Genomic DNA, 230,686 nt, shown 5'->3' on the forward strand with positions numbered 1-230,686 from the left:
GTAATTGGGTTGCAGCAGGGCGCAGGGTTGGCGTTCCCTGCGGCTGCGGCGGCTTCGTCCGGCGATGGTGCCACAGGCGGCGCCGGGATCGGCTTTGTCCGCTTTGGGGAATTTGTCGCCGCGGTCGTTACGCTCGTTACGTTCATTGCGTTCGCTGCGGTTGTTCCGTTCGGAGCGGTTTCTGTCGCTGCTGCGGCTGCGGGTCGGTGCGGGTTGGGTGTCTGTGGCGGCATCGCCGTCGGCGTCGGTTCCCCACCAGTTCGGCTCGAAGCCTTCGATGCGTTCGACTGCCAAGTCGTTACCGGTCAGCTCTTTGATGGCTTCAAACATTTTTTGTTCGGTTTTGTCCATCAGGGAAATGGCAACGCCGTCCGCGCCTGCCCTACCGGTGCGTCCGATGCGGTGGACGTAGTCTTCGGGCTGGGTTGGCAATTCGTAGTTGATGACAAAGGGCAGCTCGGCGATGTCCAGTCCGCGTGCGGCGACGTCGGTGGCGACGAGGACGCGCAGGCTGCCTTCTTTGAAGGCGTTGAGGGTTTCGAGGCGGCTTTGCTGGGATTTGTCGCCGTGGATGGATTGGGCGGCGAGGTTTCGGCGCACGAGGTCGCGGGTAACTTGGTCGACGCTTTGTTTGGTTTTGCAGAACACGATGACTTGGTTCATCTGCAAATCGACAATCAGCCGCTCTAGGAGGTTGCGTTTTTTAAGCGCGTCAACGGCGATGATGTGTTGCTCGACATTGGCGCTGGTGGTGTTTTGCGCGGCAACTTCGACGATTTCGGGCGCGTTCATGAAGTCTTTGGCGAGTTTGCGGATGGGCGGGGCAAACGTTGCGGAAAAGAGCAGGGTTTGGCGTTGTTTGGGCAGCATCTGCATGATTTTGCGGATGTCGTCGATGAAGCCCATATCCAACATACGGTCGGCTTCGTCGAGAACGACGATTTCGACTTTGTTGAGGTTGATGTTTTTTTGTTTGACGTGGTCAAGCAGCCTGCCGACGGTGGCGACGACGATTTCGCAGCCGGCGCGCAGGTCGGCGGTTTGTTTGTCCATGTTGACGCCGCCGAAGAGGACGGTGTGGCGCAGCGGCAGATTTTTGATATAGCCCTGCACGTTTTGGTCGATTTGGTCGGCGAGTTCGCGCGTCGGGGTCAATACGAGCATACGCACGGGGTGCATCGCGGGCGAGGTACTGGCGGTGGCGTAGCGTTTGAGGCGTTCCAGACTGGGCAGCATAAAGGCGGCGGTTTTGCCTGTGCCGGTTTGGGCGGCGGCGAGTAAATCATGACCGGCGAGTGCTTTGGGGATGGCGGCGGCTTGGATGGGCGTCGGGTTTTCGTAACCTTGTTCGGTCAGCGCGGAAACGAGTTCGCTGCCCAGCCCGAGTGAGGCGAATGGATTCATGGCGGTATCTTTCTGTCCAGACGGGATGCGGCATGCCGCGAGGGGTCGTCTGAAACGGGAGAATGTTTTGATGATGTGTTTTATAGGATGCCGCTGGCAAAGTGTGCGGCCGGTGTACGGCAAGCCGCAGAAAATGAATGTGGCTTCTGCGGTATGGAAAGGTAAGCGGGATTATGCCATAAAACCCTTGCGCCGCCCAACGGCAGGCGGGCGGGGTATGGTTGTTCGGCTGCGTTGCCGAGTCGATAAGGGAATTTTTTACATTGCGGTGGCGTCGGTGTTTATGTTTCTTAAATTTTTGAAACCGCTTATCATTTTCTGACGGCATTTACTGTCATAGTTCAAACTTATCGAAAACTTTCATATGTAAATGAAACTAAATCGTACTAATGGGACTCTGTTTTGGGACAGACGCAAATTTGCGCTGTAAACCATCAATCACAATAGGAATATACGACATGAAAACTTTATTGATCGCCGTTGCCGCTGCAAGCCTGATGCTGGGTGCCTGCTCTAGCAGCAAAACTACTGAAGAAGCTAAAACCCCTAGCGTAAGCGTTGAAGAGGCAATCGTTCAATGTCAACAAGCTTCCGGTGCCAACCAAGACCGCGCCGTGTTCGATGCATGTATGAAAGACAAAGGCTACCAACGCAGCGCCGCTGAAGGCGCAGCCGCAGCTGCTGCTTCTGCACCTGCCGCACAATAAGCACAGCTAGGAATTATTGATGTATCACCCGATCTGTTCGGGGTCATACATCAACAATTTCTCGCCATGCTTGTTCCGCCTGATTCCATTCACTCCCGGAAGGTAGGGCGGGCGCAAACGGAAAGGTCGTCTGAAAACTGTTTTCAGACGACCTTTCCGTTTGTTTTATCCGGCGGATTCGGTTATTACAAGGCGCAGTCAAAATACAGCGGCACGCCCGATGCTTCGCTCATCCGCATCAGGTAATCCATAATCTTTTGCGGCCACTCGACGCCGCGCACAACGGTCAGGTTGCGCAATATTGGGAACACCAACACGTCTTCCATACCGGCTTCGCCGTTCAAGCCCGTGCCGCCTTCGGTCATCAGCGTTTCCAGTTCTGCCAAATCCTCGTTCAGCTGTTGCACATACTGACCGGTTTTGTCCAAATTGGTGGCGAAGCTGCCGATATTTTTCTCTTTTTTGTCCGTGAAATATTTCACCGCTTCCGGCGTTTCAAATTCGGGCAAACCGATTTTCACCACGCGCGGATGGACGAGTTTCAGGTTGTATTCGCCCACTTTGTCCAACCATGCCTGGATTTCGGGGCGGGTTTCATCTTTCAGACGACCCTCGCGGTCAAGATAGCGGACAACGTCCAAACTCTCGCCCATAAACGAACCGTCTTCTTTTTGCAGGATGGGCACTTGTTTCGCGCCGATCATGCCGATCGGCGTTGCCTCGTCGTCGTTTGCCAGCACGACTTCTTCAACGTCCGCGCCAAACAGCCCCGCCGCCATCCGCGCACGCACGCAAAACGGGCAATGGTCGTAGTAATACAGTTTCATTAAAAATCCTCCGAAAATGGGTTTGATTGGGCAAAGGCCGTCTGAATGCCTCACGCAAAAGGATTATCCTGCCAAATATCTTTGGAAGCCATATCTGATAACGTGTTTATACGGCCGGGATATATGCAGTATTTTCTCTGGGCAGTATAACCGATGTTGAAATTTCCGTCGGATACACGACATCAGCGGCTGTCTCTGCTGAAATTTCACCTGCCAACTCATTGTAAATTCCTTTGTCGTTTTGGAAATCAATATCGGCAACCTTGCGCCTTTCCCCGTTTTCCAAAACCACTTCTGATTCAAATAATATTTTATTATCGGCTTCATCTTTCAGATTGATTTCTGCAAAATCCAAAGAGATCGATTGGATATCCCAGTCGGACAATAGAGAAAGCTCTCCTTCCTCCGTTTTCCCGTTACTGTTTTCGTCATGCCAGATTCTTAGCTCGCCCCACAATTCATCATATTGATTAATGATATTATTATTGTCGCTGTCCAAATCTTTCAAAGCTTCTACGCCGTTTTCTGCGCGCTTGCCGTCAGACATAAGCCTGTTGTTGGTTCATCGCCTTGATTGCTGCCGTATCCGATCCGTATTTGGTTTCTTTGGGATTGTTCCGCAAATCAAACTGAAAACGGTTGTATTCGGCTTTTCCTTCTTCATAAACAAATCTTCGTGCATATTCATTCGCTGTTATATTGCGATTTCCATCAATATCAAGATCAAGCTTGGAAATTGTTTTCGACAAACCATGTCCTAACTCATGAGCCCAATCAGAAGCAGTCAGATATCTTTTGTCTGCCGTACCGAATACAATACTTCTATTTTCTTTACTGCCAATTAGTTTGCTTTGGAAAAATATGCCGGAATATTTAGTGTTTGCTTGAATACTCCCTAACCCCCATTGATTGATAAAGTTATGGGTTTGCCCCAGTAAAATTGAATCCCGAATAATCTGATTAACTTCCGAAACAGGCATCCCTAATTTTAAAAAATGCTGCCGGATTTGTGTGTTGTAGCCATACCATATACCTTTAAAATTAAATACTATCGACTATCTGATAAGAAAGATGCTGGAAATATCATTAATGCATTTGTCTGTTGGATGCTGAAATAATATTCCTGCACCTTTCTCCTCCCTTATAACCAAATGTCTATCACTCCCGATCAAATGGTTGTTTTCATCTACTGCTACTTGTTTTACTACCGTATACCTAGGAAAAACTTGTTCTGTTCCATTGTTAAAGCATACGCTGACCGGGCTTAGGATATGAGATGAAACATAGGGTTTCGGCAAATCATCAGGATAACGGTCGTCAGGAAACAATGAACGGTATCGTTTTATATAATCAGGCGTTGCTTCGATTTCTAAAAAAGTACTGCCGTCGTAGTCGGTCTGATGCACTACCGTAAAGCCGTCGGTCGGCCGTTTTAGCTTACGCCGCCTGTGTTTGAGCCATTTCTGCCGCTCTGCCTTGTCTTTCCATCTGAGTACCGCCTGTTTTTCTCCGTCAGGCCGCAAACGGCCGGAAAGCCGCAGATAGCGCCGGTACACGGGAATCTGCCACTTTTTCGCTAAATCTTCAGGCGGCATATCAAGCAAACAGGCACTATGCAGCGTGCCGGCTATCTGTCTGAACAAATTCTCGAAGCTCTCTACAGGATAAAGCTGCCCGCAGCCCGTTGCGTCATCCGCATATGCTTGAGAAACAGAGACCGTCTGAATGCCGCTATCAGCATGAGACAAAATGGGCAGCAACATGGCCGGCCACAACAAAGCAGCTAAAAATTTCACACTCATCTCCTTCTTGATAAAAATTATTACTTGCTAAGGTTTTTTGTTGGATTTCTCTTATCAGCAAGATCTAGTCTATAAACAGTATCAGAAATACCATGCTCGATTTCATGGGCATAATCAGAAGCCGTAAGATAATCTTTTCCAAATACCATCTCACGGTATTCAATGTCTCCTTTTAATTTTCTCGTTGTATAAGTGGCTGGAACATGATGATCGACACGAATACTTGATAGCCCCCATTTATTGATAAAAATATGAGTCTTTTGCATAATAACATTATCCCGCATGATGCTATCAATCTCCTTTTTAGGCATGCCCATGCGAATAAAATGCTGCCGGATTTGTGCATTTTGAACTGTTGCCATAATAATTCTCCTATTAATTGTTAGAGTAAATTTTTAATTTTAATTGGTGATAAAATAATTTTTTTCATATTGAATATAAGATATTTCCTTGCTACATCTCATATTTTCTTGGTTATCATGCATAAAGTATAGAGATACACTATCTTTAATAGACAATCTTGCATGAAAATCCTTAATATGACCGTTGTTGTCAATAGCCTCTAATGATTTTTCAAAACTTACAGCAGAATCAGAACAAAGTATAGGCCTAAACATTGGATGCAAAGCAATTCTTGGCAGGGGCAAATCCTCGGGATAACGGTTGTCAGGAAACAGCGAACGGTAATGCTTTAAATAATCAGGCGTTGCTTCGATTTCTAAAAAAGTGCTGCCGTCGTAGTTGGTCTGATGCACTACCGTAAAGCCGTCGGTCGGCCGTTTTAGCTTACGCCGCCTGTGTTTGAGCCATTTCTGCCGCTCTGCCTTGTCTTTCCATCTGAGTACCGCCTGTTTTTCTCCGTCAGGCCGCAAACGGCCGGAAAGCCGCACATAGCGCCGGTACACGGGAATCTGCCACTTTTTCGCTAAATCTTCAGGCGGCATATCAAGCAAACAGGCGCTGCGCAGCGTGCCTGCCATCTGCCTGAACAAACTCTCGAAGCTATTTACAGGATAAAGCTGCTCGCAGCCCGTTGCGTCATCCGCATATGCTTGAGAAACAGAGACCGTCTGAATGCCGCTATCGGCATGAGACAAAATGGGCAGCAACATGGCCGGCCACAGCAAAGCAGCTAAAAATTTCATACTCATCTCCTTCTTGATAAAAATTATTACTTGCATTGATATTATTCCCAATATTTTTTCACTGCAAGCACATTTACACGCTAATTGTTTGTTTTATTTTGATGTTTATATGTTATTGCAAGTTGGGTAGCCCAGGCCGTCTGAAACATGCTTTGCCGCAAAATACGGGCAAGCTGCTACAATACAGCCGCTATGTCGAAACAAAACAAACGGAGAAACGGCACGCCATGAGCAACACACGACAAACACCGGAAATCCCCGCCGCACCGCTGCAAGAATCCCGCGCGTGGTTTGACGCGCACACCGCCGGTTTGCCCGAACCTGCGCAAAAGCTGCTTCAGACGGCCTTGTCGCTGGCCGAGACGCATTATCCTGCCGATGCCGTCACGCCGTATGGTGAGCCGCTGCTCGACCATTTTCTCGGCGCGGCGCAGATGGTCAATGAATTCGACCTGCTCCCCGATGCCGTCGCCGCGACCCTGCTTGCCGACATCGGACGCTACGTCCCCGACTGGAATCTATTGGTTTCCGAACGCTGCAACAGTACTGTCGCCGAGCTGGTCAAAGGTGTGGACGAAGTGCAGAAGCTCACCCACTTCGCCCGTGTGGACAGCCTCGCTACGCCCGAAGAGCGCGCCCAGCAAGCCGAAACCATGCGTAAAATGCTGCTGGCGATGGTAACTGACATCCGCGTCGTGTTGATCAAGCTCGCCATGCGCACCCGCACCATGCAGTTTCTCAGCGAGGTTCCCGACAGCCCCGAAAAACGCGCCGTCGCCAAAGAAACCCTCGACATCTTCGCTCCGCTCGCCAACCGTTTGGGCGTGTGGCAACTTAAATGGCAGCTCGAAGACCTTGGCTTCCGCCATCAAGAACCCGAAAAATACCGCGAAATCGCGCTGCTTTTGGACGAAAAACGCACCGAACGCCTCGAATACATCGAAAACTTCCTCAACATCCTGCGCGCGGAGCTCAAAAAATACAACGTTCACTTCGAAGTAGCCGGTCGCCCGAAACACATCTACTCCATTTACAAAAAAATGGTGAAGAAAAAACTCAGCTTCGACGGCCTCTTTGACATCCGCGCCGTGCGGATTCTGGTCGATACCGTCCCCGAGTGTTACACCACGCTGGGTATCGTCCACAGCCTCTGGCAACCCATCCCGGGCGAGTTCGACGACTACATCGCCAACCCTAAAGGCAACGGCTATAAAAGTTTGCACACCGTCATCGTCGGCCCGGAAGACAAAGGCGTGGAAGTGCAAATCCGCACCTTCGATATGCACCAATTCAACGAATTCGGTGTCGCCGCCCACTGGCGTTACAAAGAGGGAGGCAAGGGCGATTCCGCCTACGAACAAAAAATCGCCTGGTTGCGCCAACTCTTGGACTGGCGCGAAAACATGGCGGAAAGTGGCAAGGAAGACCTTGCCGCCGCCTTCAAAACCGAGCTTTTCAACGACACGATTTACGTCCTGACCCCGCACGGCAAAGTCCTCTCCCTGCCCACGGGCGCAACCCCCATCGACTTCGCCTACGCCTTACACAGCAGCATCGGCGACCGTTGCCGCGGCGCGAAAGTCGAAGGGCAAATCGTGCCGCTGTCCACCCCGCTTGAAAACGGACAGCGCGTCGAAATCATTACCGCCAAAAAAGGGCATCCTTCCGTCAACTGGCTCTACGAAGGCTGGGTCAAATCCAGCAAGGCAATCAGCAAAATCCGCGCCTACATCCGCCAGCAAAACGCCGACACCGTGCGCGAAGAAGGCCGCGTCCAACTCGACAAGCAGCTTGCCAAACTCACGCCCAAGCCCAACCTGCAAGAGCTTGCCGAAAACCTCGGCTACAAAAAACTCGACGACCTCTACACCGCCGTCGGACAGGGCGAGATTTCCAACCGCGCCATCCAAAAAGCCTGCGGCACGCTGAACGAACCGCCGCCCGTACCCGTCAGCGAAACCACCATCGTCAAACAGTCCAAAATCAAAAAAGGCGGCAAAACGGGTGTACTCATCGATGGCGAAGACGGCTTGATGACCACGCTTGCCAAATGCTGCAAACCCGCGCCGCCCGACGATATTGTCGGCTTCGTTACCCGCGAGCGCGGTATTTCGGTACACCGCAAAACCTGCCCGTCCTTCCAACACCTCGCTGAACAAGCGCCTGAGAAAGTGCTGGACGCAAGCTGGGCGGCATTGCAGGAAGGACAAGTGTTCGCCGTCGATGTCGAAATCCGCGCCCAAGACCGCTCAGGGCTTTTGCGCGACGTATCCGATGCACTCGCCCGCCACAAACTCAACGTTACCGCCGTGCAAACCCAGTCCCGCGACTTGGAAGCCAGCATGAGGTTCACGCTCGAAGTCAAACAAGTCAACGACCTCCCGCGCGTCCTCGCCAGCCTCGGCGACGTCAAAGGCGTCTTGAGCGTCACGCGCTTGTAAGGTGGAACAAAAGGTCGTCTGAAAAACGGATTTGGGGTTTTTCAGACGACCTTTTTATGAGAATACTTGCGAAGATTTAGAGATTTGGCCATTCGTTGAGTCAACTGCCATCATACCTGTCGGTGCGTGAATGACGGCGCAAGTTTTTTATTTTCATGCCGATAAATTAAAGGTCGTCTGAAACCCAAAACAAGGTTTCAGACGACCTTTTTAGTCAACTGCCTACATCAAATTAATGATGACCGCAGCCGCATTCTTTTTTCATGTCGATAACCATGCGGCCGGTGATTTTGCCTTCGCGCATTTCTTGGAAGATTGCCGGAGCTTCGTCCAAGGCGCGCAGTTGGACTTTCGGTACGACCAAGCCTTCCGCACCGAATTGGAAGGCTTCTTCCAAGTCTTTGCGCGTACCGACCAGTGAGCCAACCACTTCGATGCCGTCCAAGACCAGACGAGGGATGGACAGGTCCATAGATTCGGGCGGCAGACCGATGGCAACGACGCGGCCGCCTGCACGGACGCAGTCCACAGCGGAGTTGAACGCGGCGGCGGATACGGCGGTAACAACGGCTGCGTGTGCGCCGCCGGTTTTTTCCTGAATCACTTTGGCTGCGTCTTCTTTGGCGGCGTTGATGACCAAATCTGCGCCACTTTCTTTAGCGAATGCCAGTTTTTCATCGTTGATGTCGATGGCGACAACGTGTGCGCCGAATACTTTTTTCGCGTATTGGACACCCAAGTTGCCCAGACCGCCCGCGCCGTAAACGGCAATCCATTGTCCCGGACGCACGCCGGAAACTTTCACGCCTTTGTAAGTGGTAACGCCGGCGCAGGTAATGCTGGAAGCTTGCGCAGGGTCGAGGCCGTCGGGTACTTTGACGGCGTAGTCCGCATCAACGATACAGTGGGTCGCCATACCGCCGTCGGCGGTGTAGCCTGCGTTCAATACGGAACGGCACAAGGTTTCGCGGCCGGTATTACAGTATTCGCACGAACCGCAGCTTTGGAACAACCATGCGATGCTGACGCGGTCGCCGACTTTCAGGGCGTTCGCGCCCGGAGCGACTTCTTTGACGATACCGATGCCTTCGTGTCCCAACACGCGTCCCGGTTTTTCGCCGTAGTCGCCTGCCGCAACGTGCAAGTCGGTATGGCACACGCCGCAATATTCGACTTCAACCAACGCCTCGCCGTATTCCAACGGGCGCACTTCGCGTTCTACAACTTCTACATCGCCTGCTACATTTTGATTCACAACAACTGCTTGCATCTTCATGGTGTTCTCCTTGGCATTCGTCAGAAATCCGTAAAAGGTCGGGTAGGAGGTAACCCCTCCTGTAAATGAGAATACTCCCCTTCATTTCGCTGTGTCAACACCCTATCTTTTTGAAAAATAAGAAATAAAATGTTATACCATAACATTTTGCCTGCCTGAAAATATGCCCACCAAGACGCTGAAAAATTCTTACACATATCATGTAAAAAAGGTCGTCTGAAAACTTTAATTACATTAACAAACCCGCTTCATTTCCATGCGGGGTCAAGCCTTATCGGATTGGATTTCCTATTTTAGAAAATTACATATTTGGAATTTTGAGAACGTTATCACTTTTAATGCTTGAACTGAAAGAGAAAAAATACTATTCTATTTTCAGACGACGTTTGAGGAACGTCCAAAACCTAAGAAAGACAACTAAGGAGACAGCATCATGGCAAAAGATTTAAATGTGTTTGATAAAGAGTACGGCCTCTTGATTAACGGCGTGTGGACCAAACCCGGCGCGCTTTTGGATTCCTACAATCCCGCCAACGGAGAATTGTTAGCTAAATTTACCGATGCATCCGATGCCGATGTCGATGCTGCGGTTGCCGCCGCGCAAGAAGCATTCAAAACATGGCGCAAGACTACCACCACCGAACGCGCCGCCATACTCAACAAAATCGCCGATGTGATTGACGAAAACTTGGAATTGTTCGCCTTGCAGGAAACGCTGGACAACGGTAAACCTATCCGCGAAACCCGCGCCGCCGACATCCCGCTGGCTTCCGACCATTTCCGTTATTTCGCCAGCGTCATCCGCGGCGAAGAAGGCACCGCCACCCAGCTTGACTCCGAAGACCTGTCTATTGTCCTGCGCGAACCCATCGGCGTAGTCGGTCAGATCATTCCGTGGAACTTCCCCTTCCTGATGGCGGCTTGGAAAATCGCCCCCGCACTCGCCGCAGGCTGTACCATCGTTATCCACCCGTCTTCCAGCACTTCGCTGAGCCTGTTGTCGTTTGCTCAAAAAATCAACCACTTGCTGCCTAAAGGCGTGTTGAACATCATTACCGGACGCGGTTCTAAATCCGGCGAATACATGCTGCGCCACAAGGGCTTCAACAAACTCGCCTTTACCGGTTCGACCGAAATCGGCCGCCACATCGGCATCGCCGCTGCCGAAATGCTGATTCCCGCTACCTTGGAGCTGGGCGGCAAATCCGCCAACATCTTCTTTGACGACATGCCTTTTGACAAAGCCCTCGAAGGCGCGCAAAAAGGTATTTTGTTCAACCAAGGCCAAGTGTGCTGCGCCGGTTCGCGCATCTTCGTACAAGAAGGCATTTACGACAAATTCGTCAACGCCTTGGCTGAAGAGTTCAAAAAAATCAAAGTCGGCCTGCCTTGGGAAGACGATACCCAAATGGGTTCGCAAGTCAACGCCGGTCAGCTTGAAACCATTTTGAAATACGTCAAAATCGGCGAACAGGAAGGCTGCCGCATCATCACCGGCGGTAAAAAAATCGAAGGCGAATTGGGCAAAGGCGAATTTGTCGAGCCGACCTTGATCGAAGCCGGCAGCAACAGCGCCCGCGTCGCCCAAGAAGAAATCTTCGGCCCGGTTGCTACCGTGATTAAATTCAAAACCGAAGAAGAAGTCATCAAAATGGCGAACGACAGCGAATACGGCTTGGGCGGCGCAGTGTGGAGCAAAGACATCAACCGCTGCCTGCGCGTTTCCAATGCACTGGAAACCGGCCGCGTTTGGGTGAACTGCTACAACCGCCTGCCCGCAGGCGCACCGTTCGGTGGCTACAAAACTTCAGGCATCGGTCGCGAGACCCACAAAATGATGCTCGCCGCCTACACGCAGGTGAAAAACATCTACATCTCCACCCGCGAAGAGCGTGAAGGCTTCTATTGATTGCCTGCTGAACATCGTTTATTGATGTAGAAAAAAGGTCGTCTGAAATCTGAACTGCACCCCAAAAGTTGGACACATCCCCTCCAACTCACAAGGTGCAGTTTTTTATGAGCAAATATACATTACACTTCAAATACCAAGCCGTACTCCACTACCTGCACATACGCAGCCAACAGCGTACCGCAGACCACTACGGCATCTCCCGAACCCACCTGCGGCGATGGATACGCGCCTATCAGGAAGGCGGCATCGGCGCACTCGAACATCCACAATCCAAAACCATGACCGAACACCGCAAAAACCCCTTCATCGCCGACAAACCCGACAACGAAAAAACACAGGCAGAGCTTATCGAAGAGTTGTGCTATATGCGCGCAGAGGTTGCCTACCTAAAGGAGTTAAAAGCCCTCAGCCCAAAGCGGACCGAAAAGGACAAAGCCAAACCGTCCAAGCACTGAGGGCGCAACACCCGCTCAAATACCTGCTGCACATCGCAAACCTGCCCAAAAGCAGCTTTTACTACCATCACCAAGACCGACCCGACCCCGATGAAGCCGACAAAGCCCTTATCGCCGAAATCTACGAACGGCATAAAGGACGCTACGGGCAAAGGCGCATTGCCGCAGCATTGGATTGGAACCGCAAAAAAGCAGCTCGGTTGATGAAACAGATGGGGCTGAAAGCCAAAATACGGGCGAAAAAAGCCTACCGCCATCCCGCCATGGGCGAAATATCGGAACACCTCCTCAAACGCCGGTTCAAAGCCCGAAAGCCCAACGAAAAATGGCTGACCGACGTGACCGAACTCAAAGGGAGCGACGGCAAACTGTACCTCTCGCCAATCTTGGACTTGTTCAACCGAGAAATCGTCGCCTACGCCATGAGCCGCAATGCTAACAGCGAAATGGTGAAGGAAATGCTCGAAAAAGCCGCACCCCGTCTGACTGATAAGGGAACGATGCTGCATTCCGACCAAGGTGTGCTGTACCGTACGGCGGGGTATAGGGAATTGCTTGCGGAGCATTCCATGGTTCAAAGCATGTCGCGTAAGGCGAACTGCTGGGACAATGCACCGATGGAGAGTTTCTTTGCGGTGCTGAAGACGGAGTGTTTCTATAACGCAGGGGAATTGACGGTGGACGAATTGATGAAGCAGATAGATGACTATATGGATTACTACAACCGGGAGCGTTGCAGTTTGAAATTGAAAAAGCTGAGTCCTGTCGCATACAGAACCCAGCTTGCACAGAGCGCCTGAAAAGGCTTTTATGAGTGTCCAAGATTTGGGGACCAGTTCAATCCGGATTCGGGTTTCAGACGACCTTTTTTAAAATTGCGGCAAGTATCCCTGCCCTATCAACATTCTAAACTATAGCTAAATTACTTTATTTACAATACGCAACTTACCGGCTGTCGTCACTCCTGCGCAGGCGGGAATGACGGCATTTGATGACATGCCGGATTTAAAGTTAAGTATGTTTACTATAGAAAGCGGGATAAATCCGTTATTTCAAATTTAACGAATTTAAATTTGAAATATAGTGGATTAAATTTAAATCAGGACAAGGCGACGAAGCCGCAGACAGTACAGATAGTACGGCAAGGCGAGGCAACGCCGTACCAGTTTAAAGTTAATCCACTATAAAAAATAAAAGGTCGTCTGAAAATCTGTTTTCAGACGACCATTTTTGAAATTGCAGTCAGGTCATCGTTACCTTATCAACGGTTCAAATTACCTAGTCAGCTAAAAGCCTGCCACACCACCCAAGCAATGATTGTCCAAGCAAATACCACTCCCGCTGCCAATATCATCACAAATACCAGCCAGACGGCAATCTCTATCTTACGTCCGGTCAATACGCGCCGTACTTTCCGCAGGCCGCCATGCCGATATGGGCGGCGCAGAACGGAAATGCGCTTTTTGCCGTAGCTCAGGAAATCCCAAGTAGCGGCAAAGAATTCGAGAACGCCAGATACAAAATCCAATACCACTATTTAAACTCCGTAAAATATACTGGCGTTATAGTAAATCCAAACAAGGAATCCCTATTCCGTCATTTACGCGCAGGCGGGAATTCGAGCCCTGATTTATCAGGAATATTTAGAGGTTGCCGCGACTTTAAACTTCTGGATTCCCGCCTGCGCGGGAATGACGGTAATTGAATCTTCCCTGTTCCAATCCGCTGTAAAAACGTTTTCAGACGACCTTTTTGATGTTCGGGTTTACAACCCCAACTCCCCCCAAATCTCATCAATCTTAGCCGTAACCGCAGGGTCTTTTTTGATCACACGTCCCCATTCTCGGTCGGTTTCGCCCGGCCATTTGTTGGTCGCGTCCAAGCCCATTTTGCCGCCGAGTCCGCTGACGGGGCTGGCGAAGTCGAGATAGTCGATGGGCGTGTTTTCCACTAAAACGGTGTCGCGCACGGGGTCCATGCGCGTGGTGACTGCCCAGATGACTTCTTTCCAGTCGCGCACGTTTACATCGTCATCGACCACGATGATGAATTTAGTGTACATAAACTGGCGCAGGAACGACCAGCAACCCATCATCACGCGCTTGGCGTGTCCGGCATACTGTTTTTTCATGCTGACCACCGCCATGCGGTAGGAGCAGCCTTCGGGCGGCAGGTAGAAATCGGTGATTTCGGGAAACTGCTTTTGCAAGAGCGGTACGAACACTTCATTCAACGCCACGCCCAAAACGGCGGGTTCATCGGGCGGTTTGCCTGTGTAGGTCGAATGGTAAATCGGGTTTTCGCGCATGGTGATGCGTTCGACCGTGAACACGGGAAAATGGTCCTGCTCGTTGTAATAGCCCGTGTGGTCGCCGTATGGGCCTTCCAACGCGGTTTCGTTCGGATGGATGACGCCTTCCAGTACGATTTCGGCACGGGCGGGCACTTGCAAATCGTTGCCGATACATTTCACCAGCTCCGTCCGTGAACCGCGCAGCAGTCCGGCAAACTGGTATTCGCTCAAGGTATCGGGAACGGGCGTTACTGCGCCCAAAATGGTGGCAGGGTCGCAACCGAGCACGACGGCGACGGGATACGGCGTATCAGGATTGAGTTTGCGGAATTCCTGATAATCCAACGCGCCGCCGCGATGCGACAGCCAGCGCATAATCAGCTTGTTTTTGCCGATGAGTTGTTGGCGGTAAATGCCTAAATTTTGGCGTTTTTTGTGCGGTCCGCGCGTTACGGTCAAGCCCCACGTTACCAGCGGCGCAACGTCTTCCGGCCAGCAATACTGAATCGGAAGTTTATATAAATCAACGTCTTCGCCTTCCCACACGATTTCTTGACACGGCGCGTTTTTCACCACGTTCGGCGCCATGCTCCAAATGTCTTTCAGCAGCGGCAGTTTGGAAAATGCGTCTTTAATGCCTTTGGGCGGTTCGGGTTCTTTCAAATACGCCAGCGTCTGCCCGATTTCGCGCAGTTTGGACACGCTGTCCGCGCCCATGCCCATTGCCACGCGCTCGGGCGTACCGAACAGGTTCGCCAACACGGGATAATCGTAGCGCGTGCCGTCGGGCTTAATCGGGTGCTCAAACAGCAACGCCGGCCCTTCGGCGCGCAGCACGCGGTCGGCGATTTCGGTCATTTCCAAATGCGGGGAAACGGGATGCGCGACGCGTTTGAGTTTGCCCTGCTGTTCGAGCATAGCGATGAAGTCGCGTAGGTCTTTGTATTTCATGTTGATCCTTATTTGAGGTCGTCTGAAAACCGGACTTTGGATTTCAGACGACCTGAATCATAGATTGCAATATAGCTTCGGGGCATTCGCTGTTTTCGGCAAAAAACCAATATTCACCATATGGGTTGTGAATACTGAACTTCCAGCCCTTGTAACCGAAATCTATCCACGTTTCGCCTGTTATTTCATCAGAAACGAAGGCGGTAATGGTTCCGCCTAAGCGGACAATTTGCCGCAGCAGGCTCGACGGCGGGTAGGTTTGCGGCAGTTGCAGGAACAGGCGGGAGCCGTTGTGCATGGTTTCGTTCAATAGAGGGCGGTTTGTCATTTGGTCCTTAATAGTCTGCCCCGAATGCCGCCTCTATCCTTGCCTGCGCTTCGGCATATTCTATGCCGTGATAAAAGTCGCGTACCAGCGGATGTTCGCTACCTTGATGGAGTTGCAGCAGGGGACGTCGGTTGTCGGACTGGGTAACGACATTGCAGTGCAGACCGAAGGTGTCGGATTCGTAAGGGGGCAGCCAGTTGCAGATCATGCCGAAATAAACGACGTTTTCCGGATTGTCGTGAAAGTGGCTTTGATAGTCGTTAAAACTCTTTTCGCTGACGGATACCCACACCCCGTATTCCAGCGTTTCCTCATGCCCGATAATCGGAATAAGCAGCACCGCGCGGATAAAGCGGTCGGTTTGGTCGGGATAACGGATGATACAGAAATCAGAATCGCATTCCGCTTGATAAGCAATGCGTTCTTCTTCACTGAGTTGGTCATAGGGAGCGGGAGTGGCAAAGCAGAGCGCCGGCATGTCTTCATGTTTTTCGCCGCAGGAAGTGCAAGTGTACATGATGGATTCCTTTTGAGTTTTAGGCGGGACTGGTTTTCAGACGACCTGTCAGTGTGATACAGGCATTTGTAAGAAACGCTTTTTAACCGTTCAAATAAGGCAGATTCAAAGCTTCACCATAGCTTTCTTCCAAAATTTTGTTGATACGGGCGGCAAATTCAATAGCAGGCATATCGACGGTTTCGGGGTCGTCAGGCGTGGGGAAAATGGCAATGTAGCTGCCAATGTCCATCAGATAGGGAATGCCGTCTTCTAAAAATTCTTCAAGCTCCAATTCGAAGATGCAAAGACTTGCGTCTCCTGCCTGTGCCAAGGATAAGCGGGCAAATTCCAAATCTGACCAAATAGCCAGCGAGGTATGGCCGTCATCATCGCCCCAAAATGACCAGTCTCCTTCTTCGTCTGCCATCACATAAAGACATTCTGCATCGGCAATGTCTTTAACGGCGTGTTCAAAACGTTTTTGTGCGGACAGACGCAGAATAGATTGAATGGCTTGTGGTGGATATCCCATAAGCAGTTTCCTTTTATGACTAATTTGAAGTTCGGGTCGTCTGAAAAACAGGGGGTAGTCTATATTGCACTAGTTGTTTTTCGGCTGTGGTTTTCAATTCCTTCTGCTACGGTGGCTAAGAAATCCAGATATTTCGGGTCTTCGTCCAGCCACGCTTCATCGTCCAAACCCATGTAGGCGCGCATCAGCTCGTCAGCGGCGCGTTCCATATTGCCTAATTCAAACTGCGCCTGTCCTAAACGCAAATGCAAAAACGGGTTGCCGATTGCGTCCGGGCAATACATGGCGTGGCTTAAATGCTCGTGCGCGGCGGCAAAATCGCCACTCAAAAAATCCGCATCGCCGATGGCTGCCAGAATCCATGTTGCCGCTTCCCAGTCGGTTTTCGGTTCGGGCAACAAATCCCATGCCTGCCAATAAAGGTCGAGTGCTTCGGCGTATTGCCCGTCGTCCGCCAAAGTGTCGCCTTGTTCGCAAAGCTGGCAAATAGTGTCGTAGGTTTGGTCGTTTAATTCGCTCATGGTTTATCTCCTCAATGGGTGTGGTTTCATGTTGCAGTAAATCTGCTTTCAGACGACCTTTTATGTTTTCGATTCATTCTGAGTCAGGGTCAATATTATAGTGGATTAACTTTAAACCAGTACGGCGTTGCCTCGCCTTGCCGTACTATCTGTACTGTCTGCGGCTTCGTCGCCTTGTCCTAATTTAAAGTTAATCCACTATAGTGTTGTTTTGCGTTTTCAGACGACGTCTTTGAATGGTTTATCAAACGTCGTCTGAAAATAAAGGTACGGCTTTGTATTTTAATGGCGATGCAGTTTAAACAGCAGCTTTCCGTCGCTGTTTCAGACGACCCCTGTTCCTTACCAATTCACGCGCACTGCCCTGCTGCCGAGCAGTTTTTCCAGTTCGTCGAATAACGCAGAGCTGGGCGTAACCATCCATTTTGGCGGCACTTGAAACTTGCCCGACGCTTTGTCGTTGCTGTACGACAGTTGCAGCGGGATGTGCGATGTGTCGGGCAGGCGGTGGGCGGTGAGGATGGCGGCGAGGCGTGCGATGTCGTGGCCGGGGGCGAGGGCGAGGCTGAGGCTGCGGGCGTAACGTTCGCGCGCCATTTGCAGGGTCATGACTTGGTTTGCCATGATGCGCAGCCCGTCGCCGCCGCCGTAGTCGTCGCGGCTGACTTTGGATTCGATAATCAGCACTTGGTCGGATTTGAGGTAGTCGGCGCAGTTTTCCAGTGTCTGGCCACTGACCATGATTTCAATCTGCCCGCTCAAATCTTCGAGGCTGACGAAGGCGATTTTGCCGCGTTTGCCCATCATGGTGCGCACGGCGGTAACGAATCCGGCGAGGCGCACGCTGTCTTGCGGTTTCAGACGGCCTAATTTGGTCGGGGCGATTTGGCGGACTTCTTGGGCATACGGGCCGAACGGGTGGCCGGACAGGTAAAAGCCGATGACGGTTTTTTCTTCGGCGAGTTTTTCCGATTCGCTCCACATGGGCGCGTCGATGAGCTGCACCGGTTCGATGGCATCTTCCATCATGTCGAAGAGCCCGCCCTGATTGGCGTTGGCGGCTTTTTGGTCGGCGTTGTTCATGGCGAGGTCGATGTTCGCCAAGAGCATGGCGCGGTTGGGTTCGATGCTGTCGAACGCGCCGCCGCGTATCAGGGCTTCGAGGGTGCGGCGGTTCATGTGTTCTTTGCCGACGCGCTCGCAGAAGTCCAACAGGCCGGTAAACTTGCCGCCGCTTTGCCGCGCGGCGATGATGGATTCGACGGCGGCTTCGCCCGTGCCTTTAATCGCGCCGAGTGCGTAGCGGATTTTCATGTTCGGATACGGCGTGAAACGGTAGTCGGATTCGTTGATGTCGGGCGGCAGGAACTCGATGCCGTTGGCGCGGCAGTCGTCGTAGAAATGCTTGAGCTGGTCGGTATTGTCCAATTCAGACGACATGGTTGCCGCCATAAATTCGGCGGGGTAATGGGCTTTGAGCCATGCGGTCTGGTAGGAAATCAGGGCGTAGGCGGCGGCGTGGGATTTGTTGAAACCGTAGCCGGCGAATTTTTCCATGTAGTTGAAGATTTCGTCGGATTTTTCTCGCGAAATGCCTTGTTTTGCTGCACCTTCGGCGAAGATTTCGCGGTGTTTCACCATTTCTTCGGGCTTTTTCTTACCCATGGCGCGGCGCAGCAAGTCCGCGCCGCCGAGCGAGTAGCCGCCGATAATCTGCGCCGCCTGCATCACTTGTTCCTGATACACCATAATCCCGTAGGTTGGCGCGAGGATGCCTTCGAGCAGCGGGTGGATGTATTGGAATTCCTGACCTTTCATGCGCGCAACGAAGTCGGGAATGTTGTCCATCGGGCCGGGGCGGTAGAGCGACACGAAGGCGATAAGTTCTTCAAACTTGGTCGTGTGCGCCGTTTTCAGCATTTTTTTCATACCGGTCGACTCGAACTGGAAGACGGCGGTGGTGTTCGCGTCGCGGAAGATTTTGTAGGCGGCCTGGTCGTCGAGCGGGATTTTGCCGACATCGACAATATCGCCGGTGGTGTTTTTGATGTTGTTCTGCGCCATTTCGATAATGGTCAGGTTGCGCAGGCCCAAAAAGTCGAACTTCACCAAGCCCACGTCTTCTACGTCGCCCTTGTCGTACATGGATACGGGCGAGGCGGATTCGTCCGCCTGATACACGGGGCTGTAATCGGAAATCTTGCCCGGCGCAATCAACACGCCGCCCGCGTGCATACCCAGACCGCGCGTCAGGTCTTCCAGCTTTTTCGCCAGCGTAATCAGTTCGTCCGCTTCTTCCGCTTCAATCAATTCCTGAATTTGCGGCTCCGCCTTCATTGCATCGTCCAAACCCAGAGGTTTGTTGGCTTCCAGCGGAATCAGCTTAGACAGTTTGTCGCACAGGGTAAACGGCAGCTCCAGCACGCGCCCCACGTCGCGAATCACCGCTTTGGACGACATCGTGCCGAAGGTCACAATCTGGCTCACCGCCTGAGCGCCGTATTTATCGCGCACATACTCAATCACGCGACCGCGGTTGCTTTGGCAAAAGTCCACGTCGAAGTCGGGCATGGAAACGCGTTCGGGGTTTAGGAAACGTTCGAACAGCAGCGCGTATTTCAGCGGGTCGAGGTCGGTAATCTTCAGAGAATACGCCACCAGCGAACCCGCGCCCGAACCGCGTCCCGGCCCTACCGGACAGCCGTGCGTTTTCGCCCAGTTGATAAAGTCTTGTACGATAAGGAAATAGCCGGGGAATTTCATCTGGATGATGATGTTCAGCTCAAAATCCAGCCGTTCCTGATATTCCGGCATTTTCGCCGCCCGCTCCGCCTCGTCGGGATAAAGCTGAACCATGCGTTCCTGCAAACCCTCGTTGGACAGTTTCACCAGATAATCGTCGAGCGACAGGCCGTCGGGCGTCGGGAACAGGGGCAGGAAGTTTTTGCCCAGCGTGATATGGATATTGCAGCGTTTGGCAATTTCTACCGTGTTTTCCAAGGCTTCGGGCAAATCGGCGAAACGTTCCAGCATCGTTTCCGGCGGAATGAAAAACTGGCTCGGCGTAAAATCGCGCGGACGTTTCTTGTCCGTCAGCACCCAGCCGCCCGCGATGCACACCCGCGCCTCGTGCGCGTTGAAATCGTCGCGGCTCATAAACTGCGTCGGATGCGTCGCCACCACCGGCAAACCCAATTCCTCCGCCAGCTTCACGCTGCCCGAAACGCAAGCCTCCCATTCGGGGCGTTCGGGCAGGCGTTGCAGCTCCAGATAAAACGCATCGGGAAACCACGCCGCATACTTCAACGCCGCCGCACGCGCCGCGTCTTCATTGCCGTTCAAGAGATTCACACCCACTTCGCCGTAATGCGCGCCGCTCAAACAAATCAAGCCGCTGTTGTCGCCGTTTTCCAGCCATTCGGGATTGAGTTCCGCATGATGGACATTACGGTCTTTGCCGACATAAGCCGCCGTCAAAAGCTCGCTCAGGCGCAGATAGCCCGCATCGTTGCGGATAATCAGCATGGCGCGGAACGGCTTGTCGGGCGCATTCGGATTGCCTATCCACACGTCCGCCGCCCCGACAGGCTTAATCCCCGCGCTGCGGCAGGCTTTATAGAATTTCACCAAACCGAATTCGTTCATCAAATCGCTGATGCCCAAAGCAGGCAAACCGTATTCCTGCGCTTTGGCAATCAGTTTTTTAATCCGCACCATACCGTCGGTAATCGAAAACTCGGTATGCAGGCGCAGCGGGATGTAGGTCGGCTCGGTCATGGCAAAATCGGCGTGAACAATAAAAGGCGTATTGTAGCAGGGTTGGAAAAAGGTCGTCTGAAAACGAGCGTAGTGAGTTTTCAGACGACCTTGAAAGAAAAATGGTATATAAACAGAAAAAATTTTCTATTCTATTTAAATTTTATAAAAAACAAAATAAAAACCGACTAATGTACAGATTTAGCATTCAAACGGTATGAAATTTCCGAAATTTTACGATTTAATTACAACAAAATCCGATATTAAAATATGAAAAACGGGAATTAATATTGCATTTGCAATTCCAGCGGGTACAATGACGCAAAATGCCTATCGGCATAGAGAATGCGGTTTCCTGCATATTTTAATATCAATAAAGACTGCCTGATACGGTCGTATCGTGTTTCAAGAGGGATATATCAGAATGCTCCATACCAAAGTCGTCGTCGTCGGTAGTATCAACATGGATTTAGTAACCCGCGCCACCCAATTCGCGCGCGCGGGCGAGACTTTGCTGGGAAGCTCATTCCATCGCTACATGGGAGGCAAAGGTGCCAACCAAGCAGTTGCCGCCGCACGCCTAGGTGCATGCGTAACCATCATCGGTGCAGTCGGCGACGACGATTTCGGACTGGAAATGGTAACCAACCTCCGCCACGAAGGCATATGTACCGATTATGTCCAAACCATCATGGGACAAAACAGCGGCATGGCAAACATTACCGTTGCCGACGAAGAAAATTCCATCATCGTTATTGCCGGTGCAAATATGTATCTGACCGTCGCCGACATCGAAGCCGCAGAAGAACGGTTTGCCGAAGCCGACATCATCCTCAGCCAGCTTGAAATTCCGATGGAGTGCGTGATGGCTGCATCAAGGCTGGCAGCAAAATACAATAAACCCTTCATCCTCAATCCTGCACCCGCCCGCGCCATCCCAAAAGAATTGCTGGAACAAATTACTATCTTAACGCCCAACCGCTACGAGCTTGCCGCCAGCTTGGGAGCGCCGCAAGGCTTGTCCCCCGAAGAGTTGATTTTGAAATCCCCCTGCCCCGTCCTGATGACTTCAGGCAGCAAAGGCGCCGTATATAAAGACCCTAAAGGCCGCCTGCGTCATGTTTCAGGTTTTAAAGTACAAACCTCCGACACCACGGGTGCCAGCGATGCCTTCAACGGCGCATTGGCAGTATTCTGGCACGAAGGCATAGACATCGCCGTACGCAAGGCCTGCGCCGCTGCCGCCCTGTCTATTACCCGCTCTGGCGCACAAAACGGAATGCCTTTCGAATTCGAGCTAAGCGGCTTCCTCGCCTCTCAAAAATAAGGTTTGATGCGGCATATTTCTCCCTTAGTCAACATCGTCTGAAACTGCCACATATAAATAAATCGGAATTAAGGTCTAATCTTCATTTCGGTACATAAATAAACAGTCATCACAATAAAAACGTCGTCTGAAAACCCTGTATTCCAGTTTTCAGACGACGTTTTCTTATTTTCCTATCAACGCGTTACCGGTTTATATTTAATCCGTTTCGGTTTCGCGCCCTCTTCGCCAAGTCGGCGTTTCTTATCGGCTTCGTATTCCTGATAGTTGCCGTCGAAGAACACCCATTTCGAATCGCCTTCGCACGCCAGAATATGCGTAGCGATGCGGTCGAGGAACCAGCGATCGTGCGAAATCACCATCACGCTGCCGGCAAATTCCAGCAATGCGTCTTCCAGCGCGCGCAGGGTTTCTACGTCGAGGTCGTTGGACGGTTCGTCCAGCAGCAACACATTGCCGCCGCTCAACAAGGTTTTTGCCAAGTGCAAACGTCCGCGTTCGCCGCCGGAAAGGTTGCCGGCGATTTTGCTTTGGTCGCTGCCTTTGAAATTGAAGCGTCCCAAATATTGGCGGGCGGGAATTTCAAACTGTCCGACCTGCAAAATGTCGCGGCCTTCGGCAATGTTGTCGAACACGGTTTTGTCGTTTTGCAAACCTTCGCGGCTTTGGTCAATCAGGCTCATTTTCACGGTTTGCCCGATTTTCACTTCGCCGGAATCAGGCTGCTCTTTGCCCGCAATCATTTTGAACAGCGTCGATTTACCCGCGCCGTTCGGGCCGATGATGCCGACAATTGCGCCCGCAGGCACTTTGAAGCTCAAATCGTCAATCAACACTTTGTCGCCGAACGATTTGGAAACATTCACAAATTCAATCACTTCGTTACCCAAACGCTCGGCGACGGGAATGAAGATTTCCTGCGTTTCATTGCGTTTTTGGTATTCGTAGTTGCTCATTTCCTCAAAACGCGCCAAACGCGCTTTGGACTTGGCTTGGCGGCCTTTAGCATTTTGGCGCACCCATTCCAATTCCTGCTTCATCGCCTTCACGCGCGCGGCTTCGGATTTCGCCTCGTTTTCCAAGCGTTTTTCTTTCTGCTCCAGCCAAGACGAGTAATTGCCTTTCCACGGAATACCGTGTCCGCGGTCGAGTTCCAAAATCCATTCGGCGGCATTGTCGAGGAAATAGCGGTCATGCGTTACTGCGACGACTGTACCGGGAAAGCGCACTAGGAATTGCTCCAGCCATTCCACCGATTCCGCATCCAAGTGGTTGGTCGGCTCGTCCAGCAGCAGCATATCGGGTTTGCTCAACAAGAGTTTGCACAAGGCAACGCGACGTTTTTCACCGCCGGACAAATTGCCGATTTTGGCATCCCATTCCGGCAGGCGCAGCGCATCGGCGGCGATTTCCAATTCATGTTCCGCACCGCCGCCCGTGGACGAACCTGCCGCAATAATCGCTTCCAAGCGGCCCTGTTCTTCTGCCAGCGCGTCAAAATCCGCATCGGGATTGGCGTACTCGGCATACACTTCTTCCAAACGTTTCTGCGCCGCCGCCACTTCGCCTAAACCGCTTTCCACTTCCTCGCGCACGGTTTTCTCAGGATCAAGCTCCGGCTCTTGCGGCAGATAGCCGATTTTGATGCCGCCCATCGGCACGGCTTCGCCCTCAAATTCCTTATCCACACCCGCCATAATCCGCAGTACAGTAGATTTACCCGCGCCGTTCAAACCGAGCAAACCGATTTTCGCGCCGGGGAAAAAGGAAAGGGAAATGTCTTTAATGATGGTTTTCTGCGGCGGCACAACCTTGCTCACGCGCAGCATAGAATAGACGTATTGTTGGGACATAGTATTCTCAATTCGGTCAAACAAATTTCAGACGACCCATTTTAACCGATTGCACCGATTGTTGCTTGCACGGATGATATTTAGAGGGGAAACAGATGGGATGATTAAAAGGCTTGTTAATCACTTTTTGATTATTTTGATTCATAAATTTGTTTGTTATTCACAAATGAATACCAAAACTCTTTATGAATCATTTTTTATAAAATTTGATTGACAAACTTGCTTGTGCATCACAAATAAGCGACAATACTTTTTATTGATTAAAAATCGAATTTTTTGATTCACAAAAAAATTTATATGAATAAATTACTCAATTTTGATGATGCTGTTCAGTATCACTACAATCAGTTTCCCCCGAAATCACTCAATTACACCCTACTGATACCTAGCCTGCTCACAGCGACCGATGCCTTAGCACGCTACGATCAAATGTTGAAAAACATGCACAACAGCGAAATTTTACTTGCCCCCTTACGAAACCAAGAAGCGGTTATTTCTTCCCGTATGGAAGGCACAATCAGCACGATGGACGAAATTATGCAATATGAAGCAGATTTTGGTGAGGGTAATGATTCCACCGAAGTCCGCTCGGACATTGTAGAAACCGTGTTGTATCAACGGGCATTGAAAAATGCGCAAGGCGCAATAGAAGATGGTTATCTATTCAACAAGTTTTTATTGAAAACCATGCACCAACAGCTTTTATCTTATGGACGTGGTGCCAACAAATCCCCCGGCACATTCAAGCATGAGCAGAACTATTTGGCAGACAAAGGGAAAAAATCTATTCTTTTCATCCCGATAAGCCCTGAAAAATTGGAAGAAGGTTTGGACAAGCTATTTGATTACATCAATGGCGATTCAACTCCGATTTTGGCGAAAACCGCTGTATCCCATCTTGAATTTGAAGCACTTCACCCATTTCAAGACGGCAACGGGCGGATTGGTCGGATGTTGATTACCTTAATGCTTTGGCAGGCAAAAGCCATCAGCGCACCACATTTTTATATTAGCGGATATTTTGAGGAACACAAAGAACGCTACACAGAATTGATGCGCCAAGTTTCTCAAACCGGAGATTGGAACGAATGGTGCCAATTCTTCTTTGAAGCCATCTATTGGCAAGCAGTGCATAACCTTGAAATTGCCCAAAGCATTCATGCACTTTATGAAGAAATGAAGTTCATTTTTACCCAAACACTCTCCTCCAAACATTCACTTGCCGTGTTAGATTTTGTTTTTACTTATCCCGTTTTCCGAAACAGCCGATTATCAGAACTGGCCAACATCCCACCTGCAACTGCAAACCGTTTCACCAAGGCATTGTTGGAAAAAGGTATCTTGACATTAAAAGAAGAAGCAAGCGGAAGAAAATCGGCATTGTATTCGTTTGAGAGGATGATGGAGTTGGTGAGAGTTTAATGAAAAAGGTCGTCTGAAAGGTTTGAACTGGTCCCCAAATCTTGGACACTCATAAAAGCCTTTTCAGGCGCTCTGTGCAAGCTGGGTTCTGTATGCGACAGGACTCAGCTTTTTCAATTTCAAACTGCAACGCTCCCGGTTGTAGTAATCCATATAGTCATCTATCTGCTTCATCAATTCGTCCACCGTCAATTCCCCTGCGTTATAGAAACACTCCGTCTTCAGCACCGCAAAGAAACTCTCCATCGGTGCATTGTCCCAGCAGTTCGCCTTACGCGACATGCTTTGAACCATGGAATGCTCCGCAAGCAATTCCCTATACCCCGCCGTACGGTACAGCACACCTTGGTCGGAATGCAGCATCGTTCCTTTATCAGTCAGACGGGGGGCGGCTTTTTCGAGCATTTCCTTCACCATTTCGCTGTCGGCTCTGCGGCTCATGGCGTAGGCGACGATCTCGCGGTTGAACAGGTCCAAGATTGGTGAGAGGTACGGTTTGCTGTCCTTTCCTTTGAGTTCGGTCACGTCGGTCAGTCATTTTTCGTTGGGCTTTTGGGCTTTGAACCGGCGTTTGAGAAGGTGTTCCGATATTTCGCCCATGGCGGGATGGCGGTAGGCTTTTTTCGCCCGTATGAGGGCTTTCAGTTCCAACTGCTTCATCAACCGCGCCGCTTTTTTGCGGTTCCAACCCAATGCGGCGGCAATGCGCCTTTGCCCGTAGCGTCCTTTATGCCGTTCGTAGATTTCGGCGATAAGGGCTTTGTCGGCTTCATCGGGGTCGGGTCGGTCTTGGTGATGGTAGTAAAAGCTGCTTTTGGGCAGGTTTGCGATGTGCAGCAGGTATTTGAGCGGGTGTTGCGCCCTCAGTGCTTGGACGGTTTGGCTTTGTCCTTTTCGGTCCGCTTTGGGCTGAGGGCTTTTAACTCCTTTAGGTAGGCAACCTCTGCGCGCATATAGCACAACTCTTCGATAAGCTCTGCCTGTGTTTTTTCGTTGTCGGGTTTGTCGGCGATGAAGGGGTTTTTGCGGTGTTCGGTCATGGTTTTGGATTGTGGATGTTCGAGTGCGCCGATGCCGCCTTCCTGATAGGCGCGTATCCATCGCCGCAGGTGGGTTCGGGAGATGCCGTAGTGGTCTGCGGTACGCTGTTGGCTGCGTATGTGCAGGTAGTGGAGTACGGCTTGGTATTTGAAGTGTAATGTATATTTGCTCATAAAAAACTGCACCTTGTGAGTTGGAGGGGATGTGTCCAACTTTTGGGGTGCAGTTCAGATTCCAGACGACCTTTTTTGAAGACTCTGGCTATTCCCGTACCAAATGCGAAAGCGGCAGGGAGGTAGTGGTTTTGATTTCTTTCAATACGAAGCTTGATTGCGCGTCCTGTACGCCGTGGTGGGAAAGGAGTGTATCCAAGACGAAATGGGAAAAAGCATTCATATCGGTGAAAAATGCGTGGAGCAGGTAGTCGGTTTCACCGGTGAGGGCGAAGCAGCTCAGTACTTCCGGCCATTCTTTTACCGATTGCGCGAAATCTTCGCGTGCGTCTTTTGCTTTGCTGATGGAAACGCGGATAAACGCCTGTAAGCCCAAATCGACGGCTGCGGGAGAGAGTAGGGCGGCATAGCGGCGGATGATGCCCGCGTCTTCCAGTTGTTTGAGGCGGCGTAAGCAGGGCGAGGGGGAGAGGGAGATGCGTTCCGCCAGCTCGACATTGGTCAAACGTCCGTTTTCCTGTAAAACCTGTAAAATTTTCAAATCGGTTTTATCTAAAGTGATCTGCTGGGTCATTTGCGTTCTTTCTCCAAACCCGTTTGCTGGGTCGGTTGGTTAAGTTGGTAGCATTATATCCTAAATAAGTTGTTTTTAACATATTATTCTCTAATGACAGGTGATTTGTCGGTATAATCTGTGTTAAATGGTTTATGATTTTGGAGGTTTTCACAACGGCTTTATTTCAAAGAGACGGCTTGCCCAAACTGCCTTTTCAAGCCATAATCGGGGCATGTGCAGGAGAGAGCTACATCAGGTTACATGTAGCCGCCGAAGGCGCAGATGCCCTTAAATCGCTCAGGCAACAGGGACTGCACGTTGAAATAAAACATCTGGAGAGCGGTGCGATCGCACCCACCGAAGGGGAGAAGGCCGTCTGAACCACCATTCAGACAACCGCGCAAAGCAGTGAGCAGACTGGTTTGTTATCAAGCGGGTATGCCGAAAATCTCAGGTTCAAGGACAGATAGGGTCTTCCGCGCTTATGTGCGGACGGCATCTGAACAATAAATCCGGAGAAGCTGAGAATGACTGCCCTGAAAACCACCCCGTTTCACCAAGCCCATCAAGATGCAGGCGCGAAGCTGGTCGATTTTGCCGGCTGGGAGCTGCCCATCCATTATGGTTCGCAAATCGCCGAACACGAAGCCGTGCGCACCGACGCAGGCATGTTCGACGTATCCCACATGCTCGTTACCGACGTCGCCGGAGCGAACGCAAAAGCCTTTTTCCGCAAACTGATTGCCAACGACGTTGCCAAACTTTCCTTCGTCGGTAAAGCCCTTTATTCCGCGCTGCTCAACGACAACGGCGGCGTGATTGACGACTTGATCGTTTACCGCACCAACGAAGCCGAAACCCAATACCGCATCGTCTCCAACGGCGCGACCCGCGAAAAAGACACCGCCCAGTTCCATAAAGTCGGACAAGAATTCGGCGTCGCCTTCAATCCGCGCTACGACCTCGGTATGCTTGCCGTACAAGGCCCTAAAGCCATTGAAAAACTCCTGACCGTCAAACCCGAATGGGCGGATGTCGTCCACAACCTCAAACCGTTCCAAGGCGCGGATTTGGGCAACGACTGGTTTGTCGCCCGCACCGGCTACACCGGCGAAGACGGCGTCGAAGTCATCCTGCCCGGCACCGAAGCCGTCGCATTCTTCAAAGCCCTGCAACAAGCCGGTGTACAGCCCTGCGGCCTCGGCGCGCGCGATACCCTACGCATGGAAGCCGGCATGAATCTCTATGGCAACGATATGGACGACAATACCAGCCCGCTCGAAGCAGGCATGGGTTGGACCGTTGACTTGAAAGACGAAAGCCGCGATTTCGTCGGCAAAGCCGCCTTGCTGGCATTGAAAGAAAAAGGCGTTGCCGTCAAACAAGTTGGCCTGTTGCTCGACAAAGGCGGCATCCTGCGCGCGCATATGGAAGTGTTGACCGACAAAGGCAAAGGTGAAACCACCAGCGGCGTATTCTCGCCAAGCCTGAAACAATCCATCGCCATCGCACGCGTACCGAAAGACTTTGACGGCGATACCGCCAAAGTGCTGATGCGCGGTAAGGAAGTGGACGTGCGCGTACTGAAGCTGCCGTTTGTACGCAACGGACAGAAACAGTTTGATTGATGCGGTTTCAGACGACCTTTGCCAGAGTTAAGGTCGTCTGAAAACAAATGTAGAACAGCCTGTCGATCCTATCCGAAGGCTTCACTCTTTAAGTCAAAAAACCAATGGAGAATCAAACCATGAGCAATAACATCCCAGCCGAACTGAAATACGTTGCCAGCCACGAATGGCTGCGCCTTGAAGAAGACGGTACCGTTACCGTCGGCATTACCCACCACGCGCAAGAGTTGTTGGGCGACATCGTGTTTGTCGAGCTGCCCGAAGTCGGCGCGAACCTTGCCGCCGAAGAACAAGCCGGTGTGGTTGAGTCTGTGAAAGCCGCGTCCGACGTGTACGCGCCGATTGCGGGCGAAGTCGTTGCTGTCAACGAAGATTTGCCCGGCGCACCGGAAACCGCCAACAGCGACCCTTACGGCGCAGGCTGGTTCTTCAAAATCAAACCTGCCAATCCTGCCGACTACGACGGCCTGCTGACCGCCGAACAATACGCGGGCGAAGTGGATTGATTTTAAAATGGCGCGGCAGGCATATTGCCGCGTTTTGATTTTGAAAGGTCGTCTGAAACCCCGTTTTAGGTTTTTAGACGACCTTTGTTTCGCTTGACCGATAAAACATGAATTACTGCGAATTTGTTGCCGCTCTCCCAAACGATACCGACAATCCGAACAAACATTACCATGATAAGCAATACGGTTTTCCGATTTCAGACGACAACGAGTTGTTCGGACGGCTGGTGTTGGAAATCAATCAGGCGGGTTTGAGCTGGACGTTGATGTTGAAGAAGCAGCAGGCGTTTCGGGCTGCATTTAAAGATTTCGACATTGACACTGTCGCCGCATTCGACGAAGCCGACATCGAACGCCTGCTTGCCGACGCAGGCATCGTCCGCAACCGCCTGAAAATCAATGCTGCGATTTACAACGCCCGACAAATCAAAAAGATACAGCAGGAATACGGCTCGTTCAAACATTGGCTCGATGCGCACTATCCGCTCGATAAGGCCGAATGGGTGAAGCTGTTTAAAAAACATTTCAAATTTGTCGGCGGCGAAATTGTCGGCGAATTTTTAATGAGTACCGGCTACCTGCCCGGCGCGCATATTGAAAGCTGTCCGGTTTATCAAGGAGTTTTAGAATGCCGCCCGAAATGGATAGAGGTCGTCTGAAAACGGGTTTGGGCAAAATCTGTTTCCAGACGGTCTTTAAAGAAGCAGTCGAACAAATACATGCCAATGGGGTGGGATATAGGGTATTTGTGGAGAGGCTGGAGAAGTTTTTGAAGGAAGAGGTTTTTTTGTGAGTTATTGGTTTTGTTTGAATACATTTTTTATGGGGTAATTTCTCCGTTGTTATAATGTAGATATTTCTCCGGTGAGAATGGAATATTCGAAAGGTATATACAAATGCTTCAAAAGATCCATATACAAAATTTTAAAAGTTATAAAAATCAGGATTTACACCTTGCTCCATTGACTTTAATGATTGGTGCAAATGCTTCCGGTAAAAGTAATGCGATTGAAGCTTTTAGATTTTTATGTTGGTTGGCTGGCGGCCAGAAATTATCGGTTTTACAAAATGCAGTTAATGATTCAGAAAAAATTATTCGAGGGAATGTATGGGATTTATTTTACCCTGAGTCAGGCTCCTTTGTTTTAGGGGGTACTACGGATGATAAAGCATGGAATACTTTCGAAGTGGAGTTGGATTTAAGAAATAATGAAGAATTACATATAAAGCAGGAAAAAATCACTGCTGTTGATGAGAAAGTGCCTTTGTATGAAATTAAGCAAATATCGAAGGGTTTGGGAACAGATGTCAGCGTGGCATACAATAATTTTGCTAAAGGAATGAAACCTCAAATTCGCTGTACAGACCAAATCACTATCATGAATCAACTATCCGGTCCGGCACCGTTTGCGGCAAAAGATAAAAAAGCGCAAAAAGAAATTCCAAAAATTACTAATAGATTTCAAGAATTACTTAGTAATACCTTATTTTTAGACCCTGTTCCATATTTAATGAGAGAAGATAGTTATCCGAATAGAAGGCTTCAGGGGAATTGCTCGAATTTGTCCGGTGTACTTTATACGCTATGGGAAAATGAAAAGAATCGACCGGCTATTCTTGATTTCATAAAAAGTTTGCCAGAGCAGGATATCAAAGATATTCGATTTTCAAAAAATGGTAGGGGGGAAGTTTACTTAGAATTGGTTGAAAATTTTGGAAATCAAGAACGAAGTCAGTCTGCCGGATTACTTTCAGATGGTACTTTGCGTGTCTTGGCTATTGCCGCCGCTTTGTTGTCAGTTCAGGAGGGTTCGACTGTTGTGATAGAGGAGGTTGATAATGGAATTCATCCTTCAAGGGCAAGGCAGTTGCTGGAAACTATGCAAAGACAAGCCGAGAAAAGAAAAATCAGATTATTGCTTTCAACTCATAATCCTGCTCTGATGGATGCACTTCCTGATAATGCGTTAGGTGATGTGGTCTTTTGTTATCGCGATATGAAAGAAGGGGATAGCCGTTTAATTAAACTATCTGACTTATCCGATTATCCTGAGTTGATTCTGCAGGGTAAGTTGGGAGGATTGGTCACAAAAGGTATTGTTGACCGTTTTGTGAAAAATCCTGTTGATAAGGAAGAGAAAAAGCGGAAGGCTTTAGCATGGCTGGAAAATATCAAGGGGAATTCGTGATGAATTCGATATGTATTATTGATACCAGTGTTTTTTTGAATATTCTAGATGTGCCGAACAGAAATAATGAGAAAGAGAGAGTAATTAATAATTTTAAAGAATATATTAACTTAGGAGCGACGTTTATGTTACCTATGGCTACTGTTTTGGAAACAGGAAATCATATTGCTCAAAATGGAGATGGTAATGTGCGGAGAAAAACGGCACAGAGATTTTGTAATCATGTTCGTCAAGCTATAACAGGGGAAGCTCCTTATCGGACCAGTGATTTTCCAGATACGGGAGAGGTATTGAAATGGTTGGCTGAATTTCCTGATTCGGCAGGTAGAAATAAGACTCCTGATAGACATGAAGGAACAAGTTTTGGGGATTTAAGCATCATCAAGGAATATGAGAAAGCCAAATTCAAATCTCCTATGAGTGAAATTTGGATTTGGTCTCTTGATAGTGATTTGAAAAATTATCATTACAAGCCTAATCAATAATAAACTCACATAACCAATACAGTGAACCTTACCTTTCAGACGACCTCCCGAATCCAAACGCCGTCTGAAACATCAAAACACCTGCCTTCGCGGCAGATTCCTACAACACCGAAGGAGTAGAAATGAAACTATCCGAACTGTTTAACCCCAACGAATTTGCCGCGCGGCATTTGAGTTTCGGCGACGAGGCTGCGCTTTTGGAAGCGCTCGGCGAGAAGAACATGGACGACTTTGTCGGCAACACCGTGCCGCAAAGCATCCGTATGCCGTCCGAACTCGACCTGCCCGAAGCACTGACCGAGGCGGACGCTTTGGCGAAGCTGAAAGCCATTGCGGCGAAAAACGTGATCAACAAATCCTATATCGGTTTGGGCTATTACCCGACCCGCGTGCCGAATGTAATTTTGCGCAACGTATTGGAAAATCCGGGTTGGTACACTGCCTACACCCCGTATCAGGCGGAAATCGCACAGGGACGTTTGGAGGCTTTGTTGAACTTCCAACAAGTGTGTATCGATTTGACCGGTTTCCCTGTGGCAGGCGCGTCTTTGTTGGACGAGGCAACTGCCGCCGCCGAAGCGATGGCGATGGCGCACCGAGTGGGCAAAGTGAAATCCGAGCGTTTCTTTGTGGATGCGCGCGTCTATCCGCAGACTTTGGACGTGATGAAAACCCGCGCCAAATATTTCGGCTTTGAACTGGTGGTCGGCGATTTTGCCCAAGCGGATGAAGGCGAATACTTCGGCGCGCTGCTCCAATACGTCGGCAAAGACGGCGATGTACAAGACTTGCAGGATGTTATCGGCCGTCTGAAAGCCAAAGGTACAATCGTGGCCGTTGCCGCCGACATCATGAGCTTGGTTTTGCTGAAATCACCTGCTGAGTTGGGTGCAGACATTGCTTTGGGCAACACCCAACGCTTCGGTGTGCCGATGGGCTTCGGTGGTCCGCACGCTGCTTATTTCGCGTTTAAAGACGAGTTCAAACGTTCCGCTCCGGGACGCATCATCGGCGTATCCAAAGATGCATCGGGCAAACCTGCCTTGCGCATGGCTTTGTCCACACGCGAGCAACACATCCGCCGCGAAAAAGCGACATCCAATATTTGTACCGCACAGGCATTGCTGGCGAACTTGGCGGGCATGTATGCCGTCTATCACGGCCCTGAAGGTGTGAAACGCATTGCCAACCGCATTCATGCGCTGGCTTCTGCCTTTGCCGATGCGCTGGTTTCAGACGGCCTGAATGTGGTTCACAAAGTCTTCTTCGATACCGTTACTGTCGATTTCGGTAGCAAAGAGAAAGCAGACCAAGTGTTTGCCGCTGCTTTGGAATCGGGTTACAACCTGCGCCGCGTTAACGATACTCAAGTTGCGGCTGCATTCCATGAAACGTCGGCATACGAAGATTTGGTCGATTTGTACCGCGTGTTTACCGGCAAGGATACGTTCACATTTGCCGATGATGTCAAAGGCCGTCTGAACGCCGAATTACTGCGTCAGGACGACATTCTGCAACATCCTGTGTTCAATAGTTACCATACCGAACACGAAATGTTGCGCTACCTGAAAAAACTCGAAGACCGCGACTTGGCGATGAACCGCAGCATGATTTCATTGGGCAGCTGCACCATGAAACTCAACGCGACTGCGGAAATGTTGCCGATTACTTGGGCTGAGTTCACCGACATCCATCCTTACGCTCCCGAAGCGCAAACCGCCGGCTACCGCGAATTGCTTGCCGATATGGAAAACAGCCTGAAAGCCATCACTGGCTTTGACGCGATTTCCTTCCAGCCCAACTCCGGCGCGCAGGGCGAATACAGCGGTATGCTCTCTATCCGCCGCTATCAGGAAGCCCAAGGCGAAGCGCACCGCAATATCTGCCTGATTCCCAAATCCGCACACGGCACCAACCCCGCCACCGCCGCCATGCTCGGGTTGAAAGTCGTCGTTGTCGATACCGACGAACACGGCAACGTCAACATCGACGATTTGAAAGCCAAAGCCGAACAACACCGCGACGCCTTGTCCGCCATTATGATTACCTACCCGTCCACCCACGGCGTGTACGAAGAAGGCATCCGCGACATCTGCCGCATCATCCATGAAAACGGCGGACAGGTTTACATGGACGGCGCCAACCTCAACGCCCAAATCGGCATCATGCAGCCCGCCGAAGTCGGCGCGGACGTGTTGCACATGAACCTGCACAAAACCTTCTGTATCCCCCACGGCGGCGGCGGCCCGGGCATGGGTCCCATCGGCCTGAAAGCCCACCTTGCCCCGTTTGCCCCAGGCCATACCTTGACCGACACGCACAGCGCAAGTGCCGGGCAAACCGCCGTTTCCTCCGCCGCCTTCGGTTCCGCGTCCATCTTGCCGATTACCTGGATGTACCTGACCATGATGGGCAAACAAGGCATGGAACAGGCAACGCGCTGGGCATTGCTCAACGCCAACTACGTCGCCAAACGCCTGAGCGAAGACTATCCCGTTCTCTACACAGGCAAAAACGGCCGCGTCGCGCACGAATGCATCGTCGATTTGCGCCCGCTCAAAGCCGAAAGCGGCATCACCGAAACCGACATCGCCAAACGCCTGATGGACTACGGCTTCCACGCCCCGACCGTCTCCTTTCCCGTTGCCGGCACGCTGATGATCGAACCGACCGAAAGCGAGAGCAAAGCCGAACTCGACCGCTTCATCGCAGCCCTGAAGCAAATCAAGCAGGAAGTGTTGAAAGTCGAGAGCGGCGAATGGCCGAAAGACGACAACCCGCTGGTCAACGCCCCGCACACCGCCGCCGACGTAACCGGCGAATGGGCGCATCCGTACTCCCGCGAAGAAGCCGTCTTCCCGCTGCCTTTCGTGCGCGAAAACAAATTCTGGCCGAGCGTCAACCGCGTGGACGACGTGTACGGCGACCGAAATCTGGTCTGCTCCTGCCCGCCGATGGAAGCGTATGAAGATTAAGGTTTGACATGAAGAAAGGCCGTCTGAAAATTTCAGACGACCTTTGTTTTAAAAAACATTCATTCAGAAGGTAGCGCGATTACGCCTTATCTGTTTGTCAGTTTTATTTTTTCTTGCCAAAAATCAGGGACAACACTGACAAAATCAGGAAACCGACAAACAGGATTTTAGCGATACCTGCCGCGCTGCCTGCAATACCACCAAAGCCCAGTACGGCTGCAATAATGGCGATGACGAAGAAAACAACTGCATAATGAAGCATGGTTTTTTCCTTTCTGTTTGGTGTGCAAACGGTTTGATGTGCAAACGGTTGAGGGAGATCTGTCCGTTTTTTGTAGGTGTTAACAGTTTTAATTACTTAATCAACTATCTTATTGATTAATTTAATACTCACGGATGTAACCGCTTATAGTACACCTTATCGGATAACCTCCGACTTAGCAAACCGTAACAATACAAATTTTCAAGAAATCAGCCCATTTATAAAATAACCAAACCATAAATCAACAACTTACATACAGACGTTAAGTTTTGAAAACATTTATATTTTATCAATTAAAGATTGCAGAGGAAATTTTCTTGTTAAATCAATATGAAAAAATAAGGATATATTAATATTGAAGGAATGTTTTGAAACCGTTTATTTGGATATTTTAGAAGAAGCGGAGCAGGAAAGACAAAAGGTCGTCTGAAAAATTTCAGACGACCTTTTGATTATTTGATGACCCGTGCCAACAAGGCTTTTTCTTTGCCCTGCATATTCGGGATTTTGACTTGGATGCCGTTGCCTGGGGCGACTTCGACGGCTGCGCCTTTACGGGTCATTTGTTCCAGCGTAATGGTTTGGTTGCCTTCGGGATGGATGATTTCCAAAGTATCGCCGACGGCGAAGCGGTTTTTAACTTCCACCGTTGCCCAGCCTTCGGCGTCGATTTCGGTAACATGTCCGACGTATTGGCTTTGTTTGGCGGTGGAATGGCCGCTGAGGTAGTTTTGATAGTCTTGGGTTTGGTGGCGTTCGAGGAAGCCGCTGGTGTAGCCGCGGTTGGCGAGGCCTTCGAGTTCGCTCAGCAAGCCGTAGTCGAACGGGCGGCCTGCGACGGCATCGTCAATCGCTTTGCGGTAGGACTGGGCGACACGGGCGACGTAGTAGAGCGACTTGGTGCGGCCTTCGACTTTGAGGCTGTCCACGCCGATTTTGGCGAGTTTTTCAACGACTTCGATACCGCGCAGGTCTTTGGAATTCATGATATAGGTGCCGTGTTCGTCTTCCATAATCGGCATCATTTCGCCGGGACGGTTGGACTCTTCAATCAGGAAGACTTTGTCGGCGTAGGGGTGGCGTTTCTGACCGTTGATGCCTTCGAAGTTTTGGTTGGCTTCTTCTTGGGCTTTTTCAAAGTTGAAACCTTGCAGAAGCTGGGCGTCGCCCGCATCGCTTTCAGTGGCGTTGTGGACTTTGTAATCCCAACGGCAGGAGTTGGTACAGGTACCTTGGTTGGGGTCGCGGTGGTTGAAGTAGCCGGAGAGCAGGCAGCGGCCTGAATAGGCGATGCACAATGCGCCGTGGATGAAGACTTCGAGTTCGATGTCGGGGCATTCTTGGCGGATTTCGGCGATTTCTTCCATGCTCAATTCGCGCGACAGGATGATGCGTTCGACGCCGATGTTCTGCCAGAATTTCACGCCCCAATAGTTGGTGGTGTTTGCCTGTACGGACAGGTGGATCGGCATTTCCGGCCATTTTTCGCGCACGGTCATAATCAAACCCGGATCCGCCATAATCAGCGCGTCGGGTTTCATGGCAATCAGCGGCTCCATGTCGGCGACGAAGGTTTTGAGTTTGGAATTGTGCGGCAGGGTGTTGACGGTCAAAAAGAATTTTTTGTTGCGCTCGTGCGCTTCTTTAATGCCTTGCTCGAGGACGTCGAGTTTGGCAAATTCGTTGTTGCGGGCGCGCAGGGAGTAACGCGGGCTGCCGGCATAAACGGCGTCTGCGCCGTAATCGTAGGCGGCGCGCATACGTTCGAGGCCGCCGGCGGGAAGGAGGAGTTCGGGTGCTTTCATGTTCGAGCTTTATAAAAGGTTTCAGACGACCTTTTGAATCACGGGGAAAGGTCGTCTGAAAAGGTGTTTAAGGATGGGCGGATTATCCGCCTTTTTGTCGGGACGGTCAATTTTGCGGGGGTATGTGTGGATTGTTTTGCGTTGTTTTTTCAGAAGAAAACGGATTTAAGAGTGGCAATGGGCGGATGGGCGTGACGGGCGGGGAAATGTAAAAAACGGACGGCAACCCGATTAATTTAACAAAAAGGCATTCAAAGAATGTATTTTCTTGTAAAATATCGAGTTTCATTTTTCCAATGTTCGGGAATCGGGCGGCTGCCGCAAACCGTTTCCCGGAGTTTTAGACAGGCGGACGAGTATGGATTTTCGGTTTGACATTATTTACGAATACCGCTGGATGTTTTTCTACGGCGCGCTGACGACGCTGGGCTTGACCGTAGTGGCGACGGCAGGCGGCTCCGTATTGGGTCTGCTGCTCGCGCTGGCGCGCTTGATTCATCTGGAAAAGGCGGGTGCGCCCATGCGCGCGCTGGCTTGGGTTTTGCGTAAGGTTTCGCTGCTGTATGTAACGCTGTTCCGCGGTACGCCGCTGTTTGTGCAGATTGTGATTTGGTCTTACGTTTGGTTCCCGTTTTTCGTTCATCCTACCGACGGTTTGCTGATTAACGGCGACGAGGCGGTGGAAATCCGACGTTCTTACGGCGCGCTGATTGCCGGTTCGCTTGCCTTGATTGCCAACTCCGGCGCGTATATCTGCGAGATTTTCCGCGCGGGCATCCAGTCCATTGACCGCGGTCAGATGGAAGCGGCGCGTTCGCTGGGGCTGACTTATCCGCAGGCTATGCGCTATGTGATTCTTCCGCAGGCTTTGCGCCGTATGCTGCCGCCGCTTGCCAGCGAATTTATTACGCTTTTGAAAGACAGCTCGCTCTTGTCCGTTATCGCCGTGGCGGAGTTGGCTTATGTGCAAAGTACGATTAGCGGCCGCTATTCCGTTTATGAAGAACCGCTCTATACCGTCGCGCTGATTTATCTCATGATGACGACTTTCTTAGGTTGGGTGTTCCTGCGCTTGGAAAACCGTTACAACCCGCAGCATCGTTGATTTCCGAATAAGCCGATTGTTTTCGGTCGGGATAATGTCAAAAGGTCGTCTGAAAACCGATTTGGGTTTTCAGACGACCTTTTAGTTTTTGGGGCTTACAGACCGAATAGGGTGATTTTGCCTTTGCCTTGTTGGAAATCTCATTCAACTTGAACAACTGACGCAAACCGGAATGCTGCCTTCGGGCGGCGGTTCGGCAAGGTCGGCGAACTCTGCCTGTTCGTCAAAGGGACGGGCGAGGCAGCGACGCAGGCGTTCGATTTCGCGGTAGTCGCCGTTTCGGGCTTGGGCGATGGCTTGTTCGGCAAGGTAGTTGCGCAGGATGTAGAGCGGATTGGTTCGGTTCATACGCAATGCGCGTTCGGCGGGGTCGCTGTTTTCCGCACGCAGGCGTTGGCGGTAGCGTCCGAGCCAGCGGGTGAAGGCGGGCGGAACGCCGTTTTTGAAGGTTTGTTCGAGTTTGGGCGGGATGGGTTCGCCGTGCATATTGCTGACTTCGGACAGGTTTCTGAAAAACAGGGTGAAGTCGGTTTTTTGATCTTGCAGGGCGGCGAAGAGGTCGGCGACAAGGCTTTCGTCGTCTCTTTTGTCTGCTTGCTGCAAACCGAGTTTGCGGCGCATTTTCTCTAAATAGGTCGTCTGAAAAACTTCTGTCCAGCCGTCGATGAGTTGTTCGAGGTTGTCGTGTGGGACGAGGGTGTCAAAGCAGGAGGCGAGGGCGGCGAAATTCCAATCGGCGACGTGGGGCTGGGCATTGTAGGCGTAGCGGCCTTGGGTGTCGGAGTGGTTGCAGACGTGACGGCGGTCGTAGTCGTCGAGGAAACCGAATGGGCCGTAGTCTATGGTCAGCCCCAGTGCGGACATGTTGTCGGTATTCATCACGCCGTGGCAGAAACCGACGCTTTGCCATGCAGCGACGGTATCGGCTGTGCGGTTGCGGATTTGTTCCAACAGGGCGGCGTAGGGATTGTCAGCATCTTGGCAGTCGGGGTAGTAATGCCGGATGAGGTAGTCGGCAAGTTGTCGGACTTCGGCTTCGCGGCCGGTGTAATAGAAGTATTCGAAATGGCCGAAACGCAGAAAGCTCGGGGCGATGCGTGTCAGGACGGCGGCGGTTTCGACGGTTTCGCGATAAACGGGGTCGTCGCTGCCGCACAGGGCGAGGGCGCGGGTTGTGAGGATGCCGAGACCGTACATGGCTTCGGAACAGAGATATTCGCGGATGGAGGAGCGCAAGACGGCGCGCCCGTCGGCAAAGCGGGAATAGGGCGTTTTGCCTGCGCCTTTGAGCTGCCACTCTTGGCGTTGCCCTGCGGCATCGATGGAGTCGCCAATCAGAATGGCGCGTCCGTCGCCGAGGCGCGGGGTATAAACGCCGAACTGATGGCCGCTGTAAACACTGGCAATGGGCGCGGGCGCGTATTGCGGTGCGTTGCCGCTGAGGTAGGCAAGATTGGAGGTCGTCTGAAAATCCGTGTTCAGATTCAACTCTGCCGCCAAATCGGTGTTGAAGGCGACCCAGTAGGGCGCGGTCAACGGCTCGGGGGCGACGCGGGAATAGAAAAACGGCGAGAGTTCGGTGAATTGTTGGGTAAGCAGGGAAAGTGTGTGCATGGGATTCCTAGCGGGCGCGGGCGGATTTGTATAACGCGCGGGTATGTTTATTGTGTTTTAGAGTTGGATGCTGTGAGTTTGATTTTCAAGCATTTTCAAAACAATGCTTGTTGCCGTTGTTTCAGATAATCCGCCAGCGGTTTGGGCAAGCCGTAATCCGCCAAGTTTTCGGGTTTCACCCAAAGGCGGTTTGGCGGCAAGGCTGTATTTTCAGGCGAGCTGGTTTGCGCTTCAAGTGGCGTAATCATCAATAAACGATGCGTCAGGCGGTGGGTGAGGGAGGCTTGCTCGGAAAGGTCGTCCCACGGGGAGGCTGCGCACTCTGAAAAAATGCCGAGTTTTTCGGCGCAAGCGTATGTTTCGTCCAGTTTTTCAAAACACGGCACGCAATACAGCCCGCCCCAAATGCCTTTGGCAGGACGTTTTTCCAGCAAGATTGCGCCGTCTGGGTTGCGGATAATCAGCCAGTAAAGCGGCAGGGTTTGTACTTCGGGGGCGTTTTTTTTACGCGGCAGCTCGGCGATGCGGTTTTGCTTTTTCGCTTCGCAGATGTCCGCCATCGGACATTGGTGGCACAAGGGTTTTGTCCGTTTGCACACGGTTGCGCCCAAGTCCATCAAGCCTTGCGTGTAGGCGGGCATATCGGCGTTTTCAGACGGCAGCAGGCTTTCGGCAAGCGTCCAGAGTGAGTTTTCGAATTTTTTGTCCTGCGGATTGCCGTCGCGGGCGAACACGCGGCAGAGTACGCGTTTGACGTTGCCGTCCAAAATGGTTTCGCGGCGGTTGAAGGCGAAGGCGCAAATGGCGGCGGCGGTGCTTCTGCCTATGCCGCAGAGGGTTTCCAAGTCTTTACGCTCCGACGGAAACGTGCCGTCGAATTGTTCGAAGACTTGTTGCGCGGCTTTGTGCAGATTGCGCGCGCGGCTGTAATAGCCCAAGCCCGCCCACAACGACAACACTTCGTCTTGCGGCGCGGCGGCAAGCGTTTGTACGGTCGGGAATTTTTCTAAGAAACGCGGATAGTAGTCTAAAACGGTGGCGACCTGTGTCTGCTGGAGCATGATTTCGGAAAGCCAGATGCAATAAGGGTTTTTGACCTGCCAAGGGAGGTGGTGGCGACCGTGTTGTTTTTGCCAGCGGATGAGCCGTTCGGAGAAGGGGATGGGTGTGTTCATTAATATCAATCGGGGGTTTTATTTATATTCAAAACAACATGTTATGGTATAACATCGTGAAAATAATTCTTATTGACTTATTTTTTGTAGGGGTATATAACTCATATAAAGAGACTTTATTGCGGTATTGAAATTATTTATCAACAAGCAAGGAGTATCAGCATGAAAGCAATGGTTTATCACGGCGCAAACGACATCCGTTTTGAAGAAAAACCCCGTCCGCAGATTATCGATCCGACCGACGCAGTGGTGAAAATCGTCAAAACCACGATTTGCGGTACCGACTTGGGTATTTGGAAAGGCAAAAACCCCGAAGTTGCCGACGGCCGTATTCTCGGTCATGAAGGCATCGGTATTGTAGAAGAAGTCGGCGAGGCTGTAAAAAACATCAAAGTCGGTGATAAAGTCATTATTTCATGCGTCAGCAAATGCTGTACTTGCGACAACTGCAAAATCCAACTCTTGTATATCGGAACTCCCGTATCATAGCAACAAACCGCCAGGCCGCCACCCGCATCCGACCAAGGCAAACAACCGTTGAGTAGCTCAGGGAGCGGTCGGGCAACCCATCGACACAACCGGACAGTTGCCAGACAACACAACCGAATGCAAGGCAGGTTTATGATGAGTACCCAATACCATTACGCAGGCATCGACATCGCCAAACGAAACTTCGTTATTGCCGTTTCGTCTTTGTCTAAAACCAAAACCGAAACCAACAACCCAAAAGGTATCGCCCATACTATCGAGTACCTTAAAAAACACAACGTCGCCCTCGTCGTGATGGAAAGCACCGGCGGTCTCGAAATCCCCGCCGCCAAAGCCATCCACCGCGCAGGCATAGCCGTGATTATCGCCAACCCGCGTCAGACGCATCAGTTTGCCCAATCGCAGTCGCTGACCAAAACCGATGCCAAAGATGCCCAAATGCTCGCCTTCTTCGCACAGATGATGACGCAGAAAGAAGGTTGGCAAACCATGCTCTACCAACCGCCCACCGAAGCGGAGGAAGTGTTGGAAGCATTGGTCAACCGCCGCAACCAACTGGTGGATATGCGGACTGCCGAGAAAAACCGTCTGCATCAGGTTCATGAAACGCAAGTCGAAAGCGTCAAACAACTGATTGCCCATTTTGACCGGCTGATTGACGAATTGGACAAACAAATCGATGACCACACCCACACGCATTTTGACGGCAAAGCCAAAGTGGCGGAACAAATCAAAGGCATCGGTTCGATAACGACGGCTACGCTGATGGCGATGCTGCCCGAATTGGGACGGCTGAGCCACAAACGGATAGCGAGTTTGGTCGGTATTGCCCCACATCCGAGGGAGAGCGGCGAAACCAAATTCAAAAGCCGCTGCTTCGGCGGAAGGTCTGCGGTGCGTAAGGCACTGTATATGGCTACCGTGGTAGCGACACGTTTTGAACCGCTTATTCGGGATTTCTATCAGCGCCTACTGTCCAAGGGTAAGCCGTATAAGGTTGCCGTTACGGCATGTATGCGCAAACTGCTGACGATATTGAATGCCCGGATGCGTGATTATTTTGCCGAAAACGGTATCCAAACGGCTTGATTTGAGTTTTGGTATTTTTGCCCGACGGGGTGAAAAATACAGTTGCTTATATATTGCCACCCGAAAGGGACGACCTTTTTGTTTATGGGGCTGATTGAATTGGGATGGCGTGGCGTTAACCTTTTAGCCATATGCAACTGGGCAGTGTGGCTTTATGGCATTTGTAAAGAGTCTGTCAAAAAATAAGCGGTAATATCGTAATGAATGACGATTGCTTGAGTTAAATCTAGCCCGCACATTATCGGATTGTGTTAACCTTACGCTAGGCTTGATAATAGTTAACATTCTAGGGTTTTGGTTCCCTTGTTTATTAATTATCTCAAGCCAGGGTTCCCGCACCATCATCGCTTCATTTTTTTCTTCCATAAATGCTTCGGGATGCAGTTTGTCCCCCCGCAACAATAAGAACCCGAACATTCTCACTCTTGTATTTTAAGGATTAAACAATGAAATCGCTCAAAACGTTCCTTATTTGGGGCATTGTGGTTTTGGTCGGCGTAGCGTCCTTTACCACTTTGGCCCTCAGTCGGGGCGAGCAGGTCAGTGCGGTATGGATGGTCACCGCCGCCGTGTCGGTGTACTGCATCGCTTACCGTTTTTACAGTCTCTACATCGCCAAATATGTGATGCAGCTTGATCCGAACCGCCTCACGCCCGCCGAGCGGCACAATGACGGTTTGGACTATGTGCCGACACACAAAGGCGTATTGTTCGGACACCACTTTGCCGCGATTGCGGGCGCAGGTCCCTTGGTCGGTCCCGTGCTGGCTGCGCAAATGGGTTATCTGCCGGGTACGCTGTGGATTATCTTCGGCGTAGTGTTTGCCGGCGCGGTACAAGACATGATGGTCTTGTTCGTCTCCATGCGCCGCGACGGTAAGTCTTTGGGCGATATCGTAAAACAAGAACTCGGCACTGTACCCGGCGTGATCGCGTCCATCGGTATTTTGATGATTATGGTTATCATCATGGCGGTGTTGGCGTTGATTGTGGTGAAAGCACTGGTTCACAGCCCTTGGGGTACGTTTACGATTGCCGCCACCATGCCGATTGCGCTGTTTATGGGTATTTACACCCGCTATATCCGTCCGGGCAAAATCGGCGAAATTTCCATCGTCGGCTTTATCCTGCTGATGCTGGCGGTTATTTACGGCGACAATGTGGCGCACAGCTCCATCGGTCACTGGTTTGACCTTGACGGCATCCAGCTCACTTGGGCGATTATGATTTACGGCTTCGTAGCATCAGTATTGCCGGTATGGCTGCTGCTGACACCGCGCGACTATCTCTCTACCTTCCTGAAAATCGGTACGATTGTCGCACTCGCCATCGGCATCCTCATCGTCAGCCCTGCGCTGCAAATGCCTGCCGTGACCCACTTTATCGACGGTTCCGGCCCAGTATTCTCAGGTGCATTGTTCCCGTTCCTCTTCATTACCATCGCCTGTGGTGCGGTTTCAGGCTTCCACGCGCTGATTTCTTCCGGTACTACGCCGAAAATGCTGGAAAACGAAACCCACGTCCGCATGATCGGTTACGGCGGTATGTTGATGGAAAGTTTCGTGGCCATTATGGCGCTTGCCGCTGCTGCATCGCTTGATCCCGGCGTGTACTTCGCCATGAACAGCCCTGCTGCCTTGATCGGCACAGACGCCAATACTGCCGCCGAAGTAATTACCACCAAGCTGCAATTCTCTGTCGATGCCGCAACCCTGTTGCACACCGCTAAGGAAGTCGGCGAAAACACCATCCTATCCCGTGCGGGCGGTGCGCCTACCCTCGCAGTCGGTATGGCGCACATCATGAGCCGCCTGATTCCGGGCGAAGCCATGATGGCATTCTGGTATCACTTTGCCCTGTTGTTTGAAGCCTTGTTCATCCTGACCGCCGTCGATGCCGGTACCCGCGTCGCACGTTTCATGATTCAAGACTTGGGCAGTATCTTCTACAAACCTTTCGGTAACACCGACTCCATCCCTGCCAACCTGATTGCGACCTTCTTCGCCGTGGCATTGTGGGGCTACTTCCTTTACACCGGCGTGACCGACCCGTTGGGCGGCATCAACTCGCTCTGGCCTTTGTTCGGCATCGCCAACCAAATGCTGGCAGGCGTAGCCTTGATTATGTGTGCCGTTGTGTTGATTAAGATGAAACGCGACCGTTATGTCTGGGTGGCACTCGTTCCTGCCGTCGGCGTACTGTTTGTAACCTGCTATGCCGGTCTGCAAAAACTGTTCCACAGCGACCCGCGTGTCAGCTTCCTTGCCCATGCCGGCAAATACAGCGACGCATTGGCTAAAAACGAAGTCCTCGCGCCCGCTAAAGACATCGGCGAAATGTCGCAAATCATCTTTAACGACCAAATCAATGCCGGTCTGACCGCATTGTTCCTCTCCGTCGTCGTCGTCGTTGCCATCTACGGCGTGCGTACCGCCATGAAAGCACGCAAAGTCGGCTGGTCAACCGCTAAAGAAATTCCGGCGGTGTACCGCGACGGCAAACAACCGGAGGCACAAAGTGAAGCGTAAACTCGCCGCTTGGTGGAAAACCGCCAAACTTACCGCCAACCTCATGGCAGGCGTGCCCGATTATGAAAACTACGTTGCCCAACAGCGCAAACATAATCCCAACGCCCCCGTCATGACCGAGCTGCAATTTCAAGACTACTGCCGCAAACGCCGCTGCGGCGCAAACGGCGGAAGATGTTGTTAATCGCTTGAACGGTTGAAAAAAGGTCGTCTGAAAGTTTTCAGACGACCTTTTTATATCAATGCTGCTTGAAAAAGGACGGGTTAGTATTCGCCCAATAGCTGCTCGCGGGTCAGTAAGAATACGAATCCGTCGCCGCCGCTGGTTTCCAGCCAAGTAAACGGCAGCTCGGGATAGGCGGCTTCCAATACATCGCGGTTGTGTCCGATTTCGACCAGCAGTACGCCTTTGGGATTGAGGTATTTGGCTGCGTGCAGCAGGATTTGGCGGGTGGCGTCCAAACCGTCTTCGCCGCTGCCCAAGGCGAGTTCGGGTTCGTGCAGGTATTCGTCGGGCAGCATATCGACCGATTCGGCATCGACGTAGGGCGGGTTGGAAACAATCAGGTCGTATGTGCCTTCCAATCCTTCGAACAAGTCGGTGTGAATCAGGTTAATGCGCTCTTCCAAACCATAATCTTCAACGTTGATGGCGGCTACTTCCAGCGCATCCAAACTCAAATCGACGGCGTCAATTTCAGCGGCGGGGTAGTGGTGTGCCATTTGGATGGCGAGGCAGCCGCTGCCGGTGCATAAATCCAATGCGCGGTGAACCAATTCGGGATGCTCTATCCATGGGGTGAGGCTGTCGCCGAGCAGTTCGTAAATAAACGAGCGCGGTACGATGACGCGTTCGTCAACATAAAAATCGAAATCGCCTTGCCATGCCTGATGGGTAAGGTAGGCGGCGGGGATGTGTTCGACTGCGCGGCGTTCCAGCACTACCAACACTTCTTCTTTCTCGCTTTGCAGCAGCTTGGCGTCGAGGTAAGGCTCCAGCGTGTCCAGCGGCAGGTTGAGGGTGTGCAGAATCAGGTAGGCGGCTTCATCGTGCGCGTTGTCCGAGCCATGCCCGAAAAACAAACCGGCATCGTTGAAACGGCTGACGGCGAAACGCAGGATGTCGCGGACGGTGGTCAATTCTTGGGCTGCTTGGGTAAACATATTCATCAAAATCCTTAATGGTCGGAACACCGTCCTTCGGGCGGCGGAATCGGGAAGTCATTTATTGCAAAGCGGAGCGATTATAACAGAGGTCGTCTGAAAGCATGGTTTCAGACGACCTCTTGATTGCGGGAGCGGTTATTTTTTGCCTTTTGCTGCTTTCACATCTTTTTCGGTGATGGTGCCGCCACCGTTATCAAATGCATTCATGATGTAGGTCGAAACTGCTGCTACGTCCGCTTCGTTGATGGCTGTTGCGGGCATGAAGCCGTTGTAGGGTTTGCCGTTAACCTTGATCGGGCCGTTGATGCCTTTGAGCATGCTGTTCAACAGTACTTGCGGTTTTTTCATGATGTAGTCGGAACGGAACAGGGGCGGGAACATTGCGCCTCTGCCTTCGCCTTTTTTACCGTGGCAGGCAGCGCAGTTGGTTTCGTAAATTTTCTGCCCTTGCGCCATCTGTGCGGCATCGGCGGCGAAAGTTGGGGCGGAAAAGCAGGAGAGTGCGGCAAGAGTCAGGATGTGGATGGTTTTCATGGTTTGTCCTTGCAGATGGTCGGGATGTTTTTGTTTTAGAGGAATAGGGCAATCATACAATAAAGGTCATCTGAAAACCTATCCTGCCTAAGCTTTTCAGACGACCTTAGATTTAAGTCAAACAAACGGAAGGATACTTCAAACCCATCCGCGCAAATTGCGCCGCACCAAATCTGCCAGCGCGCCTATCCATTCTGCGCCGTCGTTCAGGCAGGGGATATAGCGGTATTCTTTACCGCCTGCGGCGTGAAATTGTTCGCGCCCCATCAAAGCGATTTCTTCCATCGTTTCCAAGCAGTCTGCCATGAAGCCCGGACAGAAAACGTCCAATTTCGTTATGCCTTGTTTCGGTAGTTCGTCAAACAGAACCTGCGTACTCGGTTTAACCCATTTTGCCTTGCCGAACTGGCTTTGGAAGGAAACGATATATTCCTGCTCAGTGAGCTCCAAGGCTTCGGCAAGCAGTTTGGCGGTATGGCGGCATTCGTCGGGATAAGGGTCGCCTTCGTCGTACTGTTTCTGCGGTATGCCGTGAAAACTCAGCATCAGTTTTTCGCCGCGCCCCTGTTCCGCCCAATATGCCTGAATCTGCTTTTTCATGGCTTCGATATAGCCTGCATCATCGTAGAAACGGGATACCGTGCGTATGCTGAGTTGGTTGCGCTGGCGCAGTAATTGCAAGAATACTTTATCCAAAGCCGCGCCTGTGCTTGATGCCGCATATTGCGGATAAAGCGGGACTACCAAAAGATTACCGATGCCTTGCGATTTCAATTCCGCCAAGACGTCGTCAACGCCCGGTTTGCCGTAAGTCATGGCGTAGCGGACGGTTATATCCGGCAGTAGTTGGTCCAAGGCTTCGGCTTGGCGTGCGGTATAAACCAATAAGGGCGAGCCTTCTTTAAACCAGATTTTTTCATAGGCATGCGCACTTTTTTTCGGGCGCAGCGTCAGTATCAGGCCACGCAAAATCGGTTGCCACAACAGCTTCGGCAGTTCTACCACGCGTTGGTCGGATAAAAAGTCGCGCAGGTAAGGTTTGACGGCTTGCGCGGTCGGAGCATCCGGTGTGCCGAGGTTAAGCAGTAGGACGGCGGTACGGGTTTGGTCGGTGTACGGGAGGGGAGGCTCTGGCAGGAAACGGGGCATGGTTTCTTTCTTTAATATTGAATGATATTTTGTGCAAAAGGTCGTCTGAAAAGCAAAGGGTCAATCAAGATAAATGTTTTCAGACGACCTCGATAAGCATAGTTAAATCTCAATCCACTCCGCGGGCGCGGTTTTCATGAAATTGCGCCTGCCAGTCGGCAAATTTTCCTTGCTCGATGGCTTCGCGCATTTCCGCCATGATGACTTGGTAGAAATGTAGGTTATGGATGGTGTTGAGTTGCGCGCCCAAGATTTCGCCGGTGCGGTGCAGGTGGTGCAGGTAGGCGCGGCTGAAGTTTTGGCAGGCGTAGCAGGTGCAGCTTTCGTCTATCGGGCGTTTGTCGAGCTTGTGTTTAGCGTTTTTGATTTTCAAATCGCCGAAACGGGTGAACAGCCAGCCGTTGCGCGCATTGCGGGTGGGCATGACGCAGTCGAACATGTCCACGCCGTGTGCCACGCCGTAAACGAGGTCTTCGGGTGTGCCGACGCCCATCAGGTAATGCGGTTTGTGTTCGGGCAGCATCGGTCCGACGGCGCGCAGCATGCGGTACATTTCGGGTTTGGGTTCGCCGACGGACAGCCCTCCGATGGCAAGGCCGGGGAAGTCGAATTGTTCCAGCCCGCGCAGCGATTCTGCGCGCAAATCTTCATACATCGCGCCTTGCACGATGCCGAATAAGGCATTCGGGTTCTTCAAGTCTTCAAAGGCTTTTTTGCTTCGTTCTGCCCAGCGTAGGCTCATTTGCAGGGACTTTTGCGCCTGCTCGTGCGTTGCTTCGCCCGGTGTGCATTCGTCCAACTGCATCACGATGTCAGAGTTGAGTACAGTCTGGATTTTCATGGAGATTTCGGGCGAGAGGAAGAGTCTGTCGCCGTTAATCGGGCTTTGGAAGGTGCAGCCTTCTTCGGTGAGTTTGCGCATATCGGAGAGCGAGAAAACCTGAAAACCGCCTGAGTCGGTCAAGATAGGTTTGTCCCAGCCGATAAATTCGTGCAATCCGCCGAATTGTTCGATAACTTCCAAACCGGGGCGCAGCCATAAATGGTAAGTGTTGCCCAAAATAATTTGTGCCTTGATGTCGTGCAGGTTTTGCGGATTCATCGCTTTAACCGAGCCGTAAGTGCCGACCGGCATAAATACGGGCGTTTCGATTTTGCCGTGGTTCAGTTCCAGCGTGCCGCGTCGGGCGTAACCGTCTTTTTTGTGTAAGGTAAATTTGAGCATAGGTTGTATCTATAATGTAGAAAACGGCGTGCGAAGCCGCCGTGCAGTCAAACGATTGAGGTAAAAACGCGATTATAAAGGATTTTCATCGCAATAGCGGTGTTTGAATATTTCAGACGACCTTAGTTCGTATCGAGATGTTCACTGTTGAAAATGTTTCAAAAAAATCACAATGTTTCGACAATGTCGTCTGAAACCTCATTTTCATGCTTGCCATCGCGTCAAAGTATCGTCTATAATCCAAACCCTATTAAACAGGCACGTAGCTCAGTTGGTTAGAGCACCACCTTGACATGGTGGGGGTCGTTGGTTCGAATCCAATCGTGCCTACCAAATTTCTCAAACGGCATTTATGCCGTTATTTTTTAATGTTTTGGAGCTTGTTTGATGTTGAACATTACCTTGCCGGACGGCTCAGTCCGCCAGTACGAATCGCCCGTTACCGTGGCACAGATTGCCGCGTCTATCGGAGCAGGTTTGGCGAAGGCGACAGTGGCGGGTAAGGTAAACGGTAAATTGGTCGATGCATGCGATCCGATTACCGAAGATTCAACCGTCCAAATTATTACCCCGAAAGACCAAGAAGGCGTCGAAATCATCCGCCACTCTTGCGCCCACCTTGTCGGTCATGCGGTCAAGCAGCTCTATCCTAATGCAAAAATGGTTATCGGCCCCGTCATTGAAGAGGGCTTTTATTACGATATCGCAACGGAAAAACCGTTTACGCCTGAAGATGTCGCTGCCATCGAAGCGCGTATGAAAGAATTGATTGCTCAGGATTATGATGTAGTCAAAATTATGACTCCGCGCGCCGAAACCATCAAAATTTTCCAAGATCGCGGTGAAGAATACAAGCTGCGCTTGATTGACGATATGCCCGAAGTTGAAGCAATGGGTATGTATCATCATCAGGAATATGTCGATATGTGCCGCGGTCCGCACGTTCCGAACACCCGTTTCCTGAAAAACTTCAAGCTGACCAAGTTGGCAGGTGCATACTGGCGTGGAGACAGTAATAATGAAATGCTGCAACGTATTTACGGTACGGCTTGGGCGACAAAAGACGAATTAAAAGCCTATATCCAGCGTATCGAAGAAGCAGAAAAACGCGATCATCGCAAATTGGGCAAACAACTGGATTTGTTCCACTTGCAAGACGAAGCGCCGGGTATGGTGTTTTGGCATCCCAAAGGTTGGGCTTTGTGGCAGACTATCGAGCAGCATATGCGTAAAGAGCTGAATGCCGCCGGCTATAAAGAAGTCAAAACTCCCCAAATCATGGATAAAACCTTTTGGGAAAAATCCGGTCACTGGGATAACTACAAAGACAATATGTTCGTAACCAGTTCGGAAAAACGCGAATATGCGGTTAAACCAATGAATTGCCCCGGACATGTTCAGATTTTCAATAACGGCTTGCGCTCGTACCGTGATTTGCCGATGCGTTTGGCAGAGTTTGGCTCTTGCCATCGCAACGAGCCGAGTGGTGCATTGCATGGACTGATGCGTGTTCGCGGTTTTGTACAAGACGATGCGCATATTTTCTGCACCGAAGATCAAATTGTCAGCGAAGCGCGGGCATTTAATGAATTGCTGGTTCGTATTTACAAGCAATTCGGTTTCCACGATGTATCCGTCAAGCTTTCACTGCGTCCTGAGAAGCGCGCCGGTTCAGACGACGTGTGGGATAAGGCAGAACAAGGTCTACGCGAAGCATTGACTGCTTGCGGCGTGGAATGGGACGAGTTGCCGGGTGAGGGCGCGTTCTACGGACCTAAAATCGAATATCACGTCAAAGACGCATTGGGACGTTCTTGGCAGTGTGGTACGCTGCAACTGGACTTTGTATTGCCGGAACGCTTAGATGCAGAATATGTAACCGAAAACAATGACCGCGCCCGTCCGGTAATGTTGCACCGCGCCATTTTGGGTTCTTTGGAACGATTTATCGGTATTTTGATTGAAAACCATGCAGGTTCTTTCCCGTTGTGGTTGGCGCCGGTTCAAATGGTGATTATGAATATCACCGAAAATCAAGCGGATTACTGCCGTGAAGTGGCTGCCAAATTGCAAGCCGCAGGCTTCCGTGTGGAGCTGGATTTGCGTAACGAAAAAATTGGCTACAAAATCCGCGATAACAGCCAATACCGCTTCCCTTATCAAATCGTTGTCGGCGATAAAGAGAAGCAGGAAAACAAAGTGGCCGTGCGCCGCAAAGCAGAAGACTTGGGTTCTTTGGATTTGGATGATTTCATTGCACAACTACAGCAAGAAATCGCGGATGCCCTCGTCAACCATTAATTTTTATAGGAGTATTCATCATCGCTCAAGAACGCGAAGCACGAATCAATGGCGAAATTACCGCCAAAGAAGTGCGTTTAATCAGTGAGTCAGGCGAACAGCTTGGTGTCGTATCGGTTCGTGAAGCTTTGGCTATGGCCGAAGAGCAGGATGTGGATTTGGTAGAGATTTCCCCTACTGCCAAACCGCCCGTGTGCAAACTGATGGATTACGGTAAATATAAATACCAACAAGCCAAGAAACGCGACGAAGCCAAGAAAAATCAGAAGCAGGTGCAAATTAAGGAAATCAAATTCCGTCCGGGTACCGATGAAGGCGATTATCAAATCAAAATGCGCAACATCAACCGCTTCTTGGCTGACGGCGATAAAGTCAAAGTAACACTCCGTTTCCGTGGTCGTGAAATGGCTCACCAACAACTCGGTGCGCAACTTTTAGAGCGCGTAAAAGAAGATTTGGCGGAAGTAGCCCAAATCGAATCCTTCCCTAAAATGGAAGGCCGTCAAATGGTGATGATGATTGCACCAAAGAAAAAATAAAGTTATAATTTTTAGCTTAATCCGATTGCCGCTTCGGAGTAAGCTTTTGATTGGCGGCAAAAACCGTGGCATTTTGGGTTCAAGTGTTTGAAACCAATGTTTTAAAACCCCCTGATGCCTTATCTAATAACGAATGGAGTTTTCCCATGCCTAAAATGAAAACCAAGTCTAGCGCGAAAAAACGCTTCAAAGTACTGGGTAACGGCGGTGTAAAACGCGCTCATGCGTTCAAACGCCACATCTTGACTAAAAAGACCACTAAAAACAAACGCCAATTGCGCGGTACCTCTATGGTAAACGATCGCGATTTGGCTTCTGTTGCTAAAATGTTACCCTACGCTTAAGGAGTTTAGAATATGCCACGCGTAAAACGCGGTGTAACCGCTCGTGCCCGTCACCAAAAAATCTTCGCGTTAGCCAAAGGCTACCGCGGTCGTCGTAAAAACGTATACCGCGTTGCCAAGCAAGCGGTAATGAAAGCCGGTCAATACGCATACCGTGACCGTCGTCAACGCAAACGCCAATTCCGTCAACTGTGGATTGTCCGTATCAATGCAGGTGCCCGTGAAAATGGTCTGTCTTACAGCAAATTCATGAACGGTCTGAAACGCGCCTCTATCGAAATCGACCGCAAAGTATTGGCTGATCTGGCTGTATTTGACAAAGCCGCTTTTGCACAATTGGTTGAGAAAGCTAAAGCTGCTTTGGCTGCTTAATCCAAAAAAATTTAAAAAGGAAGCTACGGCTTCCTTTTTTCTTTGTTTGAAGAAAGTCTATGTGATTGATTTTCTTTCTTTAAAGTCTATTTTTTTAAATTGATTTGCGTTAAAATACGCCGATTCTATCAAACGGATTGGCCGTAAACAGATAAAAGGTCGTCTGAAAAGTTTGGCAACACCAAACCATACAGGCGGCCTCATTGTTTCAGACGACCCATCATCAACCGACAGACGATAAAACCACTATGGAAAATGTAAACCGTATCGTTGCAGAAGGCATTGCCGCAGTAGAAGCCGCGCAAGACTTCAACGCTCTAGAACAAATCAAAGCCCGCTATCTTGGTAAAACCGGCGAATTGACCGGACTTCTGAAAACCTTAGGTCAAATGTCGCCTGAAGAGCGCAAAACCATAGGTGCGCATATCAATGAGTGCAAAAACCAGTTTCAGACGGCCTTTAACAATAAACGCGATGCCCTCAACGAAGCCAAACTCCAAGCCCAGCTTGCCGCCGAAGCTCTCGATATTACCCTGCCTGGACGCGCGCAGGAAAATGGCGGTCTTCATCCCGTAACCCTGACCTTGCAGCGCGTGGTCGAACTCTTTCACGGCATGGGTTTTGAAGTGGCGGACGGTCCGGAAATCGAAGACGATTTCCACAACTTCCAAGCCCTGAATATTCCTGCAAACCACCCGGCCCGCGCCATGCAGGATACGTTCTACGTTGAAAACGGCGATGTTTTACGTACGCACACTTCCCCGATTCAAATCCGCTACATGCTCGATAAAAAAGAGCCGCCCATCCGCATTATTGCCCCTGGCCGCGTTTACCGTGTGGACAGCGATGCTACGCACTCGCCCATGTTCCACCAAGCTGAAGGTCTGTGGGTAGAAGAGGGCGTAACCTTCGCTGATTTGAAAGCCGTGTTTACCGATTTCATCCGCCGCTTTTTCGAACGCGATGATTTGCAAGTACGTTTCCGCCCGTCTTTCTTTCCGTTTACAGAACCGTCAGCCGAAATCGACATTATGGGCGAAAACGGCAAATGGCTGGAAGTCGGTGGCTGCGGCATGGTGCATCCCAACGTGTTGAGAAACGTGAATATCGACCCCGAGAAATACACCGGTTTCGCCTTCGGCATCGGCCTCGACCGTTTCGCCATGTTGCGTTATAACGTGAACGATTTGCGGCTGTTTTTTGATAACGATTTGAACTTTTTGAAGCAGTTTGGCTAAGCGATTTTAACTTCATTGCATCTGCTATTTCAGGCGGTTTGAACCTAAAAAGTAGCCTTAGTAGCCTTACTTGCCTTTCAAATAGCTTGAAAATGTCGGATTTGTTAATCTAGGCTACAAGCCTAAACCTGATTTTCCAGCAATTGTTTATTTTCCTATTGTAAAGACAAGGATGCCGAAATTATGGATACTCTGATTATCAACGCACACCCTGACCCGTATTCCTCTGCTTCCGCCACCAATCGCATGGTTGCACACCTGTTATCCAAACTGCCCGTAGGTAGTGCACAAACTGTTAATTTGGCAGAGACTGACATACAGCCGCTGGACAAAGCGGTTCTGGAAATGTTTGTCGCAACTGTGTTCCAAGAGCAGCAGCCGAATGCGGAACAGACCGCTTTGCTGGCACGACTGATGTCGGTAGTAAATCAAGTCAAATCCACCCGCCGACTCGTCATTGCCTATCCGATGTACAACTTCGGCATTCCCGCCCGTTTGAAAGACTGGTTAGATAATTTAGTTGTGCCTGGCGAAACGTTCCGCTACGGAGCGGATGGTACACCGCGAGGGCTGATGAGTGCGCACAAAGTACTACTGTTTCAGGCTAGTGGTAGTGTTTATACTGATGGACCGATGGCGCAAATGGATTTTGCCTCGAGCTATCTGAAAACGCTGCTTGGCGGCTTTTTAGGTTTTGCTTCAGTGGACACTATCTATGCCGAAGGCACGGCGAGTAACTGGGATGTAGCGGTTCAACGCGCCTGTGCAGAAATTGATGTTGTATTCGGTAGTTTTACGGCCTAGTTGCTCAAACTGGTTAGTTATATCCACGCGGATTACAAGTAGCCTAGCAATACTGGGCTTACTAAACCAATATAGAAAAACGTTATGGAACAGCATATTAACTACATCACGCTCGGCGTAGGCGACCTTGCTATTTCCCGCCGTTTTTACCAAGACATATTCGGTTGGCAGGAAACGGTGGACAGTAATGAAAACATTGCGTTTTTTGAAACAGGAAGCGCGCTGCGGTTTGCTCTGTTTGGTAAGGAAGCCTTAGCGCAAGACGCGCAGGTATTAGTGCAGGGTAGCGGTTTTCCATGTTTTACGTTGGCGCATAATGTCGGCAGCGAAGCTGAAGTGGATGCATTGTTTTCTGAGCTCGCCTCAAAAAATGTGAATATCGTCAAAGCCCCGCAGAAAGTATTTTGGGGCGGATACAGCGGCTATATCGCCGACCCCGATGGCTTTTTATGGGAAATTGCCTTTAATCCGTTTTTGCAGAAATTACGCTGAAATAGCACGATAAAGGTTACTTGAAAACGGCAGCTTCAGCGAAGTAAAAATCAAATTTGCTTACCCGAAAGCCGAGTCATGAAACGCTATATCGCTCCATCCGTTTGCTATGCACTTGCTGTTGCGCTGTGGTTGCTGTCCATCTATTGCGAAATCCGTGCTTTGTCGTTAGCCGATTTGAAAACCCTGACCGGTGACGATGTGGAAGGTGCAATAAGGTGGTCGAATTACGGATTTAGCGCATTTGCCGTATCCTGTTTTGCCACCGCGATCGGCAGTTGGTTGATGCCGCGGTTTAAAAGCTGGGAGCGTGTAGCGTTTACAGTGAGTGTCACCTTAGGATATACCTTGCTGGCGTGGTTCGTAACAATATTATTGATTTGATTGCTTAAGGTTTGAAAAGACTATCTGAAAGCGACAGCCCCAACAAAGTTAAAAAGCAGCCTGCACCCCACCAAGCAAACAGGTCGTCTGAAAACAAAATCTGATAAAAAGTTAATTAGTTGATTGAGAACATAACATGCAATTCTCCTATTCATGGCTGAAAACCCAAGCCGATACCGAACTTTCCGCCGATAAGCTGGAACATCTGTTAACCATGTCCGGCTTGGAAGTGGAAGAAGCCGAGACTGCCGCGCCGGCGTTTACAGGCGTGGTGATTGCCGAAGTGAAATCCGTTGAAAAACATCCGGATGCCGATCGTTTGAACGTTACCCAAGTTGATGCGGGTACGGGTGAGTTGGTGCAGATTGTGTGCGGTGCGCCGAATGTGAAAGCGGGCATCAAAGTGCCGTGTTCGTTGCCGGGCGCGGTGTTGCCGGGCAATTTCAAAATCAAGCCGACCAAGATGCGCGGCGTGGTGTCGAACGGGATGTTGTGTTCCACTGATGAACTTGGTCTGCCCGACGACGGCGTGAACGGCCTGCACATTCTGCCGCAAGACGCTCCCGTCGGCACAAACATCCGCGAATATCTGGATTTGGACGACACGGTGTTCACGCTGAAAATCACGCCGAACCGTGCCGACTGCCTGAGCATCAAAGGCATTGCGCGTGAAGTGTCCGCGCTGACCGGCTGCGCGTTCAAGCAACCTGCAATCCATGCCGCGCCAATCACAGGTAGCCGCAAACAGCCTGTGCAGATTGATGCGCCTGCCGATTGCGGCCGCTTTATCAGCCGCGTGATTGAAAACGTGAACGCGCGCGCCGCTACGCCGGATTGGATGAAGCAGCGTTTGGAGCGCAGCGGTATCCGCAGCCTGTCTGCGCTGGTGGATATCGGCAATTATGTGATGCTGGAAATCGGTCAGCCGATGCATGTTTTCGATGCCGACAAACTTTCAGGCAGCCTGCACATCCGCCGCGCGCGCGAAGGTGAAACGCTGGAATGCCTGAACGAGAAAACCGTCTCCCTGTCTGAAAACACGCTGGTAGTGGCCGATGAAAAAGGCGCGTTGAGTTTGGCAGGCCTGATGGGCGGCGCGGCAAGCGCGGTTTCAGACGACACACAAAATATCGTGCTGGAAGCGGCTTGGTTTGCGCCTGAAATCATCGCCGGCAAATCGCGCCAATACGGTTTTGGCTCGGATTCGTCGTTCCGCTTTGAGCGCGGCGTGGATTACCGTTTGCAGGCCGATGCCATCGAGCGCGCTACCGAATTGGTTTTGCAAATCTGCGGCGGTGCGGCAGGCGAAATGGTGGAAGCGTTGGGCAGGCTACCTGAAAACAAACAGGTTGAATTGCGTTTGGGTCGTCTGAAAACCGTGTTGGGCGTGAATATTCCTGCCGAGCAGGTGGAAACCATTTTGCAGCACTTGGGCTTGCAGCCTGAAAAAACGGCGGAAGGCTTCCGCGTTACCGCGCCGAGCTTTCGTTTCGACATCGAAATCGAAGCCGATTTGATTGAAGAAATCGGCCGCGTTTACGGCTATGAAAATATCCCCGACGATTACACGTCAGGTCGTCTGAAAATGCTGGCGCTGCCCGAAACCCGCCGTCCGCGTTTTGCCGTTTATAACGAAATGGCGGCGCGCGGCTACCGCGAAGTGGTCAGCTATGCCTTTGTTGACGAGCAGTGGGAACTTGATTTTGCCGCAAACGACAACCCCATCCGCCTGCAAAACCCGCTGGCGGCGCAGTATGCCGTGATGCGTTCCACGCTTATCGGCGGCTTGGTGGAAATTTTGCAAAACAATCTGAACCGCAAGCAAAACCGCGTGCGCGTGTTTGAAATCGCCCGCGTGTTCAGCAAAGGTTCAGACGACCGGTTTGTGCAAAACGAACGCATCGGCGGCCTGTGGTACGGTGCGGCGATGCCCGAACAATGGGGTGAGAAAACGCGCAACGCGGATTTTTACGACATCAAGGCCGATGTAGAAAATCTGTTGAAAAACAAAGCAGTTGAGTTCGTCAAAACCGAACATCCCGCCCTGCATCCAGGCCGCGCTGCCAATATCGTTTCAGACAGACAGGTCATCGGCTTTGTCGGCGAATTGCATCCGAAATGGCTGCAAAAATACGACTTGCCGCAAGCACCGCTGGTATTTGAAATCGATATGGCAGCCGTGTTGGAACGCGAAAAAACGCGTTATCAGGCAGTATCGAAATTTCAGCCGGTGCGCAGGGATTTGGCTTTTGTGATGCCTGAAACCATGACCCATGATGATTTGTTGGCCGCCTTGAACGGCGCGGCAAACAAGTTGGTACAGGAAATCAGCGTATTTGACGTGTATCGCGGTACGGGACTGCCTGAAGGGATGAAGAGCATGGCGGTTAAAGTGATTTTGCAGGATATGGAAAACACGCTGACGGATGAAACAGTCGAGCCGGTTATCGGAAAACTGATTGACGCGGCAACTGCTGCGGGAGCGCAACTTCGCAGCTAAAAAATAAATATTCGCTTGAATTTTAAATAGAAATTAGTAATAATCTGCACCTGTTACAACAGAAGGTAATAATATGACATTAACTAAAGCCGAATTGGCCGATATTTTGGTAGATAAAGTCAGCAATGTAACCAAAAACGATGCCAAAGAAATCGTCGAACTCTTTTTTGAAGAAATCCGCAGCACTTTGGCACGCGGCGAAGAAATCAAAATTTCCGGTTTCGGTAATTTTCAGTTGCGCGACAAACCGCAACGTCCCGGCCGTAATCCGAAAACCGGCGAAGAAGTACCGATTACCGCCCGCCGCGTAGTAACTTTCCATGCCAGCCAAAAACTCAAAGGCATGGTGGAGCATTACTATGACAAACAACGCTAATCCCGTTATTCCTGCAAAACGTTATTTCTCGCTGGACGAAATGTGCGAACTGGTGCAAATCAGCCCGTCACAATTTGCCCAGTGGCAACATGAGAACGGTATCGTTGTCGGTTACGGCGGCGATCGTTACACCCGTTCCGATGTGGTGAAACTGTTGAAGCTGAAAGATACCTTTGCGCCTTATGTCGACCGCTTCAGCCGTGATTCTTTGGATGCAAACGGTCATCCTGCTGCAAAGGCGGAAGAAGTTAAAGCCGGGTTAAATTCTATATTGGCAGATTTACAAAAAGCACTTGCTTAATTTATTAGATAAACAGCCGCTTCCTTATCTAAGGGAAGCGGCTGTTTGTTTTTATGGATTTTGGGGCTTGCTATGTATTAGAAAATATTTACCTAGTTTATAAGCATCCTTAATAAATATGATAGGTACCTGTTTTTAAATGATGTATTGATGCTGCTTGTATTGAATTGAACCATTTTTCGAAGTTATTGTCTTTTATATCAACAGCCTGCACGGATATTGTGTTTAACAATCCATGCTATGAAAGTTATAATGATACAAACACAATGATGTGTCGTCGGAATACTTCAATCTGCACATTTAATCTAAGGAGCGATATTATTGGCTCCAGTTTCCGGATAATCTGACAATGATTCAATATTGGCAAAAAAGTTTGGCTGCCGTACTGCTTTTAGGCGTATTTTCTCAAACATGGGCGCAATCCCATTCTGTTTATTTTAATCAACATGGCAAAATTACAGCAACGATGTCATCGGTTGCATATGTCCGACAATATACGGTTCAATCAGGTATTGCCAAGGCGCAGGATTTTTATTACCCGTCCATGAAGAAATATTCTGATCCGTATGAAGTTCCTGCAGAGCAAATTAAAGTGTTTGTTCCTGTGTTAGATAATGGGGCGTTGACGCTTTGGCATTTTAACGGACAGAAAAAAATGGTAGGGACTTATAGAAACAGCAAGCCGAACGGTGAATGGACAAACTGGTATCCGAACGGTAAGAAATCTGCTGTGATGCCTTATCAAAACGGTTTGAGCGAAGGAACCGGTTCGCGATATTACCGTAATGGGGTGAAGGAAAGCGAGATCCAGTTCAAACACGACAAAGCCAACGGTTATTGGAAGCAATGGTATCCGGACGGCAGTCCGAAGATGGAAATGAATATGGTCAACGATAAACCGACTGAGATTTTGAGTTGGGACGAAAATGGTCGTATTTTATCGGAAATCAGCATTTCTAATGGTCGTCGTAATGGTATTGTTTTGGAATGGTACGAAGATGGGGCCAAAAAGTCAGAATCGGTTTATTCCAACGATCAGCTGGTGAAGAAAACGCATTGGGATAAAGAAGGTTATGTTGTTGAATAACCGTTAAAATACATGAAAAAGAAGTACAGGTAAGGTTTAATGCCTTATCCGTATTTCTTTTTTATGAAAAGGTATTTGGAGGGAACTTGCGATATTTTTAAAATAGTGTATAATGTTATATTATAACATATTAATTATGGAGTATTGATTGATGAAACCGAATATTCATCCTGATAATTACCGTACTGTTTTATTTTTCGACAGCGGTGCAAATGAAGGCTGGCTTATCCGCTCTTGTGCGGAGACGCATGGTAAGACGATGGTTTGGAAAGATGGAAAAGAATACCCGCTTTTCGCGCTGGATACGTCGTCTGCATCTCATCCTGTGTACACCGGCAGACAGCGAAACGTTAACACTGAAGGGCGTGCGAGCAAGTTCAATCAGCGTTTCCAATCGATGATGTCTTCATTTAGAAAGGACAAATAATGCAAGTTTTATCTTCACTGAAAACAGCGAAAAAACGCCACCGCGACTGTCAAATCGTCCGCAGGAAGGGTAAGGTTTACGTTATTTGTAAGAGTAACCCGCGCTTTAAGGCACGTCAGCGTTAAATACCGGTTGGATCGACTGTCCGCACCTGAAAATGGTGCGGATTTTTTTGGTAATCATGTAAACTCATGTTGGTTAATATCATTAAAAATATCTTTTTTGCCTGCAAACAACCGGTTTTAGGAATATCGGGTAAATTAGCGTAATCCCGCTTGTTTGGAGGTGGAGATGTTTATAACATGGCAGCGCATTTAGCAGACAAATTCCTATTTAGGAGATATTTATGAAATCAAAAGTATTACTGGCTGTTGCCGCCGCATTATCCCTTGGTGCCTGTGTCGCACCCGACATGGATTATGATTTCGAACGTGGTTCCCGTCACGAGCATCGCCATGAACACCGTTACGACAATCGTGATGATAATTACGATCGTAACGAGATGCGCCGTGAAGAGCGTCGTTATGAAGAAAACCGTCGCACATCAGAGTCCCGCCGTTTGCGCACTTTCTCTTGTGAGAACGGATTGTCTGTTGATGTCCGCAACTTGAATAACGATCAGTTGGAATTGCGCCTTGACGACAAGCGCGCTGTATTGTCATCCGATGTTTCCGGTTCCGGCTCGCGCTACACTTCCAACCGCGGCCTGTTCGGCAAAGGTGCGGAATGGCATGAGAAAAACGGCGAAGCATCCTTCAGCTTTACCGATCCGTACGGCAACCGTGTAGAAACTTCTTGCAGCGTGCGCTAAATCCCAAATATCCTGTTAAAGGTCGTCTGAAAATATTTTCAGACGACCTTTTTTCTATTTGGTGCAGTGTGCCCCTACATTACAGGTAATCTTTTGGATATAACGAAATCATCTTTAAATCGAACAAACCATTCTTTCCCATTTTCAGACGACCTGATTAAAGTAGCTCCAAACTGAGAATAAGGAGCACCCTATGACTACCACCGCCGACCCGCGCGCCAAACTGCCCGACACCCCGCTTTCCGGCAACGAAGCCCTGAAAGACCGCAGCGACTATCTGCACGGTACCATCAAAGACGATTTGACCGACGACTTTACCGGCGGCTTTACCGCCGACAATTTCCAGCTTATCCGTTTCCACGGCATGTACGAGCAGGACAACCGCGACATCCGTGCCGAGCGTACCGACCAAAAACTCGAACCCTTAAAAAACATGATGTTGCGCTGTCGCTTGCCCGGCGGCATCATCACGCCGGCGCAGTGGCTGGGCATAGACGAATTTGCCGGCGACCACACCATTTACGGTTCCATCCGCCTGACCAACCGCCAAACCTTCCAATACCACGGTATTTTAAAAACCGATTTGAAACTGGCGCACCAGTCCCTGCACAAACTCGGCCTCGATTCCATCGCCACCGCCAGCGACGTCAACCGCAACGTACTCTGCACCAGCAATCCCGTTCAAAGCCCGCTGCACCAAGAAGCCTACGAATGGGCGAAACGCATCAGTATGCACCTTCTGCCGCGCACCATGGCTTACGCCGATGTCTGGCTGGACGGTGAAAAAGTGTTCACCACCGAACCGACCGAGCCGCGCAACAAAGAAATTGCCGACGACGTCGAACCGATTTTGGGCAAAACCTACCTGCCGCGCAAATTCAAAACCGCCGTCGTCATCCCGCCCGACAACGATGTGGACATCCATTCCAACGACTTAGGCTTCGTCGCCATCGAAGAAAACGGCAAACTTGTCGGCTTCAACGTCCTTGTCGGCGGCGGGCTATCCAGCGAACACGGCAACACCAAAACCTATCCTAACACCTCCTACGAATTCGGCTTCGTCCCCCTCGAATACACCCTCAACGCCGCCGAAGCCGTCGTCAGCACCCAGCGCGACTGGGGCAACCGCAGCGACCGCAAAGCCGCGCGCACCCGCTATACCCTCCAGCGTGTCGGCGTCGAAGTGTTCAAAGAAGAAGTCGAAAAGCGCATGGGCATCAAATTCCAACCCATCCGCCCCTACGCCTTCACCCATCGCGGCGACCACATCGGCTGGGTTAAAGGCCTCGAAGGCAACTGGCACCTGACCCTGTTCATCGAGAACGGCCGCCTGCTCGACTATCCCGGCAGACCGTTGAAAACCGGCGTGCGCGAAATCGCCAAAATCCATCCCGGCGACTTCCGCCTGACCGCCAACCAAAACCTCGTCGTCGCCAACGTTCCGCCCGAGCTGAAAGACACCATAGACAAAATCGCCAAAGAACACGGCTTAATCAGCAAATCCATCACCATCCAGCGCGAAAACTCCATGGCGTGCGTCGCCCTGCCGACCTGTCCGCTGGCGATGGCGGAAGCCGAACGCTTCCTGCCGTCGTTCTCCGACAAAATCGACGAAATGTTCGCCAAATACGGCTTGGAAGACGAATACATCGTCCTGCGCGTCACCGGCTGCCCCAACGGCTGCGGCCGCGCCATGCTCGCCGAAATCGGCTTGGTCGGCAAAGCCGTCGGTCGCTACAACCTCTACGCAGGCGGCAACCGCGAAGGCACCCGCATCCCGCGCCTGTTCAAAGAAAACATCACCGAACCCGAAATCCTCGAAATCGTCGACGGCTGGGTCGGAAACTGGGCGCAAAACCGCCTCGACGACGAAGGCTTCGGCGACTTCGCCATCCGCACTGGTATTGTCAAACCTGTTCTCGATCCGCCACGCGATTTCTGGGCTTGAGTGCAGGTAAGGAATGATGTATAGGAAGAAAGGTCGTCTGAAAGATTCAGACGACCTTTTGGATTTTGGGGTAACGGTTTTCGCGGGCGAATGCGGGGAGCAAGCGTTCACTTTAGGGGTGGGTTTGATGGAACGTTTGAAAAGTTGTCGTGGTGCAGGCTGTGTCTCCAGATTGCAGCAGTCGGACGAACGGCGGGAAGGAAAGTTTTCGCTGGCAAAGCTCATGATGCGACATCCTATTCGAAACGTCTTCCGAATCTAGCAAACATACTTAATTTTAATTCCGGCATATCATTAAATTCCGTCATTCCCGCCCCCGCCTACGCGAGGACAGGCTACGGCGGGAGTCTATCGTAAAACTTGAGAAACCTTGGTTTGAAAAACAGTTTCTGAATTTCAAAAATGGATTGCCGTCTGCACAGGAATGACGACAACCGGTAAATTGCGTATCTGAAAAAAAGTATAGTGGATTAACAAAAATCAGGACAAGGCGACGAAGCCGCAGACAGTACAAATAGTACGGCAAGGCGAGGCAACGCCGTACTGGTTTAAATTTAATCTACTATAATTTAGCTATAGCCCGACTTTGGGTTGGCAAATTCGAAAAAATAAGAGAAAGAGTTGAAAGCCGGTAGTCAAAAGGTCGTCTGAAAATGTTCAGACGACCTTGGATTCGGATTTCAAGTGCAACACTAGTGTATCAGTGGTTTGAACAGATTCAAGAATAAAACACTTGGCGTTTCGTAGCCAAGTGTTTTTCTTGGCCGGTGGTTCAACTCATCTTGAACCCTGCGTATCTCCCGATCGCTGATGTTTCGGAAATCGGTTTGCTTGGGGAAATATTGTCGGATGAGTCCGTTGGTGTTCTCATTCAGCCCTTTCTCCCAAGAATGGTAGGGGCGGCAAAAATAAGTCTCCGCTTTCAATGCTTTGGCTATTTTGGTGTGTTGGTAAAATTCTTTACCGTTGTCCATGGTGATGGTGTGGACTCTGGCTTTATGTGCCCTTAATACCCTAATGGCTGCCAGAGCAGTGTCTTCGGCTTTGAGGCTGTCCAATTTGCAGATGATGGTGTAGCGGGTAACGCGTTCGACCAAGGTCAGTAATGCGCTTTTCTGTCCTTTGCCGACGATGGTGTCGGCTTCCCAATCGCCGATGCGGGCTTTCTGGTCGACGATGGCGGGTCGGTTTTCTATGCCGACGCGGTTGGGCACTTTGCCTCTGGTCCATGTGCTGCCGTAGCGTTTGCGGTAGGGTTTGCTGCATATTCTGAGGTGTTGCCACAAGGTGCCGCCGTTGCTTTTGTCTTGGCGGAGGTAGCGGTAAATGGTGCTGTGGTGGAGTGTTATCCCGTGATGTTTGCGCAGGTAGGCGCATACTTGTTCGGGACTGAGTTTGCGGCGGATAAGGGTGTCGATGTGTTGAATCAGCTGCGAATCAAGCTTATAGGGCTTTCGCTTACGCTGTTTGATAGTCCGGCTCTGCTTCTGTGCTTTTTCGGCACTGTATTGCTGCCCTTGGGTGCGGTGCCGTCTGATTTCGCGGCTGATGGTGCTTTTGTGGCGGTTAAGCTGTTTGGCGATTTCTGTGACGGTGCAGTGGCGGGACAGGTATTGGATATGGTATCGTTCGTCTTGGGTCAGTTGTGTGTAGCTCATGGCAATCTTTCTTGCAGGAAAGGCCGTATGCTACCGCATACTGGCCTTTTTCTGTTAGGGAAAGTTGCACTTCAAATGCGAATCCGCCGACCTTTGTTTTGGGAAAAAGCTCAACGGATGACGTTGTGCCAGTCGCTTTCGAAATAGCTGACGAGGATTTGGTTGTTCAGATAGTTCGGCTCGACCTTGCGCCTTGCCATATCGGGCGGGAAGCGGAACATTTCGGCGGCGGTTTGGGCGTTTAGATAACGTGTGGGAACGTCGAATTTCTGCGGGACGGGGAATTGCTTATCGAAGCCTGCTAATACAAATCCCCATTCGCCGAAGGAGGGGACGTAAACGTGATAAGGCGCGGTGGAAAGGCCGGCGGCTTCGAGGGTGGCGACGACCGACCAGTAGGCGTTGGGGGCGAAGTAGGGCGAGGTGGATTGGACGACGATTTTGCCCTGCGGATGAAGATGGCGGGCGACGAGGCGGTACATGGGGACGGAGTAGAGTTTGCCCAGTGAGAAATTGGACGGGTCGGGTAGGTCGATGATGATGACATCGAATTTTTCAGACGACCCCTCCAGCCATTTGGCGGCATCGTCGTTGACGACGTGCATTTTGGGATGGGATAGCGAGCCTTGGTTGAGCGCGCTTAAGGCGGCGGAGGTTTTAAAGGTAGCGGTCATGTCGGGGTCTAAATCGACCAGGGTAACGTGTTTGACCTGCGGGTATTTCAAGACTTCGCGCGCCGCCAGCCCGTCGCCGCCGCCGAGGATGAGGATGCGGGAGGTGTGGGAAACCATCTGCATGGCGGGCAGGACGAGGGCTTCGTGGTAACGGACTTCGTCGCGCGAGGAGAATTGCAGGTTGCCGTTGATGTAGAGGCGGGTGTCGTCTTTCCAGCGGGTAACGACGAGCCGTTGGTAGGGCGAGTGGCTTTGATAGACGACGGGGTCACCGAAATAGCTTTGTTCGGCTTTGAAGGAGATGCGGTCGGCGTAGGCGAAGGCGGCGGCGAGGACGGACAAGACAATCAGCGCGCGCAGGCGGATGGCGCGGTAGCGGGGCAATTCGGCTTTGAATACGCGCGCGGTCAGGTAGGCGACGGCGGCGTTGAGGATGCCGAACAAGAGGGCGGAACGCGCCATGCCGAGTTTGGGGGCTAAGAGAAGCGGGAAGAGCAGGGAAACAGCGAGTGCGCCCAAATAGTCGAAGGTCAGGACTTTGGAAACGAGTTCTTTAAATTCTGCGCCTTTGCGGTTTAACACGCGCATCACCAACGGGATTTCCATGCCGACGACCGCGCCGACAATCAGTACGAAGGCGTAGAGCAGGGTGCGGAACGGGGCGGCGGAAAGCCCGAAGGCGACGAATAATGCCAGCGCGGAAATGCCGCCGATGATGCCGACCAGAAGTTCGATTTCGATAAAGCGGTGCAGCACGTCTTCGTCTTTGATGTAGCGGGTCAGGTGCGCGCCTATGCCCATCGAGAAGAGATAAAGCCCGATGACGGAGGAAAACTGCAAAATGCTGTCGCCCAAAAGATAGCTCGCCAGCGCGGCGATGATGAGTTCGTAGGCGAGGCCGCAACTGGCGACGATGAAGACGGAGATGATGAGGGTGCGGTTGGCAGTCATGGTGTGGTAGGAATAGGGTTTGAGCTGCTATTGTATATTGAAATAGGGATGGTCTGCCGCAAAGGTCGTCTGAAAAACTCCAGCCGTTTGTTCAGACGACGTTTCCGTATTTTTGGGGTTGACATGAAAATATTGTCAACAATTTGGGCAACTTTGTCCGATTTATTCTATAATTCTAGTTTCCAAGTTAACCTCGAATTCGGAGAAGACGATATGTGCGGTGTATTAGGTTTGGTCAGCCATGAGCCGGTAAACCAGCTTCTGTACGACGGTTTGCAGATGTTGCAACACAGGGGGCAGGATGCGGCGGGCATTGTAACGGCCGAAGGCGGCACGTTTCACATGCACAAAGGCAAAGGCATGGTGCGCGAAGTGTTCCGCACACGCAATATGCGCGATTTGATCGGCAACGCGGGCATCGCCCATGTCCGTTATCCTACGGCGGGCAACGCGGGCAGCAGCGCGGAGGCGCAACCTTTCTACGTCAGCTCGCCTTTCGGCATCGTTTTGGCGCACAACGGCAACCTCACCAATACCGCCGAACTGTATGAAAACGTGTGCAACAAACACCTGCGCCACGTCAACACCAGCTCCGATTCCGAGGTCTTGCTCAACGTATTCGCGCACGAATTGCGCCGCGAAGTCTCTAAAAACGCCAATCCCCACCGGCTCAATATCGACAATATTTTCAACGCTATTGCCGAAGTCCACCGCCTTGTGCGTGGCGCATACGGCGTGGTTGCCATGATTGCGGGCTACGGCATGGTCGCTTTTCGTGATCCTTACGGCATCCGTCCTCTGGTGTTGGGTTCTCAAACCGACGAAGCAGGCAGAAAATCCTATGCCGTCGCCTCCGAATCTGTTGCCTTCAATGCGCTTGCCTACGATTTGGAACGCGATATCCAGCCGGGCGAAGCAGTATTCGTCGGCTTTGACGGCACACTGATTGCCCGTCAATGCAGCGACCGCGCCAAACTCAGTCCCTGCCTGTTTGAATACGTCTATTTTGCCCGTCCCGACTCCGTGATCGACGGCGTATCGGTTTACCAATCGCGCTTGGACATGGGCGTGTCCTTAGCGGAAAAAATCAAACGCGAGCTGCCCGTGGACGACATCGACGTCGTGATGCCCATTCCCGACACCAGCCGCCCCAGCGCGATGGAACTTGCCGTCCACCTCAAAAAACCTTACCGCGAAGGTTTGATTAAAAACCGCTATATCGGCCGCACCTTTATCATGCCCGGCCAGGCGACGCGCAAAAAATCCGTGCGCCAAAAACTCAGCCCGATGGAAACCGAGTTTGAAGGCAAAAGCGTGTTGCTGGTGGACGACTCCATCGTGCGCGGGACGACCAGCCGCGAAATCGTCGAAATGGTACGCGCAGCGGGCGCACGCAAAGTCTATATCGCCTCCGCCGCCCCCGAAGTGCGCTATCCCAATGTGTACGGCATCGACATGCCCACACGCGAAGAATTAATTGCCAACGGGCGCAGCGCGGCGGAAATTGCCGCCGAAATCGGCGCGGACGGCATCGTTTTCCAAAGTTTGAGCGATTTGGAAGCCGTCGTCAAAGCACTCAATCCGAAAATCGAGTCCTTCGATTCGTCCTGTTTCAACGGCATCTATCAAACCGGCGACATCGACCAAGCCTACCTCGACCGCCTGTCCGCCGAGAAATCCGGCTGCGGCGGCTTGAAAGTCCACCCGAGCCGGATGGAACACAGCATCAGTATCAGCGATACGGGTGACGAAGAATAAAACCGGATTGAACGATTAAGACAAAAGGTCGTCTGAAAACCATTTCCCTTTAAAGGATAGCGGTTTTCAGACGACCTTTTTTATATAGTGGGTTAAGTTTATTAGACCAGCACAGGGTATTACTTTGTTGTGATTTGAAGTTGACCCACTATAAAAACCTACCATTCCATTCAAATAGCCTTAAGTATATCAATTAAGTCCGTGTTAGAATGAACTGTCTATCATTTCGATGGTATCAATTCTCTGCCTATTTCTTCAAAGGAATCTTATGAACACCTTAACCAAATTCGGCTTGGCATTATTCATCGCTGCGGCATTAGCAGCCTGTGGCGACTCCGGCAAATCGGCTGACAGCAAACCCACTACCGTACAAACAGCCGAGGGCGAAGTTACCCTCTCCGGCAAATACGCTGAAATCATCAATAAATTCCCCGTTCCCGATCCTAAATTGGCAGAGCCGATTACCATTTCCGACAAAAAATCGCCAACCGGTTTGGAAGACCTGAAGAAATTCATGGAATATATCTCAGGAGCGGAAGCACAAAAAATTGCGCAAATGGCTTCCAAGCTGCAACAAACGGCATTACAAGGTGATGAAGCAGCCGCACTTGCAGCTGTCAAAGAGTTGACACCCGCTCTTGATAAATACCTTCAAGATGTCGAGAAACTCAATATTCAAGATGCTGAAGTCAAAGCCGTTCTTGATCGTATGCTGCAAACAAGCAAAACAGCCAATGAAATGATCATCCTGTCCAGCGAAAATGCTACTGCCCTAAAGATTGACATGAAAGACAAAGAAGCTGTCCAATTCATGAAGGCATACCAAGACAAAACCCACAATATGGAAACGGTTTTACGCCAAGCCAATCAGGAAGTACAAAAAGCTGCTGAAGCTTTGGGTAAAAAATATGCCCAATAATCTGAGTTAAACTCCACCAAAGGTTGTCTGAAAACGCTATCACAGCCGTTTCAGACGACCTTTTTACAAGCCGCTTGATAACATATTAAAACCATATCCCAAGCCTGCCGAAATATGCCATAATAGCCACGCAGCGCGCTTTTGTGCCGCATTCGAAAAGAAAAACCTAACCTACAAGAGAATATCCCATGACTAGCAAAGCCACCATTATCTACACCCATACCGACGAAGCCCCCGCGCTGGCGACCCAATCCCTGCTGCCGATTGTGCAGGCGTTTACCCGCCATGCCGGTATCGAAGTCAAAACCAGCGATATTTCCCTGTCCGGCCGCATTTTGGCGGCGTTCCCCGAACATCTGACCGAAGCGCAGCGCGTACCCGACGCGCTTGCCGAATTGGGCGAATTGGTGAAACAACCCGATGCAAACGTAATCAAACTGCCGAACATCAGCGCATCCGTACCGCAACTGACCGCCGCGATTAAAGAATTGCAGGCAAAAGGCTTTGCCGTCCCTGATTATCCCGCCGACCCGCAAACCGATGAAGAAAAAGCCGTGCGCGAACGTTACGACCGCATCAAAGGCAGCGCGGTCAACCCCGTTTTGCGTGAAGGCAACTCCGACCGCCGCGCGCCGAAAGCGGTGAAAAACTTTGCGAAAAAAAATCCGCACAGCATGGGCGCATGGACGAAAGACTCCAAAACCCACGTTGCCACCATGCAAAGCGGCGACTTTTTCCATAACGAACAATCCGTTACCGTACCTGATGCGACTTCCGTATCCATCGTGTTCACCGATAAACAAGGCAACAAGAAAGAGTTGCGCGAGCCCGTCGCCCTGAAAGCCGGCGAAATCATCGACGCGACCGTGATGAGCAAAAAAGCCCTGCTCGCCTTCCTTGCCGAGCAAGTAAAAGACGCGAAAGCAAAAGGCGTATTGTTCTCGCTGCACATGAAAGCCACCATGATGAAAGTGTCCGACCCGATTATCTTCGGACACGCCGTCAAAGTGTTCTTCGCGCCCGTCTTTGAAAAATTCGGCGACAAACTGGCTGCCGCCGGCGTCAACGTCAACAACGGCTTCGGCAACCTGCTTGCCAATCTGGACAAACTGGATGCGGACACCCGCGCTGCCGTCGAAGCCGAAATCGCCGCCGTTTACGCTGCCAACCCCGATTTGGCCATGGTTGATTCCGACAAAGGCATCACCAACCTGCACGTTCCCAGCGATGTCATCGTCGATGCTTCTATGCCTGCGATGATCCGCAATTCCGGCCGTATGTGGGATAAAGACGGCAAAGCGCAAGACACCAAAGCCGTCATTCCGGACAGCAGCTACGCAGGCGTTTATCAAGCAACCATCGACTTCTGCCGCGAACACGGCGCGTTTGACCCGACAACCATGGGTACCGTGCCCAACGTCGGCCTGATGGCGCAAGCAGCCGAAGAATACGGTTCGCACAATAAAACCTTCGAAATCGAAGCCGACGGCCAAGTTCAAGTCATTGATGCAGCGGGCAAAGTCCTAATGCAGCACGAAGTTGAGGCAGGCGACATCTGGCGTATGTGCCAAACCAAAGACGCGCCCGTCAAAGACTGGGTACAACTCGCCGTCAACCGCGCCCGCCTGAGCAACACGCCCACCGTGTTCTGGCTCGACGAAAACCGTCCGCACGATAAAAGCCTGCTTGCCAAAGTCAACGCCTACCTTGCCGAACTGGATACCGACGGCCTCGACATCCGCGTCCTCGCGCCTGAAGAAGCCGCCAAGTTCAGCTTGGGTCGTCTGAAAAACGGCGAAGACACCATTTCCGTAACCGGCAACGTCTTGCGCGATTATCTGACCGACCTGTTCCCGATTTTGGAACTCGGCACCAGCGCGAAAATGCTGTCTATCGTTCCCCTTATGAACGGCGGCGGTATGTTTGAAACCGGCGCGGGCGGCTCCGCACCGAAACACGTCCAACAGTTCCTCGAAGAAAACCACCTGCGTTGGGACTCACTGGGCGAATTCCTCGCACTCGCCGTATCGTTTGAACATCTAGCGCAAAAAACCGGCAACACCAAAGCCCAAGTCCTCGCCGATACACTGGATGCCGCCACCGAAAAACTGCTGTTGAACGACAAATCGCCCAAACGCAAAGCAGGCGAACTCGACAACCGCGGCAGCCATTTCTACCTCACCCTCTACTGGGCGCAAGAGCTGGCAGCGCAGGATAAAGACGCGGAATTGAAAGCAGCGTTTGCGCCGTTAGCAGCCGCTTTGACTGCCGATGAAGCCAAAATCGTTGAAGAACTTTCTGCCGTACAAGGCAAAGCAGCCGACATCGGCGGCTACTACGCCCCCGACGCAGCAAAAGCCGCCGAAGCCATGCGCCCGAGCGCAACGTTCAATCAGGCATTGGCAAAGCTGTAAAAGTATTACGGTAAAACTGTAAACATGAAAGGTCGTCTGAAAACCTGTATTCAAAGGTTTTCAGACGACCTTTTTGGTACTTAGTTTTTATTTTTCATCATTGCCACACAGTCTGAAAGCTGGTTTTGAATTTTACCGACGATTTGCCAATATCTCTTTATTGGGGTTTCCAATAAATTACCGCTTGCGCGGAAATGATTGCTGGTGGCAGACAAGGGGTTAAAAAGAAGTGAACCTTGCCATTTGCTATAAAAACGCCGGACTCAAGAATCCTGCCTACGGATGAAAAGGGCTGTGATAAAATCTTTGCGTTTTCACTATCCCTTTCAGACGACCTTTTTATGTTGAACCCATCCCGAAAACTCGCCGAACTTGTCCGTATTTTGGAAGAGGGCGGCTATATTTTTGCCGGCGATCCCGTGCAGGCGACGGAGGCGTTGCGTCATGTCGAGGGCGGCGTGGAAGGAAAAATCATCCGCCGCGCGGAGATGATAGACAGAGACCGCCGGCTTAGTCATACCTTGGAGCAAGTGCGTACCGGGTCGTTTTGGTTGTGGATCGTGGCGGCGACGATGATGTTTAGCGGCGGCTTTTCCGGCACTTACCTTTTGATGGACAGCCAAGGGCTGAATTTCTTCCTGATTTTGGCGGGCGTGTTGGGTATGAATACGCTGATGTTGGCGGTATGGTTGGCATCGCTGTTCCTGCGCGTGAAAGTGGGGCGGTTTTTCAGTAGTCCGGCGACGTGGTTTCGGGGTAAAGACCCCGTCAATCAGGCGGTGTTTCGGCTGTATGCGGACGAATGGCGGCAGCCTTCGGCGCGTTGGATTGCCGGAGTGACTTCACACAGTCTATGGCTCTGCACCCTGAGCGGGATGCTGGTGTCGGTATTGCTGCTGCTTTTGGTGCGGCAATATACGTTCAACTGGGAAAGCACGCTGTTGAGCAATGCCGCTTCGGTACGCGCGGTGGAAATGCTGGCATGGCTGCCGTCGAAACTCGGTTTCCCTGCCCCCGATGCGCGGGCGGTGGTCGAAGGTCGTCTGAACGGCATCATCGCCGATGCGCGCGCGTGGTCGGGCTTGTTGGTCGGCAGCATAGCCTGCTACGGCATCCTGCCGCGCCTGTTGGCTTGGGCAGTATGCAAAATCTTTTTAAAAACAAGCCAAAGCAAGCTCGATTTGGAGAAGCCTTATTATCAGGCGGTCATCCGCCGCTGGCAGAACAAAATTGTCGATGCAGATACGCGTCGGGAAACCGTGTCCGCCGTTTCTCCGAAAATCACTTTAAACGACGCGCCCAAGTGGGCAGTCATGCTGGAAACCGAATGGCACGAAGGCACATGGTTTACGGGCAGGCTGGCGCAGGAATGGCTGGATAAAGGCGTGGCGGCGAATCGGGAAGAAGTTGCCGCTTTGGAAAACGAGTTGAAACAGAAACCCGCCCAGCTTCTCATCGGCGTACGCGCGGAAACCGTCCCCGACCGCGGCGTGTTGCGGCAGATTGTCCGACTCTCCGAAGCGGCGCAGGGCGGGGCGGTGGTACAGCTTCTGACGGAGCGGACGCTTTCAGACGACCTGTCCGAAACATTGAACCACTGGCGCAATGCGCTGGCAGAGTGCGACGTGGCATGGCTGGAACCTGATAAGGCGGCGCAGGAAGGTCGTCTGAAAAACCAATGACCGCACTTGAAACGCCACATAAAACCGCCATCCTAAAAAAGGTCGTCTGAAAATCCATTCTTCAAAAACATCATGAATAAACAACCCCTTTCCCTCGCCGTCGTCGGGCATACCAATACCGGCAAAACCTCGCTCCTGCGCACCTTGTTGCGCGACAGCGGCTTTGGCGAAGTCAAAAACGCCCCGTCCACCACGCGCCATGTTGAAGAAGCCGCGATTACCGACGGCGCCGATACGCTGCTGTATCTGTACGACACGCCCGGACTTGAAGACGCGGGCGGCGTTTTGGACTGGCTTGAAACCCATACGGATGCGCGCGCCGACGGCATCGAGCGGCTGCAACAGTTTCTCGACAGCGACGGCGCACATCACGATTTCAACCAAGAAGCCAAAGTGCTGCGGCAGCTTTTGCAAAGCGACATGGCGTTGTACGTCATCGACGCGCGCGAACCCGTCCTCGACAAATATCGGGATGAATTGACCATCCTTTCATGGTGCGCCAAACCGGTTATGCCCGTGTTCAACTTTACCGGCGGACAGCTTCCCGAAGCGTGGACAACCATGCTGGCGCGGAGAAACTTGCACGTTTTCGCAGGGTTCGATACCGTCGCCTTCGATTTTGAAGGCGAATTGAACCTTTGGAACAAGCTCGCCACCATGTTGCCGCAGCATGACATCATTGACCGCCTGACCGCCTCCCGTCGCCGCGAATGGACGCGTTTGGATAAAGAAGCGCGCCACGAAATCGCAGGTTTCCTGCTCGACGTTGCCGCCTTCACGCAGGAAATCGACGAAAACGACGACCCTGCGCCCGTCCTGCAAACCATGCAGGCGGAAATACGCCAGCTCGAACGGCAGATGCAGCAGCGGCTGTTTGGCCTCTACCGCTTCTACCACAGCGAAATCGACAGCGGCGACTGGGTGCCCAAAGCCTTCCATCAAGACCCGTTTGACAGCGAATTGCTCAAAGAATACGGCATCCGTACCGGCACTGGCGCGGCAACCGGCGCACTCATCGGCTTGGGACTGGACATCGCCACGCTCGGCGGTTCGCTCGGATTGGGTACGGCAATCGGCGGCTTTCTCGGCGGCATCCTGCCCAATACCCGAACCATTTCAGACAAGCTCAACGGCCGCCAAACCCTGCACACCGACCCCGAAACCCTGACCCTGCTCGCCGCCCGCGCCCTTGATTTGCTCCACATCCTGCAAACGCGCGGCCACGCGGCGCAATCGCAAGTCGAGTTGCACAGCCGCAAAGCGCCCTGGACGCCGGACAAACTCCCGTCCGAACTCAACAAAGCACGCAGCAGGTGGAAATGGTCGTCCCTCAACACCCACCTCCCCGAAACCAGCCGCGCCGAGCGGGAAGAATATACGGAAAGTTTGAGTAGGAAATTGGGCGGATAAAAAAATCAAAGGTCGTCTGAAACCTTAACTCCAGGCTTTCAGACGACCTTTGCCATATCGGCAACCTCACCTACTCTAATAAGTGTAGCGGGTTGAAAACCCAAAGTGCCTCAATGTGGACTTTACCTGCGACAATACAATATCGAATTGAAAAAGGTCGTCTGAAAAGTCGGAATACAGGTTTGAGGAAACTTGCTATATCCGTTTTCAGACGACCTTTTTACAAAGACAGTGCATTGCGCCGTCAAACTTTCGTGTAACGAGACAAACCCAAATCATCGCTGCGGATTTCGGTTTCCTTACCGCAGACTATATCGGCGGTCAGTTTGGCAGAGCCGAGCGACATAGTCCAACCTAAAGTCCCGTGTCCTGTGTTCAGAAACAGGTTTTCCAATGGTGTTTTGCCGATAAGCGGCGTGCTGTCGGGCGTCATCGGCCGTAACCCGCTCCAAAATTCCGCCTGCTGCAAATCTCCGCCGCCCGGGAAAAGGTCGTTGACGACCAATGCCAAAGTAGCACGGCGTTTTTCGGATAAATGCAATCCGTAACCTGACAACTCCGCCATACCGCCGACGCGGATGCGTTTGTCGAAGCGGGTGATGGCAACTTTGTATGTTTCATCAAGAACGGTGGAAACCGGTGCTTTTTCATCATGAACGACAGGGAGGGTCAATGAATAGCCTTTTACCGGATAAATCGGCAAATCCCAGCCCAAATCCTCCAAAACCGTTCTGCTGAAACAGCCTAAGGCGCATACGAATGCGTCTGCCTCAAACTGTCCTTGGTCGGTTTCAACGGCAGTAATGCGGCATCGGTCGTGTATGATGCGACGTATGTGATGTCCGAATTCAAAACGCACGCCTTTCTGTATGCACAAATCGCGCAGTTTTCGGGTAAACAGACGGCAATCGCCGGTGGCATCGGCAGGAAGGTGCAATCCGCCTGCGATTTTAGGTAAAGCATGGTGTAGCGCGGGTTCGAATTCCAAGCATTCTTCAGGTTTCAGACGACGTAGGGGAACGCCGTAACGTTCTAAAACGGCAATGTCTTTTTCAGCCGCGGCAACTTCTTTTTGCGTGCGGAAGATTTGCAAAGTCCCCTTGTTTCTACCCTCAAAATCAATGTTTTCCTGTTCTTTAAAAAGACGGAACATTTCACGGCTGTATTCCGAAATCCGAACCATCCTCTCTTTATTGATTTGATAACGCTCTGCCGTACAGTTGTCCAGCATTTGTTTGAGCCAGCGGATTTGAAACAGACTTCCGTCGGGCTGAAAAATTAAGGGCGAGTGTTGCTTGAACATCCACTTCAAGGCCTTGAGCGGAATACCCGGAGCCGCCCAAGGCGTGGTGTAGCCGTAAGAGAGCTGCCCGGCATTGGCAAAGCTGGTTTCCATTGCCACATCCTCAGCGCGGTCGATGACGGTTACGTCATGCCCTTCGGAAGCCAAATACCATACGGTTGAAACTCCGGCGATACCTGCGCCCAAAACAATCAGCTTCATATTTTTTTCTCCTTAAAATTATTTTTGATTATGAATGGCTAGTTTAGGATATTTTTATTAGGGATATTCACTTTATTTTTAATAATTTCGTATGTATTATCCCTATTAAATGACATTCAAAAGGAAAAGCAGTATGAAAGAACTGGATAAAACCGATCTGAAAATTTTAAAAATTCTGCAACAAAATGCCCGGATACCGATGACGGAATTGGCGGAGAAAGTGGGTCTTTCGACTACGCCTGTTACCGAGCGCGTCAAACGGCTGGAGCGCGATAATTTCATTACAGGCTATCACGCCCGCCTCAATCCGAATTTATTGGGCAAAGGGTTGTTGATTTTTGTTGAATTGAAGCTGCGTTCGAAATCAGGCAATATTTTTGAAGATTTTCGTCGGGAAGTCATGAGGATTCCGCAAATTTTGGAATGCCACTTGGTATCGGGCGAATACGATTATCTGATTAAAGTTCGCCTGCCCGATATGTCGGCCTATCGGGATATGTTGGGCAATATTTTGCTGCACCTGCCTGCTGCTGCGGAAAGCCGAAGTTATGTGGTGATGGAGGAAGTAAAAGAAGAAACCGTGTTGGATTTGGATTGAGTGCAGAACAGAAGCTAATATTAGAATAATTACACTGGTAGATAGTAGATAGGGAAATATGAAAGATTGCAACTTCTTTGCTTATATCTTAGATTGAAAGAAAAAAGCAAAAAAAAATGCACACATCAATAGGATGTGTGCCAAGTCTACAAAGGAGAAATAGAGGAGAAACTATTAACTGACTACTCGAACCAGCTAACGGGATGAATTATGCGCTTTAAGCGGAAGTAATGCAAGTTTTTTCTTGTAAAGTTTCTCTTTGATTGTTGTATTTTTGTATTTTGTAGTTATATTCCATGATAAAAGAATATGGGGTGAGTAATACAACGACAAGAACAAGCTCTTTAATTAAATTTAAGCCAAAAAGGTCGTCTGAAATTTTCAGACGACCTTTTTATGATTACTCAATGGATTATACGTTGCCGCGCTTCGGGTCATTCGGGCGCAGTTGGGCGGCGAGTTTGTCGAGGATGCCGTTGACGAATTTGTGTCCGTCGGTGCCGCCGAAGGTTTTGGTCACTTCGATGGCTTCGTTGATGATGACGGGGTAGGGGGTTTCGGGCATCGCGCTCAATTCGTGGCATGCCATCAGCAGGACGGCGCGTTCGATGGGGCTGAGGTCTTTTTCGTCGCGGTCGAGCAGGGGGCGGATTTGTTGGATGTATTCAGCGGCGTGGGTGTGCGTGCCGAAGAAGAGTTTGTTGAACAGCTCTTCGTCCGCTTTGGCGAAGTCGGGCTGGTCTTGGATGTTTTTAGCGATTTCAGGGGCGGCGGTGTTGTTGATGCCGGCTTGGTAGAGGGCTTGTACGGCTAACTCGCGGGCGCGGCGGCGTGGGGTTTTCATGGGGATTCCTTCGTTGGCGGCACGGTGGGTGCGGTAATGAATGTTTCAGACGACCTCTGTCGGATGACGGGTCGTCTGAAAACGGTTTGTTCAGCAGGCGGGCGAAACCGGAATGCGGCAAAGCTACGGGTTTCGCGTTCGGGCTTATTCTTCTTCGTCGTCAAACTGCTCTTCGATCAGATGGTTGACAAGGTTGGCACACTCGACGGCGACTTTGGCGGCGTCGGCAGCTTTTTCTTCAATACGGGCGACGGCTTGCTCGTCGTTTTCGGTGGTCAGGATGGCGTTGGCGATGGGGATGTTGTAGTCGAGTCCGACACGGGTTACGCCTGAACCGGATTCGTTGGAAACGAGTTCGAAGTGGTAGGTTTCGCCGCGGATGACGACGCCGATGGCAATCAGCGCGTCGTATTGCTCGGAGGCTGCCATGTTTTGCAGGACGAGCGGTACTTCGAGCGCGCCGGGTACGGTGGCGATGGTGATGTTGTTGTCGGCTACGCCCAATTCTTGCAGGGTGCGGCAGCAGACTTTGAGCATTTCGCTGCCGATTTCGTTGGTAAAGCGGGCTTGTACGATGCCGATGCGCAGGTGTGCGCCGTCGAGGTTCGGGGCGATGATGTTCATGGTGTTTCCTTGTATTTTGAGCGGTAAACGGGTTTTCAGACGACGTGTGGCTTTTCTGAAAACGATATTGGGGATTTATTCCTGCGGCTGCCAGTCGGCAACGGCTTGAAACTCACCGTCTTCGCCGATTTCCCATGCGCTGCCTTCGGGTTGGGTTATCAGCGCGGCGATGGCGGGATTGGACTGGGTGATTTCGGAAAGGCTGACGACGCTGAAATTGTCGGGGTCGTCGGTGTATTCGTCGGTCTCGTCGCCGCTGAAGAAACGCCAGCCGCTGTCGTTTTCGAAAACGGGGGCTTCGCGGTAGAGGAAGCCGACGGGTTCGCCTTGTTTGGCTACCGTGTTGGTCACGATGCAGCGGTCGAGTGCGGCTGAGAGGGCTTGGGCAAATTTATTCATTGCGGTGTGTGCATGCCGTAAAAATTGTGCGGATTTTATCATGATTAGGGCTGGCTCTGCACCGTGTATCTTTATATTTGCCGCTTATGGTTTGATGGTACAATGCTGGTCGTCTGAAACGGGCTGAACTGTGTTTCAGACGACTATTGCAGCCTTAAAGTGTTTCCGTATTTGCATGAAGTGCAGAAACGCATTCGGGTTGGTTTGGGAGGCTGAATTTTTGCCGCCGTCCGCCCAATATTCCGAAGCAAGAAGAAAGACAAACGTCCTCATGAAAACAGATGTGTTAAAACAGCAGGCGCATACCGCCATTCAGAATAAACTGGGTTACCATTTCAAAGATACCGCGCTTTTGCAGCAGGCGCTGACCCACCGAAGCTACCATGCGAAAAACAACGAGCGTTTCGAGTTTGTCGGCGATTCGATTTTGAACTACACCGTCGCTAAAATGTTGTTTGACGCGTTCCCCAGGCTGACCGAGGGCGAGTTGTCGCGTTTGCGCGCGAGCTTGGTCAATGAAGGCGTGTTGGCAGAAATCGCTTTGGAAATGAATGTCGGCGACGGGCTTTATTTGGGCGCGGGCGAGTTGAAAAGCGGCGGATTCAGACGGCCCTCCATCCTTGCCGATGCTATGGAAGCGATGTTTGCCGCCGTCAGCTTTGACGCGGATTTCGCCGAGGCGGAGAAAGTGGTGCGGCACTTGTATGCCGAACGCGTCAAACGCGCTGATTTCAAAACGCAGGGCAAAGACAACAAAACCGCCCTGCAAGAAGCCCTCCAAGCCCGCCGCCTTGCCCTGCCCAAATACCGCATTGAAGAACAAATCGGTCATGCCAATGACAGTATGTTCCTGATTTCATGCGATTTGGGCGAACTCGGCTTCATCTGCAAAGCACAAGGCAGCAGCCGCAAGGTTGCCGAGCAGCAAGCTGCCAAAGAAGCGCTGCAATGGCTCGAGCAACACCATCCTTTGAAAAAAGCAAAAAAATAGCCGATTTATTTTTCAGACGACCTATGGATACAAAAAAGTCGTCTGAAACTTCAAACAGAAAGCCATCATGGACATAGAAACCTTCCTGCAAAACGAATCCAACCACCCCGCCGACTACCGCTGCGGCTTCGTCGCCATTGTCGGCCGCCCCAACGTCGGCAAATCCACGCTGATGAACCACCTTATCGGGCAAAAAATCAGCATCACCAGTAAAAAAGCCCAAACCACGCGCAACCGCGTTACCGGCATTTACACCGACGACACCGCCCAATTCGTTTTCGTCGATACGCCCGGCTTCCAAACCAAACACCGCAACGCCCTGAACGACCGCCTCAATCAAAACGTCACCGAAGCGTTGAGCGGCGTCGATGCCGTCGTTTTCGTCGTCGAAGCCATGCGCTTTACCGATGCCGACCGCATCGTGATGAAACAACTGCCGACAAACACGCCCGTCATCCTCGTTATCAACAAAATCGACAAAAACAAAGCGGGCAGCGGTTTGCAGGAATTTATCGACCAAATCAGTGCAGAATTCAAATTTGCAGGGCATGAAACCGTCAGCGCCAAACACGGATTGGGCATCGCCAACCTGCTCGCGCGCCTCAGACCTTACCTGCCCGAAAGCGTGCCGATGTATCCGGAAGAAATGGTGACCGACCGTTCCAGCCGTTTCCTCGCCACCGAAATCGTGCGCGAAAAACTGTTCCGCTACCTCGGCGAAGAGCTGCCCTACGCCATGAACGTGGAAATCGAACAATTCGAAGAAGAGGAAAACGGCCTCTACCGAATCTACATCGCCGTATTGGTCGATAAAGACAGCCAAAAAGCCATCCTGATCGGCAAAGGCGGGGAGAAACTGAAAAAAATCTCCACAGAAGCCCGCCTTGATATGGAAAAACTGTTTGATACCAAAGTGTTTTTAAAGGTTTGGGTTAAGGTCAAATCAGGCTGGGCGGACGACGTGCGTTTCCTGAGAGAACTGGGTTTGTAGGTCGTCTGAAAATACTGCGATTGATTGTTTACACTGGATTTAATCTATGTCTGTTTATACTAATATTTCTGATGAGCAAATACGGGAATTTTTGTCAGATTACGATCTGGGAGAATTTGTTTCGCTGCAAGGCATTGCGCAGGGAATTACCAACAGTAATTACTTTTTGAATACTTCTAAAGGCAGCTATGTTTTAACTGTATTTGAAGTGCTGCGTCAGGATGAATTGCCATTTTTCTTGAATCTGAACCAACATTTGAGCGGTAAAGACGTGGCTTGTCCAAGTCCGATTGTACGAAAAGATGGCAAGCTGGATTCAGTATTAGCAGGTAAACCGGCTTGCGTTGTTACAAGATTAAACGGTGCGGATACCGCATGGGCGACCGAGATGCAGTGTTTTAACACGGGCGCTATGTTGGCCAAAATGCATTTGGCAGTTCAAGATTTTCCTGAAAAAATGGAAAATCCCCGGTACAACAGATGGTGGAAGCAAGCTTATGAACAATTATTGCCACAGTTGAATGAGGCTGATGCCCAGTTGTTGGGTAAGGAAATTTCAGATTTGGAAAACAATCTCGGCGGTCATTTGCCATCCGGCATCATTCATGCCGATTTATTTAAAGATAACGTTTTGTTGGATGGTGAAAATGTGGCCGGGTTCATCGATTTCTATTATGCATGTAATGGAAATTTCATGTATGACTTGGCAATCGCAGTGAATGATTGGTCGAGAACTTCTGACAGCAAGTTGGATGCCGAGTTATGCAAAGCGTTTATTGATGGTTATGAAAGCATTCGTCCGCTATCTGATGCGGAGAAGGAATATTTTCCTGTGGCGCAGCGGGCTGGGTGCGTACGCTTTTGGGTATCAAGACTGTTAGATTTTCATTTTCCCCAAGAGGGTGAGATGACTTTTATCAAAGACCCAAATGTTTTTAGGGATTTGTTGTTAAGTCTGAACTGAATTTGGATATGTTGTAGCGATTTCAAAGGTCCTTGGATTCGGATTTCAAGTGCAACACTAGTGTATCAGTGGTTTGAACAGATTCAAGAATAAAACACTTGGCGTTTCGTAGCCAAGTGTTTTTCTTGGCCGGTGATTCAATTCATCTTGAACCCTGCGTATCTCCCGATTGCTGATGTTTCGGAAATCGGTTTGTTTGGGGAAATATTGGCGGATGAGTCCGTTGGTGTTCTCATTCAGCCCTTTCTCCCACGAATGGTAGGGGCGGCAAAAATAGGTTTTCGCCTTCAATGCTTCGGCTATTTTGGTGTGTTGATAGAACTCTTTGCCGTTATCCATAGTGATGGTGTGCACTCTGGCTTTATGTGCCTTTAATGCCCTAACGGCTGCCAGAGCAGTGTCTTCGGCTTTGAGGCTGTCCAATTTGCAGACGATGGTGTAGCGGGTAACGCGTTCGACCAAGGTCAGTAATGCGCTTTTCTGTCCTTTGCCGATGATGGTGTCGGCTTCCCAATCGCCGATGCGGGTTTTCTGGTCGACGATAGCGGGTCGGTTTTCTATGCCGACGCGGTTGGGCACTTTGCCTCTGGTCCATGTGCTGCCGTAGCGTTTGCGGTAGGGTTTGCTGCATATTCTGAGGTGTTGCCACAACGTGCCGCCGTTGCTTTTGTCTTGGCGAAGGTAGCGGTAAATGGTGCTGTGGTGGAGCGTGATTTGGTGGTGTTTGCTCAGGTAGGCGCATACTTGTTCAGGACTGAGTTTGCGGCGGATAAGGGTGTCGATGTGCTGAATCAGTTGCGAATCGAGCTTATAGGGCTTTCGCTGGCGCTGTTTGGTAGTCCGGCTTTGCCGCTGGGCTTTTTCGGCGCTGTATTGCTGCCCTTGGGTGCGGTGCCGTTTGATTTCGCGACTGATGGTGCTTTTGTGGCGGTTAAGCTGTTTGGCGATTTCGGCGATGGTGCAGTGGCGGGACAGGTATTGGATGTGGTATCGTTCGTCTTGGGTCAGTTGCGTGTAGCTCATGGCAATCTTTCTTGCAGGAAAGGCCGTATGCTACCGCATACTGGCCTTTTTCTGTTAGGGAAAGTTGCACTTCAAATGCGAATCCGCCGTCGTCTGAAAGAGATTTCAGACGACCTTTGTTGCTATGGGTGCTGAGAGTTGAGTTTCTGTTTGTAGTTGTGAGAATTGGATGGTTTTGGGCTGTTCGGGTTTGGATTGAGGGTGTTTTGAAATGCTGTTTTGAGGGTTCTGAAATAAAAATCTTTGTATTTCAGTTTGTTGGTGTGTTTTGTAGAATTTTTTGTTGTTTGGGAGTTGACGGTTTTTGAGGGGAGGGGTATAGTTCGGTTCTTCGCTGCTTTGGCGGTGATTGAACGAACTAATAAGTATATCACAGTTGGTCTGATTTTTCGAGGTTTTGAAAAAAGTTTTGATTGACAATGATTTGAAATGCTTTATAATTCGTTTTCGCTCTTTAACAAAACAGATTACCGATAAGTGTGAGTGCGACAGCCTCACACTGTTTAAAAGACAGACAAGATGATGTTTTAGACATTGTCCTGTCAGTTTCTTTGAAACAGACCAGAAGTTAAAAAGTTAGAGATTGAACATAAGAGTTTGATCCTGGCTCAGATTGAACGCTGGCGGCATGCTTTACACATGCAAGTCGGACGGCAGCACAGAGAAGCTTGCTTCTTGGGTGGCGAGTGGCGAACGGGTGAGTAACATATCGGAACGTACCGAGCAGTGGGGGATAACTAATCGAAAGATTAGCTAATACCGCATATTTTCTGAGGAAGAAAGCAGGGGACCATTTGGCCTTGCGCTGTTTGAGCGGCCGATATCTGATTAGCTAGTTGGTGGGGTAAAGGCCTACCAAGGCGACGATCAGTAGCGGGTCTGAGAGGATGATCCGCCACACTGGGACTGAGACACGGCCCAGACTCCTACGGGAGGCAGCAGTGGGGAATTTTGGACAATGGGCGCAAGCCTGATCCAGCCATGCCGCGTGTCTGAAGAAGGCCTTCGGGTTGTAAAGGACTTTTGTCAGGGAAGAAAAGGGCGGGGTTAATACCCCTGTCTGATGACGGTACCTGAAGAATAAGCACCGGCTAACTACGTGCCAGCAGCCGCGGTAATACGTAGGGTGCGAGCGTTAATCGGAATTACTGGGCGTAAAGCGGGCGCAGACGGTTACTTAAGCAGGATGTGAAATCCCCGGGCTCAACCTGGGAACTGCGTTCTGAACTGGGTGACTAGAGTGTGTCAGAGGGAGGTAGAATTCCACGTGTAGCAGTGAAATGCGTAGAGATGTGGAGGAATACCGATGGCGAAGGCAGCCTCCTGGGATAACACTGACGTTCATGCCCGAAAGCGTGGGTAGCAAACAGGATTAGATACCCTGGTAGTCCACGCCCTAAACGATGTCGATTAGCTGTTGGGCAGCTTGACTGCTTAGTAGCGAAGCTAACGCGTGAAATCGACCGCCTGGGGAGTACGGTCGCAAGATTAAAACTCAAAGGAATTGACGGGGACCCGCACAAGCGGTGGATGATGTGGATTAATTCGATGCAACGCGAAGAACCTTACCTGGTCTTGACATGTACGGAACCCTCCAGAGACGGAGGGGTGCCTTCGGGAGCCGTAACACAGGTGCTGCATGGCTGTCGTCAGCTCGTGTCGTGAGATGTTGGGTTAAGTCCCGCAACGAGCGCAACCCTTGTCATTAGTTGCCATCATTAAGTTGGGCACTCTAATGAGACTGCCGGTGACAAGCCGGAGGAAGGTGGGGATGACGTCAAGTCCTCATGGCCCTTATGACCAGGGCTTCACACGTCATACAATGGTCGGTACAGAGGGTAGCCAAGCCGCGAGGTGGAGCCAATCTCACAAAACCGATCGTAGTCCGGATTGCACTCTGCAACTCGAGTGCATGAAGTCGGAATCGCTAGTAATCGCAGGTCAGCATACTGCGGTGAATACGTTCCCGGGTCTTGTACACACCGCCCGTCACACCATGGGAGTGGGGGATACCAGAAGTAGGTAGGGTAACCGCAAGGAGCCCGCTTACCACGGTATGCTTCATGACTGGGGTGAAGTCGTAACAAGGTAGCCGTAGGGGAACCTGCGGCTGGATCACCTCCTTTCTAGAGAAAGAAGAGGCTGTTGCATTCACACTTATCGGTAAACTGTAGAAGATGCGGAAAAATGCTTGAGTGAAGACAAGATTCGCTTAAGAAGAGAATCCGGGTTTGTAGCTCAGCTGGTTAGAGCACACGCTTGATAAGCGTGGGGTCGGAGGTTCAAGTCCTCCCAGACCCACCAAGAACGGGGGCATAGCTCAGTTGGTAGAGCACCTGCTTTGCAAGCAGGGGGTCATCGGTTCGATCCCGTTTGCCTCCACCAATACTTTCCAAATCAAAGCGAGTTAAAAAGGCAGTGTAACTGCTTTCTTTTTTTCTAAAGAGGAGTCTGCTGACGAATCAGTTTGACGGGAAAAGAAAGGCTGCTATAATAATCAGCTCATTTTGATTTGCGAAGTAAATAGCAATATTGAACGCATCGATCTTTAACAAATTGGAAAGCCGAAATCAACAAACAAAGACAATGTGTCTGTTTTTGATGATTGACCGATTGCAAACGGTCAGTTGTCTCCTGGATAGGAAAAGAAAAACAGGTGCAGTATTTGGGTGATGATTGTATCGACTTAATCCCGAAAGACAAAAGGCGGGATTAAGACACAACAAGCAGTAAGCTTTATCAAAGTAGGAAATTCAAGTTTGATGTTCTCGTCAACGGAATGTCAGGCAAAGTCAGAGAAGTTCTTGAAATGATAGAGTCAAGTGAATAAGTGCATCAGGTGGATGCCTTGGCGATGATAGGCGACGAAGGACGTGTAAGCCTGCGAAAAGCGTGGGGGAGCTGGCAATAAAGCTATGATCCCGCGATGTCCGAATGGGGAAACCCACTGCATTCTGTGCAGTATCCTAAGTTGAATACATAGACTTAGAGAAGCGAACCCGGAGAACTGAACCATCTAAGTACCCGGAGGAAAAGAAATCAACCGAGATTCCGCAAGTAGTGGCGAGCGAACGCGGAGGAGCCTGTACGTGATAACTGTTGAGATAGAAGAACAAGCTGGGAAGCTTGACCATAGTGGGTGATAGTCCCGTATTCGAAATCTCAACAGTGGTACTAAGCGTACGAAAAGTAGGGCGGGACACGTGAAATCCTGTCTGAATATGGGGGGACCATCCTCCAAGGCTAAATACTCATCATCGACCGATAGTGAACCAGTACCGTGAGGGAAAGGCGAAAAGAACCCCGGGAGGGGAGTGAAATAGAACCTGAAACCTGATGCATACAAACAGTGGGAGCACCCTTGTGGTGTGACTGCGTACCTTTTGTATAATGGGTCAACGACTTACATTCAGTAGCGAGCTTAACCGAATAGGGGAGGCGTAGGGAAACCGAGTCTTAATAGGGCGAACAGTTGCTGGGTGTAGACCCGAAACCGAGTGATCTATCCATGGCCAGGTTGAAGGTGCCGTAACAGGTACTGGAGGACCGAACCCACGCATGTTGCAAAATGCGGGGATGAGCTGTGGATAGGGGTGAAAGGCTAAACAAACTCGGAGATAGCTGGTTCTCCCCGAAAACTATTTAGGTAGTGCCTCGAGCAAGACACTGATGGGGGTAAAGCACTGTTATGGCTAGGGGGTTATTGCAACTTACCAACCCATGGCAAACTAAGAATACCATCAAGTGGTTCCTCGGGAGACAGACAGCGGGTGCTAACGTCCGTTGTCAAGAGGGAAACAACCCAGACCGCCAGCTAAGGTCCCAAATGATAGATTAAGTGGTAAACGAAGTGGGAAGGCCCAGACAGCCAGGATGTTGGCTTAGAAGCAGCCATCATTTAAAGAAAGCGTAATAGCTCACTGGTCGAGTCGTCCTGCGCGGAAGATGTAACGGGGCTCAAATCTATAACCGAAGCTGCGGATGCTAGTTTACTAGCATGGTAGGGGAGCGTTCTGTAGGCCGATGAAGGTGCATTGTAAAGTGTGCTGGAGGTATCAGAAGTGCGAATGTTGACATGAGTAGCGATAAAGCGGGTGAAAAGCCCGCTCGCCGAAAGCCCAAGGTTTCCTACGCAACGTTCATCGGCGTAGGGTGAGTCGGCCCCTAAGGCGAGGCAGAAATGCGTAGTCGATGGGAAACAGGTTAATATTCCTGTACTTGATTCAAATGCGATGTGGGGACGGAGAAGGTTAGGTTAGCAAGCTGTTGGAATAGCTTGTTTAAGCCGGTAGGTGGAAGACTTAGGCAAATCCGGGTCTTCTTAACACCGAGAAGTGACGACGAGTGTCTACGGACATGAAGTAACCGATACCACGCTTCCAGGAAAAGCCACTAAGCTTCAGTTTGAATTGAACCGTACCGCAAACCGACACAGGTGGGCAGGATGAGAATTCTAAGGCGCTTGAGAGAACTCGGGAGAAGGAACTCGGCAAATTGATACCGTAACTTCGGGAGAAGGTATGCCCTCTAAGGTTAAGGACTTGCTCCGTAAGCCCTGGAGGGTCGCAGAGAATAGGTGGCTGCGACTGTTTATTAAAAACACAGCACTCTGCTAACACGAAAGTGGACGTATAGGGTGTGACGCCTGCCCGGTGCTGGAAGGTTAATTGAAGATGTGAGAGCATCGGATCGAAGCCCCAGTAAACGGCGGCCGTAACTATAACGGTCCTAAGGTAGCGAAATTCCTTGTCGGGTAAGTTCCGACCCGCACGAATGGCGTAACGATGGCCACACTGTCTCCTCCCGAGACTCAGCGAAGTTGAAGTGGTTGTGAAGATGCAATCTACCCGCTGCTAGACGGAAAGACCCCGTGAACCTTTACTGTAGCTTTGCATTGGACTTTGAAGTCACTTGTGTAGGATAGGTGGGAGGCTTTGAAGCAGAGACGCCAGTCTCTGTGGAGCCGTCCTTGAAATACCACCCTGGTGTCTTTGAGGTTCTAACCCAGACCCGTTATCCGGGTCGGGGACCGTGCATGGTAGGCAGTTTGACTGGGGCGGTCTCCTCCCAAAGAGTAACGGAGGAGTTCGAAGGTTACCTAGGTCCGGTCGGAAATCGGACTGATAGTGCAATGGCAAAAGGTAGCTTAACTGCGAGACCGACAAGTCGAGCAGGTGCGAAAGCAGGACATAGTGATCCGGTGGTTCTGTATGGAAGGGCCATCGCTCAACGGATAAAAGGTACTCCGGGGATAACAGGCTGATTCCGCCCAAGAGTTCATATCGACGGCGGAGTTTGGCACCTCGATGTCGGCTCATCACATCCTGGGGCTGTAGTCGGTCCCAAGGGTATGGCTGTTCGCCATTTAAAGTGGTACGTGAGCTGGGTTTAAAACGTCGTGAGACAGTTTGGTCCCTATCTGCAGTGGGCGTTGGAAGTTTGACGGGGGCTGCTCCTAGTACGAGAGGACCGGAGTGGACGAACCTCTGGTGTACCGGTTGTAACGCCAGTTGCATAGCCGGGTAGCTAAGTTCGGAAGAGATAAGCGCTGAAAGCATCTAAGCGCGAAACTCGCCTGAAGATGAGACTTCCCTTGCGGTTTAACCGCACTAAAGAGTCGTTCGAGACCAGGACGTTGATAGGTGGGGTGTGGAAGCGCGGTAACGCGTGAAGCTAACCCATACTAATTGCTCGTGAGGCTTGACTCTATCATTTGAAGAACTTCAAATAAAAAGCTTACTGACTGATTCAGTCATCACCGAATATATTGATTGAGGCTTTACCGATTTGTACAGTTTAAGTTTGGCGGCCATAGCGAGTTGGTCCCACGCCTTCCCATCCCGAACAGGACCGTGAAACGACTCAGCGCCGATGATAGTGTGGTTCTTCCATGCGAAAGTAGGTCACTGCCAAACACCTATTCTAAGCCCCCGACAGATGTCGGGGGCTTTTACTTTGAATCGTTGACAAGTTTGGCGAACCGGACCCTCCTGCCTTGATAGCGGCGGTGGGGCGGAATGGGGTAATACTCCGAATGCTCCGGTTGCAGAAGAATGGACTTTTGAGAATGTGGATGGGGCCGCTTCGAAATTGAGGTGGGTTAGTAGATGTTGTAGAATCAATACATTGAGAGATAGTAAAGTTAGAAATATTTAAAATTGTTTGAATTAAAATGATGTAAAGTATATGATGATAAGATATATAGTGGTAACGTCTCCCCGGTGTTACCGTCCATATTAACGAAATGATAGGAAAACGCCCTTATGAAAAAACTCCTCTTTGCCGCACTCTCCGTTTTAACTGCCTCGCTGTCGCTGGCAGCCGTCAACATCAATACCGCCTCTTCTTCCGAATTGGAAGCCCTGCCCGGCATCGGTCCGGCCAAAGCGAAAGCCATTGTGGACTACCGTCAGCAGCATGGTGCCTTCAAATCGGTGGAAGAGCTCAAAAACGTCAAAGGCATCGGCGAGGGTATCTTCTCCAAACTGAAGGCCGAAGCAACCGTCGCGCCCGCACCTGCAAACTCAAAAGCTAAAAACGCCGTCCCATCACCTAAAAAATAACCCCATCCGCGTATTCGTGAAATTGCAGGTGAATACGATGGTCAAACTAAAAAACGTCCAGTTCCGGAAGGGAGTGGGCGTTTTTGTTTGTCGAACCGATCTTGTTACCGTCGCTCAGAGTGGGAATAGGACAATGTACCGTTTCGGCAATTCCTGCAATATTATGAAATTGTACTCGTATGAATGGTAACAACTTGTTTGATGAGATCTTTGCAAAATTTCCCCAAATCCTCTAAATTCCCACCAAGACATTTATGGGATTTGGGGAAATTTTGCAAAGATCTCAGCTTGTCTGTATTCCGTCAATCAAAAAGGTCGTCTGAAAACCTTATTTTAGGATTTTCCGACGACCTTTGTTTACTTTAAAGAATTAAGCAATCAGCCAGCCATTTGTTTTGCCTGAACCGCTGTCAGGGCGATGGTGAAGACGATGTCTTCTACCAATGCGCCGCGGGAAAGGTCGTTGACCGGTTTGCGCAAACCTTGCAACAGCGGGCCGACGCTCAGGACGTTGGCGCTGCGTTGTACGGCTTTGTAAGTACAGTTGCCGGTGTTGAGGTTCGGGAAAATCAAGACGCTTGCCTGACCGGCGACGGTGCTTTCAGGGGCTTTGCTTTTGCCGACTGAAGGCACAGTAGCCGCATCGTATTGCAGCGGGCCGTCGATTTCCAAATCCGGGCGTTTTTCTTTCGCCAGTTTGGTCGCTTCAATCACGGCATCGACATCAGGGCCGCTGCCTGAGTTGATGGTAGAGTAAGAAATCATGGCAACTTTTGGCGGAATACCGAAGGCTTTGGCGGTATCGGCGGATTGGATGGCGATATCGGCAAGCTGTTCGGGCGTCGGATTCGGGTTAACCGCGCAGTCGCCGAAGACGAGGACTTGGTTGGGCAGCAGCATGAAGAATACGCTGGATACGAGGCTGGCGCCCGGTGCGGTTTTAATCAGCTGCAAGGCGGGGCGGATGGTGTTGGCAGTCGTATGAACGGCGCCGGATACCAAGCCGTCCACGTCGTTTTGCGCCATCATCATGGTGCCGAGGACAACGGTGTCTTGCAGTTGTTTACGGGCTTCTTCAGGGGTCAGACCTTTGGATTTGCGCAATTCGCACATCGGCTCGACGTATTGTTCGATCAATGTAGCGGGATCGACGATTTCCAAAGAGTCAGGCAGGTTGATGCCGCGTTCTTTGGCAACGGCTTCAACTTCTTGGCGTTTGGCAAGCAAGACGCAGCGGGCAATTCCTTTTTCGTGGCAGATGGCGGCTGCGGCGACGGTACGCGGTTCTGCACCTTCAGGCAGGACGATGCGCATATCGGCTTTGCGGGCAAAATCAATCAGGTTGTAACGGAATTGGGCGGGAGAAAGGCGGGAGGCTTCGCGTTTTGCCAACGCAGATACGTCTTTGAGCGCGCTGCTTGAGCCGTAGAATGTCAGTCCGGTCAGGCGGGCGACTTCTTCGCCTACGGATGCTGCCGCGCCTTCAATAATGAAGCCTTCCAAAAGACCCGGTGCGTTGGTATAAAGCTGTTTGGCAAGGTTGATTCGGTGTGCCACTTCGGCTGCGTCAGCACTATCAGATTGCAATGCCAAGACTACGCCTGCATCCAAAGACAATGCCAGCTCGACGTTTTTGCCGGACAGGAAGAGTTTGTCCGCTTCGGGGGCGATACCTTCGATAACAAGATTGTCGGTATTGAGTGCGACGGCTTTGCCGACCACAGCGTCAAACCAGTCGTCGCTTTTGCCTTGTGCCAACAGAGTTTCGGCGGATGCGTCGAGCGGTTGGAAAACTTGCGCGCCCAAAGCTTGGGCAAAGGCTTTGCTTGCTGCTGCCACGTCCAAACCGGCGGATACCGGAGCGACCAATAATTTAGCCATGATATGTGTCCTTTCTATATGGAGGTTGTCCGTCTTGGAGGTTGTCCGTCGCCGCCATGATGCAGACGTAACGGCAATGGCTTAATACTAACAAACAAACTGCGTTTCCAACAAGGTTAAATGTTAATAGATTCAGCGAAAATGCAATGGATTTTTAAGGGGCTGATACTGTCTGTGCGAAATATAGAAAAGGTCGTCTGAAAAAAAACTTTGATGGAGTTTCAGACGACCTTTTTTGATCGGTTCGGGTGGTTGGTTGTCAGCCTTTGAACACGGGGACGAGTTCGAGCTGGCTCAATACCTGCGCGGCGATGTTGATGACGCCGAAGAGGAAAACCCAAACCATCAGCCCGAATCCGCCGTAAATCTTGTAGTTTTTTCCTGTGCCGAATTTTTGGCGCGAACGGTAGAGCAGCATGGCGGGGATGATGCCGGTCCAAATGGTTGCCGCCAGACCGACGTAGCCGATGGCGGTAACGAAGCCTGTCGGGAACAGCAGGCAGGAAATCAGGGGCGGCAGGAAGGTGAGGGCGGCGGTTTTGGTGCGGCCGGACACGCTGTCGTTCCATTTGAAGATGTCGGCGATGTAGTCAAACAGACCGAGCGTTACGCCGAGGAAGGAGGTGGCAATCGCCATGTAGGAGAAGAGGGTCAATACTTTGTCCATGCTACCGGTTTGGGCGAATTTGGACAGTGTTTCGATGAGGACGGAGACTTGTCCTTCGGCGGCAATCACGGGGGCAAACTCGCTGCGCGGCAAGTTGCCTTGGATGGCGATTTGCCATAAGACGTAAATCACGAGTGCAATCAGTGTACCCGCCCAGATGGATTTCGCCACTTTGGGCGCATCGCCTTTAAAGTATTTGAGCAGGCTGGAGACGTTGCCGTGAAAGCCGAAGGAAGCGAGGCAGACGGGCAGAGCGGTGGCGACGTAAATCCAGTAGCTGGTGCCTGCGGGGGCTTGGGTGTCGAAAAGGACGGGCAGTTTGGCATCGGCAATCAGCCCGCCGGTCGCCCAGATGAAAGTCAGCACCATGCCACCGATGAGGACGCTGGTGAAGCGGTCGACCAGTCGTGCCGACGCCCACACGCAAAACGCGAGGATGCCGAAGAAGACGAGTTGTCCGACGGTGAGCGAAATTTCGCTTCCTACCGCGCTGCCCAGCCCTTTGGCGGTCAAGTCGCCGCCGACGAAGATGTAGGCGTAGGTGAGCAGGTATAAGACGAAGGCGACGGCAACGCCGTTGATGGCGTTCCAAGTCGGTCCGAGCAGGTCTTTGACCATGGTGTCGAAGCTGGCGCCGTGCGGATAGTGGGTGTTGACTTCCAATATCATCAGACCGCTGGAGAGCATGGAAAACCAAGTGTAGAGCAACACAATCAGCGAGCCTGTAAACCAGACACCGGAAGTGGCGGTCGGGTTGGCGAGCATACCTGCGCCGATAACCGTACCGGCGATAATCATGGCGCCGCCGAAAAGCGACGGGGTTTTGACGGACATGGAATTCTCCTCGGAAAAAAAAACAGTCCGCCATTATGCCGTAAAGTGTAAGGATTGGTAAGGAGGTCGTCTGAAAATTACGGAGAATGGCAGACAGTAGGGAACTTTTTGGGTGGGGCAGCGATGTGTGGATGAGAACGATTTAATTTTTTGAAAGATTACGAAGTCATTTTTGAAAACAACCGCAAATGGCAGGAAACGAAGAGGCAACAATGCCCCGATTACTTCAAAGACCTCGCCGACGGACAAAATCCCGAATATCTCTACATCGGCTGCTCCGACAGCCGCGTCGCGGCGGAAGAGTTGATGGGGTTTGAACCGGGTGACGTGTTTGTACACCGCAACGTTGCCAACCTTGTTCACGGTTTAGACATAAATGTCGCTTCCGCCATCGAATACGCCGTCTCGCATCTGAAAGTCAAACACATCATCATCTGCGGCCACTACAACTGCGGCGGCATCAAAGCGGCGATGCTGCCCGAAGATTTGGGCGCGATGAATCCGTGGCTGCGCAACATCCGCGACGTGTACCGCCTGCATCAGGAAGAACTGTACGCAATCGAAGACGAGCACCTGCGCTATGACCGCCTGGTCGAATTGAACGTTCAGGAACAGTGCCTCAACGTCATCAAAATGGCGTGCGTGCAGGAACGATACCTGCTCGACGGCTACCCGATTGTTCACGGCTGGGTCTTCGACCTGCGTACCGGCCGCCTTATCGATTTGAACATCGACTTCAAAAACATCCTCGCCGACATTCAGAAAATCTACGACCTCACCGATTCCGAATGGGTGGTCAACGCGCGTAAGAAAGGGGTTGATGGCTCGGAGGTCGTCTGAAAATGCAGTTTGGACAAGCATCCTGATTTTTCAGACGACCTTAATTTGCCCCAAACCTATCAAATACAAAAACACACACACATCAGGAGTACCCCTCACCATGAAACCCCATCAGAAAAAACAAGCTTTGGGCAGCCTGTTTAAGTCCAATTTCGCTTCCGGACTGGTTGTCTTCCTCGTCGCCCTGCCGTTGTGCCTCGGCATCGCGCTCGCTTCCGGTGCACCGCCGTTGTCCGGTGTGTTGGCGGGCATCGTCGGCGGCATCGTCATCGGTTCCCTCAGCACTTCGCACATCAGCGTTTCCGGCCCCGCCGCGGGCTTGGCGGCGATTATCCTTGCCGCGATTACCGAACTCGGTTCGTTCGAGTTGTTTCTGTGTGCGGGCTTAATCGCCGGCGCCATCCAGCTTTTGCTCGGCTTCATCCGCGCCGGCAGCCTTGCCGAATACATCCCCGTGTCCGTTATCGAAGGTATGTTGGCGGGCATCGGCGTGATTATCATCATGAAACAGATTCCGTTTGCCTTGGGCAGCAACGGCAGCCTCGCCGACCCTGCCGCCCTGTTTGCCGACATCCACACAGGCTCCCTTTTGGTAGCGGGCGTGTCGATGGCGATCCTAATCGTATGGGACAAAATCCCCGCGTTGAAAAACATCAAAATCCTGCCCGCCGCGCTGGTTGCCGTGGGCGCGGGGATACTGATGAACCAATGGTTCGTCGCCAGCGGCAGCAGCCTTGCCATTCCCGCCGGACAACTCGTCCAACTGCCCGTTCCCGATACATGGCGCGAAGCCGCAGGTATGCTCACGCTCCCCAACTTTTCAGGTTTCGGCAACAGCTACGTCTGGATGACCGGCATCACCATCGCCATCGTTGCCTCGATTGAAACCCTGCTTTGCATCGAAGCCGCCGACCGCCTCGACACCCGCCGCCGCATCACCGACACTAACCGCGAATTGCGTGCGCAGGGCGCAGGCAACATCGTCAGTTCGCTTATCGGCGGCCTGCCCATCACCTCCGTCGTCGTGCGCTCGTCCGCCAACGCCAATGCAGGCGCGACGCACAAACTGTCTGCCGTTATTCACGGCGTTTTGTTGCTGGTGTGCGTTTTGGCGATTCCCTTTATCCTCAACATGATACCCCTGTCCACCCTCGCCGCCGTCGTCGCGCTCGACCTGCTCAAAGGCGTCGGCATCGGGATCGCCATCAGCATCATCTTCATCCTTCAGGGTAACATGAAACGCGCCTACTACTCAGCCGCGAAGAACTCGCCGAAGCCGACGAAATCAGCTTAGAGCTGGCGGAAGAAGTCTCGTTCCTGAATAAAGCCGCCATCAAGAAAACCCTGAAAAACATCCGTCCGGGTTCGAAAGTAACCATCAACGCCGAACGCTCGTCCTACATCGCCGGCGACGTATTGGAACTGATTGAAGACTTCGCCAACGTCTTCGCCAAAGAAAACGACATAGACGTCGTACTCAAAGGCTTCAAATCCGACTACGACCACGAAGGCCGCGACCACCACAGCCATGTGCGGGTGGGACACAGTGCGAGTATTTAGAAGTCGGGTTGGAATGAGTAGGAAGAAAAGAAAGAGGCCGTCTGAAAACCCTGTTTTGGGCTTTTCAGACGGCCTCTTTAGCAGATGCAAATGGAAAATACCTGCTTCGTCATTCCCGCGCAGGCGGGAATCTAGGTTTTGGAAGTTATGGAAATCTTTAAAAATTGCAGCGGCCTTTCAGAGTCTGGATTCCCGCCTGCGCGGGAATGACGGTGGCTGATGAATCGGCTGTTTCGTCCGACAGAAAAGAAACATAATGAAATATTTAAGAAACAGTAACGGCAGTATTCGGTAATCTACCCCCTCTCCCGTCTGGCGGGAGAGGGTTGGGGAGAGGGTGGCTCTTGCCCCTTATCTCGTATATCTGCAAGCCACCTCCATCCTAACCTTCCCCCGCCGGACGGGGGAAGGAATAAGGTTGCAGTAGCTGAAAGAGGTCGTCTGAAAAAAAACTTATTCCGAGCTTTTCAGACGACCTCTTTGTATTCCGATACTCTAAATCCATTATCGCTTCAATACGACACTAAAAAGCAGTAACGGCGGCATTCAGTAATCTCCCCCTCTCCCGTCTGGCGGGAGAGGGTTGGGGAGAGGGTAGCTCTTCCTTTATTGCCGTATATCCGCAAGCCACCCTCATCCTAACCTTCACCCGCCGGACGGGGGAAGAAATAAGGTTGCTGTAGCTGTAAAAAGTCGTCTGAAAACCTTATTTCAAGTTTTCAGACGACCTTGCGTTTTTGACGGATTTGACAATGGTAATTTAGAACGTAACTGCTTCAGCCAAAATTTTACCCGCCAAGTCTTTGGGCGACAGGTTGGGTTCGCCTTGCAGCGGCCATTCGATGCCGGCTGTCGGGTCGTTCCAAATCAGCGAATGTTCGGCTTTCGGGTTGTAATAGTCCGTGCATTTGTAAACGAATTCGGCTTCATCGCTCAAAACGTAAAAGCCGTGCGCGAAACCTTCGGGTACCCACAGTTGGCGTTTGTTTTCTGCCGACAGGATTTCGCCAGCCCATTTGCCGAAAGTCGGCGAGTCTTTACGCATATCGACGGCAACGTCAAACACTTCGCCGACGACGACGCGCACGAGTTTGCCTTGCGTGTTTTCGGTTTGGTAATGCAGGCCGCGCAATACGCCTTTGCTTGATTTGGAATGGTTTTCCTGTACGAAGGTGCGGTCGCAGACGTTGGCCTTAAACCATTCGTCGCGGAAGGTTTCCATGAAGAAACCTCGCGCGTCGCCAAAAACTTGCGGTTCTAAAAGTTTGACTTCGGGTAGGGTGGTATCGATGATTTTCATGAAGTATTCTCAAGTATGGGACAGGTCGTCTGAAAACGGACGGGATGTTACAAACAGACCATTTCGTTTGCCATTTGCTGTTCTAAGGTTTCGCGGCGGCGGATAAGCCGGTATTCGCTGCCGTCCACCAAGACTTCCGCCGCCCGGTTGCGCGCGTTGTAATTGCTCGCCATGCTGGCACCGTATGCGCCTGCGCTGCGGATAACCAGCAAATCGCCTTCTTCGCAGGCAAGGGTGCGGTCTTTGCCGAGAAAGTCGCCGGTTTCGCAAATCGGGCCGACGATGTTGGCGGTCAGCGGTGGGATGTTTTTTGCTTCTACCGCTTCGATATGGTGATAGGCGTCATAGAGTGCGGGGCGCATGAGGTCGTTCATGGCGGCATCGACCATGACGAAGTTTTTTTCTTCGCCGTGTTTGACGAACTCGACGCGTGCAAGCAGCGAGCCTGCGTTGCCGACCAAACTACGACCTGGTTCGAGGATAAGTTTCAGACGACGTGTGCCGATCAGTTTTTGAACCGCTTGGGCATACGCGCCCAAATCGGGGACGGTTTCGTCTTGATAAACGATGCCGACGCCGCCGCCTAAGTCCAAATGTTCTAAAACGATGCCTTCATCAGCCAACTTATCCACCAAAATCAAAATGCGCTCGCAGGCTTCGATGAGCGGGCTTAAGTCGGTCAGTTGCGAACCGATGTGGCAGTCGATGCCGATGATTTTGAGGTGGCTTTGGCGGGCGGCGTGGCGGTAGGCTTCGAGCGCGTCGGCGTAGGCAATGCCGAATTTGTTGGCTTTCAGGCCGGTGGAGATGTAGGGATGGGTTTTGGCATCGACGTCTGGGTTGACGCGCAGGGAGACGGACGCGGTTTTGCCCAAGCGTTCGGCAACCTTTTGAATGCGGTCGATTTCGGGGATGCTTTCCATATTGAAGCATTTCACGCCGGCATGCAGCGCGAACTCGATTTCCGCCTCGCTTTTGCCCACGCCTGAAAATATGGTTTTCGCCGCGTCGCCGCCTGCCGCCAAAACACGCGCCAATTCGCCGCCGGAAACGATGTCGAAACCGCTGCCCAGCGAGGCGAAGTGTTTGATGATGCTCAGATTACCGTTTGCCTTGACGGCGTAGCAGACGAGCGGGGAAAGCGCGGCAAACGCAGTTTGGTAATTTTCAAATGCTTCGGTCAGCGCAGATTGGCTGTACACATAAAGCGGTGTGCCAAATTCTTCGGCAAGGCGGGGGTAGGGGACTTGTTCGCAATGCAGGGTCATATTGGTAAGGCTTAATCGTTGGTTTGATTGGTAGGTTCTTTGGAAGAATGGATTTTCAGGCCGGTTTGGACCACGCCGAAACGCGCCTTGTCGCCTTCTTTGGGCAGGTAGAGGTCGCCTTTGTAACCGCAGGCCGAGAGCAGGAGGGCGGTTGCCGCAGCAAAAAATACGCCGTATTTCATCGGTAAACTTCCTTCATAAGCGCGAATGTGGCAAGATTCGGTATCTTAAACAAAAAACACACAAAAAGCCATGATGACCGAAAGCGAATTCATCCGCATGAGCGAAGAATTGTTCGAACACATCGAAGACCAAATCGACGAAAACGGCTGGGATTTCGACTGCCAGTTTGCCGGAAACGTCCTGACCATCGAAGCGGCGGACGGCACGCAAATCATCGTCAACCGCCACACGCCCAATCAGGAATTGTGGATTGCCGCAAAAAGCGGCGGCTACCATTTCGCCGAGCAAAACGGCAAATGGCTGGCAACGCGCGACAGTCGCGATTTTTACGACGTTTTGAACGAAGCACTGAGCGCGGCTTCGGGCGAAGCGGTAAAGATTGCCGAATTGTGATCGGACTCAGAAGCCCATCTCACACCCAAAATATTTACTCAAAAGGATAATCCAATGCCCCTGTTAGACAGTTTCAAAGTCGACCACACCCGTATGCACGCCCCTGCCGTGCGTGTGGCGAAAACCATGACCACGCCCAAAGGCGACACCATTACCGTATTTGACCTGCGCTTTTGCGTTCCCAACAAAGAAATCCTGTCCGAAAAAGGCATCCACACGCTGGAGCATTTGTTCGCGGGCTTTATGCGCGACCACTTGAACGGCAACGGCGTCGAAATCATCGATATTTCCCCGATGGGCTGCCGCACCGGTTTCTACATGAGCCTCATCGGCACGCCCGACGAGCAGCAGGTCGCCGACGCATGGCTCGCTTCGATGCAGGATGTGGTCAATGTCAAAGACCAAAGCAAAATCCCCGAATTGAACGAATACCAATGCGGCACCTATCTGATGCACTCGCTCGCTGAAGCGCAAGAAATCGCGCAAAACGTCCTGACACGCAAAGTGGCGGTGAATAAAAACGAAGAGCTGACGCTGGATGAAAGTTTGCTGAACGCTTAAACGTTATCTTGGAAAAAGGTCGTCTGAAAACGGGAAACCGGATTTCAGACGACCTTTTATTGGAACGGTAAGCTTACCTCTCAAGAAGGTTAAGATAAAAGGTTTTTATCATATTATACATTTACACTTGGATAGTTTAAGTTATTCAGATACTACAAAAGTCAGAAAGTATTTTGAAGATATAATTGCTAAATCAGTAATGTTATAAAGAAAGAGAAATATCAAATGGTCAATCAATCTGATTATGTTAATCATCTAAAAAAAAGAATGTATTATTCCATTGAACAACGTTTTTATTTGGAATCCATTTCGTGTTCTTATGCTATTGTTGAAAATAGGACTAAGAGAATTGTTGAGCATTTGGGAAAGTCAGCAAGTGGAATGAGGCTTGATAAAAAAATGGAGTATATATATGAAAGTATAAAAAACAAACAGAATGAATCCGATCCTAAAATGAAAAAATTAATTGGATATTTAAAATATAGAATTAGTCCTGAGTTAATGCAGATAGACCCATTAAAAGATTATAATAATTGGAAAATGGGTTTGAATCATTCTGCGAACTCCAATAGTGGCAATAAGCTATATCATTTTAAACAGCTTAGAAATGAACTTACTCATGAGTTAGCAACATATGATAGTGGAAATCCAGCATTAATTAATTTTGATTCATATAGCGATTTGGCAGAGTTAGGTAAAGAAGTAGCAGACGGATTATTAAAAATTGCTATAGGAATGAAGGCGAAAAAAAGAAGATTAAACTTATGATTGACTTTTTATTTAAAGATGATTAGTATGAGGAATGTAAGGCATCGTTATGATAGCGCCACGGAGAATCGGCGTTGGGACTTAAAAATCCTGCCTTACCCAAATTACTAGAAAGATATAAAGTGGCACTTTAATTATGAAGTGCCACTTTTTTATTAGGGTTAATATATTTCAATCCAAAATAAAATACGAGGACAAGATAAATACGGGAAGTTCCTATAAGGTTATTCTACAATACACCTTTTATTCATTGCGTAAGGTCGTCTGAAATGACGGATTTGTCGAAAGGTCTGATTGCGGCGGCGTTGTCCAATATTTTGTTTGTCGTGCTGTTTCTATACGGAATTTGGATGAAGCCGATGACGGGGACGGAAGTCTTCGCTTGGCGTATGGTGGCGATGCTGGCGGCTTTGTTCGTCCTGATGGGGATGGTGGGCGGCTGGCAGGCGGCAGACAGATTTATACGCGGCGTCGGCCGGGATTGGAAACGCTGGCTGCTGATTTTCCTGCCCACCCCTGTTTTTGCGAGCCAGTTGTGGCTGTTTGTCTGGTCGCCTGTCAACGGAGAGGGCGTGAATGTGGCGATGGGTTATTTTCTGTTTCCGCTGGCTATGATGTTGTGCGGGCGGATTTGGTTTAAAGAACGCCTCAACCGCCTGCAAACGGCGGCGGTCATGCTGGCGTGTGCCGGCGTGGCGTGGGAATGGCTGCGGATGGGAGCGTTTTCGTGGGCAACGGTGTGGGTGTTCGGCACTTATCCTGTGTATTACCTGCTGCGGCGAAGGTTGGGCGTGCCGCCCTTGGTCGGGCTGACACTGGATTTGATGGTGATTGCGCCGTGTGCGCTAGTGTATATCGTATTTTTTACGGATACGTTAGGCTTGATTGCCGATATGCCGGTATTGGCGGGGTTTGTGGTATTGCTGGGAATAAACAGCGCGGTAGCCATGCATTTGAACCTGAAGGCAAATCAATTATTGCCGGTCGCTGTCTTCGGCATGATGAGTTATTTGGAGCCTGTTTTGCTGTTTGCCGTATCGGTAACGTTTTTGGGCGAACCTTTGCAGCCCGGGGCTTTAATCAGCTATGGTTTGATTTGGTCGGGGTTGTGCATGATGATGGCAAACGGGTGGATCAAGGCAAGACAGAAAGCAGTCGATAAAAGATAAAGGACAATAAAAGGTCGTCTGAAAACTTGGAAACGGGTTTCAGACGACCTTTTTATTTTTAAATCAGGATGGAGGATTACCAGTTTTGTACGATTTGGGTTGCTTCGTTCAGCCGCTCTACCGTTCCGACATCCAACCAAAGACCGTTGTGTTTTTGCGCGCTAACCTTTTCTTCGTTCATTGCTTGGCGCAGGAGGGGGGTGAGTTTGGCCGGCTGGTGCGGCGGTGTATCGCGGAAGAGTTCGGGGCGGTAAACGCCTACGCCGCTGAAAGTCAAGGCTTCGCCTGCTGATTTGTCTGAAGAGGCTAGACCGTTGGTAAGCAGGGCGAAGTCTCCGTTGGGATTGTGCGGCGGGTTGTCAACCAGCCATAGGCAGGCGAGTTTGTCTGAATGGGGCAATGCTTCGGCGGCCTGTCGGGCTTTTGAAAAGTCGATGTCGGTTAGCACGTCGCCATTGACAACGAGGAATGGTGCGTCGCCAAGCAGGGGTAGGGCAGTGGCAATGCCGCCTGCGGTTTCCAAGCCGCCTGCTTTTTCAGGGGAATAGGCGATGCGTACGCCGTATTGCGAGCCGTCGCCGAGCGTGGTTTCGATTTGTTCGCCGAGCCAGGCGTGATTGATGACGATTTCGGTAAAGCCTGCGGCTTTCAGACGACGTAAGTGCCAGCCGATTAAAGGTTCACTGCCGACTTGCAGCAGGGGTTTGGGGGTATGGTCGGTCAGCGGGCGCATCCGTTCGCCGCGTCCTGCGGCAAGTATCATTGCTTTCATGGGGGAGATGGATAAGTTTGGATAATGAAATGATGGGCAGTCTGTCGGGATTGGGGAAGCTGATTCAAGGTCGCCTGAAAATGAAATTTGAGGGTTTCAGACGACCTTTGCGAGCTTGGGGAGCTTTATTCCAATGATTTGAATTGCCGTCGGAAATACAATAAAGCCGGGGGGTGTGTGCCGGAATTTTTGATTTCGTTGATTTCGACGTAAAAGATAAAATGCGTCCCGATTTCGTGTTGCGAAACGATACGCCCGTGGAGATGCGCCAGTGCGCCTTCGACTTCGAGTTGCCCGGTTTCGCCCCTGTTCCAAATATGGTAGGCAAAGCGTTCTTCAGGGGAAAGCCCGGTCAGGCCGGCAAAGTGTTCTGCGATGTCCTGTTGGCTTTCGGACAGGGTATTGATGCACAAGTCGCGGTTGGTCTGAAGAATCGGAATGATTGCTGACTTCCGGTTGATGCAGAGCATAATGGTCGGCGGTTCGTCTGTAACGGGGGTAACGGCAGTCATGGTAATACCGTAACGGCCGGATTTTCCATCGGTCGTGATAACGTGTACGCCTGCGGCGCAGGATGCCATGGCATCCCTGAACGGATGCTTGAGTGTGTGTGCCGAATCTGTCATTCGTCGTGCTTTTTTATTTCAGGTGCTGTTCGATTTTCGACAGCGCCGCCAGCAGCTCTTTGAGTTCGAGCATTTTTTCTTTGGAAAGCACTTGTTCGATGGCGTCGTAACGTTCGTCCACTTGCGCGCCGATGGATTCGAAAAGTTTTTCGCCTTCGTTTGTCAGCTTTAAATAGACGCGGCGTTGGTCGTTGGACGGCTTTAGGCGTACGACAAGGCCTGCTTTTTCCAAGCGGGTCAAAATGCCGGTCAGGCTGGGGCGCAGGATACATGCCTGATTGGCAAGGTCTTGAAAGTCCAATGTGCCGTTTTCGGCAAGCAGGCGGATGATTCGCCATTGCTGGTCGGTGATATTGGCTTGGTTCAGAATAGGACGAAATTGGGTCATTAACGCTTCCCGCGCTTGAATCAGACCGATGTTAATGGAAGCATGTTTGGATTGGTTGGGCATAAGGGGTCTCCGTTGTTACCGATAAACAAACCTTTGAAGCGTGAGGCAGATTTGTAAAGGCTGTATTGTCATTATAAGAGCCCTGTGAAAGCGGCGAATGCGTGGGAGCAAAAGTATCGAACCAAAAATCAGATAACATTCCGTAAGTTTGTTTTGATAGTAATGTTCCGTATTTTCTTATGTTCGTATATTAGTCTATTTTTGACATAATCTCAACAAAATCATCACTTGCCATGATAAGGGTAGTTTATTTTTTCAATAAATGAATATTTACTCGATAGCGTCATGTGCTACACGGGATTCAAGTTCTTTATATTTTAAGGAATCTAGCAAGGCAGCATCAATAGAATAGATCGGAAATAAAAATTCTGGCGCGCAGACCCCAATAAGTGCTGATTCCTGAGGTGAAGTGAACCATTTTTCCGTTTTTAATCAGGATAATGCTCGGGGTAACGGAGACTTTCCATTTTTGAGCCAAGCGTCCGTTGTTGTCGTTGACTGTAGGAAAATCAAGATGTTTTTCTGACATATAGGTACGGATATGCTCATCCGCACCGGAGTGCAGGGCAATACCGACAACAGGAATGCCGTCTTCGGCAAGCCGGGAAACGGTAGGTGAAGTATAGGCGCAGATATGGCACCAGTCTCCCCATACATAGAGGACGGCGGTACGGTTTGCGCTAAGTAAGGCAGGTGTCAGCGTTTCTCCTGAAAGTAGGTACAGCGGTTCAGACGACATTTGTACGGGCGGTTCGGGTTTGCGCCACCAATCGGCAACGGCCGATAATATGGCGAAAATGACTACCGCCTGTAAAAAAGATAAGGATAGTGATTTGATGCGTGATGGCAGACGTTTCATTTTTTGACGGTCGGAGTGAAAGAAGGGATGATACTTTGTTTTGATGCAGTGTTTCATAAAATTACCCAATGGGTCGTCTGAAAACGGTTGATGGGCAAGATGTAACTAGATTGATAAAACATTAATTACATCAAACTACATTTTTGTTATAATTCGGGTCGCAAACCTTTATCCAACCGTAACAGAGGAAAAACCATGGGCATTAAAGTCGCCATTAACGGATATGGCCGCATCGGCCGCCAAGTATTACGCGCCATCTACGATTACAACCTGCAAGACCAACTTGAAGTTGTCGCCGTCAACGCCAGCGGCAGCCTCGAAACCAACGCCCATCTGACCAAATTCGATACCGTTCACGGTCGCTTTAATGCCGACATTTCCCACGATGCAACCCATCTCATTATCAATGGTCGCAAAATCCCATTTTTCTCCACCCGCAACCCCGCCGAACTGCCATGGAAGGATTTGGAAGTTGATTTGGTCATGGAATGTACGGGCGCGTTTACCAGCAAATCCAAAGCCAACGTGCATTTGGAAAGCGGCGCGAAAAAAGTGCTGATTTCCGCGCCGGGCGAAGCCGACGTTGATGCAACGGTCGTTTACGGCGTGAACGATGATGTGATTACCGACGACATGACCGTCGTTTCCAATGCTTCCTGCACCACCAACTGCCTCTCTCCCGTTGCCAAAGTGCTGAACGAAAACATCGGCATCGTCAAAGGCGTGATGACCACCATCCACGCTTTGACCAACGACCAAACCGTTACCGACGTGCGCCATAAAGACTTGCGCCGCGCCCGCAGCGGTGTGGAAAACATGATTCCGACTAAAACCGGCGCGGCAAAAGCCGTCGGTTTGGTATTGCCTGAACTGAAAGGTAAACTCGACGGCCTCGCCATCCGCGTGCCGACCGTCAATGTTTCCGTCGTCGATTTGAGCTTCCAAGCCGCACGCGATACCAGCGTCGAAGAAATCAACGCGCTGATGAAAGCCGCTGCGGAAGAAGGTCGTCTGAAAGGCGTATTGAGCTACAACACGCTGCCGCTGGTGTCTATGGACTTCAACCATACCACCCAAGCCAGTACCTTTGACGCAACGCTGACCAAAGTCATCGACGGCAACATGGTTAAAGTGTTCGCTTGGTACGACAACGAGTGGGGCTTCAGCTGCCAAATGCTGAACACCGCCCGCCGTATGTTCGGTTTGGAAGTGCGCCCGTTTGAATAAAACGGATTGGCGAAGATACTGAAAGGTCGTCTGAAAACCATGATTGGATTTTCAGACGACCTTTTCTATTTATCCGCTTGTTTTCGTTCCGGATTGAGCCAGTGCCATTGCTCGCGCAATGTTTGTTCCAATGCCTTTTGTTTTTCTTTAGGATTGTTTAGGCCGTGTGTAATACGGTTGTAGTCGAGTGTAACGGACGGGTTGGCGACATTGCCCCGTATTTTGAGCGGTATGGGCTTGGCTGAAGGATTGAGTGTGTTGCGGATAAGCAGATCCTCGGATAGTTCTTGCGTATTCAGATCAGTGTAGCCGTTGCTGACTATGTGCAAATGTTCGGAAAACAATTCGGTATTGATGTGGTGGCTGATGCCCTTGTCGATTTCGCTATTGAGGGTAAAACGGTTGAAAGGGGTTTGGGCATGCTCGCCGCCGGGGTGCTGTGAGGAAATACCGTTTTTGAGGATATGGTTTATATCTATACCTTTCCATGCCCCATCCAAAATATTGAGGGTCAGCATCCCTTGTAGGGATTGGATGAGTTGCTTACGATTGTTGCCCCGTGCCGTCAAATCGATGACGGCATCTCCGTTGCCGCTGAAACTGTGGAAACCGAACAAATCTTGCAACAATGGTCGGATTTGTACGTTTTGGGCATTTTGTTGGAGATGGTAGGTGGGCGGAGTTGTGTTTGCCATACTGATACCGCCTTCTGTCTGACCACCGTAGAGACCTGCTTTAAAATGGCTTAGGGCGATGTGTTCTTTGTCGGCATTCAGCAGGGTTTCAATATTGTCCAGTTGCAGGCCGGGTATTTGGACATTGCCGATTTTGATGTTGGCATCAATTTGTGGGATTTGGCCATTGTTGAGGATTGTTGGGTAGCCTGATCCGGAATTTGCCTGTATATCGTCCCAGTAGGGGAGTAGTGAGAGTTTTTGCAGGGCAATCCCGGCTTCCAAAAGAGGTGTTTCTCCTTCCGTTGGTTGATATTTGAATACAAGCGCAAAGGGCTGGCGGTCAAATGTGCCTTTGAAATCCCCTTGCCAGTTTTCTTTGCCGTTCCAGTTGAATGATCCGGTTAACTGGCTGATAAAGCGCGGATTGGGTAGGCGGTTGACCGTATCCTGCAATGTGGTCAGATTGATTGGGGATGATTGCAATCCTTTGTTTTGCTGCCACAGTAGAGGGCCTGTCAGGGTTAAATTGGTCTGATGGGCGGCATTTTTGTGGCTGGCGTTGAATTCAAAGTTATCCAATGTGGCAACGCTGGTACGGATGCTTGCTTTGTCGAGTTTGAACGAGCCGTTCCATTGGCTTTCCAGCTTGCCTGCTGTAAATGCACCATTGAGCGATGGGATATTCAATACGTTGTTTTTAAGGGATAAACGGGGAATTTGCGCGGTCAGGTGAAAATTTTGGGCGGGATTATCCGTGCGTAGGCTGAGGTTGTCTGCTTTTAGGGAGTTGTTTTCAGACGACCATGTCCATGTGCCGTTTCCATCAGCGGACAGTTTGCTTTCTTTCTCAGCAACAGATGCTTCCCAAAGTAAATTGGGAATGCTCCAACCGGTTTCAGAGGCATTGAACACGCCACTACCCTGCCATTGGATGGATTGATTTGGACGGCGCAGGCTGCCGTTGATTTTGAAAGGACGGCCGTCAGCACCGTCGTTGCGGACGTTTAGATAGAAGTTGTCGATAATATGTGCTTGTCCTGCAATATTCATATGCAGAGAGCTATTTTCTATAATCAGACGGTTTAAAGAGGTAGGGTGGGAAGGATGTAACAGGTCTTGCAGGTTCCATTTGCCGTCATCGGTGCGCGATAACACGGCATCTGCTCCTGTAATAACCCATTTTTCGATGAAAGGGTAATCGTTCCACAGACTGCTCCAGCCTAGACCGATACGGGTCTCTTTGATGTGTAAGGCGGTTTGGCTGCTATGAGGTCGGGTAATGGTAACGTTTTTTAGGGTGACGGTAGGACGGGGAAACCAGCTTCGGCGGATGTCGCTGCTGAAGCGGATATTCCGTCCTGTCCCACTGAAGGCGTTTTGTACGGTTGTTTCGATTCGTTCGGGGGTAAACAGGGCATAAACCGATGCATACAGGGCGGCTGCGGTACAAACAAGCAATATGACCGCAGTTACGACTGTTTTCAGCCAAAATTTTCCTGAATTAAGCAGAGGATTTTTCATGCGTAAAGGCAATAAGGTAACATAGCTGAAAGTATAGCACATGACATTTGGGATAATGCGGATAGGGGATTAAGGGTAAATGTAAGGTGTGAGTGGTAGGCCTTGTAGCGGGCAGGTCGTCTGAAAGCGGTAGTATGCTAATATTGTCGTCTGTTTCAGGAGATATATGATGATTATTGTGATGGGTAAGAATGCTTCTCAGGAGTCGGTAGAGGGAGTAATCGGTTTTATCCGTAATAAGGGCTTGAAAGAGCATGTCTCTCGGGGGGAAGAGCGGACGATTATCGGTGCGGTTGGTGATGAGCGGGTGTTCCGTCCAAATGAACTGGAACGTTTGCCCGATGTGGAACGCGTTGTCCGGGTATTGAACGATTGGAAAATTATCAGCCGTGAGGCAGACGAGGAAGACAGCAGGATTGTTATACGGGGTGTGATATTCGGCGGAGCGAAGCGGTTGGATATTACTGCCGATACGGACAGGGTGCAAAAGGTGGATGCAGTATTTGTCGATCCGTTTTACCTTCCGGCGCGCCCTTATGAAAAAGTGGACGAGCAGCGTGAAAACTTACGGGTTCGGGCGATTGTTCAGGAAATTTCTGATTTGCAGAAAACAGGCAAACCCGTCATTGTCCGTATCCGTGATGTTCGCCAGATAGATGAAGCCTTATCTGCCAGTGCAGATATTTTGTATTTAGGCGGCAGTATGATGACCAATCGGACGCTTTTGGATGAAGTAGGTCGTCTGAATACGCCGGTAGTGTTGTGTAAAGACAAGCATCATCGTGTTGATGATTGGTTGGTAGCGGCAGAACATATCGCTTTGCGCGGTAATAGCCATATTATGCTCGGTGAAGCTGGGACGCTCAGTTTTGAGCCGGAACATGCCTATCGTTTGGATGTCGATGCCATCGTTCGGGTCAGGAAAGTGTGCCGTCTTCCGGTTATCGCCAATATTACCCGTCTGTGGCACAACGATATGCCTCAGGAAATATTGTATCGTTTGGCAGCGGCAGCAGGTGTGAACGGGATTATCAGCGGGTAAGAGATATATCCGGCAGTAGGGAATATGGTGATTGACTTGAAAATAAAAAAACAGAACAGCGAAAACTGTTCTGTTTTTTTATTTTCAGACGACCTCATGGATTTAAACATTGGAGGGGTCGTCTGAAACTGCTTTACCTACTTGTTAAACATTCACGGTCTCGGCTACTTCGTTGTAGCTGTCGATTTCGTTGAAGTTCATGTAGCGGTAGATTTGATCGCCCTGTTCGTTGATGATGCCGATGTTGGCTTGGTATTCTTCAACGGTCGGGATTTTACCCAGTTTCGAGCAAATCGCCGCCAACTCTGCCGAGCCGAGGTAAACGAAGGTGTTTTTACCCAAGCGGTTCGGGAAGTTACGGGTGGAAGTGGACATGACGGTCGCGCCTTCGTGTACTTGGGCTTGGTTACCCATACACAGCGAACAGCCCGGCATTTCCATACGCGCGCCGGCGCGGCCGAGTACGCCGTAGTGGCCTTCGTCGGACAACTCTTTCGCGTCCATTTTGGTCGGCGGCGCCATCCACAGGCGGACGGGGATGTCGGACTTGCCTTCCAAGAGTTTGGAGGCGGCGCGGAAGTGGCCGATGTTGGTCATGCACGAACCGATGAACACTTCGTCGATTTTGGTGCCGGAACGTTCGGACATGAAGCATACGTCGTCCGGGTCGTTCGGGCAGGCGATGATCGGCTCTTTGATGTCGTCCATGTTGATTTCAATCACGGCGGCGTATTCGGCATCTTTATCTGCTTCGAGCAGCTCTGGATTCGCCAGCCATTTTTCCATGGCTTTGATGCGGCGTTCCAAAGTGCGCGGGTCTTGATAGCCGTCGGCAATCATGTTTTTCATCAACACGACGTTGGATTTCATGTACTCGATAATCGGCTCTTTGTTGAGCTTCACGGTACAGCCGGCGGCAGAGCGCTCAGCAGACGCGTCGGTCAATTCAAAGGCTTGTTCCACTTTCAAATCAGGCAGGCCTTCGATTTCGAGGATGCGGCCGGAGAAGATGTTTTTCTTACCGGCTTTGGCAACGGTCAGCAAACCTTGTTTAATCGCGTAAAGCGGAATGGCGTTTACCAAATCGCGCAGGGTTACGCCCGGTTGCAGCTTGCCGCTGAAACGTACCAGTACGGACTCAGGCATATCGAGCGGCATGACGCCGGTGGCTGCTGCGAAAGCCACCAAGCCGGAGCCTGCAGGGAAGGAAATACCGATAGGAAAACGGGTGTGGCTGTCGCCGCCGGTACCGACGGTATCAGGCAACAGCAGGCGGTTGAGCCATGAGTGGATCACGCCGTCTCCCGGACGCAGAGATACGCCGCCACGGGTAGAAATAAAGGCGGGCAGTTCTTTATGGGTTTTCACATCGACAGGTTTCGGATAAGCTGCGGTGTGGCAGAAAGACTGCATCACCATATCGGCGGAGAAGCCCAAGCAAGCCAAGTCTTTCAACTCGTCGCGGGTCATCGGACCGGTGGTATCTTGTGAGCCGACCGTCGTCATGCGCGGTTCGCAATAAGTACCCGGGCGTACGCCTTGTCCTTCCGGCAGACCGCAGGCGCGACCAACCATTTTTTGCGCCAACGTGAAACCGGCTTTGCTTTCGGCAGGTGCTTGAGGCAGACGGAATTCGGTGGAAGCAGGCAGTTTCAACGCTTCGCGCGCTTTGGCGGTCAGACCTCGACCGATAATCAGGTTGATACGGCCACCGGCTTGCACTTCGTCCAGCAATACTTGGGATTTCAGGCTGAACTCGGCAACGATTTCGCCGTTTTTCACGATTTTGCCTTCATAAGGCAGAATATCGACGACATCGCCCATTTTCAGTGCGGAAACATCGACTTCAATCGGCAGCGCGCCGGAGTCTTCTTGGGTATTGAAGAAAATCGGCGCGATTTTTCCGCCCAAACAGACGCCGCCGAAGCGTTTGTTCGGTACGAACGGGATGTCTTCGCCGGTATGCCAAATCACGGAGTTGGTCGCGGATTTGCGTGAAGAGCCGGTACCGACCACGTCGCCGACATAGGCAACGGGATGACCTTTGGCTTTGAGTTCTTCCAACAATTTAATCGGACCAACTTCGCCCGGTTTATCGGGATTGATGCCGTCGCGCGGGTTTTTCAGCATTGCCAGCGCGTGCAGCGGAATATCGGGACGGCTCCACGCGTCAGGCGCGGGAGAGAGGTCGTCCGTATTGGTTTCGCCGTCAACTTTGAAGACGGTAACGGTGATTTTTTCGGGAACTTTGGCGCGTGAGGTAAACCATTCGGCATCCGCCCAAGATTGCAAAACTTCCTGAGCGTATTTGTTACCTTTTTCAGCTTTTTCCTGAACGTCGTGGAAAGAATCGAACATCAGAAGCGTATGTTTCAAGCCTTTAGCAGCGATTGGCGCGAGTTTGTCGTCGTCCAAGAGTTCGATTAAGGCGTGAATGTTGTAACCGCCGAGCATCGTACCTAAGAGTTCTGTCGCATATTCGGGGGAAACCAACGGGCTGGATGCGCTGCCTTCGGCAACAGCAGCCAGGAATGAGGCTTTGACTTTGGCGGCATCGTCCACACCGGGCGGAACACGGTGGGCAAGCAGTTCAACCAAGAATTCACCTTCGCCTGCGGGCGGGTTTTTCAGCAGCTCGACCAAATCAGCGGTTTGCTGCGCGTTCAAAGGGAGGGGGGGGATACCGAGGGCGGCGCGCTCGGCGGCGGCTTTGCGATAGGCTTCTAACATCTCTTTGTTCCTTTTTTCTGTTTTTTCTTCTGACCGTTGCAAATGATTTGCAATCAAAGAATTGTAAACAATTCTTTTGGGTATCATAGACCAGTTTGGCAAAAATTGGAATATTTATGTTATCGGATGTAATAGGTGTTTGCTATTGAAACGAATTATCTTGAAAAATACGAAAAGGTCGTCTGAAAACAGGGTTTCAGACGACCTTTTATGTTTTATCGGAATGACCGGCTCGTTCTTTTACCGGGCGTTTGCCTGATATTCGCTTCCGTCTTCGCGCAAGAGCTTGGGCTGTTCGCCTTTCTCGATGACGTTTTTACCGATGACAACTTTGGCCACGCCTTTCAAATCAGGCAGTTGATACATGGTATCCAACAGGCAGCGTTCAACGATGGAGCGCAGGCCGCGCGCGCCGGTTTTACGTTCCATTGCCTGACGGGCAATGCTGCGCAGGGCTTCTTCTTCAAATTCCAATTCGACATTTTCCATGCCGAACAGGGTTTGATATTGTTTCACCAAAGCATTTTTCGGCTCGGTCAAAATGTTCACCAATGCGTCTTCGTCCAATTCCGCCAGCGTGGCGATAACAGGCAGACGGCCGATTAACTCGGGAATCAGACCGAATTTAATCAAGTCTTCAGGCTCAACGATTTCAAACAATCCGGTAATGTCGGCATTTTCGTCCTTGCTGTGAACGGACGCACCGAAACCGATACCGCCTTTTTCAGTACGTTGACGGATCACTTTTTCCAAGCCTGCAAACGCGCCGCCACAGATAAACAGGATGTTGGTCGTATCGACGTTGATAAATTCCTGATTCGGATGTTTGCGGCCGCCTTGGGGCGGAACGCTGGCAACCGTACCTTCAATCAGTTTCAGCAAGGCTTGTTGCACGCCTTCGCCGGATACGTCGCGGGTAATTGACGGGTTGTCGCTTTTACGCGAGATTTTGTCGATTTCGTCGATATAGACGATGCCGCGCTGGGCTTTTTCAACATCGAAATCGCATTTACCCAAAAGCTTGGTAATGATTTGCTCAACATCTTCACCGACGTAACCCGCCTCAGTCAGCGTGGTCGCGTCCGCCATGACGAACGGCACGTCCAGTTTGCGCGCCAAAGACTGCGCCAACAGCGTTTTACCCGAACCGGTCGGACCGATAAGCAGGATGTTGGATTTCGACAACTCGACGTTGCCGTTGGCTTTGGGATGGCGTAGGCGTTTGTAATGGTTGTACACCGAAACCGCCAAGGCTTTCTTGGCTTGTTCCTGACCGATAACGTGGTCGTTGAGGTTGGCGACAATTTCAGCAGGCGTGGGCAGTTTGTTGTTTGGATGGGACGCATCCGTTGCAGATTTTTCTTCAGAGAGGTCGTCTGAACTTTGCAGCATGACGCCGCAAGTTTCTACACATTCGTTACAGATAAAAGCGTTTTCGCCTTCAATCAGGTTTTTGACTTCATGCTCGGATTTTCCGCAAAACGAGCAGGAGCGTTTTTCTTCAGTCATAATTTATCTTCTGTTTTCAAGCAATATCGGCAAACCGTTATCCGAATGTTGCGGGAACGGTTTTCGGCAAAGTCGGTAAGTATAATCAGTATCTTAAGGTTTATCAAATACCGTATGGGAAGCTGTTTGGCGTAAGGTTTTCAGACGACCCTCCGACGCATAGCAACACGCCATAATTTCCCATCCTTAAGATTGTTTCCAATTTGGGAAAAAGATGCAAACAAACGCAAAAAAGCCGTATTAAACTTTACATTTTGTTGTATTTTAAGCAAAATATCTCCTTTAATAATTCATTTGTCTTAAATTCTACTGGTTGAAGTATGTCGGTTATGAAATTTTATAAAACACTTAGTGCAGCCTGTTTGGGTATGGCTTTGGCTGTTGCCGCCGCCCCTGCCGCTGCAGACGATATGGACGTTTTGGGTCAATTTTTGGAACAGAATTTTCCAACCCAAAATGACCCGATGGAAGCTTTCGCATTAAGCCACGCACAAAAAATCGAAGCTCAGGCGATGATGGCGGGGCCGCTTTTGACATCGCAGGCCGCCCTGATTTTTAACAATAAAACAGGTGAAATCCTGTATCAGAAAAACGCAGACCGCGTGATGCCGATTGCGTCCATTTCCAAACTAATGAGCGCAATGGTCGTTTTGGACGCGCGTTTGGATATGAACGAGCGCATTACCATTACGGCTGATGAAATCGACCGCCTGAAAGGCACAGGTAGCCGCCTTGCCGTCGGCACGACGCTGACGCGCGGCGAATTGCTGCACCTGAGCCTGATGAGCAGCGAAAACCGCGCAACACACGCGCTGGGCCGCACCTATCCGGGCGGTATGTCGGCGTTTGTTGCTGCCATGAATGCAAAAGCGCAAAGCCTGGGCATGTATAGCAGCCGTTTCTACGAACCTACCGGTCTGAATTTCCAAAACGTATCAACTGCCCACGATTTAAACCGTATGGTCGCTGCGGCGAGCAAATATCCGCTCATCAGCAAAAACTCAACCTCCAACTACGGCTCGGTTTGGACGGCAAACGGCCGCCAAAACTATAAAAACTCCAATGCCCTCGTGCGCGAAGGCAGTTGGAACATCGAGCTTCAGAAAACCGGTTATATCCGCGAAGCAGGACGCTCGATGGTGGTTAAGGCAAACGTCCAAAACCAACCGATTACCATCGTATTGCTGAACTCGCCAACCTCGACAACCCGCGTAAACGACGCGCGTAAGATCGAATCTTGGATGTTGCAGCGCCGCTCTTAAAATACTTGTTATGCCGTCTGAAAATCAGGCGGCATTTTATTTTATGGTCAGTAGGTGAAAACGGAAGGCGTTTTGTACGGTTTTGGTTTCAATCTTTTGTCGGGCATCAAGGAATTTTTGAAATGAACAAAATCAATAAAATGAACAAAATCAGTAAAAAGTACGGATTATGGCTCGGGGTTGCAGCATTGGCGGGTTGTACTTCTGTCGCCGATATGGTGGGATACGATACGGCTGCTTTGAATGAAGGAGCCGAGCGAAACTATATACAGGTTGTACAAAAAGCGCGCAGCCAGAATGCGCTGGATGTCAGCTCTCCGACGGCGCAGCGTGTTCATCGGGTGTTTTCCCGACTGGTTCCGTACGCCAACCGCGCCAACCGTACCGGCATACCTTTTAATTGGCAGATGAACGTTATCCGCAGCAACGAGTTGAATGCTTGGGCGATGCCGGGCGGAAAAATGGCGGTATATACCGGTATGGTTGAACGTTTGCAACTGACGGATGATGAAATCGCCGCAGTCATCGGGCATGAAATGACCCATGCCCTGCTCGAACACAGCAAAAAAGCCATCGGAGGTCAGGTATTGACCGGCTTGGGCGGTTCTATTTTGGCAGGTGCCGTCGGTTTGGACGGAAATTTGGTCGGCGTTGGAACAGATTTATTGGCAACCAAACCTTTTTCGCGTCATCAGGAAAGCGAGGCAGATGCGGGAGGCGTCCGCCTGATGGCTCAGGCAGGTTACAATCCGCAGGCGGCAATCAGCGTATGGGAAAAAATGAATAGGGCGCAAGGCGGCAGTCAGGTTGCCATCTTGTCAACCCATCCCGCCAACAATACCCGTATCGAAGCAATCCGCAGGATGTTGCCGGAAGTTATGCCTATTTATCACCAAAATAAACGCTGATATTTTGTGTTGATGGATATTTTCAAACTGTTTTAGAGGTCGTCTGAAAACCGAGTATCCAACCAATAGAGATATTTGGATAGTAAAAGGAAAACATATGGAGACCTTTGCAATAACATAGGTTACTAAAATTTTATGCTCAATCTCATTTTCAAAATTCAAAACCTTTCTGATTTTTCCTACTTTTTGCTCAATATTAGGAAGGTTTTAGGCAATTGAAAATTTTTTGGCGCATTTTTATGCGTCAAATTTCGTTAACAGACTATTTTTGCAAAGGTCTCATATGATTAAGCCGATTATTTTAATCCTCGCGGCTGCAACTACTTTGTCAGCTTGCAATACTCTTGAGAAAGAAAGTGTACCGATGACCGGTATGCCCAATCCGGCTTCAGAATTTTGCGTGAAACAGGGCGGTAAGCTGGAAATCAAAAAAGACAAAGATGGCGGAGAGTATGGGATGTGCCATCTGCCTGACGGTATTGTTGTGGAAGAGTGGGCGTATTTCCGCCAACACAACAAATAAGTTACAAGAGTTAAAAAGGTCGTCTGAAACATCTTTTCAGACGACCTTTTTATATGAGGAGACCTTTGCAATAACATGAGTTATTAAAATTTTATGCCCAATACCATTTTTATAGTGGATTAAATTTAAATCAGGACAAGGCGACGAAGCCGCAGACATTACAAATATTAAGGCAAGGCGAGGTAACGCCGTACTGGTTTAAATTTAATCCACTATAAAATGAAGAACCTCCCTGATTTCTTCCACTTTTTTCTCAATATCAGTTTAGCCAATTGAAAATTTTTTTGGCGCATTTTTATGCGTCAAATTTCGTTAACGTACCATTTTTGCAAAGGTCTCAGATTGAAAACTTTGAGAATATATTGAAAAAGCCGGCAAACATTATGTTTGTCGGCTTTTTAGTCAGTACAGTATTAAGAATGCTGACGGTTAGGTTTAGAACTTATAACTGATGGTAAACAGCAAAGTCCTGCCACGCGCATAGTTATTCAGAACGGAGCGTGTCGTGCCGCCATATTTGCCATTGCATAAACCGTTGGCATCACATTCGACTTCTTCGTCATCTAAACCTCCTTTTCTTTCAAATACGCTGAAATAGCGCTGAGTTGCGGCATCGTTTGCGGCATCCAAAGGATCGATATAGCGCTTATTGAAGGCATTTTGAATGTCGAAACGAAGGATAAGGTTTTTCTTCGGTTCGTAATTGGCATAGAAATCAAAAATCAGCGGCTGTCTGTTGATGCTTTCTGTTTTTTTGATCGCCCTTCTGCCCATTTGGTGTGAAGAGTAGGTGTTGGCACCGGTTGTACCGTCAACAAATTCTTCCTCAGTCGTTGCCCGTGTACTTTTGCCGTAATAGCGCATAATGCCGCCGATGGTCAATTTGTTGCCCAACCAGCGGGAACCCAATTCAAACCGCCCGTAATCTCGGGGCAAGCGGGAAATTTTGCTTAAGCCGTAACCTTGTTTGATTTGGTCTTCTTTAGAAGAATTACGGGGCGATTCGCTGGCATCGCTATAATTGGTCGGCTGGTTGGTTTTTTGATATGCGTAAGACAGGGTTGAAAAAAAGCGGCCGAAATCATAGTTCATTTCCACTTCCAAACCATTTTTATGGACAGGTTTGGCATAGTTTCGATGCTGGATAGAGTATTGCAGGCCGGTACTGGTTACCCAGCTGGGTGCTTTATCCAAATCCCACCATTTGCCATAAACATTGTGAATATAGTTGTTTATCCTGCTGCGATAGGCGACCAGTTTGAAACCCAATACATCATCCGGCTTGAAAATCCCTTTTTTGAAAGTATTGAAGCCTATTTGGTAAGTATTGGCCTGTTCCGGCTTAAGGGCGGTATTGACGCCCGAGTCTCCGATTTGTGAAAAATACATTTCTTGAATATTCGGCATTCTATGCGTACGCGAATAGCTGATAAACGGCATAAAGTAGTCGTTGACATTGATGTTTAATGCCACTGAATGGTTTACCGCATGCTTTTTACCGGATTTGGTATAAACCGGTTCGTAAAGGTCGCAGCTTGGCGTGCAATGCTGTTTATAAATTTCAGAATCTTCTCCAAATGCTTTTTTAAAGTCTTCTTGGGTATTGAAGTAGTCGGTATATTCGCCTTTGTAGCGGTAGTTGACCATATTGGTGCTGTAATTCAATTGATAAATGCCTTTTTTCAAGGAAGTATCAAAATAGAACGTATTAAATTTTTGCTGGCCTGAAGGTTGTAATATGGTTGATTTTTGGGGAAATATTCCTTTGTCTCCTTTGAAGCGGCCTAAAAAGCTGTACAGGCCGGCATCTTGATCGGGACCGTCGTAAAACAGGCTCAGCTCTTCCGGAAAGCGGTTTTTACTGTATTGGTTTTTAAAGAAATTGAAACCGACGGTGGCTTTTAAATCTGTTTTGTTGGGAAGGTTGAAAGAGAAGCGGTTGTTGATATCCAAAAGATTGGCTGTGTTTTTGGTTTCCAAATAATCCAGCAGCCCCCATCCTGAAAAACGTGAGTTTTTCGGATATTTTTGTTTTCCCAGATTATGGGCGGCCAACACGTTTAAATCGACATAATCGCCAATGTTTAAGTTGTAATTGGCTTGATAGTTGCGGTTTTCTACTTTGCGGCTGCCGATACGGTTGTTCATGGTACGAAGCTGAAGATCCAACTTGTTGTTGTCGTTTTCGTATTCCACTTTGACCAAATGGCTGTTTGAGCGTTGTTGCAGGCTGGTCGGGTCGATTGGAGTCAGGTCCCATTGCGGTGCTAAATTCTCTTTCCAGCTTCTTTCCAAATCATCAACATAATCTCTTTGCAAAACCTCAGGATCGTTATATTTTTTGGAGAAAGGGTAGTCCCAATAGCTTTTACCGACCGCATTGCGTTTGGAAAAGTCGCGAACCCAACGATTTTGCCCTTGGTCGAATTTCAATAAGTTGCTTTCAAAATATTCTTGTTTTTTACGGTCTAAATATTCTTCGCCAAAATTGCCGATACGCTGACCGCCGCCGCCTACTTTATAGTTTTGCTCGACATTACGGTGGCTGTAACCATATAACGCGCCAAGGCGCGCACCGCTGTCAAACCATTTTTGTACCGCTCCGGTTGCCATAAAATTGCTTTTGGTGCTGTTTGTGCCGGTTAATCCTTTGGTTAAAAGCCCAAAGGTATGGTTTCCGTGTACCACATCGTCCACCCGTAAAGTACGGAAATTGGCTGTACCGGATAAGGTATTGATGCCGTTGGCACCTGTGAAACTGCCTTTGGTTACATCCACACCGGCAATAAAATTGGGATCCAGTGCCGTACCGAATTGCGAAGAGCTGCCGCTGCGTCCGGCATCGGCAGAAGTGGAATAGAAGGTTTGGGTTACGCCGTCAACCATCGTATTGACGCGTCCCAAACCGCTATCGCCACGGATATTGACCGCCAATACCCCCGATCCCTTGTCTTGTTGGGTGAAGACGCCGGGCATGCTCCGCACGATGGCATCGATGTTTTCGCTGGATTGATAAACGCGTTCACGCGAACTTTTGGCTTGGCCTTCGGTAAAAACTTTTTTCTCTTTGGCAATGTATTTACCTTTGACTTGAATTTCATCAAGCTCTTGAGTTGAAACCTCGTCTTCTGCGTGTGCGATACTTGTTATAGCCAGTAAAGATAATGTCAGTAGGTTTAATTTGAAATTCGGGTTCATAATAGTTACCTCAGAAACGAAGTCCGTTACTTTATAACATATTATTAAACTTTACAAATATTTTGATAATAAATTTCATTTATTAAAGAATAAAGCAGATTCTTGTTTTAGGAGATAACTCAAACGCATATGATAAATATGGCTGAAAAGATAAAGCGGGTCTGAATTTGAATTTGATTAGCAGGGAAGAGGGAAGATTTAATTGGATTTAAACAGACGAAAGAAGAAAATTTGATTGCAATATGTGAATTGGGCCGTCGGTTTAAAATGAAACCGGCAAAAAACGTGAAATGCAAAATATAAAGTCAATATAGAAAGGTTTGAATTCAGTTGAAGCAAAGGCCGATCTTTGCAAAATTCTTCTTTCTCTGACAGCCTAAACCCAAATATGGGTTTTCGGTTGCTGGGGAAAAGGGATTTTTGCAAAGGTTCGGTTGTATAGTGGATTAACAAAAATCAGGACAAGGCGACGAAGCCGCAGACAGTACAGATAGTATGGCAAGGCGAGGCAACGCCGTACTGGTTTAAATTTAATCCACTATATTTCGGCAACTGTTTTTGAAACATCTCCTTTTCGAATTTCCAATGGATTCCAGTTTGGTGAATGACGGCGGAAGTGAGGGTTTTAAAAACAGGTTTACCGGGGAAGAGGTCGTCTGAAACGATGAATTCACGTTTTCAGACGACCTCTTCCGATTTGCGGCTTCTATGCCGCATCGGACGATTCTTCCTTGACCGCGTCCAGCAGCGGTATCAACAGCTCTTCCACCAATCTTTGGAACAACGCCCCTTCCACCGGCTCGGTGTCTTCGTTGCCGAACACTAGGGCGACTTCGGTATAGTCTTTTTGCCCTTTGCTGACTTTGTTGCCGTGATAGCTTTCCTTGGCTTTGTTCAGGGCATCTTCCCAGCTCTGTTTTTTGCCGTAGGCTTCGGCGGTGGCGAGGCTGGTTTTGGCGAAGAAAGGCAGCGGGCGCGTTTGTCCGAGGTTGAAGAACGTCAGCCATTTTTGCAGCATTTGTTGCGCGTGGCTGCTGGATATTTCGGGATAAATCATTGTTTCTTCGGGCTGAACGATATGGGTTTGGCGGGTTTCGGTTTCAGACGACCCTACTGCCGACTCTACCGAGCAAAAGATTAAATGTTCGAGCAAGAGGGCGATGCGCTGCGGGGCGTTGGGTTTGCGGTCGAGGTAGAACACTTGGCCGCATTGGTACAGGTTGCCGAGGCTGCCTTGCAGGGTTTGCCCGTCGAACTGGATTTCGTAGGCGAAGGGCGGCAGTTTGGGGCTTTGCAGCAATTCGCCGTCTATGCGTTTGGCGGCGGCTTGGAAATTCTGCTGCCACAATTTACCCAATTCGCCGGCGGGCAACAGGCTTTCGGCGTCGAGGCGGACGGCGGTTTCTTGAAAGTCTTGGTTGTGGCGGCGGGCGTCGAGATAGGCGGCGGCAATTTTGTCGGCGCGTTGCGGCTCAAAGGGTTCGGCGGATTCCCATGCTTCGTCGCGGTAGGGTTCGCGCCAGCCTAGGGTTTGTTGCAGCCATGCTTTGACGGGATTTTTCCAGAAGCGGATAAAGTCGTCCTGCCAGACGGTCGGTGCGGGGCTGTTTTCTTCGAGGGCTTCGCTGAAAAACGGACGCGCCTGTTCGCGCGGGCGGTTGAGGGCTTCGGCGTAGTCTTGCCGCGTGCTGAAGAGGTCGTCTGAAATGTTGTCTGCGATGAAATAGCGGTGGGAGAACGGTTGCAGGGGATGTTGCTCGACCCAGTGTTCCGCCAGCTCTTTGCTGCGCCGTCCGGTCATGGCGGCGACGGTGTCGATGAGTTCGCTGACGAGGGCGGACGGGGCGAGTTCGTCGTCGTTGCGGATGCTGCGGCCGACGTAGGAGAGATAAAGGATGTCGCGCGCGCTGATGATGGCTTCGAGGAAGAGGTAGCGGTCGTCGTCGCGGCGGGCGCGGTCGCCTTTTTGCGGGTGTTTGGCAATCAGGTCGAATACTGCGGCTTTGGTATTGCGCGGGAAATCGCCGTCGTTCAGCCCCAACAGGCAGATGACTTTAAACGGCAGGCTCCTCATCGGCACCATGCTGCAAAAGGTGATGCCGCCGCGCAGGAAGCCCGCTTGGCTTTCGCTGCCTAAAAAGCGGCGGATGTGGTGGATGACCGTGTGTTGCGGCAAAGTACCGCAAAAGCCTGCCAACGCGGTTTCTTCCTGCCATTTTGCCAACGCCTGCTCAAACTGCTGCAAGGCGTATTGGTCGTCGGCGTCGGGCAGAAACAATGACTGCACCAAATCGCGGCAGCATTCCGTCCATTCCTCCGCCGCTGCGGGTTTGCGCCACTCGGCGGCGAGGCGTGACAGTGTGCGGATGAAGGCGGCAAGGCGGCCGAACACATCGAGGCGGTTGACATCACCGTGCCACGCGCTGACGTTTTGCCAGAGCGGGCTGCCGTCGTCAGGCAGCATCCAGCCCAACACGATGCGTTCCAACGCCTGCTGCCAGGTGAACAGATTGTCCGCCGCGCCGCGCATCGTTCCGTCCAACCCCCAATGCACGTTCAATTCGGCAATGGTGTCGTGCAGCAGCGGCAAATCGTCCGCCGTCAGCCCGAAACGGCGCAGCACCAAACCGCTTTCCAACAGCGGCAGCACTTTATCGACTTCAAACCGGCTTTCCAGCAAATCCAGCGTCTGCTCCAGCGCGTAAAGCAGCGGCTGGCGGCGGCTGAGTTTCACGTCCGACACCGAATACGGCAAAGCCTGCGCCCCGCCCTGCGCCTGCCCGAACACCGCTTCGATAAACGGGCTGTATGGTTCGATGTTCGGCGTCAAAACGGCAATATCGTGCGGCTGCCAGTCGGGATGTTCGTGCAGAATCCGCAACAGCTTGTCTTTCAAAATCTGCAATTCGCGCAGAGGGCTGTGTGCCGACACGATACGGACGGAGCCGTCGTCCAGCAAATCCGCGCGGCTGTGTTCAGACGGCATCCGCAGGTTTTGAATGTCGTTTTGCAGGCAGTGCAGCAGCGTGTCGTCTGAAACCTCTTCAAACACGGGCTGTTCCTCCAAGCCGATTTCCGTCAGAAAATCAAAAAAATCACGCCCCTGCTTGCCCAACGACGCCAACAGCGGATGCCCCGTCTGCGACAAATCCGCCTCGTCGCCGCCCTTCAAAAGCTGCGCCGCCTCAATCACATTGCCCCAATACTGGCCGCTCGGATTGAGCGCGAACACAAACACATCGCAATGTTCCGAAATTTTCTGCAAAAGCTGCAAATACATCGGCGCCATCGTCGAAATGCCGAACACGAAAAACCGCTCGGGCAGGTGCGCCTTATCCAAAGACGACAGCAGCTTTTCCCACAACGCCACACGGTGCGGCGCGGATTGGTTGCCGTCGTCCAAATAGCGCCAAAGCTGCGCCTGCCAGACCTCGTCGTCGCCCAGCCCCAGAAGTTTGCCTTCCTGCCAGGCATCAATCCACTGCGGTCGGTACACCAGATACTGGTCGAAAATATCCGCCAACTGCCCCGCCAACTGATAATCCGCCGACTCGCCGCTGCCCAAATAACTTTGCAAAACGGCGCGTACGTTTTCAAACTCAGAGGTCGTCTGAAAACGCTCGCTACGGAACAAATCCAAAAGCCGCCAGCGCATTACCTCCGGCGAAAACGGACTGAGCGCAGGAATATCGGGGATCAGTTTCTGCATCAACTGCCACGTCAAACCCGCCGGCAGACTGAATTGCAAATTCGCCGCCACCCCCAGTTCGCGCGCCAGATAAACACTCAAATAACGCCGCATCCCCTGACTCTGCACCACAATCTGTTCCGCCGCCAAAGCAGACTCAAGCGGCCTGACCCTTTGGATTCCGGCAAACAGGGCGGCTAGCGATTCAAGGCGGTTGGATTGGTAGAGGTAGAACATGGCGGGAGTAGGGCGGTGGATAATAAACGGGATTATATAGTGGATTGAAATAGAAAATACCTGCGCGTGAATATCGGTACAGGTATTTTTATTTGGATCGACAGGATATGGGCTTATCGGCTGATGACGGTTGTTTTACCGCATCTGTTTTAGGGATGGAATAGTAACGGAGAGAGATGGGTTTAAGGTCGTCTGAAAATGTTTCAGACGACCTTAAAACATCTTTCAATCGCTATGTCCGAATATGGTTTCTCTTGCCAGTGGGAAATGGTAGGCCGGCTGTTTATTGGGATTGATAGTAAAAGGTCGTCTGAAAATATTTCAGACGACCTTGGTTGTTTACGATGCCGCTATTTCCGCCGCGCAAGGTTTGGCGGTTTTGTGTTTTGGAGATTTCAAGAAATTGCGGCAATCTTCCAAAATTTGGGGCAGAAGCGGTTCGAATTCCTTTCTGCTGCGGATTTTGCCGGTGTAAAACGGCATCGTGTAAGGATAGTAATAATACATGTCTTGCATCCATTGCGCGCCTTCTTTGGTTTTACCTTGACGGTAGAGGTAGAGGCCGACCTGGTAGGCATTGCTGTAAGGGCGGTAGGTGAGTGCGTCGAATGCCGCTTTTTGCGCCCAAGGTTGGACTTTTTCATCGGCCGGATCGGCACGGCGGGTCAGGCTCAGGTCGGCATAATAGGCCAGCATGGGACTGGTTTCGGAAATGCGGCGCAGTCCGGAAATTTTGGCGTTGACTTGAGACGGGTCGTCGGTTTTGGGTTGACGGCTGTAAGCGGTCAGGTCGGTGTAGTTCCAGCCTAAGTGCAGCGTGCCGCCGATAATGGCCAATGCGGCGATACCGCCTGCCAAATTGCGGCGGCGGGCTTGTTTGATTCCGTCGGATACATCTTCAAAACGCGCGCTTGAGAGCGAAAGCATGAGGGCGAACGGAGTCAGGAAGTAGATGTACCAAAGCGGGTATTCGAGCATGCTGTGGCACATGGTTACGCTTGCGGCGGTCAGTAGGAACAGGTTGGCAGGATTAGACGGACGGGTAATCAAACGCCAAACGCCCGCCAGCATGGTTCCCGCGCTCAATAATGCACCTGTCAGCCCCATTTCGGCAAGGATTTGCAGGATAAGGTTGTGGCAGTGGGTGAACAAAACGCCGAGAATGTTATTGGCAAAGTACTGTTTTTCCGCATTTAACAGGAAACTCAGGCTGCCGAAGCTGTTCCAGCCGTGTCCGAAGATTGGGGAGCGGGTAAAGGCGGTCCAAGCATTCCGCCATTCGATTTGGCGTGCAGAACCTTCAAAATCACTATGACCGGCGCGTTCTATGGCGGTTTCGTAACGGCTGTTGCCCAGTAAATCAAGCAATGCCCCCATGCCGAACTGAAAAACCGCAGCCAATACCGCTGCGAAAAAGAAGATTTTAATTAAGCGTGCCGATTCGCGGCCTGCCCGCCAGTACCAAAAAGGCAGAATCAATACGATGGCGATGATGTAGCCCAAGATAGTGCGCGAGTTGACCAAACCCAAGACGGCAGTCAGCAGAAATACGCAAACCAATCCCAGCCAGTCGGGCATTTTCCGCGTTGCCCACAAATAGGATGCGGCAAGTACGCCCCACATCAGATAATGGCCCAGATGGTTGCGTTGTCCGAGCTGACCGTTTACCGTTCCGCCGCCGTAAGCCAATATGCCGTGAAACAGGGAAATGTCCGACCATCCTTTGAACTGCATAAACGCCACGACAGCCTGCGCAGCTGCACCAAAAAACAACGACCATGCGAATACGGTAACAACTCGATCCTGCCCGTAAGCGGAAATCCAGCCGCGACAGGCCCAGGCAGATAGGGCGAGGATGACGAAAGTCCATGCCGCCAAGTCGCTCATTCCTGGATACAGCAAACCCATTGCCCGTGGCTGTATCGCCCAATATGCCGCCATCAGCAACAGTCCGACAGATACATAAGGCAGGCGGATATTGAGCAGGCCTTTATATGCCGAAGCCAAAACTAAAATTGTCGCACCCAAGAGGGACCCGGCTTCAAGGTAGAAGCTCGGCAGCGGGCCTACGCGGTAAATCGACAGGAAAGGGACGGCGCAAACCCAGATAAAACAAATCCATAAAGGCAGCAGGCGGACATTCCATTCATTCTTAATATGATATGCGGTACGGGCAAACATCATTTCCCCTCTTTTTTGTGTTGTTTGATAAATGCGAGGCAGGCGATAAAGAAAATTATGCAGGAGCTAAGCGACAATGCGGCGCACAGACGTTCGGCAGGTGAAGCGTCAAACAGGCGCATGACCGCTTCGGCAAAATAAATCAGAATCAGCATGGAGCTGTATTGATAAGTATAAATACGGCCCTTGAGTATGCCGCCCAGCGGCAGGCATAAAGGCAGGGCTTTGAGGGCAAGCCATGAACCGCCGTCGCGCAAAGGCGCAATCCACAATTCCCAAGACAAGGAAAGAAGGATCAGAAAAATCAGGCTGGCGCACGAGGCAAGATAGGGTAGAGAAGGTTTCGATGATGTATTCACGGGCAAGTCTGAACGGTTTTTAGCCGGATATTGGAACGCGAATTATACCGAAACAGGATGTGATGACGCAAAAAGGTCGTCTGAAACCCACTATCTGAAGGTTGAACTGCACCCCAAAAGTTGGACACATCCCCTCCAACTCGCAAGGTGCAGTTTTTTTATGAGCAAATATACATTACACTTCAAATACCAAGCCGTACTCCACTACCTGCACATACGCAGCCAATAGCGTACCGCAGATCATTACGGCATTTCCCGAACCCACCTGCGGCGATGGATACGCGCCTATCAGGAAGGCGGTATCGGCGGACTCGAACATCCCCAATCCAAAACCATGCCCCAACACCGCAAAAACCCCTTCATCGCAGATAAACCCGACCAAGAAAAAACACAGGCAGAGCTTATCGAAGAGTTGTGCTATATGCGCGCAGAGGTCGCCTACCTAAAGGAGTTAAAAGCCCTCAGCCAAAAGCAGACCGCAAAGGACAAAGCCAAACCGTCCAAACACTGAGGGCGCAACACCCGCTCAAATACCTGCTGCACATCGCAAACCTGCCCAAAAGCAGCTTTTACTACCATCACCAAGACCGACCCGACCCCGACGCAGCCGACAAAGCCCTCCTTGTCGAAACCTACCGGCGGCATAAAGGACGCTACGGGCAAAGGCGCATTGCCGCAGCATTGGATTGGAACCGCAAAAAAGCAGCGCGGTTGATGAAACAGATGGGGCTGAAAGCCAAAATACGGGCGAAAAAAGCCTACCGCCATCCCGCCATGGGCGAAATATCGGAACACCTCCTCAAACGCCGGTTCACAGCCCGAAAGCCCAACGAAAAATGGCTGACCGACGTGACCGAACTCAAAGGGAGCGACGGCAAACTGTACCTCTCGCCAATCTTGGACTTGTTCAACCGAGAAATCGTCGCCTACGCCATGAGCCGCAATGCTAACAGCGAAATGGTGAAGGAAATGCTCGAAAAAGCCGCACCCCGTCTGACTGATAAGGGAACAATGCTGCATTCCGACCAAGGTGTGCTGTACCGTACGGCGGGGTATAGGGAATTGCTTGCGGAGCATTCCATGGTTCAAAGCATGTCGCGTAAGGCGAACTGCTGGGACAATGCACCGATGGAAAGCTTCTTTGCGGTGTTGAAGACGGAGTGTTTCTATAACGCAGGTGAATTGACGGTAGATGAATTGATGAAGCAGATAGATGACTATATGGATTACTACAACTGGGAACGTTGCAGTTTGAAATTGAAAAAGCTGAGTCCTGTCGCATACAGAACCCAGCTTGCACAGAGCGCCTGAATAGGCTTTTATGAGTGTCCAAGATTTGGGCGCCAGTTCAGGTTTCAGACGACCTTTTGCCGTTTCATCATTTTTTTCAGATTTTGGTGAAGATGGCTTCGCTTTCAAAACGTGATTTGGGTAAAGCGGCGTTGAAATCGTCCGCGGCACGGTAGCCGAAGGAGACGACGGCGACGGCTTTGTAGCCTTTTTCCGTCAAACCGAATTCCTCATTCAAAACCTGCAAATCGACGCCTTCCATCGGCACGGCGTCAATGCCTGTTGCGGCAGCGGCGAGCAGGGTGAAGCCCATGTTGAGATAGACTTGTTTGGCAAGCCATTGCTCTTCATCTTGGAATTGGTTGCGGTGGATGCCCAAGAACAGGCGGCGGGTGGAATCGCCTGCCTGCTTGGCTTCTTCTGTGGCGAAACGTCCGTCTTTGTCCTCTTGTGCCAATACGGCGGCGACATAATCATCGTCGGCACAAACGCGGGCGGCGAAAACGACGACGTGGGAGGCATGAGTAATTTTCGGGGTGTTGTAAGGGAGTTTTTCGGTGGATTTGGCAATGCGCGCTTTGCCCGCTTCGTCATCGGCGATGATAAAGTGCCACGGCTGCATATTGACGCTGGAGGGGCTGTTGCGCAGGGCGGCTTCGATATGGGCGAAGTCTTCGGCAGCGATTTTTTTGGACGGGTCGAAAGATTTGGTGCTGTATCGTTGGCGGACGATTTCGGTAATATTCATGATTTATTGCCTCTTTATAAAAAAGAAAAACAGATTATAGGAAGGTCGTCTGAAAGGAGCAATCAGGCAAATCTTAATGCTTTAGATGATAGGAGGACTTTTATTTTCCACCGATTGAACACAATATGAGACCTTTGCAAAATTCCCCAAAATCCCCTAAATTCCCACCCAAGACATTTAGGGGATTTCTCATGAGCACCTTCTTCCGGCAAACCGCACAAGCCATGATTGCCAAACACATCGACCGCTTCCCACTATTGAAGTTGGATCAGGTGATTGATTGGCAGCCGATCGAGCAATACCTGAATCGTCAAAAAACCCGTTACGTCCGAGACCACCGCGGCCGTCCCGCCTATTCCCTGTTGTCCATGTTCAAAGCCGTCCTGCTCGGACAATGGCACAGCCTCTCCGATCCCGAACTCGAACACAGCCTCATCACCCGCATCAACTTCAACCTGTTTTGCCGTTTTGACGAACTGAGCATCCCCGATTACAGCACCTTATGCCGCTACCGCAACTGGCTGGCGCAAGACGACACCCTGTCCGAATTGCTGGAACTGATTAACCGCCAACTGACCGAAAAAGGCCTAAAAGTAGAGAAAGCATCCGCCGCCGTCATTGACGCCACCATTATTCAGACCGCCGGCAGCAAACAGCGTCAAGCCATAGAAGTCGATGAAGAAGGACAAGTCAGCGGCCAAACCACACCGAGTAAGGACAAAGATGCCCGCTGGACAAAGAAAAACGGCCTCTACAGACTCGGTTACAAACAACATACCCGTACCGATGAGGAAGGCTATATCGAGAAACTGTACATCACTCCCGCCAATACCCATGAGTGCAACCACCTGTTGCCTTTGCTGGAAGGTATAGCCAAAGATACGACCGTCTATGCCGACAAAGGCTACGACAGTAAGGAAAACCGGCAACACCTGAAAGACCATCAGTTGCTGGACGGCATTATGCGCAAAGCCCAGCGTAACCGTCCGCTGACGGAAGCGCAAACCAAACGTAACCGATATTTGTCGAAGACCCGTTATGTGGTCGAACAAAGCTTCGGTACGCTGCACCGTAAATTCCGCTACGCCTGGGCAGCCTATTTCGGGTTGATTAAAGTGAGTGCGCAAAGCCATCTGAAGGCGATGTGTTTGAACCTGTTGAAAGCGGCCAACAGGCTAAGTGTGTCTGTTGCCGCCTAAAAGGCGGTCCGGATGCCTGATTATCGGGTATCCGGGGAGGATTAAGGGGGTATTTGGGTAAAATCAGGAGGTATTGGGGGGAAGGAAATGGCCGAAAACCTGTGTTTGGGTTTCGGATATCGAAGGAAGGGTTTTTGCAAAGGTCTCCAAATATCAAAAACATGAAAAAAACAAAAAAATCCTGATTAATCAAAATGTTGATTTCTAATATGAGCTTTCGACAGGCAAAAAAATAACCGCTGATAAGCGGTTTTTTGTGGTGCCCAGGGTCGGACTCGAACCGACACACCTTGCGGCGGGGGATTTTGAGTCCCCTGCGTCTACCAATTTCGCCACCTGGGCTGGTGAAGAAGTCGCTATTATAGCGACGTATTCGGGCTTGTAAAGCAAAATCTTGCTTTGTTTGCAGATATACTACTTATATTTTTGATTTTTAAAAACATTAAATTTATTTTATTTTGTTCCCGACGCGTCCTACTCTTTCCACTTATATCAAACATCATTCATTTTCAGCCGAAAAACGGCATAAACCGCTATATTAAATGTTGCAAACGCGCTAAGATGACGGCGTTCGTCTCATTTTTTATTTTCAGACGACGTTCACACACCATATTTGCATTGGAGAATTTTTATGATGCCTACTACAATCCGTACCGCCATTTTGGGCGCATTCGCCCTTACCGCACTTGCTGCCTGCAAACCTGAAGCCAAAACGCCGGAGCAAAACCCAGCGCCTGCTTCAGCTGCTTCTTCAACAGCGTCCGCCCCAGCCGCAACGCCTGCTTCTTCTCCTGAAACGACGACCTCGCTTAATGCTGCTGCCGCTCCTAAACCGCAAGGTCCGGGAACGGATATGCGTAAAGAAGACATCGGCGGCGATTTCACGCTGACCGACGGCGACGGCAAGCCGTTCAGCTTAAGCGACCTGAAAGGCAAAGTCGTGATCCTGTCCTTCGGCTACACCCACTGCCCCGACGTTTGTCCGACCGAATTGCTGACTTACAGCGACACATTGAAACAATTGGGCGATCAGGCGAAAGATGTGAAAGTAGTGTTCGTCAGCATCGACCCCGAGCGCGACACGCCTGAAGTCATCAGCAAATACGTCAAGCAGTTCAATCCTGAATTTATCGGTCTGACTGCGACAGGCGACCAAAGCCTGCCGGTCATCAAACAGCAATACCGCGTGGTTTCCTCCAAAGTGGTTCAGAAGGAAGACAGCGAGAACTATCTGGTTGACCACTCTTCCGGCGCGTATCTGATTGATAAAAACGGCGAAGTGGCGATTTTCTCACCTTACGGCAGCGAGCCGGCAACTATTGCCGCCGACATCAAAAAACTGCTTTGATCCACATGGGGTCGTCTGAATGCCGGTCGCGGTTTTCAGACGACCTTTTTCCCATCTGAAACATTAGTGGAGAAAGTCAGACCGCCTGCTTGATACAGGTTCGAAGTCTGACGGTACACAACAACAATGACTGAAAACACGCTGACCATTGCCCTGTCCAAAGGGCGCATCTTTGAAGAAACGCTGCCGCTTTTGGCGGCGGCGGGCATTGTTCCCTCCGAAGCGCCCGAAAAATCGCGCAAACTGATTATCGGCACCAACCATGAAAACATCCGCCTCGTCATCGTCCGCGCCACCGACGTGCCGACTTACGTCCAATACGGTGCGGCAGACTTCGGCATCGCGGGCAAAGACGTTTTAATCGAACACGGCGGCAGCGGGCTTTATCAGCCGCTGGATTTGCACATCGCCGAATGCCGCATGATGGTCGCCGTCCGCAAAGGTTTCGACTACGCCGCCACCTCGCAGCCCGGCAGCCGCCTGCGTATCGCGACGAAATACCCCAACATCGCCGCCGAGCATTTCGCCGGCAAAGGCGTCCACGTCGACATCATCAAACTCTACGGCTCGATGGAGCTTGCACCGCTGGTCGGTTTGAGCGACGCCATCGTCGATTTGGTCTCCACCGGCAACACGCTTAAGGCAAACGGCTTGGAAGCGGTCGAACACGTTGTCGATATTTCCAGCCGTCTGGTGGTCAACAAAGCCGCATTGAAAACGAAACACGCGCTGCTGGAGCCGATTATTCAGGCGTTCGGCAGCGCAGCGAAGGCGGGGTGAGCGTTCATTTGAATGAAGATGCGTTTTCAGACGACCTTAGCCGCTCCCGCCGACAGGTCGTCTGAAAATACCACCGGCAGTAAACTGTATAGGAGAATTTAAAATGGTTGCAAAAATAAAAAAATTTTCAGATTCAACCCTGTCCGTTTTGAATAACGGCGAACGTCGGTTTTACGTCTATTGCCTGACCGACATGAAAAAAGACAAAATCCTCTACATCGGCAAAGGCTGCGGTAATCGTATCTTCGAGCATGAATGGGTTGCTAGTCGTTCACAAGACCCAGTCTCCGGCGAGATTGTCGATCGGAAACTCAAAGCCATTTCCAAATGCAAGAAACTCGGTCGCTATATCATCAGCTATCATCTGACTGAAGCCGAAGCGCTAGCCGCCGAATCTGCCTTAATTCATTTTGTTAAATCTGTCTTGGGTAAAAAACTCAAAAATAAAATTGCTGGACATGGTCCGGGTGGTATTAGCGTAGAAAAACTGGATCGCCGCTTCGGATTCTCTTCTCTCCCGCTTAACGAGATTAACCCTGACGGGCTGGTTCTCGCCGTCAAAATCCACGATGCTTTCGATTTAGACACTAACGAAGAATTAGACTACCGTTTCGACAACCAAGACGATGCAAACCTTAAATCGCGTACCTTAGGCAATTGGTGGCTCAATAAAGATGCCGCCTCCAAAGTGAAATACGTTATCGGCGTTCACACCGGCCTGCAAAACGCTGTTGTCAGCGCATACGAAGTGGACGGCTTTGAAACAATGGTTGGGGAAAGCAAAAACGGCAGACCACAAACCCGTTACCGCTTCCATACCATCTCGCACAGCGAAGACGTATTAGCCAAACTCGGTTTACAACAAAAATGCCTGCCCGAATTGAAGTTTGCCAGCAGGGGTGAAAAGGCTTATATCAGACCCAAAACCGAGCAAGAGATGCTTCAGACGACCCCAAGTCCCAAAATAACAAAGGAGAATCCCAAATCATGAAAAAACTCAACACCCAATCGCCCGATTTCCAAGCCGAACTCAAAGCCCTGCTGGCCTTTGAGACCGCGCAGAATCCCGAAATCGACCGCATCGTCGCCGACATCTGCACCGACGTGCAAAAACGTGGTGATGCGGCGCTCATCGAATACACCAACCGCTTCGACGGCACATCCGCCCAAACCATAGCCGACCTCATCCTCACTCAAGACGACTTGCAGGCCGCGTTTGAGCGTTTGCAGCCCGAAATTCAGACGGCCTTGAAAACCGCCGCCGCACGCGTCGAAAGCTACCACCAACGCCAAAAAATGGAATCGTGGACCTACGAAGACGAAGACGGCACGCTGTTGGGACAACAGATTACACCGCTCGACCGCGTCGGCATTTACGTCCCCGGCGGCAAAGCAGCGTATCCGAGTTCCGTCATCATGAACGCCATGCCCGCCCATGTCGCCGGCGTGAAAGAAATCATCATGGTCGTCCCCACGCCCAAAGGCGAACGCAACGACATCGTACTTGCCGCCGCCTTCGTCGCGGGCGTCACCAAAGTCTTCACCGTCGGCGGCGCGCAGGCGGTTGCCGCCCTCGCCCACGGCACCGAGTCCGTACCGCAGGTCGATAAAATCACCGGCCCGGGCAACGCTTTCGTCGCCGCCGCCAAACGCCGCGTGTTCGGCGTAGTCGGCATCGACATGGTGGCGGGGCCGTCTGAAATCCTCGTTATCGCCGACGGCACCACGCCCGCCGACTGGGTGGCGATGGATTTGTTCAGCCAAGCCGAACACGACGAAATCGCCCAAGCCATCCTCATCGGCACGTCGCAGCCCTATCTCGACGAAGTCCAAGCCGCCATGAACCGCCTCATCGAAACCATGCCCCGCCGCGACATCATCGAAGCCTCGCTCGGCAACAGGGGCGCGATGATACTCGCCAAAGACTTGGACGAAGCCTGCGAAATCGCCAACTACATTTCCCCCGAACACTTGGAATTGTCGGTAGAAAACCCGCAGGAATGGGCGAAAAAAATCCGCCACGCCGGCGCGATTTTCATGGGACGCTACACCAGCGAAAGTCTCGGCGACTACTGCGCCGGCCCCAACCACGTCCTGCCCACCAGCCGCACCGCCCGCTTCTCCTCGCCACTGGGCACTTACGACTTCCAAAAACGCTCCAGCCTGATCCAAGTCTCCGAACAAGGCGCGCAGAAACTGGGTAAAATCGCCAGCGTGTTGGCACACGGCGAAAGCCTGACCGCCCACGCGCGCGCGGCGGAATTCAGGTTGAAAGACTGATTCGACCGAACCCGCCATCCATCAAAAAGCAAAGGTCGTCTGAAAACCTGTTTTTTAGGTTTTCAGACGACCTCTATTAAAAGAAACATCATGAAACAAACGATTCAAGAAAAACTCACCCACATCGCCCATACCGAGCCGCTGCATTTTCTGTTGGCGGTAGAGAGCGGCAGCCGCGCATGGGGTTTTGCCTCGCCCGACAGCGATTACGACGTGCGCGCCATTTATATCCGCCCGCAGGAATATTATCTGCAAATCGACGAAGCGAAAGACACCTTTGAGTTTATCGAAAACCAATGGTTTGACGTCGGCGGCTGGGACATCCGCAAGGCGTTGCGTTTGCTGCGGAAAAGCAATGCCACGCTGCTCGAATGGCTGCGTTCGCCGATGGTTTATACGCAGGACGATACATTCACAGGTCGTCTGAACGCGCTTGCGCCGCAATATGTGCAGGCTGCCGCGCTGCTGCACCATTATCGCGGCATTGCAGGCAACGCTTTGAGAAACATGGATTTGGCGCAACCCGTCAAACTGAAAAAATGGTTTTACGTCCTGCGTCCGCTACTCGCGGCACGGTGGGCGGTGAAACAAGGCGGGATTCCGCCAATGACGCTGGCGGAACTGATGAGCGAATGGCAAACGGACTGCGCCGCCCAAATCGCCGATTTAGTGGCAATCAAGGCGGAACAGGATGAAAGTTACCTGCATACGCTGTCACCCGAATTGCAACGCCTGACGGTTGATTTATATAACGAAGTTTCCGAATTATCCGCCCCTGCCGCCCAAGCCGCCGACAGCGCGCCACTGAATGAATTGTTCCGCGAAACTTTGGCAGCGGTTTATCCGTAAGGCCGTCTGAAAATGCTCACCATCGAAGACTTGCACACACAAAACCTGCTTCTGCTCGAAGCCGTTTCCGGCAGCCGCGCCTACGGTTTGGCAACGCCCGAATCCGATACCGACATCAAAGGCGTGTTTTACCTGCCCAAATCGATGTTTTACGGCATGGAATACATCCCGCAAATCAGCAACGAAACCAACGACATCGTTTATTACGAACTTGGGCGGTTTATCGAGCTTTTGCTGCAAAGCAACCCGAACACGCTGGAGCTGCTCGCCTCCCCGCCCGACTGCGTGCGCTACCGTTCGCCGCTGATGGACGCGTTCAAAACCGAATGGTTTGTGTCCAAAGCCTGCCGCCAGAGTTTCGCCGGATACGCCTACGGGCAAATCAAAAAAGCACGCGGGCTGAACAAGAAAATCAGCAACCCGATGCCGTCTGAAAAGAAAAGCGTGCTCGATTTCTGCCACATCGTAGAAGGCGCGCAAACCGTGCCGTTGCGGCACTGGCTTTCGCAACGCGGAATGGAGCAGCGGCGCGTCGGTTTGGTCAAAATCGCCCACGCCCGCGAACTCTACGCCCTGTTTTACGACCCCGACGGCACGCGCGGCTACCACGGCGTCGCGCTCAAACCCGAAGCCACCAACCTCTCCCTCAGCTCCGTTCCCGAAGGCGAAACCCCGCTTGCCTATCTCTCCTTCAACCAAGACGGATACAGCAGCTACTGCCGCGAATACGCCTCCTATCAGCAATGGCTGGCGGAACGCAACGAAACGCGCTACCAAGGCACGCAGGCACACGGACAAGGCTACGACGCCAAAAACATGATGCACACCTTCCGCCTGCTCGAAACCGCCCGCGACATCGCCCGCCACGGCGAAATCCGCCCGCGCCGCCCCAACCGCGACGAACTGCTCGCCATCAAACGCGGCGAATCTTCCTACGGAAACCTGCTGGAAAAAGCAGAACGACTGATGGCGGAAGTCGAAACAGCGTTCGACGCTTCCAACCTGCCCGAAACGGTAAATACTGCCTCAGCGTTGGCGGCTTTGGTTGAAGTCAGGGAAACACTTTATGGATAGATGGCGAAAGGTCGTCTGAGGCAAGGTTTATCGCGAATGGACTTTAAAAAATCGCTGCATTTCGACTAAACGTCAGCCCCATAAACAAAAGGTCGTCTGAAATCTTTTTTCAGACGACCTTTGCTTTTTTCCCCATCAAATCGAATATTCAATCAACTCGTTCTGCGAGAACACATAAACCTGTTTCGGCACCAATGACAATTCGCGCCCTGCGGACAAATCCAGCCTTGACGCGTCGCTGCCTGCCAGCGTGATATGTACATCCTGTTTGCCGTGTTTCACCAAAACGTGCGTCAGTGCGCCGACGGCGTGGATTTTTTCGATTTCGGCGCGGATCATCGGGGTTTCGTGTTCGGCGGCGATTTGCCATTCGTGCGGGCGGATGTAGCCGGTGGCGGTTTGTTCCTGCCATTTGTATTGCGCGTCCAATTTCCACGCGAAGCCGTTGTAGTGCCAGATGCCTTTTTCGATTCTGCCTTCGAAGGCGTCAGTTTCGCCGAGGAATTCGGTAACAAAGGCGTTTTCGGGTTTGCGGTAGATGGCTTCGGCGCTGCCGGTTTGTTCGATTTTGCCGTGGTTCATGACGACGATCTCGTCGGAAACCTCAAGGGCTTCTTCTTGGTCGTGTGTAACCAGAATGCTGGTTACGCCCAGGTTGTGATGGATGTCGCGCAGCCAGGTACGCAATTCTTTGCGTACTTTGGCATCCAGCGCACCGAAGGGTTCGTCCAGGAGTAGGAGTTTGGGTTCGACGGCGAGGGCGCGGGCGAGGGCGATGCGTTGGCGTTGGCCGCCGGAGAGTTGGTGCGGATAGGATTTGGCGAGGTGGGAGAGCTGCACGAGTTTGAGCAATTCTTCGACTTTGGTGCGGATTTGTTCTTTGGACGGGCGTTCGGACTTGGGCAATACGGTCAAACCGAAGGCGACGTTGTCAAACACGTTCATGTGGCGGAAGAGGGCGTAGTGTTGGAACACGAAGCCGACTTTGCGCTCGCGTACATGCTTGGCGGTTACGTCTTGCCCGTCAAAGAGAATATTGCCGCCGTCGGCGTTTTCCAGTCCGGCGATGATGCGTAGGAGCGTGGTTTTGCCGCAGCCGGATGGGCCGAGCAGGGAAACGAGTTTGCCGGTGGGAACGTTGAGGTTGATGTTTTTCAGCGCGTGGAAATTACCGAAGTGTTTGTTTAGGTTTTGGATGGTGATGCTCATGCTGCGTTCCTTTCGGCGGCGGCGAGTTTTTTATCTTGTAATTTTGTGATGATGTTCTGCACCGCCAGCGTCGCCAGTGCTAAAAGTGCCAATACGCCGGAGAGGGCGAATGCGCCGGTGAAGTTGTATTCGTTGTAGAAGATTTCGACCAAAAGCGGGATGGTGTTGGTTTCGCCGCGTATGTGTCCCGATACTACGCTGACCGCGCCGAACTCGCCCATCGCGCGGGCGTTGGTGAGGATGATGCCGTAGAGCAGCGCCCATTTGATGTTGGGCAGGGTAACGCGCCAAAACATCTGCCAGCCGCTTGCGCCGAGAATCAGCGCGGCCTGTTCTTCACTGTCGCCCTGCGCCTGCATCAGCGGGATGATTTCGCGCGCGACAAAGGGGAAGGTAACGAACAGCGTCGCCAAAATAATGCCGGGGATGGCGAAGATAATCTGTATGCCTTGCGCTTCGAGCCAGCCGCCCAACGCTGTGTGCGCGCCGAACAATAAGACGAACATCAAACCGGCAACCACGGGCGATACGGAAAACGGCAAATCGAGCAGGGTGGTCAGCAACTGCTTGCCGCGGAAGTCGAAACGGGTCAGCAGCCACGCCATCGCCACGCCCAAGACGGCATTGACGGGAACGACCACCGCAGCGGTAATCAGGGTGAGCTTGATCGCCGCCCACGCTTCGGGGTCGGTAAGGGATTGCAGGTACAAATCCCAACCGCCTTTCAGCGCTTCGTAAAACACGGCGGCAAGCGGTACGACCAGCATCAGCAGCAGGAACCCCAGCGCGACAGCGGTCAGCAACACGCGCAGCCAGCGCGGTTCGGTCAGGTTGGGATTGGCGGAATAGGGTTTCATGGCGGTGGTGTTCTCTGGTTGGTTTTAAGATGTTTGGAGGTCGTCTGAAAAACTGTGTTTTGGGGAGCGGATTCGTTTTCAGACGACCTTTTATCTTTTATGTTAAAAGAGAAATAAAAAAGTCTAGCTGCCGTCATTCCCGCGCAGGCGGGAATCCATCGGTAAAGTTCGGCTGCCTTATTTATTTTTGGTTTTTCTGTTGCCGTGCGGTGGATTCCCGCCTGCGCGGGAATGACGGCAACAGCGTAGTTCAGGTTTTCAGACGACCCCTCAACCCTTCGCTCCCGAACGCCTGCTCAACGCCCACTGCATCACGTTCAGCGCAAACAGAATCACAAACGAAACCAGCAGCATAAACAACGCCACCGCCGACGCGCCCTGTACGTCGAACTGTTCCAGCTTGCCCGTAATAATCAGCGGCAGGATTTCGGAAACCATCGGAATGTTGCCCGCGATAAAAATCACCGAGCCGTATTCCCCCGTTGCCCGCGCGAACATCATGCCCGCGCCGGTTAAGAGCGCTGGCGTGATTTCCGGCAGCAGCACGCGGCGGAACGTCGTGAAGCGGTTTGCCCCCAATGTTGCCGCCGCTTCCTCATATTCGCCCGACAATTCCTCCAATACCGGCTGCACGGCGCGGACGATAAAGGGCAGGCTGACGACGACCAGCGCAATCCAAATACCGACGGGCGTAAACGCGATTTTGATGCCCAAAGGCTCGAAAAAACGGCCTATCCAACCGTTGGGCGCATACAGGGTCGCCAACGCGATGCCCGTAACCGCCGTCGGCAGCGCAAACGGCAAATCGACCAGCGCGTTCACCAGCCCCTTGAGCGGAAATTCATAGCGCACCAACACCCACGCCACCAGCGTGCCGAACACGACATTGGTCAGCATCGCATAAAACGACATCCGCAAACTCAGCCACACCGCCGCCAACACGTTCGGCTCGGCAATCGTGTTCCAAAAGCCGCCCCAGCCGATTTCCGCCGCCTTCGCCGCCATCATCGCAAACGGCAAAACCACCAGAAGCGACAGGCACAATACGGTCAGGCCGAGGCTGATTTTGAAGCCGGGCAGTACGCTGGGCGTTTTGAGTAATAACATGGTTGCTCGGAAGGGAAAAAGAAGATGCTGCCACTTTAACGGGGTCGTCTGAAAAACGGAAAGAATGGTTTGTTTCCGGCAAAGAAAAATTGGTTATAAGTATTGCGTGAAACAAGGCCGAAAACTGTACATCCGCCCGCGCGGGGTGTATGCTTCGAATACATTCATACAATATCAATCTTTACCACAAACCTTAAACGTCGTCTGAAAGCGACTAAATTCAGGAATACCGCCATGACCGATTTGACCGTTTGGGAAGTTTCCCCCGTAAATACCGTGATAGACCATGTCATCAGCCGCTATCACAATACCCACCGCGCACAACTTGAAGAGCTTGTCCCCTTGGCGCACAAAATCGCCTCAACCTCGCCCGACGGCTTCCCCGCCGAACTGCCGGAACTGCTCGAATACATCCAAAACGAGCTGCTGATGCACATGATGAAGGAAGAACGTATGTTGTTCCCGATGGCAAAACAAGGCTTGGGCAGCCGTGCCGCCATGCCGGTTAATGTCATGATGCACGAACACGAAGAACACGACCGTGCACTGGCGCAGTTGAAAACCCTGACCAACCATTTCACTCCGCCGCAAAACGCCGATAAAGACCAGCAAAGGTTGTACGCGTTGGCACAAGAACTGTCGGACGATTTGGAAGAACATATCCACTTGGAAAACGAAATCCTTTTCCCACGCATCTTGGCTTCATAAAAAATATCGGCGGCTGTCTAGCCGCCGATATTTTCTACCTATGCCACTCTATAATATATAATTGTTTTATATGGATATTCAACCCATGAGGATTATCTTATGAAACCTATTGCCACCGCGTTATCGCTATCCGCCTTCATCCTGACCGCCTGCACTGCAGACTCGCCCCGCATGTCGGTAGGCCTGGGCTTGGGAACAGGTATAGGCAGCCATATCGGATTAGGTACCTCTGTCAATATCCCCGTCGGCATCAGCAAAAGGGAAAACCGTATCCCTAAAAACAACGGCGGCATCGATATTATCGAGGAACAAATCGTTACTTATTTTGACGCGCAGGGCATCCCTGCCGACAGCCCCGTCAAGGGAGGTTATTATCGGCAATTAATCAGCAGGCACAATAAGGAATATCTGGTACAGGATTTCTACAGCGACAACAGCAGGAAACGCACCGATCCCTATCCCCTGCCCCGCGAACGGCTGCTACAATTCCGCGCCACGCCGTATGACGGTTCATTAACCGTATATACCTACAACGGCAACGTCATGCAGCAGCAAGTATTTAAAAACGGAAAATTGATCAGCACAAAATATTAATGGGATAAAGTCAAAATAATATACTTACCATTCAAATATTTGAAATGCTGCCGTTTCGTCAGTTAAAATTTTAGTTGACACTTTTTTTCAGGGCTATATAATACGCCCCATTCCCCGATAGCTCAGTCGGTAGAGCGACGGACTGTTAATCCGCAGGTCCCTGGTTCGAGCCCAGGTCGGGGAGCCAAATTTAAAAAGCCTGAACAATTTGTTCAGGCTTTCTTGCATATACATATTGAGACCTTTGCAAAAAAGCCCTTCCTCCGGCAAAACCCAAACACAGGTTTTCGGCTATTTTCATGCCAAATACCCCCTTAATCCTCCCCGGATACCTGATAATCAGGCATCCGGGCCGCCTTTTAGGCGGCAACAGGCACACTTAGCCTGTTGGTCGCTTTCAACAGGTTCAAACACATCGCCTTCAGATGGCTTTGCGCACTCACTTTAATCAGTCCGAAATAGGCTGCCCGGGCGTAGCGGAATTTACGGTGCAGCGTACCGAAGCTTTGTTCGACCACATAACGGGTCTTCGACAAATATCGGTTGCGGTGGGCTTTGCGCATAATGCCGTCCAGCAACCGATGCTCTTTCAGATGTTGCCGGTTTTCCTTACTGTCGTAGCCTTTGTCGGCATAGACGGTCGTACCGTCGGCTATACCTTCCAACAAAGGCGACAGGTGGTTGCACTCATGGGTATTGGCGGGGGTGATGTGCAGTTTCTCGATATAGCCTTCCTCATCGGTACGGGTATGTTGTTTGTAACCGAGTCTGTAGAGGCCGTTTTTCTTTGTCCAGCGGGCATCTTTGTCCTTACTCGGTGTGGTTTGGCCGCTGACTTGTCCTTCTTCATCGACTTCTATGGCTTGACGCTGTTTGCTGCCGGCGGTCTGAATAATGGTGGCGTCAATGACGGCGGCAGATGCTTTCTCTATTTTTAGGCCTTTTTCGGTCTGTTGGCAGTTAATCAGTTCCAGCAATTCGGACAGGGTGTCGTCTTGCGCCGCCAGTTGCGGTAGCGGCATAAGGTGCTGTAATCGGGGATGCTCAGTTCGTCAAAACGGCAAAACAGGTTGAAATCGATGCGGGTGATGAGGCTGTGTTCGAGTTCGGGATCGGAGAGGCTGTGCCATTGTCCGAGCAGGACGGCTTTGAACATGGACAACAGGGAATAGGCGGGACGGCCGCGGTGGTCTCGGACGTAACGGGTTTTTTGACGATTCAGGTATTGCTCGATCTGCTGCCAATCAATCACTTGATCCAACTTCAATAGTGGGAAGCGGTCGATGTGTTTGGCAATCATGGCTTGTGCGGTTTGCCGGAAGAAGGTGCTCATGAGAAATCCCCTAAATGTCTTGGTGGGAATTTAGGGGATTTGGGGGAATTTTGCAAAGGTCTCGGCCTTTTATTTACAACTGGAAATTACAGCGAACGGGCAACTTCGACAATGTCGAAGCATTCTAATTGGTCGCCTTCCATAATTTCGTTGTAGCCTTTGATCATCAAGCCGCACTCGAAGCCCATGCGGACTTCTTTGACGTCGTCTTTGTAGCGTTTCAAAGAAGACAGTTCGCCGGTATGGATGACCACGTTGTTGCGGATAAGGCGGATATGCGAATCGCGTTTGACTACGCCGTCGGTAACCATACAGCCTGCGATGTTGCCGACTTTGGATACGCTGATGACCTGACGGATTTCAACCATACCGGTAATCTGCTCTTTCTCTTCCGGCGCCAACATGCCGCTCATGGCTGCTTTGACGTCGTCGATGGCATCGTAAATGATGTTGTAGTAGCGGATTTCCACGTTTTCATTTTCGGCAAGTTTGCGCGAAGACGCATCTGCACGCACGTTAAAGCCGATGATGAACGCGCCTGAAGCGATGGCAAGGTTGACGTCCGATTCGGTAATACCGCCGACGCCGCTGTGCAACACGTTCACTTTCACTTCGTCGGTGGACAGTTTTTTCAGGCTGCCCGCCAAAGCTTCGTAAGAACCTTGTACGTCTGCTTTGATGATGACCGACAAGGATTGGGCTTGGTTTTCGCCCATGTTGTTGAACATATTTTCCAGCTTCGCCGCCTGTTGTTTGGCAAGGCGGACGTCACGGTATTTGCCTTGACGGAAGAGCGCGATTTCACGGGCTTTTTTCTCATCCGCCAACACCATTGCGTCTTCGCCGGCATTCGGTACGTCGGACAAGCCGAGGATTTCGACCGGAATAGACGGGCCGGCTTCGTTGACGGCTTTACCGTTTTCATCAACCATCGCACGGATTTTACCGAACGCGGTACCTGCAAGCAGCATATCACCTTTTTTCAGCGTACCGCTTTGCACCAAAAGGGTGGCGACCGCGCCGCGTCCTTTGTCCAGACGGGCTTCGACGATGATACCTTTGGCAGGCGCATCGACAGGGGCAGTCAGTTCCAATACCTCGGCTTCGAGCAATACGGCTTCGAGCAATGCGTCGATATTGATGCCTTTTTTGGCGGATACGTCGATAAATTGCACATCGCCACCCCATTCGTCAGGCACGACTTCGTGTGCAGTCAACTCTTGGCGGATACGCTCGGGGTTGGCAGCTTCTTTATCGATTTTGTTGACGGCAACCACCATCGGCACGCCCGCTGCTTTGGCGTGGGCAATGGCTTCAATGGTTTGCGGCATCACGCCGTCGTCGGCTGCGACCACGAGAATCACGATGTCGGTTGCTTTCGCACCGCGCGCACGCATGGCGGTAAACGCTTCGTGACCCGGGGTATCCAAGAAGGTAATCACACCACGAGGGGTTTCAACGTGGTATGCGCCGATGTGCTGGGTAATGCCGCCCGCTTCGCCTTGTACCACTTTGGCGCGGCGGATGTAGTCCAGCAGCGAGGTTTTACCGTGGTCGACGTGACCCATGACGGTAACGACCGGCGGACGCGGCAATGCTTCGGCTTCGGCAGCTTCTACGCCTTCATCCAAGAATGCTTCGGGATCGTCGGCGGCGGCAGGTTTACCAATGTGGCCGAGTTCTTCCACCACAATCAGGGCGGTGTCTTGGTCGATGGATTGGTTGATGGTGACCATCATGCCCATTTTCATCAGGGCTTTGACCACTTCCACGCCTTTGACTGCCATTTTGTGCGCCAAATCGGCAACGGTAATGGTTTCGGGAACCAAGACTTCGTGAACGACAGGTTCGGTCGGCGCTTGGAAGGCGTGTTGGTTAGGCTCGAGTTTGAGTTTCTTACCTTTTTTACCGCCGCGTACGCGCTCGTCGTCGCCGTTGCGGGCGTTGCGGTCGCGTCCGCCTTTTCCGCCTTTGCCTTTGGCATTGCGGCCTTGACTGTCATCGTCGCGATTGTGGCGGTCTTCTTTTTTCGCACGCGCAGGGTTGGTGGCTTTGTTGTCGGCAGGCGCTGCCTTGGCTTTTTCAGCAGGTTTGCGTTGTTCACCGGCTTTGGCTTCGGCTGCGGGCTTGGTTTGCTGATCCGCCTGTTGTTTCATGGCTTCACGACGCGCCTGACGCTCTTGTTTTTCTTTCAACAAGGCTTCTTGATGGGCGCGCAAAGCGGCGGCACGGCGCGCTTCTTCATCGCGTTGCGCTTGCTCTTCCGCGCTGACCACAGGTTGCGGAGCGGCTGGAGCAGTGGGTTTTGCCGCTTTTTTCGCGTCTTTGCCTTTATTACCTTTGTCTTGTTTAGGCTTGGCTTTGCCTTCGGCAGGTTTTTCAGACGACCTTTGGGCAGGTTTTTCTTCAGACTGAACTGCTTGTGCAGCAGATTCTGCCGGTTTGTCGTCGGCTTTGCTTTCAGCTGCTTGCGCTTCGGCAGGTTTTTCAGCCGCTTCAACAGGTTTCGCTTCTTCCGCTTTGGCTTTCGGCTCGGCTTTGGCCGCTTTGGCAGCTTTCAGTTTCGCAGCTTCGGCTTCGGCTTTCGCACGCGCTTCGGCACGGGCGGCGGCTTCTGCTTCGGCTTTTGCCTGTTCTTCAGCTTGGTCTTTCGCTTCTGCCTGCTCGGCTTTTTGTGCTTCGGCTACCGCTTTGGCTTTGGCTTCGGCGGCAAGCTCTTCCGGCGAAGGAATCGTTACGGCGCGGCCGCGTTTGCGTTCGACTTTGACGCCGCCTACGGTGCTGACTTCGGTTTTTTTGCGGCGGATGCTGATGGTTCCGCCGTCATTGCCGTTTTTCTTTTTCAGATAGGCGTTCAGCAGTTGCTTGTCGTCCAGCGTCAGGGAATCGCTGCCGCTGTTTTTATTGACGCCTGCTTCTTTCAGTTGTTTCAACAAATCATCGACGGGGCGTTTCAGTTCGGCGGCAAATTGTTCTACGGTTGTGTTACTCATCTGTACCCCCATTAGTTCTCTTCGGTAAACCAGTGTTCGCGGGCAGCAAGAATCACTTTTTTCGCCGCTTCTTCATCTACACCGGTTATTTCAATCAGTTCGTCAACGGCAAGTTCGGCCAGATCGTCGCGGGTGGTTACGCCGGCTTCCGCCAGTTTGCGGAGTATATCGGAATCTATGCCGTCCAGATTGCGCATGTCGTCTGAAACTTCTTCCAGCTTCTCTTCGGACGCAATCGCCATGGTCAGAATCGCATCACGGGCGCGGTTGCGCAGGGTTTCGACGATTTCTTCGTCAAAGCCTTCGATGGCGAGCAATTCGGCGGCAGGAACGTAAGCAACTTCTTCCAGCGTGGCAAAACCTTCTTCCACCAAAATATCGGCGGTTTCGTCGTCTATGTTCAGATGCGCGGTAAAGAGGTCGCGGATGGCTGCGTCTTCGGCAGCAGTGCGTTCGTCCGCTTCTTCGACAGTCATGATGTTCAACTGCCAACCTGTCAAATCGGATGCCAAGCGCACGTTTTGACCGCCGCGGCCGATGGCAAGCGCAAGCTGGTCTTCGGCAACGATCACGTCAACCGCGTGTTTGTCATCGTCAATCACGATGCGGCTGACTTCGGCAGGAGACAGCGCGTTCATCACGAACTCGGCAGTTTCAGACGACCACAGCACCACATCAATGCGCTCGCCTGCCAATTCGTTGCTGACAGCGTTCACACGGGAGCCGCGCACGCCGATACAGGTACCCTGCGGATCGATGCGTTGGTCGTTGGCTTTGACCGCCACTTTCGCACGTTGGCCCGGATCGCGCGCCACTTCGCGGATTTCCAACAAGCCGTCTGCAATTTCAGGCACTTCCATTTCGTACAGCTTCGCAAGGAAATCGCCCGAGGTACGGCTGAGGATAACTTGTTTGCGGCCGGTGTTGCCGATTTCGTCCACACGCAAAAACAGCGCGCGGATACGGTCGCCGCCGCGGAAGTTTTCGCGCGGAATCATTTGTTCGCGCGGAATCAGCGCGTCCAGCTTGCCCGGAACGACTTCGACGATGATGCCGTGGCGCTCTACGCGTTTTACCGTACCGGAAACGATATCTTCTTTAACAGCAAGAAACTCGTTCAAATTTTGCTCGCGCTCGGCATCGCGGATGCGTTGCAGGATGATTTGTTTGGCAGTTTGCGCGGCTTGGCGGCCAAAGCCTTCGTTCGGCAGCGTTTCTTCGTAGTAGTCGCCGATTTGAATGTCGGTACCCGGAATTTCTTCTTGGATTTCTTCGATGGTTTTTTCCAGGTCGGGATAGGTGTAATCCTCGTCGGCAACAATCAGCCAGCGACGGTAAGTATGATATTCGCCAGTATCGCGGTCGATTTCGACGCGCACGTCCATGTGCTCGCGGTCGGCTTTTTTCTTGGCTGCGGTAGAAAGGGCAAATTCCAATGCTTGGAACACCACTTCCGCTTCAACGTTTTTCTCGCTTGCCAACGCTTCGGCAAGTTGCAACATTTCGCGACTCATTTTTTAGAATCTCCAATATCAAGTTTTAAAATTTAAATTCGGGGCGCAGGCGGGCTTTATCGATATTATCTAAGCTGATTTGCGCGGTTTTGCCGTCGAAAGAGAGCGTTACGGTATCGTTTTCACAACCCTCGATGCGGCCGATAAAATTCTTTTGTCCGTCAACCGGCAGGCGGGTTTTGATTTTTGCCTGCTGTCCTGCAAAGCGCACGAAATCGGCGGCTTTTTTCAGCGGGCGGTCAAGGCCGGGGCTGGAAATTTCCAGATTTTTATAATCGATGTCTTCCACCATGAACACGCGGCTCAAATGATTGCTGACGGTCGCGCAGTCTTCGACGGTAATCCCGCCTTCTTTATCGATGAACACGCGCAGCGTGCCTTGCGCAGTCAGCTCGAAATCGACCAGTTCGTAGCCCAAACCCGGCAGGGTTTTTTCGAGAATTGTTTGAATATCCATGAATCTCCCAGAGTACATAAACAAAAAAATGGCCCCGTGGCCATTTTTCGTCAAAATTGAAAAATTGGCTTATTATAACCGCTTTCCACTCAAAAGAAAAGCGTTGATTTATCGCGGCTTTTTTCATACGATCTCATAGAATGAATACGCCTGGCGGCATAAAACCAAGCTTAAAATTGTTGACAAAAACGGTCGTCTGAAAAATTGCCATTAAATCTTACCCATTGATAATCATCATTTTATTTCCAACCTTTCTTTTTCAGACGACCCCATTTCCCTTCCATACGGCTTGCACGAAGCACGCCGTCATTCTAAAATCCAAAGCTGTTATCATCGAAACAAAAAGGCATTGCCATGTCCGCCCGCCCCATCTACAACTTTTCCGCAGGTCCCGCCGTCCTGCCCGAAGCCGTATTGCGTACCGCGCAGCAAGAAATGCTTGACTACAACGGCACAGGCTTCCCCGTCATGGCGATGAGTCACCGCTCGGAAATGTTCCTCAGCATCCTCCATCACGCCGAACAAGACCTGCGCACGCTGCTGAACATTCCTTCCAACTACAAAATCCTGTTCTTGCAAGGCGGCGCGACCACGCAATTCAACATGGTTGCGATGAACTTGGCGCACGGCTTCCCATCCGCCGATGCAGTGGTAACGGGCAACTGGAGCCGCATCGCCTACGAACAAATGAGCCGGCTGACCGATGCCGAAATCCGACTGGCGGCACACGGTGGCGAACAATTCGACTACACCGCCCTGCCGCCTGTCGAAACTTGGGACATAGACAAAAACTCCGCCTTCGTACACTTCGCCATCAACGAAACCGTCAACGGTCTGCAATACCAAACCGTTCCCAAACTTTCAGACGACCTGCCGCCGCTCGTTTGCGATATGTCCAGCGAAATCCTCTCGCGCGAATTTGACGTTTCCGACTACGGGCTGATTTACGCGGGCGCACAAAAAAACATCGGCCCCGCCGGCGCAACCGTCGTCATTATCCGAGAAGACCTGCTCGACCGCTGCCCCGACAGCATTCCCGACGTTTTCAACTACCGTTCCCACATCAACCGCGACGGCATGTACAACACCCCGTCCACCTACGCCATTTATATGTCGGGTTTAGTGTTCCGCTGGCTGCTGACACAAGGCGGCGTGAAAAAAATCGAAGCCGTCAACAACATCAAAGCCCAAACGCTTTATGATGCCATCGACAACAGCGGCGGCTTCTACGTCAACCGAATCCGCCCCGATGCCCGCTCGAAAATGAACGTCGTTTTCCAAACCACCTCAGCCGAACTCGACCGCCGCTTCGTCCTCGAAGCCGAACTGCAGGGTCTGTGCCTGCTCAAAGGCTATAAAACGGTCGGCGGTATGCGCGCCAGCATCTACAACGCCATGCCGCTCGAAGGCGTACAGGCGTTGGCAGACTTTATGTGCGATTTCCAACGGCGTTACGGCTAAGGATTTTATTTCTATATATAAAGGTCGTCTGAAAATTTGCCGCGCTTGTTTTCAGACGACCTTTATATTGGAGGCGGCAGATTAACGGCCTCTATTTATGTAACGATTTTGGCACCTGTCGCATTGCTCTGCCTTTCAGCCGCATTTTCAAACATGGTGTTTCAATTCGCTTTGTGCTATAAAATCCGCTGTTTTAACTGATTCGAAAGAAAAAAATGGACGCTTTACACCTTCTCACCACACGTCGTTCATCTAAAAAACTGACTGCTCCCGCGCCGAACGCAGAGCAACTGGAAGCAATGCTGCAAGCCGCTACGCAGGTTCCCGATCACGGCAATATGCGTCCGTTCCGCTTCACCGTCATTCAAAGCGCGGAAGGATTGCAACGTTTCCGCGAAATTTTGTGCCGGACCGTTACCGAGTTGAATTTTGGCGATGATGTTATGAGAAAGGCCGAGCGGGTGGGCAATATGGCTCCGATGGTTATTGGCGTAACTTTTGCGCCTAATCGCGAAGTGGCGAAGCCCAAACCCGAATGGGAACAGATGTTGAGCGCGGGCTGTGCCGCCTACGGGTTGCAGCTTGCCGCTTCCGCGCAGGGCTTCGACAATGTGTGGATTACGGGAATGTGGGTCAACAGCCCGCTCTTGCGCGAAGCATTCGGTTGTTCGGACAAAGACAAGATTATCGGGCTGATGATGATCGGCTCTCCTGTGGAAGAGGGGGGCGGTGCGAAAAATACCGATTTGGAACAATTCGTAACGACTTGGTAAACGGTTTGCAATATAAACAGGTCGTCTGAAAACCGGGATTCAGGTTTTCAGACGACCTTTGGTTTTGGTAAAAGCCAAATAGACGGCTGCCTTTTCCGACTTCGGGCAAAAGGCGTACAATCCGAATTCAAACGAACCGGAACGAATGGAAACGAATCCAGATGAAACCGAAAATACAGAGACACGAACATATCCTCACGCTCGTGCGCGAGCAACATTTCATGACGGTCGAGCAGCTTGCGGAAGCCTTGGACGTTACCCCGCAGACCATACGCCGCGACATACAGGAGTTGAGCGAAACGCGGCAGTTGAAGCGTTACCACGGCGGGGCGTCGGTCGGCGATATTTCCGGCAGCGCGGCACAAGGCAAGCGCAATCATTGCCAAAATGAAAAAAACGCCATCGCCCGCCTGATTGCCGCCCACATTCCCGACAATTCGTCGCTGTTTATCAGTATAGGCACGACGATGGAAGCTGTTGCTGCCGAGTTGGTCAAGCAGCGCAAAAACCTGCGGATTATCACCAACAATATTTACGTCGCCTCCATCACTTCCGCGCGCACCGACTACACTGTCATCATCACATCCGGCGTCGTGCGCCCTTTGGACGGCGGGATTACGGGCGTGGCGACGGTTGATTTTATCAACCAGTTTAAAGTCGATTATGCCGTCATGAGTACGCACGGCGTGGAAAGCGACGGCTCGTTGTTGGACTACGACTATAAAGAAGTCAGCGTTATGCAGGCGATGATGACCAATGCGCGGGTCAGGTATTTGGGCGTGGATCACAGCAAATTCAACAGCAACGCCTTGGTCAGACTGGGCGACATCGGCTCGTTTGACAAAGTATTTACCGACCGCGCGCCTGAAGCCGCCATGCAGAAGGTTTTGGGCGATGCAGGCGTAGAATGGCTGGTTGCCGAACCTGTGCCGCTTTGAGTGCGCCACTATAACGATAGAGTCAAGTCGGGTACAATAAAGCCCTTTTCAGACGACCTTTTATAGATACGTCGTCTGAAATCCAATCCCTTCCCAATAAAGAACCATTATGCTCAATAAAGACCAATTCGCGGACAACCATTTCATCCGCACCATCATTGAAGAAGACCTTAAAAGCGGCAAACACGAAGCCATCCAAACCCGCTTCCCGCCAGAACCCAACGGCTACCTGCACATCGGCCACGCCAAATCCATCTGCCTGAACTTCGGTTTGGCGTATATTTACGACGGCTTGTGCAACCTGCGTTTCGACGATACCAACCCCGAAAAAGAAAACGACGAATACGTCAACGCCATCAAAGAAGACGTCGAGTGGCTCGGTTTCCATTGGGCGGGCGAGCCGCGTTTCGCTTCCAACTATTTCGACCAGCTTTACGACTACGCCGTCGGTTTAATCAAAGACGGCAAAGCGTATGTCGATGATTTGACGCCCGAAGAAATGCGCGAATACCGCGGCACGCTGACCGAAGCGGGCAAAAACAGCCCTTACCGCGACCGCAGCGTCGAAGAAAACCTCGACCTGTTCACACGCATGAAAAACGGCGAATTCCCCGACGGCAGCAAAACCCTGCGCCTGAAAATCGACATGGCATCAGGCAACATCAATATGCGCGACCCCGTCATCTACCGCATCCGCCGCGCCCATCACCACAACACCGGCGACAAATGGTGCATCTACCCGATGTACGACTACACGCATTGCATTTCCGATGCCATCGAAGGCATCACGCATTCCTTGTGTACGCTCGAATTTGAAGCCCACCGCCCGCTGTACGACTGGGTGTTGGACAACATCCCCGCGCCGCACGCCACCCGTCCTCGCCAATACGAGTTTTCCCGTTTGGAGCTTCTGTATTCCATCACCTCCAAGCGCAAGCTGAACCAACTGGTTTCAGAAGGCCACGTTTCCGGCTGGGACGACCCGCGTATGCCCACCATTTCCGGTATGCGCCGCCGCGGCTACACGCCCGAAGGCCTGCGCCTGTTTGCCAAACGCGCCGGTATTTCCAAATCTGAAAACATCGTCGATATGAGCGTGTTGGAAGGTGCGATTCGTGAAGAGCTGGAAAACTCCGCTCCGCGCCTGATGGCGGTCTTGAACCCGCTCAAAGTGACCCTGACCAACTTTGAAGCCGGCAAAACCCAAAGCCGCCGCGCCGCGTTCCACCCCAATCACGAAGAAATGGGCGAGCGCGAAATCCCTGTGTCCCAAACCATTTACATCGAAGCAGACGACTTTGCCGAAAATCCACCCAAAGGCTTCAAACGCCTGACACTCGGCGGCGAAGTGCGCTTGCGTCACGGCTATGTGATCAAGTGCGACGAAGTAGTCAAAGACGCGGCAGGCAACGTTGTCGAACTCAAATGCAGCATCGACCACGACACCTTGGGCAAAAATCCCGAAGGCAGAAAAGTCAAAGGCGTGATTCACTGGGTTTCCGCCGAACACGCCGCCGAAATCAAAGTCCGCCTGTACGACCGCCTCTTTACCGTCGAGCGTCCCGATGCCGTGCGCGGCGAAGACGGCGAATACCTGCCGTTTACCGATTTCCTCAACCCCGAGTCCGTCAAAGAAATCACCGCCTATGCCGAACCCGCAGCCAAAAACCTGCCCGCCGAAAGCCGTTGGCAGTTCGAGCGTATCGGCTATTTCGTCACCGACCGCAAAGACCACAGCAAAGACACGCCGGTGTTTAACCGCACGGTAACGCTGAAAGATTCTTGGCAGGCAAAATAATTGGTAAGAAGGCAGTCAGTATGCACTGGCTGCCTTTATTGTGTTTAAATTTTTGATTTTATAATAGGAATTTTATGGAAAACCAAATACCCACTTCACAGGAAGTTCGATATCACGAACCCAAACGCCTTCCTGCTTCTGCAGGCATCAAGTGGATTACCGACGCTTTCGGTATTTTCAAACTTCATCCGTGGAAATGGATAGGCGTATTATTGGCCTATATGATCGTAGGCTTTGTGGTTTCTATTATTGACTTACTAGGAATTAATGCGCTTTCTAGTTTAAAAGGTATTGTATTCAGCTGGGTGGGTTCATGCTTAGTAGGCGGAGCTATGTATGTTGCTAACAATATCAATAATGGAAAAGCATTTGATGTGAAAGATTTTTTTATTGTTTTTTTAGATAAAAAAATGAGTTTTTTCATTTTATTGTTACTTCAGGTGCTGTTCAGTATAGCTGTTAGTTTGCTTATCATTCCGCTATATTTTGCAGGTCATTGGGCAATGATGATAGGTGTTGTATTGATTGTTATTGTCCTTTTGTCTATATTTTTATTAACCCCCGCTTTGATTGTTTTAGATGGTCTGAAGCCATGGGAGGCTATTAAAGCTAATGTTAAAGCGGCTATGTGTAATATTCCTGCAATATTAGTTTATGTTGTAGGTGTGGCTCTCTATTCTTTTATGTGGGGCGTATTAGGCAGCATGTTAGGCCAGTGGATTATCATGATCATACTTTTACTATTCCTACCTGTCAGCGCAGTTTTACTGCTGTCCCCTTATATTGCTTACCGCAGTATTTACCCTAATGGTCGTATTGTAAAATCCTAAGTGGATAAAGGCCGTCTGAAACATTTGAACTGCACCCCAAAAGTTGGACATCCCCTCCAACTCACAAGGTGCAGTTTTTTTATGAGCAAATATACATTACACTTCAAATACCAAGCCGTACTCCACTACCTGCATATACGCAGCCAACAACGTACCGCAGACCACTACGGCATTTCCCGAACCCACCTGAGACGATGGATACGCGCCTATCAAGAAGGCGGTATCGGCGCACTCGAACATCCCCAATCCAAAACCATGCCCCAACACCGCAAAAACCCCTTCATCGCAGATAAACCCGACCAAGAAAAAACGCAGGCAGAGCTTATCGAAGAGTTGTGCTATATGCGCGCAGAGGTCGCCTACCTAAGAACGTGTTCATTGTCTCAGCCTCTGCTGTAAACTATAGTGGATTAACTTTAAACCAGTACGGCGTTGCCTCGCCTTGCCGTACTATTTGTAATGTCTGCGGCTTTGTCGCCTTGTCCTGATTTAAATTTAATCCACTATATCGGCATGAACAGAAAAACCTACCCAAGCGATATCAGTCGCGAGCAATTTGCGCCTCTCCTTCCCCTGTTGGAAAGTGCCCGTAAACGCACAGCGCCACGCCAGGTGGACTTGTACGATGTCTTTTGTGCCATTCTCTACCTGCAACACACTGGCTGCTCCTGGCGCGCTTTGCCGGGCGACTTCCCCAAATGGCGCACCGTGCATTCCTACTTCCAGAGATGGACCGAACCACGCGAGAGTGACATCAGCATCCTTGAGGAAGCATTAAAAAAATCAGGTAGTTGCGGAGCGCCACAAGCAGGGGCGCCATGAAGCAACTACTTTCCTGATTATTGATGCGCAGAGTGTGAAGAACACGGATACCGCCATGGAAAAAGGCTACAATGCGGGCAAGAAGGTTAGCGGTATCAAGCGACATATAGCGGTTTACACGCAAGGTTTGCCGCATGCCCTTGCGGTAACGACGGCGGATGTTACGGATAGAAAAGGCTGCCTGGTGGCATTGGAACGTGGGCGGGATAATCTTGGTGCGATACAAAAAATCCTTGCTGACGGTGGTTACACGGGTAAAGGCATTTGCTTCGTCGGTACAGGAGTTGATTGGTGCGGAGGTAGAGATTGCCAAACGAAACGAATTGCACCGTTTTGCAGTATTGCCGAAGCGATGGGTAGTAGAGCGCAGCTTTTCCTGGTTGGAAAAGAACAGGCGGCTTTGGAAAAACTGCGAGCGTAAGTTGAGTACCAGTCTGCAAATGGTAGCTTTGGCTTTCTTGGGAGTCCTGCTACGAAGACTATGAACACGCTCTAAAGGAGTTAAAAGCCCTCAGCCAAAAGCGGACCGCAAAGGACAAAGCCAAACCGTCCAAACACTGAGGGCGCAACACCCGCTCAAATACCTGCTGCACATCGCAAACCTACCCAAAAGCAGCTTTTACTACCACCACCAAGACCGACCCGACCCCGATGAAGCCGACAAAGCCCTCCTTGTCGAAACCTACCGGCGGCATAAAGGACGCTACGGACAAAGGCGCATTGCCGCCGCATTAGATTGGAACCGCAAAAAAGTGGCGCGGCTGATGAAGCAGTTGGAACTGAAAGCCCTCATACGGGCGAAAAAAGCCTACCGCCATCCCGCCATGGGCGAGATATCGGAACACCTCCTCAAACGCCGGTTCAAAGCCCGAAAGCCCAACGAAAAATGGCTGACCGACGTTACCGAACTTAAAGGGAAGGACGGCAAACTGTACCTCTCGCCAATCTTGGACTTGTTCAACCGCGAGATCGTCGCCTACGCCATGAGCCGCAGAGCCGACAGCGAAATGGTGAAGGAAATGCTCGAAAAAGCCGCACCCCGTCTGACTGATAAAGGAACGATGCTGCATTCGGACCAAGGTGTGCTGTACCGTACGGCGGGGTATAGGGAATTGCTTGCGGAGCATTCCATGGTTCAAAGCATGTCGCGAAAGGCGAACTGTTGGGACAATGCGTCGATGGAAAGCTTCTTTGCGGTGTTGAAGACGGAGTGTTTCTATAGTGGATTAAAATAAAAATGAGACAAGGCGGCAACGCCCGCCGTGTACAGGTAGTACATAAGGGCGTTGGCAACGCCGTATCATTGCAATTTTAATCCACTATATAACGCAGGTGAATTGACGGTAGATGAATTGATGAAGCAGATAGATGACTATATGGATTACTACAACCGGGAGCGTTGCAGTTTGAAATTGAAAAAGCTGAGTCCTGTCGCATACAGAACCCAGCTTGCACAGAGCGCCTGAATAGGCTTTTATGAGTGTCCAAGATTTGGGGGCCAGTTCAAAGTTTCAGACGACCTTTTGTTTAAGCTGTCATCAGCTTAGTTTGCCGTGGCATTGTTTGTATTTCAGGCCGCTTCCGCAAGGGCAGGGGTCGTTGCGGTGGACGATACGGCCTTGGGCGGTCAGCGCTTCGGGGCTAAAATCCGTTCCATCGGGGTCGAAAGCTTCGGTAACCAAATTAGTTTGGGATTGTCCGAGCAGTTCTTCCATGTCGGGCGCTTCGGAGTGGATGGTTTGGATGCCGACGGGTGCGGGTTCGGCAATTTCTTCTACGTCGGTGTTGCGCTCGATTTGGACGGAGGCTAAGAGGGAAGCGGTTTGATGCTTGATACCGCGCCACAGGTTTTCAAACATGGCGAAGGCTTCGCGTTTGTATTCCTGTTTCGGATTTTTCTGGGCATAACTGCGCAGGTGGATGCCTTGGCGTAGGTAGTCCATGGCGGCAAGGTGTTCGCGCCATTGCAGGTCGATGACTTGCAGCATGACGTTGCGTTCGAAATCCGCCATCGGTTTTTTACCGACAAGCTCGACTTTTGCCGCGTATTCTTCTTCCACACGTTTAATCAGACGCTCTTTGATGTCCTGATTGTCCAAAGTGCTGTCTGCTTTGAGCCATGCTTGGATGTCTTCGTTCAGGCGGAATTCGGCGGCAAGCTGGCTTTCGAGCCCAGGGATGTCCCATTGCTCTTCCATGCTGTCGGGCGGTATGTACAAATCGACCAAATCGCTGATGACTTCTTCGCGGATGCGTTTGGTCAGGTCGCTGACGTCTTTGCTGTTGAGGATTTCGTTGCGTTGGTGGTAGATGACTTTACGTTGGTCGTTGGCAACGTCGTCGTATTCCAATACTTGTTTGCGCATGTCGAAGTTGCGGCCTTCGACTTTGCGTTGCGCGCCTTCGATTTGGCGGGTTAGCATGCCGTGTTCGATGGCGATACCGCGTTCGGGAGCGAGGCGGTTGAGGATGGCGGCGGCGCGGTCGAGCGCGAAGAGGCGCAGCAGCGGGTCTTCAAAAGAGAGGTAGAAGCGGCTGGAGCCTGGGTCGCCCTGACGGCCTGCGCGTCCGCGCAATTGGTTGTCGATGCGGCGGCTTTCGTGGCGTTCTGTACCGATGATGTGCAGGCCGCCTGCTGCGACCACTTGGTCGTGTTCTGCCTGCCAGCCGTTTTCAAGGGCGGCGATTTGTGCGGTTTTTTCTTCGTCGCTCAGGTTTTCGTTGGACTGGATGGCTTCGATTTGGTGCTTGAGGTTGCCGCCTAGGACGATGTCGGTACCGCGCCCCGCCATGTTGGTGGCGACGGTAATGGCGCCGACTTTACCGGCTTGGGCGACAATCAGGGCTTCGCGTTCGTGTTCTTTGGCGTTAAGGACGTTGTGCGGCAGTCCGGCTTTTTGCAGAAGACGGGAAACCAGCTCGGAGTTTTCGATGCTGGTGGTACCGACGAGGACGGGCTGCCCGCGTTTGTGGCATTCTTCGATGTCTTTGACGACGGCTTCGAATTTTTCTTCGGCAGAACGGAAAATCTGGTCGTTGAAGTCTTTACGCTGTACGGGGCGGTTGGTCGGGATGATGACGGTTTCGAGGTTGTAGATGCTTTGAAACTCGAAAGCTTCGGTATCGGCAGTACCGGTCATGCCGGAGAGCTTGGTATACAGGCGGAAATAGTTTTGGAAGGTGATGGAGGCGAGGGTTTGGTTTTCGCGTTTGATTTCCACGCCTTCTTTGGCTTCGACGGCTTGGTGCAGACCTTCGGACCAGCGGCGGCCGGACATCAGACGACCTGTAAATTCGTCCACGATGACGATTTCGCCGTCTTGGATGACGTAGTGTTGGTCTTTGTGGAACAACGTATGCGCGCGCAATGCTGCCATGAGGTGGTGCATCAGGGCGATGTTGGCGGCGGAGTAGAGGGAGTCGTTTTCTTGCAGCAAGCCCATTTGAATCAGGATTTGCTCGGCGTGTTCGTGACCCGCTTCGCTCAAGATGACTTGGTGTGCTTTTTCATCAACCCAGTAATCGCCTTCGCCTTCTTCGGTTTCTTGACGGATGAGGTGCGCGGGAAGGCTGTTCATGATTTGGTACAGCTGGATGTTGTCATCCGCCTGACCGGAGATAATCAGCGGGGTACGCGCTTCGTCGATCAAAATGGAGTCCACTTCGTCCACTACGGCAAAATTCAATTCGCGCTGAACTTTGTCGTATTGGTCGGTTACCATATTGTCGCGCAGATAGTCGAAACCGAATTCGTTGTTGGTACCGTAGGTGATGTCGGAGCCGTAGGCGTTTTGACGGTCAAACGGCTGCATATCGGCGATGATGACGCCGACGGTTAAGCCAAGGAAGTTGTAGAGCGGCGCCATAATGCCCGCGTCGCGCGAGGCAAGATAGTCGTTGACGGTAACGACGTGCACGCCTTTGCCGGACAGGGCGTTGAGATAGACGGCAAGGGTGGCGACCAAGGTTTTACCTTCACCGGTACGCATTTCGGCGATTTTGCCGTCGTGCAGCACCATGCCGCCGATAAGCTGGACGTCGAAGTGGCGCATACCGAGTACGCGGCGGGACGCTTCGCGGCAGACGGCGAAGGCTTCGACCAAGATGTCGTCCAAAGTCTGACCGTTGGCGAGGCGTTGTTTGAATTCGGCTGTTTTAGCCTGTAAATCCGCATCGCTCAAGGCTTTCATTTGTTCTTCGAGTGCGTTGATTTTGGCAACGGATTTACGGTATTGTTTGAGCAGCCGGTCATTGCGGCTGCCGAAGATTTTCTTAGCAATGTTTGTCAGCATGAAATAGTTCCTGCGCCTGATATAAAATAATGGCGAAACGGGGATTTTAACACAAGCCTCGCGGCAAGGCAGTCATGCCGTTTGAAATAAAGGCAGTTTTACCGGATTTCAATCTTGATAATACAACCGTACACTTTGAAAAGGTCGTCTGAAACATATGAATTTGGAACAATTGGGCAAGCGGGATGCGCGGTTGGCAGGTTTGTTGCAGCAATCGCAACAATGGCGCAGGCTGGATGCGGCAGTCAAACGCATCCTCCCTGCAAACCTCCATCCACACTTTCAAACCGCCTGCATCGAAGAGGGCAGGCTGGTGTTACTGGCGGCAAACGGCATGGCTGCCTCGCGACTGAAAATGATATTGCCCGCGCTTGTGCCACAGCTTCAGGAATTGAACGCGGGGATTCAAGATGTAGCAGTCAAGGTTGTGCCGAAGCCTCCGGCGCAACCCAAGGTCAACAGCCTGCATTTGAGTGGGGCGGCATTGGAGAGTTTTGATGCGGCGGCGGCAAAATTGGAAGACAAGCATCCTGAATTGGCTGCCGCGCTGGCGGAGTTGGTGCGCAAATACAGCCGCTGATTTGGAATAGTTGCGAGATTTGTTAATTAGAGTTAAAAAATATTTCATCTGGCCGATAAGGTCTAATACTAAAGAAATACGACATAAACAGTAGTTATTCTCATCTGTGTAAACTGAGGTAAAATAGCCGTCGAGCTTTGGATTTGTTCGATTTCTTGTAGCAGAATACGGTTTCATTTCTATCCTTCTTTCTCTTGCGAATATCAAAACCGATATCGGTTTATTAATATATTCGCAGGTTTTATTTTGTGGAACTTAACATATTCTCACCATATCATTAGGAGATATACATGAAAGCTTATCTGGCTCTGATTTCCGCTGCCGTCATCGGCTTGTCCGCTTGTTCGCAAGAGGCTTCAAAACCTGCCGAACCCGCCGCTCCGACTGCATCTGCTGCTTCTGAAGCCGCACCTGCTCCTGCAGAAAGCACACCTCCTGCCGACGCACCTGCTTCCGAAGCCGCATCTACGGCTGCCGCACCTGCCGCAGGCAACTGCGCGGCTACCGTTGAATCCAACGACAACATGCAGTTCAACACTAAAGACATTCAAATCAGCAAAGCTTGTAAAGAATTCACCATCACCCTGAAACACACCGGTACCCAACCTAAATCAGGCATGGGTCACAATATCGTGATTTCCAAAGCGGAAGACATGGATGGCGTATTGAAAGACGGCGCCTCTGCCGGTGCTGAAGCCGACTATGTAAAAGCCGGTGATGCCCGTGTCGTCGGTCATACCAAATTGATTGGCGGCGGCGAAGAGACTTCTGTAACCGTTGATCCTGCCAAACTGGCAGACGGCAGCTACAAATTCTACTGCTCATTCCCAGGACACGGCGCTTTGATGAAAGGCGACGTTACTTTGGTGAACTAAGCCGCCTTAAGCGTCCGAATACAGACAGCCTGCTTTATGCAGGCTGTTTTGTTATAAAATGGTCGTCTGAAAAGTATCCCGTCGAGAACACAACCATGAATCCGTTTGAAACTAAAAGCGTTACCTTTGCTGAACCGATAGAAATGCTGTATGCCTGCCACGGCAAAGTGCGCCGTTTCTGCGGCCAGGTCGCCATGCTGTCGGACTACATCGCCGAAAACGGCTGCAATCAGATTGTTTTGCAAACCATCCGCCAAATCGCCCAATATTTCAACGTCGCCGCGCCGCTGCACCATGAAGACGAAGAAGAAAACTTCTTCCCGCTGCTGCTGCAATACGCGCCGCAAGCCAAAGAAAGCGTGAACGAGCTTTTGCGCCAACATGTGAGCCTGCATGGCAACTGGGATGCCGTGGCTGCCGAATTTGCCAAACTCGAAGCAGACAACGCCTATATCCCCGATGCGGAAGCGTTCAAACGCTTTGTGGCGGGTTACGATGTGCATCTGGCGATTGAAGAACCCTTGTTCGACATGGGCAAAACGTTTATCCCCAAAGAGAAACTGACCGAAATCGGCGAAATCATGGCGGCGCGCCGGCGCAGATAAGGCCGTTTACAGATTGCCGTTTCTTCAAACAAAGGCCGTCTGAAAACTTGAAAACAGATTTTCAGACGACCTCAATATCACCCGTAACACAACCACGTCGTCTGAAAAGGAAGCAAACCATGCTGACGCCAAAAAGCTGCGATTTGTTCAATATCCCGTTTTTCCAGTTTGCCCAGCTCAAAAAATACCAGCCCGAAAGCATTCCGCAAATCAAAGCCGACTACAAGGAAAACTGGCAGATATGGCAGCAACTGATACAGCAGGTCGCCGCAGATTTGGGCGAACCTTTCGCCCCGCCGCATATCGAACGCTGGTGTAACGGCTGGCAGGTTCGCGCCCATTTCTTCGCCTATTTCAAATACGCCCAATACAAAAACTCCGCCGCCATCCTGTCGATATTGCTCAACCGCCGCCGTCTGAGCGTCAGCTTGGACTGGCACTGCTACAAAGCCGACGTATCGCCGATTGCGCTGCCGGAATACAACCGCTGGCTGGACAATTTCGATACCGAAAAATACGCCGCATTCGATATGTGGCACGGCGCGGAAAGCGAATACGACGACTACCGCACCGTCGCACAACAAAGCGAATCCGACCGAAGGTTGCAAAACGACGAAGACTTTTTCTGCATCGGCAAACACATTGAACGCGACGATTTGGGCAAGCAGGATGTAGCGAAATGGATAGCCGAAACGGTGGAAGATTTGCTGCCGCTTTATGAAGCCTGTCATGGCGGATAAAGACGGTTTCTGTCCGAATGTGCCGTAGGTTAAAATAGGAAAAACGCACATCGTCATTCCCGCTCCGATGAGAGGCCGAAACAGGTACTTCATTTAAATTTGCCCTGTCAAACATATCCTGCTGTTTCCGTTTTTCAGACGACCTTTAAGCACTTGGCGGTCGTCTGAAAACTTGTTATATCGAGCAACAATCTTAAATTATGAACGAAAAACTCCCTCCCGACGCGCTCATCGAAGCCGCGCTTTTGACCCAAACCGAACCCTTAAACGAAAAATCCATGCGCGAATTGTGTGTGCCGCCGCTGTCGCAGGACAAATTAATCGATGTATTGGCGCAGTTGAAAACACGTTGGCAGGGCAGGGCGTTGCAACTGGTGCATACGCACGAGGGCTGGCGGTTTCAGATTGCTCAGGCGGCATTCGAGCGGCTGGGCAGCCTTCAGGAGCAGCGTGCGCCGCGCTATTCCCGCGCCGTAATGGAAACGCTGGCGATTATTGCCTACCAGCAGCCGGTTACGCGAGGCGACATTGAGGGCATACGCGGCGTGGCAGTGTCGCAGAACGTGATGCAGACTTTGCAGGACAGAGGCTGGATTGAAGTGATCGGGCATCGTGATTCGATCGGGCGGCCTGCATTGTGGGCGACGACGGAAACATTTTTGAGCGATTTGCAGTTGGATAGTTTGGAAGAGCTGCCGCCACTGACGGAATTAGGCGAATTGGTGTTGCCCGATTTGGTGGAAACGCCGCCGACGGGCGATGAGGAAGGACCTGCGGAAAAGTCTGAAAATGCGGGCAGGTTGGTCAACTGAATTGAGAGGGGGTTGTCTGAAAGGGTTTTCAGACGACCTTTCGTGTTTTGGGCGTTGCTTTGCCGTTTGCAGGTCGGGCATGAATGCCGACCTGAGATATTGGTTTTTAATACGACATCCGTCATCGTCGTCAGCCGTCATTCCCGCGCAGGCGGGAATCCATTTTTGAAATTCAGAAACTGTTTTTCAAATCAAGGTTTCTCAAGTTTTACGATGGATTCCCGCCTGTGCGGGAATGACGGAATTGAACGACATGCTGTATTCAAAGTTAATTATGTTTGCGATAGCCGCAACATGTAGCGTAGTTTTCCCGCGAAAATACTTGATTGTCCGATTCCAAATTTGCTTGGCTGATTTTGCAGGCAAAGTTCAAGCTGCGGCGTGGTGGGATTGTGAAAGGTCGTCTGAAAAACCTGATTCGGGTTTTTCAGACGACCTTTCGTGTGTTTACGCCTTGTTTGAATATTTATTCCTTGCGTTGCAAAACGGCGGCGAAGAATCCGTCGGTTTGGTGTTTTGCCGAATCAAGGCGCAGGTATTTGCCGGTGTTCAAATCAATTTTCAAAGCGGCGAGCAGCTCGGCGCAGTCGAGGAGTTCGTATTCCGGGTGTTCTTTCAAAAAGCGTTCGACCTGCATTTCGTTTTCTTCGGGCAACACGCTGCAAGTGGCGTAAACCAGCCTGCCTTGCGGTTTGACCAGTTTGGCGGCGGCATCGAGGATGCTGTGTTGCTGCTCCAAAAGTTTGGCGACGGTTTCGGGCGACTGGCGGTATTTGAGGTCGGGGTTGCGGCGCAGCGTGCCTAAGCCGGAGCAGGGGGCATCGACCAAAACGCGGTCGGCTTTGCCGGTGAGGCGGGCGATGCGGCTGTCGTGTTCGCTGCTGATGCGTTCGGGGTGGATGTTGGTCAGTCCGGCGCGGGTCATGCGGGGCTTGAGGTTGGCAAGGCGTTTTTCGGCGATGTCGAAGGCGTATATTCTGCCTTTGTTTGCCATTTGTGCGCCGACGGCGAGGGTTTTGCCGCCTGCGCCGGCGCAGAAATCGACGATGATTTCGCCGCGTTTGGCACCGACAAGCAGGGCGAGGAACTGGCTGCCTTCGTCTTGGACTTCAAGCGTGCCGTCTAAAAACAATTCGTGTTTGTTGAGGGCGATTTTGTTTTTCAGGCGGATGCCCCAAGGGGAATAGGGCGTGGCTTCTGCATCGGGGTTTTCGGCTTGAAGCAGCGGCAGCACTTTGTCGCGTCTGCCTTTGAGCGTGTTGACGCGGATGTCGAGCGGCGCGGCTTGGTTGATGCTGCGGCCGAAGGCGAGGATTTCTTCGTCGCTAAAATGTTTTTGCAGTTGCGCCACCAGCCATTGCGGCAATTCGGCGGCGGTATGGAGGTCGTCTGAAAATTCGGTTTTGCGCGCTTTCAGGCTGCTGAGGAACTCGGTTTCTTCTTCGTCGAGCAGGTCTTTGATTTGGCTGATGTTTATGCTTCTGCCGAGGACGAGTGCGGCAAGCGCGGCTTTGCGCGGCTGGGCATGCGGACGGCGCAGGACGGCACTGATTTTTTGATAATGGCGCAGGGCGGCGAAGGCGGTTTCGGCAATTTCGTGGCGGTCTTGCCTGCCGAGTTTTTTGTGTTCTCGGAAGTAGCCGGACAAAACGGCATCGGCAGGCTGTTTGAAGGTCAGCATGTCAGCCAGGACTTTGGCGGTGTGGTCGAGTTGGATCGGGGTCATGGTGGGTTCGCAATCGGGGAAAAGGCTTGGATTATACCGGAAAGGTCGTCTGAAAACCTTGAATCAGGTTTCAGACGACCTGCTTGGACTACACAATCCGCGCCATCAGTAAATCGTGCATATTCAGCGCGCCGGTCAGCACGCCGTCGGCGTCGGTTACCAAAAGCCCGTTCACATGGTTTGCCTGCATGACTTTCAGGGCTTCGGTGGCGAGGCGTTCGGCGGGGATGGTTTTGGGGGAAGGGTGCATGATTTCATCGACGGTCAGCCCATCAAAGCGGTCGCGCTGTTGGAACAGACGGCGCAAATCGCCGTCGGTGAACACGCCTTTCAGACGACCTTGTTCGTCCGTTACCGCCAGCATACCCAAGCCTTTTTCGCTCATACTGACGATGGCTTCTTTTAAGGGCGTACCGAGTCGGACGGCAGGCAGGGCGTCGTCTTTGTGCATGATGTCGGCAACGCGTAGAAGCAGGCGTTTGCCGAGGCTGCCGGCGGGGTGGCTCAAGGCGAAATCGTCGGGCGTAAACGCGCGGGCGCGCAAAAGGACGACTGCCAATGCGTCGCCCAAAGCCATGACGGCGGTGGTGCTGGTGGTCGGGGCAAGTCCCAGCGGGCAGGCTTCTTTGGAAACTGACGCCGTGATGTGGATGTCGGCATGGCGCGCCATGGTCGAATCGGGGCGGGCGGTGATGCAGATGAGGGTGATGTTTTTGCGTTTGAGCGCGGGGATGATGGCGGCGATTTCGTCGCTTTCGCCGGAATTGGAAATCGCGACGACGACGTCGTTGTCCACAATCATGCCCAAGTCGCCGTGCGCCGCTTCCGCAGGATGGACGAAAAACGCGGGTGTGCCTGTTGAAGCCATGGTCGCCGCTATTTTGCGCCCGATATGTCCCGACTTGCCCATGCCTGTAATGACGACCCTGCCTTTGCAGTGCAACAACGCGTCTGCCGCGTGGACGAATTGTTCGTCCAATTCCGCCGCAATTTCGCGCAAGCCTTCCGCTTCGGTGTGCAACACTTCGCGCGCCCAATCGAGATATTGACCGTTTCCTGCCATAAATGAATGCCTTTTTGTGTTCGTTTTATATGATTTTGGACATGATGAAATGCCCTAATAAACTATCCAAATTTTCCGAATAGGGGTAGCATTACTGCCTGCTTCGCAAATAACCTATATTTAAAGGAATCAGAGATGACTATTTTATCGGACGTTAAAGCATTAGGACAACAAATCTGGCTGGACAACCTTTCCCGCTCGCTCATACAAAGCGGCGAATTGGCGCAAATGTTGAAACAAGGCGTGTGCGGCGTAACTTCCAATCCCGCCATCTTCCAAAAAGCCTTCGCCGGCGACGCGCTTTACGCCGATGAAGTCGCCGCCCTCAAGCAGCAAGACCTCAGCCCCAAACAACGCTACGAAACCATGGCGATTGCCGACGTACAGGCAGCCTGCGACGTTTGCCTTGCCGAACATGAATCCACCGGCGGCAAAACCGGTTTCGTCAGCCTCGAAGTTTCTCCCGAGCTTGCCAAAGACGCACAAGGCACGGTAGAAGAAGCCCGCCGTCTCCATGCCGCCATCGCGCGTAAAAACGCCATGATTAAAGTCCCCGCTACCGACGCAGGCATCGAAGCACTCGAAACCCTCATCGCCGACGGCATCAGCGTGAACCTGACCCTGCTGTTCTCACGCGCCCAAACCCTCAAAGCCTACGCAGCCTACGCGCGCGGCATCGCCAAACGCTTGGCAGCCGGGCAAAGCGTTGCCCATATCCAAGCCGTTGCCAGCTTCTTCATCTCCCGCGTGGACGGCGCGCTGGACGCCACGCTGCCCGATCACCTCAAAGGCAAAATCGCCATCGCCCTTGCCAAAGCCGCCTACCAAGACTGGGCGCAATACTTCGGCAGCCCCGAATTTGCCGCGCTGGAAGCCAAAGGCGCAAACCGCGTGCAGCTCTTGTGGGCATCCACAGGCGTCAAAAACCCTGCCTATCCCGACACGCTCTACGTTGACAGCCTGATCGGCGCACACACCGTCAACACCGTCCCCGACGCCACCCTCAAAGCCTTCATCGACCACGGCACAGCCAAAGCCACGCTGACCGAAGGTGTGGACGAAGCACAAGCGCAGCTTGCCGAAACCGCTGCGCTCGGCATAGATGTGGAAACCCTCGCCAACCGCTTGCAGGAAGACGGTTTGAAACAGTTTGAAGAAGCCTTCGACAAACTGCTCGCCCCGCTGGCTTGATTGTCAAACCGCGGGTAAGGCTTGCGGTTTGTCGATATAAAAGGTCGTCTGAAAACCTGAATTTTGGTTTTCAGACGACCTTTTTCATTTTTATAGTGGATTAACTTTAAACCAGTACGGCGTTGCCTCGCCTTAGCTCAAAGAGAACGATTCTCTAAGGTGCTGAAGCACCAAGTGAATCGGTTCCGTACTATCTGTGCTGTCTGCGGCTTCGTCGCCTTGTCCTGATTTAAATTTAACACTATATGAATTATTTCAAAGCCGTTTTCCAGTCCAAACCGCCGAGGGAGGAGACTTGGGTGATGCTGTGGTCGGCAAGGTTGATGGCGGTCAGTTCGCCGCCCCAAAGTGCGCCGGTGTCGAGGGAAAGGATGTTGTCGATGTTCATAAAGCCCAGCGACGACCAGTGTCCGAAGACGATGGTGTGACTGAGGTTTTGCCTGTTTGGGGCTTTGAACCAAGGGCGTAGGTTCGTGGGCATTTTTTTGAGGGTGGATTTGTAGTCGTAGTCGAGTTCGTTTTTCAGCGTCAGCGCACGCATTCGGGTAAAGACGTTGACAATCATGCGCAGGCGGTCGTAGCCGGTCAGGTCTTCGCTCCATTCGGCGGGTTTGTTGCCGTACATTTTGGAGAAAAACTTTTTGTATTTTTTGCCGCGCAGCTCGGCTTCGGTTTCGCTGGCGAGCAATTCGGCGCGGGCGATGGTCCATTGGGGCAGAATGCCAGCGTGAACCATAACATGGCGGACGCCTTTGATGAGCAGGGGTTGGAAACGCAGCCAGTCGAGCATTTTTTTGCTGTCGGTGTGGGTGAGGATGGGTGTGATGGTGTCGCTTCGCTTGACCGTGCCTTCGCCGCAGCCGACGGCGAGCAGGTGCAGGTCGTGGTTGCCGAGAACCATGCGGACGCTGCTTTCGTGTTCCATGCAGAATTGGAGGACTTCGAGGGATTTAGGGCCGCGGTTGACGATGTCGCCGACGAGCCAGAGGGTGTCTGTGCCGTGGTTGAAGTTGATTTTGTCGAGCAGAAGGGTGAATTCGTCGAAGCAGCCTTGAATATCGCCGATTGCGTAGTGTGCCATTGTTGTTATTGTCCGATTGTGTGTGGTGTTTCAGACGACCTTTGGCTTGTGGGAGGTCGTCTGAAACGGGTTGTGTGTCTTATGCGTTCAGTACCAGCACGGCTTCGGCTTCGACCTGCACGCCTTTGGGCAGGGAGGCAACACCGACGGCGGCGCGGGCGGGGAAGGGTTCTTGGATGAACTCTGCCATGACTTCGTTGAAGACGGCGAAGTTGGTAAGGTCGGTCAGGTAGGCGTTGAGTTTGACGATGTCGCCCAGCGTGCCGCCTGCGGCTTCGGCGACGGCTTGCAGGTTTTTAAAAACCTGGCGTGCTTCGGCTCGGAAGTCGCCGTTGCCGACAACGGTCATGGTGGCGGGATCGAGGGGGATTTGACCGCTCATGTAAACGGTGTCGCCCGCGCGTACGGCTTGGCTGTATGCGCCGATGGCGGCAGGGGCTTTGTCAGTGTGGATGATGGTTTTGGACATGATTTTCTCCTGTTGTCGGGGTCGTCTGAAAGATGGGAACTTTGATGAAAACGGTGTCGATTATCGTATAAAACCGAGTGATTGTGTAGGGTATGGATATTTTCAGACGACCTTAATGAAGCGGCAGTCTGCGGATGTTACGGTTTGGTGTATCAAGGTCGTCTGAAAAAATCCAATCTTACAAAAAGCATTGCAACAAATCGTTTAAAAACAACCGTCCCCGTTCGGTCGGGCGGAACACGGTCGGGTCGGTTTCCAGCAAACCTCTTTGTCTTGCCGTTTCGATTTGCGCCATGATTTTGGCGGCGGGTACGCCTGTGCGTTCCTGCAACATCGCGGCGGGTACGCCGTCGGTCAGGCGCAGGGCGTTCATCATGAATTCGAACGGCAAATCTTCGGCGGCAACGGTTTTGCGTTCGACGGCAACACTTGGCTGACTTTGCATTAAGGCGAGGTAGTCGTTGGGATGGCGGCGGCGGACGGTGCGCTCGATGCGGTCGGGGTAGGAGATTTTTCCGTGCGCGCCCGCGCCTATGCCTAAATAATCGCCGAACTGCCAGTAGTTCAAATTGTGGCGGCACTGCATGGCGGGTTTCGCAAAAGCCGATGTTTCGTAGTGGATAAAACCCGCGCCTTCCAGCGCGCCGTGTACCGCGTCTTCGATGTCGAGGGCGGCTTCGTCTTGCGGCAAACCTTTCGGCGGCGTATGACCGAACGGCGTGTTTGGCTCCATCGTCAGATGATACGCGCTGATGTGGGTTGCACCTGTGGCGATGGCGGTTTGCATGTCGCCCAAGGCCGTCTGAACGGTCTGGTTCGGCAGGGCGTACATCAAGTCGATATTGACTTTATCAAATAATTTCAAGGCGGTAGCTATGGCGGTTAAGGCTTCTTTGCCGTTGTGGACGCGCCCCAGCCGCGCAAGCATATCGTCGTTGAAACTCTGCACGCCAATAGAAAGCCGCGTGATACCTGCGTCTTTAAATCCTTGAAACTTCTCGATTTCAAATGTACCCGGATTGGCTTCCAAAGTAATTTCCGCTTCCGGCTGCAAGCGCAACAGCGAACGCACGCCGCTCAACAAACGGTCAATCGACTCCGCCTGAAACAGGCTGGGCGTACCGCCGCCGAAAAATATCGTTTCCACCGGCCTGCCCCAAATATTGGGCAATTCGAGCTGCAAATCGGTCAGCAGCGCGTCGATATAGGCGGCTTCGGGCAATCCGTTTTTCAGACTGTGGGAATTGAAGTCGCAATACGGGCATTTTTTGATGCACCACGGGATGTGGATGTAGAGTGACAGGGGCGGCAGGGCGGTGAGTTGTCCGGGGCGTTGGAAAGTGATTTGGGTCATGGTGTGCTTTTTGGGATTGAGGTCGTCTGAAATTTTTTCAGACGACCTATGGATTGATTTATAAGGCTTCAATTTTTCTCAACAATTCTCGCAACGCCTGCCCCCTGTGGCTTTCGGCGTTTTTGATTTCGGGGGCAAGCTCGGCGGCGGTGCAGTTGTGTTCGGGCAGGTAGAAATGAGGGTCGTAGCCGAAGCCGTGGGTTCCTGCGGCTTCTGCCTGCCATTGTCCGTGCCAAATGCCTTCGGCGATGATGGGCTGCGGGTCGTTTTCGTGGCGAACGAGGACGAGGACGCAGACGTAGTGGCAGCTTTTGTCGGCTTGGTCGGAGAGGTCGTCTGAAAGGCGTTTGTTGTTGGCGGCATCGGATTTGGGATTGGCTCCGGCATAGCGGGCGGAGAGGATACCGGGTGCGCCGTTTAATGCGGCGGCGCAGATACCGGAGTCGTCGGCGAGCGCGGGCAGGCCGCTGTGTTTGGCGGCGTGGCGGGCTTTGGCGAGCGCATTTTCGACGAAGGTGCGGTACGGCTCGGGGCATTCGGGCGTGTCGAACTGCGATTGCGGCAGGACTTCGATGTTCAAATCGGCGAAGAGGCGGGAAAATTCTTTGAGTTTGCCTGCGTTGCCGCTGGCGAGGACGATTTTGTCGAACATGGGTTTTCCTTAATGGGGTTCGGTTTGTTGCGAGCGCATGATTTGTGCGCGGGCTTTATGGCGGATGTAGAGGGCGAGGCTGCCGATTTGGGCGAAGACGGCGCCGAAGGCGAATAGGAAGGCGGCGACGGCGAATTGTTTGCTTTGGATGGAAAGCAGGTAGGCGCCCAACGTTACCAATGCGATGAAGAGCAGGGTGAAGAGGATGGTCAGAATGAGGAAGGTTCGGCGTTTGGTCATTGGTTTTGTTTGTTTCTTTTAGATTTCAGGTAGCCTTAACGGCAGATGGGGGAAGCTTGCTTCCGCTCACAGCCGCACATTGTGGCAGGCTTCGTACACTGGCAGCAGGCGGTGCAGGGTTTCGACTAGCCAGGTCGCGCTGCCAGCCGTTGCACCAGCGTTCGATATGCGGCGGGGCAAAGCCCGCGCCCAGTTGTGAGGCTACCTGTAAAACCAACGTGCGCCACACTTGCCACGCGGCTTTGTAGTCGGCCTTGCTTGGTTTGCGCTTCGGTTTCGGGCTGGTATTGGCGGATTTGGGCGAACTGGAAAAATGGGCGTTGGAATAGGTCGCAGCTTTGCGGGGTGAGCATGATGGTTTGGCGGGGCATGAAAAAGGGAGAGGCTACCTGAAAAATAGATTTTCAGGTAGCCTCAAACCGGTTTGGCATGCATCCGAAACGGAAAATTTGAGCGGTTACATACCTTGGGTTGGTGGCAGTGTTATTTCAACTTGGCTGCCAATTTGTCGAATTTTTGTTTGATGTCGGCCTTGAAGGCTTCCACTTTCTCTTTGCGCTCGGCTTTGCGCTGTTTTTTCCACGCTTCGTGTGCCTGACGTGCCACTTCTTCCTGCGCTTCTATTGCTGCCAATACGTCCTGTTGGGCAACGGCTGCATCTTGCCGGAGAATAACGGTTTTGAAACGGTGGAAGAAGGCATCCAATACAGCTTCGTCGGATTCTTGCGCCAAAATAATGATTGCAGTACTGCCGTTATCCAGTTTTTTGGCTGTATTTTCCAGCAACAACCCCTCTCCCAATGTTTGGGCAGTGCCTGCATCACTGCCGATGAGTGCGCCAGTAGCTCCACCCAACAGAACACCGATAGGACCGCCGAGAATGCCGACCAGTGAACCAATGAGGCCGCCCGTCCATGTGCCTTCGACCGTATTGGCGGTAAAGTCGGTGCTTTCTGCTGGGATAATCAGACCATTTTCCTTTTTAATCAAAACGGCTTGTGCCACCAAAGCATCTGTTGTCTGCGAGTAAGCTTTCAATTCAGAAAAGGCTTGATAAGCTTCGCTGGAGATGTTGAATAAGACAACGATGATGTTTTGTTTCATAAGTCTACTCCCGTGGGTTGAAAGATTTAAGAACATACAAGTTGTATGCGGTGTCAGTGTAAATTGCAAGGGGGGGGGGAACAATGCGGCAAACAAAACTTTACCTATGTAAAGCCTGTAGAACCGGCAAACGGATAACGAACAATACCCAGCCTTAATGGGATTCGGTTTGTTGCTCACGCATGATTTGTGCGCGGGCTTTGTGGCGGATGTAGAGGGCGAGGCTGCCGATTTGGGCGAAGACGGCGCCGAATGCGAACAGGAAGGCGGCGACGGCGAATTGTTTGCTTTGGATGGAAAGCAGGTAGCCGCCGAGCATGATGAGTGCGATGAAAATCAGGGTGAAAAGGGCGGTCAGCAGCAGGTAGGTTTTTTGTCGGTTCATGATTGAAAGGGTGAAAGTGAATGAGGCGGATTATAGCGCAGGCTGTTGTTTGAAATTTGAAAAAAGTATTGTGTGGATTTTGTTGTGATACACATTTTGTCAGGCAAACTGTGTGAACAGCCTGTGTATAAATCGGTTTGACGATTGATATACAAACAAAAAATCATGTTGCTTAAAAATAATGCACATCCGGCAAGGTCGTCTGCAACGGAAGCCGCTTTTCAGACGACCTCTAACATTTCCCTGTATAATCACGCTTTTGTTCAAACGCTTGTACTTTCTAATATGATTTATCCGTGGCATCAAAACCAGTGGCGGCAGCTTGCTGGCCATTGGGAAAACCGTCCGAACGCTTGGCTGTTTACCGGCAAGGAAAACACCGGTAAGACAGCGTTTGCGCGGTTTGTGGCGCAGGCTTTGCTGTGCGAATCGCCTCGGGAAGATCATCAGCCTTGCGGCGTATGCGCTTCGTGTCATTTGTTTTTGCAAAACAGCCATCCCGATTTTTACGAACTCACTCCTGAAATCCCCGAAGACAGTGCGGTCGGGCGAAAATTGTTGCAGATTAAAATCGATGCCGTGCGCGATATTGTGGAAAACATTTATCTGACGGCTGTGCGCGGCGGATTGCGGGTGGTATTGGTGCATCCCGCTGAAAGTATGAACGTGCAGGCGGCAAACGGCTTGCTTAAGGCTTTGGAAGAACCGCCGCAACATGTTGTTTTTTTGATGGTTACGCATGCGCGCGACAAGCTTCTTCCGACCATTAAAAGCCGTTGCCGCCAGATGGTTTTGCCCGCACCTTCGCGCGACGAAGCTTTGGCGTATCTTCGGAAAGAGGGTGTCGACGATGCGGAATCTTTGCTGGCTTTTCACAGCGGTGCGCCCTTGTTTGCCCATACGCCCGAAATGGATGAATTGCGCGAAGAGCTGCTCACTTTACTTGCTGCGCCGCGCCTGTTGACGATACTCGACTACGCCGCTGCGTTTGATAAATACAAGCAGCCGTTGGCAGTCTTCATCGATTGGATGCAGAAATGGCTGTTGGATGTCGGCTTGGCGCAACAACAAATGCCGCCGCTTTATTATCCCAATTACGCGCAGGCATTGTCGCAGACGGCTTCCAAAACCGATCCGTGCCGCCTGTTTGCGCTGACAGGTCGTCTGAACGCACTCAGCCCTTACGGATACCACACCTTGAGTGTTAAAATGCAGCTTGAGTATCTGCTGACTGAATATCTCGAATTTTGGCAAAACAAATAATTAGATAAGGTAAAACAAAATGGTAAACAACAATAAAGACATTCCGGCGAAAATGATGGCGTTGCAGCTTAAAGACCCGACTCTGCTCTACAACTGCTATATGCCGTTTCTCGAACACGGTGGACTTTTCGTTCCAACCGAAGACGTATTTTCATTGGGCGAAGACATCCTGCTCGCCGTTGAAATCGCCGATTACCCCAAACGCTTCCTGCCTACCAAAGTCGTTTGGATCAACCCCGCACGTACTTCCGCACACCGTCCTAAAGGCGTCGGACTGGCATTTTCCGAACACGAGAGCTGCCTTCAGGCGAAAACCCTGATTGAAGGCGAGCTGGGACCGAAACTGCGCAGCGACCGCGTCACCTTCACGCTTTAAAACTATGCATTTAATCGATTCGCACTGTCACCTCAATTTCGAAGGCTTAAGCAACCGCCTGCCTGAAGTGTTTGCCAACATGGAAGAACAAAGCGTCAAGCAGGCGCTTGCCATCAGCGTGAGCAAACAGAGTTTCGCCGAAGTCTTCGACATTGCCCAAGCCAATGAACAGGTTTACTGCACCATAGGCGTCCACCCCGACAGTCAAGAAGCCGAAGAATTTACCGTTGCCGAAATGGTTGAAGCGGCAAAACACCCGAAAGTCGTCGGCATAGGCGAAACGGGCTTGGATTATTATTGGTGCAAAGGCGATTTGGCATGGCAGCATCGCCGCTTTGCCGAACACATCCAAGCCGCCAATGAAAGCGGTTTGCCCGTGATTGTCCACACCCGCGATGCCGCCGCCGATACTTTGGCGATTCTGAAAGAAGGTCAAACCAACTCGGGCGTTATCCACTGCTTTACCGAAGATACCGCTTTCGCCAAAGCTGCCTTGGATTTGGGGCTGTACATTTCCTTCTCCGGCATTGTTACCTTCAAAAATGCCCCGCAAATTCAGGAAGCCGCCAAATATGTCCCTGCGGACAGAATACTGGTCGAAACCGATGCACCGTTTCTCGCTCCAGTTCCCAAACGCGGCAAGCCTAACGAACCTTCCTATGTCCGCTATACCGCCGAGTTTGTGGCGAAACTGCGCGGCGAATCTGTAGAAACGCTTGCTGCTTACACTAGCGACAATTTCTATCGTCTGTTCAATAAAGTACCTGATATCCGTATTTGATTCGAATGGAACAAAGGTCGTCTGAAAATGTTTCAGACGACCTTTTTTGATGTTTGAAACCGTCAAACGGCTTATTTGTCGTGGCGCACCATCTTCGGCGCGTAGCGTCCGGCGCGTTCTTTGAGGCGTTTGACCAGACCTTCGGTGGTGGTCGGTACGCCGTCGGTACAGAAGGCTTGGTAGAGGACGGCGCGCATCGCGTCGTTTTTGTTGAAGGTCGAGCCTATGGGTTTCCATTCGGCTTTGTGCGGCTCGATCCAGCGGCGGTTGACGGTGTCGCCGTAGCCGAACACTTTATAAGACGAGCGTTTGTCTTTGCCGTATGTGAAGGAAGAGCGGGCGCAGAAGAGGCCTTCGACGGTCAGGTTGTCATGGCCTTTGTCGGAACGCACATTCAGGATGTAGCGGATGCTGCCGTCGGGAGAGGGCATGATTTGCAGGCTGCTGAGGAGGATTTTGGGCTGTTTGACGTAGTCTTCGCTGACGTAGAGGTCGAACCAGTCGCCGGATTGGGTGTCGGGCAGGGGTGGGAGCGCGGTTTTTTGTTCGGCAAACTCGCGGGCTGCTGCTTCTTCGGGGCTTTCTTTGTAGCGTGTGTTGAAGGGGGTATCTTTTTCGCTGAATCCAGCGGCGTTGACTGCCGTGGCGGCGAGGCAGAGAGTCAGGAGGGCGAGACGGCGCATGGTTTGCTCCAAAGTGAAAAACGGCTTTATTTTATGGGTTTGGCGGGGTGGGGTGCAAGTAAGTACGGTATAATTCATGTTAATCCTGTTAACGGAACATCGGAAAATATGAACGCACACACCTTAGACTTGAAGGGGCTCAGATGCCCTTTGCCGATTTTGAAAACCAAAAAAGCCTTGGCGCAAATGCAGGCGGGCGAAGTCCTGACCGTGTTGGCGACCGACGGCGGCGCGCCCGGCGATTTTGAGGCGTTCTGCCGCCAGACCGGGCATGTCTTGCTCGAATCGCGCGAAGAAGACGGCGTGTTCACGCTGGTCGTGAAACACAAATAAAGGTCGTCTGAAAATGGTGAAACGTCCGATTTCAAGGCTTTTGACGCTTGCCGCTTTCTCCGTTTTATTGGCGGCGTGCGGCAGGGAGGAAGTGCCGCCCGAGCAGATGGCGGATCGTGCGAACGCGGCGGCGGAATTGTTCCGGCAAGGCTGCGTCGCTTTTGACGGGGCTGCCGATAGAGTGCGCTCTTTTGCCGATAATGAAAAGTTGACGGCTTTGAACGCGGAAGAAATCGGCAGGCTGCCCGCAGGTTTCATCGAGCTGGATGCGCTTGCCGTTTGGAAGAAAACGCAGGACGGCGCGGATTATTATTTGAGCCTGACCGGCGACAGTTGCAGCGTGAAGACGGCGCGTGCGGACGAAACCTTGATACGCAAGCAGTTTATGGTATTGGTCGAAAACCCGCCGAAGGGTTTGAACAACGAATTGCGCACCGATCAAGCGTCCGAATCGCCGATTCCGATCCGCCAGTTGTCCTATGCGTGGCGCGCTTCGGGCAGCTCGGAAGAAACCCTGTTGACCGTCAAAACCACCCCGTCCGACCAGTTGCCCGTACAGGCAGTGTTTTACCTGACGCATCAGTCCTACAACGGCAAGCCTGTTCTTGTGCAATAGCCTTTTCAGACGACCTTTAAGGGAGCATCAAGGGGTCGTCTGAAACCCAAAAATCTAAAAAGGAACACTCATGCAAACCCTGACCATCATCCGCCCCGACGATATGCACCTGCACCTGCGCGACGGCGACGCGCTCAAAGCCGTTGCCCCCTATACCGCCCGCCAGATGGGGCGCGCCGTCATCATGCCCAACCTCAAACCGCCCGTCGTCAGCGTTGCCGACGCGCTTGCCTACAAAGCGCGCATCATGGCGGCATTGCTCGAAGGCAGCGCGTTTGAGCCGTTGATGACGCTTTACCTGACCGACCAAGCCACGCCCGAACTTGTGCGCGAAGCCAAAGCAGCCGGCATCGTCGCCTTCAAACTTTACCCCGCCGGCGCGACGACCAATTCCGATTCCGGCGTAACCGACCTGTTCAAACTCATTCCTGTGTTGGAAGAAATGGCAAAACAGGACATCCTGTTCCTCGTCCACGGTGAAGTAACCGATCCCGAAATCGACATTTTCGACCGCGAAGCCGCCTTTATCGAGCGCGTGATGAAACCCGTTTTGGCGCAAGTGCCGAATCTCAAAGTCGTGTTCGAACACATCACCACCGCCGAAGCCGCCCGCCTGGTTTTGGAAGCAGGCGACAACGTTGCCGCCTCCGTGACCCCGCAACACCTCCTGCTCAACCGCAACGACCTCTTGGTCGGCGGCGTGCGCCCCCATCATTTCTGCCTGCCCGTACTCAAACGCGAAACCCACCGTCAGGCATTGGTTGCCGCCGTTACCGGCGAGAAGGCGCACAAATTCTTCCTCGGCACCGATTCTGCGCCGCACGCCAAATCCGCCAAAGAAAACGCCTGCGGCTGCGCCGGTATGTTCAGCGCCATGACCGCCATCGAGCTTTACGCCGAAGTGTTTGAAAAAGCAGGCGCGTTGGACAAACTCGAAGCCTTCGCCTCGAAAAACGGCGCAAGGTTCTACGGCATTCCCGAAAACACCGACACGATAACCCTCGTCAAACAAAGCCAAACCGTCCCCGCAAGCGTTCCTTATGGCGACGGCGAACTCGTCCCGATGCGCGCAGGCGGCGAGATAGGCTGGACGGTGGAATATTGAGCCGAACCTGATTGAACTGACGTATGAAAATGCCTGCCCGAAAAAGGGCAGGCATTTTGGTTTTATGGTGAATTCAAATGGAAAATACTCAATCATCGTCATTCCTGTGTAGGTGGGAATCCAAAAGTTTAGATTTACAGTAATCTTTAAATATTTCTGAAATGCAGAGGTCTGGATTCCCGCCTGCGCGGGAATGACGGCGGTCGGTTTGGTCTTTATATGCAAAAGGACGCAAAAAGGTCGTCTGAAAATAGGTATAGCGGATTTTGTGCCAACCCGTTTTCAGACGACCTTAAATCAACGGACTGTTCAACACTATCTATTTTTCTTTTTGGAAGACATGGTTGCGGTGATACTCGAAATATTTTTCGCTTTCAGGTTCGATTTTTAATTTCATATCGGGAGAAATTCCAAGCCGCTTTTGATTTTCCAGATCGATTTTCGGACTGATTTTTATCGTACCGTCGGCATCAAACGTAATCAGTCCGCTATCGAATAATGCGTCAATATTGGGTGCGAGCATCAGTCCATTGAAGGGATCTAACCTCTCTTCATTATTGCATTTGCTCCAAGGTTTGATATGGCTGGCAATAAGTAAAGACCGAACATCTAGACCTGTTAGCGGGCAGTTCGGATACAGTTCGAGTAGTTTTTGCCGGAATCTGCCTTGCCCTTGACGGGCTTTTATCAAAGTTTCAATTTCAGTTCGCTTTTCTGGATTAGTTTCGGAGGCTAAACATTCTTCGAGTTCGTCTATATCAGATTTTAAGGACAGGGCAGAAGCTACCTGAAAATTTGGTATTCCCATGAGCCGTCCTACCGGTAATCCGTTTTTCTTACAGGTTCCGCATGGAGTTAGTTCTCTTCTGTATTCATCCAGGCTCCATTTTTCAAGTTCTTCAATTGAGTTTGAGCAAACTTTGAAATATTTTCCAGTTGTGCGCCCCGGCCTTTTATTTAGTTGGTTACAATTAGCAAAATGTATTTTGGGATAATCTTTCCAAATCTTAGAAGGGTCTTTAGTTTGATCTATATTTAATACAAATCCATTTGGGTTTTCATCAATCCATTTAATATAGTCATCATCATTCGGCATGTTTTTAAAAATTACTATGTTAGACATAAGCTTCTCCAAATCTTTCTATAAATTCAATTAAGTTTATTTGTATATAGGTTCGGGACAAAAAATCTAGGCCGTCATTCCCGCGCAGGCAGGAATGACGGCGGTCGGCTCGGTCTTATACGCAAAAGAACATATAAAAGTCGTCTGAAAACAGATATAGCAGAATCCGCTAAATCGTTTTCAGACGACCTTTCTCTTTAAAGCCGAATCAAATCAGCCTGCCGGTTAACCCAACGCCTTCCTTGCTCCGGCAAAGAGGCGGTACCAGCCGGACAGTTCCGTCCAGTCTTCCGGTTTCCAGCTCATTTGCGCGGCGCGGTACACGCGTTCGGGGTGGGGCATCATGATGGTAACGCGGCCGTCGGCATTGGTAACGCCGGCGATGCCTTGCGGCGAGCCGTTGGGGTTGAGCGGGTAGGTTTGGGTAATCTGGTTTTGTCCGTCGACGTATTGCAGCGCGATGCCGAGATCCTCTGAAATTTTGCCGCCGTGAAGCGCGAAGTCGGCGCGGCCTTCGCCGTGGCTGACCACGACAGGCAGGCTGGAGCCTTGCATTTCGTTCAGGATCAGGGAGGCTGATTTGGGGACGTGAACCATGCTCAGGCGCGCTTCGAACTGTTCGCTCAGGTTGCGCTTGAACTTCGGCCAGCCTGCCGTGCCGGGGATGATTTCGGCGAGGTTGCTGACCATTTGGCAGCCGTTGCACACGCCCAGTGTCAGTGTGTTCGGGTCGGCGAAGAAGGCGGCGAACTGGTCGCGCAGGGCGGGGTGGAACAGGATGGATTTCGCCCAGCCTTCGCCCGCGCCGAGTACGTCGCCGTAGCTGAAGCCGCCGCACGCCGCCAGCATTTTGAAGTCGGCAAGGTGGACGCGGCCTGCCATCAGGTCGGACATATGCACGTCGTAGGCATCGAAGCCGGCGCGGGTGAAGGCGGCGGCCATTTCGATGTGCCCGTTTACGCCCTGTTCGCGCAGGATGGCGATTTTGGGTTTCGCGCCGCTGTTGACGAAAGGCGCGGCGATGTCTTCATTCACGTCGAATGTCACGTCGGCAAACAATGCGCTGCGTTCATTGTCGCCAATCAGGGCGAACTCGCTGTCGGCGCAGGCAGGGTTGTCGCGCAGGCGTTGGATGGCGTGGCTGGTTTCCTGCCATGCGCGTTGCAGGTCGACGCGATTTTGTTCCAACACGATACCTGCCTGATTGCGGATAACGATTTTTTCGTCAGAACCGATGGTGGCAACGGTATGCAAGGGCAGCGCTGCCGCTTTGAACAAGGCTTCTGCTGCTGAGACATCTTGTTTGGCGATTTGAATCACTGCGCCCAGCTCTTCATTGAACAATGCGCGTATGCTGGCTTCGTTGACATCGGCTTGGTTGGCAACCAGTGAGGTCAAATCCACATTCAAGCCGCACCGTGCCGCAAACGCCATTTCCGCCAGCGTCGCAAACAAACCGCCGTCGCTGCGGTCGTGATACGCCAAGAGTTTGTCTTCAGCGACAAGCTGTTGAATCACGTTGTAAAACGCTTTCAGACGACCTGTATCGTCCAAATCGGGCGCGTCGCCGCTCATATTGTTATAGACCTGACCGAACGCCGAGCCGCCCATACGCGCTTTGCCGAAGCCCAAATCGATAAACAGCAATACGCTGTCTTCGACGTCTTTCAATTCGGGCGTAACGGTTTTGCGCACGTCTTGAACCGGCGCGAACGCGGAGATAATCAGGCTCAACGGCGAAACGACGGATTTCTTGTCCGCGCCATCCTGCCAAACGGTTTTCATCGACAAACTGTCTTTGCCCACGGGAATGCTCAAATCCAATGCCTGACAGGCTTTGGAAACTGCTTCAACGGTGCGGTAGAGTTTTTCGTCTTCGCCCTCGTTGCCGCATGCCGCCATCCAGTTGGCGGAGAGTTTGATATTGCCGATGTCGCCGATGTTGACCGCCGCGATGTTGGTGATGGCTTCGCCGACGCACATTCTGCCCGAGGCGGGCGCGTCAAACAGGGCGACGGTCGGTTTTTCGCCCATAGACATCGCTTCGCCGCGATAGGTGTTGAAGCCCATCATGGTAACGGCGCAGTCGGCTACGGGGGTTTGGTATTTGCCGACCATTTGGTCGCGGTGGGTCATGCCGCCGACGCTGCGGTCGCCGATGGTAATTAGGAAGTTTTTGGAGGCTACGGTAGGCAGGCGCAGAACGCGGTAGGCGGCTTCGGTGATGTCGATATCGCCCGCGTTAAACGGTTTTTCAGACGACCTCACGGTTTTGTCGCTGCGCGTGGTTTTGGGCGGTTTGCCGAGCAAGACGTTCAGCGGCAAATCGACGGGATTGTTGGAGAACAAATCGTCGCGCACTTTCAAATGGCCGTCGTCAGTCGCCGTGCCGACCACGGCAAACGGGCAGCGTTCACGTTCGCAGATGGCGCGGAAGGTGTCCAAATCTTTTTCCAAAATCGACAACACATAACGCTCTTGCGATTCGTTGCACCAGATTTGCAATGGGTTGAGACCGTGTTCTTCCAGCGGGACTTCGCGCAGCTTGAATACTGCGCCGCGTCCGGCATCGTTAACGAGTTCGGGGAAGGCGTTGGACAAGCCGCCAGCGCCGACGTCGTGGATGGAGATAATCGGGTTTTTGTCGCCAAGCTGCCAGCAGCGGTCGATGACTTCCTGCGCGCGGCGTTCGATTTCGGGGTTGCCGCGTTGTACGGAGTTGAAGTCCAGAGATGCGTCGTTTGTACCGGTATTCATGGATGAAGCCGCGCCGCCGCCCAAGCCGATAAGCATACCCGGGCCGCCCAGTTGAATCAGCAATGCGCCTTCGGGGATTTCGTCTTTATGCGTCTGCTGCGCCTGAATGCTGCCCAAGCCGCCGGCAATCATAATCGGTTTGTGATAGCCGCGGACTTGACCGTCGAATTTTTCTTCAAAGGTACGGAAGTAGCCCAAGAGGTTCGGACGGCCGAATTCGTTGTTGAACGCTGCGCCGCCGATCGGGCCTTCAATCATGATGTCTAGAGGAGAAGCAATATGGCCGGGTTTGCCGTAGGCTTGTTCCCAAGGCTGCTCCAAGCCAGGGATATTCAGGTTGGAGACGGTAAAGCCGGTCAAGCCCGCTTTCGGACGCGAACCTTTGCCCGTTGCACCTTCGTCGCGGATTTCGCCGCCCGCGCCCGTTGCCGCGCCCGCAAACGGCGCGATGGCGGTCGGATGGTTGTGTGTTTCCACTTTCATGATGATATGCGTGTCTTCCTCGTGGAAGCGGTAGCCTTGGTTTTCCGCCGCATTCGGATAGAAACGCTCGATTTTCGCGCCTTCAATCACGGACGAATTGTCTTTATAGGCAACGACCGTGCCTTCGGGATGCGCGTTGTGCGTGTCGCGTATCATGCCGAAGAGCGATTTTGGCTGTTTTTCGCCGTTGAGGATGAAATCGGCGTTGAAGATTTTGTGGCGGCAGTGTTCGCTGTTTGCCTGCGCGAACATCATCAATTCAACATCGGACGGATTGCGCTGCAAAGCCTGGTAGTTTTCAACCAGATAATCGATTTCGTCGGCTGAAAGTGCCAAGCCCATTTCGGTATTGGCTTTGACCAATGCCTCTTTACCGCCGCCCAAAACATCGACGCTGGAGAAAGTTTCGGATTCGAGATGGTGGAATAATTTGGAGGCCGTCTGAAAATCGGGCAATACGGATTCGGTCATGCGGTCGTGCAGCAAAGCCGCCCATTGCTGTTTCTGTTCATCATTCAGACAACCTTCCAGCCACACCGCCATGCCGCGTTCGATGCGCTCTATGCCTTCCAAACCGCAGTTTTCGGCGATATTGGTCGCCTTGGAAGCCCACGGCGAAATCGTGCCCAAACGGGGCGTTACCAAAAATAAATGCAAGCCCTCGCGCGCTTCGGGCGTTTGTTCAACGCTTTGCGCCGCCAACAAGGCTTGCAGTTTTTCGACAGTCGCGGCATCCAATGCTTTCTCGCTGCCGACAAAATACCAAAATTCGCTTTTCAGTTTCACTTCGGGCAGACCGAGTGCGGCTGCTTTTTGCAAGAGTTTTTCAACACGGAAATCGGAAAGGGCGGTAACGCCGCGCAAGGGCAAAACAACAGACATAATTCAGCTCTCAAATGCGGTTGGGAAAGGCCGTATTATACGCCGAATGGGTCTGGGTTGCTTGGTAATTTGGGTTAAAATGTTGACAATTTTTCAGACGACCTGTGGTCGGGGAAAATGTAGGGGTCGTCTGAAAATATTAAGGGATAAGGGTTTTATCTGTTTTTCTGATTTTCGTCGGAAGTCGGGTATGTGGAAAATTTTAGGAAGTAGGGGTGGGCAACTGCTTCCGTATGTCTTTATATCAAATGCCGTCATTCCTGCGCGGGAAGGAATATAGAAGTTTGGATTTACAGTAGTCTTTAAATATTTCTGAGCAGAGATTTGGATTCCTGCCTGCGCGGGAATAACAGCTTTCGGCAAATTGCCGCATCGCCGAGTGAACCGTACCGCTTATCGTTTCCCTGCTGCTTCTGTTATATTTGCCATTTATTCTTATTCCAATCGGAGTGTGCCATGAAAAAAATCGAAGCCATCATCAAACCCTTCAAACTCGACGATGTGCGCGAAGCCCTTACCGAAATCGGCATCACCGGCATGACCGTCAGCGAGGTCAAAGGGTTCGGCCGTCAGAAAGGGCATACAGAAATCTACCGCGGCGCGGAATACGCCGTCGATTTTCTGCCCAAAGTCAAAGTCGAATTGATTATTGCCGATGAAGATGTCGAACGAGTGATTGACGTTATTATCGAAAACGCCCGTTCCGGCAAAATCGGCGACGGCAAAATCTTTGTGCTGCCTGTGGAAGAAGCTATCCGCATCCGTACGGGCGAACGCTCTGAGGCGGCGATTTGAGGGTTTTCAGACGACATTGAGGGTGTTTAAGGTCGTCTGAAAGGTTTCTGGCTGTCCATCAACCGTTGTTTCCAATATAATTCCGTTTTCAAATCCCATACGGAACAGGCCGTCTGTTTTCAGACGACCTGTTTCTTTATTTCCGCTTTTTTAAAGTTCTACAAACACTTATGCTGCTCGACCTCAACCGCTTTTCCTTTTCCGTCTTCCTGAAAGAAATCCGCCTGCTGACCGCCCTTGCCCTGCCCATGCTGTTGGCGCAAGTCGCACAGGTGGGTATCGGTTTCGTCGATACCGTGATGGCGGGCGGTGCGGGTAAGGAGGACTTGGCGGCGGTGGCTTTGGGCAGCAGCGCGTTTGCCACGGTTTATATTACCTTTATGGGCATTATGGCTGCGCTGAACCCGATGATTGCCCAGCTTTACGGCGCGGGTAAAACCGGTGAAGTGGGCGAAACGGGGCGGCAGGGGATTTGGTTCGGGCTGATCTTGGGGATTTTCGGCATGGTATTGATGTGGGCGGCGATTACGCCGTTCCGCAACTGGCTGACCTTGAGCGATTATGTGGAAGGCACGATGGCGCAGTATATGTTGTTCACCAGTCTGGCGATGCCGGCGGCAATGGTACACCGCGCCCTGCACGCCTACGCTTCCAGCCTGAACCGCCCGCGCCTGATTATGTTGGTCAGTTTCGCGGCGTTTGTATTGAACGTGCCGCTGAACTATATTTTCGTTTACGGCAAATTCGGTATGCCCACTTTGGGCGGTGCGGGCTGCGGACTGGCGACGATGGCGGTGTTTTGGTTCAGCGCGCTGGCATTGTGGATTTATATCGCTAAGGAAAAATTCTTCCGCCCGTTCGGACTGACGGCAAAATTCGGCAAACCGGATTGGGCGGTGTTCAAACAGATTTGGAAAATCGGCGCGCCCATCGGGCTGTCTTATTTTTTGGAAGCCAGCGCGTTTTCTTTTATCGTGTTTTTGATTGCGCCTTTCGGCGAGGATTATGTGGCGGCGCAGCAGGTCGGCATCAGTTTGTCGGGGATTCTCTATATGATTCCGCAAAGCGTCGGCTCGGCGGGGACGGTACGCATCGGCTTTTCATTAGGACGGCGCGAATTTTCGCGGGCGCGTTATATTTCCGGCGTATCGCTGGTCTCGGGCTGGGTGCTCGCCGTGATTACCGTGCTTTCCTTGGTATTATTCCGTTCTCCGCTGGCAAGCATGTACAACAATGATCCGGCGGTTTTAAGCATTGCTGCCACCGTCCTGTTGTTCGCCGGCTTATTTCAACCGGCAGACTTCACCCAATGCATCGCGTCCTACGCCCTGCGCGGCTATAAAGTCACAAAGGTGCCGATGTTCATCCACGCCGCCGCCTTCTGGGGCTGCGGCCTGCTGCCGGGCTACCTGCTCGCCTACCGTTTCGATATGGGCATTTACGGCTTCTGGACGGCATTGATCGCCTCGCTCACCATCGCAGCCATCGCCTTAGTGTGGTGCTTGGAATTGTGCAGCAGGGAGATGGTCAGATCGCATAAGGTCGTCTGAAAACTCCGCCAATTAAAATATGAAACTATGGGCTGAAGCCCGCCACTGACAATACCCATTTTAAAGTTTAAACCCATGCAACCCATCCAATACCAAACCGACCTCACCCCCTACAACACCTTCGGCCTTCGCTCCCAAGCCCAAGCCTTTATCGCGCTCGAACACGCCGACGAGTTGCGCGACATCGTCCGACTGCCCGAGTTCGACCGCGATACCGTTTTATGGCTAGGTGGCGGCAGCAACATCCTTTTGATGCAGGATTACGACGGACTGGTCGTACATATGGAAAACAAAGGCATACGCGAGATTGCGCGTTCAGACGACCTCGTTTACATCGAAGCGCAGGCGGGTGAAATCTGGCACGATTTTGTCCTGCACACCGTCGCGCAGGGCTTGAACGGGCTGGAAAATCTGAGCCTGATTCCGGGCACGGTCGGCGCGTCGCCCGTGCAGAACATCGGCGCATACGGCGTGGAGGCAAAAGACGTGATTCACAGCGTGCGCTGCTTCGATTTGGATACGGAAACCTTTGTCGAGCTTGCCAATGCCGATTGCCGCTTCGCCTACCGCGAAAGCCTGTTCAAGCAGGAAGGCAAAGGGCGTTATGTGATTGTTTCGGTCGTGTTCGCCCTGAAAGAGCGTTTCGAGCCGAATTTGGGTTACGGCGATTTAGCAGCGGCTGTTGCCGAACTGAGCGCGGGCAGGATGCCGGCGGCGAAAGACGTTTCCGATGCAGTGTGTGCAATCCGCAACAGTAAACTGCCTAATCCTAACGTACTTGGTAATGTCGGCAGTTTCTTTAAGAACCCCGTCGTCAGCGCGGAAAAAGCCGTTTCCCTGTTGCAGCAGCATCCCGATATGCCGCGCTATCCGCAGCCCGACGGTTCGGTCAAACTCGCCGCCGGATGGCTGATCGACCAATGTCGTCTGAAAGGCTTCCAAATCGGCGGTGCGGCGGTACACGACCGGCAGGCTTTGGTTTTGGTGAATAAAAACAATGCCTCTTCAGATGACGTCTGGAAGCTGGCGCAACACGTCTGCAATACAGTATTTACTCGATTTCAGGTAGAATTACACGCCGAACCTAATTGGCTGCCCGCTTCGTTCAGCCTATAAATCCAAGGAGTATGCCCGTGACCCGCATTGCAAAAACCAATACTTACACCCGCATCATCGACGCCAGCCTTGCGCTCTTCAACGAGGAAGGCGAGCGCAACATCAGTACCAACCATATCGCGGCGCATTTGGGCATCAGTCCGGGTAATCTCTATTACCACTTCCGCAACAAAGACGAAATCATCGTCCAGCTCTTCAAACGTTACAGCGAAGCCCTGCTGGCATACCTGAATGAAGCCGTATTGCCGTCTGATGTGGAAGACTCCATTAACTATATGGCGGGCATTTACGACGTCATGTGGGAATACCGCTTCCTCTTTAGCGACGTGAACACCCTGCTTGCGCGCAGTGCCGAACTATTGGGCGAACACAATACCTTCACCCAAGCCAAAGTCTCCCCGCTCTTGGTCAACCTGCTCACCCAGCTCAACGGCCTGAACATCATCCAAGCTGACCAAACCGCCATGAACGACCTCGCCGTCAATATGTGGATGGTCACGAAATACTGGTTCGACTTCGACAGCTCCCTGCGCGGGCGTACCAAACTGACCGAAGACTCCAAAGCACGCGGCGTCCGTCGTACCTTAAGCCTCCTGCGCCCCTACCTCTTGCCGGAACACCGCGAGGAATACGACCGAAGAATTACAGCGGCATCCGATATTTTACAATCATAATCATTGGAACAGGGCTAAAGGTCGTCTGAAAAAAGATGATGCGTCAAATCTCTGTCTGAGTATCCATGCCTAGTTGCCAATATCTAAAAACATCTCAATTCGATTACAAACAGGAAAACTGATGAAAACCTTGAAATTTACCAAAATGCACGGTTTGGGCAATGATTTTATGGTGGTAAACGGTATCGGGCAGGATTTTGATCCGCTGACTGCGCCGCTTGCCGAATGGTCCGACCGTTTTAGAGGAGTGGGCTTCGATCAGTTGCTGCTGGTGGAAAAGCCGTCTTCCGATGCGGTGGATTTCCGTTATCGTATTTTTAACTCGGACGGCAGCGAGGTGGAGCAGTGTGGCAACGGTGCGCGCTGTTTTGCCCGATTTGTGGCTGATAAAGGTTTGACTAATAAAAAGGAAATTCTGGTTGAAACGGCTAAGGGTGTGATTATTCCCAAGCTGTTGGATAATGGTTTGGTTACCGTGAATATGGGCAAACCGCGCTTTACGTCGTCTGAAATCCCGTTTGTACCGGTTCCTGACGAGGCGGAAGATGCTTTGACGCATATGGTGATGGTCGGTTTGGAGACAGTACAGGTCAGTTGTGTGAATATGGGCAATCCTCATGCTGTGATTGTGGTCGAGGATGTACAGACTGCGCCCGTGGCTCATTGGGGCGAGGCCATTGAGTCGCACGAACAGTTTCCGGAACGTGTCAACGTCGGCTTTATGCAGATTGTCGATAGGGAGTCTATCCGCCTGCGCGTATTTGAACGCGGCGTGGGTGAAACTCAGGCTTGCGGTACGGGGGCTTGTGCGGCTGTGGTTGCGGGCGTCCGTTTGGGGCTGCTGGCAGAAGGCGTGCCTGTGAAGGTTTCGCTGCCGGGTGGGGATTTGTTTATTACTTGGTCGGATGGTGAGGACGTTTTGATGACCGGTCCTGTTCAAACGGTATTTGAAGGCGAGTTGCAGTATTCATGATTTGGACGAATTTGGATTTTCTCGCTGTTGTTGCTTATGGACTGGTGTTTTTTGGATTGATTTTCCGCGCTGAAATGTTCCAGTGGTTTTGGGCTTCGGTTGTTTTGTGGCTGGGTGTGTCGATTTTGGGATCGCAGCTTTTGCCGGGGATATGGGGGATTACCCATGTCGGTCCGTTGTTTGTCCCGCATTTTTATCTGACTTTTGCCAGTGTGTTTTTCTTTGCTTTTCATTGGAAAAAGCAGGCGGATACTGATTTTTGGCAGGCGGACTTACGGCATCCGTTTTTGAGTGTGTTTGCTGTCAGCAATGTGCTGATGACTTTGGCTTTTGTGTCGATTATCGCTATATTGTATTTTATGCTGCCGGGCCGTTCTTTGGCTTTTACGTTGCCGGCTTTGTTGAAATTGTACGCGCTCAAGCCTGTTTATTGGTTTATTTTGCAGTTTGTTATCATGACCGTTTTTTATCTGCACCGCAGAAGCATTGCCAAGCAGTCGCCGGCGGTGTTCAGTAAGGCGCAACTCAGGTTGGGCTGGCTGATGGCTTTGGTCATGCAGGTTTTGGTAACAGGAGCTTTGGTCGGAGAAATCGGGCTTCATTAAGAAAAAAAATTTTGCGAATCAAGCCAAACAACCAAAAGTTATAAAGAAAGAAATATTCGATATTGGTTTTTCAGACGACCTGTCCTTAATATACAGGTCATATCACATCAAAATCTGGAGTAGAAAATGAAGATTGCAAACAGCATAACCGAGCTGATCGGCAACACCCCGTTGGTCAAATTAAACCGTCTGACTGAAGGCTTGAAAGCCGAAATCGCTGTCAAACTGGAATTTTTCAATCCTGGCAGCAGCGTGAAAGACCGCATTGCCGAAGCGATGGTCGAAGCCGCTGAAAAAGCGGGCAAAATTGGTAAAGATACCGTGATTGTAGAAGCGACCAGCGGTAATACGGGTATCGGTTTGGCAATGGTGTGTGCGGCACGCGGCTATAAGCTGGCGATTACCATGCCTGAAAGCATGAGTAAAGAACGCAAAATGCTGCTGCGTGCATTCGGTGCTGAATTGATTTTGACTCCAGCGTCCGAAGGTATGGCAGGGGCGATTGCAAAAGCCCAAGCCTTGGTGGACGAACATCCGGATACTTATTTCATGCCGCGCCAGTTCGATAACGAGGCAAATCCTGAAGTACACCGCAAAACAACTGCGGAAGAAATTTGGCGCGATACCGACGGTAAAGTCGATATTTTTGTGGCGGGTGTCGGTACGGGCGGTACAGTTACCGGCGTAGGCGAAGTGTTGAAAAAATACAAACCCGAAGTCAAAGTTGTTGCCGTCGAGCCTGAAGCCTCTCCGGTGTTGAGCGGTGGTGAAAAAGGTCCGCACCCGATTCAAGGCATTGGTGCCGGTTTCATTCCTACCGTATTGAATACCAAAGTATATGACAGCATTTCCCAAGTCCCGAACGAAGCGGCATTTGAAACTGCCCGTGCGATGGCGGAAAAAGAAGGTATTTTGGTCGGTATTTCTTCCGGTGCGGCAGTATGGAGTGCATTGCAGCTCGCCAAACAGCCTGAAAACGAAGGCAAACTGATTGTCGTGCTGCTGCCTTCTTATGGTGAACGCTATCTTTCTACGCCTCTGTTTGCCGATTTGGCATAGTAGGGTTGAGAGAAAATAAGTGATAAAAAAGACCGCTTTGGCGGTCTTTTTTCGTGGTTTCGTGGTTTCGTGTTTTGGTGTGGTACAAAAATAAATTTAAGGTGTCATATCATGTAAAGATTGGAATGTAAGGCGAAAGTTGTTGTAATTCAGTCAACGGAAAAAGTCAGATTGATATAGAATTTGGTTATCTGGATAATCCTGATTATAATGGTAGACATGAAAAAATATATCCCCATCTTATTTGCGTTGGCGGCACTTGCCGGTTGTGAGACCATTTATGTCCCAAGCTTGCAAGAAGTGCCTGTCCGTCCGACTAATGTTAAGCCTAATGTTAAAGCGAATAAGGCTGAAAAACCTGCAGCGTTCAGTTTGGCTTCTTCGCATTGGAGTGATGTTTCAAAAATCCGCGATGAGGCAACGCGCTTGAGTTATCAGGTCAGCCAAGGAAAAATGACTAAAGTTCAAGCTGCGCAATATCTGAACAAGTTCCGCATTCAGCTTGTCGGCCGTAATGTCGTGGATGACAGCGTATATGAGGTTTATCTGCGTTCTGCCGTTGACAGCCAACGAGGCGAAATCAATACCGAACAATCCAAGCTGTATATCCAAAACGCTTTGCGCGGTTGGCAGCAACGTTGGAAAAATATGGGCAACAAACCTTCCAATCCGGCGTTTACCAACTTCCTAATGGAAGTAATGAACATGACTCCGTTGAAATAAGTTTCACATTTCAAATAAAAGGTCGTCTGAAAATTTTCAGACGACCTTTTGTTTTGGATATGGATATTTATGATGTCTTACGCAGCAACTTTTCGGTTGCGACTCTTGCCCGTTCTTTAATGTCTTCGGTCAGGTAGGTTTTCATCTGGCTATACACCAAAGTAATGACGGCAATGTCGTCACTGAATCCCAAAGGACCAAGCAAATCGGGAATGCTGTCGATAGGGCTGAGGAAGTAAACCAATGCGCCGACAATAATCATCTTGGCTCGTCTGGGCGTGTGCGGGGAGTCCCAAAGATAATACAGCGCATACAACTGACGGACGATGGGTTCGCCTAATCGACCTGCAAAACGGGCGAGTTTGTTGAGAAAGCCCGTTTTGTTCAAATTACGCCTTCTGAATTTTGGGATAAAGTTTTCCGGATCGGAAGACCGGGTGTATTGTTTTTCTTCGGAGTGTTTCATACAAGCCTCGCTGTAAATGAGTGGAAAGAGTTTGCCGTAATGCGGGCAAAGTATAAAACGGAGTAAGGCAAAGAAATGTCAGTTTTGCCTAAACGAGGCAAAAATTATGGTTGACTACTTCTTTATCGTAGCTGTTTCATATTATAAATAAATATTATTTCGATTAATGGAAAAGATAGAAAAATCAAATGGCTTTAATAGCTAATAACATCCTAAAAAATACTCGATTTACTCTCCATATTGTTTAGAATACAAAGGAGTTTTTGACATAAATTTGGCAAAAAAGGAGATATAAATGAAATTTAAAACACTCGTAGCTGTTGGTATCAGTGCAATCTGTGCTGCGGGAGTAGTCAATGCGCATGAACACAAACATGACCACATGACACCTGCCGGTGCTTCTATTAAAGTGAAAGTACAACAACTTGATCCGGTTAATAGTAATAAAGATGTAGGCACTGTAACGATTACCGAATCCAAATACGGCTTGGTTTTTACACCAAACTTAAGCGGTTTAGAAGCAGGTTTGCATGGCTTTCATATTCACCAAAACCCAAGCTGTGAGCCGAAAGAAAAAGACGGTAAACTGACTGCAGGCTTAGGTGCAGGCGGCCACTGGGATCCGAAAGAAACCAAAAAACACGGCTTCCCATGGCAAGATGATGCCCACTTGGGCGATTTGCCTGCATTAACCGTATTGCACGACGGCACAGCTACCAATCCGGTTCTTGCACCACGCATCAAGTACCTTAATGAAGTTCGTGGTCATTCCATCATGATCCATGTTGGTAGCGACAATCATTCCGATCATCCTGCTCCACTTGGTGGCGGCGGTGCGCGCATGGCGTGTGGTGTAATTAAATAAGTTATTGTTAGAAACAAAAAGTGCGGTTAAAAATGTTGAACGTTTTAACCGCACTTTTATTTGCAATGAGATCTACTTCAGCTGTGTCATTCAATTTATGAATAACGTCAATCAGCCGTTTATCTGAAGCCCGTATCATTCCGCTATGGTTGCAGCGCTGTCTTTTTGAAGGCATTAGTAGAAATCACATCATCGATATGACGTATGACGCAAATCTTTATTCACTAAAATATTGCAGTTTTGTAATAGAAAAATAAGAGAGTCGTCTGAAAAGTTGCCTGTTGAAATTTTGTTTTGAATGCAACGTTTTATCCCATAAGGTTATGGTTGTTTTGCTTGTGGATGCGTTGGTAAATGATATTAATTCATATTTTTATCACAAGAAACAAGATATTAATACTATTTTGATGGTGTGAGATTATGCGAAACTGATTAAGCGGTAGTGGAAAAAATGTTGGTTTAAGTATTAATAGAGATGTTTATTGTTATTGGTACAGTTTATGATGTTTTTTGGTAAAATTTATTAGATTGTTTATAAATTAGACTGTTCAAAATCGGATAAAACAGGTAAATTATAGTTTATGTAACTCGATGTAATTTGAGTTATTGGTTTTGAGCTGATAAAAAATACAGAGGAACTGGCTATGTCCGTCAAACCGCGTCCTGTCTTTTTGGAGATTCCCAATATACGGTTGCCTATACCGGGAATTGTCTCCATCTTGCACCGCATCAGCGGGGTAGGGTTATTTATAATGCTTCCCGTTTTGCTGTATCTCCTGTCCGGTACGTTGAGCCGCGAGTCGGCGTTTGAAACTTACCGTGCCATCGTTTCCAATCCTTTGGTCAAGTTGATTTTAATCGGCGTGTTATGGGCTTATCTGCACCATTTTCTCGCCGGTATCCGTTTTTTATTTTTGGATGCACACAAAGGCCTTGAGCTGAATACTGCGCGCAATACCGCCAAATTGGTGTTTGCTGCCGCGCTGGTGTTGACCGTCGTTTTGGGAGCGTTGTTATGGTAGAGCGTAAATTGACCGGTGCCCATTACGGTTTGCGCGATTGGGCGATGCAGCGTGCGACTGCGGTTATCATGTTGATCTATACCGTCGCGCTTTTAGTGATTCTGTTTACCTTGCCTAAAGAATATTCGGCTTGGCAGGCATTTTTCGATCAAGTTTGGGTGAAAGTGTTCACCCAGGTTAGCTTTATCGCCGTATTTTTGCACGCTTGGGTGGGTATCCGCGATTTGTGGATGGACTATATCAAACCCTTCGGCGTGCGTTTGTTTTTGCAGGTTGCCACCATCGTTTGGCTGGTCGGCTGCTTGGTGTATTCAATTAAAGTAATTTGGGGGTAAGTATGGGTTTTCCTGTTCGCAAGTTTGATGCCGTGATTGTCGGCGGTGGTGGTGCAGGTTTACGCGCAGCCCTCCAATTATCCAAATCCGGTCTGAATTGTGCCGTTTTGTCTAAAGTGTTCCCGACCCGTTCGCATACTGTAGCGGCGCAGGGCGGTATTTCCGCTTCGCTGGGTAATGTGCAGGAAGACCGTTGGGACTGGCACATGTACGATACCGTGAAAGGTTCCGACTGGCTGGGCGACCAAGACGCGATTGAGTTTATGTGTCGCGCCGCGCCTGAAGCGGTGATTGAGTTGGAACACATGGGTATGCCTTTTGACCGCGTGGAAAGCGGCAAAATTTATCAACGCCCTTTCGGCGGCCATACTGCCGAACACGGTAAACGCGCGGTAGAACGTGCCTGCGCGGTTGCCGACCGTACAGGTCATGCAATGCTGCATACTTTGTATCAACAAAACGTCCGTGCCAATACGCAATTCTTTGTGGAATGGACGGCGCAAGATTTGATTCGTGATGAAAACGGCGACGTCGTCGGTGTGACCGCCATGGAAATGGAAACCGGCGAAGTTTACATTTTCCATGCTAAAGCCGTGATGTTTGCTACTGGCGGCGGAGGTCGTATTTATGCTTCTTCTACCAATGCCTATATGAACACCGGCGACGGTTTGGGTATTTGCGCCCGTGCAGGCATTCCGTTGGAAGATATGGAGTTCTGGCAATTCCACCCGACCGGCGTGGCAGGTGCAGGCGTGTTGATTACCGAAGGCGTACGCGGTGAGGGCGGTATTCTGTTGAATGCTGACGGCGAACGCTTTATGGAACGCTATGCGCCGACCGTAAAAGACTTGGCTTCGCGCGACGTAGTTTCTCGCGCGATGGCGATGGAAATCTACGAAGGTCGAGGCTGTGGCAAAAACAAAGACCATGTATTGCTGAAAATCGACCATATCGGTGCCGAAAAAATTATGGAAAAACTGCCGGGCATCCGCGAGATTTCCATTCAGTTTGCCGGTATCGACCCGATTAAAGATCCGATTCCCGTTGTGCCGACTACCCACTACATGATGGGCGGTATTCCGACCAACTACCACGGCGAAGTCGTTGTTCCGCAAGGCGACGAATATGAAGTGCCGGTGAAAGGTCTGTACGCAGCGGGCGAGTGCGCTTGTGCTTCTGTGCACGGTGCGAACCGTTTAGGTACCAACTCTCTGTTGGACTTGGTGGTGTTCGGTAAAGCTGCCGGCGACAGCATGATTAAATTCATCAAAGAGCAAAGCGATTGGAAACCGCTGCCTGCCGATGCCGGCGAGCTGACCCGTCAACGTATCGAACGCTTGGATAACCAAACCGGCGGCGAAAACGTTGATGCATTGCGCCGTGAACTGCAACGCTCTGTCCAACTGCACGCCGGTGTGTTCCGTACCGATGAGATTCTCAGCAAAGGCGTTCGAGAAATTATGGCGATTGCCGAGCGTGTGAAGCGTACTGAAATCAAAGACAAGAGCAAAGTGTGGAATACCGCGCGTATCGAAGCTTTGGAATTGGATAATCTGATTGAAGTGGCAAAAGCGACTTTGGTGTCTGCCGAAGCACGTAAAGAATCACGCGGCGCGCACGCTTCAGACGACCATCCTGAGCGCGATGACGAAAACTGGATGAAACACACGCTGTATCATTCAGATACCAATACCTTGTCCTACAAACCGGTGCACACCCAGCCTTTGAGCGTGGAATACATCAAACCGGCCAAGCGCGTTTACTGATGCGTTTTCAGACGACCTCTGTATCACAAGGGGTCGTCTGAAAATCAAATACACCACCACACTGAACAGCCTGAACCCATAACATAAAACCATCAGGCGGTTTATGAGAAAAGGAACACTTCTCATGGAAAAAATGAGTTTTGAAATTTACCGTTACAATCCGGACGTTGATGCCAAACCATATATGCAACGTTACGAATTGGAACTGGAACCTACCGATGTCAAACTTTTGGATGCGCTGGTGCGCCTGAAAGCGCAAGACGACACCCTGTCTTTCCGCCGTTCATGCCGCGAAGGTATTTGCGGGTCGGATGGTATGAACATCAACGGCAAAAACGGCTTGGCGTGTCTGACCGATTTACGCGGTTTGAAGCAGCCTGTGAAAATCCGCCCGCTGCCCGGTCTGCCCGTCATTCGCGACCTGATTGTGGACATGACCCAGTTCTTCAAGCAATACCACTCCATCAAGCCTTACGTCGTTAACGACAATCCGATCGATTCCGACAAAGAGCGTCTGCAAACTCAGGAAGAGCGTAAAGAGCTGGATGGTTTGTACGAATGTATTTTGTGCGCCTGCTGTTCGACTGCCTGTCCGTCGTTCTGGTGGAACCCTGACAAATTCGTTGGTCCGTCCGGTTTGCTGAATGCCTACCGCTTCATCGCGGACAGCCGCGATACCATTACCAACGAGCGTTTGGACAATTTGAACGACCCGTATCGCCTGTTCCGCTGCCATACCATCATGAACTGCGTGGACGTATGTCCTAAACACTTGAATCCGACCCGTGCCATCGGTAAGATTAAAGAAATTATGTTGAAACGAGCCGTTTAAGAAATGATGGTTTTTGACGATATTGCCAAACGGAAAATCCGTTTTCAAACCCGCCGGGGATTATTGGAGTTAGATTTGATTTTCGGCAGGTTTATGGAAAAAGAATTCGAGCATTTGAGCGATAAAGAGCTGTCCGAGTTTTCCGAAATCCTTGAGTTTCAAGATCAGGAGCTTCTTGCCCTGATCAACGGACATTCGGCAACAGACAAGGAACACCTTATCCCCATGCTTGAAAAAATCAGACGAGCTTGACGTATTGGAAATCCGCCTGTTTATCGGCGGATTTCTAGGATACGGAGGTCGTCTGAAAACAAAGACCGTGCTGCATAGGCAGTAACGAAAGCCCCAACTTACAAAGGAGCGATAAATATGTCCAAATCAATTAAACTCAACGTACCCAATCAAGAGGATTTAGAACTGCCCGTATTGGAAGCGAGCATCGGTCATGACGTGGTCGATATCCGCACCCTGACGAAAAGTACAGGTTTATTCTCATTCGACCCCGGCTTCGTTTCAACAGCAAGCTGCGAGTCTAAAATCACTTATATCGACGGTGACGAAGGCTTGCTGTATTACCGTGGTTATCCCATTGAGCAGCTTGCAGAAAAATCTGATTATCTGGAAGTCTGCTACCTGTTGATTTACGGCGAATTGCCGACACCTGAACAAAAGGCAGAATTTGACAATACCGTCCGCCGTCATACGATGTTGCATGAGCAACTGACTTGGTTTTTCCGCGGTTTCCGCCGCGATGCCCATCCTATGGCGATGATGGTCGGTGTGGTCGGTGCGCTGTCTGCGTTCTATCAAGACAGTTTGGATATTACCAATCCCGAACACCGCAAAATCGCGATTTACCGTTTGATTTCCAAAATTCCGACGATTGCTGCGATGTGTTACCGTTATTCCAACGGTCTGCCGTTCAATTATCCGAAAAACAATCTTTCTTATTCCGAAAATTTCCTTCATATGATGTTCGCCACACCATGTGAAGACTACAAACCTAATCCTGTATTGGCGCGTGCGCTTGACCGCATCTTCATCCTTCATGCGGATCACGAGCAAAACGCTTCGACTTCGACCGTCCGTCTGGCAGGTTCTTCAGGCGCGAACCCGTTTGCCTGTATCGCTGCCGGTATTGCCTGTCTGTGGGGTGCGTCTCACGGCGGTGCGAACGAAGCCGTCTTGAAAATGCTGGACGAAATCGGCGATGTATCCCGTGTTGCCGAATACATGGAAGGTGTGAAACAGCGCAAATACCGTCTGATGGGCTTTGGACACCGCGTGTACCGCAACATGGATCCGCGCGCCAGCATCATGCGTGAGACTTGCCACGAAGTGTTGAAAGAATTGGGCTTGGAAGACAGTCCGAAATTCAAACTGGCGATGGAATTGGAACAAATCGCCCTGAAAGACCCGTTCTTCGTAGAGCGTAAACTTTACCCCAACGTCGACTTCTACTCAGGCATCGTTCTGTCTGCGCTGGGTATTCCGACCGAAATGTTTACCGTCATTTTCGCCCTGTCGCGCAGCGTAGGCTGGATTTCGCACTGGCATGAAATGATTAGCGATCCTTCGCTGAAAATCGGTCGTCCGCGCCAACTTTATACCGGTGCCGTACGTCGCGATTATGTACCGACGGATAAACGCTGATAATCGGTATATTAATATGTTGTCGGAGTTTTATTTGAGAAAGCCGAATAGCTTTTTTAAATGAGTTTGTCCGCAATAAACGAAACAGATACAAGTAATTTGGCTGGAAATAGGGTAGAATGAAGTGTCATTTCAAACGGCATGGATTCCGTTGAAACACATGGAATTCTACCCTTTGTTTATATTTTAAAGAAAAGAGCTCGTGTCATGATGGATGAAAAACTCAATTTTTCTTATCTGTTCGGTTCAAATGCTCCCTACATCGAGGAGTTGTATGAGAATTTCTTGGAAAACCCAAGTTCTGTCGATGAGAAATGGAAGCAATATTTCACCGACTTAAGCAAGCAGCCCGGTGCGGCGGATGTTGATGTCGCCCATGCTCCGATTCGTGAATCCTTCGCTAATTTGGCAAAAACCAAATCGACAGCGGCGATTGCAGGCGGTATGGACGAAGCCATGATGAAGAAACAGGTCGGTGTATTGCGGTTGATTTCTGCTTACCGTATTCAAGGTGTGGGTGCTGCTCAGCTTGACCCGCTCAAACGTATTCCGCCACGCAATATTGAAGCCCTCGATCCCAAATTCCACGGACTGAATGATGCCGATATGGCGGTTCAGTTCAATATGGGCGAGGGCGATTTTTCCGGCCAAAGCAAATTGCCTCTGTCCCAAATCATCAGCAACCTAAAACAAACCTACTGCGGTCACTTGGCATTGGAATACATCTACATTCCCAATACCGAAGAACGCCGCTGGTTGCGCAATTATTTCGAGGATGTGCTGTCTACCCCGAGTTACAGTGCCGAACAGAAACGCCGCATCCTGAAAGAAATGACCGCTGCCGAGACTTTGGAGCGTTACCTGCATACCAAATATGTCGGTCAGAAACGCTTCGGCGTTGAAGGCGGCGAGAGTGTGATTGCCGGTCTGAATTACCTGATTCAAAACGCAGGTAAAGACGGTGTTGAAGAAGTCATCATCGGTATGGCACACCGAGGTCGTCTGAATGTCTTGGTCAACATCTTGGGCAAGAAACCGGGCGATTTGTTTGCCGAATTTGAAGGCCGCGCCGAAATCAAGCTGCCCAGCGGCGACGTAAAATACCACATGGGTTTCAGCTCCGACATCGCTACGCCGAACGGTCCGATGCACGTTTCTTTGGCGTTCAACCCGTCTCACTTGGAAATCGTCAATCCTGTCGTTGAAGGTTCTGCACGCGCCAAACAAAAACGTCTGGGCGAAAATGGCCGCGACAAAGTATTGCCCGTATTGATTCACGGCGACTCTGCATTTGTCGGCTTGGGCGTAAACCAAGCGACGTTCAATCTGTCCAAAACGCGCGGCTATACCACCGGCGGTACGGTCCATATCGTCATCAACAACCAAATCGGCTTCACCACCTCCGATACGCGCGATACCCGCTCGACCGTGCATTGTACCGACGTGGCAAAAATGGTTTCCGCTCCGGTCATCCATGTCAACGGCGACGATCCAGAACGCGTTTGCTTCGCCATCCAAGCCGCTTTGGACTACCGTAAGAAATTCAACAAAGACATCGTGATCGATGTCGTCTGCTACCGCAAATGGGGCCACAACGAGGGCGATGATCCGACCCTGACCCAGCCGATGATGTACAAAAAAGTATCGCAACACCCCGGTGCGCGTGCTTTGTACACCGAGCAACTGATTGCAGAAGGCGTGGTGACGCAGGCAGAAGCCGACGGCTATATCCAAGCCTACCGCGATGCTTTGGATAAAGGCGAACATGTCGAACAAACGACGTTGAGCAATTTCCAACGCACGCAAATCGACTGGAGCAAATACCAAGGCAAAGACTGGCGTGAAGATGTGGAAACCGGCCTGCCCGCTGCTGACATCGAGCGTCTTGCCGAGAAATTTACCGCAGTCCCCGAAGGCTTTGCACTGCATCCGACTGCCAAACGCGTGCTCGAAGCGCGCAAAGGCATGGCTGCGGGCAGTCAGCCGATTGACTGGGGTATGGCGGAAACCCTCGCATACGCCAACTTGGTCACCAAAGGCCACGGCGTGCGCATTTCCGGCGAAGACTCCGGACGCGGTACATTCTCACACCGTCATGCCGTATTGCACGACCAAAAACGCGAAAAATGGGATGACGGCACTTATGTACCGCTGCGCAATATGGGCGAAGGCGCAGGCGAATTCCTCGTCATTGACTCCATCTTGAATGAAGAAGCGGTCATGGCGTTCGAATACGGTTTTGCCTGCTCCGCGCCCGACAAACTGACCATTTGGGAAGCGCAGTTCGGCGACTTTGCCAACGGCGCGCAAGTGACCATCGACCAATTCCTGTCGTCCGGCGAAACCAAATGGGGCCGTCTCTGCGGTCTGACCACCATCCTGCCGCACGGCTACGACGGTCAGGGTCCGGAACACTCATCCGGCCGCGTAGAACGTTGGTTGCAACTGTGCTCCGAACACAATATGCAAATCATCATGCCGTCTGAAGCGTCGCAAATGTTCCACCTGCTGCAACGCCAAGTCTTGGGTTCGTACCGCAAACCGCTGGTGATTTTCATGTCCAAACGCCTGTTGCGCTTCAAAGGTGCGATGAGTCCGCTGGAAAACTTTACCGAAGGTTCGCGCTTCCGCCCCGTTATCGGCGATACCGCCGAGCGTGGCAACAATGAAAGCGTGAAACGCGTGATTCTTTGCGCCGGACAGGTTTACTACGATTTGGAAGCAGGTCGCGCCGAGCGCAAACTGGAAAACGATGTCGCCATCGTCCGCGTTGAGCAGCTTTATCCGTTCCCATACGACGAGGTGCGTGCAGAGTTGGCGAAATATCCGAACGCGAAATCCGTAGTTTGGGCGCAAGAAGAGCCGAAAAACCAAGGCGCGTTCTACCAAATCCGCCACCGCTTGGAAGACGTTATCGGCGAAAGCCAAAAACTGTCTTACGCCGGTCGTCCGAGCAGCGCATCGCCAGCCGTCGGCTATATGAGCAAACACGTCGCCCAGCTGAAACAACTGGTTGAAGACGCAATGACGCTGTAACGCAATACGGTGCGGCGTTCCGAATGAAACACTTCAGACGGAACGCCCGCCAAACAAAAGAGATAACACACAACAGGTCGTCTGAAAACCAACGACCATCCGGAGACACAAAATGATTATTGATGTAAAAGTACCCATGCTGTCCGAAAGCGTATCCGAAGGCACGCTCTTGGAATGGAAGAAAAAAGTCGGCGAAGCCGTAGCGCGCGACGAAATCCTGATTGACATCGAAACCGACAAAGTGGTTTTGGAAGTACCTTCCCCACAAGCCGGCGTATTGGTTGAAATCATCGCCCAAAACGGCGAAACCGTTGCCGCCGAACAAGTATTGGCACGCATCGACACCGCTGCTACCGCTTCTGCTGAAGCCCCAGCCACCGCTCCTGCGCCTGAAGCCGCTCCCGCCGCTGCGCAAACCAATGCCGCCATGCCTGCCGCCGCCAAACTGGCAGCCGAAACCGGCGTGGATGTGAATGCGCTGCAAGGTTCCGGCCGCGACGGTCGCGTCTTGAAAGAAGACGTACAAAACGCCGCCGCCAAACCTGCTGCTGCACCCGCTGCTGCTCCTGCACCTGTTCCGGCGGGCGTACGTCCGGAACAACGCGTTCCGATGAGTCGCCTGCGCGCCCGTGTTGCCGAACGTCTCTTAGCTTCGCAACAGGAAAACGCGATTCTGACTACGTTCAACGAAGTCAACATGAAACCCATCATGGACTTGCGTGCGAAATACAAAGAAAAATTCGAGAAAGAACACGGTACCAAACTCGGCTTCATGTCTTTCTTCGTCAAAGCAGCCGTTGCCGCGCTGAAAAAATATCCGGTGGTCAATGCCTCCGTTGACGGCAGCGACATCGTTTATCACGGTTACTTCGACATCGGTATCGCTATCGGCAGCCCGCGCGGTCTGGTCGTACCGATTCTGCGAGATGCCGACCAAATGAGCATTGCCGACATCGAGCAAGCCATCGTCGATTACGCCAAAAAAGCCAAAGACGGTAAAATCGCGCTGGAAGATTTGACCGGCGGTACGTTCAGCATCACCAACGGCGGTACGTTCGGCTCCATGATGTCCACCCCGATTATCAACCCGCCGCAATCTGCCATTTTGGGTATGCACGCGACCAAAGAGCGCGCAGTCGTAGAAAACGGTCAAGTCGTCGTCCGTCCGATGATGTATTTGGCACTCTCTTACGACCACCGCATCATCGACGGCCGCGAAGCCGTGCTGACTTTGGTTGCCATCAAAGACGCGCTGGAAGACCCGGCACGCCTGTTGTTGGATCTGTAAACGCGGTCAAAGGGATATAAAGCGGATAAAAACAAAGCAGTTTGAAATCGGACTGCTTACCGGTTTTCAGACGACCTTAAAACGAAAAAAGGTCGTCTGAAAACAGCGGGATGTTTGAAATCTAAGGGAGAAAGTTTGTTGCTGCCATTTGCCGTGCAGAAGCAAACGGTATGAAAACCCATAGGAGTATATCCATGAAACCCATCTCCTTGTTTCCGCTTTTGGCTGTCGTTTCCCTGCTTGGCGCGTGTGCCGCATTCGAAGGCAAGGAATATTCCGTCAACGCTTATGATGCGCGCGGCAGAATGTTGAACAAGCGTTTTGAAATGGACAGCAACAAAGCAGGCATTCCCGTCGCCCGCAGCGTTTTGTGCAAACGTTATCCGCACGCTACCGTCCGCGTTTACAACAATTTTACCGGACAGGAAGTCAGGGAATACAGTCCGCATTCCTGCCGCCGCTGATGCGTCCGAACCAATCGGGCTGAAATTTGAATAGGTCGTGCCTGCGAGCAGGCTTCGCACTCTGAAAAAGGCAGAATAAGTTTTAATTTTGTTGAAGCCGCGTTTTCAGACGACCTCTCATGCAAAATATAGTGGATAAACTTTTGCTGAAGGTTTTCCTGCGGCAAAAATATCAAACAACAAAGGATTTTTCACATGTCTCAATACGATGTAGTAGTCATCGGCGCAGGTCCCGGCGGATACGTTGCCGCCATCCGCGCCGCCCAACTGGGTTTTAAAACCGCCTGTGTCGATGCAGGCGTCAACAAAGCAGGCGATGCGCCCGCGCTGGGCGGTACCTGCCTGAACGTCGGCTGCATTCCTTCCAAAGCCCTGTTGCAATCCAGCGAACATTTCCATGCTGCGCAGCATGATTTTGCCGAACACGGCATCAGCGTCGGCGACATCAAATTTGACGCGGCGAAAATGATTGCGCGCAAAGACGCTATCGTAACCAAGCTTACCGGCGGCGTGAAATTCCTGTTCCAAAAAAACAAAGTAACCAGCCTGTTCGGTACGGCTTCATTTGCCGGCAAAAACGGCGATGCCTACCAAATCGAAGTCGATAACAAAGGCGAAAAAACCGTTATCGAAGCCAAACACGTCATCGTAGCGACCGGCTCCGTGCCGCGTCCGCTGCCGCAGGTTGCCATCGACAATGTAAATGTATTGGACAACGAAGGTGCATTGAACCTGACCGAAGTGCCTGCCAAACTGGGCGTTATCGGTTCAGGCGTGATCGGTTTGGAAATGGGTTCTGTATGGAACCGCGTCGGTTCGCAAGTTACCATCCTCGAAGCCATGCCGACTTTCCTTGCCGCCGCCGACCAGCAAATCGCCAAAGAAGCCTTCAAATATTTCACCAAAGAGCAGGGCTTGAACATCGAACTGGGTGTGAAAATCGGTGACATCAAATCTGAAGGCAAAGGCGTTTCCGTTGCCTACCAAACCGCCGCAGGCGAAGCCAAAACAGAAGTATTCGACAAACTCATCGTCGCCATCGGTCGTATTCCGAACACCAAAGGTCTGAATGCCGAAGCCGTCGGCTTGGAAAAAGACGAGCGCGGCTTTATTAAAGTGGATGGCGAATGCCGCACCAACCTGCCTAATGTCTGGGCAATCGGCGACGTGGTTCGCGGCCCGATGCTGGCGCACAAAGCCAGCGACGAAGGCGTAGCGGTTGCCGAGCGCATCGCCGGTCAGAAACCGCATATCGACTTCAATAATGTACCGTTCGTGATTTACACCGACCCCGAAATCGCTTGGGTCGGCAAAACCGAAGAACAGCTCAAAGCCGAAGGTGTGGAATACAAAAAAGGTACTTCCGGCTTCGGTGCGAATGGTCGCGCGTTGGCGATGGGTAAAGCCAAAGGTACAGTCAAAGTGTTGGCAGATGCCAAAACCGACCGCATCTTGGGCGTACACATGATCGGCCCGGTTGTCAGCGAATTGGTCACTGAAGGCGTAACTGCGCTTGAATTCTTTGCCAGCAGCGAAGACATCGCCCGCATCATCCATGCCCACCCGACCTTGTCCGAAGTGGTTCACGAAGCTGCGCTGGCCGCCGATAAACGCGCTTTGCACGGCTAGTCAGGACAAGTAAAGCATAAAAGGTCGTCTGAAATTTTTTCAGACGACCTTTTCGGAAAGATGAATGTTCGCAAGTGATGTTCTGATGGGTATAGAGAGAAAGTAGGGCATATCAGTTGCCGCCGTTCTCGTATCAGAATGACGATTTAAGCTGAATCTACTATATAATCGGCGATACATTCACAGACAGCATTTAATTATGAATAAAGAAGTAATCGGTATCCTGTTTATACCGATGGGCATCCTCAGCATGTGTATGGCCGCGTTGTGGCAGATGTATGTGATGATGACCGAAACTTATACGCTCAACCGTTTCAAAGACAAAGAATTGGTTTGGCGCGTGGCATTGTTGTTTATCAGTTTCAGCCTTGCCGTTTACCTGCTCTGCCCGAATTCGCGTAAAAAAGGCATCGTCTTTTTTATCCTCGGGGGCGGCGGCGCAATCATGTATCTGCTTGCGCGGATGTGGTTGCCGTTCAGCAAGTGAAACGATGATTTTCCGACCGCCGAAAGGTCGTCTGAAACGCACGGGGTTGCCATTCAGAGGCAGTCTCAGGGCATTCCACTAATCTAAAGGAGAAATCCATGAATCTACACGAGTATCAGGCTAAAGAACTGCTGGCAGGCTACGGCTTGCCCGTGCAAGGCGGTATTTTGGCGCACAACGGCGAAGAAGCTGCAGCCGCTTACGACAAACTGGGCGGCAAATTTGCCGTCGTCAAAGCCCAAGTCCACGCAGGCGGCCGTGGTAAAGCGGGCGGCGTAAAAGTCGTTAAAAGCCGCGAAGAAGCTAAAGAAGTGGCTGAAAGCCTGATTGGCACCAACTTGGTAACTTACCAAACCGATGCCAACGGCCAACCTGTCAACAGCGTTTTGGTTTGCGAAGACATGTATCCTGTGCAAACTGAGCTGTATTTGGGCGCGGTGGTTGACCGTTCTACCCGTCGCATCACATTCATGGCTTCGACCGAAGGCGGTGTGGAAATCGAAAAAGTTGCCGCCGAAACCCCTGAAAAAATCTTCAAAGTAACCGTTGATCCGTTGGTCGGCCTGCAACCCTGCCAAGCGCGTGAAGTTGCGTTCCAACTGGGCTTGAAAGACAAACAAATCAACGAATTCGTCAAACTGATGACCGGCGCGTACAAAGCGTTTGTCGAAAACGACTTCGCCCTGTTTGAAGTAAACCCATTGGCAGTCCGCGAAAACGGCGCGCTGGCCTGCGTGGACGGCAAAATCGGTATCGACAGCAACGCGCTCTACCGCCTGCCGAAAATCGCCGAATTGCGCGACAAATCTCAAGAAAACGAACGCGAGCTGAAAGCCTCCGAATTCGACCTGAACTACGTTGCGCTGGAAGGCAACATCGGCTGTATGGTGAATGGCGCAGGTTTGGCGATGGCAACCATGGACATCATCAAACTCAAAGGCGGCCAACCTGCCAACTTCCTCGACGTAGGCGGCGGCGCGACTAAAGAGCGCGTGGTTGAAGCGTTCAAACTGATTCTCGAAGACAAATCCGTCAAAGGCGTATTGATCAACATCTTCGGCGGTATCGTCCGTTGCGACATGATTGCGGAAGCCATTGTGGCAGCCGTTAAAGAAATCAACGTTGACGTGCCTGTCGTTGTCCGTTTGGAAGGCAACAACGCCGAACTCGGCGCGAAAATCCTGAACGAATCAGGTCTGAAACTGACTTCCGCCGACGGCCTGAATGACGCAGCCGAAAAAATTGTCGCAGCCGTAAACGCCTAAGGAGAAAAGAATGAGCGTATTGATTAATAAAGACACCAAAGTATTGGTTCAAGGTTTCACCGGTAAAAACGGTACTTTCCACTCCGAACAAGCTCTGGCTTACGGCACTAAAGTCGTCGGCGGCGTTACCCCGGGCAAAGGCGGCCAAACCCACCTGAACCTGCCCGTGTTCAACACCATGAAAGAAGCCGTTAAAGAAACCGGCGCGGACGCATCCGTGATTTACGTTCCGGCTCCGTTTGTGTTGGATTCTATCGTTGAAGCCGTTGATTCCGGCGTAGGCTTGGTGGTTGTGATTACCGAAGGCGTGCCGACTCTGGACATGCTCAAAGCCAAACGCTATTTGGAAACCAACGGCAACGGCACACGTTTGGTCGGCCCTAACTGCCCGGGCGTGATTACTCCGGGCGAGTGCAAAATCGGCATTATGCCGGGCCATATCCACCAACCTGGCCGTATCGGCATCATTTCCCGTTCCGGTACATTGACTTACGAAGCCGTGGCACAAACTACCAAACTGGGCTTGGGTCAATCAACCTGTATCGGTATCGGCGGCGACCCGATTCCGGGTATGAACCAAATCGACGCGCTGAAACTCTTCCAAGAAGACCCAGATACCGACGCCATCATCATGATCGGTGAAATCGGCGGTACTGCGGAAGAAGAAGCAGCCGAATACATCCAATCCAACGTAACCAAACCTGTTGTAGGTTACATCGCAGGTGTTACCGCTCCTAAAGGCAAACGCATGGGCCACGCCGGTGCGATTATCTCCGGCGGCAAGGGTACTGCGGAAGAAAAATTTGCCGCTTTCGAAAAAGCCGGCATCGCCTACACCCGCAGCCCTGCCGAATTGGGCAGCACCATGCTGGAAGTGTTGAAAGCAAAAGGCTTGGCGTAATAACGCTTAGTCGTTTTGACTGAAAAACCGAAAGGTCGTCTGAAAACTTGGAAACAGGTTTTCAGACGACCTTTTTATCTCTAGCGTTAATCTTTACATGTTTTCAAACCAACTTTAGCCGAATTGACTTGAGAAGAAGTGTAAAGGGGTTATAATCAGTTAACAGATGAATAATCTGTTATTTCACCCATATGGACATCAAGGAGAAGGTAATGAAAAAACATGATTTTGAATCCCGCAAAGAAGCTTTGTTGAAAGACATTCAAGATGTAATGAACGATGTTGAAGAGCTGTACAGCAAAGGTGTGGAAGTCGGCTCGGAAGAGGGCAAAAAAGCCAAAGCCAAATTGCAGGAAAAACTTGAAGCTGCCAAGGATCGTTTACACGATTTTCAAGAAGAAGCCGGCGACCGAATCAGATACCACGCCGACCGCGCGCGCGAAAAATACGACGAATTTGAAGAAGAGGCAGAAGAGCGTTTCAAAGAAGGTAAAAAACGCTTTGCAGAGTTTAGCGATGAAGCAGGTGACCGTATCAAACGCGGCGCACGCCAAGCTGATGCAGCAGTACACGACAAACCTTATTACGCGATGGGCTTTGCCGCACTGGCAGGCTTGGTCGTCGGCGTATTGCTGAACCGCCGCTAATCGGTAAAACATGAATGCCGTCCGGACACGATTTCCCGAAATCTTGTTCCGGCGGCGTTTGCTTATGCGGGTCGGCAAAGATTTCAGACGACCCCAAAGCCTTCAGATTGTCCGTTTCGGAACAATCAGGGAAATCGGAATATGGGCATCAGACAAAATATCGAACATACGAAAACGCTTCTGAATCAAGGTGTTGATTTGTTCCTGTTGCGGATGCAGATTTTGAATCTGGATTTGGCAGAGCAGGCAGAAAACGTGTTTCGCATCAGCATATGGCTGGTCTTATCAGGCATTTTACTGCTGGTTGCATTTATCAGCCTGCTTTTCGGACTGAACCGCGTGTTGTCGGATACCGCAGCGATATGGGTATTCTTTGGGATAACCATCGTCTGCCTGATCGTCATTGCGGTTTTGTTCGGCAAAGCGTTAAAAGGCTGGCGCAGCCAAAACAACAAAATCGCAGCAACCTTGCAGGACATTCAGGCAGACATCGCCTGCCTGCGCGGTCAAGATATGCAGGAAGGAGAGGACGATGAATAAAAAGGAACGCGATGAAGCACGCGAACTGCTGCAACTGGAAGCCAAGCTGGTTCGCCTGAGAATCGAAGCATCGCATATGAAACAGCGTAAATGGAAAGAACAGGACGATCGCAAGTCAGATAAGCTGATGACGCTGCTGGACTTGGGTAGCGAACTAAACCGCACACGCCTCCTGTATAAAACAGTAGGACTCGCCATCCCCCGAAAATTCCGCTTAGGGGCGCTACTGGCAGCGTTTGCGTTGAAGGCTGCGATGAAGTAGATAGAGTTAGAAAAAAGGTCGTCTGAAAGTTGGGTTTCAGACGACCTTTTTGTATCTTGGGGATTTGTAGGCGAAGCCCACACTACTGTTGAGACCTTTGCAAAAATAGCCTGTTAGAGACCTTTGCAAAATTCCCCAAAATCCCCTAAATTCCCACCAAGACATTTAGGGGATTTCTCATGAGCACCTTCTTCCGGCAAACCGCACAAGCCATGATTGCCAAACACATCGACCGCTTCCCACTATTGAAGTTGGATCAAGTGATTGATTGGCAGCCGGTCGAACAGTACCTGAATCGTCAAAGAACCCGTTACCTCCGAGACCACCGCGGCCGTCCCGCCTATTCCCTGTTGTCCATGTTCAAAGCCGTCCTGCTCGGACAATGGCACAGCCTCTCCGATCCCGAACTCGAACACAGCCTCATCATCCGCATCGATTTCAACCTGTTTTGCCGCTTTGACGAACTGAGCATCCCCGATTACAGCACCTTATGCCGCTACCGCAACTGGCTGGCGCAAGACGACACCCTGTCCGAATTGCTGGAACTGATTAACTGCCAACTGACCGAAAAAAACCTAAAAGTAGAGAAAGCATCCGCCGCCGTCATTGACGCCACCATTATTCAAACTGCCGGCAGCAAACAGCGTCAGGCTATAGAAGTCGATGAAGAAGGACAAGTCAGCGGCCAAACCACACCGAGTAAGGACAAAGATGCCCGTTGGACAAAGAAAAACGGCCTCTACAGACTCGGTTACAAACAACATACCCGTACCGATGAGGAAGGCTATATCGAGAAACTGCACATCACCCCCGCCAATACCCATGAGTGTAACCACCTGTTGCCTTTGCTGGAAGGAATAGCCAAAGACACAACCGTCTATGCCGACAAAGGCTACGACAGTGCGGAAAACCGGCAACATCTGAAAGACCATCGGTTGCTGGACGGCATTATGCGCAAAGCCCACCGCAACCGTCCGCTGACGGAAGTGCAAACCAAACGTAACCGATATTTGTCGAAGACCCGTTATGTGGTCGAACAAAGCTTCGGTACGCTGCACCGTAAATTCCGCTACGCCCGGGCAGCCTATTTTGGGCTGATTAAAGTGAGTGCGCAAAGCCATCTGAAGGCGATGTGTTTGAACCTGTTGAAAGCGGCTAACAGGCTAAGTGTGCCTGTTGCCGCCTAAAAGGCGGCCCGGATGCCTGATTATCAGGTATCCGGGGAGGATTAAGGGGGTATTTGGGTAAAATCAGGAGCAATTAGTGGCAGAAACAGCCGAAAACCTGTGTTTGGGTTTCGGCTGTCGGGGAAAGGGCTTTTTTGCAAAGGTCTCTGTTAACGAAATTTGACGCATAAAAATGCGCCAAAAAATTCAATTGACTAAAACCTTCCTAATATTGAGCAAAAAGTAGGAAAAATCAGAAAGGTTTTGCATTTTGAAAATGAGATTGAGCATAAAATTTTAGTAACCTATGTTATTGCAAAGGTCTCCTGTTGTCAGAGTTAGGTCTGGGACGGTTTTTTTGTATAGTGGATTAACTTTAAACCAGTACGGCGTTGCCTCGCCTTAGCTCAAAGAGAACGATTCTCTAAGGTGCTGAAGCACCAAGTGAATCGGTTCCGTACTATCTGTACTGTCTGCGGCTTCGTCGCCTTGTCCTGATTTAAATTTAATCCACTATATTTGGGTGGTTTGCGGGTAAAGTACACGCTGCGTGGCTGCTGGAGGCAATCGTGGGTTGGATTGGTAAAGTTTGCGTTGAAAGTTGCTGAGGTAGGTAGGGTTGTAGAAAGGTCGTCTGAAAGTGGGTTTTCAGACGACCTTTTGGCGTTAGGCGGGTTCGTGGGCAAAGCTCACGCTACTTTTGATTTCAGACGACCTTGGGTCAGAGGTCGAAGGCGGCGTTGATGAGGCGTTTGGTGTAGTCTTTCTGCGGGTGGTGGAAGATTTGGTCTGCGCTGCCGTATTCGACGAGTTCTCCGTGCTGCATGACGGCGACGTTGTCGCTGACGGCGCGGACGACGGAGAGGTCGTGGCTGATGAAGATGTAGGTCAGTCCGTATTTGGTTTGGAGTCCGCGCAGCAGTTCGACGACTTTGATTTGGACGGAGCGGTCGAGGGCGGAGGTGGGTTCGTCGAGGAGGATGAACTTGGGCCGCAGGATGAGGGCGCGGGCGATGGCGATGCGTTGGCGTTGTCCGCCTGAGAATTCGTGCGGGTAGCGGTTGAGTGCGTCGGCGGGCAGGGAGACTTCGTCGAGGACTTTGAGGACGAGTTCGGTACGCTGGGCTTTGGTCATTTCGGGGCGGTGGACGGTGAGGCCTTCGCCTATGATTTCGCCGACGGTGAGGCGGGGGGAGAGTGAGCCGTAGGGGTCTTGGAAGACCATTTGGCGTTCGGCTTTGAGCTGGCGCGCGCGCTCGGGGGTGAGGGCGGCGAGGTCGCTGCCGTCGAACTGTATGCTGCCTTGGTAGGGGAGCATTTGCATGATGGCTTTGCCGAGCGTGGATTTGCCGGAACCGGATTCTCCGACGATGCCGAGGGTTTCGCCTTGGCGGATGGCGAGGCTGATGTTTTTGACGGCGTGGAAGGTTTTGAGGGGTTTGCCGAAGAAGTTGTGTTTGAGGGTGAAGTGGACGTTGATGCCGTCGGCGCGGATGAGCTCGGGCGGGTTGCCTTCTACGGGGTCTTTCATGCCTTTGGGGACGGAGTGGATGAGTTGGGCGGTGTAGGGGTGGGTCGGGTTGGCGAAGACTTGTTTGATTTTGCCGCGCTCGACGATTTCTCCGTCTTTCATGACGCAGACGGTTTCGGCGTAGTGTTCTGCGAGTCCGAGGTCGTGGGTGATGAAGATAATCGCCATGCCCATTTGTTTTTGGAGGTCGTGGAGGAGGTCGAGGATTTCTGCCTGAATGGTGACGTCAAGGGCGGTGGTGGGTTCGTCGGCGATGAGCAGGGCGGGGTCGTTGAGCAGCGCCATGGCGATCATGATGCGCTGGAGCTGACCGCCGGAGAATTCGTGGGGGTATTGTTTCAGACGACGTTCTGCTTCGCGGATGCCGACGCGGTTGAGGAGGTCGAGGATGCGTTCGCGGGCGGCTTTGCGGGTGATGGTTTTGTTGTGGACGCGCAGGGCTTCTGTGAGCTGGGTGCCGATTTTCATGAAGGGGTTCAGCGAGGTCATGGGCTCTTGGAAGATGAAGCTGATACGTCTGCCGCGCAGGCTGCGGAGGGTTTTTTCGTCTGCGTCGAGGATGGATGTGCCGTCGAAGGTGATGCGCGAGTTTTGTCCGTAGCGGGTGCTGTTTTCGGGCAGGAGGCGCATGAGAGCCATGGCGGTAACGGATTTGCCTGAACCGGATTCGCCGACGAGGGCGAGGGTTTCGCCTTTGGCGACTTGGAAGCTGATGTTGCGCACGGCGTGGACGGTTTTGTCGTGGAGTTGGAAACGGATGTCGAGGTTTTCGACGGTGAGTAATGGGGTGGTCATGGGTGTGTCCTCGTTGTGTGTATCAGCGGTCTTTGGGGTCGAGTGCGTCGCGCAGGCCGTCGCCGATGAAGTTGAAGCAGAAGAGGGTGGCGACGAGGAAGAAGCAGGGGACGAGGAGCTGCCACGGGGCGGCTTCCATGGAGGCTGCGCCTTCTTGGAGCATGGAGCCCCAACTGGTTTGGGGTTCTTGTACGCCCAATCCGAGGAAGCTGAGGAAGGATTCGAACATGATCATGCCGGGGACGAGCAGGGAGGCGTAAACCATGACGACGCCGAGTACGTTGGGGATGATGTGGCGGGTAACGATGCGGCGGCGGGATACGCCTGTGATGCGGGCGGCTTCGACGAATTCTTTGTGTTTGAGGCTGAGGGTTTGGCCGCGGACGATGCGGGCGACGTCCAGCCATGAGACGAGTCCGATGGCGACGAAGATGAGTAAGAGGTTGCGCCCGAAGAAGGTGGTCAACAGGATGACGAAAAACATAAACGGAAAGGCGTTGAGGATTTCGAGCAGGCGCATCATGACGGAGTCGAGTTTGCCGCCGAAAAAGCCTGCGAGTGCGCCGTAGAGCGTGCCGATGACGACGGCGACAAGTGCGCCTGCAATGCCGATGAGCAGGGAAATGCGTCCGCCGGCGGCGGCTCGGGTAAAGAGGTCGCGTCCGAGCAGGTCGGTGCCGAAGTAGTGGCGGGTGGCGAAGGAAGGCGGGATTTGCATGTTGTCCCAGTCGGTGTGGTCGTAGGTGTAGGCGCTGACCCAGGGGACGGCGATAACGAAGAGGATAATGGCGGCAAGGATGAAGACGCTGCACAGGGCGGCTTTGTTGTTGCTGAAACGCCGCCATGCGTCCTGCCACAGGCTGCGTCCGTGTACTTGTGCCTGTTCGGCGGCTTCTGCTATGGCGCGGGAATTTTTCTTGTTGAATAGCATGGTGTTCTCCGTTTTTTGTTCGGGGGTCGTCTGAAAGCGGCAAAACCGGTTTTCAGACGACCTTTTTTGCTTTTAATAGCGGATTTTGGGGTCGATCAGGGCGTAGAGGATGTCGAGTATGGCGTTGAAGACGATGGTCAGTACGCCGACGAGGATGGTCAGCCCCAAGATCATGCCGTAGTCGCGGTTGAGCGCGCCGTTGACGAAGAGTTGTCCGATGCCGGGCAGACCGAAGACGCTTTCGATAACGATGGCGCCGGTGATGATACCAACGAAGGCGGGAACGAGATAGGAGAGGATGGGCAGCATGGCGGGACGCAGGGCGTGGCGCAGGACGATGCTGTTCATCGACAGCCCTTTGGCGCGTGCGGTGCGGATGTAGGGGCTGTTCAACACTTCTATCATCGCGCCGCGCGTGATGCGGGCGAGGCCTGCGACATAGCCTATGGAGAGGGCGGCGACGGGCAGGATGAGGCTGGTCAACGAGCCGTCATTCCAGCCGCCGGCGGGCAGCCATTTGAGGGTAATGGCGAAGATGAAAATCATGATGGGGGCTTTGACGAAGCTGGGGACGACGATGCCGGTCATGGCGGCGGTCATGATGGTGTAGTCCGCCCATGTGTTGCGCCTGAGTGCGGCGATGGTACCCATGAGTACGCCCAAGACGGTGGAGACGATGAAGGCGTACACGCCCAGTTCGACGGAGACGGGCAGGGCTTGGGAGAGCAATTCGTTGACGTTGTAGTCTTTGTATTTGAACGAGGGGCCGAGGTCGCCGTGGGCGAGTTGTTTGAGATAGTTGAAGTATTGCAGGTACATCGGGTCGTTCAGATGATATTTGGCTTCGATGTTGGCTAATACGGCGGGCGGTACGTTTTTGTCGCCGGTGAAGGGGCTGCCGGGTGCGAGCCGCATCAGGAAGAATGAGACGGTAATCAGTACCAGCATGGTGGGGATGGCGGAAAGTATGCGGCGGATGATGAATTTCAGCATATCGTACCTGATCGGGGCTTGGTGGGTCGGAATATGCCTGAATACGGGAAGGCGGTCTGAACGGGGTTCGGACGCTTGGGATGGTTTCTCTTCTTTGTAGTCAGGCCCTTGGTTTTGGAGTGTGCGGGCTTTTGTTTTATGGTCGTCTGAAAACTTTAGAATAGGATTTCGGACGGTTTTTTATTGTGGCAGTCGCGGGCGGAAGCATGCGTTTTGGGTTTGTTTCGGAGGTCGTCTGAAATCGGATTTTTGGTTTCAGACGACCTTTTTGCTGGTGTTTCTCGTGGGCAAAGCCCACGCTACGGCCTTTTCAGACGACCTTTGCGGTTAACGCGCCAGCGGTTCGGTGCGTTTGATCAGCCATGCTTTTGCCGCGCCTTCGGTCAGCGGCTCGAGGCGGCGGCGGACTTCGGCGTGGTAGCGGTTGACCCAGTCGATTTCGCCGTCGGTCATCATGGCGGTGTCCATCAGGCGGGTGTCGATGGGGCAGAGGGTCAGGGTTTCGAAGTAGAGGAAGCTGCCGAACTCGGTTTCCTGCGGGTTGGCAACAGCTTGGTTGGCGGCGAGGTTCTCAATGCGGATGCCCCATTTGCCGGGACGGTAGAGTCCGGGTTCGATGGAGGTAACCATGCCTTTTTTCATGGCGTGTTGCGGGCCGGGAACGGCGGCGCAGGCGATGACTTGCGGACCTTCGTGGACGTTGAGGAAATAGCCTACACCGTGTCCGGTGCCGTGTCCGTAGTCGCATTGTGCCTGCCACAAGGGTTTGCGGCAGATGGCGTCTATCATCGGCGAGAGGATGTTTTCAGGGAACACGGCTTCGGCAAGCGCGATATGGGCTTTGAGAACGAGGGTGTTGTCGCGTTTTTGTTCGGCGGTCGGTGTGCCGACGGGGACGACGCGGGTGATGTCGGTCGTGCCACCTTTGTATTGCGCGCCGGAGTCGATGAGCAGCAGACCGTTGCCGCTGATGGTGCTGTGGCTTTCGGGCGTTGCGCTGTAATGTGGCAGGGCGGCATTGGCGTTGAAGCCCGCGATGGTGTCGAAACTCAATGAGATGAAGCCCGGACGTGCGCTGCGGTGGCGGTGGAGCATGGTGTCCACGTCGATTTCGGTCAGGCTGCCGCCGTTGTCGATGATGTCTTCAAACTCGGCGAAGAAGCCGCACAACGCCGCGCCGTCGTGTTCCATCGCTTCGCGGATGTGGGCGATGTCGGCTTCGGATTTGACGGATTTGAAGAAGGTGGACGGGTTGATGCCTTCGATCAGGCGCACGCTTTCGGGCAGGCGCACGAGCGTACTGACGGCGGTTTTGTTCGGCTCGATAAGCAGCGTGCCGCCGATTTGCGCGAGTTTGTCGGCAACTTGGGCGTAAGGTTCGACCGTGATGCCGGCGGTTTGCAGCGCGGCGGCGGCTTCGGCGTTCAGACGACCTTGGTCGGTAAACAGGACGGCGTTGTCTTTGCCGATAAGCAGGAAGGACACGAAAACGGGGTTGAAAGGCACGTCGCTGCCGCGCAGGTTGGTCAGCCAAGCGATGTCGTCAAGCGAGGAAACCAAGTGGTAATCCGCGCCTTTTTCCGCCATGACGGCGCGCACGCGGGCGAGTTTTTCGGCGGCGGTTTCGGAGACGTAGGCGGGATCGTGGATGAACACCGTTTCGGCGGGGATGGCTGGGCGGCTGCTCCATACGCGGTCAAGCAGGTCGTCGGGGTGTTCGATGCTGATGTTTTTGGCGGCTAGGGACTGCGCCAAAGTGCGTTTACCGGTGAGCGAGACCATATCGGAAGGGATGCCGACGGCGGCGTTTTCGGGCAGGTTTGCCGCGAGCCATTCGTTGTACGGCGGAACTTGCCCGCTTTTTTGCAGCTCGATGCCGCTGCCCGCAAGCTGTTTGGTCGCCTGCTCCCAATAGCGGCTGTCCACCCAAACGCCCGCTTCATCGGCGGTAACGACGAAAGTGCCGACCGAGCCGGTAAAGCCCGACAACTCGCGGCGCGCCTGCCAGTGTGCGGGCAGATATTCGGAAAGATGGGGGTCGGCGGAGGGGATGACGAGTGCGTCCAAGCCTTGCGCCTTCATGGCTTCGCGCAATGCGGACAGGTAATTCGATACGGTATTCATGAACGGGATTCTCCAATAGGGTTTCGCGGTTTCAGACGACCTCTTCAATTTAGTGTACAGGGAGGTCGTCTGAAAAACGTGTCTATGTTATCAAATCACTTCTTGGGTGCAAACGACCAATTCTTGACGGTGTAGTTTTTCAGCGGGTCGCGGTCGGAGTAGCCTTGGATGTCGGGTTTCACCAGATTGATACTGACTTGGTGATACAGCGGGATAAAGGCATCGTCGCGTTGCAGCATCGCCTCGGCGCTGACGTAGCGGCGGGCGCGCTCTTCGGCGGAAATACCCGCTTCGAGCGTGCTGTCCATCAGCTTGTCAAACTCGGGGGCTTTGTAGCGGACGGCGTTGTTCGGATTGTTGGATTTGAAAATATTGAGCATGCCCGCAGGGTCGTTGTAGTCGGAACACCAGCCTGCAAACGCCATGCTGAAATTACCTTGCATACGGGTGTCCAAAAAGGTTTTCCATTCTTCGTTCATCAGCGTGGGGCGCACAAACGGCACGGTCGCCTTCCAAACGGATTGCAGCGCGGTAATCTGTTTCTTGGCGGCCTCGCTGGTGGTATAGATGATTTGGAACTCGAACGGTTTCTCTTCGCTGTAACCCGCTTCACGCAAGAGTTTTTCTGCTTCGGCAATACGCGCTTCGCGCTTGAGCGGCTTCCACACGGGGGCAGATTCGCCACCGCCCTGCATATTCGGCGGGGTAAGCTGGAACGCTTCTTGGTCGCCGCGTCCGGCAACCTTGGTAATGATGGCGCGGTCAGTCAGCAGGTTGAGCGCGCGGCGGACTTTGGGATTTTTAAATTCGGCGGATTCTAAGTTCGGCTCTAAAAACCAAGAACACAGCAAAGTCGCGCGCCGAACCTGTCCGGGAAATTCTTTTTCGGCAATCTTAATCTGGTCGGAAGGAATGCCGTAGGTAACATCTACTTCGTCGGCGCGGTAGCGGTCGTATTCTTTGCCGATGGCGAGGAACACCGCCTGCGGGATGGATACTTTTTTGCTGTCATAATAAGCAGGGTTTTTATCCATGGTGATGTGGCTGTTGACGTGCCATTCTTTGAGGATGTATGCGCCGCTGGAGACATAATTGCCAGGCTGCGTCCATTTTTCGCCAAATTTCTCGACGGTGGCGCGGTGGACGGGATAAGTGAATTGCTGAACCATCATATCGGGGAAATACGGCACAGGCGCGGTGAGCGTGAATTGCAGCGTTTTCGCGTCCAAAGCCTTCACGCCCAAAGTATCGGGCTTCGCCTTGCCTTGCAAAATCTCTGCCGCGCCCTGTACTTTCGCGTCCTCCAAGTAGCTGCTGTAAGGCGCGGCGGTTTCGGGATCGGCGAGGCGGCGGAAGCTGTACACGAAATCTTCGGCGGTAATCGGGTCGCCGTTGCTCCATTTTGCATCGCGCAGGTGGAACGTCCAAACGCGCCCTTCGTCCGACGGCTCCCATTTCAACGCCAAAGCGGGAATGGTTTTACCTTCATCATCCGTACCTGTCAGGCCGTCCATCATCTGACGGATAATCGCGCCCGCCGCCATATCCGAGCTTTTTTGCGGATCGAGCGTACTCGGTTCGACCGCATTGCTGATGACGATTTTATTGTATTCGCTGCGTTTGAATTCAGGCGCGGGCTTGACTTCGCGATTACACGCCGACAGCGCAAGCACCACGGCAAGCGATAAAGCCGATACGGAATAAGGTTTGGTCGGCAGCACGTTGTTTCTCCTCTTTTCCTTATCTCCCCTCCGTTTGCGTCTTGTAGAAATAAAAAAATTACATACGACTACAAGATGGGGAAATATTCTGAATTTAGGCGGATAAATAGATTTATTCTCTATGGATATTTAAAAAAATCCACCCGTTTTTGGAATTGGTTTGCAAGATAACACAAAAAAACGCCATAAAAAACATTTTTAAAAATAAAAGTTACAAGCGATTACAAAAATATTGATTTTTTTGCAATCCTAAAATAGTATAAAACCCTGTCGAAACAAAAGTTCAGAAAAATCAAACAAAAGGAGAATAAAATGAAGAAGTTGCTGATGATTGCGGTTGCCGTCCCGCTTGCCGTTCCTGCTTTGGCGTCCGATAACGAAGCCAAAATCGGCGGGCGGATATTTACCTCCATCGAGCACGAACGCAACGGCAAAGGCCAATCCGCTACCGATATATCCGACAACAACAGCCGCATCTGGATTATGGGCAGTGAAAAACTCGACAAAGACCTCAAGCTCATCTACGGCGTCAATTCATTCGTCGCTTTCGATTACAACGGCTGGAGTACGGATGACTCCTATATCGGCCTGCGCGGCGATTTCGGTACCGTCCGTGCCGGCTGGCTCAGTACCCCCATGCACTACCTGACCGGCGAACAAGACGCATTCAACGGCAACAACCACACCCAAACCATGGGGCGCATGACCCGTTTCGGCGGTCGTGAAATCGCCCTGAACTACGAATCCAAAACCTTCGACAACGGCTTCAACTACCGCGTCCAAATCGCGCCCGGTGCCAACAAATACAAAGACAGGAAACGCAACGGCGACTGGATGGCAGGCGTAGGCTTGCACTACAAACACCCGACCAACGGCTTCAACGCCCACTACGCCCTCGAATACGCCCGTAACGGTTCGCCCGACGATACCAAAGACAGACAGGTTCATTCCATGAAAGTCGGCTACGACAAAGATAACCTCTATCTCGCCGCCGGCATGATGTACGCCCGCAATGTCGCCGACAAATTCCACTGGGAAGACGAAACCAAAACCAACACCAACACCCGCGACTTCCAAGTGACCGCCGGCTACACCATGGGCAATATCACCCCAAAACTCGGCGTCGCCTACGGCCGCTCCGATACCGGCAAGAACTACAAACAGCTCGCGTTCAACACCGAATACAAATTCTCCAAACGCACGACCCTCTCGTTCAACTCGGGCGTAGTCAAAGAAAGCAAAGACCCCAAAACCGGCTGGGCGGCAGGTATTTCGCTGGAACACAGCCTGCAATAACACGGGATTTGAAGCGTAAAAGGTCGTCTGAAAACCTGAATATCGGTTTTCAGACGACCTTTTGTGTTTGGATTCATTGCCTGCTGATGCAGGTAGGATACTTGTATCCGACAACTGCTTGAAATTTTCCACATTGCCTAATTAGGGTTTGAATGTTGATAACGTTGGATACTCATATCTGGCCTACTGACTCCTGAATCGGGACAATAAGCCGGGTCGTTTCTTCGTAGGCAAGGCACACGCCGCTTATACGGGCAATCTGCCTGCACCGGCTTTGAAAAAGGTCGTCTGAAAACGGCAGATGCTTTGTCCACAAGAATCGTGCCTATATCCGGATACTGCCTTTATGTTTACAATCATAATGTTATAAAGTATCATCTTTACTTTTGTTTCATTTTGAACACATCGTCTTTAATTCCGATATTGTTATGAATTCCATTTTACTCACCGGATTGTTCCAACGCCTGCTGATTGCACTTTTCGCTTTGGCGGCGGTTTGGGGCATGTATTTTTGGGCGGTTGCATGAGTATCGTTGTTGAAAATCTGACGGTCAGCTACCGGACGCGGCCTGCCGTACACCATGTCGGCATCGAATTTGCCGAGCATTCGATGTGGGCGGTCTGCGGGCCGAACGGTGCGGGCAAATCAACTTTTTTAAAAGCGGTCATGGGTTTGCAGCAAGTCGATACGGGACGCGTCCTCCTGCAAAACCTGCAACGCAAAGACATTGCCTATCTGCCGCAGCAGTCGGACATCGACCGCGGCCAGCCGATGACGGTTTTCGAACTGGCGGCGATGGGTTTGTGGTACGAAATCGGCTTTTTCGGACGGGTTGACGCGGCGCAGCGTACCCGCGTTTTGGATGCGCTTGCACGCGTCGGTATGCGGGATTTTGCCGACAGGCAGATCGCCCATTTGTCCAACGGTCAGTTTCAGCGCGTTTTATTTGCGCGTATGCTGGCGCAGGGGGCGAAATTCCTGCTTTTGGACGAACCTTTCAACGCCGTCGATGCACGTACAACCTACGCGCTCTTGGACGTATTGTGCCAATGCAATGAGGAAGGGCAGGCAGTTATCGCGGTGTTGCACGATTATGCGCAGGTACGCGATTATTTTTCGGACACGCTGTTGCTGGCTCGGGAAAAGGTTGCGGCGGGCAGGACGCCGTCCGTCCTGACCGATGACAACCTTGCCCGCGCGAATATGCTGATGCAGCGGCAGGAGTCTGAGGACTGGTGCGACGTATAGTTTGCGCCGCCCCCCCTTGTAAAGCCATACGTCGTCTGAAAGACGCGGCTAAGGATTTTCAGACGACGTTTCCCATTTTCAGAAGTTTTCCCTTATTGACCGGATACCATGAATTTATACGATTTGCTGATTTCCCCTTTTGCGGAATTCGACTTTATGCGCTATGCGCTTGCGTCGGTATTCTGTCTGGCTTTGAGTGCCGCTCCGGTCGGCGTGTTCCTGGTCATGCGGCGCATGAGCCTGGTAGGCGATGCTTTGAGCCATGCCGTCCTGCCCGGTGCGGCAATCGGCTATATGTTTGCCGGGCTGAGCCTGCCTGCAATGAGCGTCGGCGGGTTTGCAGCAGGCTTGCTGATGGCGCTCTTGGCGGGTTTGGCGAGCCGTTTTACATCGTTGAAGGAAGATGCCAACTTTGCCGCCTTTTATCTGAGTAGTCTGGCAATCGGCGTGGTTTTGGTCAGTAAAAACGGCAGCAGCGTCGATTTACTGCATCTCTTGTTCGGGTCGGTCTTGTCGGTGGATATTCCCGCGCTGCAACTGATTGCCGCCTCGGCAAGCGTTACGGTAACGGCATTGGCGATTATTTACCGCCCGCTGGTTTTGGAAAGCATAGACCCGCTGTTTCTGAAAGCTGTCGGCGGGAAGGGCGGCTTTTGGCACGTCGTCTTCCTGATTTTGGTAGTGATGAACCTTGTTGCAGGCTTTCAGGCACTTGGTACGCTGATGTCGGTCGGTCTGATGATGCTGCCGTCGATTACCGCGCGGCTCTGGGCGAAAAGCATGGGTGCGCTGATGGCTTTGTCCGTTTTTATCGCGCTGGTCTGCGGTTTTGCCGGACTGCTGTTTTCCTATCACGTCGAAATTCCGTCCGGACCTGCGATTATCTTGTGCTGCGGCGTGCTGTATGCCGTATCGCTGGTGTTCGGGCGCGAAGGCGGTATATTGGGCAAATGGTTCAAGCGTCGCAAGCACAAGGCCTTGTGAAGGGCAGTTGTGCAAGCTGAAAATCAAAAAAGGTCGTCTGAAAAGCTGCTTGGGCTTTCAGACGACCTTTTTATCGGGTTTACCGCTCGGATTTTCGAAACCGATTTGTTGTTATTCAAACAGAAACGCTTCAATCGGCGTCATTTCCGCATAGGTGGAGATTCACTTTTAATTTTGACAACCGTTTTTCAAATACCTATTTCTCAAGATTTTCGACGGATTCCTGCCGATGCGGGAATCTCGGCGGATGGCGGGCAGAGTGTTTTTCAGACCCCTTATCCCTGCTGCTTCAAAACTGTTTCTCCACACTGACGAATGTCTGCATACTTTTGCGGGAATAGAAGCCGCTCATATTGCTGTCGATTTTGAGATAACGGAAATTCAAATGCGGCACTAAGCCTTTCCATGAAATTTTATTGTGCCAAACAGAGGCATTTGCCTGATATTCATGGTCTTTACGGGTCAGACGGTACACCAGGCTTCCCGGCGCATCAAAGGTACGGCGGGCGTAGCGCAGGTTGGTGCGGATGCCGAATCCGTTCTCAAACGCTTTCGCCGCGCCGAAGCGTATGCCCTTGCGCACGGATGCCTGCTCCGCTTCTTTGGTTATGTCGTGCGACCAGTCTGCGCCGCCGTAGAGCAGCCAGTTTTTCGGTGCAGAGTATGCCAGCGTTGCCCCCGCCAGCGGCATATGGCTGTTGTAACGCGCTGCCGAGCCGCTGTTCCGATAGTATTTTTTGATATAGCCTGCATTGAGCGAGAGCCGCCATTTTTCGTTCAGACGACGTGAAAAATCGGTATGGATACCGGTTTCGCGATTATAGCGTTTGCCGCCCAGCCAGTTTTGCTCGGCAAACGGTACAACGCCGAAAGATTGTACCGCCGAACGGTTTTTATAGCCTGCCGCCAAGCGCAGGCTTTGCTCGTTAAAATCCTGATTGTCCCAATAATGCACGCCGTCGCCGCTCAGGCTGCCGTAAACAAAATGATGTCCGCCTACATTGATTTCGCGCGATACGCCTGCGCCGTAGCGGATACCGTGCGCCTTTTGCGGCAGGCTGTCAGCGGTTTTATTCCAGCGTCTGCCGTTCCATTCTATAACGCGCTCGGATGAGGCATTGTTCACATTATCGGTCTGCTCGTATTGCAGTGAAACATCGGGCTGCCAGCTTTGCGCCGATTCAATGGAAGCAAGATAGCGGTCAGCAAGTTGCTGCATGGGCGGCTGCAAATCCGGTTTTGCCCGTTTCAATTCAGCTTTTGCCTCATGGTACTGTTTGTTTTCAAACATCATTACGCCCAAATCGAAACGCGGATACGCCAAATCGGGATGTTTCGCCAAAATGCCGCGATAGAGAGATACAGCCTCACCATGCCGCAACTGACTGCGCCGCAACGCGCCTAAAGCATAATCGTATAAAACGGCATCCCGGTCGGGTGCAGCTTTATATTGCGCCAACAAGCCTTCCAGCGTCTTCCAGTCCCGTCCGATTAATGCGCGGTTGATTTGTGCTTCCAATGAGGAATCGGCAGAAAGGTCGTCTGAAAGCCTCTGTTCTGCGGGTTTGTCGTCGGTAAAATCTTTTGAGGGTGTTTCGCTGTTAGGCTGCTTGTCAAAAAATACAGGCGCAGGTACACGGACAACGGGTGTATCGGCAAGGGCGGCTATTGGGAAAGAGAGCATCAGTAAGACGAGGTGATTTTTATTCATTTTATTCAGTAGGATATGGATTGCCGGAGTATCCTGTCATTATACGGATAACGCGGTGAAAATGGTCGAAAGGTCGTCTGAAACATTTTCAGACGACCTCTGTACTATTATCAACTATAAATTAGCGAGAACCGGCGAAACCAATTTCACCATTTTGGCGATCATCGACAGTTCCGACGATTTCTTCCGCATTTGGACCAAAGAAGCCGAGTCGGTAGCTGCCACGGTTGGAAGAGCCTTCGATGCCGTGTCCCTTAATTGTGGTTCCGTCAGTTTCTTTATTGGTGTAGCTCATTTTTTTAATTTCTGCTTCATTCAGATGAATGTCGCTGTCAAGACCTGTAATTTTGCCACTACCTTTTCTGCTGTCGAAGTCAACAGAATAAGCCAATTTTCCTTTCTTATCTCCATCGCTTGCAATACCGGAATAGTCGAATTTCCCCGCAGTAGGCAGGTTTTGGGTGGTATAACCTTTAATCAGGATATTGGTATCGTCATCGTCAGCATCCAGCTTTTCTGATTCACCATTAAGTGTTAAGCCAGTGGGCGTAATACCTGCAATCAGGGAATAGTTTTGACGGTAAATATGAGCAACACCGTTTCGGGTAATGGTATGGTTCTGACCTTCTGCCCGTGCAACGACAGTTTCCTGATAGTTTTGGCTGTCTAACGTTTTAAGTGGAATACTGGATAAATCAAAATTATTACCACTGCTGGATTGGTTTCCTAAATTTACCTTATAAGATTTGAGAATAACTGCCCCATCAATTTTCTTATCCTCTGCAAGTTCTCGGATATCTTTATCGGCGGTATTTTTTATACCTTCGTATGAAACTGAAAAATCAACGTGCGGTGGCGGATTATTGGCGGTAGTGTTGCCACTGTTGGCAGGGTTATTCGCATTTGCAGCAGTGTTGCCATTGCTAGCGGCATTATTTTCATTGTTGGCAGCGGCATTGCCGTTGTTCGTTTGGCTGCCGTTGGACGGATTAGTAACAGTTGGGTTAGTGTTGGGCAGTGTGCTGTTGGGAGAATCACTGCCGCTGCTACAAGCCGCCAAGCTCAGGGCGATAATAGTTGCTGCACTTACTTTTTTTAAAGACATAGATGTTTCCTTTGCAATGAGTGGGTTGATAATTGAAATGCAGGTGTATTATCAACCAGTCATTTGAAAATATCAAGTAAATAATTTACAAAAACAACAGAACTGTTAAATTTTGCAACAGTCGGCTATTCATAATTCTCGATTATGCATACCGAACAAGACAAAATTGATTTCAGCGAACGCTTGAAAACCGCAATCAGGCTGGCGGGTTTGGATAATCTTTCCAACGCCAGCCTTGCCAACCGCTTTAATCTGCGCCATCCCAATCAATCCGTCAGTACGCAGGCTTTCCATCATTGGTTGGTCGGACGTTCGATTCCGACGCCCGATAAAATCGAAACGCTGGCGAAATGGCTGGATACCAGCGGAGAATGGCTGCGGCACGGACGAATGTTGGAAGAAGGTGGGGCAGTTTCCCCGCAAGAGGCGTTGTTGTTGAAATATTTCCGCGCGCTGTCGCCGGAAAAGCAGGAGGCGTTGATTACTTTGCTTCATAAAGCGGAGGATTGAGTTTTAATCACAAAAAGGTCGTCTGAAAACGGAAATCTCGTTTTCAGACGACCTTTTGCCTTATCCGTCAAACCGCTGCTGCTTCAGGTTTGGCTTTGTTTTTCTTGAATTTCAACACGGCTTCTTCTTTTGCCGCATCCCAGTCTATCCGCACGAAGCCGCCGTCGGCGAGTTTGCCGAACAGGAGTTCGTCGGCGAGCGGTTTGCGGATTTTTTCCTGAATCAGGCGGTGCATCGGGCGCGCGCCCATTTGCGGGTCGAAACCTTTTTCCGCCAGATATTTGCGCAATGCCGGTGTGAATTCGGCTTCGACTTTTTTGTCGAGGAGCTGGTGTTCGAGCTGGAGCAGGAATTTGTCCACGACTTTGGCGATGACGGGTTCGGACAAGGGTGCAAACGGGATAATCGCGTCCAAGCGGTTGCGGAACTCTGGCGTGAAGAGTTTGTTGATCGCCTGCATTTCGTCGCCGCGTTCGCGTTTGGCGGTAAAGCCGAGGCTGGGGCGGCTGAGGCTTTCCGCGCCTGCGTTGGTGGTCATGATCAGGATGACGTTGCGGAAATCGGCACTCTTGCCGTTGTTGTCGGTCAGTTTGCCTGCGTCCATGACTTGCAGGAGGACGTTGAAAATGTCGGGATGGGCTTTTTCGATTTCGTCCAAGAGCAACACACAATGCGGATGTTTGTTGGCGGCTTCGGTCAAAAGACCGCCCTGGTCGAAGCCAACGTAGCCCGGCGGCGCGCCGATGAGGCGCGATACGGCGTGTGGCTCCATGTATTCGGACATGTCGAAACGTTGCAGCGGTACGCCCATCGAGTAGGCAAGCTGTTTGGCGACTTCGGTTTTGCCGACGCCGGTCGGGCCGGAGAAGAGGAAGCTGCCTATGGGTTTGTCGGGCAGGGCGAGGCCGGAGCGCGACATTTTGACGGCGGCAACCAGCGCGTCGATGGCGTTTTCTTGACCGTAAACCATGTTTTTCAAATCGCGACCGAGGAATTGCAGCACTTGTTTGTCGTCGTTCGATACGGTTTTTTCAGGAATCCGCGCGACTTTGGCGATGACGGTTTCGATTTGCGCTTTGCCGATGACTTTTTTCTGTTTGGATTTGGGCAAAATCCGTTGCGCCGCGCCTGCTTCGTCCATTACGTCGATGGCTTTGTCGGGCAGGAAACGCTCGTTGATGTAGCGCGCGGAGAGTTCGGCGGCGGCTTCGAGTGCACCTTGCGTGTAGCGCACTTGGTGGAAGCCTTCGAACATCGGTTTCAAGCCGCGCAGGATTTGCACGGTTTCGGCGACGGTGGGTTCGACCACGTCGATTTTTTGGAAGCGGCGGCTTAGGGCATGGTCTTTGTCGAAAATAGTGCGGTATTCGTCGTAGGTGGTCGCGCCGATGCAGCGCAGCGAACCTTTTGCCAGCGCCGGTTTGAGCAGGTTGGATGCGTCCATCGTGCCGCCGCTCGTGCTGCCTGCGCCGATGATGGTGTGGATTTCGTCGATAAACAAAATGGCTTGCGGGATTTTTTCGAGCTGCTTCAAGACGGATTTGACCCGAGCTTCAAAGTCGCCGCGGTATTTTGTACCCGCCAAAAGCGAACCCATATCCAGCGCGTACACTTCGGCCTCTTTGAGCGCGTCGGGAATATCGCCGTTGACGATTTGATGCGCCAAGCCTTCCGCCAGCGCAGTTTTGCCCACGCCTGCTTCGCCGACCAAAAGCGGATTGTTTTTGCGGCGGCGGCACAGGATTTGCACCAGCCTTTCCATTTCGTGTTTTCTGCCGATTAAGGGGTCGATGCGGCCGGCTTTGACTTCGGTGTTGAGGTTTACAGTGTAGTCCGACAGCGAGCCGCTTTTCGATTCGACAGGGTCGTCTGAATCATTGTCGGGGTCGTCTGAAAAGCCTTTGTGTTTATCATCTTCGGTTGCGCCGTGGGCAATGCAGCGCAAAACTTCAAAACGCGTAACCGATTGCAGCTTGAGGAAATAGACGGCGTGGCTGTCGGTTTCGCTCATCAGCGCCACCAAAACGTCCAACGGCTCGACCAAGCCTTTGCCTGCGGATTGGGTATGCACCATCGCCCGCTGGATGACGCGTTGGAAGCCGAGCGTGGGCTGGGTTTCGACCGTATCTAAAAGGTGGTCGGGAATCTGCGGGGTATTTTCGGCAACGCTGGCGGCGAGCTGTTCGGACAACACTTTCAAATCTGCGCCGCAGAGCTTGAGGACGTTGGGGACGGAGGCGTCTTCTTCGATTAACACCAAAAGCAGATGCTCGAGGCTGATAAATTCATAATGAGCCTTACGCGCCTCGCGGTAAAGCTGCTGCAAAATCTGTTCCAATTCGGGTGAAAGCATATTAAATCTCCTCGACAATACATTGCAGCGGATGCCCTTCGGCTTTTGCCCGTTGCATGACCTGCTGCTGCTTGGTTTGGGCGATGTCCCGTGTGTAAGTGCCGCACAAGCCTTTGCCTTCGTGATGAACCAACAGCATCACCGCCACCGCCTGCTCCTGTCCGAGCATGAAGATTTCGGTCAGGATTTCGACGACAAATTCCATCGTGGTGTAATCGTCGTTCAGCAAAAATACGCCGTAACGTTTCGGCGGGGCGGTTTTTTGGTCGCTTAAAAGTGTATCGGATTCGTGATGTGTGTTTGGGTTGTTCATAAATATTTGGCTTTGTGGAAGAGGATTTGTTTTCAGACGACCTTGTGAAAGGTTTGATATCAAATGAATCTATAAATAAAGTGATTATAAGGTTTATTTCGATTTCTGTTGTATTTTGGTCGGTTTCCGCCATTTTCGCACTTTTTCCCTTGTATGGCTTGACGTTTTGGCTTAACAAATGTAAAAAGACGGTTAAGCAGAAGCCGGCACTCGACCAAGTATATAAAGCTAGGGAGAAACGCTGAACGTTTAAGTTTGCTGTATGCCTTATTTTGCTGATTTTGTTAATTTTTAAGTATAGGAAGTTTCTAATGGCAACCGGTATCGTAAAATGGTTTAACGACGCTAAAGGTTTTGGTTTCATCACTCCTGACGAAGGCGGCGAAGATCTGTTCGCTCACTTCTCAGCGATCAACATGGAAGGTTTCAAAACCCTGAAAGAAGGCCAACGCGTGTCTTTCGACGTAACCACCGGCCCTAAAGGCAAACAAGCTGCTAACATTCAGGCTGCTTAATTAAACGTGCGGCTTATGCCGTAGAATAATGGCGGGATTGATTCCCCGCCATTTTTTATTGTCTATGAGAAACGGAATCCATATGGCAGAAGACAAACAAAATGCCGCCTACGAAAACGCCCTGCGGCAGTTGGACGAACTCATCGCGCATCTGCGTAGCAGCGGGGAAGTCAGCTGCACGGTGGCGGAACAAGAAGACCTGATGCTGATACGGCTTGCCGATTTGAAAATCGATTTGAGGCCGAATGATGAAAAGGCGATAGCGGATATTGACCGGTTTTACCGCCGCCATTTGGGGGGCAAGTAAAAACAGTTTCAGGTTTTAAGAAATTGAAAATGCAAAAAATAAACGGCACACCTTGGCGTGCCGTTTATTTTTGAGATTAAGGTTTGAGGTTGCTTGCCAGCAGCCATTCTTGAGCCTTTGTAGCATCATCAAAATATTTGGGGTGTTGGTTGGTCAAGAGGCTGGAGAGGCGTGCGCCGAGTTTGATCCAGATGTCATCTGTAATGACGGCAACCCGACCGAAGTCGTTTTCGTGTTGATTGAGGAATTTTATTTGTTCCACCGCCATATCGATGGTGAAGTCTTTCAGCATGGACAAATCCAAGAGTATGTCGGGCAGGTGGATTTTTTGTTTGCTTTCCAACAGGGCGGATTCGAGTTGGCGGAAGTCGTCCAGCGTAAACTCGTTGTACAACGCTACATTCAAACCATAAGACTGCTCTCGGATGGAAATCATCATGCTCTCCTTGTTTGAGGACGTTAATGTCCGGAAAACCATTTTTTAATCGCAACCGGCCGGATACCGCTCAATACGCCGCTTGCTACAATAATAATCATACCAAAGGTTTCCTGCCAAGTAACGCTATCTCCTAAAAACATTACGCCTGACAATGCGGAGAAAACGACAGTCAGGTAGGACAGTGAAGCGACAGTGAATTTGTTGCCGACTTTATAAGCGCGGGTCATGCAGAGTTGGGCGATGGTTGCGGACAGCCCGATACCTGCCAAGTAGGGTAATGCCTCGGCAGATAAGGAATGCCAGCCGGTCAGCGTCGCCCAAACCGCCGACATGGCGACGCTGGTTACCGACAGGTAAAAAACGACCCGCCAGCCCGGTTCGCCAAGCAGGGACAATTCGCGTACCTGTAAATACGCCCAGCCCGACATCGCTCCGCCTGCCAAGCCTGCCAATGCGGCAATTTCTTGTCCGCCTTTGAACGAAGGGTTTAGCAGTAGGACGACACCGATAAAGCCGAATACCAATATTGCCTGCGTATAAAATGCAATCCGTTCTTTTAAAATCAAAAATGAGAATACGGCCAAAAAAATCGACGAGGTGTAGCTTAAGGTTACGCCTGTTGCCAGTGGCAGGTGGGTAACGGCATAAAACAGGCACAACATCGCCGCTGCGCCGATGACGCTGCGGTTGAGATGGATTTTCCAATACCGCGTGGCAAATGTGTCTCCCCGCATTTTCGCTATGGCGGCAAGCATGACGGCTGCAAAACTCATGCGCCAGAAAACCAATTCGCCGCTGCTGAAGCCGAATTTTCCCGCTGCCGCTTTGATGCAGAGGTTCATGACGGTAAAACCGAGTGTGGCGATGATAATCCATGCGGAACCGAGCGGATCCTTAGTCGCGGTTTGGTTCATTTTGATATTAATGGATAGATGAGGCGTTCATTATAATGATGTAGGGGTCTTCGGGGAATAAATATTTAAAAAGGTCGTCTGAAAAGTATATCTTGTTTTCAGACGACCTTTTGACGGATTAAAGAACATAGAAATAAATACAGAGAAACTGCGCTATGCTGCCGCCAAGGACGAATAGGTGCCAGATGCCGTGTCCGTGTTTGATTTTGGCATCATTAACGAACCAATAAATGCCTGCGCTGTATAAAATACCGCCCAACGTCAGCCAAAACAGCCCGGCAAAGGGAAGGGCTCGGACCAGTGGCGATACGGCAATTAAAATCAGCCAACCCATAATGACGTAAATCATCATGGAGAGCAGCCGTTTTTTGCTTTTCCTGCCGATAGTCAGTTCTTGAATAATGCCGAAGAGTGCCAAGCTCCAAGATACGCCGAATAATGACCACCCCCAGCCGCCTTTAAGGGGTATCAGCGTAAACGGGGTATAGCTGCCCGCAATCAGCAGGTAAATCATGCAGTGGTCCACTTTTTGCAAAATCGCTTTGATTTTGGGCTGGGGAATGCTGTGGTAAAGCGTGGAGCCAAGATAGAGCAGGATCAGGCAGATGCCGTAGGTGAGTGCCGAGGCAAGTTGGTAGGGACCGTTTGCCTTGACTGTCATCAGCACTAATGCCGCCACTGCTAGCATCGAGCCTGCCAAATGGCTGTACGCATTGAAACGTTCACCGTGATACATAAGAGTAATTCTCATTTCTTTAGGTGTAGAAAGTGTACGCGAAAGGCAAAGGCGGGGCTAGGATAAAAGGATAAAGATAAGTTAAGGTTGTCTGAAAAAACAAATCTTGGTTTCAGATGACCTTTTGATGTGTAGAGAGCCATTTGTGCTGGATTCGAATAGAGAAGAAACCGTATGTGCGATTGCCTGTTGGCTAAGTTGATTCATATCGACAAGCAGAACAAAAGAAATAGGTTCTTGATTGAAAGTTGTCTCAAAACCAAAAACAGAGGTCGTCTGAAAATCGAAAAACAGGTTTTCAGACGACCTCTTGCTTTTCCTTTAAAACTAACCGTCACACTGACAATTGTTCCAACAAAGCCTGTTTCAACGACGACTGTGTTTTTGGGTTTTTCAAATCGGGGCTGAAGACGATGAAGCTGTCTTCGACGCGTTCGTCCAGCGTGGAAATTTTGGCGTAGCGCAGGCTGACGTTGTGGGCGAAGAAGACTTCCGCCATGTCGGCGAGCAAGAAGGGGCGGTTGACGGCGGTGATTTCGACGGAGTACCAGTCGGGGTAGTCTTCTTCGGGGGTGATGGTAATGCTTGGCGCGATCGGCATGTAGCGGCTGCGGCGGCTGATGCGGCGGCTGTGACTGGAGGTTTCGGCAACGGTGTGTCCGTGGATAAAGCTGTTGAGTTCTGCTTCGAGCGCGCTTTGGATGTCGGGATAGTCTTCGGGGGCGTGCTGCGAGGGGATTTGCACGATGAAGGTGTCGAGGATGTAGTCGTGTTCGGTGATAAAGGCGCGGGCGGCGAGAATGTCGAAGCCGTGGCGGCTGAAGATGCGGCAGAGGCGGGCGAACAGGCGCGGGCCGTTGGGCATGAAGACCATGACTTGAAAGCTGTCGCTTTTGAACAGGATGCGGCTGCGGACGATGGGGGTTTCAAAGTCGTGTACGAGGTTTGCGGCGTGCCACAGGATTTCGCGGGACTGATGGCGGGCGAAGTAGGCGGAACCGAGCGCGTTCCATAGTTTTTTCTGCTGTTTTTCAGGGACGGCGGCTCGGGTGAGCAATTCGGCGGCTTCTTGTTGGCGGCGGCCGAAGAGGGCGTGCGGATTGCCGCCGTTGCCTGCGAGGTAGCGTCCGGCGGCGTGGAACAGGCTTTCCAATAGGCTGGCGCGCCATGCGTTCCAGAGTTTGGGATTGGTGCCGCGGATGTCGGAAATGGTCAGAAGGTAGAGTGCGCTGAGGCGTTCGTGGGTTTGTACGCGTTTGCAGAAGGCATCGAGTACGTCGGGGTCTTGGATGTCTTCTTTTTGGGCGACGGTGGACATGAGCAGGTGGTTTTCGACCAGCCAGGCGAGCAGGTCGCTTTCTTCTTCGGTCAGGAAGTGGTCGGCGGCAAATTGGCGCGCGTCCGTGATGCCTTGTATGGCATGGTCGCCGCCGCGTCCTTTGGCGATGTCGTGGAAGAAGGCGGCGAGATAAAGGATGTCTTGTTTTTCAAAGGACTGCATTAGCGCGGAGGCGTAAGGCAGCTCGTGGCTGTGCATGTCTAGGGCAAGGCGGCGGACGTTGCGGACGACGGCGAGGATGTGGTCGTCCACAGGATAGATGTGGAACAAGTCGTGTTGGAGCAGGCCGACGATTTTTTCCCACGCGGGCAGGTAGCGGCCCAACACGCCGTAGAGGTTGAGAAAGCGCAGGGTTTGGGTCAGTCCGTTGCCGCTGCGGAAAAAGCCGGCGAAGCGGCGGCGGTTTTCAGGATTTTGGTAAAAGCTGCGGTTGATTTTGCGCGTCGCGCCCCACCAAGCGCGCAGGGTTTGCGGTTCGAGCGCAGTAATATCGTTGCGCTGCTGCATGATTTCGACGATTTTGAAAATGTGTTCGGGTCGTCTGAAAAAAATATCGGTGTGCCGTGCGGCGATTTGGTTGTTGACTTGGATGTAGTCGTCGTCAATCCGCAGGGTAACGCGCATCGGCGTGGAGGAAACGCGGCTTTGCAGCATAGGCGTGAGGATGCCGCTCAGTTGTTTGACGGTTTTAATCGCGCGGTAAAACACGCGCATCAGTTCTTCGCTTTGACGGCGGAGGTTCAAGCCTTGATAGCCCATGCTTTCGGCGACTTGCGGCTGCAAATCGAACAGCAGGCGGTCTTCGGCGCGCTTCGCGTTTAAATGCAGATGGATGCGGATGTGGGCGAGGCGGCGGTAGCCGTGTGAAAGCATGCCGGCTTCGGTGCGCGTCAGAATACCTTGTTGTACCAACGCAGGCAGGTTGGCCGCCAAGCCTTGCGCTTTCGCTATCCAAAGCAGGGTATGGATGTCGCGCAGACCGCCCGGACAGCTTTTGATGTTCGGCTCCAATACCGTTCCCGAACCTTGCGATTTGGCATGGCGGTGTTCCATCTCCACCAGTTTTGCTTCGATAAACGCCGCTACATTGCGTTGCGCGTTCATTTTTTCCGTCAACTCGTCTGCTGTCTGGCGGTTGCCGAACAAAAAACGAGCCTCTAAAAACGCCGTGTCCCCTGTAATATCATCGCGCACGCTTTCGCACAGCTCATCAACGCTGCCGCTTTTGACCGACGGCGCAAGTTTCATGTCCCACAAATCCTGCACAAAAGCCGCGATTTTTTCTTGAAGGTCGTCTGAAACGGTTTCAGACGACACGACCGCCAAATCCAAATCAGAATAAGGATACAATTCGCCGCGCCCGAAGCCGCCAGTTGCTATCAGGCATAAACCGCTGTTTTGGAAATGTTTGTCCCAAAGTGCCGCCAGCAAGGTTTCGACTGCCGCCGTGTATTCCTTGAAGAATACTGACACGCGGTTGACTTTCAAATAATGTGATTCGGCGGCATCACGTTGTTGTTTGAAGGTTTCCAATGCTGAAGACAGGTTTGCAGACATTTTTTATTCTTTCGAGTTATGGATGGCATAAGGCTAAAGGTGGTTCGGCGGTCAAATATCGTTTTCAGACGACCTCTGTTGAGTATCGGAGGGATTGGTCATCAGGTTTAGCAGTTCCTGCGGCGGCAGCAGCAACTGATACGCCGCCACGCCCAAAGCCGTCGCCATCTTTTCAATATTCGATAACGCAATGTTCCAGCGTTTGCGCTCCACAGCCGATACATAAGTCCTGTCCAAACCGCATTGTCGCGCCAACTCTTCCTGAGACCAGCCTTTATTCACGCGGAAAAGCCGCATGTTGTACGCCAAGACCGCCCGTAAATCCTGCTCATTAGGCAGTTCAGCAGGCGGAGTCAATTTATTGCTCATGATTTTGCTTTCGGATAAAAGTTTAAATGAAAGAATTTGCTGTTACGGATTTTACTTCACATAAAAACCAAAAAAAGGGGTGGCAACAGCCACACCCAAACACACACACATCAAGAGGAAAGAGATAGAGAGTATTAAATCAAAGCAGATGTATCATCTACTGATCAGAAAATCTTGAGGACTTTGAGAAATGTCGTCTCAGTTCCAATGTCGGCGATTATAAATGAAACTCAATTTGGAGCTTTGATTCAAATCAAGTCTGAAGACTATTTATAAAATATATTTTTTAAATAGATTATTTTAATAATAATATAAAAACCGCACCATTCGGTGCGGTTTTTATTTCCACATAAGGAATTAGCGTTTTTTACCGGTAACGGTAGCAACCGCCAGGTTTTCGTTACGTTTTAGAGAAACGCTTTCTACACCTTCAGGCAGTTGAATGTCAGACAGGTGAAGGATGTCGCCGGCAACGACTTTAGCGCAGTCCAGATCCAAGTAAGCAGGGATGTTGGCAGGCAAAGCAACCACTTCAACAGTAGTGTTCAACAAAGATACGCGACCGCCTTGCAGTTTAACGGCTTGAGAGCTTTCAGCGTTAACAATGTGCAGAGGAACGCGGATGCGTACAGGTTGGTCGGCTTTAACAGCTTGGAAGTCGATATGTTGAACTTCGCGACGGAACGGGTGCATTTGGAAATCGCGGACGATAACGTCTTTGGTTTCACCGTTCAGGGACAGTTTGATCAGTGCAGTGTGGAAAGATTCTTTTTCCAATGCGTAAAATACGGTTTTGTGATCCACAGCAATTGCAATGGGCTCTTGACCTTCACCGTACAAAATGCCGGGGATTTGGCCTTCGCGACGCAGGCGGCGGCTCGCACCAGTGCCTTGTGCTTCACGAACAGAGGCTTGAATTTCATAAGTCATGTTAAATACTCCAAATTAAATAAAACTACCGTCATCGGCCGCGACCAGCTTAAGACGGCTTCGGGGTTATGGCAGCAACATGCTGCCTGTCATCACTTCTTCATTGAAAAGATATGAGACGGATTCTTCATTGCTGATGCGGCGGACCGTTTCAGCCAAAAGGCCGGCAATCGTCACTTGACGGATACGGTCGCATTGTTTGGCCGCTTCAGACAGAGGGATAGTGTCGGTAACAACAACTTGGTCAATTTCAGACGAGGCAATACGGCTGACTGCCTCTCCTGAGAATACGGCATGGCTGGCATAAGCCAAGACTCGCTCCGCGCCACGCTCTTTCAAAGCGACGGCGGCTTTACACAGCGTATTTGCAGTATCAATCATGTCATCGACAATCAGGCAAGTACGGCCTTGGATGTCGCCGATAATGTTCATAACTTCCGCTACATTGGCTTTCGGGCGGCGTTTGTCGATAATCGCCAAATCGGCATTTAATGATTTGGCCACAGCACGGGCACGGACTACGCCACCGATGTCCGGGCTGACTACGGTCAGGTTTTCAATCCGCTGCTGTTTGATGTCATTCAACAGAATAGGAGTGGCATAGATGTTGTCGACAGGGATATCAAAGAAACCCTGAATTTGGTCGGCATGCAGATCAACGGTCAAAACGCGGTCGATACCTGCCGAATACAACATATTCGCCACCAGTTTGGCGGAAATCGGAACGCGCACGGAACGCGGACGGCGATCTTGCCGTGCATAGCCGAAATAAGGAATTGCTGCGGTAATACGACCGGCTGAGGCGCGCTTCAGCGCATCTGCCATTGTCAGGATTTCCATCAGGTTGTCGTTAGTAGGAGCGCAAGTAGGCTGCAGAATGAAAACGTCACGACCGCGTACATTTTCCATCAATTCAACGGCAATTTCGCCGTCTGAGAATTTGGATACTGTGGCCTCGCCCAATGAAATATCCAAGTGTTTGACAACACGTTGTGCCAATTCCGGATTTGCATTACCGGTAAATACCATCAAACTGTCGTATGCAGCCATATCTTCACCTGATTTTATGTTTAACTTCCGC

At 51.4% G+C, this 230,686-nt stretch carries 208 protein-coding genes, 5 tRNA genes, 3 rRNA genes, 7 pseudogenes and 1 riboswitch (1 of these 224 running past the window's edge); of the genes and pseudogenes, 129 read left to right on the forward strand and 94 right to left on the reverse strand.

The genetic code is table 11. The features are described from left to right. A protein-coding gene (locus tag J7445_RS01060) for a DEAD/DEAH box helicase (protein WP_070654881.1) crosses the window boundary here: on the reverse strand, positions 1-1,404 show its 5' portion. Its footprint begins 12 nt before the window's first position; the window shows 1,404 of its 1,416 coding nt (coding positions 1-1,404); it begins with the start codon at positions 1,402-1,404; its stop codon lies off the left edge, out of view. A 458-nt stretch (positions 1,405-1,862) separates the two neighbouring features. Between J7445_RS01060 and J7445_RS01065 the strand changes: the two genes are divergently transcribed. Continuing rightward, positions 1,863-2,111: a hypothetical protein gene (locus J7445_RS01065; protein WP_070654879.1), complete on the forward strand. Its 249-nt coding sequence runs from the start codon at positions 1,863-1,865 to the stop codon at positions 2,109-2,111. Between the two features lie 185 nt (positions 2,112-2,296). Here J7445_RS01065 and J7445_RS01070 read toward each other — a convergent pair whose 3' ends face one another. The 6 genes from J7445_RS01070 to J7445_RS01095 all read right to left on the reverse strand — a co-directional run bounded on the left by J7445_RS01070 (position 2,297) and on the right by J7445_RS01095 (position 5,885). Then, on the reverse strand, positions 2,297-2,938 hold the full coding sequence (locus J7445_RS01070; RefSeq protein WP_070654877.1) for a GrxB family glutaredoxin: 642 nt from the start codon (positions 2,936-2,938) through the stop codon (positions 2,297-2,299). 106 nt (positions 2,939-3,044) lie between these two features. Continuing rightward, complete coding sequence (locus tag J7445_RS01075) at positions 3,045-3,485, reverse strand: hypothetical protein (RefSeq protein ID WP_019271588.1); 441 nt, start codon at positions 3,483-3,485, stop codon at positions 3,045-3,047. Further along, complete coding sequence (locus J7445_RS01080; RefSeq protein ID WP_019271587.1) at positions 3,478-3,918, reverse strand: hypothetical protein; 441 nt, start codon at positions 3,916-3,918, stop codon at positions 3,478-3,480. The genes J7445_RS01075 and J7445_RS01080 overlap by 8 nt, the downstream gene beginning before the upstream one ends. Before the next feature lie 75 nt (positions 3,919-3,993). Further along, entirely contained in the window at positions 3,994-4,740 is a 747-nt protein-coding gene (locus J7445_RS01085) for a hypothetical protein (protein WP_209283095.1), read from the reverse strand. A 20-nt stretch (positions 4,741-4,760) separates the two neighbouring features. After that, positions 4,761-5,102: a hypothetical protein gene (locus J7445_RS01090; RefSeq protein WP_209283096.1), complete on the reverse strand. Its 342-nt coding sequence runs from the start codon at positions 5,100-5,102 to the stop codon at positions 4,761-4,763. A 39-nt stretch (positions 5,103-5,141) separates the two neighbouring features. Next, the gene (locus tag J7445_RS01095) at positions 5,142-5,885 is read right to left on the reverse strand and encodes a hypothetical protein (RefSeq protein ID WP_244969492.1); all 744 of its coding nucleotides are present in this window, start codon (positions 5,883-5,885) and stop codon (positions 5,142-5,144) included. A 227-nt stretch (positions 5,886-6,112) separates the two neighbouring features. Here J7445_RS01095 and J7445_RS01100 point away from each other — a divergent pair, with 227 nt between their 5' ends. Further along, positions 6,113-8,326, forward strand: coding sequence for a RelA/SpoT family protein (locus J7445_RS01100; RefSeq protein WP_070654883.1), 2,214 nt, complete (start codon positions 6,113-6,115; stop codon positions 8,324-8,326). Positions 8,327-8,558: 232 nt separating this feature from the next. Here the strand turns inward: J7445_RS01100 and adhP are convergent, their stop codons facing one another. Further along, positions 8,559-9,602, reverse strand: a complete 1,044-nt coding sequence (gene adhP / locus J7445_RS01105; RefSeq protein WP_083294196.1) for an alcohol dehydrogenase AdhP — start codon at positions 9,600-9,602, stop codon at positions 8,559-8,561. 433 nt (positions 9,603-10,035) lie between these two features. Here adhP and J7445_RS01110 point away from each other — a divergent pair, with 433 nt between their 5' ends. From J7445_RS01110 to J7445_RS12405, 4 genes and pseudogenes are all read left to right on the forward strand, one after another. After that, positions 10,036-11,511 (forward strand): aldehyde dehydrogenase family protein, encoded by a 1,476-nt coding sequence (locus tag J7445_RS01110; RefSeq protein ID WP_070654871.1) that lies wholly within the window; start codon positions 10,036-10,038, stop codon positions 11,509-11,511. Positions 11,512-11,618: 107 nt separating this feature from the next. After that, positions 11,619-11,969 (forward strand): helix-turn-helix domain-containing protein, encoded by a 351-nt coding sequence (locus J7445_RS01115; protein WP_209283097.1) that lies wholly within the window; start codon positions 11,619-11,621, stop codon positions 11,967-11,969. After that, positions 11,873-12,769: an IS3 family transposase gene (locus tag J7445_RS01120; RefSeq protein WP_209283094.1), complete on the forward strand. Its 897-nt coding sequence runs from the start codon at positions 11,873-11,875 to the stop codon at positions 12,767-12,769. Before J7445_RS01115 ends, J7445_RS01120 begins: the two co-directional genes overlap by 97 nt. Positions 12,770-13,045: 276 nt before the next feature. Further along, a pseudogene (locus tag J7445_RS12405) lies at positions 13,046-13,153 on the forward strand (IS5/IS1182 family transposase); the annotation flags it as partial. 98 nt (positions 13,154-13,251) lie between these two features. Here the strand turns inward: J7445_RS12405 and J7445_RS01125 are convergent. The 8 genes and pseudogenes from J7445_RS01125 to dnaE all read right to left on the reverse strand — a co-directional run bounded on the left by J7445_RS01125 (position 13,252) and on the right by dnaE (position 20,870). Further along, complete coding sequence (locus tag J7445_RS01125; protein ID WP_101810619.1) at positions 13,252-13,503, reverse strand: hypothetical protein; 252 nt, start codon at positions 13,501-13,503, stop codon at positions 13,252-13,254. A gap of 231 nt (positions 13,504-13,734) precedes the next feature. Continuing rightward, on the reverse strand, positions 13,735-15,213 hold the full coding sequence (gene ubiD / locus J7445_RS01130; protein ID WP_209283098.1) for a 4-hydroxy-3-polyprenylbenzoate decarboxylase: 1,479 nt from the start codon (positions 15,211-15,213) through the stop codon (positions 13,735-13,737). 43 nt (positions 15,214-15,256) lie between these two features. Next, the gene (locus tag J7445_RS01135; RefSeq protein ID WP_039408670.1) at positions 15,257-15,541 is read right to left on the reverse strand and encodes a hypothetical protein; all 285 of its coding nucleotides are present in this window, start codon (positions 15,539-15,541) and stop codon (positions 15,257-15,259) included. 7 nt (positions 15,542-15,548) lie between these two features. Next, positions 15,549-16,058, reverse strand: a complete 510-nt coding sequence (locus J7445_RS01140; protein ID WP_080613788.1) for a DUF2199 domain-containing protein — start codon at positions 16,056-16,058, stop codon at positions 15,549-15,551. Between the two features lie 82 nt (positions 16,059-16,140). Next, entirely contained in the window at positions 16,141-16,572 is a 432-nt protein-coding gene (locus J7445_RS01145) for a DUF2750 domain-containing protein (RefSeq protein WP_209283099.1), read from the reverse strand. 59 nt (positions 16,573-16,631) lie between these two features. Continuing rightward, positions 16,632-17,093, reverse strand: a complete 462-nt coding sequence (locus J7445_RS01150) for a tetratricopeptide repeat protein (protein ID WP_039408663.1) — start codon at positions 17,091-17,093, stop codon at positions 16,632-16,634. A gap of 98 nt (positions 17,094-17,191) precedes the next feature. Then, positions 17,192-17,305 (reverse strand): annotated as a pseudogene (locus J7445_RS01155) (IS5/IS1182 family transposase); the annotation flags it as partial. A gap of 130 nt (positions 17,306-17,435) precedes the next feature. Then, on the reverse strand, positions 17,436-20,870 hold the full coding sequence (dnaE, locus tag J7445_RS01160; RefSeq protein ID WP_209283100.1) for a DNA polymerase III subunit alpha: 3,435 nt from the start codon (positions 20,868-20,870) through the stop codon (positions 17,436-17,438). Positions 20,871-21,273: 403 nt separating this feature from the next. Between dnaE and J7445_RS01165 the strand changes: the two genes are divergently transcribed. Then, positions 21,274-22,176, forward strand: a complete 903-nt coding sequence (locus J7445_RS01165) for a ribokinase (protein ID WP_003741510.1) — start codon at positions 21,274-21,276, stop codon at positions 22,174-22,176. Between the two features lie 176 nt (positions 22,177-22,352). Here J7445_RS01165 and ettA read toward each other — a convergent pair whose 3' ends face one another. Beyond that, complete coding sequence (gene ettA, locus J7445_RS01170; protein WP_108043443.1) at positions 22,353-24,029, reverse strand: energy-dependent translational throttle protein EttA; 1,677 nt, start codon at positions 24,027-24,029, stop codon at positions 22,353-22,355. A gap of 297 nt (positions 24,030-24,326) precedes the next feature. On the opposite strand from ettA, the gene J7445_RS01175 reads away from it, so the two are divergent. Continuing rightward, complete coding sequence (locus J7445_RS01175; RefSeq protein ID WP_070655566.1) at positions 24,327-25,451, forward strand: Fic family protein; 1,125 nt, start codon at positions 24,327-24,329, stop codon at positions 25,449-25,451. A 63-nt stretch (positions 25,452-25,514) separates the two neighbouring features. Here J7445_RS01175 and J7445_RS01180 read toward each other — a convergent pair whose 3' ends face one another. The 4 genes from J7445_RS01180 to J7445_RS01195 form a co-directional block, all read right to left on the reverse strand. Continuing rightward, positions 25,515-25,976, reverse strand: a complete 462-nt coding sequence (locus J7445_RS01180; RefSeq protein WP_209283101.1) for an IS3 family transposase — start codon at positions 25,974-25,976, stop codon at positions 25,515-25,517. 9 nt (positions 25,977-25,985) lie between these two features. Further along, positions 25,986-26,411 (reverse strand): IS3 family transposase, encoded by a 426-nt coding sequence (locus tag J7445_RS01185; RefSeq protein ID WP_209283102.1) that lies wholly within the window; start codon positions 26,409-26,411, stop codon positions 25,986-25,988. Beyond that, positions 26,315-26,665 carry a helix-turn-helix domain-containing protein gene (locus tag J7445_RS01190; RefSeq protein WP_209283097.1) on the reverse strand — a complete coding sequence of 117 codons (351 nt, stop codon included), beginning with the start codon at positions 26,663-26,665 and terminating at the stop codon, positions 26,315-26,317. Before J7445_RS01190 ends, J7445_RS01185 begins: the two co-directional genes overlap by 97 nt. Before the next feature lie 88 nt (positions 26,666-26,753). Continuing rightward, positions 26,754-27,239: an Lrp/AsnC family transcriptional regulator gene (locus tag J7445_RS01195; RefSeq protein WP_019270285.1), complete on the reverse strand. Its 486-nt coding sequence runs from the start codon at positions 27,237-27,239 to the stop codon at positions 26,754-26,756. A 209-nt stretch (positions 27,240-27,448) separates the two neighbouring features. Then, a riboswitch (glycine riboswitch) is annotated at positions 27,449-27,545 on the forward strand. A 203-nt stretch (positions 27,546-27,748) separates the two neighbouring features. Here J7445_RS01195 and gcvT point away from each other — a divergent pair. The 6 genes from gcvT to gcvP all read left to right on the forward strand — a co-directional run bounded on the left by gcvT (position 27,749) and on the right by gcvP (position 35,004). Next, the gene (gene gcvT / locus J7445_RS01200; RefSeq protein ID WP_070654678.1) at positions 27,749-28,849 is read left to right on the forward strand and encodes a glycine cleavage system aminomethyltransferase GcvT; all 1,101 of its coding nucleotides are present in this window, start codon (positions 27,749-27,751) and stop codon (positions 28,847-28,849) included. A gap of 119 nt (positions 28,850-28,968) precedes the next feature. Beyond that, positions 28,969-29,355 (forward strand): glycine cleavage system protein GcvH, encoded by a 387-nt coding sequence (gene gcvH, locus J7445_RS01205; protein ID WP_141752015.1) that lies wholly within the window; start codon positions 28,969-28,971, stop codon positions 29,353-29,355. Positions 29,356-29,462: 107 nt separating this feature from the next. Then, on the forward strand, positions 29,463-30,014 hold the full coding sequence (locus J7445_RS01210; RefSeq protein WP_019270280.1) for a DNA-3-methyladenine glycosylase I: 552 nt from the start codon (positions 29,463-29,465) through the stop codon (positions 30,012-30,014). Positions 30,015-30,251: 237 nt separating this feature from the next. Next, the gene (locus J7445_RS01215) at positions 30,252-31,544 is read left to right on the forward strand and encodes an AAA family ATPase (RefSeq protein WP_070654682.1); all 1,293 of its coding nucleotides are present in this window, start codon (positions 30,252-30,254) and stop codon (positions 31,542-31,544) included. Next, the gene (locus tag J7445_RS01220; RefSeq protein WP_209283103.1) at positions 31,514-32,029 is read left to right on the forward strand and encodes a hypothetical protein; all 516 of its coding nucleotides are present in this window, start codon (positions 31,514-31,516) and stop codon (positions 32,027-32,029) included. Before J7445_RS01215 ends, J7445_RS01220 begins: the two co-directional genes overlap by 31 nt. 122 nt (positions 32,030-32,151) lie before the next feature. Beyond that, positions 32,152-35,004 (forward strand): aminomethyl-transferring glycine dehydrogenase, encoded by a 2,853-nt coding sequence (gcvP, locus tag J7445_RS01225; RefSeq protein WP_070654684.1) that lies wholly within the window; start codon positions 32,152-32,154, stop codon positions 35,002-35,004. A gap of 103 nt (positions 35,005-35,107) precedes the next feature. Here gcvP and J7445_RS01230 read toward each other — a convergent pair whose 3' ends face one another. Together J7445_RS01230 and trhP are read right to left on the reverse strand one after the other, a co-directional pair. Continuing rightward, a complete protein-coding gene (locus J7445_RS01230) occupies positions 35,108-35,266 on the reverse strand; it encodes a DUF1328 domain-containing protein (RefSeq protein WP_003744611.1) in 159 nt (52 codons plus the stop codon). A gap of 452 nt (positions 35,267-35,718) precedes the next feature. Then, positions 35,719-37,071 (reverse strand): prephenate-dependent tRNA uridine(34) hydroxylase TrhP, encoded by a 1,353-nt coding sequence (gene trhP / locus J7445_RS01235; protein ID WP_003744610.1) that lies wholly within the window; start codon positions 37,069-37,071, stop codon positions 35,719-35,721. A 358-nt stretch (positions 37,072-37,429) separates the two neighbouring features. Here trhP and J7445_RS01240 point away from each other — a divergent pair, with 358 nt between their 5' ends. After that, positions 37,430-38,176, forward strand: a complete 747-nt coding sequence (locus tag J7445_RS01240; protein ID WP_003768779.1) for an amino acid ABC transporter permease — start codon at positions 37,430-37,432, stop codon at positions 38,174-38,176. Between the two features lie 144 nt (positions 38,177-38,320). Here the strand turns inward: J7445_RS01240 and J7445_RS01245 are convergent, their stop codons facing one another. Beyond that, on the reverse strand, positions 38,321-39,790 hold the full coding sequence (locus J7445_RS01245; protein WP_070654686.1) for a protein adenylyltransferase SelO: 1,470 nt from the start codon (positions 39,788-39,790) through the stop codon (positions 38,321-38,323). Between the two features lie 95 nt (positions 39,791-39,885). Next, on the reverse strand, positions 39,886-40,965 hold the full coding sequence (gene mutY / locus J7445_RS01250) for an A/G-specific adenine glycosylase (protein WP_019270273.1): 1,080 nt from the start codon (positions 40,963-40,965) through the stop codon (positions 39,886-39,888). Between the two features lie 162 nt (positions 40,966-41,127). On the opposite strand from mutY, the pseudogene J7445_RS01255 reads away from it, so the two are divergent. From J7445_RS01255 to J7445_RS01270, 4 genes and pseudogenes are all read left to right on the forward strand, one after another. Further along, a pseudogene (locus tag J7445_RS01255) lies at positions 41,128-41,427 on the forward strand (alcohol dehydrogenase catalytic domain-containing protein); the annotation flags it as partial. Positions 41,428-41,571: 144 nt separating this feature from the next. Next, the gene (locus tag J7445_RS01260) at positions 41,572-42,543 is read left to right on the forward strand and encodes an IS110 family RNA-guided transposase (protein ID WP_425326070.1); all 972 of its coding nucleotides are present in this window, start codon (positions 41,572-41,574) and stop codon (positions 42,541-42,543) included. Between the two features lie 446 nt (positions 42,544-42,989). Beyond that, complete coding sequence (locus J7445_RS01265) at positions 42,990-45,071, forward strand: carbon starvation CstA family protein (RefSeq protein WP_070656676.1); 2,082 nt, start codon at positions 42,990-42,992, stop codon at positions 45,069-45,071. Beyond that, positions 45,061-45,255 (forward strand): YbdD/YjiX family protein, encoded by a 195-nt coding sequence (locus J7445_RS01270; RefSeq protein ID WP_003744600.1) that lies wholly within the window; start codon positions 45,061-45,063, stop codon positions 45,253-45,255. Before J7445_RS01265 ends, J7445_RS01270 begins: the two co-directional genes overlap by 11 nt. An 80-nt stretch (positions 45,256-45,335) precedes the next feature. On the opposite strand, the gene prmB is transcribed toward J7445_RS01270, so the two are convergent. The 4 genes from prmB to tgt form a co-directional block, all read right to left on the reverse strand. Then, a complete protein-coding gene (gene prmB, locus J7445_RS01275; protein ID WP_070656694.1) occupies positions 45,336-46,235 on the reverse strand; it encodes a 50S ribosomal protein L3 N(5)-glutamine methyltransferase in 900 nt (299 codons plus the stop codon). A 138-nt stretch (positions 46,236-46,373) separates the two neighbouring features. Next, the gene (locus tag J7445_RS01280; protein WP_039404779.1) at positions 46,374-46,772 is read right to left on the reverse strand and encodes a c-type cytochrome; all 399 of its coding nucleotides are present in this window, start codon (positions 46,770-46,772) and stop codon (positions 46,374-46,376) included. 138 nt (positions 46,773-46,910) lie between these two features. Continuing rightward, on the reverse strand, positions 46,911-47,921 hold the full coding sequence (gene hemH / locus J7445_RS01285) for a ferrochelatase (protein WP_070656677.1): 1,011 nt from the start codon (positions 47,919-47,921) through the stop codon (positions 46,911-46,913). Between the two features lie 109 nt (positions 47,922-48,030). Continuing rightward, positions 48,031-49,146 carry a tRNA guanosine(34) transglycosylase Tgt gene (gene tgt / locus J7445_RS01290; protein ID WP_070656678.1) on the reverse strand — a complete coding sequence of 372 codons (1,116 nt, stop codon included), beginning with the start codon at positions 49,144-49,146 and terminating at the stop codon, positions 48,031-48,033. Positions 49,147-49,402: 256 nt separating this feature from the next. Between tgt and J7445_RS01295 the strand changes: the two genes are divergently transcribed. The 17 genes from J7445_RS01295 (at position 49,403) to cysI (ending at position 63,070) form a co-directional block, all read left to right on the forward strand. Beyond that, positions 49,403-49,479 (forward strand) — tRNA-Val (locus tag J7445_RS01295). A 54-nt stretch (positions 49,480-49,533) separates the two neighbouring features. Further along, a complete protein-coding gene (gene thrS / locus J7445_RS01300) occupies positions 49,534-51,447 on the forward strand; it encodes a threonine--tRNA ligase (RefSeq protein ID WP_070656679.1) in 1,914 nt (637 codons plus the stop codon). A gap of 17 nt (positions 51,448-51,464) precedes the next feature. After that, the gene (gene infC / locus J7445_RS01305) at positions 51,465-51,986 is read left to right on the forward strand and encodes a translation initiation factor IF-3 (protein ID WP_074895063.1); all 522 of its coding nucleotides are present in this window, start codon (positions 51,465-51,467) and stop codon (positions 51,984-51,986) included. Between the two features lie 146 nt (positions 51,987-52,132). After that, a complete protein-coding gene (rpmI, locus tag J7445_RS01310) occupies positions 52,133-52,330 on the forward strand; it encodes a 50S ribosomal protein L35 (protein WP_002232040.1) in 198 nt (65 codons plus the stop codon). A 12-nt stretch (positions 52,331-52,342) separates the two neighbouring features. Continuing rightward, a complete protein-coding gene (rplT, locus tag J7445_RS01315; protein ID WP_002214103.1) occupies positions 52,343-52,702 on the forward strand; it encodes a 50S ribosomal protein L20 in 360 nt (119 codons plus the stop codon). 248 nt (positions 52,703-52,950) lie between these two features. Next, positions 52,951-53,940 carry a phenylalanine--tRNA ligase subunit alpha gene (pheS, locus tag J7445_RS01320; RefSeq protein WP_019270264.1) on the forward strand — a complete coding sequence of 330 codons (990 nt, stop codon included), beginning with the start codon at positions 52,951-52,953 and terminating at the stop codon, positions 53,938-53,940. A 183-nt stretch (positions 53,941-54,123) separates the two neighbouring features. Next, positions 54,124-54,744, forward strand: a complete 621-nt coding sequence (locus J7445_RS01325) for an FMN-dependent NADH-azoreductase (RefSeq protein WP_070656680.1) — start codon at positions 54,124-54,126, stop codon at positions 54,742-54,744. A gap of 84 nt (positions 54,745-54,828) precedes the next feature. Continuing rightward, the gene (locus J7445_RS01330; RefSeq protein ID WP_019270262.1) at positions 54,829-55,236 is read left to right on the forward strand and encodes a VOC family protein; all 408 of its coding nucleotides are present in this window, start codon (positions 54,829-54,831) and stop codon (positions 55,234-55,236) included. A 78-nt stretch (positions 55,237-55,314) separates the two neighbouring features. Then, a complete protein-coding gene (locus J7445_RS01335) occupies positions 55,315-55,620 on the forward strand; it encodes a hypothetical protein (protein ID WP_019270261.1) in 306 nt (101 codons plus the stop codon). A gap of 136 nt (positions 55,621-55,756) precedes the next feature. Further along, positions 55,757-58,120, forward strand: a complete 2,364-nt coding sequence (gene pheT / locus J7445_RS01340) for a phenylalanine--tRNA ligase subunit beta (protein WP_070656681.1) — start codon at positions 55,757-55,759, stop codon at positions 58,118-58,120. A gap of 73 nt (positions 58,121-58,193) precedes the next feature. Continuing rightward, positions 58,194-58,496: an integration host factor subunit alpha gene (locus J7445_RS01345; RefSeq protein WP_003675494.1), complete on the forward strand. Its 303-nt coding sequence runs from the start codon at positions 58,194-58,196 to the stop codon at positions 58,494-58,496. Continuing rightward, on the forward strand, positions 58,480-58,797 hold the full coding sequence (locus J7445_RS01350; protein ID WP_070441035.1) for a hypothetical protein: 318 nt from the start codon (positions 58,480-58,482) through the stop codon (positions 58,795-58,797). Before J7445_RS01345 ends, J7445_RS01350 begins: the two co-directional genes overlap by 17 nt. Before the next feature lie 349 nt (positions 58,798-59,146). Then, entirely contained in the window at positions 59,147-59,884 is a 738-nt protein-coding gene (locus J7445_RS01355) for a toxin-antitoxin system YwqK family antitoxin (protein WP_070656682.1), read from the forward strand. A gap of 151 nt (positions 59,885-60,035) precedes the next feature. Continuing rightward, the gene (locus J7445_RS01360; protein ID WP_003744241.1) at positions 60,036-60,311 is read left to right on the forward strand and encodes a type B 50S ribosomal protein L31; all 276 of its coding nucleotides are present in this window, start codon (positions 60,036-60,038) and stop codon (positions 60,309-60,311) included. Then, positions 60,311-60,436, forward strand: coding sequence for a type B 50S ribosomal protein L36 (gene ykgO / locus J7445_RS01365; RefSeq protein ID WP_003685279.1), 126 nt, complete (start codon positions 60,311-60,313; stop codon positions 60,434-60,436). Before J7445_RS01360 ends, ykgO begins: the two co-directional genes overlap by 1 nt. Positions 60,437-60,657: 221 nt before the next feature. Beyond that, positions 60,658-61,122: an MliC family protein gene (locus tag J7445_RS01370; RefSeq protein WP_045072395.1), complete on the forward strand. Its 465-nt coding sequence runs from the start codon at positions 60,658-60,660 to the stop codon at positions 61,120-61,122. Between the two features lie 193 nt (positions 61,123-61,315). Next, positions 61,316-63,070: an assimilatory sulfite reductase (NADPH) hemoprotein subunit gene (gene cysI, locus J7445_RS01375; protein WP_070656683.1), complete on the forward strand. Its 1,755-nt coding sequence runs from the start codon at positions 61,316-61,318 to the stop codon at positions 63,068-63,070. A 692-nt stretch (positions 63,071-63,762) separates the two neighbouring features. Here the strand turns inward: cysI and J7445_RS01380 are convergent. Further along, entirely contained in the window at positions 63,763-64,728 is a 966-nt protein-coding gene (locus J7445_RS01380) for an IS30 family transposase (RefSeq protein ID WP_209282829.1), read from the reverse strand. A gap of 110 nt (positions 64,729-64,838) precedes the next feature. Continuing rightward, positions 64,839-66,353 carry a polyamine aminopropyltransferase gene (locus J7445_RS01385; protein WP_070656685.1) on the reverse strand — a complete coding sequence of 505 codons (1,515 nt, stop codon included), beginning with the start codon at positions 66,351-66,353 and terminating at the stop codon, positions 64,839-64,841. Positions 66,354-66,566: 213 nt separating this feature from the next. Here J7445_RS01385 and purF point away from each other — a divergent pair, with 213 nt between their 5' ends. The 5 genes from purF to J7445_RS01410 all read left to right on the forward strand — a co-directional run bounded on the left by purF (position 66,567) and on the right by J7445_RS01410 (position 74,536). After that, a complete protein-coding gene (gene purF / locus J7445_RS01390; RefSeq protein WP_070656686.1) occupies positions 66,567-68,111 on the forward strand; it encodes an amidophosphoribosyltransferase in 1,545 nt (514 codons plus the stop codon). Positions 68,112-68,379: 268 nt separating this feature from the next. Then, positions 68,380-69,030, forward strand: a complete 651-nt coding sequence (locus tag J7445_RS01395) for a hypothetical protein (protein WP_070656687.1) — start codon at positions 68,380-68,382, stop codon at positions 69,028-69,030. A gap of 188 nt (positions 69,031-69,218) precedes the next feature. After that, positions 69,219-71,444 carry an NADP-dependent isocitrate dehydrogenase gene (locus J7445_RS01400; protein WP_070656688.1) on the forward strand — a complete coding sequence of 742 codons (2,226 nt, stop codon included), beginning with the start codon at positions 69,219-69,221 and terminating at the stop codon, positions 71,442-71,444. 341 nt (positions 71,445-71,785) lie between these two features. Further along, on the forward strand, positions 71,786-73,126 hold the full coding sequence (locus tag J7445_RS01405) for a DUF2868 domain-containing protein (RefSeq protein ID WP_070656689.1): 1,341 nt from the start codon (positions 71,786-71,788) through the stop codon (positions 73,124-73,126). A gap of 72 nt (positions 73,127-73,198) precedes the next feature. Beyond that, complete coding sequence (locus tag J7445_RS01410; RefSeq protein WP_070656690.1) at positions 73,199-74,536, forward strand: DUF3482 domain-containing protein; 1,338 nt, start codon at positions 73,199-73,201, stop codon at positions 74,534-74,536. 244 nt (positions 74,537-74,780) lie between these two features. Here J7445_RS01410 and J7445_RS01415 read toward each other — a convergent pair whose 3' ends face one another. Continuing rightward, complete coding sequence (locus J7445_RS01415) at positions 74,781-76,040, reverse strand: D-amino acid dehydrogenase (protein ID WP_070656691.1); 1,260 nt, start codon at positions 76,038-76,040, stop codon at positions 74,781-74,783. A gap of 133 nt (positions 76,041-76,173) precedes the next feature. Here J7445_RS01415 and J7445_RS01420 point away from each other — a divergent pair, with 133 nt between their 5' ends. Next, complete coding sequence (locus tag J7445_RS01420) at positions 76,174-76,638, forward strand: winged helix-turn-helix transcriptional regulator (RefSeq protein ID WP_016687259.1); 465 nt, start codon at positions 76,174-76,176, stop codon at positions 76,636-76,638. Between the two features lie 412 nt (positions 76,639-77,050). Here the strand turns inward: J7445_RS01420 and nusB are convergent, their stop codons facing one another. From nusB to J7445_RS01435, 3 genes are all read right to left on the reverse strand, one after another. Continuing rightward, positions 77,051-77,482: a transcription antitermination factor NusB gene (gene nusB / locus J7445_RS01425; protein WP_003744263.1), complete on the reverse strand. Its 432-nt coding sequence runs from the start codon at positions 77,480-77,482 to the stop codon at positions 77,051-77,053. A gap of 144 nt (positions 77,483-77,626) precedes the next feature. Next, positions 77,627-78,106 carry a 6,7-dimethyl-8-ribityllumazine synthase gene (ribH, locus tag J7445_RS01430; RefSeq protein WP_070515029.1) on the reverse strand — a complete coding sequence of 160 codons (480 nt, stop codon included), beginning with the start codon at positions 78,104-78,106 and terminating at the stop codon, positions 77,627-77,629. Positions 78,107-78,181: 75 nt separating this feature from the next. Beyond that, positions 78,182-78,505, reverse strand: coding sequence for a DUF2185 domain-containing protein (locus tag J7445_RS01435; protein ID WP_003765484.1), 324 nt, complete (start codon positions 78,503-78,505; stop codon positions 78,182-78,184). Positions 78,506-78,776: 271 nt separating this feature from the next. Between J7445_RS01435 and rnc the strand changes: the two genes are divergently transcribed. From rnc to thrB, 3 genes are all read left to right on the forward strand, one after another. Then, positions 78,777-79,496: a ribonuclease III gene (gene rnc, locus J7445_RS01440; protein WP_070656692.1), complete on the forward strand. Its 720-nt coding sequence runs from the start codon at positions 78,777-78,779 to the stop codon at positions 79,494-79,496. 67 nt (positions 79,497-79,563) lie between these two features. Continuing rightward, positions 79,564-80,487 carry a GTPase Era gene (gene era / locus J7445_RS01445; RefSeq protein WP_019270737.1) on the forward strand — a complete coding sequence of 308 codons (924 nt, stop codon included), beginning with the start codon at positions 79,564-79,566 and terminating at the stop codon, positions 80,485-80,487. A 46-nt stretch (positions 80,488-80,533) separates the two neighbouring features. Continuing rightward, positions 80,534-81,451, forward strand: a complete 918-nt coding sequence (thrB, locus tag J7445_RS01450) for a homoserine kinase (RefSeq protein ID WP_019270736.1) — start codon at positions 80,534-80,536, stop codon at positions 81,449-81,451. A gap of 57 nt (positions 81,452-81,508) precedes the next feature. Here the strand turns inward: thrB and J7445_RS01455 are convergent, their stop codons facing one another. Next, a complete protein-coding gene (locus J7445_RS01455) occupies positions 81,509-82,474 on the reverse strand; it encodes an IS30 family transposase (protein WP_209283104.1) in 966 nt (321 codons plus the stop codon). A gap of 585 nt (positions 82,475-83,059) precedes the next feature. On the opposite strand from J7445_RS01455, the gene J7445_RS01460 reads away from it, so the two are divergent. From J7445_RS01460 to J7445_RS01485, 6 genes are all read left to right on the forward strand, one after another. Further along, positions 83,060-84,600, forward strand: a 16S ribosomal RNA gene (locus tag J7445_RS01460). Positions 84,601-84,701: 101 nt separating this feature from the next. After that, positions 84,702-84,778: transfer RNA gene (locus J7445_RS01465), tRNA-Ile, on the forward strand. Between the two features lie 5 nt (positions 84,779-84,783). Beyond that, positions 84,784-84,859 (forward strand) — tRNA-Ala (locus J7445_RS01470). A 431-nt stretch (positions 84,860-85,290) separates the two neighbouring features. Further along, positions 85,291-88,182 (forward strand): 23S ribosomal RNA (locus J7445_RS01475). A 93-nt stretch (positions 88,183-88,275) separates the two neighbouring features. Further along, positions 88,276-88,389 (forward strand): 5S ribosomal RNA (gene rrf, locus J7445_RS01480). Together the 16S, 23S and 5S rRNA genes with 2 tRNA genes alongside form the textbook arrangement of a ribosomal RNA operon. A gap of 348 nt (positions 88,390-88,737) precedes the next feature. Continuing rightward, positions 88,738-89,037, forward strand: a complete 300-nt coding sequence (locus tag J7445_RS01485; protein ID WP_209283050.1) for a ComEA family DNA-binding protein — start codon at positions 88,738-88,740, stop codon at positions 89,035-89,037. 378 nt (positions 89,038-89,415) lie between these two features. Here the strand turns inward: J7445_RS01485 and pta are convergent, their stop codons facing one another. Both pta and J7445_RS01495 read right to left on the reverse strand, forming a co-directional pair. Beyond that, on the reverse strand, positions 89,416-90,918 hold the full coding sequence (gene pta / locus J7445_RS01490; protein WP_070655531.1) for a phosphate acetyltransferase: 1,503 nt from the start codon (positions 90,916-90,918) through the stop codon (positions 89,416-89,418). Positions 90,919-91,177: 259 nt separating this feature from the next. Next, complete coding sequence (locus J7445_RS01495; protein ID WP_070655529.1) at positions 91,178-92,419, reverse strand: aromatic amino acid transporter; 1,242 nt, start codon at positions 92,417-92,419, stop codon at positions 91,178-91,180. 150 nt (positions 92,420-92,569) lie between these two features. On the opposite strand from J7445_RS01495, the gene J7445_RS01500 reads away from it, so the two are divergent. From J7445_RS01500 to J7445_RS12105, 3 genes are all read left to right on the forward strand, one after another. Then, on the forward strand, positions 92,570-93,259 hold the full coding sequence (locus tag J7445_RS01500; protein ID WP_070655527.1) for a carbonic anhydrase: 690 nt from the start codon (positions 92,570-92,572) through the stop codon (positions 93,257-93,259). A 100-nt stretch (positions 93,260-93,359) separates the two neighbouring features. After that, positions 93,360-94,553 carry a SulP family inorganic anion transporter gene (locus J7445_RS01505; protein ID WP_244969493.1) on the forward strand — a complete coding sequence of 398 codons (1,194 nt, stop codon included), beginning with the start codon at positions 93,360-93,362 and terminating at the stop codon, positions 94,551-94,553. A gap of 122 nt (positions 94,554-94,675) precedes the next feature. Further along, the gene (locus J7445_RS12105) at positions 94,676-94,819 is read left to right on the forward strand and encodes a hypothetical protein (protein ID WP_244969494.1); all 144 of its coding nucleotides are present in this window, start codon (positions 94,676-94,678) and stop codon (positions 94,817-94,819) included. A 760-nt stretch (positions 94,820-95,579) separates the two neighbouring features. Here J7445_RS12105 and rfbC read toward each other — a convergent pair. From rfbC to lptM, 3 genes are read right to left on the reverse strand one after another with little or no spacing between them, the layout of a single operon-like run. Next, positions 95,580-96,119, reverse strand: coding sequence for a dTDP-4-dehydrorhamnose 3,5-epimerase (gene rfbC, locus J7445_RS01510; RefSeq protein WP_070655525.1), 540 nt, complete (start codon positions 96,117-96,119; stop codon positions 95,580-95,582). Positions 96,120-96,166: 47 nt separating this feature from the next. Then, a complete protein-coding gene (gene lysA / locus J7445_RS01515; protein WP_209283105.1) occupies positions 96,167-97,387 on the reverse strand; it encodes a diaminopimelate decarboxylase in 1,221 nt (406 codons plus the stop codon). 11 nt (positions 97,388-97,398) lie between these two features. Further along, a complete protein-coding gene (gene lptM / locus J7445_RS01520) occupies positions 97,399-97,569 on the reverse strand; it encodes an LPS translocon maturation chaperone LptM (RefSeq protein WP_003755649.1) in 171 nt (56 codons plus the stop codon). Between the two features lie 70 nt (positions 97,570-97,639). On the opposite strand from lptM, the gene cyaY reads away from it, so the two are divergent. The 4 genes from cyaY to rarD all read left to right on the forward strand — a co-directional run bounded on the left by cyaY (position 97,640) and on the right by rarD (position 100,461). After that, entirely contained in the window at positions 97,640-97,963 is a 324-nt protein-coding gene (gene cyaY, locus J7445_RS01525; RefSeq protein WP_003745042.1) for an iron donor protein CyaY, read from the forward strand. Between the two features lie 54 nt (positions 97,964-98,017). Further along, a complete protein-coding gene (luxS, locus tag J7445_RS01530) occupies positions 98,018-98,524 on the forward strand; it encodes an S-ribosylhomocysteine lyase (RefSeq protein ID WP_003745039.1) in 507 nt (168 codons plus the stop codon). A 225-nt stretch (positions 98,525-98,749) separates the two neighbouring features. Then, the gene (locus J7445_RS01535; protein WP_070655520.1) at positions 98,750-99,292 is read left to right on the forward strand and encodes a hypothetical protein; all 543 of its coding nucleotides are present in this window, start codon (positions 98,750-98,752) and stop codon (positions 99,290-99,292) included. Between the two features lie 269 nt (positions 99,293-99,561). Further along, the gene (rarD, locus tag J7445_RS01540) at positions 99,562-100,461 is read left to right on the forward strand and encodes an EamA family transporter RarD (RefSeq protein WP_070655519.1); all 900 of its coding nucleotides are present in this window, start codon (positions 99,562-99,564) and stop codon (positions 100,459-100,461) included. A gap of 76 nt (positions 100,462-100,537) precedes the next feature. On the opposite strand, the gene murU is transcribed toward rarD, so the two are convergent. The 4 genes from murU to J7445_RS01560 form a co-directional block, all read right to left on the reverse strand. Next, positions 100,538-101,233, reverse strand: coding sequence for an N-acetylmuramate alpha-1-phosphate uridylyltransferase MurU (gene murU, locus J7445_RS01545; RefSeq protein WP_209283106.1), 696 nt, complete (start codon positions 101,231-101,233; stop codon positions 100,538-100,540). A gap of 125 nt (positions 101,234-101,358) precedes the next feature. Next, complete coding sequence (hpaC, locus tag J7445_RS01550) at positions 101,359-101,859, reverse strand: 4-hydroxyphenylacetate 3-monooxygenase, reductase component (RefSeq protein WP_019269805.1); 501 nt, start codon at positions 101,857-101,859, stop codon at positions 101,359-101,361. A 13-nt stretch (positions 101,860-101,872) separates the two neighbouring features. Continuing rightward, the gene (gene hpaR, locus J7445_RS01555) at positions 101,873-102,310 is read right to left on the reverse strand and encodes a homoprotocatechuate degradation operon regulator HpaR (protein ID WP_016686577.1); all 438 of its coding nucleotides are present in this window, start codon (positions 102,308-102,310) and stop codon (positions 101,873-101,875) included. 340 nt (positions 102,311-102,650) lie between these two features. After that, on the reverse strand, positions 102,651-103,169 hold the full coding sequence (locus J7445_RS01560; protein ID WP_070655533.1) for a protein disulfide oxidoreductase: 519 nt from the start codon (positions 103,167-103,169) through the stop codon (positions 102,651-102,653). A gap of 195 nt (positions 103,170-103,364) precedes the next feature. On the opposite strand from J7445_RS01560, the gene gap reads away from it, so the two are divergent. After that, on the forward strand, positions 103,365-104,396 hold the full coding sequence (gene gap / locus J7445_RS01565; RefSeq protein WP_003743523.1) for a type I glyceraldehyde-3-phosphate dehydrogenase: 1,032 nt from the start codon (positions 103,365-103,367) through the stop codon (positions 104,394-104,396). 65 nt (positions 104,397-104,461) lie between these two features. On the opposite strand, the gene J7445_RS01570 is transcribed toward gap, so the two are convergent. After that, complete coding sequence (locus J7445_RS01570; RefSeq protein ID WP_209283337.1) at positions 104,462-106,594, reverse strand: AsmA family protein; 2,133 nt, start codon at positions 106,592-106,594, stop codon at positions 104,462-104,464. A 169-nt stretch (positions 106,595-106,763) separates the two neighbouring features. On the opposite strand from J7445_RS01570, the gene J7445_RS01575 reads away from it, so the two are divergent. Continuing rightward, a complete protein-coding gene (locus J7445_RS01575; protein ID WP_209283338.1) occupies positions 106,764-107,636 on the forward strand; it encodes a chorismate mutase in 873 nt (290 codons plus the stop codon). Positions 107,637-107,780: 144 nt separating this feature from the next. On the opposite strand, the gene acnB is transcribed toward J7445_RS01575, so the two are convergent. Further along, the gene (acnB, locus tag J7445_RS01580; protein ID WP_070655748.1) at positions 107,781-110,366 is read right to left on the reverse strand and encodes a bifunctional aconitate hydratase 2/2-methylisocitrate dehydratase; all 2,586 of its coding nucleotides are present in this window, start codon (positions 110,364-110,366) and stop codon (positions 107,781-107,783) included. 240 nt (positions 110,367-110,606) lie between these two features. Further along, positions 110,607-111,875: an ATP-dependent Clp protease ATP-binding subunit ClpX gene (gene clpX / locus J7445_RS01585; protein WP_070655746.1), complete on the reverse strand. Its 1,269-nt coding sequence runs from the start codon at positions 111,873-111,875 to the stop codon at positions 110,607-110,609. 368 nt (positions 111,876-112,243) lie between these two features. On the opposite strand from clpX, the gene J7445_RS01590 reads away from it, so the two are divergent. The 3 genes from J7445_RS01590 to J7445_RS01600 all read left to right on the forward strand — a co-directional run bounded on the left by J7445_RS01590 (position 112,244) and on the right by J7445_RS01600 (position 114,568). Further along, positions 112,244-113,137 (forward strand): serine hydrolase, encoded by an 894-nt coding sequence (locus tag J7445_RS01590; protein ID WP_373271539.1) that lies wholly within the window; start codon positions 112,244-112,246, stop codon positions 113,135-113,137. Between the two features lie 140 nt (positions 113,138-113,277). Beyond that, positions 113,278-114,045: a M48 family metallopeptidase gene (locus J7445_RS01595; protein ID WP_070655753.1), complete on the forward strand. Its 768-nt coding sequence runs from the start codon at positions 113,278-113,280 to the stop codon at positions 114,043-114,045. Positions 114,046-114,328: 283 nt separating this feature from the next. Beyond that, positions 114,329-114,568 (forward strand): putative hemolysin, encoded by a 240-nt coding sequence (locus J7445_RS01600; protein ID WP_070655742.1) that lies wholly within the window; start codon positions 114,329-114,331, stop codon positions 114,566-114,568. Between the two features lie 435 nt (positions 114,569-115,003). Here J7445_RS01600 and J7445_RS01605 read toward each other — a convergent pair whose 3' ends face one another. The 5 genes from J7445_RS01605 to J7445_RS12110 form a co-directional block, all read right to left on the reverse strand. After that, positions 115,004-117,766: a TonB-dependent receptor domain-containing protein gene (locus J7445_RS01605; RefSeq protein WP_070655740.1), complete on the reverse strand. Its 2,763-nt coding sequence runs from the start codon at positions 117,764-117,766 to the stop codon at positions 115,004-115,006. 706 nt (positions 117,767-118,472) lie between these two features. After that, a complete protein-coding gene (gene recC, locus J7445_RS01610; RefSeq protein ID WP_070655738.1) occupies positions 118,473-121,691 on the reverse strand; it encodes an exodeoxyribonuclease V subunit gamma in 3,219 nt (1,072 codons plus the stop codon). A 339-nt stretch (positions 121,692-122,030) separates the two neighbouring features. Continuing rightward, positions 122,031-123,872, reverse strand: a complete 1,842-nt coding sequence (locus J7445_RS01615) for a PglL family O-oligosaccharyltransferase (RefSeq protein WP_083310420.1) — start codon at positions 123,870-123,872, stop codon at positions 122,031-122,033. Further along, positions 123,872-124,231, reverse strand: coding sequence for a DUF2069 domain-containing protein (locus J7445_RS01620; protein ID WP_070655751.1), 360 nt, complete (start codon positions 124,229-124,231; stop codon positions 123,872-123,874). The genes J7445_RS01615 and J7445_RS01620 overlap by 1 nt, the downstream gene beginning before the upstream one ends. Positions 124,232-124,406: 175 nt before the next feature. Further along, on the reverse strand, positions 124,407-124,550 hold the full coding sequence (locus tag J7445_RS12110) for a hypothetical protein (RefSeq protein WP_244969496.1): 144 nt from the start codon (positions 124,548-124,550) through the stop codon (positions 124,407-124,409). Between J7445_RS12110 and J7445_RS12115 the strand changes: the two genes are divergently transcribed. Then, positions 124,497-124,742, forward strand: a complete 246-nt coding sequence (locus tag J7445_RS12115) for a hypothetical protein (RefSeq protein WP_244969536.1) — start codon at positions 124,497-124,499, stop codon at positions 124,740-124,742. The genes J7445_RS12110 and J7445_RS12115 overlap by 54 nt on opposite strands. Further along, entirely contained in the window at positions 124,646-125,542 is an 897-nt protein-coding gene (locus J7445_RS01630) for an IS3 family transposase (protein ID WP_209283107.1), read from the forward strand. The genes J7445_RS12115 and J7445_RS01630 overlap by 97 nt, the downstream gene beginning before the upstream one ends. Positions 125,543-125,618: 76 nt before the next feature. Here J7445_RS01630 and nfsB read toward each other — a convergent pair whose 3' ends face one another. Further along, a complete protein-coding gene (gene nfsB, locus J7445_RS01635) occupies positions 125,619-126,269 on the reverse strand; it encodes an oxygen-insensitive NAD(P)H nitroreductase (protein ID WP_070655135.1) in 651 nt (216 codons plus the stop codon). 191 nt (positions 126,270-126,460) lie between these two features. Here nfsB and J7445_RS01640 point away from each other — a divergent pair, with 191 nt between their 5' ends. Further along, positions 126,461-127,468: an IS5 family transposase gene (locus J7445_RS01640; RefSeq protein WP_209283108.1), complete on the forward strand. Its 1,008-nt coding sequence runs from the start codon at positions 126,461-126,463 to the stop codon at positions 127,466-127,468. A 257-nt stretch (positions 127,469-127,725) separates the two neighbouring features. Here J7445_RS01640 and J7445_RS01645 read toward each other — a convergent pair. Further along, positions 127,726-127,810 (reverse strand) — tRNA-Leu (locus J7445_RS01645). A gap of 289 nt (positions 127,811-128,099) precedes the next feature. Here J7445_RS01645 and J7445_RS01650 point away from each other — a divergent pair. The 6 genes from J7445_RS01650 to J7445_RS01675 all read left to right on the forward strand — a co-directional run bounded on the left by J7445_RS01650 (position 128,100) and on the right by J7445_RS01675 (position 133,799). Next, the gene (locus tag J7445_RS01650; RefSeq protein WP_083310328.1) at positions 128,100-128,816 is read left to right on the forward strand and encodes an SCO family protein; all 717 of its coding nucleotides are present in this window, start codon (positions 128,100-128,102) and stop codon (positions 128,814-128,816) included. Positions 128,817-128,942: 126 nt separating this feature from the next. Continuing rightward, positions 128,943-129,596 (forward strand): ATP phosphoribosyltransferase, encoded by a 654-nt coding sequence (gene hisG / locus J7445_RS01655; RefSeq protein ID WP_070654377.1) that lies wholly within the window; start codon positions 128,943-128,945, stop codon positions 129,594-129,596. A 103-nt stretch (positions 129,597-129,699) separates the two neighbouring features. Continuing rightward, the gene (locus J7445_RS01660; protein WP_070654378.1) at positions 129,700-130,587 is read left to right on the forward strand and encodes an LEM-3-like GIY-YIG domain-containing protein; all 888 of its coding nucleotides are present in this window, start codon (positions 129,700-129,702) and stop codon (positions 130,585-130,587) included. Continuing rightward, positions 130,584-131,876: a histidinol dehydrogenase gene (hisD, locus tag J7445_RS01665; protein WP_070654379.1), complete on the forward strand. Its 1,293-nt coding sequence runs from the start codon at positions 130,584-130,586 to the stop codon at positions 131,874-131,876. Before J7445_RS01660 ends, hisD begins: the two co-directional genes overlap by 4 nt. Before the next feature lie 90 nt (positions 131,877-131,966). Beyond that, on the forward strand, positions 131,967-132,725 hold the full coding sequence (locus J7445_RS01670; RefSeq protein WP_070654380.1) for a nucleotidyltransferase domain-containing protein: 759 nt from the start codon (positions 131,967-131,969) through the stop codon (positions 132,723-132,725). Positions 132,726-132,737: 12 nt separating this feature from the next. Beyond that, complete coding sequence (locus J7445_RS01675; RefSeq protein ID WP_070654381.1) at positions 132,738-133,799, forward strand: DNA polymerase beta superfamily protein; 1,062 nt, start codon at positions 132,738-132,740, stop codon at positions 133,797-133,799. Between the two features lie 135 nt (positions 133,800-133,934). Here J7445_RS01675 and J7445_RS01680 read toward each other — a convergent pair whose 3' ends face one another. The 3 genes from J7445_RS01680 to cysT form a co-directional block, all read right to left on the reverse strand. Then, positions 133,935-135,008, reverse strand: coding sequence for a sulfate/molybdate ABC transporter ATP-binding protein (locus J7445_RS01680; RefSeq protein WP_070654382.1), 1,074 nt, complete (start codon positions 135,006-135,008; stop codon positions 133,935-133,937). Next, positions 135,005-135,865: a sulfate ABC transporter permease subunit CysW gene (gene cysW / locus J7445_RS01685; protein WP_070654383.1), complete on the reverse strand. Its 861-nt coding sequence runs from the start codon at positions 135,863-135,865 to the stop codon at positions 135,005-135,007. Before cysW ends, J7445_RS01680 begins: the two co-directional genes overlap by 4 nt. Before the next feature lie 270 nt (positions 135,866-136,135). Next, on the reverse strand, positions 136,136-136,972 hold the full coding sequence (gene cysT / locus J7445_RS01690; RefSeq protein WP_003759178.1) for a sulfate ABC transporter permease subunit CysT: 837 nt from the start codon (positions 136,970-136,972) through the stop codon (positions 136,136-136,138). A 234-nt stretch (positions 136,973-137,206) separates the two neighbouring features. On the opposite strand from cysT, the gene J7445_RS01695 reads away from it, so the two are divergent. From J7445_RS01695 to J7445_RS01705, 3 genes are all read left to right on the forward strand, one after another. Beyond that, the gene (locus tag J7445_RS01695) at positions 137,207-137,680 is read left to right on the forward strand and encodes a hemerythrin domain-containing protein (RefSeq protein ID WP_070442847.1); all 474 of its coding nucleotides are present in this window, start codon (positions 137,207-137,209) and stop codon (positions 137,678-137,680) included. Between the two features lie 99 nt (positions 137,681-137,779). Further along, positions 137,780-138,274 (forward strand): NemA protein, encoded by a 495-nt coding sequence (locus J7445_RS01700; RefSeq protein WP_070654384.1) that lies wholly within the window; start codon positions 137,780-137,782, stop codon positions 138,272-138,274. Between the two features lie 111 nt (positions 138,275-138,385). Then, positions 138,386-138,461, forward strand: a tRNA-Asn gene (locus J7445_RS01705). Positions 138,462-138,633: 172 nt separating this feature from the next. On the opposite strand, the pseudogene J7445_RS01710 reads toward J7445_RS01705, so the two are convergent. From J7445_RS01710 to rimP, 4 genes and pseudogenes are all read right to left on the reverse strand, one after another. Beyond that, a pseudogene (locus tag J7445_RS01710) lies at positions 138,634-139,607 on the reverse strand (IS5 family transposase). An 86-nt stretch (positions 139,608-139,693) separates the two neighbouring features. Further along, positions 139,694-142,600, reverse strand: a complete 2,907-nt coding sequence (gene infB, locus J7445_RS01715; protein ID WP_141752024.1) for a translation initiation factor IF-2 — start codon at positions 142,598-142,600, stop codon at positions 139,694-139,696. Positions 142,601-142,611: 11 nt separating this feature from the next. Then, positions 142,612-144,114, reverse strand: coding sequence for a transcription termination factor NusA (gene nusA, locus J7445_RS01720; RefSeq protein ID WP_070655131.1), 1,503 nt, complete (start codon positions 144,112-144,114; stop codon positions 142,612-142,614). A 25-nt stretch (positions 144,115-144,139) separates the two neighbouring features. After that, positions 144,140-144,571, reverse strand: a complete 432-nt coding sequence (gene rimP / locus J7445_RS01725; RefSeq protein ID WP_070655129.1) for a ribosome maturation factor RimP — start codon at positions 144,569-144,571, stop codon at positions 144,140-144,142. A gap of 354 nt (positions 144,572-144,925) precedes the next feature. Here rimP and serC point away from each other — a divergent pair, with 354 nt between their 5' ends. The 6 genes from serC (at position 144,926) to J7445_RS01755 (ending at position 150,770) form a co-directional block, all read left to right on the forward strand. Beyond that, the gene (gene serC, locus J7445_RS01730; RefSeq protein ID WP_070655127.1) at positions 144,926-146,032 is read left to right on the forward strand and encodes a phosphoserine transaminase; all 1,107 of its coding nucleotides are present in this window, start codon (positions 144,926-144,928) and stop codon (positions 146,030-146,032) included. Positions 146,033-146,247: 215 nt separating this feature from the next. Beyond that, on the forward strand, positions 146,248-146,805 hold the full coding sequence (locus tag J7445_RS01735; protein WP_070655125.1) for a nitroreductase family protein: 558 nt from the start codon (positions 146,248-146,250) through the stop codon (positions 146,803-146,805). A 161-nt stretch (positions 146,806-146,966) separates the two neighbouring features. After that, on the forward strand, positions 146,967-147,743 hold the full coding sequence (locus J7445_RS01740) for a DeoR/GlpR family DNA-binding transcription regulator (protein ID WP_209283109.1): 777 nt from the start codon (positions 146,967-146,969) through the stop codon (positions 147,741-147,743). Positions 147,744-147,852: 109 nt separating this feature from the next. After that, positions 147,853-149,541: a glutamine--tRNA ligase/YqeY domain fusion protein gene (locus J7445_RS01745; RefSeq protein ID WP_209283110.1), complete on the forward strand. Its 1,689-nt coding sequence runs from the start codon at positions 147,853-147,855 to the stop codon at positions 149,539-149,541. 74 nt (positions 149,542-149,615) lie between these two features. After that, positions 149,616-150,371, forward strand: a complete 756-nt coding sequence (locus J7445_RS01750; protein WP_070321059.1) for a BPSS1780 family membrane protein — start codon at positions 149,616-149,618, stop codon at positions 150,369-150,371. Between the two features lie 81 nt (positions 150,372-150,452). Further along, complete coding sequence (locus J7445_RS01755; RefSeq protein ID WP_107145429.1) at positions 150,453-150,770, forward strand: helix-turn-helix domain-containing protein; 318 nt, start codon at positions 150,453-150,455, stop codon at positions 150,768-150,770. Positions 150,771-150,774: 4 nt separating this feature from the next. Here J7445_RS01755 and J7445_RS01760 read toward each other — a convergent pair. Then, positions 150,775-150,885 (reverse strand): annotated as a pseudogene (locus J7445_RS01760) (IS5/IS1182 family transposase); the annotation flags it as partial. On the opposite strand from J7445_RS01760, the pseudogene J7445_RS01765 reads away from it, so the two are divergent. The 3 genes and pseudogenes from J7445_RS01765 (at position 150,885) to J7445_RS01775 (ending at position 152,659) form a co-directional block, all read left to right on the forward strand. After that, positions 150,885-151,678 (forward strand): annotated as a pseudogene (locus tag J7445_RS01765) (IS5 family transposase). The pseudogenes J7445_RS01760 and J7445_RS01765 sit on opposite strands and share 1 nt — an antisense overlap. Before the next feature lie 102 nt (positions 151,679-151,780). After that, positions 151,781-152,428: an IS3 family transposase gene (locus tag J7445_RS01770; protein WP_244969537.1), complete on the forward strand. Its 648-nt coding sequence runs from the start codon at positions 151,781-151,783 to the stop codon at positions 152,426-152,428. A 102-nt stretch (positions 152,429-152,530) separates the two neighbouring features. Next, positions 152,531-152,659: an IS3 family transposase gene (locus J7445_RS01775; protein ID WP_107145427.1), complete on the forward strand. Its 129-nt coding sequence runs from the start codon at positions 152,531-152,533 to the stop codon at positions 152,657-152,659. Positions 152,660-152,731: 72 nt separating this feature from the next. Here J7445_RS01775 and secA read toward each other — a convergent pair whose 3' ends face one another. Continuing rightward, entirely contained in the window at positions 152,732-155,485 is a 2,754-nt protein-coding gene (gene secA, locus J7445_RS01780; protein ID WP_070655907.1) for a preprotein translocase subunit SecA, read from the reverse strand. 157 nt (positions 155,486-155,642) lie between these two features. Here secA and J7445_RS01785 point away from each other — a divergent pair, with 157 nt between their 5' ends. From J7445_RS01785 to scpB, 5 genes are all read left to right on the forward strand, one after another. Next, the gene (locus J7445_RS01785; RefSeq protein WP_070655909.1) at positions 155,643-156,065 is read left to right on the forward strand and encodes a DciA family protein; all 423 of its coding nucleotides are present in this window, start codon (positions 155,643-155,645) and stop codon (positions 156,063-156,065) included. 290 nt (positions 156,066-156,355) lie between these two features. Beyond that, positions 156,356-156,940 (forward strand): azurin, encoded by a 585-nt coding sequence (azu, locus tag J7445_RS01790; RefSeq protein WP_070655911.1) that lies wholly within the window; start codon positions 156,356-156,358, stop codon positions 156,938-156,940. 95 nt (positions 156,941-157,035) lie between these two features. Further along, positions 157,036-157,545, forward strand: a complete 510-nt coding sequence (locus tag J7445_RS01795; RefSeq protein WP_070655913.1) for a hemerythrin domain-containing protein — start codon at positions 157,036-157,038, stop codon at positions 157,543-157,545. A gap of 119 nt (positions 157,546-157,664) precedes the next feature. Beyond that, the gene (locus tag J7445_RS01800; protein WP_019271537.1) at positions 157,665-158,285 is read left to right on the forward strand and encodes an HI_0552 family protein; all 621 of its coding nucleotides are present in this window, start codon (positions 157,665-157,667) and stop codon (positions 158,283-158,285) included. A gap of 200 nt (positions 158,286-158,485) precedes the next feature. Next, the gene (gene scpB / locus J7445_RS01805; RefSeq protein ID WP_070655915.1) at positions 158,486-159,097 is read left to right on the forward strand and encodes an SMC-Scp complex subunit ScpB; all 612 of its coding nucleotides are present in this window, start codon (positions 158,486-158,488) and stop codon (positions 159,095-159,097) included. 466 nt (positions 159,098-159,563) lie between these two features. Here the strand turns inward: scpB and J7445_RS01810 are convergent, their stop codons facing one another. Then, entirely contained in the window at positions 159,564-160,823 is a 1,260-nt protein-coding gene (locus J7445_RS01810; RefSeq protein ID WP_070655917.1) for an RsmB/NOP family class I SAM-dependent RNA methyltransferase, read from the reverse strand. Positions 160,824-160,911: 88 nt separating this feature from the next. Continuing rightward, positions 160,912-161,886, reverse strand: coding sequence for a KpsF/GutQ family sugar-phosphate isomerase (locus tag J7445_RS01815; RefSeq protein ID WP_070655920.1), 975 nt, complete (start codon positions 161,884-161,886; stop codon positions 160,912-160,914). 135 nt (positions 161,887-162,021) lie between these two features. On the opposite strand from J7445_RS01815, the gene tal reads away from it, so the two are divergent. Further along, a complete protein-coding gene (tal, locus tag J7445_RS01820) occupies positions 162,022-163,077 on the forward strand; it encodes a transaldolase (protein WP_070655922.1) in 1,056 nt (351 codons plus the stop codon). Between the two features lie 250 nt (positions 163,078-163,327). On the opposite strand, the gene J7445_RS01825 is transcribed toward tal, so the two are convergent. The 8 genes and pseudogenes from J7445_RS01825 to J7445_RS01860 form a co-directional block, all read right to left on the reverse strand. Beyond that, positions 163,328-164,158 (reverse strand): symmetrical bis(5'-nucleosyl)-tetraphosphatase, encoded by an 831-nt coding sequence (locus tag J7445_RS01825; protein ID WP_070655923.1) that lies wholly within the window; start codon positions 164,156-164,158, stop codon positions 163,328-163,330. A gap of 79 nt (positions 164,159-164,237) precedes the next feature. After that, the gene (locus tag J7445_RS01830; RefSeq protein WP_070655926.1) at positions 164,238-164,627 is read right to left on the reverse strand and encodes a RidA family protein; all 390 of its coding nucleotides are present in this window, start codon (positions 164,625-164,627) and stop codon (positions 164,238-164,240) included. A 178-nt stretch (positions 164,628-164,805) separates the two neighbouring features. Continuing rightward, the gene (hemW, locus tag J7445_RS01835; protein WP_070655928.1) at positions 164,806-165,981 is read right to left on the reverse strand and encodes a radical SAM family heme chaperone HemW; all 1,176 of its coding nucleotides are present in this window, start codon (positions 165,979-165,981) and stop codon (positions 164,806-164,808) included. Between the two features lie 58 nt (positions 165,982-166,039). Next, positions 166,040-166,633 (reverse strand): RdgB/HAM1 family non-canonical purine NTP pyrophosphatase, encoded by a 594-nt coding sequence (gene rdgB / locus J7445_RS01840; protein ID WP_070655929.1) that lies wholly within the window; start codon positions 166,631-166,633, stop codon positions 166,040-166,042. Positions 166,634-166,642: 9 nt separating this feature from the next. Further along, positions 166,643-166,873 carry an NGO_0222 family membrane protein gene (locus J7445_RS01845; protein ID WP_003741840.1) on the reverse strand — a complete coding sequence of 77 codons (231 nt, stop codon included), beginning with the start codon at positions 166,871-166,873 and terminating at the stop codon, positions 166,643-166,645. Positions 166,874-167,012: 139 nt separating this feature from the next. After that, positions 167,013-167,226 (reverse strand): annotated as a pseudogene (locus tag J7445_RS01850) (HI_0552 family protein); the annotation flags it as partial. Between the two features lie 130 nt (positions 167,227-167,356). After that, complete coding sequence (locus J7445_RS01855) at positions 167,357-167,977, reverse strand: DUF1269 domain-containing protein (RefSeq protein WP_003741838.1); 621 nt, start codon at positions 167,975-167,977, stop codon at positions 167,357-167,359. Between the two features lie 154 nt (positions 167,978-168,131). Then, the gene (locus J7445_RS01860; protein ID WP_019270290.1) at positions 168,132-168,362 is read right to left on the reverse strand and encodes an NGO_0222 family membrane protein; all 231 of its coding nucleotides are present in this window, start codon (positions 168,360-168,362) and stop codon (positions 168,132-168,134) included. Between the two features lie 285 nt (positions 168,363-168,647). Here J7445_RS01860 and J7445_RS01865 point away from each other — a divergent pair, with 285 nt between their 5' ends. From J7445_RS01865 to J7445_RS01875, 3 genes are read left to right on the forward strand one after another with little or no spacing between them, the layout of a single operon-like run. Beyond that, positions 168,648-169,625 (forward strand): DNA polymerase III subunit delta', encoded by a 978-nt coding sequence (locus J7445_RS01865; protein WP_193618294.1) that lies wholly within the window; start codon positions 168,648-168,650, stop codon positions 169,623-169,625. A gap of 19 nt (positions 169,626-169,644) precedes the next feature. Next, a complete protein-coding gene (locus J7445_RS01870; protein WP_003760734.1) occupies positions 169,645-170,001 on the forward strand; it encodes a PilZ domain-containing protein in 357 nt (118 codons plus the stop codon). A 4-nt stretch (positions 170,002-170,005) separates the two neighbouring features. Beyond that, positions 170,006-170,782 (forward strand): TatD family hydrolase, encoded by a 777-nt coding sequence (locus J7445_RS01875; protein ID WP_193618289.1) that lies wholly within the window; start codon positions 170,006-170,008, stop codon positions 170,780-170,782. 71 nt (positions 170,783-170,853) lie between these two features. On the opposite strand, the gene J7445_RS01880 is transcribed toward J7445_RS01875, so the two are convergent. Next, positions 170,854-171,465: a CNP1-like family protein gene (locus J7445_RS01880; RefSeq protein ID WP_070656074.1), complete on the reverse strand. Its 612-nt coding sequence runs from the start codon at positions 171,463-171,465 to the stop codon at positions 170,854-170,856. 108 nt (positions 171,466-171,573) lie between these two features. On the opposite strand from J7445_RS01880, the gene J7445_RS01885 reads away from it, so the two are divergent. The 3 genes from J7445_RS01885 (at position 171,574) to pyrC (ending at position 173,519) form a co-directional block, all read left to right on the forward strand. Beyond that, on the forward strand, positions 171,574-171,798 hold the full coding sequence (locus J7445_RS01885) for a sulfurtransferase TusA family protein (protein WP_039862876.1): 225 nt from the start codon (positions 171,574-171,576) through the stop codon (positions 171,796-171,798). A gap of 13 nt (positions 171,799-171,811) precedes the next feature. Continuing rightward, positions 171,812-172,414, forward strand: coding sequence for an NMCC_0638 family (lipo)protein (locus tag J7445_RS01890; RefSeq protein WP_070655944.1), 603 nt, complete (start codon positions 171,812-171,814; stop codon positions 172,412-172,414). 70 nt (positions 172,415-172,484) lie between these two features. Continuing rightward, entirely contained in the window at positions 172,485-173,519 is a 1,035-nt protein-coding gene (gene pyrC, locus J7445_RS01895; protein ID WP_070655946.1) for a dihydroorotase, read from the forward strand. 319 nt (positions 173,520-173,838) lie between these two features. On the opposite strand, the gene J7445_RS01900 is transcribed toward pyrC, so the two are convergent. Then, entirely contained in the window at positions 173,839-174,642 is an 804-nt protein-coding gene (locus J7445_RS01900; protein ID WP_146736208.1) for an HNH endonuclease, read from the reverse strand. A 225-nt stretch (positions 174,643-174,867) separates the two neighbouring features. Beyond that, positions 174,868-178,764, reverse strand: coding sequence for a phosphoribosylformylglycinamidine synthase (purL, locus tag J7445_RS01905; RefSeq protein ID WP_070655948.1), 3,897 nt, complete (start codon positions 178,762-178,764; stop codon positions 174,868-174,870). A gap of 456 nt (positions 178,765-179,220) precedes the next feature. Here purL and J7445_RS01910 point away from each other — a divergent pair, with 456 nt between their 5' ends. The 8 genes from J7445_RS01910 to J7445_RS01945 all read left to right on the forward strand — a co-directional run bounded on the left by J7445_RS01910 (position 179,221) and on the right by J7445_RS01945 (position 186,259). After that, positions 179,221-179,559, forward strand: a complete 339-nt coding sequence (locus J7445_RS01910; RefSeq protein ID WP_016687995.1) for a P-II family nitrogen regulator — start codon at positions 179,221-179,223, stop codon at positions 179,557-179,559. 170 nt (positions 179,560-179,729) lie between these two features. Next, complete coding sequence (gene norM, locus J7445_RS01915; RefSeq protein ID WP_070655950.1) at positions 179,730-181,109, forward strand: multidrug efflux MATE transporter NorM; 1,380 nt, start codon at positions 179,730-179,732, stop codon at positions 181,107-181,109. Between the two features lie 75 nt (positions 181,110-181,184). Further along, on the forward strand, positions 181,185-182,225 hold the full coding sequence (murB, locus tag J7445_RS01920) for a UDP-N-acetylmuramate dehydrogenase (RefSeq protein WP_070655952.1): 1,041 nt from the start codon (positions 181,185-181,187) through the stop codon (positions 182,223-182,225). Between the two features lie 11 nt (positions 182,226-182,236). Further along, on the forward strand, positions 182,237-182,899 hold the full coding sequence (locus tag J7445_RS01925) for a TetR/AcrR family transcriptional regulator (RefSeq protein ID WP_070655954.1): 663 nt from the start codon (positions 182,237-182,239) through the stop codon (positions 182,897-182,899). 121 nt (positions 182,900-183,020) lie between these two features. Beyond that, on the forward strand, positions 183,021-183,872 hold the full coding sequence (dapF, locus tag J7445_RS01930) for a diaminopimelate epimerase (protein WP_070655956.1): 852 nt from the start codon (positions 183,021-183,023) through the stop codon (positions 183,870-183,872). Beyond that, positions 183,869-184,477 (forward strand): hypothetical protein, encoded by a 609-nt coding sequence (locus J7445_RS01935; protein ID WP_019270304.1) that lies wholly within the window; start codon positions 183,869-183,871, stop codon positions 184,475-184,477. Before dapF ends, J7445_RS01935 begins: the two co-directional genes overlap by 4 nt. Before the next feature lie 126 nt (positions 184,478-184,603). Continuing rightward, a complete protein-coding gene (cysK, locus tag J7445_RS01940) occupies positions 184,604-185,536 on the forward strand; it encodes a cysteine synthase A (RefSeq protein ID WP_019270305.1) in 933 nt (310 codons plus the stop codon). A gap of 210 nt (positions 185,537-185,746) precedes the next feature. Further along, positions 185,747-186,259: a lipoprotein gene (locus J7445_RS01945; protein ID WP_019270306.1), complete on the forward strand. Its 513-nt coding sequence runs from the start codon at positions 185,747-185,749 to the stop codon at positions 186,257-186,259. Positions 186,260-186,326: 67 nt separating this feature from the next. On the opposite strand, the gene J7445_RS01950 is transcribed toward J7445_RS01945, so the two are convergent. Continuing rightward, the gene (locus J7445_RS01950) at positions 186,327-186,725 is read right to left on the reverse strand and encodes a YkvA family protein (RefSeq protein ID WP_070655958.1); all 399 of its coding nucleotides are present in this window, start codon (positions 186,723-186,725) and stop codon (positions 186,327-186,329) included. 295 nt (positions 186,726-187,020) lie between these two features. On the opposite strand from J7445_RS01950, the gene sodC reads away from it, so the two are divergent. The 18 genes from sodC to J7445_RS02040 all read left to right on the forward strand — a co-directional run bounded on the left by sodC (position 187,021) and on the right by J7445_RS02040 (position 204,904). Beyond that, positions 187,021-187,590, forward strand: a complete 570-nt coding sequence (sodC, locus tag J7445_RS01955) for a superoxide dismutase family protein (protein WP_070655960.1) — start codon at positions 187,021-187,023, stop codon at positions 187,588-187,590. A gap of 644 nt (positions 187,591-188,234) precedes the next feature. After that, the gene (gene sdhC / locus J7445_RS01960; protein ID WP_003779309.1) at positions 188,235-188,612 is read left to right on the forward strand and encodes a succinate dehydrogenase, cytochrome b556 subunit; all 378 of its coding nucleotides are present in this window, start codon (positions 188,235-188,237) and stop codon (positions 188,610-188,612) included. Beyond that, positions 188,606-188,947, forward strand: a complete 342-nt coding sequence (gene sdhD, locus J7445_RS01965) for a succinate dehydrogenase, hydrophobic membrane anchor protein (RefSeq protein WP_003755562.1) — start codon at positions 188,606-188,608, stop codon at positions 188,945-188,947. The genes sdhC and sdhD overlap by 7 nt, the downstream gene beginning before the upstream one ends. A 2-nt stretch (positions 188,948-188,949) precedes the next feature. Then, positions 188,950-190,713, forward strand: coding sequence for a succinate dehydrogenase flavoprotein subunit (sdhA, locus tag J7445_RS01970; protein WP_019270309.1), 1,764 nt, complete (start codon positions 188,950-188,952; stop codon positions 190,711-190,713). A 124-nt stretch (positions 190,714-190,837) separates the two neighbouring features. Continuing rightward, positions 190,838-191,545 carry a succinate dehydrogenase iron-sulfur subunit gene (locus J7445_RS01975; protein WP_016687981.1) on the forward strand — a complete coding sequence of 236 codons (708 nt, stop codon included), beginning with the start codon at positions 190,838-190,840 and terminating at the stop codon, positions 191,543-191,545. 3 nt (positions 191,546-191,548) lie between these two features. Continuing rightward, on the forward strand, positions 191,549-191,797 hold the full coding sequence (locus J7445_RS01980; RefSeq protein WP_003779310.1) for an FAD assembly factor SdhE: 249 nt from the start codon (positions 191,549-191,551) through the stop codon (positions 191,795-191,797). Positions 191,798-191,914: 117 nt separating this feature from the next. After that, positions 191,915-193,198, forward strand: a complete 1,284-nt coding sequence (gene gltA / locus J7445_RS01985; protein WP_070655962.1) for a citrate synthase — start codon at positions 191,915-191,917, stop codon at positions 193,196-193,198. 207 nt (positions 193,199-193,405) lie between these two features. Beyond that, a complete protein-coding gene (locus J7445_RS01990) occupies positions 193,406-196,234 on the forward strand; it encodes a 2-oxoglutarate dehydrogenase E1 component (protein WP_070655964.1) in 2,829 nt (942 codons plus the stop codon). Positions 196,235-196,346: 112 nt separating this feature from the next. Then, a complete protein-coding gene (odhB, locus tag J7445_RS01995; RefSeq protein ID WP_070655966.1) occupies positions 196,347-197,522 on the forward strand; it encodes a 2-oxoglutarate dehydrogenase complex dihydrolipoyllysine-residue succinyltransferase in 1,176 nt (391 codons plus the stop codon). A gap of 194 nt (positions 197,523-197,716) precedes the next feature. Continuing rightward, on the forward strand, positions 197,717-197,986 hold the full coding sequence (locus J7445_RS02000) for a hypothetical protein (RefSeq protein WP_009312043.1): 270 nt from the start codon (positions 197,717-197,719) through the stop codon (positions 197,984-197,986). Between the two features lie 195 nt (positions 197,987-198,181). Then, the gene (gene lpdA / locus J7445_RS02005; protein WP_003741784.1) at positions 198,182-199,615 is read left to right on the forward strand and encodes a dihydrolipoyl dehydrogenase; all 1,434 of its coding nucleotides are present in this window, start codon (positions 198,182-198,184) and stop codon (positions 199,613-199,615) included. 199 nt (positions 199,616-199,814) lie between these two features. Continuing rightward, entirely contained in the window at positions 199,815-200,102 is a 288-nt protein-coding gene (locus J7445_RS02010; RefSeq protein ID WP_070496246.1) for a hypothetical protein, read from the forward strand. Between the two features lie 98 nt (positions 200,103-200,200). Then, positions 200,201-201,367, forward strand: a complete 1,167-nt coding sequence (sucC, locus tag J7445_RS02015; protein WP_003741782.1) for an ADP-forming succinate--CoA ligase subunit beta — start codon at positions 200,201-200,203, stop codon at positions 201,365-201,367. A 10-nt stretch (positions 201,368-201,377) separates the two neighbouring features. After that, positions 201,378-202,268: a succinate--CoA ligase subunit alpha gene (gene sucD / locus J7445_RS02020; RefSeq protein WP_003755541.1), complete on the forward strand. Its 891-nt coding sequence runs from the start codon at positions 201,378-201,380 to the stop codon at positions 202,266-202,268. Between the two features lie 212 nt (positions 202,269-202,480). Continuing rightward, positions 202,481-202,915, forward strand: a complete 435-nt coding sequence (locus J7445_RS02025; RefSeq protein WP_070655970.1) for an ElaB/YgaM/YqjD family protein — start codon at positions 202,481-202,483, stop codon at positions 202,913-202,915. A 141-nt stretch (positions 202,916-203,056) separates the two neighbouring features. Next, positions 203,057-203,455, forward strand: a complete 399-nt coding sequence (locus J7445_RS02030) for a phage holin family protein (RefSeq protein ID WP_070655972.1) — start codon at positions 203,057-203,059, stop codon at positions 203,453-203,455. After that, positions 203,448-203,717 (forward strand): hypothetical protein, encoded by a 270-nt coding sequence (locus tag J7445_RS02035; RefSeq protein WP_070655974.1) that lies wholly within the window; start codon positions 203,448-203,450, stop codon positions 203,715-203,717. Before J7445_RS02030 ends, J7445_RS02035 begins: the two co-directional genes overlap by 8 nt. 179 nt (positions 203,718-203,896) lie before the next feature. After that, positions 203,897-204,904 carry an IS5 family transposase gene (locus J7445_RS02040; protein ID WP_209282970.1) on the forward strand — a complete coding sequence of 336 codons (1,008 nt, stop codon included), beginning with the start codon at positions 203,897-203,899 and terminating at the stop codon, positions 204,902-204,904. Between the two features lie 700 nt (positions 204,905-205,604). On the opposite strand, the gene J7445_RS02045 is transcribed toward J7445_RS02040, so the two are convergent. From J7445_RS02045 to J7445_RS02065, 5 genes are all read right to left on the reverse strand, one after another. Then, the gene (locus J7445_RS02045) at positions 205,605-207,209 is read right to left on the reverse strand and encodes an ABC transporter ATP-binding protein (RefSeq protein WP_070655976.1); all 1,605 of its coding nucleotides are present in this window, start codon (positions 207,207-207,209) and stop codon (positions 205,605-205,607) included. Positions 207,210-207,231: 22 nt separating this feature from the next. Beyond that, positions 207,232-208,140, reverse strand: coding sequence for an oligopeptide ABC transporter permease OppC (gene oppC, locus J7445_RS02050; RefSeq protein WP_070655978.1), 909 nt, complete (start codon positions 208,138-208,140; stop codon positions 207,232-207,234). Positions 208,141-208,212: 72 nt separating this feature from the next. Further along, a complete protein-coding gene (oppB, locus tag J7445_RS02055; protein WP_019270320.1) occupies positions 208,213-209,133 on the reverse strand; it encodes an oligopeptide ABC transporter permease OppB in 921 nt (306 codons plus the stop codon). Positions 209,134-209,460: 327 nt separating this feature from the next. Next, positions 209,461-211,257, reverse strand: coding sequence for an aminopeptidase P family protein (locus J7445_RS02060; protein WP_070655980.1), 1,797 nt, complete (start codon positions 211,255-211,257; stop codon positions 209,461-209,463). Positions 211,258-211,352: 95 nt separating this feature from the next. Beyond that, a complete protein-coding gene (locus J7445_RS02065; RefSeq protein WP_209283111.1) occupies positions 211,353-212,978 on the reverse strand; it encodes a peptide ABC transporter substrate-binding protein in 1,626 nt (541 codons plus the stop codon). A gap of 312 nt (positions 212,979-213,290) precedes the next feature. On the opposite strand from J7445_RS02065, the gene J7445_RS02070 reads away from it, so the two are divergent. The 4 genes from J7445_RS02070 to J7445_RS02090 all read left to right on the forward strand — a co-directional run bounded on the left by J7445_RS02070 (position 213,291) and on the right by J7445_RS02090 (position 216,819). After that, positions 213,291-214,274: a porin gene (locus J7445_RS02070; RefSeq protein WP_003741763.1), complete on the forward strand. Its 984-nt coding sequence runs from the start codon at positions 213,291-213,293 to the stop codon at positions 214,272-214,274. Positions 214,275-214,797: 523 nt separating this feature from the next. Next, positions 214,798-215,523, forward strand: a complete 726-nt coding sequence (locus tag J7445_RS02080) for a metal ABC transporter ATP-binding protein (protein ID WP_209283112.1) — start codon at positions 214,798-214,800, stop codon at positions 215,521-215,523. Between the two features lie 108 nt (positions 215,524-215,631). Then, on the forward strand, positions 215,632-216,507 hold the full coding sequence (locus tag J7445_RS02085; RefSeq protein ID WP_019270326.1) for a metal ABC transporter permease: 876 nt from the start codon (positions 215,632-215,634) through the stop codon (positions 216,505-216,507). Positions 216,508-216,516: 9 nt separating this feature from the next. Beyond that, the gene (locus J7445_RS02090; protein ID WP_141744896.1) at positions 216,517-216,819 is read left to right on the forward strand and encodes a hypothetical protein; all 303 of its coding nucleotides are present in this window, start codon (positions 216,517-216,519) and stop codon (positions 216,817-216,819) included. Here J7445_RS02090 and J7445_RS02095 read toward each other — a convergent pair. Next, positions 216,797-218,218 (reverse strand): surface lipoprotein assembly modifier, encoded by a 1,422-nt coding sequence (locus J7445_RS02095; RefSeq protein WP_070539060.1) that lies wholly within the window; start codon positions 218,216-218,218, stop codon positions 216,797-216,799. The two genes, J7445_RS02090 and J7445_RS02095, sit on opposite strands and share 23 nt — an antisense overlap. Before the next feature lie 121 nt (positions 218,219-218,339). Beyond that, entirely contained in the window at positions 218,340-219,323 is a 984-nt protein-coding gene (locus J7445_RS02100; RefSeq protein WP_070539061.1) for a factor H binding protein domain-containing protein, read from the reverse strand. Between the two features lie 144 nt (positions 219,324-219,467). Here J7445_RS02100 and J7445_RS02105 point away from each other — a divergent pair, with 144 nt between their 5' ends. Continuing rightward, positions 219,468-219,833, forward strand: a complete 366-nt coding sequence (locus J7445_RS02105) for a transcriptional regulator (protein WP_016687458.1) — start codon at positions 219,468-219,470, stop codon at positions 219,831-219,833. 67 nt (positions 219,834-219,900) lie between these two features. Here the strand turns inward: J7445_RS02105 and clpA are convergent, their stop codons facing one another. Continuing rightward, positions 219,901-222,186, reverse strand: a complete 2,286-nt coding sequence (gene clpA, locus J7445_RS02110) for an ATP-dependent Clp protease ATP-binding subunit ClpA (RefSeq protein ID WP_209283113.1) — start codon at positions 222,184-222,186, stop codon at positions 219,901-219,903. A 1-nt stretch (position 222,187) separates the two neighbouring features. After that, positions 222,188-222,499 carry an ATP-dependent Clp protease adapter ClpS gene (gene clpS / locus J7445_RS02115; protein ID WP_003755322.1) on the reverse strand — a complete coding sequence of 104 codons (312 nt, stop codon included), beginning with the start codon at positions 222,497-222,499 and terminating at the stop codon, positions 222,188-222,190. A gap of 311 nt (positions 222,500-222,810) precedes the next feature. Here clpS and J7445_RS02120 point away from each other — a divergent pair, with 311 nt between their 5' ends. Both J7445_RS02120 and J7445_RS02125 read left to right on the forward strand, forming a co-directional pair. After that, positions 222,811-223,014: a cold-shock protein gene (locus J7445_RS02120; RefSeq protein WP_002217533.1), complete on the forward strand. Its 204-nt coding sequence runs from the start codon at positions 222,811-222,813 to the stop codon at positions 223,012-223,014. 82 nt (positions 223,015-223,096) lie between these two features. After that, positions 223,097-223,321, forward strand: coding sequence for a branched-chain amino acid ABC transporter (locus tag J7445_RS02125; RefSeq protein ID WP_070439848.1), 225 nt, complete (start codon positions 223,097-223,099; stop codon positions 223,319-223,321). A gap of 76 nt (positions 223,322-223,397) precedes the next feature. Here J7445_RS02125 and J7445_RS02130 read toward each other — a convergent pair whose 3' ends face one another. The 7 genes from J7445_RS02130 to J7445_RS02160 all read right to left on the reverse strand — a co-directional run bounded on the left by J7445_RS02130 (position 223,398) and on the right by J7445_RS02160 (position 230,655). Continuing rightward, the gene (locus J7445_RS02130; protein WP_016687463.1) at positions 223,398-223,757 is read right to left on the reverse strand and encodes a SpoIIAA family protein; all 360 of its coding nucleotides are present in this window, start codon (positions 223,755-223,757) and stop codon (positions 223,398-223,400) included. 23 nt (positions 223,758-223,780) lie between these two features. Continuing rightward, positions 223,781-224,674 carry a DMT family transporter gene (locus J7445_RS02135; RefSeq protein ID WP_070655987.1) on the reverse strand — a complete coding sequence of 298 codons (894 nt, stop codon included), beginning with the start codon at positions 224,672-224,674 and terminating at the stop codon, positions 223,781-223,783. Between the two features lie 118 nt (positions 224,675-224,792). Further along, entirely contained in the window at positions 224,793-225,410 is a 618-nt protein-coding gene (gene trhA / locus J7445_RS02140) for a PAQR family membrane homeostasis protein TrhA (protein ID WP_019270898.1), read from the reverse strand. Positions 225,411-225,744: 334 nt separating this feature from the next. After that, the gene (gene glnD / locus J7445_RS02145) at positions 225,745-228,306 is read right to left on the reverse strand and encodes a [protein-PII] uridylyltransferase (RefSeq protein ID WP_070655989.1); all 2,562 of its coding nucleotides are present in this window, start codon (positions 228,304-228,306) and stop codon (positions 225,745-225,747) included. 51 nt (positions 228,307-228,357) lie between these two features. Next, entirely contained in the window at positions 228,358-228,675 is a 318-nt protein-coding gene (locus J7445_RS02150) for a helix-turn-helix domain-containing protein (protein ID WP_019270896.1), read from the reverse strand. 357 nt (positions 228,676-229,032) lie between these two features. Beyond that, positions 229,033-229,605: a 50S ribosomal protein L25/general stress protein Ctc gene (locus tag J7445_RS02155; protein ID WP_070655991.1), complete on the reverse strand. Its 573-nt coding sequence runs from the start codon at positions 229,603-229,605 to the stop codon at positions 229,033-229,035. Positions 229,606-229,671: 66 nt separating this feature from the next. After that, positions 229,672-230,655, reverse strand: coding sequence for a ribose-phosphate pyrophosphokinase (locus J7445_RS02160; RefSeq protein WP_016687469.1), 984 nt, complete (start codon positions 230,653-230,655; stop codon positions 229,672-229,674). Positions 230,656-230,686: the final 31 nt, after the last annotated feature.

Source organism: Neisseria sicca (genome assembly GCF_017753665.1).
Taxonomy (GTDB): domain Bacteria; phylum Pseudomonadota; class Gammaproteobacteria; order Burkholderiales; family Neisseriaceae; genus Neisseria; species Neisseria flava.

Bases quoted from the DNA above. Each gene is read 5' to 3' on its own strand.
- J7445_RS01345 (WP_003675494.1), top strand. From the start codon at position 58,194: ATGACATTAACTAAAGCCGAATTGGCCGATATTTTGGTAGATAAAGTC.
- J7445_RS12110 (WP_244969496.1), bottom strand. From the start codon at position 124,550: ATGTTCGAGTCCGCCGATACCGCCTTCCTGATAGGCGCGTATCCATCG.
- tgt (WP_070656678.1), bottom strand. From the start codon at position 49,146: ATGCTCAAATTTACCTTACACAAAAAAGACGGTTACGCCCGACGCGGC.
- J7445_RS01455 (WP_209283104.1), bottom strand. From the start codon at position 82,474: ATGAGCTACACGCAACTGACCCAAGACGAACGATACCACATCCAATAC.
- lpdA (WP_003741784.1), top strand. From the start codon at position 198,182: ATGTCTCAATACGATGTAGTAGTCATCGGCGCAGGTCCCGGCGGATAC.
- J7445_RS02120 (WP_002217533.1), top strand. From the start codon at position 222,811: ATGGCAACCGGTATCGTAAAATGGTTTAACGACGCTAAAGGTTTTGGT.
- serC (WP_070655127.1), top strand. From the start codon at position 144,926: ATGTCCGCCCGCCCCATCTACAACTTTTCCGCAGGTCCCGCCGTCCTG.
- J7445_RS01595 (WP_070655753.1), top strand. From the start codon at position 113,278: ATGAACAAAATCAGTAAAAAGTACGGATTATGGCTCGGGGTTGCAGCA.
- J7445_RS01070 (WP_070654877.1), bottom strand. From the start codon at position 2,938: ATGAAACTGTATTACTACGACCATTGCCCGTTTTGCGTGCGTGCGCGG.
- azu (WP_070655911.1), top strand. From the start codon at position 156,356: ATGAAAGCTTATCTGGCTCTGATTTCCGCTGCCGTCATCGGCTTGTCC.
- J7445_RS02030 (WP_070655972.1), top strand. From the start codon at position 203,057: ATGGGCATCAGACAAAATATCGAACATACGAAAACGCTTCTGAATCAA.
- J7445_RS01075 (WP_019271588.1), bottom strand. From the start codon at position 3,485: ATGTCTGACGGCAAGCGCGCAGAAAACGGCGTAGAAGCTTTGAAAGAT.
- gcvT (WP_070654678.1), top strand. From the start codon at position 27,749: ATGACTGCCCTGAAAACCACCCCGTTTCACCAAGCCCATCAAGATGCA.
- J7445_RS01485 (WP_209283050.1), top strand. From the start codon at position 88,738: ATGAAAAAACTCCTCTTTGCCGCACTCTCCGTTTTAACTGCCTCGCTG.
- J7445_RS02000 (WP_009312043.1), top strand. From the start codon at position 197,717: ATGAAACCCATCTCCTTGTTTCCGCTTTTGGCTGTCGTTTCCCTGCTT.
- J7445_RS01735 (WP_070655125.1), top strand. From the start codon at position 146,248: ATGGACGCTTTACACCTTCTCACCACACGTCGTTCATCTAAAAAACTG.
- dapF (WP_070655956.1), top strand. From the start codon at position 183,021: ATGAAAACCTTGAAATTTACCAAAATGCACGGTTTGGGCAATGATTTT.
- J7445_RS01810 (WP_070655917.1), bottom strand. From the start codon at position 160,823: ATGACCCCGATCCAACTCGACCACACCGCCAAAGTCCTGGCTGACATG.
- luxS (WP_003745039.1), top strand. From the start codon at position 98,018: ATGCCCCTGTTAGACAGTTTCAAAGTCGACCACACCCGTATGCACGCC.
- J7445_RS01240 (WP_003768779.1), top strand. From the start codon at position 37,430: ATGGATTTTCGGTTTGACATTATTTACGAATACCGCTGGATGTTTTTC.
- J7445_RS02130 (WP_016687463.1), bottom strand. From the start codon at position 223,757: ATGATTTCCATCCGAGAGCAGTCTTATGGTTTGAATGTAGCGTTGTAC.
- J7445_RS01395 (WP_070656687.1), top strand. From the start codon at position 68,380: ATGAACACCTTAACCAAATTCGGCTTGGCATTATTCATCGCTGCGGCA.
- rarD (WP_070655519.1), top strand. From the start codon at position 99,562: ATGACGGATTTGTCGAAAGGTCTGATTGCGGCGGCGTTGTCCAATATT.
- rdgB (WP_070655929.1), bottom strand. From the start codon at position 166,633: ATGTTCGACAAAATCGTCCTCGCCAGCGGCAACGCAGGCAAACTCAAA.
- purL (WP_070655948.1), bottom strand. From the start codon at position 178,764: ATGTCTGTTGTTTTGCCCTTGCGCGGCGTTACCGCCCTTTCCGATTTC.
- ribH (WP_070515029.1), bottom strand. From the start codon at position 78,106: ATGAACATCATCGCCCCGAACCTCGACGGCGCACACCTGCGCATCGGC.
- J7445_RS01385 (WP_070656685.1), bottom strand. From the start codon at position 66,353: ATGACTGCCAACCGCACCCTCATCATCTCCGTCTTCATCGTCGCCAGT.
- J7445_RS02125 (WP_070439848.1), top strand. From the start codon at position 223,097: ATGGCAGAAGACAAACAAAATGCCGCCTACGAAAACGCCCTGCGGCAG.
- hpaC (WP_019269805.1), bottom strand. From the start codon at position 101,859: ATGACAGATTCGGCACACACACTCAAGCATCCGTTCAGGGATGCCATG.
- J7445_RS01230 (WP_003744611.1), bottom strand. From the start codon at position 35,266: ATGCTTCATTATGCAGTTGTTTTCTTCGTCATCGCCATTATTGCAGCC.
- J7445_RS02025 (WP_070655970.1), top strand. From the start codon at position 202,481: ATGAAAAAACATGATTTTGAATCCCGCAAAGAAGCTTTGTTGAAAGAC.
- lysA (WP_209283105.1), bottom strand. From the start codon at position 97,387: ATGACCCTGCATTGCGAACAAGTCCCCTACCCCCGCCTTGCCGAAGAA.
- J7445_RS01215 (WP_070654682.1), top strand. From the start codon at position 30,252: ATGCTTCAAAAGATCCATATACAAAATTTTAAAAGTTATAAAAATCAG.
- J7445_RS01660 (WP_070654378.1), top strand. From the start codon at position 129,700: ATGGTTGCAAAAATAAAAAAATTTTCAGATTCAACCCTGTCCGTTTTG.
- J7445_RS02105 (WP_016687458.1), top strand. From the start codon at position 219,468: ATGCATACCGAACAAGACAAAATTGATTTCAGCGAACGCTTGAAAACC.
- J7445_RS02135 (WP_070655987.1), bottom strand. From the start codon at position 224,674: ATGAACCAAACCGCGACTAAGGATCCGCTCGGTTCCGCATGGATTATC.
- J7445_RS01355 (WP_070656682.1), top strand. From the start codon at position 59,147: ATGATTCAATATTGGCAAAAAAGTTTGGCTGCCGTACTGCTTTTAGGC.
- J7445_RS01900 (WP_146736208.1), bottom strand. From the start codon at position 174,642: ATGTCTAACATAGTAATTTTTAAAAACATGCCGAATGATGATGACTAT.
- J7445_RS01910 (WP_016687995.1), top strand. From the start codon at position 179,221: ATGAAAAAAATCGAAGCCATCATCAAACCCTTCAAACTCGACGATGTG.
- J7445_RS01435 (WP_003765484.1), bottom strand. From the start codon at position 78,505: ATGAATAAATTTGCCCAAGCCCTCTCAGCCGCACTCGACCGCTGCATC.
- J7445_RS02085 (WP_019270326.1), top strand. From the start codon at position 215,632: ATGAATTTATACGATTTGCTGATTTCCCCTTTTGCGGAATTCGACTTT.
- thrB (WP_019270736.1), top strand. From the start codon at position 80,534: ATGTCTGTTTATACTAATATTTCTGATGAGCAAATACGGGAATTTTTG.
- cyaY (WP_003745042.1), top strand. From the start codon at position 97,640: ATGATGACCGAAAGCGAATTCATCCGCATGAGCGAAGAATTGTTCGAA.
- J7445_RS01640 (WP_209283108.1), top strand. From the start codon at position 126,461: ATGAGCACCTTCTTCCGGCAAACCGCACAAGCCATGATTGCCAAACAC.
- scpB (WP_070655915.1), top strand. From the start codon at position 158,486: ATGAACGAAAAACTCCCTCCCGACGCGCTCATCGAAGCCGCGCTTTTG.
- J7445_RS01575 (WP_209283338.1), top strand. From the start codon at position 106,764: ATGATTATTGTGATGGGTAAGAATGCTTCTCAGGAGTCGGTAGAGGGA.
- clpA (WP_209283113.1), bottom strand. From the start codon at position 222,186: ATGCTTTCACCCGAATTGGAACAGATTTTGCAGCAGCTTTACCGCGAG.
- cysI (WP_070656683.1), top strand. From the start codon at position 61,316: ATGACTACCACCGCCGACCCGCGCGCCAAACTGCCCGACACCCCGCTT.
- J7445_RS01865 (WP_193618294.1), top strand. From the start codon at position 168,648: ATGATTTATCCGTGGCATCAAAACCAGTGGCGGCAGCTTGCTGGCCAT.
- prmB (WP_070656694.1), bottom strand. From the start codon at position 46,235: ATGTTTACCCAAGCAGCCCAAGAATTGACCACCGTCCGCGACATCCTG.
- J7445_RS02035 (WP_070655974.1), top strand. From the start codon at position 203,448: ATGAATAAAAAGGAACGCGATGAAGCACGCGAACTGCTGCAACTGGAA.
- J7445_RS01150 (WP_039408663.1), bottom strand. From the start codon at position 17,093: ATGAGCGAATTAAACGACCAAACCTACGACACTATTTGCCAGCTTTGC.
- J7445_RS01380 (WP_209282829.1), bottom strand. From the start codon at position 64,728: ATGAGCTACACACAACTGACCCAAGACGAACGATACCATATCCAATAC.
- J7445_RS01845 (WP_003741840.1), bottom strand. From the start codon at position 166,873: ATGACCAAACGCCGAACCTTCCTCATTCTGACCATCCTCTTCACCCTG.
- J7445_RS02080 (WP_209283112.1), top strand. From the start codon at position 214,798: ATGAGTATCGTTGTTGAAAATCTGACGGTCAGCTACCGGACGCGGCCT.
- J7445_RS01650 (WP_083310328.1), top strand. From the start codon at position 128,100: ATGATGCCTACTACAATCCGTACCGCCATTTTGGGCGCATTCGCCCTT.
- J7445_RS01100 (WP_070654883.1), top strand. From the start codon at position 6,113: ATGAGCAACACACGACAAACACCGGAAATCCCCGCCGCACCGCTGCAA.
- gcvH (WP_141752015.1), top strand. From the start codon at position 28,969: ATGAGCAATAACATCCCAGCCGAACTGAAATACGTTGCCAGCCACGAA.
- J7445_RS01090 (WP_209283096.1), bottom strand. From the start codon at position 5,102: ATGGCAACAGTTCAAAATGCACAAATCCGGCAGCATTTTATTCGCATG.
- J7445_RS01145 (WP_209283099.1), bottom strand. From the start codon at position 16,572: ATGGGATATCCACCACAAGCCATTCAATCTATTCTGCGTCTGTCCGCA.
- adhP (WP_083294196.1), bottom strand. From the start codon at position 9,602: ATGAAGATGCAAGCAGTTGTTGTGAATCAAAATGTAGCAGGCGATGTA.
- J7445_RS01800 (WP_019271537.1), top strand. From the start codon at position 157,665: ATGCTGACGCCAAAAAGCTGCGATTTGTTCAATATCCCGTTTTTCCAG.
- J7445_RS01400 (WP_070656688.1), top strand. From the start codon at position 69,219: ATGACTAGCAAAGCCACCATTATCTACACCCATACCGACGAAGCCCCC.
- J7445_RS01700 (WP_070654384.1), top strand. From the start codon at position 137,780: ATGAAACCTATTGCCACCGCGTTATCGCTATCCGCCTTCATCCTGACC.
- odhB (WP_070655966.1), top strand. From the start codon at position 196,347: ATGATTATTGATGTAAAAGTACCCATGCTGTCCGAAAGCGTATCCGAA.
- J7445_RS01175 (WP_070655566.1), top strand. From the start codon at position 24,327: ATGAATAAATTACTCAATTTTGATGATGCTGTTCAGTATCACTACAAT.
- J7445_RS01350 (WP_070441035.1), top strand. From the start codon at position 58,480: ATGACAAACAACGCTAATCCCGTTATTCCTGCAAAACGTTATTTCTCG.
- J7445_RS01980 (WP_003779310.1), top strand. From the start codon at position 191,549: ATGATGGTTTTTGACGATATTGCCAAACGGAAAATCCGTTTTCAAACC.
- pyrC (WP_070655946.1), top strand. From the start codon at position 172,485: ATGCAAACCCTGACCATCATCCGCCCCGACGATATGCACCTGCACCTG.
- hisG (WP_070654377.1), top strand. From the start codon at position 128,943: ATGACTGAAAACACGCTGACCATTGCCCTGTCCAAAGGGCGCATCTTT.
- J7445_RS02040 (WP_209282970.1), top strand. From the start codon at position 203,897: ATGAGCACCTTCTTCCGGCAAACCGCACAAGCCATGATTGCCAAACAC.
- J7445_RS01280 (WP_039404779.1), bottom strand. From the start codon at position 46,772: ATGAAAACCATCCACATCCTGACTCTTGCCGCACTCTCCTGCTTTTCC.
- J7445_RS01140 (WP_080613788.1), bottom strand. From the start codon at position 16,058: ATGTACACTTGCACTTCCTGCGGCGAAAAACATGAAGACATGCCGGCG.
- infB (WP_141752024.1), bottom strand. From the start codon at position 142,600: ATGAGTAACACAACCGTAGAACAATTTGCCGCCGAACTGAAACGCCCC.
- oppC (WP_070655978.1), bottom strand. From the start codon at position 208,140: ATGCTATTCAACAAGAAAAATTCCCGCGCCATAGCAGAAGCCGCCGAA.
- J7445_RS01745 (WP_209283110.1), top strand. From the start codon at position 147,853: ATGCTCAATAAAGACCAATTCGCGGACAACCATTTCATCCGCACCATC.
- J7445_RS01950 (WP_070655958.1), bottom strand. From the start codon at position 186,725: ATGAAACACTCCGAAGAAAAACAATACACCCGGTCTTCCGATCCGGAA.
- J7445_RS01085 (WP_209283095.1), bottom strand. From the start codon at position 4,740: ATGAGTGTGAAATTTTTAGCTGCTTTGTTGTGGCCGGCCATGTTGCTG.
- rplT (WP_002214103.1), top strand. From the start codon at position 52,343: ATGCCACGCGTAAAACGCGGTGTAACCGCTCGTGCCCGTCACCAAAAA.
- J7445_RS01590 (WP_373271539.1), top strand. From the start codon at position 112,244: ATGGCTTTGGCTGTTGCCGCCGCCCCTGCCGCTGCAGACGATATGGAC.
- gltA (WP_070655962.1), top strand. From the start codon at position 191,915: ATGTCCAAATCAATTAAACTCAACGTACCCAATCAAGAGGATTTAGAA.
- hisD (WP_070654379.1), top strand. From the start codon at position 130,584: ATGAAAAAACTCAACACCCAATCGCCCGATTTCCAAGCCGAACTCAAA.
- J7445_RS01695 (WP_070442847.1), top strand. From the start codon at position 137,207: ATGACCGATTTGACCGTTTGGGAAGTTTCCCCCGTAAATACCGTGATA.
- cysK (WP_019270305.1), top strand. From the start codon at position 184,604: ATGAAGATTGCAAACAGCATAACCGAGCTGATCGGCAACACCCCGTTG.
- J7445_RS02070 (WP_003741763.1), top strand. From the start codon at position 213,291: ATGAAGAAGTTGCTGATGATTGCGGTTGCCGTCCCGCTTGCCGTTCCT.
- J7445_RS01670 (WP_070654380.1), top strand. From the start codon at position 131,967: ATGAAACAAACGATTCAAGAAAAACTCACCCACATCGCCCATACCGAG.
- J7445_RS02060 (WP_070655980.1), bottom strand. From the start codon at position 211,257: ATGAATACCGTATCGAATTACCTGTCCGCATTGCGCGAAGCCATGAAG.
- recC (WP_070655738.1), bottom strand. From the start codon at position 121,691: ATGTTCTACCTCTACCAATCCAACCGCCTTGAATCGCTAGCCGCCCTG.
- norM (WP_070655950.1), top strand. From the start codon at position 179,730: ATGCTGCTCGACCTCAACCGCTTTTCCTTTTCCGTCTTCCTGAAAGAA.
- J7445_RS01210 (WP_019270280.1), top strand. From the start codon at position 29,463: ATGAATTACTGCGAATTTGTTGCCGCTCTCCCAAACGATACCGACAAT.
- mutY (WP_019270273.1), bottom strand. From the start codon at position 40,965: ATGAACACACCCATCCCCTTCTCCGAACGGCTCATCCGCTGGCAAAAA.
- J7445_RS01065 (WP_070654879.1), top strand. From the start codon at position 1,863: ATGAAAACTTTATTGATCGCCGTTGCCGCTGCAAGCCTGATGCTGGGT.
- J7445_RS01420 (WP_016687259.1), top strand. From the start codon at position 76,174: ATGAAAGAACTGGATAAAACCGATCTGAAAATTTTAAAAATTCTGCAA.
- tal (WP_070655922.1), top strand. From the start codon at position 162,022: ATGACTATTTTATCGGACGTTAAAGCATTAGGACAACAAATCTGGCTG.
- trhA (WP_019270898.1), bottom strand. From the start codon at position 225,410: ATGTATCACGGTGAACGTTTCAATGCGTACAGCCATTTGGCAGGCTCG.
- cysT (WP_003759178.1), bottom strand. From the start codon at position 136,972: ATGTTATTACTCAAAACGCCCAGCGTACTGCCCGGCTTCAAAATCAGC.
- J7445_RS01330 (WP_019270262.1), top strand. From the start codon at position 54,829: ATGGAACAGCATATTAACTACATCACGCTCGGCGTAGGCGACCTTGCT.
- dnaE (WP_209283100.1), bottom strand. From the start codon at position 20,870: ATGACCGAGCCGACCTACATCCCGCTGCGCCTGCATACCGAGTTTTCG.
- J7445_RS01265 (WP_070656676.1), top strand. From the start codon at position 42,990: ATGAAATCGCTCAAAACGTTCCTTATTTGGGGCATTGTGGTTTTGGTC.
- hpaR (WP_016686577.1), bottom strand. From the start codon at position 102,310: ATGCCCAACCAATCCAAACATGCTTCCATTAACATCGGTCTGATTCAA.
- purF (WP_070656686.1), top strand. From the start codon at position 66,567: ATGTGCGGTGTATTAGGTTTGGTCAGCCATGAGCCGGTAAACCAGCTT.
- J7445_RS01675 (WP_070654381.1), top strand. From the start codon at position 132,738: ATGCTCACCATCGAAGACTTGCACACACAAAACCTGCTTCTGCTCGAA.
- pheS (WP_019270264.1), top strand. From the start codon at position 52,951: ATGGAAAATGTAAACCGTATCGTTGCAGAAGGCATTGCCGCAGTAGAA.
- sdhC (WP_003779309.1), top strand. From the start codon at position 188,235: ATGTCCGTCAAACCGCGTCCTGTCTTTTTGGAGATTCCCAATATACGG.
- J7445_RS01680 (WP_070654382.1), bottom strand. From the start codon at position 135,008: ATGAGCATCACCATCCAAAACCTAAACAAACACTTCGGTAATTTCCAC.
- ykgO (WP_003685279.1), top strand. From the start codon at position 60,311: ATGCAAGTTTTATCTTCACTGAAAACAGCGAAAAAACGCCACCGCGAC.
- clpX (WP_070655746.1), bottom strand. From the start codon at position 111,875: ATGACTGAAGAAAAACGCTCCTGCTCGTTTTGCGGAAAATCCGAGCAT.
- J7445_RS02160 (WP_016687469.1), bottom strand. From the start codon at position 230,655: ATGGCTGCATACGACAGTTTGATGGTATTTACCGGTAATGCAAATCCG.
- J7445_RS01095 (WP_244969492.1), bottom strand. From the start codon at position 5,885: ATGAAATTTTTAGCTGCTTTGCTGTGGCCGGCCATGTTGCTGCCCATT.
- rnc (WP_070656692.1), top strand. From the start codon at position 78,777: ATGAAAACAGATGTGTTAAAACAGCAGGCGCATACCGCCATTCAGAAT.
- J7445_RS01110 (WP_070654871.1), top strand. From the start codon at position 10,036: ATGGCAAAAGATTTAAATGTGTTTGATAAAGAGTACGGCCTCTTGATT.
- J7445_RS01795 (WP_070655913.1), top strand. From the start codon at position 157,036: ATGAATCCGTTTGAAACTAAAAGCGTTACCTTTGCTGAACCGATAGAA.
- secA (WP_070655907.1), bottom strand. From the start codon at position 155,485: ATGCTGACAAACATTGCTAAGAAAATCTTCGGCAGCCGCAATGACCGG.
- J7445_RS01785 (WP_070655909.1), top strand. From the start codon at position 155,643: ATGAATTTGGAACAATTGGGCAAGCGGGATGCGCGGTTGGCAGGTTTG.
- J7445_RS01605 (WP_070655740.1), bottom strand. From the start codon at position 117,766: ATGAACCCGAATTTCAAATTAAACCTACTGACATTATCTTTACTGGCT.
- gap (WP_003743523.1), top strand. From the start codon at position 103,365: ATGGGCATTAAAGTCGCCATTAACGGATATGGCCGCATCGGCCGCCAA.
- J7445_RS01935 (WP_019270304.1), top strand. From the start codon at position 183,869: ATGATTTGGACGAATTTGGATTTTCTCGCTGTTGTTGCTTATGGACTG.
- J7445_RS01570 (WP_209283337.1), bottom strand. From the start codon at position 106,594: ATGAAAAATCCTCTGCTTAATTCAGGAAAATTTTGGCTGAAAACAGTC.
- J7445_RS01875 (WP_193618289.1), top strand. From the start codon at position 170,006: ATGCATTTAATCGATTCGCACTGTCACCTCAATTTCGAAGGCTTAAGC.
- J7445_RS01880 (WP_070656074.1), bottom strand. From the start codon at position 171,465: ATGCGCCGTCTCGCCCTCCTGACTCTCTGCCTCGCCGCCACGGCAGTC.
- J7445_RS02100 (WP_070539061.1), bottom strand. From the start codon at position 219,323: ATGTCTTTAAAAAAAGTAAGTGCAGCAACTATTATCGCCCTGAGCTTG.
- J7445_RS01165 (WP_003741510.1), top strand. From the start codon at position 21,274: ATGCTCCATACCAAAGTCGTCGTCGTCGGTAGTATCAACATGGATTTA.
- J7445_RS01855 (WP_003741838.1), bottom strand. From the start codon at position 167,977: ATGAAACAAAACATCATCGTTGTCTTATTCAACATCTCCAGCGAAGCT.
- nfsB (WP_070655135.1), bottom strand. From the start codon at position 126,269: ATGAATATTACCGAAATCGTCCGCCAACGATACAGCACCAAATCTTTC.
- J7445_RS01885 (WP_039862876.1), top strand. From the start codon at position 171,574: ATGAACGCACACACCTTAGACTTGAAGGGGCTCAGATGCCCTTTGCCG.
- J7445_RS01740 (WP_209283109.1), top strand. From the start codon at position 146,967: ATGAAACCGAAAATACAGAGACACGAACATATCCTCACGCTCGTGCGC.
- J7445_RS01560 (WP_070655533.1), bottom strand. From the start codon at position 103,169: ATGAAACGTCTGCCATCACGCATCAAATCACTATCCTTATCTTTTTTA.
- J7445_RS02045 (WP_070655976.1), bottom strand. From the start codon at position 207,209: ATGACCACCCCATTACTCACCGTCGAAAACCTCGACATCCGTTTCCAA.
- ubiD (WP_209283098.1), bottom strand. From the start codon at position 15,213: ATGAAATACAAAGACCTACGCGACTTCATCGCTATGCTCGAACAGCAG.
- hemH (WP_070656677.1), bottom strand. From the start codon at position 47,921: ATGCCCCGTTTCCTGCCAGAGCCTCCCCTCCCGTACACCGACCAAACC.
- J7445_RS01990 (WP_070655964.1), top strand. From the start codon at position 193,406: ATGATGGATGAAAAACTCAATTTTTCTTATCTGTTCGGTTCAAATGCT.
- J7445_RS01080 (WP_019271587.1), bottom strand. From the start codon at position 3,918: ATGCCTGTTTCGGAAGTTAATCAGATTATTCGGGATTCAATTTTACTG.
- hemW (WP_070655928.1), bottom strand. From the start codon at position 165,981: ATGACCCAAATCACTTTCCAACGCCCCGGACAACTCACCGCCCTGCCG.
- J7445_RS01135 (WP_039408670.1), bottom strand. From the start codon at position 15,541: ATGACAAACCGCCCTCTATTGAACGAAACCATGCACAACGGCTCCCGC.
- J7445_RS01750 (WP_070321059.1), top strand. From the start codon at position 149,616: ATGGAAAACCAAATACCCACTTCACAGGAAGTTCGATATCACGAACCC.
- J7445_RS01945 (WP_019270306.1), top strand. From the start codon at position 185,747: ATGGTAGACATGAAAAAATATATCCCCATCTTATTTGCGTTGGCGGCA.
- ettA (WP_108043443.1), bottom strand. From the start codon at position 24,029: ATGTCCCAACAATACGTCTATTCTATGCTGCGCGTGAGCAAGGTTGTG.
- acnB (WP_070655748.1), bottom strand. From the start codon at position 110,366: ATGTTAGAAGCCTATCGCAAAGCCGCCGCCGAGCGCGCCGCCCTCGGT.
- rfbC (WP_070655525.1), bottom strand. From the start codon at position 96,119: ATGAAAATCATCGATACCACCCTACCCGAAGTCAAACTTTTAGAACCG.
- rimP (WP_070655129.1), bottom strand. From the start codon at position 144,571: ATGGATATTCAAACAATTCTCGAAAAAACCCTGCCGGGTTTGGGCTAC.
- glnD (WP_070655989.1), bottom strand. From the start codon at position 228,306: ATGTCTGCAAACCTGTCTTCAGCATTGGAAACCTTCAAACAACAACGT.
- era (WP_019270737.1), top strand. From the start codon at position 79,564: ATGGACATAGAAACCTTCCTGCAAAACGAATCCAACCACCCCGCCGAC.
- J7445_RS01405 (WP_070656689.1), top strand. From the start codon at position 71,786: ATGTTGAACCCATCCCGAAAACTCGCCGAACTTGTCCGTATTTTGGAA.
- sdhD (WP_003755562.1), top strand. From the start codon at position 188,606: ATGGTAGAGCGTAAATTGACCGGTGCCCATTACGGTTTGCGCGATTGG.
- pheT (WP_070656681.1), top strand. From the start codon at position 55,757: ATGCAATTCTCCTATTCATGGCTGAAAACCCAAGCCGATACCGAACTT.
- J7445_RS01925 (WP_070655954.1), top strand. From the start codon at position 182,237: ATGCCCGTGACCCGCATTGCAAAAACCAATACTTACACCCGCATCATC.
- J7445_RS01755 (WP_107145429.1), top strand. From the start codon at position 150,453: ATGAGCAAATATACATTACACTTCAAATACCAAGCCGTACTCCACTAC.
- sdhA (WP_019270309.1), top strand. From the start codon at position 188,950: ATGGGTTTTCCTGTTCGCAAGTTTGATGCCGTGATTGTCGGCGGTGGT.
- J7445_RS01815 (WP_070655920.1), bottom strand. From the start codon at position 161,886: ATGGCAGGAAACGGTCAATATCTCGATTGGGCGCGCGAAGTGTTGCAC.
- J7445_RS01870 (WP_003760734.1), top strand. From the start codon at position 169,645: ATGGTAAACAACAATAAAGACATTCCGGCGAAAATGATGGCGTTGCAG.
- J7445_RS01830 (WP_070655926.1), bottom strand. From the start codon at position 164,627: ATGTCCAAAACCATCATCCACACTGACAAAGCCCCTGCCGCCATCGGC.
- trhP (WP_003744610.1), bottom strand. From the start codon at position 37,071: ATGAAAGCACCCGAACTCCTCCTTCCCGCCGGCGGCCTCGAACGTATG.
- murU (WP_209283106.1), bottom strand. From the start codon at position 101,233: ATGAAAGCAATGATACTTGCCGCAGGACGCGGCGAACGGATGCGCCCG.
- lptM (WP_003755649.1), bottom strand. From the start codon at position 97,569: ATGAAATACGGCGTATTTTTTGCTGCGGCAACCGCCCTCCTGCTCTCG.
- J7445_RS01535 (WP_070655520.1), top strand. From the start codon at position 98,750: ATGGTCAATCAATCTGATTATGTTAATCATCTAAAAAAAAGAATGTAT.
- sucD (WP_003755541.1), top strand. From the start codon at position 201,378: ATGAGCGTATTGATTAATAAAGACACCAAAGTATTGGTTCAAGGTTTC.
- J7445_RS01890 (WP_070655944.1), top strand. From the start codon at position 171,812: ATGGTGAAACGTCCGATTTCAAGGCTTTTGACGCTTGCCGCTTTCTCC.
- sucC (WP_003741782.1), top strand. From the start codon at position 200,201: ATGAATCTACACGAGTATCAGGCTAAAGAACTGCTGGCAGGCTACGGC.
- J7445_RS01325 (WP_070656680.1), top strand. From the start codon at position 54,124: ATGGATACTCTGATTATCAACGCACACCCTGACCCGTATTCCTCTGCT.
- cysW (WP_070654383.1), bottom strand. From the start codon at position 135,865: ATGAAACCCTATTCCGCCAATCCCAACCTGACCGAACCGCGCTGGCTG.
- J7445_RS01195 (WP_019270285.1), bottom strand. From the start codon at position 27,239: ATGACCCAGCAGATCACTTTAGATAAAACCGATTTGAAAATTTTACAG.
- gcvP (WP_070654684.1), top strand. From the start codon at position 32,152: ATGAAACTATCCGAACTGTTTAACCCCAACGAATTTGCCGCGCGGCAT.
- J7445_RS01115 (WP_209283097.1), top strand. From the start codon at position 11,619: ATGAGCAAATATACATTACACTTCAAATACCAAGCCGTACTCCACTAC.
- rpmI (WP_002232040.1), top strand. From the start codon at position 52,133: ATGCCTAAAATGAAAACCAAGTCTAGCGCGAAAAAACGCTTCAAAGTA.
- sodC (WP_070655960.1), top strand. From the start codon at position 187,021: ATGAAATTTAAAACACTCGTAGCTGTTGGTATCAGTGCAATCTGTGCT.
- J7445_RS01495 (WP_070655529.1), bottom strand. From the start codon at position 92,419: ATGTCCGTCAAAACCCCGTCGCTTTTCGGCGGCGCCATGATTATCGCC.
- J7445_RS01360 (WP_003744241.1), top strand. From the start codon at position 60,036: ATGAAACCGAATATTCATCCTGATAATTACCGTACTGTTTTATTTTTC.
- J7445_RS01335 (WP_019270261.1), top strand. From the start codon at position 55,315: ATGAAACGCTATATCGCTCCATCCGTTTGCTATGCACTTGCTGTTGCG.
- J7445_RS01245 (WP_070654686.1), bottom strand. From the start codon at position 39,790: ATGCACACACTTTCCCTGCTTACCCAACAATTCACCGAACTCTCGCCG.
- pta (WP_070655531.1), bottom strand. From the start codon at position 90,918: ATGGCTAAATTATTGGTCGCTCCGGTATCCGCCGGTTTGGACGTGGCA.
- murB (WP_070655952.1), top strand. From the start codon at position 181,185: ATGCAACCCATCCAATACCAAACCGACCTCACCCCCTACAACACCTTC.
- J7445_RS01860 (WP_019270290.1), bottom strand. From the start codon at position 168,362: ATGAACCGACAAAAAACCTACCTGCTGCTGACCGCCCTTTTCACCCTG.
- nusB (WP_003744263.1), bottom strand. From the start codon at position 77,482: ATGAAAACCCCACGCCGCCGCGCCCGCGAGTTAGCCGTACAAGCCCTC.
- J7445_RS01825 (WP_070655923.1), bottom strand. From the start codon at position 164,158: ATGGCACACTACGCAATCGGCGATATTCAAGGCTGCTTCGACGAATTC.
- J7445_RS01370 (WP_045072395.1), top strand. From the start codon at position 60,658: ATGAAATCAAAAGTATTACTGGCTGTTGCCGCCGCATTATCCCTTGGT.
- J7445_RS02155 (WP_070655991.1), bottom strand. From the start codon at position 229,605: ATGACTTATGAAATTCAAGCCTCTGTTCGTGAAGCACAAGGCACTGGT.
- J7445_RS01975 (WP_016687981.1), top strand. From the start codon at position 190,838: ATGGAAAAAATGAGTTTTGAAATTTACCGTTACAATCCGGACGTTGAT.
- J7445_RS01410 (WP_070656690.1), top strand. From the start codon at position 73,199: ATGAATAAACAACCCCTTTCCCTCGCCGTCGTCGGGCATACCAATACC.
- J7445_RS01190 (WP_209283097.1), bottom strand. From the start codon at position 26,665: ATGAGCAAATATACATTACACTTCAAATACCAAGCCGTACTCCACTAC.
- J7445_RS01600 (WP_070655742.1), top strand. From the start codon at position 114,329: ATGATTAAGCCGATTATTTTAATCCTCGCGGCTGCAACTACTTTGTCA.
- J7445_RS01615 (WP_083310420.1), bottom strand. From the start codon at position 123,872: ATGTTTGCCCGTACCGCATATCATATTAAGAATGAATGGAATGTCCGC.
- J7445_RS01415 (WP_070656691.1), bottom strand. From the start codon at position 76,040: ATGAAGCTGATTGTTTTGGGCGCAGGTATCGCCGGAGTTTCAACCGTA.
- oppB (WP_019270320.1), bottom strand. From the start codon at position 209,133: ATGCTGAAATTCATCATCCGCCGCATACTTTCCGCCATCCCCACCATG.
- thrS (WP_070656679.1), top strand. From the start codon at position 49,534: ATGTTGAACATTACCTTGCCGGACGGCTCAGTCCGCCAGTACGAATCG.
- J7445_RS01505 (WP_244969493.1), top strand. From the start codon at position 93,360: ATGAAACCCCATCAGAAAAAACAAGCTTTGGGCAGCCTGTTTAAGTCC.
- J7445_RS01260 (WP_425326070.1), top strand. From the start codon at position 41,572: ATGCAAGGCAGGTTTATGATGAGTACCCAATACCATTACGCAGGCATC.
- J7445_RS02150 (WP_019270896.1), bottom strand. From the start codon at position 228,675: ATGAGCAATAAATTGACTCCGCCTGCTGAACTGCCTAATGAGCAGGAT.
- nusA (WP_070655131.1), bottom strand. From the start codon at position 144,114: ATGAGTCGCGAAATGTTGCAACTTGCCGAAGCGTTGGCAAGCGAGAAA.
- J7445_RS02095 (WP_070539060.1), bottom strand. From the start codon at position 218,218: ATGAATAAAAATCACCTCGTCTTACTGATGCTCTCTTTCCCAATAGCC.
- clpS (WP_003755322.1), bottom strand. From the start codon at position 222,499: ATGAACAACCCAAACACACATCACGAATCCGATACACTTTTAAGCGAC.
- J7445_RS02010 (WP_070496246.1), top strand. From the start codon at position 199,815: ATGAATAAAGAAGTAATCGGTATCCTGTTTATACCGATGGGCATCCTC.
- J7445_RS01220 (WP_209283103.1), top strand. From the start codon at position 31,514: ATGGCTGGAAAATATCAAGGGGAATTCGTGATGAATTCGATATGTATT.